General features: G+C 56.2%; 155 protein-coding genes and 1 riboswitch (1 of these 156 cut by a window edge). Of the genes, 46 read left to right on the top strand and 109 right to left on the bottom strand.

Annotation, left to right across the window (positions count from 1 at the left end):
- Positions 1–233 precede the first annotated feature (233 nt).
- The gene (locus ACN080_RS02105; RefSeq protein ID WP_419112921.1) at positions 234–1,784 is read left to right on the top strand and encodes an aminopeptidase P family protein; all 1,551 of its coding nucleotides are present in this window, start codon (positions 234–236) and stop codon (positions 1,782–1,784) included.
- A gap of 113 nt (positions 1,785–1,897) precedes the next feature.
- On the opposite strand, the gene ACN080_RS02100 is transcribed toward ACN080_RS02105, so the two are convergent.
- Positions 1,898–2,980, bottom strand: a complete 1,083-nt coding sequence (locus ACN080_RS02100) for a general stress protein (protein ID WP_419112920.1) — start codon at positions 2,978–2,980, stop codon at positions 1,898–1,900.
- Positions 2,981–3,156: 176 nt separating this feature from the next.
- Here ACN080_RS02100 and ACN080_RS02095 point away from each other — a divergent pair, with 176 nt between their 5' ends.
- Genes ACN080_RS02095 through ACN080_RS02085 form a run of 3 tightly spaced genes read left to right on the top strand, consistent with a single transcriptional unit; the run spans position 3,157 to position 6,298 of the window.
- Positions 3,157–4,464 carry a magnesium transporter MgtE N-terminal domain-containing protein gene (locus tag ACN080_RS02095; protein WP_419099428.1) on the top strand — a complete coding sequence of 436 codons (1,308 nt, stop codon included), beginning with the start codon at positions 3,157–3,159 and terminating at the stop codon, positions 4,462–4,464.
- The gene (locus tag ACN080_RS02090) at positions 4,457–5,149 is read left to right on the top strand and encodes a DUF1003 domain-containing protein (RefSeq protein WP_419112919.1); all 693 of its coding nucleotides are present in this window, start codon (positions 4,457–4,459) and stop codon (positions 5,147–5,149) included. The genes ACN080_RS02095 and ACN080_RS02090 overlap by 8 nt, the downstream gene beginning before the upstream one ends.
- 15 nt (positions 5,150–5,164) lie before the next feature.
- On the top strand, positions 5,165–6,298 hold the full coding sequence (locus ACN080_RS02085) for a P-loop NTPase (RefSeq protein ID WP_419112918.1): 1,134 nt from the start codon (positions 5,165–5,167) through the stop codon (positions 6,296–6,298).
- Positions 6,299–6,410: 112 nt separating this feature from the next.
- Here the strand turns inward: ACN080_RS02085 and ACN080_RS02080 are convergent, their stop codons facing one another.
- A complete protein-coding gene (locus ACN080_RS02080; RefSeq protein WP_419099425.1) occupies positions 6,411–6,776 on the bottom strand; it encodes a Sec-independent protein translocase TatB in 366 nt (121 codons plus the stop codon).
- A gap of 114 nt (positions 6,777–6,890) precedes the next feature.
- Between ACN080_RS02080 and ACN080_RS02075 the strand changes: the two genes are divergently transcribed.
- Positions 6,891–7,532 (top strand): O-methyltransferase, encoded by a 642-nt coding sequence (locus ACN080_RS02075; protein ID WP_419112917.1) that lies wholly within the window; start codon positions 6,891–6,893, stop codon positions 7,530–7,532.
- A gap of 52 nt (positions 7,533–7,584) precedes the next feature.
- Here the strand turns inward: ACN080_RS02075 and ACN080_RS02070 are convergent, their stop codons facing one another.
- The 3 genes from ACN080_RS02070 to ACN080_RS02060 form a co-directional block, all read right to left on the bottom strand.
- Positions 7,585–7,746 (bottom strand): DUF3117 domain-containing protein, encoded by a 162-nt coding sequence (locus ACN080_RS02070; protein WP_419099423.1) that lies wholly within the window; start codon positions 7,744–7,746, stop codon positions 7,585–7,587.
- A 126-nt stretch (positions 7,747–7,872) separates the two neighbouring features.
- Positions 7,873–9,111, bottom strand: coding sequence for a hypothetical protein (locus ACN080_RS02065; protein WP_419112916.1), 1,239 nt, complete (start codon positions 9,109–9,111; stop codon positions 7,873–7,875).
- Between the two features lie 61 nt (positions 9,112–9,172).
- Entirely contained in the window at positions 9,173–9,529 is a 357-nt protein-coding gene (locus ACN080_RS02060; protein WP_419099421.1) for a hypothetical protein, read from the bottom strand.
- Positions 9,530–9,730: 201 nt separating this feature from the next.
- Here ACN080_RS02060 and ACN080_RS02055 point away from each other — a divergent pair, with 201 nt between their 5' ends.
- The 4 genes from ACN080_RS02055 to ACN080_RS02040 are packed head-to-tail and all read left to right on the top strand — an operon-like array spanning position 9,731 to position 12,974.
- Positions 9,731–10,459: an amino acid ABC transporter ATP-binding protein gene (locus ACN080_RS02055; protein ID WP_419099454.1), complete on the top strand. Its 729-nt coding sequence runs from the start codon at positions 9,731–9,733 to the stop codon at positions 10,457–10,459.
- Between the two features lie 11 nt (positions 10,460–10,470).
- Complete coding sequence (locus tag ACN080_RS02050) at positions 10,471–11,319, top strand: glutamate ABC transporter substrate-binding protein (RefSeq protein WP_419112057.1); 849 nt, start codon at positions 10,471–10,473, stop codon at positions 11,317–11,319.
- Positions 11,320–11,373: 54 nt separating this feature from the next.
- Positions 11,374–12,057 (top strand): amino acid ABC transporter permease, encoded by a 684-nt coding sequence (locus ACN080_RS02045; RefSeq protein ID WP_419099419.1) that lies wholly within the window; start codon positions 11,374–11,376, stop codon positions 12,055–12,057.
- Positions 12,054–12,974, top strand: coding sequence for an amino acid ABC transporter permease (locus ACN080_RS02040; protein WP_419104645.1), 921 nt, complete (start codon positions 12,054–12,056; stop codon positions 12,972–12,974). The genes ACN080_RS02045 and ACN080_RS02040 overlap by 4 nt, the downstream gene beginning before the upstream one ends.
- Before the next feature lie 148 nt (positions 12,975–13,122).
- Here the strand turns inward: ACN080_RS02040 and dapE are convergent, their stop codons facing one another.
- Positions 13,123–14,262: a succinyl-diaminopimelate desuccinylase gene (gene dapE, locus ACN080_RS02035; RefSeq protein ID WP_419110706.1), complete on the bottom strand. Its 1,140-nt coding sequence runs from the start codon at positions 14,260–14,262 to the stop codon at positions 13,123–13,125.
- 77 nt (positions 14,263–14,339) lie between these two features.
- Between dapE and dapD the strand changes: the two genes are divergently transcribed.
- The 3 genes from dapD to ACN080_RS02020 all read left to right on the top strand — a co-directional run bounded on the left by dapD (position 14,340) and on the right by ACN080_RS02020 (position 17,744).
- Positions 14,340–15,296 (top strand): 2,3,4,5-tetrahydropyridine-2,6-dicarboxylate N-succinyltransferase, encoded by a 957-nt coding sequence (gene dapD / locus ACN080_RS02030; protein ID WP_419099416.1) that lies wholly within the window; start codon positions 14,340–14,342, stop codon positions 15,294–15,296.
- Positions 15,297–15,445: 149 nt separating this feature from the next.
- Positions 15,446–16,459: a UDP-glucose 4-epimerase GalE gene (gene galE / locus ACN080_RS02025; protein WP_419105484.1), complete on the top strand. Its 1,014-nt coding sequence runs from the start codon at positions 15,446–15,448 to the stop codon at positions 16,457–16,459.
- 190 nt (positions 16,460–16,649) lie between these two features.
- Positions 16,650–17,744 carry an NUDIX hydrolase gene (locus tag ACN080_RS02020; RefSeq protein WP_419105485.1) on the top strand — a complete coding sequence of 365 codons (1,095 nt, stop codon included), beginning with the start codon at positions 16,650–16,652 and terminating at the stop codon, positions 17,742–17,744.
- An 82-nt stretch (positions 17,745–17,826) separates the two neighbouring features.
- Here ACN080_RS02020 and ACN080_RS02015 read toward each other — a convergent pair whose 3' ends face one another.
- The 6 genes from ACN080_RS02015 to ACN080_RS01990 all read right to left on the bottom strand — a co-directional run bounded on the left by ACN080_RS02015 (position 17,827) and on the right by ACN080_RS01990 (position 26,914).
- Positions 17,827–19,107, bottom strand: coding sequence for a citrate synthase (locus ACN080_RS02015; protein ID WP_419105486.1), 1,281 nt, complete (start codon positions 19,105–19,107; stop codon positions 17,827–17,829).
- Positions 19,108–19,340: 233 nt separating this feature from the next.
- On the bottom strand, positions 19,341–20,471 hold the full coding sequence (gene dapC / locus ACN080_RS02010) for a succinyldiaminopimelate transaminase (RefSeq protein ID WP_419112923.1): 1,131 nt from the start codon (positions 20,469–20,471) through the stop codon (positions 19,341–19,343).
- 382 nt (positions 20,472–20,853) lie between these two features.
- Positions 20,854–21,177, bottom strand: coding sequence for a ferredoxin (gene fdxA / locus ACN080_RS02005; protein ID WP_419099411.1), 324 nt, complete (start codon positions 21,175–21,177; stop codon positions 20,854–20,856).
- A 121-nt stretch (positions 21,178–21,298) separates the two neighbouring features.
- Positions 21,299–22,597: a PIG-L family deacetylase gene (locus ACN080_RS02000; RefSeq protein ID WP_419112915.1), complete on the bottom strand. Its 1,299-nt coding sequence runs from the start codon at positions 22,595–22,597 to the stop codon at positions 21,299–21,301.
- A 223-nt stretch (positions 22,598–22,820) separates the two neighbouring features.
- On the bottom strand, positions 22,821–24,734 hold the full coding sequence (gene typA / locus ACN080_RS01995) for a translational GTPase TypA (RefSeq protein ID WP_419099409.1): 1,914 nt from the start codon (positions 24,732–24,734) through the stop codon (positions 22,821–22,823).
- A 272-nt stretch (positions 24,735–25,006) separates the two neighbouring features.
- Positions 25,007–26,914 (bottom strand): BCCT family transporter, encoded by a 1,908-nt coding sequence (locus tag ACN080_RS01990; protein ID WP_419099408.1) that lies wholly within the window; start codon positions 26,912–26,914, stop codon positions 25,007–25,009.
- Positions 26,915–27,288: 374 nt separating this feature from the next.
- Between ACN080_RS01990 and pgi the strand changes: the two genes are divergently transcribed.
- A complete protein-coding gene (gene pgi / locus ACN080_RS01985) occupies positions 27,289–28,971 on the top strand; it encodes a glucose-6-phosphate isomerase (RefSeq protein ID WP_419112914.1) in 1,683 nt (560 codons plus the stop codon).
- Positions 28,972–29,215: 244 nt separating this feature from the next.
- The gene (locus ACN080_RS01980) at positions 29,216–29,680 is read left to right on the top strand and encodes a DUF805 domain-containing protein (protein ID WP_419104879.1); all 465 of its coding nucleotides are present in this window, start codon (positions 29,216–29,218) and stop codon (positions 29,678–29,680) included.
- A 19-nt stretch (positions 29,681–29,699) separates the two neighbouring features.
- Here the strand turns inward: ACN080_RS01980 and ACN080_RS01975 are convergent, their stop codons facing one another.
- Positions 29,700–30,377, bottom strand: a complete 678-nt coding sequence (locus tag ACN080_RS01975; RefSeq protein WP_419112913.1) for a pyroglutamyl-peptidase I — start codon at positions 30,375–30,377, stop codon at positions 29,700–29,702.
- A 36-nt stretch (positions 30,378–30,413) separates the two neighbouring features.
- On the opposite strand from ACN080_RS01975, the gene ACN080_RS01970 reads away from it, so the two are divergent.
- Positions 30,414–30,854 carry a hypothetical protein gene (locus tag ACN080_RS01970; RefSeq protein WP_419112912.1) on the top strand — a complete coding sequence of 147 codons (441 nt, stop codon included), beginning with the start codon at positions 30,414–30,416 and terminating at the stop codon, positions 30,852–30,854.
- An 85-nt stretch (positions 30,855–30,939) separates the two neighbouring features.
- On the opposite strand, the gene ACN080_RS01965 is transcribed toward ACN080_RS01970, so the two are convergent.
- A complete protein-coding gene (locus ACN080_RS01965) occupies positions 30,940–32,952 on the bottom strand; it encodes a prolyl oligopeptidase family serine peptidase (RefSeq protein WP_419112911.1) in 2,013 nt (670 codons plus the stop codon).
- Positions 32,953–33,096: 144 nt separating this feature from the next.
- Here ACN080_RS01965 and ACN080_RS01960 point away from each other — a divergent pair, with 144 nt between their 5' ends.
- Both ACN080_RS01960 and ACN080_RS01955 read left to right on the top strand, forming a co-directional pair.
- Positions 33,097–35,319 (top strand): NADP-dependent isocitrate dehydrogenase, encoded by a 2,223-nt coding sequence (locus ACN080_RS01960; protein ID WP_419112910.1) that lies wholly within the window; start codon positions 33,097–33,099, stop codon positions 35,317–35,319.
- Positions 35,320–35,477: 158 nt separating this feature from the next.
- The gene (locus tag ACN080_RS01955) at positions 35,478–36,413 is read left to right on the top strand and encodes a hypothetical protein (RefSeq protein ID WP_419112909.1); all 936 of its coding nucleotides are present in this window, start codon (positions 35,478–35,480) and stop codon (positions 36,411–36,413) included.
- A 959-nt stretch (positions 36,414–37,372) separates the two neighbouring features.
- Positions 37,373–37,488: riboswitch (SAM riboswitch) on the bottom strand.
- Positions 37,489–37,636: 148 nt separating this feature from the next.
- On the opposite strand, the gene ACN080_RS01950 is transcribed toward ACN080_RS01955, so the two are convergent.
- The 5 genes from ACN080_RS01950 to ACN080_RS01930 form a co-directional block, all read right to left on the bottom strand.
- Complete coding sequence (locus tag ACN080_RS01950) at positions 37,637–38,383, bottom strand: hypothetical protein (RefSeq protein ID WP_419112908.1); 747 nt, start codon at positions 38,381–38,383, stop codon at positions 37,637–37,639.
- A 156-nt stretch (positions 38,384–38,539) separates the two neighbouring features.
- Entirely contained in the window at positions 38,540–39,160 is a 621-nt protein-coding gene (locus ACN080_RS01945) for a thymidine kinase (protein WP_419099398.1), read from the bottom strand.
- 164 nt (positions 39,161–39,324) lie between these two features.
- Positions 39,325–40,806 carry an amino acid permease gene (locus ACN080_RS01940; RefSeq protein WP_419111519.1) on the bottom strand — a complete coding sequence of 494 codons (1,482 nt, stop codon included), beginning with the start codon at positions 40,804–40,806 and terminating at the stop codon, positions 39,325–39,327.
- A gap of 135 nt (positions 40,807–40,941) precedes the next feature.
- On the bottom strand, positions 40,942–41,397 hold the full coding sequence (locus ACN080_RS01935) for an OsmC family protein (RefSeq protein ID WP_419099396.1): 456 nt from the start codon (positions 41,395–41,397) through the stop codon (positions 40,942–40,944).
- A gap of 85 nt (positions 41,398–41,482) precedes the next feature.
- Positions 41,483–41,920: an Lrp/AsnC family transcriptional regulator gene (locus ACN080_RS01930; RefSeq protein WP_419104889.1), complete on the bottom strand. Its 438-nt coding sequence runs from the start codon at positions 41,918–41,920 to the stop codon at positions 41,483–41,485.
- 79 nt (positions 41,921–41,999) lie between these two features.
- On the opposite strand from ACN080_RS01930, the gene ACN080_RS01925 reads away from it, so the two are divergent.
- Together ACN080_RS01925 and ACN080_RS01920 are read left to right on the top strand one after the other, a co-directional pair.
- The gene (locus tag ACN080_RS01925) at positions 42,000–42,761 is read left to right on the top strand and encodes an AzlC family ABC transporter permease (RefSeq protein WP_419111520.1); all 762 of its coding nucleotides are present in this window, start codon (positions 42,000–42,002) and stop codon (positions 42,759–42,761) included.
- Entirely contained in the window at positions 42,754–43,080 is a 327-nt protein-coding gene (locus ACN080_RS01920) for a branched-chain amino acid transporter permease (protein WP_419099393.1), read from the top strand. Before ACN080_RS01925 ends, ACN080_RS01920 begins: the two co-directional genes overlap by 8 nt.
- 85 nt (positions 43,081–43,165) lie before the next feature.
- On the opposite strand, the gene tpx is transcribed toward ACN080_RS01920, so the two are convergent.
- Positions 43,166–43,660: a thiol peroxidase gene (gene tpx, locus ACN080_RS01915; RefSeq protein WP_419099392.1), complete on the bottom strand. Its 495-nt coding sequence runs from the start codon at positions 43,658–43,660 to the stop codon at positions 43,166–43,168.
- Positions 43,661–43,836: 176 nt separating this feature from the next.
- Between tpx and ACN080_RS01910 the strand changes: the two genes are divergently transcribed.
- Positions 43,837–44,487 (top strand): TetR/AcrR family transcriptional regulator, encoded by a 651-nt coding sequence (locus tag ACN080_RS01910; protein WP_419111522.1) that lies wholly within the window; start codon positions 43,837–43,839, stop codon positions 44,485–44,487.
- Positions 44,480–45,148, top strand: coding sequence for a TetR/AcrR family transcriptional regulator (locus ACN080_RS01905; RefSeq protein WP_419111523.1), 669 nt, complete (start codon positions 44,480–44,482; stop codon positions 45,146–45,148). The genes ACN080_RS01910 and ACN080_RS01905 overlap by 8 nt, the downstream gene beginning before the upstream one ends.
- 174 nt (positions 45,149–45,322) lie before the next feature.
- On the opposite strand, the gene ACN080_RS01900 is transcribed toward ACN080_RS01905, so the two are convergent.
- From ACN080_RS01900 to ychF, 5 genes are all read right to left on the bottom strand, one after another.
- Positions 45,323–45,694: a hypothetical protein gene (locus ACN080_RS01900; protein WP_419112907.1), complete on the bottom strand. Its 372-nt coding sequence runs from the start codon at positions 45,692–45,694 to the stop codon at positions 45,323–45,325.
- A 168-nt stretch (positions 45,695–45,862) separates the two neighbouring features.
- Positions 45,863–46,600: a hypothetical protein gene (locus ACN080_RS01895; RefSeq protein ID WP_419112906.1), complete on the bottom strand. Its 738-nt coding sequence runs from the start codon at positions 46,598–46,600 to the stop codon at positions 45,863–45,865.
- Between the two features lie 111 nt (positions 46,601–46,711).
- Positions 46,712–47,122 carry a DoxX family membrane protein gene (locus tag ACN080_RS01890; RefSeq protein WP_419112905.1) on the bottom strand — a complete coding sequence of 137 codons (411 nt, stop codon included), beginning with the start codon at positions 47,120–47,122 and terminating at the stop codon, positions 46,712–46,714.
- 295 nt (positions 47,123–47,417) lie between these two features.
- Entirely contained in the window at positions 47,418–48,542 is a 1,125-nt protein-coding gene (locus tag ACN080_RS01885; protein WP_419112904.1) for a hypothetical protein, read from the bottom strand.
- Between the two features lie 37 nt (positions 48,543–48,579).
- Positions 48,580–49,665: a redox-regulated ATPase YchF gene (gene ychF / locus ACN080_RS01880; protein WP_419111529.1), complete on the bottom strand. Its 1,086-nt coding sequence runs from the start codon at positions 49,663–49,665 to the stop codon at positions 48,580–48,582.
- A 265-nt stretch (positions 49,666–49,930) separates the two neighbouring features.
- Between ychF and ACN080_RS01875 the strand changes: the two genes are divergently transcribed.
- From ACN080_RS01875 to ACN080_RS01860, 4 genes are read left to right on the top strand one after another with little or no spacing between them, the layout of a single operon-like run.
- A complete protein-coding gene (locus tag ACN080_RS01875) occupies positions 49,931–50,836 on the top strand; it encodes an ABC transporter ATP-binding protein (protein ID WP_419112903.1) in 906 nt (301 codons plus the stop codon).
- A gap of 23 nt (positions 50,837–50,859) precedes the next feature.
- On the top strand, positions 50,860–51,624 hold the full coding sequence (locus ACN080_RS01870; RefSeq protein WP_419112902.1) for an ABC transporter permease: 765 nt from the start codon (positions 50,860–50,862) through the stop codon (positions 51,622–51,624).
- A 17-nt stretch (positions 51,625–51,641) separates the two neighbouring features.
- A complete protein-coding gene (locus ACN080_RS01865) occupies positions 51,642–52,754 on the top strand; it encodes a sensor histidine kinase (RefSeq protein ID WP_419112901.1) in 1,113 nt (370 codons plus the stop codon).
- Entirely contained in the window at positions 52,751–53,356 is a 606-nt protein-coding gene (locus tag ACN080_RS01860) for a response regulator transcription factor (protein ID WP_419111532.1), read from the top strand. The genes ACN080_RS01865 and ACN080_RS01860 overlap by 4 nt, the downstream gene beginning before the upstream one ends.
- A 10-nt stretch (positions 53,357–53,366) precedes the next feature.
- Here ACN080_RS01860 and ACN080_RS01855 read toward each other — a convergent pair whose 3' ends face one another.
- Positions 53,367–53,690, bottom strand: a complete 324-nt coding sequence (locus tag ACN080_RS01855) for a DMT family transporter (protein WP_419099376.1) — start codon at positions 53,688–53,690, stop codon at positions 53,367–53,369.
- A 92-nt stretch (positions 53,691–53,782) separates the two neighbouring features.
- Here ACN080_RS01855 and ACN080_RS01850 point away from each other — a divergent pair, with 92 nt between their 5' ends.
- Positions 53,783–55,048 carry a DNA recombination protein RmuC gene (locus tag ACN080_RS01850; RefSeq protein ID WP_419112900.1) on the top strand — a complete coding sequence of 422 codons (1,266 nt, stop codon included), beginning with the start codon at positions 53,783–53,785 and terminating at the stop codon, positions 55,046–55,048.
- Between the two features lie 3 nt (positions 55,049–55,051).
- On the opposite strand, the gene ACN080_RS01845 is transcribed toward ACN080_RS01850, so the two are convergent.
- Together ACN080_RS01845 and ACN080_RS01840 are read right to left on the bottom strand one after the other, a co-directional pair.
- Entirely contained in the window at positions 55,052–56,143 is a 1,092-nt protein-coding gene (locus ACN080_RS01845; RefSeq protein WP_419099374.1) for a 4-hydroxy-3-methylbut-2-enyl diphosphate reductase, read from the bottom strand.
- A 20-nt stretch (positions 56,144–56,163) separates the two neighbouring features.
- The gene (locus tag ACN080_RS01840; protein ID WP_419112899.1) at positions 56,164–57,384 is read right to left on the bottom strand and encodes a hypothetical protein; all 1,221 of its coding nucleotides are present in this window, start codon (positions 57,382–57,384) and stop codon (positions 56,164–56,166) included.
- 135 nt (positions 57,385–57,519) lie between these two features.
- Here ACN080_RS01840 and xseA point away from each other — a divergent pair, with 135 nt between their 5' ends.
- Positions 57,520–58,821 (top strand): exodeoxyribonuclease VII large subunit, encoded by a 1,302-nt coding sequence (gene xseA / locus ACN080_RS01835; protein ID WP_419112898.1) that lies wholly within the window; start codon positions 57,520–57,522, stop codon positions 58,819–58,821.
- Positions 58,822–58,882: 61 nt separating this feature from the next.
- Positions 58,883–59,119: an exodeoxyribonuclease VII small subunit gene (locus tag ACN080_RS01830; RefSeq protein ID WP_419099371.1), complete on the top strand. Its 237-nt coding sequence runs from the start codon at positions 58,883–58,885 to the stop codon at positions 59,117–59,119.
- A gap of 100 nt (positions 59,120–59,219) precedes the next feature.
- Here ACN080_RS01830 and ACN080_RS01825 read toward each other — a convergent pair whose 3' ends face one another.
- Genes ACN080_RS01825 through ACN080_RS01815 form a run of 3 tightly spaced genes read right to left on the bottom strand, consistent with a single transcriptional unit; the run spans position 59,220 to position 62,045 of the window.
- The gene (locus ACN080_RS01825) at positions 59,220–60,437 is read right to left on the bottom strand and encodes a pyridoxal phosphate-dependent aminotransferase (protein WP_419110736.1); all 1,218 of its coding nucleotides are present in this window, start codon (positions 60,435–60,437) and stop codon (positions 59,220–59,222) included.
- Positions 60,438–60,447: 10 nt separating this feature from the next.
- Positions 60,448–61,563, bottom strand: a complete 1,116-nt coding sequence (locus tag ACN080_RS01820) for a glycine betaine ABC transporter substrate-binding protein (RefSeq protein WP_419112897.1) — start codon at positions 61,561–61,563, stop codon at positions 60,448–60,450.
- A gap of 2 nt (positions 61,564–61,565) precedes the next feature.
- A complete protein-coding gene (locus ACN080_RS01815) occupies positions 61,566–62,045 on the bottom strand; it encodes an NUDIX hydrolase (protein WP_419112896.1) in 480 nt (159 codons plus the stop codon).
- 149 nt (positions 62,046–62,194) lie between these two features.
- On the opposite strand from ACN080_RS01815, the gene ACN080_RS01810 reads away from it, so the two are divergent.
- Complete coding sequence (locus ACN080_RS01810) at positions 62,195–63,244, top strand: mechanosensitive ion channel family protein (protein WP_419112895.1); 1,050 nt, start codon at positions 62,195–62,197, stop codon at positions 63,242–63,244.
- Positions 63,245–63,290: 46 nt separating this feature from the next.
- On the opposite strand, the gene ACN080_RS01805 is transcribed toward ACN080_RS01810, so the two are convergent.
- From ACN080_RS01805 to galU, 5 genes are all read right to left on the bottom strand, one after another.
- Positions 63,291–64,217, bottom strand: a complete 927-nt coding sequence (locus ACN080_RS01805; RefSeq protein WP_419112894.1) for a LysR substrate-binding domain-containing protein — start codon at positions 64,215–64,217, stop codon at positions 63,291–63,293.
- Between the two features lies 1 nt (position 64,218).
- Entirely contained in the window at positions 64,219–64,632 is a 414-nt protein-coding gene (locus ACN080_RS01800; RefSeq protein ID WP_419112893.1) for a hypothetical protein, read from the bottom strand.
- A gap of 410 nt (positions 64,633–65,042) precedes the next feature.
- Positions 65,043–66,689, bottom strand: a complete 1,647-nt coding sequence (locus ACN080_RS01795) for a CHAD domain-containing protein (protein WP_419112892.1) — start codon at positions 66,687–66,689, stop codon at positions 65,043–65,045.
- 126 nt (positions 66,690–66,815) lie between these two features.
- Positions 66,816–67,703 carry a hypothetical protein gene (locus tag ACN080_RS01790; protein WP_419112891.1) on the bottom strand — a complete coding sequence of 296 codons (888 nt, stop codon included), beginning with the start codon at positions 67,701–67,703 and terminating at the stop codon, positions 66,816–66,818.
- 185 nt (positions 67,704–67,888) lie between these two features.
- Positions 67,889–68,797 carry a UTP--glucose-1-phosphate uridylyltransferase GalU gene (galU, locus tag ACN080_RS01785; protein ID WP_419111042.1) on the bottom strand — a complete coding sequence of 303 codons (909 nt, stop codon included), beginning with the start codon at positions 68,795–68,797 and terminating at the stop codon, positions 67,889–67,891.
- Between the two features lie 93 nt (positions 68,798–68,890).
- On the opposite strand from galU, the gene ACN080_RS01780 reads away from it, so the two are divergent.
- Both ACN080_RS01780 and ACN080_RS01775 read left to right on the top strand, forming a co-directional pair.
- A complete protein-coding gene (locus tag ACN080_RS01780) occupies positions 68,891–69,505 on the top strand; it encodes a 5-formyltetrahydrofolate cyclo-ligase (protein WP_419110742.1) in 615 nt (204 codons plus the stop codon).
- A gap of 40 nt (positions 69,506–69,545) precedes the next feature.
- Complete coding sequence (locus ACN080_RS01775) at positions 69,546–69,728, top strand: FmdB family zinc ribbon protein (protein ID WP_419099361.1); 183 nt, start codon at positions 69,546–69,548, stop codon at positions 69,726–69,728.
- 289 nt (positions 69,729–70,017) lie between these two features.
- Here the strand turns inward: ACN080_RS01775 and ACN080_RS01770 are convergent, their stop codons facing one another.
- The 4 genes from ACN080_RS01770 to ACN080_RS01755 form a co-directional block, all read right to left on the bottom strand.
- On the bottom strand, positions 70,018–73,950 hold the full coding sequence (locus ACN080_RS01770) for a DNA helicase (protein WP_419112890.1): 3,933 nt from the start codon (positions 73,948–73,950) through the stop codon (positions 70,018–70,020).
- A gap of 195 nt (positions 73,951–74,145) precedes the next feature.
- Positions 74,146–74,604 carry a cell shape determination protein CcmA gene (locus ACN080_RS01765; protein ID WP_419112889.1) on the bottom strand — a complete coding sequence of 153 codons (459 nt, stop codon included), beginning with the start codon at positions 74,602–74,604 and terminating at the stop codon, positions 74,146–74,148.
- Positions 74,601–75,368, bottom strand: a complete 768-nt coding sequence (locus tag ACN080_RS01760; RefSeq protein ID WP_419099358.1) for a MurR/RpiR family transcriptional regulator — start codon at positions 75,366–75,368, stop codon at positions 74,601–74,603. Before ACN080_RS01760 ends, ACN080_RS01765 begins: the two co-directional genes overlap by 4 nt.
- Positions 75,369–75,460: 92 nt before the next feature.
- A complete protein-coding gene (locus ACN080_RS01755) occupies positions 75,461–77,038 on the bottom strand; it encodes an alpha-glucoside-specific PTS transporter subunit IIBC (RefSeq protein WP_419104941.1) in 1,578 nt (525 codons plus the stop codon).
- A 344-nt stretch (positions 77,039–77,382) separates the two neighbouring features.
- Here ACN080_RS01755 and ACN080_RS01750 point away from each other — a divergent pair, with 344 nt between their 5' ends.
- From ACN080_RS01750 to ACN080_RS01740, 3 genes are read left to right on the top strand one after another with little or no spacing between them, the layout of a single operon-like run.
- Positions 77,383–78,213 carry an endonuclease/exonuclease/phosphatase family protein gene (locus ACN080_RS01750; RefSeq protein WP_419112888.1) on the top strand — a complete coding sequence of 277 codons (831 nt, stop codon included), beginning with the start codon at positions 77,383–77,385 and terminating at the stop codon, positions 78,211–78,213.
- 35 nt (positions 78,214–78,248) lie between these two features.
- Entirely contained in the window at positions 78,249–79,973 is a 1,725-nt protein-coding gene (locus ACN080_RS01745) for a glycoside hydrolase family 13 protein (RefSeq protein WP_419112887.1), read from the top strand.
- A 60-nt stretch (positions 79,974–80,033) separates the two neighbouring features.
- Positions 80,034–81,749, top strand: a complete 1,716-nt coding sequence (locus ACN080_RS01740) for a glycoside hydrolase family 13 protein (protein ID WP_419104920.1) — start codon at positions 80,034–80,036, stop codon at positions 81,747–81,749.
- Positions 81,750–81,967: 218 nt separating this feature from the next.
- On the opposite strand, the gene ACN080_RS01735 is transcribed toward ACN080_RS01740, so the two are convergent.
- The 9 genes from ACN080_RS01735 to groES form a co-directional block, all read right to left on the bottom strand.
- Positions 81,968–83,263: a GH25 family lysozyme gene (locus tag ACN080_RS01735; protein ID WP_419112886.1), complete on the bottom strand. Its 1,296-nt coding sequence runs from the start codon at positions 83,261–83,263 to the stop codon at positions 81,968–81,970.
- A 733-nt stretch (positions 83,264–83,996) separates the two neighbouring features.
- The gene (gene guaA, locus ACN080_RS01730) at positions 83,997–85,589 is read right to left on the bottom strand and encodes a glutamine-hydrolyzing GMP synthase (protein WP_419112885.1); all 1,593 of its coding nucleotides are present in this window, start codon (positions 85,587–85,589) and stop codon (positions 83,997–83,999) included.
- Positions 85,590–85,756: 167 nt separating this feature from the next.
- Positions 85,757–86,308, bottom strand: coding sequence for a DUF3817 domain-containing protein (locus ACN080_RS01725; protein WP_419112884.1), 552 nt, complete (start codon positions 86,306–86,308; stop codon positions 85,757–85,759).
- 91 nt (positions 86,309–86,399) lie between these two features.
- The gene (locus tag ACN080_RS01720) at positions 86,400–87,347 is read right to left on the bottom strand and encodes an SURF1 family cytochrome oxidase biogenesis protein (protein ID WP_419099351.1); all 948 of its coding nucleotides are present in this window, start codon (positions 87,345–87,347) and stop codon (positions 86,400–86,402) included.
- 83 nt (positions 87,348–87,430) lie between these two features.
- Complete coding sequence (locus ACN080_RS01715; RefSeq protein WP_419099350.1) at positions 87,431–88,558, bottom strand: GuaB3 family IMP dehydrogenase-related protein; 1,128 nt, start codon at positions 88,556–88,558, stop codon at positions 87,431–87,433.
- Positions 88,559–88,646: 88 nt separating this feature from the next.
- Entirely contained in the window at positions 88,647–90,164 is a 1,518-nt protein-coding gene (gene guaB, locus ACN080_RS01710) for an IMP dehydrogenase (RefSeq protein WP_419112883.1), read from the bottom strand.
- A 199-nt stretch (positions 90,165–90,363) separates the two neighbouring features.
- Positions 90,364–92,505 (bottom strand): acyltransferase family protein, encoded by a 2,142-nt coding sequence (locus tag ACN080_RS01705; RefSeq protein WP_419112882.1) that lies wholly within the window; start codon positions 92,503–92,505, stop codon positions 90,364–90,366.
- Positions 92,506–92,718: 213 nt separating this feature from the next.
- Positions 92,719–94,314, bottom strand: coding sequence for a chaperonin GroEL (gene groL / locus ACN080_RS01700; protein ID WP_419099347.1), 1,596 nt, complete (start codon positions 94,312–94,314; stop codon positions 92,719–92,721).
- 54 nt (positions 94,315–94,368) lie between these two features.
- Positions 94,369–94,659 carry a co-chaperone GroES gene (groES, locus tag ACN080_RS01695; protein WP_419099346.1) on the bottom strand — a complete coding sequence of 97 codons (291 nt, stop codon included), beginning with the start codon at positions 94,657–94,659 and terminating at the stop codon, positions 94,369–94,371.
- Between the two features lie 456 nt (positions 94,660–95,115).
- On the opposite strand from groES, the gene ACN080_RS01690 reads away from it, so the two are divergent.
- Both ACN080_RS01690 and ACN080_RS01685 read left to right on the top strand, forming a co-directional pair.
- Entirely contained in the window at positions 95,116–96,435 is a 1,320-nt protein-coding gene (locus tag ACN080_RS01690; protein WP_419112881.1) for a THUMP-like domain-containing protein, read from the top strand.
- Positions 96,436–96,646: 211 nt separating this feature from the next.
- The gene (locus ACN080_RS01685; RefSeq protein ID WP_419112880.1) at positions 96,647–97,786 is read left to right on the top strand and encodes a glutamate--cysteine ligase; all 1,140 of its coding nucleotides are present in this window, start codon (positions 96,647–96,649) and stop codon (positions 97,784–97,786) included.
- A gap of 11 nt (positions 97,787–97,797) precedes the next feature.
- Here the strand turns inward: ACN080_RS01685 and tsaD are convergent, their stop codons facing one another.
- From tsaD to alr, 5 genes are read right to left on the bottom strand one after another with little or no spacing between them, the layout of a single operon-like run.
- A complete protein-coding gene (gene tsaD, locus ACN080_RS01680) occupies positions 97,798–98,898 on the bottom strand; it encodes a tRNA (adenosine(37)-N6)-threonylcarbamoyltransferase complex transferase subunit TsaD (protein WP_419104929.1) in 1,101 nt (366 codons plus the stop codon).
- Between the two features lie 59 nt (positions 98,899–98,957).
- Positions 98,958–99,494, bottom strand: a complete 537-nt coding sequence (gene rimI / locus ACN080_RS01675; protein WP_419112879.1) for a ribosomal protein S18-alanine N-acetyltransferase — start codon at positions 99,492–99,494, stop codon at positions 98,958–98,960.
- Complete coding sequence (gene tsaB / locus ACN080_RS01670) at positions 99,491–100,171, bottom strand: tRNA (adenosine(37)-N6)-threonylcarbamoyltransferase complex dimerization subunit type 1 TsaB (RefSeq protein ID WP_419112878.1); 681 nt, start codon at positions 100,169–100,171, stop codon at positions 99,491–99,493. Before tsaB ends, rimI begins: the two co-directional genes overlap by 4 nt.
- 4 nt (positions 100,172–100,175) lie before the next feature.
- Positions 100,176–100,772 (bottom strand): tRNA (adenosine(37)-N6)-threonylcarbamoyltransferase complex ATPase subunit type 1 TsaE, encoded by a 597-nt coding sequence (tsaE, locus tag ACN080_RS01665; RefSeq protein ID WP_419112877.1) that lies wholly within the window; start codon positions 100,770–100,772, stop codon positions 100,176–100,178.
- 26 nt (positions 100,773–100,798) lie between these two features.
- Positions 100,799–102,049 carry an alanine racemase gene (gene alr / locus ACN080_RS01660; RefSeq protein ID WP_419112876.1) on the bottom strand — a complete coding sequence of 417 codons (1,251 nt, stop codon included), beginning with the start codon at positions 102,047–102,049 and terminating at the stop codon, positions 100,799–100,801.
- Positions 102,050–102,186: 137 nt separating this feature from the next.
- Between alr and ACN080_RS01655 the strand changes: the two genes are divergently transcribed.
- The 3 genes from ACN080_RS01655 (at position 102,187) to ACN080_RS01645 (ending at position 105,903) form a co-directional block, all read left to right on the top strand.
- Positions 102,187–103,404, top strand: coding sequence for a glycosyltransferase (locus ACN080_RS01655; protein WP_419112875.1), 1,218 nt, complete (start codon positions 102,187–102,189; stop codon positions 103,402–103,404).
- Positions 103,405–103,413: 9 nt separating this feature from the next.
- Positions 103,414–104,190 (top strand): phosphatase, encoded by a 777-nt coding sequence (locus ACN080_RS01650; protein ID WP_419112874.1) that lies wholly within the window; start codon positions 103,414–103,416, stop codon positions 104,188–104,190.
- A gap of 240 nt (positions 104,191–104,430) precedes the next feature.
- The gene (locus ACN080_RS01645; protein ID WP_419099335.1) at positions 104,431–105,903 is read left to right on the top strand and encodes a sugar transferase; all 1,473 of its coding nucleotides are present in this window, start codon (positions 104,431–104,433) and stop codon (positions 105,901–105,903) included.
- Positions 105,904–105,973: 70 nt separating this feature from the next.
- Here the strand turns inward: ACN080_RS01645 and ACN080_RS01640 are convergent, their stop codons facing one another.
- From ACN080_RS01640 to glmS, 3 genes are all read right to left on the bottom strand, one after another.
- Complete coding sequence (locus ACN080_RS01640) at positions 105,974–106,903, bottom strand: ADP-dependent NAD(P)H-hydrate dehydratase (protein ID WP_419112873.1); 930 nt, start codon at positions 106,901–106,903, stop codon at positions 105,974–105,976.
- A gap of 14 nt (positions 106,904–106,917) precedes the next feature.
- Positions 106,918–107,346, bottom strand: a complete 429-nt coding sequence (locus tag ACN080_RS01635; protein ID WP_419112872.1) for a holo-ACP synthase — start codon at positions 107,344–107,346, stop codon at positions 106,918–106,920.
- A 126-nt stretch (positions 107,347–107,472) separates the two neighbouring features.
- Entirely contained in the window at positions 107,473–109,356 is a 1,884-nt protein-coding gene (glmS, locus tag ACN080_RS01630) for a glutamine--fructose-6-phosphate transaminase (isomerizing) (protein WP_419112871.1), read from the bottom strand.
- 140 nt (positions 109,357–109,496) lie between these two features.
- Between glmS and coaA the strand changes: the two genes are divergently transcribed.
- The 3 genes from coaA to mscL all read left to right on the top strand — a co-directional run bounded on the left by coaA (position 109,497) and on the right by mscL (position 111,813).
- Complete coding sequence (gene coaA / locus ACN080_RS01625) at positions 109,497–110,453, top strand: type I pantothenate kinase (RefSeq protein ID WP_419104936.1); 957 nt, start codon at positions 109,497–109,499, stop codon at positions 110,451–110,453.
- 1 nt (position 110,454) lies between these two features.
- Positions 110,455–111,294 carry a M15 family metallopeptidase gene (locus ACN080_RS01620; protein WP_419112870.1) on the top strand — a complete coding sequence of 280 codons (840 nt, stop codon included), beginning with the start codon at positions 110,455–110,457 and terminating at the stop codon, positions 111,292–111,294.
- A 141-nt stretch (positions 111,295–111,435) separates the two neighbouring features.
- The gene (gene mscL, locus ACN080_RS01615; protein ID WP_419110762.1) at positions 111,436–111,813 is read left to right on the top strand and encodes a large conductance mechanosensitive channel protein MscL; all 378 of its coding nucleotides are present in this window, start codon (positions 111,436–111,438) and stop codon (positions 111,811–111,813) included.
- Positions 111,814–112,107: 294 nt separating this feature from the next.
- On the opposite strand, the gene glmM is transcribed toward mscL, so the two are convergent.
- The 27 genes from glmM to ACN080_RS01480 all read right to left on the bottom strand — a co-directional run bounded on the left by glmM (position 112,108) and on the right by ACN080_RS01480 (position 135,876).
- Positions 112,108–113,463, bottom strand: coding sequence for a phosphoglucosamine mutase (gene glmM / locus ACN080_RS01610; protein WP_419099328.1), 1,356 nt, complete (start codon positions 113,461–113,463; stop codon positions 112,108–112,110).
- Between the two features lie 25 nt (positions 113,464–113,488).
- Positions 113,489–114,592 (bottom strand): polyphosphate kinase 2, encoded by a 1,104-nt coding sequence (gene ppk2, locus ACN080_RS01605; RefSeq protein WP_419099327.1) that lies wholly within the window; start codon positions 114,590–114,592, stop codon positions 113,489–113,491.
- A 198-nt stretch (positions 114,593–114,790) separates the two neighbouring features.
- Entirely contained in the window at positions 114,791–115,279 is a 489-nt protein-coding gene (gene rpsI / locus ACN080_RS01600) for a 30S ribosomal protein S9 (protein WP_419110764.1), read from the bottom strand.
- A gap of 35 nt (positions 115,280–115,314) precedes the next feature.
- Positions 115,315–115,758: a 50S ribosomal protein L13 gene (gene rplM / locus ACN080_RS01595; RefSeq protein WP_419099326.1), complete on the bottom strand. Its 444-nt coding sequence runs from the start codon at positions 115,756–115,758 to the stop codon at positions 115,315–115,317.
- 290 nt (positions 115,759–116,048) lie between these two features.
- Positions 116,049–117,008, bottom strand: coding sequence for a tRNA pseudouridine(38-40) synthase TruA (truA, locus tag ACN080_RS01590; RefSeq protein WP_419099325.1), 960 nt, complete (start codon positions 117,006–117,008; stop codon positions 116,049–116,051).
- Positions 117,009–117,122: 114 nt separating this feature from the next.
- Positions 117,123–117,815 (bottom strand): 50S ribosomal protein L17, encoded by a 693-nt coding sequence (rplQ, locus tag ACN080_RS01585; RefSeq protein WP_419099324.1) that lies wholly within the window; start codon positions 117,813–117,815, stop codon positions 117,123–117,125.
- 96 nt (positions 117,816–117,911) lie between these two features.
- Positions 117,912–118,907, bottom strand: a complete 996-nt coding sequence (locus tag ACN080_RS01580; RefSeq protein ID WP_419099323.1) for a DNA-directed RNA polymerase subunit alpha — start codon at positions 118,905–118,907, stop codon at positions 117,912–117,914.
- 146 nt (positions 118,908–119,053) lie between these two features.
- A complete protein-coding gene (gene rpsK, locus ACN080_RS01575; RefSeq protein ID WP_083090739.1) occupies positions 119,054–119,458 on the bottom strand; it encodes a 30S ribosomal protein S11 in 405 nt (134 codons plus the stop codon).
- Positions 119,459–119,529: 71 nt separating this feature from the next.
- On the bottom strand, positions 119,530–119,898 hold the full coding sequence (gene rpsM / locus ACN080_RS01570) for a 30S ribosomal protein S13 (protein WP_237202258.1): 369 nt from the start codon (positions 119,896–119,898) through the stop codon (positions 119,530–119,532).
- Positions 119,899–120,054: 156 nt separating this feature from the next.
- Entirely contained in the window at positions 120,055–120,168 is a 114-nt protein-coding gene (gene rpmJ, locus ACN080_RS01565; RefSeq protein WP_004005257.1) for a 50S ribosomal protein L36, read from the bottom strand.
- Between the two features lie 140 nt (positions 120,169–120,308).
- Entirely contained in the window at positions 120,309–120,530 is a 222-nt protein-coding gene (gene infA / locus ACN080_RS01560; RefSeq protein ID WP_083090737.1) for a translation initiation factor IF-1, read from the bottom strand.
- Between the two features lie 409 nt (positions 120,531–120,939).
- A complete protein-coding gene (gene rlmN, locus ACN080_RS01555; protein ID WP_419112869.1) occupies positions 120,940–122,121 on the bottom strand; it encodes a 23S rRNA (adenine(2503)-C(2))-methyltransferase RlmN in 1,182 nt (393 codons plus the stop codon).
- 126 nt (positions 122,122–122,247) lie between these two features.
- Entirely contained in the window at positions 122,248–123,084 is an 837-nt protein-coding gene (gene map, locus ACN080_RS01550) for a type I methionyl aminopeptidase (RefSeq protein ID WP_419112868.1), read from the bottom strand.
- Between the two features lie 111 nt (positions 123,085–123,195).
- The gene (locus tag ACN080_RS01545; RefSeq protein WP_419099320.1) at positions 123,196–123,759 is read right to left on the bottom strand and encodes an adenylate kinase; all 564 of its coding nucleotides are present in this window, start codon (positions 123,757–123,759) and stop codon (positions 123,196–123,198) included.
- A complete protein-coding gene (secY, locus tag ACN080_RS01540; protein WP_419112867.1) occupies positions 123,756–125,066 on the bottom strand; it encodes a preprotein translocase subunit SecY in 1,311 nt (436 codons plus the stop codon). Before secY ends, ACN080_RS01545 begins: the two co-directional genes overlap by 4 nt.
- Positions 125,067–125,356: 290 nt before the next feature.
- Positions 125,357–125,815 (bottom strand): 50S ribosomal protein L15, encoded by a 459-nt coding sequence (gene rplO, locus ACN080_RS01535; protein ID WP_419099318.1) that lies wholly within the window; start codon positions 125,813–125,815, stop codon positions 125,357–125,359.
- A gap of 2 nt (positions 125,816–125,817) precedes the next feature.
- A complete protein-coding gene (rpmD, locus tag ACN080_RS01530; RefSeq protein ID WP_419099317.1) occupies positions 125,818–126,027 on the bottom strand; it encodes a 50S ribosomal protein L30 in 210 nt (69 codons plus the stop codon).
- Entirely contained in the window at positions 126,027–126,710 is a 684-nt protein-coding gene (rpsE, locus tag ACN080_RS01525) for a 30S ribosomal protein S5 (RefSeq protein ID WP_419099316.1), read from the bottom strand. Before rpsE ends, rpmD begins: the two co-directional genes overlap by 1 nt.
- Positions 126,710–127,069 carry a 50S ribosomal protein L18 gene (rplR, locus tag ACN080_RS01520; protein ID WP_419099315.1) on the bottom strand — a complete coding sequence of 120 codons (360 nt, stop codon included), beginning with the start codon at positions 127,067–127,069 and terminating at the stop codon, positions 126,710–126,712. The genes rpsE and rplR overlap by 1 nt, the downstream gene beginning before the upstream one ends.
- A gap of 2 nt (positions 127,070–127,071) precedes the next feature.
- Positions 127,072–127,608 (bottom strand): 50S ribosomal protein L6, encoded by a 537-nt coding sequence (gene rplF, locus ACN080_RS01515; RefSeq protein ID WP_419099314.1) that lies wholly within the window; start codon positions 127,606–127,608, stop codon positions 127,072–127,074.
- Between the two features lie 25 nt (positions 127,609–127,633).
- Positions 127,634–128,032 carry a 30S ribosomal protein S8 gene (rpsH, locus tag ACN080_RS01510; protein WP_419099313.1) on the bottom strand — a complete coding sequence of 133 codons (399 nt, stop codon included), beginning with the start codon at positions 128,030–128,032 and terminating at the stop codon, positions 127,634–127,636.
- A 68-nt stretch (positions 128,033–128,100) separates the two neighbouring features.
- Complete coding sequence (rplE, locus tag ACN080_RS01505; protein ID WP_135013744.1) at positions 128,101–128,661, bottom strand: 50S ribosomal protein L5; 561 nt, start codon at positions 128,659–128,661, stop codon at positions 128,101–128,103.
- Entirely contained in the window at positions 128,661–128,996 is a 336-nt protein-coding gene (gene rplX, locus ACN080_RS01500) for a 50S ribosomal protein L24 (protein ID WP_419099312.1), read from the bottom strand. Before rplX ends, rplE begins: the two co-directional genes overlap by 1 nt.
- Positions 128,997–128,999: 3 nt before the next feature.
- Positions 129,000–129,371: a 50S ribosomal protein L14 gene (gene rplN, locus ACN080_RS01495; RefSeq protein ID WP_135013742.1), complete on the bottom strand. Its 372-nt coding sequence runs from the start codon at positions 129,369–129,371 to the stop codon at positions 129,000–129,002.
- 348 nt (positions 129,372–129,719) lie between these two features.
- Positions 129,720–133,703, bottom strand: a complete 3,984-nt coding sequence (locus ACN080_RS01490; RefSeq protein WP_419112922.1) for an amino acid adenylation domain-containing protein — start codon at positions 133,701–133,703, stop codon at positions 129,720–129,722.
- A 25-nt stretch (positions 133,704–133,728) separates the two neighbouring features.
- Positions 133,729–133,962 (bottom strand): phosphopantetheine-binding protein, encoded by a 234-nt coding sequence (locus ACN080_RS01485; RefSeq protein ID WP_419104868.1) that lies wholly within the window; start codon positions 133,960–133,962, stop codon positions 133,729–133,731.
- 165 nt (positions 133,963–134,127) lie between these two features.
- On the bottom strand, positions 134,128–135,876 hold the full coding sequence (locus tag ACN080_RS01480) for a (2,3-dihydroxybenzoyl)adenylate synthase (protein WP_419112866.1): 1,749 nt from the start codon (positions 135,874–135,876) through the stop codon (positions 134,128–134,130).
- Positions 135,877–136,093: 217 nt separating this feature from the next.
- Between ACN080_RS01480 and ACN080_RS01475 the strand changes: the two genes are divergently transcribed.
- From ACN080_RS01475 to ACN080_RS01460, 4 genes are read left to right on the top strand one after another with little or no spacing between them, the layout of a single operon-like run.
- A complete protein-coding gene (locus ACN080_RS01475) occupies positions 136,094–136,717 on the top strand; it encodes an isochorismatase family protein (protein ID WP_419112865.1) in 624 nt (207 codons plus the stop codon).
- A 46-nt stretch (positions 136,718–136,763) separates the two neighbouring features.
- Positions 136,764–137,558 carry an SDR family oxidoreductase gene (locus ACN080_RS01470; RefSeq protein ID WP_419099308.1) on the top strand — a complete coding sequence of 265 codons (795 nt, stop codon included), beginning with the start codon at positions 136,764–136,766 and terminating at the stop codon, positions 137,556–137,558.
- Positions 137,555–138,694 (top strand): isochorismate synthase, encoded by a 1,140-nt coding sequence (locus ACN080_RS01465; RefSeq protein ID WP_419112864.1) that lies wholly within the window; start codon positions 137,555–137,557, stop codon positions 138,692–138,694. Before ACN080_RS01470 ends, ACN080_RS01465 begins: the two co-directional genes overlap by 4 nt.
- Before the next feature lie 57 nt (positions 138,695–138,751).
- Entirely contained in the window at positions 138,752–139,435 is a 684-nt protein-coding gene (locus ACN080_RS01460; protein ID WP_419112863.1) for a 4'-phosphopantetheinyl transferase family protein, read from the top strand.
- A 72-nt stretch (positions 139,436–139,507) separates the two neighbouring features.
- Here the strand turns inward: ACN080_RS01460 and ACN080_RS01455 are convergent, their stop codons facing one another.
- From ACN080_RS01455 to ACN080_RS01335, 25 genes are all read right to left on the bottom strand, one after another.
- Entirely contained in the window at positions 139,508–141,826 is a 2,319-nt protein-coding gene (locus tag ACN080_RS01455; RefSeq protein ID WP_419112862.1) for an S-layer homology domain-containing protein, read from the bottom strand.
- Between the two features lie 187 nt (positions 141,827–142,013).
- Entirely contained in the window at positions 142,014–143,249 is a 1,236-nt protein-coding gene (locus ACN080_RS01450) for an alpha/beta hydrolase-fold protein (RefSeq protein ID WP_419112861.1), read from the bottom strand.
- A 3-nt stretch (positions 143,250–143,252) separates the two neighbouring features.
- A complete protein-coding gene (locus tag ACN080_RS01445) occupies positions 143,253–144,056 on the bottom strand; it encodes an ABC transporter ATP-binding protein (protein ID WP_419112860.1) in 804 nt (267 codons plus the stop codon).
- The gene (locus ACN080_RS01440) at positions 144,056–145,132 is read right to left on the bottom strand and encodes a FecCD family ABC transporter permease (protein ID WP_419104863.1); all 1,077 of its coding nucleotides are present in this window, start codon (positions 145,130–145,132) and stop codon (positions 144,056–144,058) included. Before ACN080_RS01440 ends, ACN080_RS01445 begins: the two co-directional genes overlap by 1 nt.
- Positions 145,129–146,166 carry a FecCD family ABC transporter permease gene (locus ACN080_RS01435; RefSeq protein ID WP_419112859.1) on the bottom strand — a complete coding sequence of 346 codons (1,038 nt, stop codon included), beginning with the start codon at positions 146,164–146,166 and terminating at the stop codon, positions 145,129–145,131. Before ACN080_RS01435 ends, ACN080_RS01440 begins: the two co-directional genes overlap by 4 nt.
- 9 nt (positions 146,167–146,175) lie before the next feature.
- Positions 146,176–147,120 carry an LPXTG cell wall anchor domain-containing protein gene (locus tag ACN080_RS01430; RefSeq protein ID WP_419111567.1) on the bottom strand — a complete coding sequence of 315 codons (945 nt, stop codon included), beginning with the start codon at positions 147,118–147,120 and terminating at the stop codon, positions 146,176–146,178.
- Between the two features lie 40 nt (positions 147,121–147,160).
- A complete protein-coding gene (locus ACN080_RS01425; protein ID WP_419112858.1) occupies positions 147,161–149,365 on the bottom strand; it encodes a hypothetical protein in 2,205 nt (734 codons plus the stop codon).
- A gap of 47 nt (positions 149,366–149,412) precedes the next feature.
- Positions 149,413–150,279 carry an ABC transporter substrate-binding protein gene (locus ACN080_RS01420; RefSeq protein WP_419112857.1) on the bottom strand — a complete coding sequence of 289 codons (867 nt, stop codon included), beginning with the start codon at positions 150,277–150,279 and terminating at the stop codon, positions 149,413–149,415.
- 315 nt (positions 150,280–150,594) lie between these two features.
- Entirely contained in the window at positions 150,595–150,867 is a 273-nt protein-coding gene (gene rpsQ, locus ACN080_RS01415) for a 30S ribosomal protein S17 (RefSeq protein WP_419099297.1), read from the bottom strand.
- Between the two features lie 5 nt (positions 150,868–150,872).
- The gene (rpmC, locus tag ACN080_RS01410; protein WP_419099296.1) at positions 150,873–151,106 is read right to left on the bottom strand and encodes a 50S ribosomal protein L29; all 234 of its coding nucleotides are present in this window, start codon (positions 151,104–151,106) and stop codon (positions 150,873–150,875) included.
- 2 nt (positions 151,107–151,108) lie between these two features.
- Positions 151,109–151,525: a 50S ribosomal protein L16 gene (gene rplP, locus ACN080_RS01405; RefSeq protein ID WP_135012890.1), complete on the bottom strand. Its 417-nt coding sequence runs from the start codon at positions 151,523–151,525 to the stop codon at positions 151,109–151,111.
- A complete protein-coding gene (gene rpsC, locus ACN080_RS01400; RefSeq protein WP_419099295.1) occupies positions 151,526–152,323 on the bottom strand; it encodes a 30S ribosomal protein S3 in 798 nt (265 codons plus the stop codon). It lies immediately after the preceding gene.
- Positions 152,324–152,689 (bottom strand): 50S ribosomal protein L22, encoded by a 366-nt coding sequence (rplV, locus tag ACN080_RS01395; RefSeq protein WP_419099294.1) that lies wholly within the window; start codon positions 152,687–152,689, stop codon positions 152,324–152,326.
- A gap of 61 nt (positions 152,690–152,750) precedes the next feature.
- Complete coding sequence (rpsS, locus tag ACN080_RS01390; protein WP_083090719.1) at positions 152,751–153,032, bottom strand: 30S ribosomal protein S19; 282 nt, start codon at positions 153,030–153,032, stop codon at positions 152,751–152,753.
- 12 nt (positions 153,033–153,044) lie between these two features.
- On the bottom strand, positions 153,045–153,881 hold the full coding sequence (gene rplB / locus ACN080_RS01385) for a 50S ribosomal protein L2 (RefSeq protein ID WP_419099293.1): 837 nt from the start codon (positions 153,879–153,881) through the stop codon (positions 153,045–153,047).
- A gap of 39 nt (positions 153,882–153,920) precedes the next feature.
- Positions 153,921–154,232 (bottom strand): 50S ribosomal protein L23, encoded by a 312-nt coding sequence (gene rplW / locus ACN080_RS01380; protein ID WP_419099292.1) that lies wholly within the window; start codon positions 154,230–154,232, stop codon positions 153,921–153,923.
- Complete coding sequence (rplD, locus tag ACN080_RS01375; protein ID WP_419099291.1) at positions 154,232–154,855, bottom strand: 50S ribosomal protein L4; 624 nt, start codon at positions 154,853–154,855, stop codon at positions 154,232–154,234. Before rplD ends, rplW begins: the two co-directional genes overlap by 1 nt.
- 6 nt (positions 154,856–154,861) lie before the next feature.
- A complete protein-coding gene (gene rplC, locus ACN080_RS01370) occupies positions 154,862–155,518 on the bottom strand; it encodes a 50S ribosomal protein L3 (protein ID WP_419099290.1) in 657 nt (218 codons plus the stop codon).
- 14 nt (positions 155,519–155,532) lie between these two features.
- Positions 155,533–155,841 (bottom strand): 30S ribosomal protein S10, encoded by a 309-nt coding sequence (gene rpsJ / locus ACN080_RS01365; protein WP_068169589.1) that lies wholly within the window; start codon positions 155,839–155,841, stop codon positions 155,533–155,535.
- A 554-nt stretch (positions 155,842–156,395) separates the two neighbouring features.
- On the bottom strand, positions 156,396–157,586 hold the full coding sequence (gene tuf, locus ACN080_RS01360) for an elongation factor Tu (RefSeq protein ID WP_419099289.1): 1,191 nt from the start codon (positions 157,584–157,586) through the stop codon (positions 156,396–156,398).
- A 192-nt stretch (positions 157,587–157,778) separates the two neighbouring features.
- On the bottom strand, positions 157,779–159,893 hold the full coding sequence (gene fusA, locus ACN080_RS01355) for an elongation factor G (RefSeq protein ID WP_419099288.1): 2,115 nt from the start codon (positions 159,891–159,893) through the stop codon (positions 157,779–157,781).
- Positions 159,894–159,968: 75 nt separating this feature from the next.
- Positions 159,969–160,439, bottom strand: coding sequence for a 30S ribosomal protein S7 (gene rpsG / locus ACN080_RS01350; protein WP_185174277.1), 471 nt, complete (start codon positions 160,437–160,439; stop codon positions 159,969–159,971).
- Positions 160,439–160,813 carry a 30S ribosomal protein S12 gene (gene rpsL, locus ACN080_RS01345; protein ID WP_419099287.1) on the bottom strand — a complete coding sequence of 125 codons (375 nt, stop codon included), beginning with the start codon at positions 160,811–160,813 and terminating at the stop codon, positions 160,439–160,441. Before rpsL ends, rpsG begins: the two co-directional genes overlap by 1 nt.
- A gap of 434 nt (positions 160,814–161,247) precedes the next feature.
- The gene (locus ACN080_RS01340) at positions 161,248–163,338 is read right to left on the bottom strand and encodes a neutral/alkaline non-lysosomal ceramidase N-terminal domain-containing protein (protein WP_419104856.1); all 2,091 of its coding nucleotides are present in this window, start codon (positions 163,336–163,338) and stop codon (positions 161,248–161,250) included.
- A gap of 375 nt (positions 163,339–163,713) precedes the next feature.
- Positions 163,714–164,889 carry the final stretch of a DNA-directed RNA polymerase subunit beta' gene (locus ACN080_RS01335; protein ID WP_419099285.1) on the bottom strand. 2,715 nt of this gene lie beyond the right edge of the window, so only the last 1,176 of its 3,891 coding nucleotides appear in the window; the start codon falls outside the window, past its right edge — the gene reads right to left on this strand; it ends in the stop codon at positions 163,714–163,716.

The following is a 164,889-nucleotide window of genomic DNA, read 5'->3' as shown; positions in this document are numbered from 1 at the left end:
CAAAGCCGGTCAGACCGAGCGCGGCTACTTCAGCAACCAGCTCGGCTACGGGCTGGGTGCCATCGGAAGTGCAGGAATGGGTGTGCAGGTCATACATACCCCTAGATTACAGGGCCAACAGCTTGGTCAGGGTATGAGCTTGGCTAAGTCTGGAGGGAGCAGCGGGTTGCTACCTCTGTGTGCGGCCCCGCCCTGCTAGACGGTACTTGACCGCCCTCACTACACTGGTGTGTATGACAACACAGGATAAGACCCCCACCCCCGGTGATGACCAGCCCATCGAAGAGCGCGTCACCAACCGGTCAGCCGCTCCCCGTTCAAGAGCTTTTACCGAATTTATGGCCGCTCACTGGGCGCCGACCAACGGCGACCTGCCTGCTCGCGCCCGCGCTGCTGATTTTGCCGCTACCCGCCGCGCCGCTCTGTCCAAGCTCTTCCCCGGCGAGCGCCTGGTAATCCCCGCTGGCCCTCTTAAGGTCCGTTCAAACGACACCGACTACCGCTTCCGTCCGCACTCCGCTTTTGCCCACCAGACCGGCCTGGGTGTGGACCATGAGCCCGATGCTGTGCTGGTCTACGAGCCAGTTGAGGAAGGCAGCGGCGATCAGGGGTCGAATCACGAGGTTACCCTGTATTTTCGCCCCTTAGCTGGTCGGGACACCGACATGTTTTACCGCGACCCCCGCTACGGTGAGTTCTGGATTGGCCCCCGCCCTACCCTGGAGTCTCTGGGTGCCGAGTACGGTATCCGCACCGCTGATCTGTCCGAGCTTGAAGTCGCTGTTACCAAGAACGCCGGGCCGCAGGCTCTGGGCGGTATCAGGATCCGCCTAGTACGCGATGTTGACCTGAATGTTGATGCCCTGGTCGATACCTCGCGTTACAACACCGCCGTTGATTTAGAAGAGTCCGACAAGCTCGATGCGGCGCTGACTGAGGCTCTCTCCCAGGCACGCCTGGTCAAGGATGAGCTTGAGGTAGAGAACCTGCGCCGTTCGGTCGATTTGACCATCGATGGTTTTGCTGAGGTTATCCGTTCGCTGCCTGCCGCTCTTGCCCACCGACGCGGTGAACGGGTGGTTGAGACCGCCTTTTTCTCCCAGGCCAGGATTGAGGGCAATGACCTGGGCTATGACACTATCGCGGCCTGCGGTAACAATGCCACCATTTTGCACTGGATTTCTAACAACGGGCCGGTGGAAGAGGGCAAGCTTATGCTGGTCGATGCCGGGGTGGAAGACGATACCCTCTATACCGCCGACATCACCCGTACTTTCCCGGTCAACGGCAAGTTCAGTGAGGTACAGGCTAGGGCCTACAGGATTGTTCTTGAAGCCGCCGATGCGGCCTTTAAGGCGGCTGTTCCGGGCCGTAAGTTCCATGAAGTTCACGATGCCGCCATGCAGGTTCTGGCAACCCGCCTGCACGAATGGGGCCTGCTTCCGGTTGCTGCTGAGGTTTCTCTGTCTGATGAGGGTGGGCACCACCGCCGCTGGATGCCCCACGGTACCAGCCACCACCTCGGCCTTGACGTGCATGACTGTGCTCAGGCCAAGATGGAGCTCTACATGGATGGTGTGATTGAGCCGGGCATGGTCTTCACCATTGAGCCGGGCCTTTACTTCAAGGAAGAGGATCTGCTGATTCCCGAGGAACTACGCGGGATCGGTATCCGTATTGAGGATGATGTGCTCATTACCGAAGACGGTAACGAAAACCTCTCTGCCGCCCTGCCCCGCACCGTTGAGGGCATTGAGGCCTGGATGGCTGAGATTTCCCGCTAGGCACCCTCCGGGCTGCTTCTAAGAGTCCGCCGGGCAAAAGCCCCTGCTAGATCCTCAAGATGGAGCTAGCAGGGGCTTTATTCTTTGCCTTCCGGTAGCAGACTCGGGGCTACTTAGTCTTGTGACGCCTTGCTGTCCTGCTCCGGTTCCCGGCGGATGGCGGCTTCGAACTCTTCGGGAGTTTCAACCCGCAGTCCGTAGCGCTGTTCACTCTGCTCGGCACGAATCTGCTCGATACGCTCGTTAACAGAGGTGTCCGCGGTGGGTGTCTTGCGGATAGCTGCCTCGAATTCTTCGGGGGTTTCAACCCGCAGGCCGTACTTGCTGGCGGCTTTGGTGCCGTCCGACTTGGTCTGGGCCGGGGGTGTGAAGACCGGCTGAGCGGGTTGCTCGGGGGTAGCGGAGCCCTGCTGTGCCTGATCTGCAGGGTTGAAACCGGGCAAGAAAGGCTGGGGTTCTGTCTGGTGGGGTGGAAGAGGCTGGTGAGGATCAAACCATTGGGGGCCGGGCTGGTGCTGAGGCGCAGATGGTGCAGGGCTGGCGCTCTGCTGGGGGCTGGGGCCTTGCACAGGCTGGGAGGGCGGTAAGTTCTGTCCGGGTTGGTTCTGGTTCTGTCCGGGTTGGTTCTGGTTCTGTCCGGGTTGGTTCTGGTTCTGTCCGGGGGCCTCGGTGCGCGGTGCCTGGGGCTGGCCAGCAGACTGGGAGGCGGGCTGAACGGACACGCGAAGCAGGTTCCGGGCAGCCTGGGCTGTGGCCGGGATAGCCATCAGGTCAAGGCGGGCCGGTAGCATCTGAGTGCGGGTACGGATCCCGCGCCCCTTGGCTCGAGCCGCCACGACAACGGAGTAAATCATGCAAAAGGCAATAGCCAGAGGCACGATGCTGAGCAGGTTCGCCAGGATCGCGGTGTTGGTAACAAAAGCGTTGAAGAAGCCCACCAGCGCGCCCAGGCCCACACCCTGAACGGCGCCGCCTAGAGCGGCACGGGGATAGGTAGCCTGCCCTGTAATGTAATCAACCTGACGGACCTCATGCCCCACCACGTAGAGAGAGTGAACGGGGAACTTCTGGCTGGCCAGGAATTCGAGAGCGCGGTTGAGTTCCTTGCGGTTGTTGAAAGTGGCGACCAGTTCACCGGGAGGTAGGGAAGCGCCATCGGACAAAGCCAGTGCAGGAGGTACGTTGAGTTGATCCATAACCCCTATTTTTGACTAGTTTGTCGAGAGTTAGCTGGGAGCGCGCCCTGTTATCGCCACAGGTGAACTAGCTAGCCGGCCCAGGAACCTTGTGCAGTGTAAGTTTGCGCCTATTTTCCGGGTATATCCGCAGATAAGCATGGCAGCGCCCCTGCAAGGCGAGTACCCTGGAAAGAGTGAGTAGCGTACCAAACAAAATTTTTATTGCCCGCCTACTAGGTCTCGATGTCTTTGACCCCCACGGTGACCGGCTTGGCCGTTTGCGCGATGTTGTCGTGCTCAAAAGCGGCTTCACCCAGTTTTCAGCGGTTGCTTCACTTGCCAAGCTCAAGGAACCCGTTGTGGTGGGTATCGTCATTGAGATTCTGGGTAAGAAACGCATTTTTGTGCCTATGACCCGCGTAACCAGCATTGACTCCACTCAGATTATTCTGACGGGCCTGGTTAACCTGCGCCGTTTTGAACAGCGCGGCTCAGAGGCCCTGGTTGTGGGCGAAATTTTTGACCGTAAGGTTCAGTTGCGTGACGGCTCCGGCATGGCTCAGATTGAAGACGTTGCCATGGAACAGCGCCGCAATGGAGACTGGTTCATTTCCGAGCTCTTTATCTCACGCGGCAACAGCGGTCTGATGCGCCGCCGTAAAGAAACCCTGATTATTGACTGGCACGAGGCTATCCTCTCCACCGATGTTGAGCCCCAGGCGGCCACAGCCTTTGTGGCCAGCCACGAAGATTCTAACCCCGCTGACCTGGCAGACGCTATCCACGAAATGCCCGACAAACGCATGGTGGAGGTCGCCCAGGAACTCCAGGATGAGCGCCTGGCGGATGTCCTCCAGGAGCTCCCCGAAGAGGATCAGGTTCAGATTCTCTCGAACCTGGAAGTTGAGCGCGCCGTCAATGTGCTCGAAGAGATGGAGCCCGATGACGCGGCTGACCTACTAGGAGAGCTCTCAGACACCCAGCGCGAAGAGCTCCTGACACTTATGGACCCCGATGATTCCGATGACGTGCGCCGCCTACTCGAATACGACGAAGGTACCGCCGGCTCACTCATGAACCCGGTCCCCATCATTCTCTCCCCCGAAGCGACCGTGGCCGAGGCTCTGGCTCATATCCGGCAGGAGGAGATCTCACCTGCTATGGCCGCTGCTGTAATGGTCGCTCGCCCACCCCTTGAAACCCCCACCGGTCGCTACCTGGGGATTGTGCACATGCAACGTCTACTGCGCCACTCTCCCAGCGAACAGGTGGGTAACATTATAGATACCTCTATTGAACCGGTTACCGATGCTGCCAGTATCGAAGAGGTAACCCGTATTCTTGCCACCTACGACCTCACCATCGTCCCAGTCATCAACGACCATGACCGGCTGGTGGGCGCTGTCACCGTCGATGACGTTCTCGATGAGATCTTGCCCGATGATTGGCGCACCTATGATGATGGCACCCCGATTAGAAAGGTAGGTCGCCGATTTGAGTGATGCCCGCGAACGCGATGAAAGAGCCCAAGCACTAGGAACCCCTCAGAACAAGAAACGCCGTCCGCTCTTTCAGTTCAACCCTGACCCCGATGCCTTTGGGCAGATGACAGAGAAAATTGCACGCTTTATGGGGACTCCGCAGTTTCTGCTGTGGATGACTGTATTCTGTGCCATCTGGTTAGGCTGGAACACCCTAGCTCCCGAAGAGATGCAGTTTGACCCACGTTCGCTTAACTTCACTCTCTTGACCCTTATGCTGTCCTTGCAGGCCTCCTACGCCGCTCCCCTGCTTCTGCTGGCACAGAACCGGCAGGATGACCGTGACCGCGTGGTAGCCCGCCAGGACCGCCAGCGTGATCAGCGCAACCTTGAAGAGACCGAGTACCTGACCCGCGAAATCGCTTCTTTGCGTATTACTCTGCGTGAGGTAGCCACCCGTGACTTTGTCCGCGGCGAAATACGCGACATCATGGAGGAGTTGCAGGAGGTTCAGCGCCGGCAGGAGGAACTCTTTACTCGGGCAGAGCATCTTGCCTCTCTCAGCAGCACCAGGGCAGATGACCCTCATAGCTCCAGCTTCACAACCTCCCCAGCCGGAAGCAGTGTGCTTGCGGTAGAAAGTGAAGATGACCCTAAGGTCCGAAAAAAGAAGATGGTAAAGGATATCGACCGTACCTTTGAGTAGGCGGTCTTCTCTCTCATGCAAAAAACTCCTGAAAATGAGCGGCTCGAAGCTGTCCTTGCCACCGTTATTGACCCCGAGTTACGGCTACCCATCACAGAGCTGGGTATGGTGGAGCGGGCGGAACTGGTAGGTTCGACCGCAAGCATCTCTATCCTGCTCACTATAGAGGGGTGCCCGCTGCGCGGCACCATTGAAAAGGACGTGCGAACCGCCGTCAGCGCCCTCGACAAGGTCCAAGATATTGACCTGACCGTTGGCTATATGACCCCAGAACAGCGGGCTGAACTGCGGCAGAAACTGGGGCATACCCGGCAGAACCCCTTCACTCAGCCAGGTTCCCTCACCCGGGTCTACGCAATTGCCAGTGGTAAGGGCGGGGTGGGTAAGTCCTCGGTTACGGCCAACCTGGCCGCTGCCTGCGCGTCTGCCGGTATGACTGTAGGCATCATTGATGCCGATGTGCACGGCTTCTCTATACCCGGTTTGCTGGGGATTACCGAAGGCCCTACCCGTATGGACGATATGATTCTGCCACCCGTAGTGGAGGCCCCCAAGGGCAAGGGTGCCATCAAGGTCATCTCCATTGGTATGTTTGTGAAGCCTGACCAGCCGGTTGCCTGGCGTGGCCCCATGCTCCACCGCGCTCTTGAACAGTTTTTGACAGACGTGCATTTTGGGCAGATTGATGTGCTCTTGCTCGATTTGCCTCCCGGCACGGGCGACATTGCTATTTCCATGGCCCAGCTCCTGCCCCAGGCAGAGATTCTACTCGTTTCTACTCCCCAGCTAGCCGCCGTGGACGTTGCCCAGCGGGCGGGAACTTTGAGCATCCAAACCGAGCAGAAGCTGGTGGGTGTGCTTGAAAACATGGCGGCCATGCAGCTTCCGGACGGTACTACCCTGCCCCTCTTCGGTGAGGGTGGCGGTGCTCAGCTGACCCAGTCGCTCAGCCAGGCGCTGGGCTATGAAGTTCCCCTGCTGGGTTCTGTTCCTCTTGAGCTAGCCCTGCGCCAGGGTGGCGACACTGGCACCCCCCTTGTCTGGGGCGCTCCCGAGACCTCAGCGGCACAGGTATTGACCCAGGTAGCTCACCATATTACCCACCGCCCACGCGGCCTAGCTGGGCAGTCTCTTCCCGTGAACCTCTAAAAGTTGCCCCATCTGTCCTTACGCCCTTTAAAGGAATAGAGGGAACTGGCCCTATTGGCCGGTTCCCTCTACTTGTTTGCCCGCTCCCAGCTGCTCGCTAAGGGGCCTCTTTTTAGGTGGCTTCGGTATCAAAAGGTGCCCATGCCCCCCGTGGTAAGCGAGAGGTCACAGAAAGCGCGGGAGCAGCCTGAGCTTTTTCCTCTAGTTGCTGGCGGCGTTCTTCCTCATCTTCTGCGAAAGCCTCACGCACAATCACGCGAGGGTCATACTGGCGGGGGTCGTACTGACGCCAGTTGATGTCATCTAGGCCAGGGCCCAGGGTCTCTTTGAGGTCGTCTTTAGCCTCGAAGGCCATACGGCGCACGTACTTAATGAAATCTTTGAGCTGCTGGGCATATTCGGGCATGCGTTCTGGCCCGATGACAAAAAACACCAGGACTGCAAGAAAAATAAATTCAAGACCACTAATTCCAAACACACCTAGAGATTACCAGCTTAGGCTGGTCGAACGCCCATAAAACAGCTTCTATTGAATAAGATGTTCCCAGGATCATTATTGTTTTTGCAGGTCGAAGGCGGGTAGTTGTTTTTTATGAAGTCACATGATCTGGCCCGGAATTGGGTCTATGCCGAAGAGTTCCCGCGTGAGGTGCCGGTCCTTGAGCTTGCCCGCGAGCAGGCCGAGCGGCTTGATGCTGCCCCCGTCGCGCCCTCTGTGGCGGCCCTCTTGACCGTCCTGGCCGCTACGGGTAAAGCCCAGCACACCGTAGAAATTGGGTGCGGGGCTGGAGTTTCTACCGCAGCGCTCCTGAGCGGGTTACCCGCTGGGACTTCGCTGACCACTATCGATATTGATGCAACCCGCTCCCAGGCCGTCCGATCGTTACTTTCCGCGACTGGGCTGGAGCAGAGCCACCGTGTGCGGGTTATTACCGGTGATGCCCTCCAAGTACTCCCCAGGCTCTCCCCCGGCTCCTACGACCTGGCTCTGGTCGATGCCGGTCCCGAACTGGCAGATCAGCTGGTGCTCAACGCTCTAGCCCTCTTAGCGTCCGGTGGCCTGCTGATCTTGCACGACCCTTTGGCCGGGGGTGCTGTAGCTAGCCCCACTGACCGCGACGGGGTGACCGTTACCCTACGATCTGTCCTTCACGATATAGCGGCCTGCACCGAGGACGTCTTTGTCTCTTTACTGTATGTGGGCTCAGGCCTCTACTTGATCTACAAGAAATAGGGTAAAAGAAACCTCGGCTGATGGGGCCGAGGTATTCAAATTTTCAGGAAGTCTAGAAATTCTCTACGCACACCCGGAGAGCCTCTACCTCTTCTTCAGTGATATCAAGGACCAGGCGCCCGCCGCCTTCAACGGGGATGCGCATTACGATGCTACGGCCCTCACGTACGATTTCGAGCGGACCGTCTCCGGTGCGTGGTTTTTGAGCTGCCATGGGAGTCTTCTCCTTGGGGAAGGTTAGTCTATGAGTGGATGGCACCGGTGCAACCGGGCTCACTTTCTTTTAATAGTAGTGCTTACCGGAGCATTTAAGGTGGTTTTGCGAAGCAAACTTACAGGTTTAGGGTGGGTAGTCCCCTCCACCGGGTAGTTGCTTCCAGTGCCAGAGCCAGCCCACCCACCCAAATTGCAGGGTCGCCCCCGCACACATGAGCAACCAGCGGTAGGCCCGAGAGGCTGAAAGCGCCACCACAGGGAGCAGGAGCGGGAAAAGCGGTAGAAGCAGGCGGAAGGTCGAGGACTGCGGATTAAAGAAGGCCAGCATGTAGACCGCATAGCAGGCACACCAGAGCACAAGCGCTGGGTGGAGCACCTTTCGGATACTAGGAGCAATCAGGCACAGGGTAAAACCCGCTATCAGCACCAAGAGAATAAGCGGCCCCAGAATACTGCCAAGGTAGAGCTGGCTTTGGGTCAGCCAGGGCAAGAACGGTAGCACGTCCTCACCCCCGGCCCGCCAGGCGGCCTCGGTTGCGGTGTAGGCATCTATGCGCCCGGTGACAGCCCAGGCGTAGGCAGGGTGGATAAAGGCAAAGGCACAGACTGCAAGGGCACACACAAGTTGTGTGGCTGTCTCTCGGAGTGTAGGCCACACCCTCTGACCGCTTCTGAGGCGGTGCAGGAAGGCCATAAGCCACCATAGGCCCACAGCTGCCCCCAAGGGTAGGCCGATGGGGCGGGCCAGGGCAGCGCAGAGCGCTGGAATCAGCATCAGGCGGTAGCGGCCTTCCACCAGGAGGTAGAGAGCCCAGGCTAAGAAGAGCAGACCCATAGCTTCGGCATAGCCTGTTTGCAGGATCGGTGCAACCGCGCTGAAATTTACCGCTGCGCTTGCCCACAGCGCGGTGCTGTGTTGGGTATCCAGGTCACTATGCTCAGCGGCACTCTGCCCGTTGCCCAGGGAGACCATGCACAGTCGGTAGATAAACCAGGATGCGCCCAGACCGCAGATTAATGACAGGGTCGGAGCCACTAGAGCGTAGTCCAAGCCCGTCAGCCAGGTAAGAGTACCTGCGGTGAGGGGGTATAGCGGGTAGAAGGCCCACTCATTTTGAGCTACATGCCCGGTAGCATCAAGGGGTAGCTGTGAGGGGTAGCCGGTCGCGGCAATAGAGGAATACCAGTCAGCATCCCATATATTGACATACTCTAGGTAGGTCATGGCTGAGTTCTTCCAGGGGCTCACCGTCTGGTGTAAACCAACACGACTGAAAACAAACCAGCCCCACACCCGGCTAACAGCATAGAGCAAAGCCACCTGAGCCATAGCAGGTAACCGCACGAACCGGCTAACTGCCACAAACCATAGCTGGCTTATGCCAAGGCTGACCCTAGCCCCTATATCACGGTGAAGGGAACCATTAGTCATCGGCATCAACCGGGGCGCTCTCACCGTTCAGCTGAGCGAGCCGATCACGAAGCCGCCTGTTCTCCTCAATAGTTTTGGCCAGCACACCGTCCACCTCTTCACGGTTATAACCCAGGATGGAGGTCGCAAAACCTACACGCTCCAATTCAGCACTATCGGGTCGGTCCGAGAGAATGATCGGCGGCTCAGAGGCGGGAACAATATCAATTCCGTCTTGGCTGATGTGGTTAAGGGTTTTGCGGGCCGGAATCAGGCGGTCGCTACCCATCGCCGCACACCCGGCTAAGACAGCCATGATCACCACAAACGTTATTGCCACCAACAGATAATTCAAGATTTCCCCCGTCATTAGGCTGCCCCATACACCCCGCTCATGGGCAACTAGCGGTACAGGGGCGACACAAAGTAGCCCAAAGTGTAACAAGCTGTTTACCTGCCAACGGGTAAGGTAAGGCACATACACCTATTTTGGTTGTGCTTTAGCACCTCAATGCTACCGGCACGCACACATATCCACCACAAGGGAGGAACCTCTGTGACTACTGATGCACTGGTTCAGCTCACCGGCGTTAATAAGTATTACGGTGAGAACCACGTCCTCAAGGACATTAATCTTTCTGTTGGAGCGGGTGAGGTGGTCATTCTTCTGGGCCCCTCAGGTTCGGGTAAATCAACCCTCTGCCGCACCATCAACCGCCTCGAAACCATTTCAAGCGGTACCATCACCATCGACGGCAAGAAACTACCTGAAGAAGGCAAAGAACTGGCTAACCTGCGGGCCGAGGTCGGCATGGTCTTCCAGTCCTTTAACCTCTTCGCCCACAAGACCATTCTTGAAAACGTCACCTTGGGCCCCCGCAAGGTTCGCGGCATGAGCAAGGCAGAAGCCGAAGAACTTGCCATGAGCCTGCTCAAAAAGGTAGGCGTCGATAACCAGGCCTCCAAGATGCCGGCCCAGCTCTCCGGCGGCCAGCAGCAGCGCGTCGCCATTGCCCGTGCATTGGCCATGCAACCCAAGGTCATGCTCTTTGACGAGCCCACCAGCGCACTCGACCCCGAAATGGTCAACGAAGTTCTTGACACCATGGTCTCCCTGGCCCGAGAAGGTATGACCATGATCGTGGTAACCCACGAAATGGGCTTTGCCCGCAAGGCCGCCGACCGAATCGTTTTCCTGGCCGACGGTGAAATCCTCGAAGAGGCAAGGCCTGACCAGTTCTTCACCAATCCCCAGACCGATCGTGCCAAGGACTTCCTGGGTAAGATCCTGGGCCACTAAGGAGAGCACCCATGAAGCTATCCACCCTCAAAGCCAAAGCAGTAGCCTGCGCGGCAGTCCTAGCTAGCGCAACCCTGGCTTTCTCCGGTTGCGGCTCAAGTAGTGCCAAGGACACCATCCGTATCGGCATTAAGTACGACCAGCCCGGCCTGGGCTACCAGGACGGCCGCGACTACACCGGCTTCGATACCGACGTAGCCCGCTACGTGGCCAAGGAGCTCGGCTACTCAGAGGACCAGATTGAGTGGGTTGAAGCCCCCTCGGCCAACCGCGAGAACATGCTCTCTAACAACCAGGTAGACATGATTTTTGCGACCTACTCCATCACCGAAAAGCGCATCAAGACCGTTGATTTCGCTGGACCCTACTTCGTAGCAGGCCAGGACCTGCTCGTGCAGGCCGATAGCACCGATATCACCGGGCCTGAGTCGCTCTCGGGCAAGAATCTTTGCTCTGTCACCGGGTCAACCTCGGCCAAGAAGATTCAGGACAAGTACTCCTCGGACGTTCAGCTGGTGCAGCAGAACTCCTACTCGGACTGCGTGGTAGCGCTCAACGCGGGTATGGTCGATGCGGTCACCACCGACGACATCATTCTGGCAGGTCTGGCCTCCACCAAGGCTAACCAGGGCGAACTCAAGCTGGTCGGCAACACTTTCTCCACCGAAAAGTACGGCGTTGGTCTACCCAAGGGCTCAGATAAGTGCTCCGCAATCAATGCAGCCATCAACAAGATGGTCGAAACCGGCGCCTGGGAAGAAGCCCTCGAGAAGAATGTCGGCGCATCAGGCTACGCTTACGATACCGAGCTGAACCCTCCGGTTCTGGGCGACTCCTGCGCCACCGTTGAACCTAAGTAACCCACCGCTTATTCCATCTTTTACACACTAAACTTTCTTTATTTGGAGGCTTTCATGTCGTTCTCTGAACAGCTCTCCACGCTCTTTGCCACCTACGATGTCATCGGAGCTTTCTGGACCAACCTACAGCTGACCTTCTGGGCAGCGATCGGTTCGTTTGTCCTTGGATCGCTCCTGGCACTTATGCGTATCTCCCCAGTGCCTTCTTTGCGCTGGGCCGGTACCGCCTATGTGCACCTGGTCCGCAATACCCCGCTGACCATTCTGATGACCCTGGCAATCTTGGGCGTGTGGACTCAGTTCCAGCTCTCACTGGCAACATCGTTTGAGCTGAACTTCTTTATCTACGCCGTCATTGTGCTGGCAATCTACCATGCGGCTTTCGTCTGCGAGGCTATCCGCTCCGGCGTCAACACCGTACCAGTGGGGCAGGCAGAAGCAGCCCGCGCTATTGGCCTGGGCTTCTTGCCCACAGCCCGCTACATCATCTTCCCCCAGGCTCTTCGCGGGTCGATTACCCCTCTAGGTAACACCCTGATTGCTCTGGCTAAGAACACCACCGTGGCCACCGTGGCTTCGGTGGCTGAAGCCTCCGGCATGATGAAATCCATGATCGAGTTCAACTCTGACCTCATCTTCATGATCTTCTTTGTCTTTGCTATGGGCTTTGTGATTATTGTTGTCCCCATCGGCCTTCTCACCACCTGGGCCTCTCGTAGATTGGCGGTGAAGCGATGAGCAGTAAGCGTATGACCTCAACCTCGGTGCTCTTTGACGTACCCGGCCCCAAGGCCCGAGCCCGCACCAAGATTTTCAACCTTGTAGCCCTGCTCCTGCTGGCCGCAGGCTTGGCCTACGTCCTGGTTGTCATGAACCGCCAGGGCCAGTTGGAAGCCGACAAGTGGACTTCGCTCTTCTCAGGCAACCTCTGGGCCAACTACATTCTGCCCGCGCTCGGCAAAACCCTAGCCGCAGCCCTGCTCTCAGTGATCACTTCGGTGCTGTTCGGTCTTTTCTTCGGTCTGGCCCGCCTATCACCCAATAAACTGATTCGTGGCTTTGGCACCGTAGTGGTCGAGTTCTTCCGCGCGGTCCCGGTCCTGATGATGATGATTTTCTTCTGGCTCTTCCTGGGCAAGCTCAACATCCTAGCGCCTTCCCAGCTCCCCTTCGTTGCTGTTGTTCTGGGGCTTACCCTCTACAACGGCTCGGTGATTGCGGAGCTCCTGCGCTCGGGTGTGCACCAGCTCCCCAAGGGCCAGGGCGAAGCGGGGCTAGCTATCGGTATGACCCCCTGGAAGGTGCTAACCCTGATTCTAGTGCCCCAGGCACTGACCGCTATGATGCCCTCGCTGCTCTCGCAGTTCGTGGTCATTCTGAAAGATACCGCTCTGGGTTACATCATTTCCTACCCCGAGCTTCTAGCGGCTGCCCGCCGCTTCGGCTCTGGTGAGGGCAATATCCTGCAAATGCTCCTGCTGGCCGCCCTCATCTTCGTGGTCATCAACTTCGCCCTGACTCTGCTAGCTGAGTGGCTCTCAGGGTTCCTGAGTTCCCATTCGGATGTAGATATTAAGCATGCGGACGGTGTCCCGGGTGAGGTCGATGATCCTCGCCCCAAGACCGAGATGATGTTCAAGATCCCCAAGGCCTAGTCTTCTGCTAGCCCTAGGGCATTGAAGAGGCGGGGGCCTACCGAGTTACTCCTCGGTAGGCCCCGCCTCTTTCTGTGAGATCTGCTCTGGTGCAGGTATCACACTGTCGGGTGCTTAGTAGGGTATCTGCCCACCCATGAGGTGCGGGCTAGGCGCTCAGCCACTTCTGCAAGGCCAGGTAGCAGGCTCTTACCTCTGATGCTTTGACGTGCTCGTTATCGGTGTGGGCCAGTAGGGCGTCACCGGGGCCGAAGTTGACTGCTGGGATTCCGATGTCGCTAAAGCGGGCTACATCGGTCCAGCCATACTTGGGCTTGGGCTCCTGCCCAACGGACTCAATGAGTGAGCGTGACATGGGGGCGTCCAAGCCCGGGCGGGCCGCCGATGACAGATCAACAAAGTCTAGTTGGTAGCCCTCAAAGACCTGGTGCAGGTGGGCAACAGCTTCCTCTAGGGTTTTGTTGGGGGCAAAGCGGTAGTTGATATGGACACCGGCTTGGTCTGGGATAACGTTGCCTGCCACGCCACCTGAGATCTGAACGGCATTCAGGCCCTCTCGGTAGGCTAGGCCTTCAACTTCGTAGGTGGCAGGTTGGTAGGCGGCAAGACGGCCCAGCACATCAGCCATCTTATGGATAGCGTTCACGCCCTTCCAGGAGCGGCCTGAGTGGGCGGCTAACCCTGCGGTGCGGATCCAGAAGCGAATGGTGCCGTTACAGCCGCCTTCGATGGTTCCGTCGGTGGGTTCCAGCAGCACCGCAAAAGCGGCATCGGTGAGAAGTTGACGGTGGTTCCGCATGAGCCGGGCCAGGCCAGATAGTTCAGAGGCGACTTCTTCGTGGTCGTAGAAGACATAGGTGATGTCGTAGCGGGGGTTCTCTAGGCTGGCGGCTAGCGCTAGCTGGACAGCTACCCCGCCTTTCATATCCACCGCCCCGCGACCGTAGAGTAGGCGCTCGCCGTCTTCCTTGACCCAGGTGGCGGGGACGGTACCGGCTGAACCCTCGGTGGCTGGCAGGGGCACGGTGTCCAGGTGCCCGGCTAGGACGATTCGTTCGGCCCGCCCCAGGTTGGTGCGGGCTATGATGGCATCACCATCGCGGGTGATTTCTAGTCCCTCACAGGTGTTCAGGGCGGCTTCGACTGTATCTGCCAGTCGCGTTTCGCTGCCCGATACCGAGAAAATGTTGAGTAGGTCGGCGGTGAGATCTTCAACTGGCTGGGTGAGGTCAAGGGTTGCGGGGCCAAAGTGGGCAAAAGATTCGGCGGTGTCAGTGTGGGTGCTCATGCCCTCTACATTACAAGCAGTCCCAGCATCTAAGCACAAATTACGTGGGGCACCTGCCCTTTTCGTACACTAGAGGTATGACTGAAAATAACACCCGCGTAGCATCAGGCCTGGGCCTGGCTACAGTTGTAGCCTCCGGCGAAAATGAAGGCACTGTCCTCGATGTCTGGTACCCCGCTCCCAGCTTGACCGAAACCCCTGACCAGAGCTTTGCTGCTGAGCTAGAAGCCCTGGTTGAGGCCGATGAGGACCGTAACGTCGTCCGTGAACTGGTCAACGTCACAATCAACCTGGACGAGGCTCCTGCCAACGCAGCCGACGCCTACCTACGCCTGCACTTGCTCTCGCACACTCTAGTAGCGCCCAACACCATCAATCTTGAAGGGCTGTTTGGCAAGCTCGCTAACGTTGCTTGGACTAATTTTGGTCCCGTCCTGGCCAGCGAATTCACTGTGGCTTCTTTGAAGCTCCGCCGCCGTGGCGCCCTGGTTGTTACTCACCTTGATAAGTTCCCCCGCATGATTGACTATGTTGTTCCTGCCGGTGTTCGCATTGGTGACGCTGACCGAGTCCGTCTGGGCGCTCACCTGGCTCCCGGTACCACCGTCATGCACGAGGGCTTTGTGAACTTCAATGCCGGTACCCTGGGTGAGTCTATGGTTGAAGGCCGCATCTCGCAGGGCGTTGTCATTGGCAACGGCACCGACATCGGTGGTGGCGCGTCAACCATGGGCACTCTGTCCGGTGGCGGTACCCAGCGTGTTGCTATCGGCGAGCGCTCCTTGCTCGGCGCTGAGGCCGGTATCGGTATCGCCCTGGGCGATGACTGTGTGGTTGAGGCTGGCCTGTATATAACTGCAGGTTCCCGCGTAACCGTACTCAATCCCGGTGATGAGCCACGGGTTGTTAAGGCCTTGGAACTCTCCGGTGCCAATAGCCTGCTCTTCCGCCGTAACTCGGTGTCCGGTGCTATTGAGGTTCTGCCCCGCGCTGGCAAGACCGTTGAGCTGAACTCTGAGCTGCACGCCAACTAATTAAAGGCAAGTGACCTGATCTGTTGCCCTCCCTGGAGCTACCTGCCCTGGGGAGGGCAGTTTTCTGTCTAACCAGGAGAAATAGGGGGCTGGAAGCTGGATAGCAGGTATGCTGGAAATTGAACTCAATCCATCTTTTAGGGGAAAATGTGAAAATTCTAGTTACCGGCGGTGCAGGCTACATCGGTTCGCACACCGTCCTTGAGCTTCTGGAAGCCGGCCACGAGGTCACCGTCATGGACAACCTCTCCAACTCGTCCATGGAATCGCTGGCTCGCGTTGAAGAGCTGACCGGCAAAACCGTTGAGTTCCGCAAGGTTGACCTGCTTGACCTGCCCGAGATGAAGCAGCTTTTCAACCTGGTTAAGCCCGATGCTGTCATCCACTTTGCAGGTCTCAAGGCTGTTGGCGAATCCGCCGAGAAGCCCCTCTGGTACTACCAGACCAACGTTGCAGGTACCCTCAACCTGCTCTACGCTATGGAGGAGGCCGGGTGTCACTCCATCGTCTTCTCTTCCTCCGCCACCGTGTACGGTGAGCCTGAGTCCATGCCGCTGACCGAGAAAATCAATATGGATGCCCAGTCCTGCTACGGCCGGACCAAGGAGCACATCGAGGACATGCTGGTTGACCTGGCGGCTTCTGACCCTAAATGGAACATCGCCTTGCTCCGCTACTTTAACCCCGTTGGTGCCCATGAGTCAGGCCGTATCGGTGAGGACCCCGCTGGTATTCCCAATAATCTTGTACCGTTTATTGCTCAGGTTGCTGTGGGTCGCCGCGAGTACCTGAATGTCTTTGGTAATGACTACCCCACCGTCGATGGCACTGGCGTACGCGACTACATTCACGTGGTCGATCTGGCCGATGGTCATCTGAAGGCGCTGGACTACATCACAAGTCACGGTGGCCTGCACACCTGGAACCTGGGTACTGGAAACGGCTACTCGGTACTTGAGGTTCTGCACGCTTTTGAGAAGGCCGCTGGGAAGGAACTGCCCTACAAGATTGTGGACCGTCGCCCTGGCGATGTCGCGGTATCTTATGCTGACCCGTCCGCCGCCCTGGCTGACCTGGGCTGGAGCGCTACCCGCGACATTGAGACCATGGTGCGCGATCACTGGAACTGGCAGAAGAACAACCCGAATGGATACGAAGCGTAGCGAGTATCTTTCGTGAAGAAATTGCCAACGATTTGGCAATTTTAGAAAGCGCGCATCGCGCGGGACAGAAACGTAGCCAGTATTCCGTGAGCTGGTGAGATCCTAGCTCATGGTGCGTAAACCTTAGAAGGCCCCTTTCTACTGTGCAGAGAGGGGCTTCTTCCTTAGGTTCCTGAGAGAAAAAGAGACGATGGCAGCCGATGACTTTGAACTGATTGACCATACCCAGCGCCTTAAGTTCCGCTATCGGGTAGGTGCCCTTCTGGTCCGTGACGGTAAGTTGCTCATGACTTCATCACCCGGTGCGGGTTACTACTGGACGCTCGGTGGCGGTGTGGGTATCGGGGAGCTGGCGCAAGATAGCGTCCGTAGAGAGGTTGCCGAGGAAACCGGGCTAAAGGTTACTGGTGCTGAGTTACTTGGTGCGGTGGAAAATATCTTTGAGGGCGTTGACCCCTCGGTTGCCGGTTACCTGGTTCATGAGGTTTCCCTTTACTTCCGGGTGGAGGTTGCCGAAGATATTGATACGTCCCAGCGCATCGAAATTGGTTCGCTCACCGGCGAGGGCGAGCAGGAGTATCTGGACTGGGTTCCTCTTGATTCTCTGGTTAACTTTGATGGCAAGTATCTTTTCCCCTCAGCTCTGGCCGAGGTGTTTGGCCCTAAGCTCATGACAGGAGATACAACTTTTGAGCACGCTATCCAGGTGGAGGCTCCTGAACAGCTCCGGGCTCTGGGTAAGGGCCACGATGCCGGGTGTATTGATAGGGCTGGTAAGCTGTGGTCGGGGTTCCGGGCGGTTGCACTCGTCGTTTGCCGGGGGCACCTGCTACTGGCGACCCATGATAGGAGCGACTATTATTACACGGTCGGTGGCGGTATTCGTGTGGGCGAGCCTAGTGCCCAGGCGGTAGTGCGTGAGGTAGCCGAAGAGGCAGGCTTACAGGCACAGGAGGTGAGGCTCTGCGCGCTGCTTGAAAACTTTGATCTACCAGGCCATCAGAAGAGACCGGGCTACTGCTCACATGAGCTGGCCCTCTACTACCGGGTCGATGTGGCGGAGAACCTCGATATTACTCAGCCTATCGACGTGGGAGAGAAAACCCTCTCGGGTAACCATGAATATCTTGAGTGGGTTCCCCTCGACTCTTTAGGCAAGTACAAAGGCAAGAAAATCTTCCCCGAGATCCTGGCACAGGATCTCCCCCGCCATCTTGCTGGTTGGCCTCAAGAGGTTATCCACCTGGTAGCGGGCCAGCGCCCCCTAACCGCCCTGGAGCAATAACGGTAACTGGCATAAAGAAGGCCGCCCCGCTCCCCTAGCTTAGGGGCGCGGGGCGGCTTGCTACCAGCTACACACCGGTAGCTTAACGCTGCGGGTAATGGCGCTCGTTTTCACCGGTGTAGACCTGGCGGGGGCGACCAATCTTACGGTCGGGGTCCTGCACACCTTCGGTCCACTGAGCAATCCAGCCAGGTAGGCGGCCCAGGGCAAAGAGGACGGTGAACATGTGCTCGGGGAAGCCCATAGCCTTGTAAATCAGGCCGGTGTAGAAGTCTACGTTGGGGTAGAGCTTACGTTCGATGAAGTAGTCATCGTTCAGAGCCTTCTCTTCCAGTCGCATAGCGATTTCAAAGAGCTCAGAGTTACCGCCGATGCTTTCAAGGATCTCGTCTGCGGTCTTCTTAACGATTCGGGCACGCGGGTCGTAGTTCTTGTAGACGCGGTGGCCAAAGCCCATCAGGCGGACGCCGTCTTCCTTGTTCTTGACTTTCTCCATGAAGTCTTCGGGGCTGATGCCCTCCTTCTGGATCTGGGTCAGCATCTTGAGCACAGCCTCGTTAGCACCGCCATGAAGCGGTCCGTAGAGGGCGTTGATACCGGCAGAGACGGAGGCGAACATGTTTGCGTTGGCTGAGCCGACCAGGCGTACGGTAGAGGTAGAGCAGTTCTGCTCGTGGTCAGCGTGCAAGAGCAGCAGCAGGTCAAGTGCCTTGGCATGCAGGGGGTTAATCTCGTAGTCTTCGGTGGGGAAGCCGAAACACATACGCAAGAAGTTCTCGGTGTAGTTAAGGTCGTTCTTGGGGTAGATCAGAGGCTCGCCCTTGGACTTCTTGTAAGCGTAGGCTGCCAGAGTCGGTACCTTGGAGAGCAGACGGAAGGTTGAAATCTCTACCTGGCGGGGGTCGAAGGGATCCAGTGAGTCCCCGTAGAAAGTGGACATAGCCGAGACGCTAGAAGCCAGCACAGCCATGGGGTGAGCGTCGCGGGGGAAGCCATTGAAGAAGAACTTAAAATCCTCATGCACCATGGTGTGACGGCGTACCATCAGGTCAAATTCTTCGAGCCTCTCAGGGGTGGGTAGCTCACCAAAAATCAGGAGGTAGGCCACCTCAAGGAAGCTGGAATTTTCTGCCAGTTCTTCTATGGGGTAACCGCGGTAGCGCAAAATGCCGGCATCACCATCGATGTAGGTGATAGCTGACTTGGCGCTGGCGGTGTTCATGAAGCCGGGATCGTAGGCTACCTGGCCTGTCTCTTTGAGCAAGCCTGCAACTTCAAAGGCACCATTGCCTTCGGTTGCTTCTACTGCGGGCAGGGGCAGGTCTTTGCCCTCATAGCTCAGCAGTGCTTTGTTCTCAGTCATTAGTTTTCCTCCTGATTATCCGAGGCCCTGGACCGTGGTGGGACAGCCAGCACCTCAAATCTGTGCCTTCCAGCTCGGAGCGCGGCCCCAGTAATCCGAGACCGCGCCCTGAGCATCAGCACCTAGTGTTATGGTCTACATTACATCAGAATGATGGGCGGGTCACATTGGCCCCTGCTAGGTGAGATAGATTACACTACTGGCGCTGACTACTCATGGGGAACTGGCTAGAGCTATTCAGCCAGACGGCCTGCGGCACGAGTGATGTCATCGTCTGAGCCGGTCAGTGCCACACGAACATAGCCTTGACCTGCCTCTCCATAGAAAATCCCAGGACCAACCAAGATGCCGCGTTCAGCAAAGCGCTGGACCGTGGCCCAGGTATCTTGACCGGCAGTAGCCCACAGGTAGAGCCCTGCCTGGGAGTTTTCAACACGCAGGCCGAACTTTTCGAGGGCGGGAAGTAGAATTTCGCGGCGGGCACGGTAGCGGTTCTTCTGAGCCTCAACATGGGAGTCATCGGCTAGGGCGGCGGTCATGGCGACTTGGACGGGGGCGGGCACAATCATGCCGGCGTGCTTGCGGGAGTTGACCAGGTTAGCCATAATGTCGGGGTCACCGGCGATGAAGGCTCCCCGGTAGCCGGCAAAGTTGGACTGTTTAGACAGGGAGTAAGCGGCCAGCACCAGTTCCTGGCTTTGGCCGCAGACGCGCGGGTCAAGGATTGAGGGTACGGGCTCACCACCCTGGGCGGTGTCCCAGTGGCCCCAGCCTAGCTCGGCGTAACACTCGTCAGAGGCTACAAGGGCGCCCAGGGCACGGGCGTCGTCCACGATTTTTTTCAGTTGGGCGGTATCGCGGACGATCCCTGTGGGGTTAGCCGGTGAGTTGACCCAAATCAGGCGAACCTTGGCGCGGGTGGCCTCGTCCAGCTCCTCAAGTGAATCTGCCGCTACGGGGGTGGCTCCTGCCAGTTGGGCTCCGATGTCGTAGGTGGGGTAGGCGACGGTAGGGCGCACAACGATGTCGCCCTCCCCCAGCCCCAGCAAAAAGGGTAGCCAGGCCACGAGTTCTTTGGAGCCGATGGTGGGCATGACCTGGTCGGTGGTGAGGCCGGGGACGCCCCGGCGGCGGTCGAACCAGTCAACGATTGCCTGGCGCAGGCTGAGGGTTCCGTGGGTTGTGGGGTAACCGTGGGCATCAGTGGCCTGAGCAAGGGCTAGACGGATGACATCCGGGGTGGGATCGACAGGGGTTCCGATGGAGAGGTTGATAAGCCCGTCGGGGTGCTGCTCTGCGGTGGCACGGTAGGGTGCCATGGTGTCCCAGGGGTAGTCGGGTAGGTCTAGTCCGAAGGTGCGCATGGTCTTCTTTCTTGCGTTGCGGTTGGTTCTGGTCTCTTCACCCCATTCTAGGGGCTTGTGGGCGGGCCCCAGGGCTCGGGTGGCCTCGTCCTTGGGTTGGGGCAGGTGTGACAAAGCTCCGCAGACCCTGGCGGGTGGCCGGTCTGCGGAGCTTTATCAGCTTAAGGTATGTGTTTTCCAGGGTTTATGGCTTACACGGCAGGATCATGGCTTACCCGATGGCGCGGGGCTGGCGTGAATTGCCCTTGTGAGCGGAGCGCACCGGGCAAGAGGGTCAGCCGAGCAGGCGTTAGCTTGCGGTGCTGAGAGCCTGCGGTGCTGAAAGCCTACGGTGCTGAAAACCTTAGCTTAGCGCAGAAGTACACGAATCGAGCGCGAAGCCTTAGCCCTGGTTCTGAGGCGGCAGCGCCGCGATGAAGGGTACATCCTTGTCGATTTTGCCCAGGCGGGCAGCTCCACCGGGTGAGCCGAGATCGTCGAAGAAGTCGGCATTGGCAGCGGTGTAGTCTTCCCATTCTTCGGGAACGTCGTCTTCATAGTAGATGGCTTCTACGGGGCAGACGGGTTCGCAGGCGCCGCAGTCTACGCATTCGTCGGGGTGGATGTAGAGGGAGCGTTCGCCTTCGTAGATGCAGTCAACGGGGCATTCTTCGACGCAGGCGCGGTCTTTTACGTCGACGCAGGGCTGGGCAATAATGTAGGTCATTGTTACCTTTCAGGTGGGGGCGTTCCGTTGCGCGGTTGGGTGTTTTTAGCTGTGCTCTAGTGTATCGGTTTCACTGAGTGGGGGCAGATTTTTGTGACCGATGATATAGCTTAGGGTTTGTTTATTTATTCTTCTGGCGGTAGCGGCTTGCGCTGATGATGCTAAGAGCTGTGACCGCTAGGATCCCGAAGGCCCAGAGGGTACCAACGATTCCGGGTGGGTTGATGGGGTTAATGTAGACCAACAGAGAGTTGCCTTTGGCGAAGGCGAAGGTGCCGGTGAGGAGGAAGGCTACTGCCCCTACGAGTGTGGCGGCCCAGTTTTTTTCGGTGTGGATTGCGGCCCAGGTGGCGGCGAAGTAGACGGTGAGCAGTGCCAGGGCTAGGCCCCAGGGGAGCCAGAGACCTTTGGAGATGTACCAGATCTGGGTGTGGTACATGGTTCCGGCAAAGCCTGAGATAAGGCCGAGTGCGCTTGCGGTGATAATTGAGTTGATGGGGCCGGGGGCTTCTGTGATTTCCTCGGTGGCGCTGGCTGTGGGGGGTGGGGTGATGTTTTGGCCTTGTAGTTTGCGGTAGGTTTCTACTGCGTTGATAGGTTGGGGCACTTTGTTGGAGTATTCGAAGGTGGTCGGGCCGGTGATGGTGATTTGGGTGGCGTGGGCGCGCATGGCTTCGCGTTTGCCTTCAATTTTGCCACGGATGACGGCTTGTTGGCGGGTGTCGGTTTCTTGTGGTTGGCCTTCGATACCCCAGACGGCAATGGGTTCGGCGGTGGTGCCTGCGATCAGATCGAGGGCCGCCATAACAACTTCGTGGGTGCGCTTGTGGTCGGGGTGTCCGTAGCCGCCATCTGCATCGTAGGTGACGATGACGTCGGGGCGTATTGCGCGTATGGTTGCGGCGACAGCTTCGGCCTGCGGTTTGAGGGGTAGGTGGGTGAGGCAGTCGTCTGCAGCGAGTGGGTTGGCTGCGGCGCGGCCGTCGCTACCCCATGCCATGCCGGAGTCACGGTAGTGAGTTCTCTCCCCCGGTAGTGCGCTGGGGCCTTGCCCCAAGAAGAGGTGGTCACGAACGCCGAGTTCGGTGAGGGCGGCTTTGAGTTCTCTTGTGCGGAGCTGGCCTAGTTGGCGCCCACGGTCGGTATTTGCGGGGTGTTCTGCTTCGAGGTGTTTGAGTGCGGGATCAATGACTTCGCCCATTTCGCCCCGGGTCATGGTGAGCAGGTCTACGGTGGCTCCTGCTGCGGTGAGCGCGGCGATGGTGGCTCCTGTTGCTGAGGATTCATCGTCGGGGTGGGCGTGTACGAAGAGCAGGGTGGTGTTTTGGGGGGCGCGCCCGTCGGGAATGAGCGTGAAGACGGCGTTTTCTGTGATGAGTTCACCGGCTACGGGGTAATAGGGCTGAGCGTCATTGTTCATGGTGCGATTTTTCTCGTGGGGGTGCCATTGATGATGTACCCCCTTATTCTATCTGGCTTCACTGGGGTGTGGCTGGGGTTTACCTGCCGGGCAGCAGTGCGGGGTTGCGGTGCTGCTGCTAGGGTTTGCCTGCTCAGAGCAATAGGGGCTTGTTTGGCCCGCTACGAGCCGTGGGCCGTACTCGCAAGGAGTACGGCCCACGGTCAATACCGGCTACTAAGGTTTAGGCGCGGTTACGGCGGCGTGCTTCGCGCACGCGCTCGTTGGCATCAAGAATAACCTTGCGGATGCGGATGGCTTCGGGGGTAACCTCAACGCATTCGTCCTCGCGGGCCCATTCAAGTGACTCTTCGAGGGTCAGCTTCTTGGGGGGAGTCATGTTTTCAAAGTTATCTGCCGATGCTGAGCGCATGTTGGTCAGTTTCTTTTCGCGGGTGATGTTGACTTCCATATCGTCGGCGCGTGAGTTCTCGCCAATGATCATGCCCTCGTAGACCTCAGAGGTGGGTTCAACGAAGATGGTGCCGCGTTCCTGGAGGGCAATGATGGCGTAGGGGGTAACGACACCGGCACGGTCGGAAATCATGGAACCGTTGGAGCGGTAGTCGATGTCCCCGGTCCAGGGCTCGTAGCCGGTGGAGTAGGAGCTGGAGATACCTGCACCGCGGGTTTCGGTCAGGAACTTGGTGCGGAATCCAATGAGGCCGCGGGCAGGTACGGAGAATTCCATGCGAACCCAGCCGGTGCCGTTGTTAGCCATCTGTTCCATGCGACCTTTACGCCCAGCCATAAGCTGAGTGATAGCGCCCAGGTACTCTTCGGGAACGTCAATGATCATGTGTTCCATTGGCTCGTGGATCTTGCCGTCGATGGTCTTGGTAACGACCTGGGGCTTACCCACGGTCAGTTCGAAGCCTTCGCGGCGCATCTGCTCAACCAGGATAGCCAGTGCCAGTTCGCCACGCCCCTGTACTTCCCAGGCGTCGGGGCGCTCGGTGGGCAGAACCTTGAGGGAAACGTTGCCGATCAGTTCCTTATCAAGGCGGTCCTTGACCTGGCGGGCGGTGACCTTAGCACCCTTGACCTTACCAGCCAGGGGTGAGGTGTTGATACCGATGGTTACCGAGATCGCGGGGTCATCGACCTTGATCAGGGGCAGGGGCTTGGGGTTCTCGGGGTCGGTGAGGGTTTCACCGATGGTGATGTCCTCAATACCCGCAACAGCCACGATTTCACCGGGGCCAGCCTGGTCGGTGGGTACGCGGTCGAGTGCCTTGGTTGCAAGGAGTTCGGAGATACGGACGTTCTTGGTCTGGCCGTCCTGGCGTACCCAGGCTACGGTCTGGCCTTTCTTGAGGGTGCCGTTGAAGATACGGAGCAGAGCAAGGCGACCCAGGAAGGGCGATGAGTCCAGGTTAGTGACGTGCGCCTGCAGAACCTCATCGGGGTTGTAGGTGGGGGCAGGGACGTGCTCAAGGATGGTTGCGAACAGCGGCTCAAGGTCGTCGTTATCGGGCAGAGCGCCATCTGCGGGCTGGTTGAGTGATGCTGCACCGGCCTTACCGGAGGCGTAAACGATGGGAACAGTCAGCAGGGCGTCGATGTCAAGGTCGGGGACCTCGTCGGCAAGGTCGCCTGCCAGACCCAGGAGCAGGTCCATAGATTCGCTGACCACTTCGTCGATGCGGGCGTCGGGGCGGTCAACCTTGTTAACTACGAGGATTACCGGCAGCTTAGCGGCAAGTGCCTTGCGCAGAACGAAGCGGGTCTGGGGCAGGGGCCCTTCAGAAGCGTCAACCAGCAGGACAACGCCGTCTACCATGGACAGACCGCGCTCAACCTCACCACCGAAGTCGGCGTGGCCGGGGGTGTCGATAACGTTGATGGTGACTTCTTCACCGTTTGCGGAGGGGCCGGCATAGAAGACGGTGGTGTTCTTGGCCAGGATGGTGATGCCCTTTTCCTTTTCGAGGTCCCCGGAGTCCATGACTCGGTCTTCGACATCGGTGTGGGCGCTAAAGGCGTTGGTCTGTTTGAGCATCGCGTCAACGATGGTGGTCTTTCCGTGGTCAACGTGGGCCACGATTGCCACGTTGCGAAGGTCGCTCCGTGATGCGGTCTTCTGAGTTTCAGACATGCGGTAAGTATCTCGCTTAATGGTTGGGATTACATAAAACGCCGGAAGCGCCCCGGACCCCAAACAGGGACTAGGGGCACAGGGCTTTACCTTTTAGTATAGCGACCCCTTGCCAGGGTCCGGCTATCTTCTGGGACACACCGGTTCAGCGCGCCCCGGCGCTGGAGAGCTAGAGCAGATGGGGCAACCGCAATTTTAAATGAGAAACCCCACCACTGCTGAACAGCGGTGGGGTTTTATACTAGCCTCAAGCGGCTAGATATTTGACCTGACTAATCCTGTTTCCAGGGTGTCTTGGTGTTCTTGCCTACAGCAGGCATGGAACCGGTAATCGTTTGAATCTGCTCGATTGCAGCTGTATTAGCTTCAATCTGAAGGGAGACCTCGTCAACTGCCTTTTCGACTGCTTCTTCTACCCTAGCCTCCACAGCCTTATCGAGAACATCATCCAGGTGCTGATCTACAGCGGCTGAGAGTTTGTCCTCTACACCTTCAGCTACAAGCTCATTGACACGATCGCCGATGCTTTCGTGGATTGAGTCTTCAATCTCCTCACGAGCGTTGCGCCTCTGAGCACGGACAAAGAGGCGGTGCTCAACGCTCAAAGCCTTGTAGAGCGAAAGGCACATCATAAGGATGACCAGGGAGAAGGGAAGGGCGGTCAGAATTGCAACGGTCTGAATGGCCGAGAGCGAATCGGTCCCACCAATAATTACCAGGGAAATTGCGGTGACAGCCGCAACCAGCACCCAGAAAACCCTAATCCAGGTCTTGGGTTCCGGTGAACCATTGGTTGAGAGCATGCCCAGAACCAGCGCACCGGAGTCAGCTGAGGTAACGAAGAATACGGTGATGAGAAGTACCGCCCCAGCGGTGAGCACTGCTCCCCCGGGTAGGTTGTGGAACATCTGGAAGAGGGCGTTTTGCGCCGAGACGCTGCCGTCCTCCCCAACCAGGTTGCCAGCCCCAAAGAGCTGCTGATGAAGTGCGGTACCACCCAGAACTGAGAACCAGAAGAAGGAGGTCAGGGCAGGTACCAGCAGAACACCGACCACAAATTCACGAACCGAACGTCCCTTGGATACGCGGGCAATGAACATGCCAACGAAGGGCGACCAGGAGATCCACCAACCCCAGTAGAAGGTAGTCCAGGCTGCCTGGAACTGTTCGCCATCAACACCGTAGAGAGCTAGGGTCTCAAAGGTCATTGCCACAATGTTTTGCAGGTAGTCACCGATGGAGCCTACGAAGTTCCTAAAGAGGAAGAGGCTGGGGCCAACCACCAGAACAAAGAGACAGACGATAGCAGCCAGAATGAGGTTGCCGTTGGAGAGCCACTTCATGCCCTTTTCAAGGCCTGTGACCACGGAGAAGAGGGTGATAGCCATGAGGGCTACAATGATGCCAATGAGCCAGCCGTTACCCTCGGCAGGGATATCCATGTATCCCAGGCCTGCGGCGATCTGCATAACACCCAGGCCTAGGGAGGTTGCAACACCAAAGAGGGTGCCTACCAGGGCGATAACATCGATGACATCGCCGGTTAGGCCTTTGACCCTATCGCCCAGAAGCGGTTTGAGGGAATAGCGGATTGAAAGCGGCAACTTGAGACGGTGGGTAGCGTAGGCGATAGCTAGACCGACAATGACGTAGATGGCCCAGGGGTGAAGGCCCCAGTGCAGGAAGGACTGGCTCATAGCCGCTTGGGCTACCCGCTCCTGGGTGCCCCCGCCAACGCCGGGGCGAGGATCCACAAAGTGCATGAGGGGCTCAGTTGCCCCGTAGAAGACCAGGCCGATGCCCATACCGGCGGCGAAGAGGAAGGCAAACCAGGTCATGAATGAGTAGGTGGGCTCGTCGTCGTCATCGCCTAGCTTAACGTCGCCCATGCGGGAAAATCCCAGATAGAGGGCGAAAATAACGAAGAAAGCAACAATCGCTACATAGTACCAACCAAAGTAGTTAATAACGTCTGCCTGTAGCGCATCGAAAATTCCCTTAGCTTTGCTGGGAAAGAGAAGGGTTGCTCCAATAAAGAGCACCATAATAAGGGCTGCTGGAATAAAAACCTTGGGGGCTAGGGATCCTTCACGCATATTAGCCCGGGTTGCTTTGTCGATATCGCCCTTGCGCAGGTCGGGGCCTGACCCCGGTGGCGCCGTACTTTCGGTAACTGACATAGTAATTTCTTTCTGTATCTCGTTTCGACCTCTTGAGTAATGCATCGAGTTCCTTCATCCCGCGGCGTACCTTATTAGGCCTGTCACAAGTCATATTTTTAGAGCGCGCCGGAGGCAGGAACCTGACCAATAGTAACATCACTTATTATCAGCAGGCTAGCTTTCCTCCTGTACTAATACACCGCCTAGCCAGAAGGCTAAGGCCCCCTATTTTCCGCCCTTCAAGGGGCAACAGCGCAGCTTCTGAGGGAAACACCTGCCAGAAAAAATCGAAAAAATACCATAAAAAGCCACACCACAGGGCCACCCAAAAACTACAAATCCCACATAAAATGAAGACAAGGTATCATTCCCAACAGGAAGGCAAAACTTTTATGTCTCGCCCCATCATTGATCCCACGTCCACCTCCGCCTGGAGTAAACTTGCTGCTCACAAGGACTCAACCCAGGCTGATTTGCGAACCTGGTTCCAGGTAGACCCCGCCCGTGCAGAGAAGCTCAGCTACACCGCGGGCGATCTTTATGTTGATCTTTCAAAGAACCTGATCACCGAGGAAACCCTGACCCTCCTAACCGAGCTTGCTCAGCAGGTTGGTCTTGAAGAACGCCGCGATGCCATGTTCGCCGGTGAGCACATCAACGTCACCGAAGACCGCGCAGTTCTTCACACCGCCCTGCGCCGCCCCAGGGGCGCTAACCCCTCACTGGTTGTTGACGGGCAGGACATTGACACCGATGTCCACGAGGTTCTCGCCAAGGTCTACGACTTTGCTGACCGCGTGCGCTCCGGCGAATGGGTAGGTATTACCGGTAAGGCTATTGAGACCGTTGTTAACATCGGTATCGGCGGCTCAGACCTAGGCCCCGTCATGGTCTACGAGGCGCTGAAGCCCTACGCTCAGCCTGGTCTTGAAGCCCGCTTTATCTCCAATATCGACCCCACCGATGCCGCGGAGACTGTTAAAGACCTCGACCCGGAGACCACCCTCTTCATCGTTGCCTCTAAGACTTTTGGCACCCTTGAGACTCTCACCAACGCACGTGTCTGCCGCCAATGGTTGTTGAACTCGCTGCGCCAGGCAGGTGCTTTAGAAGGTAAGGAAGAGAAGGAGGCTGTTGCCGCTCACTTCGTCGCTGTTTCAACCGCCCTGGATAAGGTCGCAGCCTTCGGCATTGACCCCGAAAATGCTTTCGGTTTCTGGAACTGGGTCGGTGGCCGCTACTCCGTGGACTCAGCTATCGGTACGGCCCTTGCTATTGTTCTGGGTCCGGATACTTTCGAGCAGTTCCTGGCAGGCTTCCACGCTATGGACGAGCACTTCCGTACCGCTCCCCTAGCCAAGAACGTTCCTGCCCTCATGGGTCTACTAAACATCTGGAACGTTAACTTCTTGGGTGCTGAGACCCACGCGGTTCTGCCCTACGACCAGTACTTGCACCGTTTCCCGGCCTACCTGCAGCAGCTCACCATGGAATCCAACGGCAAGTCTGTGCGTGCTGATGGGTCCCCCGTTACCACCGCTACCGGTGAGGTTTTCTGGGGCGAGCCTGGCACCAACGGCCAGCACGCCTTCTACCAGCTGATTCATCAGGGAACCCGCCTGATCCCGGCTGACTTCATTGCTTTTGCTAACCCGGTTCACCCCACCCGCGACGGTGAGCAGGACGTCCATGAGCTCTTCCTGGCAAACTTCTTTGCTCAGACCAAGGCTCTGGCTTTTGGCAAGACCGCCGATGAGGTCCGGGCTGAGGGCACCGCAGAAGAAATTGTCTCTGCACGTGTGTTCTCGGGGAACCGCCCCACCACCTCCATTATGGCCTCACAGCTGACCCCCTCCGTCTTGGGCCAGCTGATTGCACTCTATGAACACATCACCTTTGTTCAGGGTATTGTCTGGGGCATCGACTCCTTCGACCAATGGGGTGTGGAGCTGGGCAAGCAACTTGCCCTTGAACTAGCTCCGGCGGTAGGCGGTAACCGCGCGGTTCTGGCCCAGCAGGACTCCTCAACCCGCTCGCTCATTGACTTCTACCTGAACAAGCGAGCTCAGGCCTAAGCTAAGGGGGAGGCAAGGAAGCAAAGCAGGCGGTAAGGGGCACACATTCCTCTTCTTAGCTGAAGAAGGAAGTAGCCCTTACCGGCTGGCTTCTCGAGGATCAGAAAAACTACCGGTGACAGCCCGGCATTCTGCACTGGTGCCGGTAGTTTCCTCTACTACCCAAGCGCTTAGGTCAAGACCGGTTTTTCGGCAGGAGAAGACCAGAGCTAAAAATGTTCTCAGCGATTTCACGGGAGTATCAATGAATACACAGCCTGCCCCGGTGGCCCAGCCTGGCACCAGCATGTCCGATGCCATCAGCCGCTGGAAAAAACACCTCTTCGTCTTTAGGGGAAGCGCCAGCCGCTCTGAGTTCTGGAAGGTTATCCTCTGGTGGCTACTTGCCTGGGCCCTGGTGAGTTTTTCTACCCTGATCTTCTGGGTTTATACCATCACCCAGGCCAGCTACCCAGCGAACTACCGCCCCGATAGTATCTGGCAGGTGCATGAATTTCGTGTTTGGCTTGGACTGGTGGCTATCTTTGCTAGTTTCTGGATCCTTTTCACGGTGCTCAACGCCGGGCTTGGCTCTCGCCGCCTGCGTGATGTAGGTATGCCCGGTTGGCTCTTCTGGGCTTGTTTCATTCCTCCCGGGCTAGCTGTCGTCCTTATTTTCTGTGCCCTACCTCCCCATCAATCTTCAGCTAGCTCTTCTCCTGCGGCATGAGCCAGACAGCCCCCACTCTTTAGGCCCCAGGCTGAGTAAGCGTCTCTAGGGTGAGCACAATGCACCCTTCCAGGATCTGTGCCATCAGGTCCAGGGCCAGGGTCGGGGCAGTCTTGCCCTCTAGCCCTCCGGCTTCGGCGCAGGGGGAGCTTAATTGGCCCTTGGCCTTGAGCAGGTCTGAATCGCTCAGCGGGATGTGGATAAAACCGGCGGGTATGAACCCGCCGGTTTGGTGCATTAACTCGTAGAAGACATGGTTGCAAACAAAGGTTCCAGCGGAATAGGACAGCTCCAGCGGCAGGCCATCGGCAGTCAGCCGCTCGAAAATAGCCCGTGTGGGCAGGGTAGAAAAATAGGCGGTGGGGCCATCCAGCTGAATTGGCGTGTCAGTGCGCTGGTCCCCGGCGTTATCGGGTATCCGAGCAGAGTCCATGTTAATAGCTACCCTCTCTAGACTGACCTTATCCCGCCCCACGGCAACCCCCAGGGCAATAGCTATCTGGGGTTGGACCTCATCGAGAATTTCAGCCAGCGCCCGCGAGGAGGCCGCAAACTCAACGGGTAGCTCTCGCACCTGGACACTCAGCCCCGGCGCACTGCCTGCCAGGAGTTGGGCTACACGCTGGGCAACCTGCCCGGTGGGGTTCGAAGGGGTACCGCTAAAGGGGCCAAAGTAGGTGAGCAGAAGTGTGGGCATGGGTGCTTTCCACTTTCCTTAGGTATTCTTAGGGGTATGTCTGAGAACCAGCCTACCCGCCATAGACCTGTAGAAGCGCCCTCACTCGATACCCCAGAGGCTCTTGCTGTGGGTGGCTTTCATGATGATGAGGGCTACGAGGACGAATACCGCGCTCCCGCGAGCGCTGAGCAGGTAGGGCCTTTGCGTGCTGTTCGTCTTCTCTACAGACACTACTTGAACAGTCGGGGCGAGGCATCGGCCAGTGAGTTCTGGTGGGCTCTTAGCTACCTGCTGATGGGGACAGTCTTAATTGTGGGGCTCGCATCTTGGCTCAACACTCTGATTGAGTCGGACCAGGCCTCGTCCATTGCTCGAACACTCTTTATGTTTTTGGTGGTACTTATCCCGCTCTGGGTAGCGGCCAATATCGGGCCTGCTATTACGCTGACGGCGCGCAGGCGCAAGGCTGTACAAAATGAGCGAGAGAAGCTCTAAGGCAGCAAGTCTAACCAGATGCCCGCCCGGTTCTTACCGTGGCGGGCATCTGTGTTCGGGGTGGTCGGGGCTGGTGTGATTTCCCCTAACCTAGAATCTCGGGCATCTGGAACTCTTGACCACCCAAATGTTGGTTGAGCCAGGCCACAAAGACGCGGTACCAGAGGCGCGAGTTGCCGGGTTTAAGGATCCAGTGCCCTTCGTCGGGGAAGTAGAGGAACTTGTGCTCCAGCTCAGGCGAGTAGTGTTGCAGATCAGCCCAGAGGTGGTGGGCCTGGCCGATGGGCACCCGGTAGTCCTTATCGCCGTGGATGACCAGCATGGGGGCGGCGATATGGGCGGCCCGGTGGTAGGGGGAAATGGTATCTCCTTCGCCGCCTTGGCTCAGTTTCCACTCATTCCAGGCACCGTTATCGGTCAGAAAGTACATGGCCTTATAGTCCCAGATTGAGGCGTGGGTGATGTAGCACTTAAAACGTTTTTCAGCCCGACCTGCTACCCAGTTCGTCATAAATCCGCCGTAGGACCCGCCGGAGAAGGCTAGGTTGTCGCCCTGGATATCGGGGCGGGCGCTGACCTCTTCTACAACCTGCATAATATCCCTGTAGGGGGTCCCTCCCAGGTCGTCCCCACCCCGATCTAGCATGTCTTGGCCGTAGCCGGTGGAGATAGCGGGGTCGGGCATAAGCACAGCGTAGCCTGCTTGGGTAAAGACCCAGGGGTTCCAGCGGTAGCTCCAGGAGTTCCAGGACCCCCAGGGCCCACCGTGGGCGAAGACCAGCAGGGGCAGGGGCTCAGTGCCGCAGTTCTCTGGTAAGGCCAGGAAGCTGGTGAGTTCGGTACCGTCTGCGGCGGTTGAGGTCAGCCGTTCTAGCTTACCGGGCGCCTTCAGCTCTTCAACCGGGCTGGCTATGCGGGTTACGCGACCATTGGTGGTATCAATACGCACGGGGTAGGCCGAATGCTGGTGGCTGTCTTTGAGGGCGACCAGGGCACCATCGTTGTAGGCAAGCGACGAGAAATGCGACCGCCCATCGTCTACCAGGGTTTCGGTCGTCCCCTTCAGGCTCCCCCTATAAATAGCGCTTGCACCCAGGTTATCGCTGCTAAAGACGTAGTTTTCTTCATCCAGCCAGACCAGGTCATCTGCCCAGCGGTCTATGTCGCGGGAAAGCTCGGTCATTGCGCCGGTTGCCAGATTGTAGTGATTGGCATTGAGCTTAATGGACTGACCGGGCAACCAGCGGCGAACCTGGGTCACGGCAAGGCCGGTGCCTTCAGGAGTGAAGCTACCAGCTATATAGTCATGAGTAGCTGTTGCGGCAGCAATTTCCCGTGGGGCTGTCTGCCCGTCCAGGTCTATCAGCCAAACACTATAGCGCTGGTAGATACCGCCTTCTTTTGTTTCTACAGTAAGGGCTGCTTGGGAACCGCCGGGGCAGACAGTAAAACCTGAGAGCAGGGCCCCCTCCCCCAGCTCATGGATGAGGCGGGGCTCTTCCTGTCCGTCTTGCAGGTAGAGGCTGAGCTTGCCGGTGCCCAAATCGTGGTCCCAGAAGCGGGTGGGGAACTCACTGTAGAGTACCCCGCTGGTTGCGCTCTTTTCTCGTTCATCAAGTGTCTTGGCTTGTTCTTCGAGTGAGCCACGGTGGGCCTTGGCCGTGAAGATGTAGCGAGGGCCCTTCTCCCGCTGGCGGACTTCCAGTTCATTAATGCCGCCGGGAAAACTGAGGACCAGTTCGGGTTCACCCCGTTCTGGCAGGCGGTAGACCCCTTTGAGGCTCTTGGACTCGGCTTGGTCTAGGTCCTTGTCCAGGGTCAGGTAAGGTCTGCCTTCTTCATCGAGTGCGAGCAGGGCCGCCCCGGAGTCCGGCGCGGTCAGCGGGTAGGGCTTTTCCTCCTGGTGAGCGGGTAGAGCCCAGAGCCGGGGCCGGTACTTAGCTCCCTCTTTATTCAGTGTCTGCACGGTGAGGACGGGTTCACCCGATCGCGAGGCGGCAAGGCCCACCATACGGGGGGCTTCAATCAGCTGGGATAGGTAGGTTTCGTGGGCGGGCAGAGGGGTGGTCTCTGCGGCCGGAGAGTCTTGTTGCTGCATACTCTCCAATCTACCTAAGGATGACTTTTCCAGGAGATACCTGGCACGTTTTATGACCCAGCCGTGTAAAATTCTATGAGCTGGGGCACAGGGTTGTATTCTTAGGAATGACACTGCCCACAAGCAACAAGGGAGACGCCCTACATGGCAAAGATTATTTACACCCACACCGATGAGGCTCCGCTACTAGCGACCTACTCCTTCCTGCCTATTCTGGAAGCCTACGCATCAACCGCCGGTGTTGAGGTGGAAACCCGAGACATCTCGCTGGCTGGCCGTATTCTGGCTCAGTTCAGCGATATTCTCCCAGCCGACCAGCAGGTGCCCGATGCCCTCACCGAGCTGGGCCAGCTGGCTAAGACCCCCGAAGCCAACATCATCAAGCTTCCTAACATTTCTGCCTCTCAGCCCCAGCTACTGGCCGCTATTGCCGAGCTACAGGGCAAGGGCTACGCGATTCCCGACTACCCCGAAGAGCTCGTCACCGAAGCCGACCAGGACGTTCGTGCCCGCTACGACCGGGTCAAGGGCTCAGCGGTTAACCCCGTTCTGCGTGAAGGTAACTCAGACCGCCGCGCTCCCCTGTCGGTCAAGAACTACGCCCGCAAGAACCCCCATTCCATGGGTGCCTGGAGCGCTGACTCCAAGACCAATGTGGCAACTATGGGCCAGAACGATTTCTTTAGCAACGAGAAGTCTGTGGTCATGAAGGCCGATGATAACCTCAAGATTCAGCATGTAGCGGCTGATGGCACCGTCACCGTGCTCAAGGAGTCCACCCCTGTACTGGCCGGTGAGATTATTGACGCCACCTACATGGACGTTGCCGCCCTGGACCGCTTCTTAGCTGAGCAGATTGCCCGCGCTAAGGCTGAGGGTGTGCTCTTCTCTGTGCATTTGAAGGCCACCATGATGAAGGTTTCTGACCCCATTCTCTTTGGCCGCGTGGTCCGTGCTTACTTCTCTGAGCTCTTTGACAAGTACGGTGAGCAGCTTGATGCCGCTGGCCTGAACGGTAACAACGGCCTGGCCGCTATCCTTAGCGGTATTGAGACCCTGCCCGCCGAGATTCAGGACGATGTTCGCGCCCTGGTTGAGAAGGGCCTGGCTGAGGGCCCCGAACTGGCCTACGTGAACTCCGATAAGGGCATCACTAACCTGCATGTGCCCTCCGACGTTATTGTGGATGCTTCCATGCCCGCCATGATCCGCACCTCCGGGCAGATGTGGGGTAAGGCTGGCCAGCAGGCTGATACCTTGGCCGTTCTGCCGGACTCTTCCTACGCTGGTGTCTACCAGACCGTGATTGATGACTGCCGCGCCAAGGGTGCCTTTGACCCCACCACCATGGGTACTGTGCCGAACGTTGGTCTGATGGCTCAGAAGGCTGAGGAGTACGGCTCCCACGATAAGACCTTCCAGCTTGCCGCTGACGGCGCTGTTCAGGTTCTTAACTCCGCTGGTGAGGTGCTGATGGAGCACCAGGTTTCTGCCGGTGACATCTGGCGAGCCTGCCAGACCAAGGACGTGCCGGTGCAGGATTGGGTCAAGCTGGCTGTCACCCGTGCCCGCGATTCTAAGACCCCCGCTGTTTTCTGGCTGGATAAGAACCGCGCCCACGACGCCAACCTGATTGCCAAGGTTCAGAAGTACCTGCCCGAGCACGACACCGAGGGCCTGGATATCCGTATTCTGGCGCCGGCGGAAGCCACCCAGTTCTCCATTGACCGGATCCGCCAGGGCCAGGACACTATCTCTGTGACCGGTAACGTTTTGCGTGACTACCTGACTGACCTCTTCCCCATTCTGGAGCTGGGCACCAGCGCCAAGATGCTCTCCATTGTTCCGCTCATTAATGGTGGTGGCCTCTTTGAGACCGGCGCGGGCGGTTCAGCACCTAAGCACGTTCAGCAGCTGGTGGAAGAGAACCACCTGCGCTGGGATTCGCTGGGTGAGTTCTTGGCTCTGGCGGCTTCGTTTGAGCACCTGGCCAAGACCAGCGGTAACGCTTCGGCTCAGGTGCTGGCTGACACCTTGGATAAGGCGACCGGTACTTTCTTGAATGAGAACAAGTCGCCGTCGCGTAAGGTGGGCGAGATTGATAACCGTGGCTCGCACTTCTACCTGGCTAAGTTCTGGGCTCAGGAGCTTGCGGCTCAGACCGAGGATGAGGCCCTGGCGGCTCAGTTCGCGCCGGTAGCGGAGGCTCTGGCGGCTAACGAGGAGCAGATTGTGGCTGAGCTGCTGGCGGTGCAGGGCTCCCCCGCCGACCTGGGCGGCTACTACAAGCCTGAGGACGCCAAAGCCTCAGCAGTCATGCGCCCCAGCGCAACGCTGAACGAAGCGGTGGATATGTTGAAGAGCTAGGCCAAATGTATTGTCGAAGCCCCGCAGGTCAGTTAACTCCTGCGGGGCTGGTAGATGAGGCTACGCCTTTGAACGCTCTACACTTAGAGCTCCAAAATAGACTCCCCTACATCACCAAACTCTGTAAATATATAAAATCAACGTATTATGATAAATCTATGAAAAATATTAAATATAATAAGAATAATGCTTACTATAAGGGATTATGGAAGGTTGAAAGCCTTCTAGATTCAAGGAGTAGCATCTCTCAAAGACCAGAGGTACAAAAAAGTTTTGAAATATCTGCAGAAGCAGCTGCTCACCCCATTCCGCGGACAGGTGTCAAGGCAAGCGGAAAACATTCAGCTAGCTACACTGAAATTTCAAAGTACTTCACCGACGCGAGAGAGGCCGAACTCAAAAGTTATCTTGACGAAATAGCTCCATCAATCATCACAGAGTCTAAAGACATCCGGGAAGCGCAAAACATAGAGACAGATAGATGGTACGGATACAAAGGAACTGTCTATTATTCACTCTCTGTCCACGAGAGATTTGAATATCGAGAGGCCGAGTGTAAACCTAAAATTATTTGCTGGATTATTGAAATAGATAATGAAAAAAAGGTTCTAGACGGAACAAAAAATTCTGTTGACTGGATAATACTTGGAGGTAGTGCAAGCAAACAGACATTTGACTACTCACAGAGAGATTTCAACGACAAGAGGAGTGGATCACAAAGTGAGCCATTTTTTGAACAAGTCTTTGCTGACGTCCATAATGGGGATATACCAGAAAAAAGAAGTAGAGATTCGCGTTGGCTTACTCCTTATTGGAAGACAATTGCAGCACAGGGTTTTGTAACCCATGACCCCAGAAAAAACACCTCAGAAATTATTTTTAAACTAACCCAAAAATGGAAACTCGATATAGACGATATCGAACAAAGAATCGAATCACATTTTTCATCTAACTCCATCATAGAAAACGTATACTATGGCTCCCCCCTATTTGCACAGACTAGCACAGAAGTACCAAATAAAGCGAAAAGAAAAAAATTTAGCCTTAGATCAATTGCAGAATCTATCAAATCCTACTTCGGCCTTCGATTTTAATGATTATATCTACGATTTAATGGCAACTGGATACGGATATTCACGTGGAATCGAAATAACTCAAGAAATTCAGAACGGAATCTTCTCCCCTTCTGATATTATTGAAAATCATTTCCCCGGAGACTTTCTTGGAAAAATAGTTTGCCAACAGTACGATTTTCTAAAAAGCTATAAGAAATCTGCAGAGACTGCTAAACTATATTTCGATAGTCTAAATTTTGTTCTTAGCAAAAATGGGTTACAGACAGTTGAACCAACTGTTTTCATAAAGAATATTAAATTTGCAACAAATCACACATTTTCATGCGAGCAGAATAAAATACTAGCGGATAAACTCTCATCAATACTTCTATAATTCGATTATCCAACTATTTATTCCGCACTGATAAGGAGTATTGGCTGATAGAGAGCTGTGCTAGAATACTAACCTATTGAATAAGCCTCGCAGTACCTAGTTAGTTTCTAACTTGGCTTTCCCTACTACTCGGTGAAGAGTCACTATAGGAACAATAATCAAGTGGTTGCTCCGCCAGGTGAACCAAATAGAAGGACTTTCCCTCGCGCACACCCAGTAAATTACTTGAAGGACTCCAAAGCAGGGGCAAGGCAGAATCCCCCTGAACTGACTCATCAGTTTTTCTGAGGAAAACGCTCAGGCGCTCAGTATCGTGATTCCAAAAAAACCTGTTTTGCCCACCGATAGATAAGCGCACCCTAGTCCCCCGCAGCTCCGTCATAGACACCCTCCGCCAGGTCATATTCGAAGCGTCAAGTCCCAGTGAGGGCGTAACCCCGTGGCCAGGTGCGTGGATAGTACAGCGCGAAATAGGGATAGACGGCGATTCTTGCTCTTGTGCCTGAACCGGGTCAGAAAAGTCCTCTGGCTTGTTCCTACACAGTGCAGAACGGATAGCTGATGTCCACGAAAAAATACGACCCACTGTGGGCCTCCTTAAAACAAACGCCACTTTCGCTACGCCTTGTGGGTAGCGACCGATTTTCCTTTGAGAGCACCGTCTGCGTCAGGCGGTTGCCAGCCAACAAGTCAAAGGGCTTACCGTTGGGCTTCTGAATCGTGACACCAACTTAACAAAATAAATGGAAGTTCACAAGCTTTATACACTTCACTAACTGACAAAGACCGCTCAGGAAGCGCTAAGGCCCCACACCCAAGAGGGTGCGGGGCCTTAGCGCGAGCTGTCAGCTCATAAGCCTCTAAGAAACTAGGAGGCCTTGGACAGGGATCCAGCCATCTGCTCGGCTAGCTTGGCCGCGCTGTCAGCATTGCTACTTGAAACAGTAAGAACGCTGAAGCCGGTACCGGTACCAGAAGGCACAACCACAAACACGCCGTGTACGGACACACCGGTAACGTCAAGAGTGTAGCTCAGCTGAGTGCCCTCACCCAGAGGGGTGGAGATCTTCTTGTACTCGCCCGGAGTAGCGTTGATACCCTTAGCCAGTGATTCCATCTCGGCCTGATCAGGCAGGGAAGTAACCAAGACGGGCTCAGCGTTGACGTTCACATTCTCAGCGAAACCATCTTCGTTAGGGGTCACAGAGGTAGCCATCAGATCAAGCTGAGCCATCTGAGACTTAAGCTCCTCGGGGGTGAAGTTAGTTCCCTGGGCGGCCTGATCCAGGTACTCCTGAATAGCATCAGTGTTGGCAATGGCCTCACTGTCCATCTCCATCCAGCCCTCAGGAACAGCAAAGCTGATCTTATTGTTAGGTGCTGTTACCTTCTTGAAGCCGTCAGGAATAACTGCCTCTACCTTAGCCTCATCAGCGGCAGCTGAGCTGGTCTCCTCCGCTGCCTGGGACTGCTCAGCTGAGGCGCTAGCTGAGCTAGAAGTCTCCGCTGCTACGCTCTCTTTTTTATCGGATGAGCCACAACCAGCCAGAAGGGCTAGGGACATCAGCGCGACGGTGGGTACAGCCAGCAGGCGGGTTTTGGGTGATACAGCCATAGATTTTTCTCTTTCTCAAAAAAGGACTGGGCACTACGATTATAGGCTGGTTTGGGCACACCTCGGCGCTTCGGCATGACATAAACCACTAAAAAGGGGATAAAAAAGCCCTAGCCAAGATTCTGGACACTACGGATAGCCATGGGATCCTGCCAGCTATTGGTAAAGCTTGCCACCGGATTCCTGCAAATAGCAGGAAGGGCAGAGAGACTCATAGCCCACATGAACCCCGTCAATAGCCACCTGGTCACCGGCAAACACAAAACGACCGTCTACAGTGCGCCCATTAAAGAGAGCCTTGCGGCCGCAGCGGCAAATAGTTTTAAGTTCTTCAAGGCTGTGCGCGATTTCCAGCAGACGGGCTGAACCGGGAAAGGCCCGCGTCTGGAAGTCCGTGCGAATGCCGTAGCACATGACGGGAACATTCTCCTCCACCGCGATCCGCATCAGGTCATCAACCTGGGCAGTGGTCAGGAACTGGGCTTCGTCCACTAGCAGGCAGGAGACAGGCAGGTGCCCGTGAAGCTGTTCCTGCCGGGCGTGAGGTTCAGCCGCCGCATGGAAGAGCTCACGCACAGAGTCCTGATCACCCACGAGGAAATCCGCGGCGCGAGTAACCCCCAGGCGGGAAACAATGGCAGTGTCCCCCTTAGTGTCGAGCTGTGGCTTAGCAAGCAGAACCCTTTGACCGCGCTCCTCATAGTTATGGGCCGCCTGTAAGAGCGCAGTGGACTTACCAGAGTTCATCGCCCCAAAACGGAAATACAGCTTAGCCACGGTGGCCCTCCCAGCTCCTATATGTACAAACCACCTTATTCTAGCCTTTCAAGGCCGCATCTGATGAGTCAGCGCATCCAATAGATAAACACCCCGCTACCGCCCTCTCCAACCTGACGGAGGGGGCAGTAGCGGGGTCTGCAAACAGCCAGCGGCGTGGGCGCCTATTGGGCTTGGCCCACCTCAATACCAGAAACATCCACCTGTTCCAGAGGGATCCTCTTAGAACCGGTAACCAGCTTATGAACCAGCCAGACACCAATGATAATAGGCAGGCCGATGTAGGCGGAGACCACTTGGAGCCACAGACCTTCAAAGATTGCGTTGTAGTTCTGACCAGCAATCACCATAAGGCACATAAGCAAAGCTACGATGGGGCCCAGGGGGAAGAGAGGGGCCTTATAGGGCAGGTCATTGACGTCGTTACCCTGAGCAACATAAGCCCGGCGGAAACGGTAGTGACAAATAGCCACACCCACCCAGGTGATAAAGCCTGACAAACCTGAAATATTAATAAGCCAGGTGTAGGCAGAGCCCTCACCAATAACCGCTGAGGCGAAGCCAAACAGGCCAATAGCGGCAGTCATCAGCAGCGCAGGCATAGGGATGCCTCGGGCGTTGACCCGGGTGAAGATACGGGGTGCGCGGCCTTCAAGGGCAAGAGCGTAGAGCATACGGGATGAGACGTAGAGACCTGAGTTACCGGCTGACAGGATAGCAGTCAGAATAACCGCGTTCATGACCGAAGCGGCAAAAGCAATACCCAGGTTCTCAAAAACCATAGTGAAGGGTGAATAGGCGATATCGGTTTCACCGGTGCGCAACAAGTTGGGGTTGGTGTAGGGAATGAGGGTACCGATTACGGCAATCGCTCCAATGTAGAAGAGCATAATCCGCCAGAATACGCTCTTAAGCGCCCGGGGCACATCGCGGCGAGGGTTCTGGGATTCGCCTGCGGCAACACCGATCATCTCGGTGCCCTGGAAGGAGAAACCCGCAACCATGAAGATCGCCATAATCGAGACGAAGCCGCCCTTGAAAGGGGCCTCGCCGTTCGTCCAGTTAGCAAAGCCGTTGTTGTGGTTGCCCAGAATGCCAAAAATCATTGCAATGCCGGCAATAAGGAAGACGATAACGGTAATGACCTTAATGGTGGCCAGCCAGAACTCAGATTCACCGTAGGAGCGGGCCGAAAGCACATTGATACCCAGGATGAGAGCGAGGAAGACACCTGCCCATACCCAGCCGGGGACACCCGGCAACCAGTAGGACATGATGACGCCCGCAGCGACCAGCTCCGCGGCTACGGTAATTGCCCAGTTAAACCAGTAGTTCCAGCCCATAGCAAAGCCAAAGGAGCTTGAAACATAGCGGGAGGCAAAAGTTTGGAAGGAGCCCGCTACCGGCAGGTGCGCTGCCATTTCGCCCAGGGACTGCATCAGGAGCAGCACCATAAAGCCAATCAGGATATAAGCCACTAGGGCACCACCCGGACCGGCTTCTGCAATAGTGGAACCTGATGCCACAAACAGACCGGTACCGATAGCACCGCCGATTGCGATCATAGAGAGGTGCCGGCTAGCTAGCCCTCTTTTAAGCTCTTCTTTAACCTGCCCGGTAGGTGCAGGGTGTGCTTCAGGAGACATAGTGTGCTGCTACTTTCGCTGGTAATGAGTCCCCAACAGTTTTGCTTAGGGGGTTTAAGACAAACTTTAGACTACCAACCGCGCAGGCCACATACCACCGGGTATCACGTGATATAGCTTTACCCGGCAAATGTCCTAGGCATTTTCGTTGATGAAGGTGATTTTTGAGCCGTGCTCGACCGTGCGAGATACGGTGCAGTCCTTCTCAGCAGATAGCCGGATGAGTCGGTCCACCATTGACTGAGCTTTTTCCCCAGCTTCCGTTGCGGCGAAGCGGACCTTAAAGCTAACTTCAATATCGTCCATACGGACGGCACCGTTTTCATCAACCTGGCGGATGCCGGAAGAGGTGACACTAAATTCCTCTGCTTCTGCGCGGCGGCCGGTGACAACGTCCACGTCGATAGCTGAGCAACCGGCAATAGCGGCTAACAGAAGCTCAACAGGGGTCAGTAGCCCCTCCCCCTGACCGAATTCAAGGCTGTCGCCCTTGGCGTTGGTTGCGCGGTAGTGGCGGGAGGCAGTCCGCTCTACCGTGACGGCCCGGTAGTTGGGGTCTTGGGTGCGTTGGTTAGCGGTATTCTCACTCATGGTTTCTCCTGGGTAATTGTCCTAAGCGTGGTTGCAGTTTCAACTGGGCAGAGGCAGAGTTTATTCCCTGCGGCCCAAGGGTAGGTTAAGGGGCTTTGAGAAGCTTCATTGTGATACGGGAGTCCACCCTGATAACAGAGTCGTGCCGGGCGGCGACCTCTGAAAACCAGCGTTCGTAGGCAGCTGAGTCTTTGACTCTAACCTTAATGTAGTAATCAGGTAGCCCGTACATACGGCGGAACTCAACCACGTTCTCGCTGGCCATAATGGTGTTCTCAAAATCCTCAATGCTCGCAACATCGTTGCGAGATAGGTCAGCAAAAACCAGGACTTCAAACCCCTCGTCCATGGCCTCATAGTTGATGCGAGCGCTGTAGCCTTCGATAATTCCTTGTTCTTCGAGCCTGCGTACCCTGCGGAGGCAGGGGGCCGCAGTGAGGCCTACGCGCGCCGCAAGTTCCTGGTTAGTCAGCCGACCATTGCGGGTGAGCTCATTGATTATTGCCCTATCTAAAGAATCCATATACATATATTGCCAGCACATAGCACTCTCAGCAATTATTCGCAAACACCTTGCTCTCGTTTTTCTTTAAACTGGCCGTATGCACATCACGAAAGAAACCTCAACCACACCCGATATTGTCGGTGAGCATGTCGCTACCCTACCCGGTGAAAGCGGCTTTAAAGAAGGCATGCGAGTAGCGGGTATTTTGTGCATAGGGTTTATGGTCATGGGTATGGGCTTAGGCGTACTGGTCGCTTCGGTTGGCTTACCCTGGTGGGTTGCGCCTGCACTCTCAGCGATCGTCTTCGCCGGCTCGGTGGAATTTCTGTTGGTTGGGCTCATTGCCTCGGTAGCGCCCCTCTCACTGATCGCCTCAACTACCCTACTCATGAATGCCCGCCACCTGGTCTACGGTATCTCTTACCCGCTACAGAATGTTCAGGGGAACCTAGCTAAAGCGGTCGCCGTGTATCTGCTCTGCGATGAAGCCTACGCAGTCAATACCGCACCGGGCTCCCAGGGCTTTCGCGGGAGTCGCATTTTAACCGTATCTGTGGGTCTCTGGGTGAGCTGGTGGGGCGGGTCAACTCTAGGCGCTCTTGTAGGCGCCACTTTCCTATCGCATCTCAAAGGCGTGGACTTTGTGATGACCGGTATGTTTATTCTGCTCTCTATCAACGCCTATAAAGCAGTCAGGGATAAAACAACGGCGGCGCTGGCAGCCCTCTCCTCGATAACTGCCATAGTGTTCTTCCCCCATTCCATCTTGCTTCTCTCTCTCCTGGGCCTTGTCGCCTTGCTGACGATCCGCCATTATGCCCAGCCTAAAACAGCCCTACAGGAGCTGCCCCGTGCCTAGCACCAGTTACATCCTCTCCGCTATTTTTCTCTCCGCAGGCATCACCTTTGCCCTGCGGCTGCTTCCTTTTGGCATCAAAAATGCGCTCAAAGACTCAGCCCTCGTCACTGATTTGGCCCGCTGGGTACCCTTAGGGGCTATTATCTGCCTGGGTTTTTATGTGATTGCAGACATTGACTATTCTTCCTGGCAAACAGCTACCCCCTACTTGGCCGGAACCCTTGTGACCGCCGCCCTACATCTTTGGCGCGGAAACCTCGCCCTTAGCCTCCTGGCGGGAACAGCAACCTGCGTTATTCTGGCTAACTGGGTTTTCTAAGCTAGGTAATAGCCATCATAGATAAGGCCCCCGTTCCTGCCAGCACTGGCAGGAACGGGGGCCACATGATAAAAGCGGTCAAGGCTTAAAGAGCAGCAAGTGCGGCTTGATAATCGGGTTCGCTGCTAATTTCATCGACCAGCTGGGTATAGATGACCTGGCCTTCGGTGTCCAGAATAAGCACGGATCGGGCCAAGAGACCGGCCAGCGGGCCATCAGCGAGGGTTAGGCCAAAGTCTTTGCCAAATGATGAACGGAAGGCAGAAGCAGTCACGACGTTTTCGATGCCTTCTGCACCACAGAAGCGACCCAGGGCAAAAGGAAGATCCTGGGAAACACACAGAACCACGGTGTTCTCCAAAGCAGCTGCCTGCTGGTTGAAGGTGCGCACCGAGCTGGCGCAAACGCCGGTATCGATGGAGGGGAAGATATTGAGGATTACCTTTTTACCGGCAAAATCGGCGGATGAAATCTCACTCAAATCGGTCTTGACCAGGGTAAAGCTGGGAGCCTGTGAGTCAAGGGTGGGCAGTTCGCCGACGGTCTGAACGGCGCTGCCTTCTAAATGTGTAGTAGCCATAGAATCCATTGTGTCCTGCTTAACCAGGCTATGCAAGAGGTTGCGCTGTGGGCGTGCAGTTATGCTCTAGCCCACTTGGAGCTTTAGGGCAGTCGTCCTTGGGGCGTGTCGACACTTTCGTGACATCTTGTAGCCAAAAAGGTGTCGGGTTTAGAAGATGTTCTAAAGTGGATTCTGTGCCAAAACTAATAGACCATGAGGAACGAAAACAGGAGATCGCTCACGCAGTCTGGCAGGTGCTGACGCGTGAGGGAGTACGAGGTGTCTCGGTACGGACCGTTGCCGCCCAAGCCGGGATCTCTACCGGCTCTTTGCGCCATGTCTTCCCCTCTTTTGAGGAGATGATGCTTTTTTCCCTGGACTTTGCAGGAAAAAAGTTTATCCGTTCCCTCACCAACCGGCAGTTTGAAGGCCAGCTACTTGACAATTTGGAAGAACTTTACACCTACCTTTCGCCGGTTTCAGAAGACGGACAACGATTCACGACAGTCATAGCAGGCATGCTGGCAGACATGCGAATTTTCCCTGATATTGCAAAAATACTCCAAGAACATGAGGCGGACTTTATATATGCCTATGGGTTCTTGTTGAGCCAGCTTCGAGCTCATGGCTTCCTCAAGCCGGGGCTAGATATTGACCTGGAGGTGGAGAAGCTCGTTGCCTTGCTCTGGGGCATTAACGCGCTTTACGCTCTCACAGATGGTGAGATCAGCACGCAGGAACTTACCGAACCTATTATTGTGCAGTTCGAGACACTCCTGAACATCTTTATCTCCCCTGTCTGCCAGGATGCCTCTGCTGACCCTCAGGAGTTTGTCCGTGCCTAAACTCATCGACCACGAAGCCCGGAACCGGGTAATTGCCCAGGCTCTATGGAAACTGCTCAATGAGCGCGGTGTTAGTGCCGTTACCGTCAGGAATGTTGCAGCCGAGGCCGGGATCTCCATGGGATCGCTGCGTCACTCTTTTAATAACAGGGTGGAGCTTCTCACCTTCGCCTTTGACCTTATTGGGCAGGAAACAGAAGCCAGTATGAAAGCTGTTTCTGTCGAAGGCCAGGATGTTCTCAACACGGTTAAAATTCTGGAGCATTTTCTCCCCATCACCCCGCGTTCGCAGGCAATCTCCCGTATTACTCTCAGCATGGTTTCCGAACTACGCCCAGTCCCCGGTATCAAGGATATTTCGATCAAAAGCCTTGAACGGATTCGCTCATATTTTTATAACATGCTGGTCTACCTTGATAGTACTGGTCAGATTAAAACTGGCACTCATCTGAAGGTTCAGGCTAATAAGCTGACTACCCTTAGCTATGGGCTCTCAACTAAGGCTGTGATTGGTGGGCGGGGGTCAGAGCCCGTCAACATCAGCAGGATTTTCCGTTCCTGCATGAACGAGATACTGGTTACCCCGGTTGCCTATGCCACCCAAGAGGACATCGATGAATTTATTCGGCTTTCTGAAGGCGTTGGCGCCTTCCGCTCATAGTCTTGGCCGGTACACCGGTTAGAGCAATTTTTGAGCTGTTCCCACATATCTATGGTGGCCCTATCCCTCTTGAGGCTCTTACGGTTTGCAGAGAACACCAGTGGAAGAGGCAGTAAAAAGCCCGCCTACCGTATAGAGCTCTAAACGGTCGACGGGCTGGAGTTGCTTAGGTGCCTAGGCAGTAGCTAGCGGGCCTTCGTCCTCGGGGGCGGTGACTGGATCTGAGATAACATCTGCAGGTGCTTGCTCGACTGCTTCATCGACGGCTTTCTCTGCCTTGGTTTCGATGCGGGTCTCTTTGATTTCTTCTACTTTTTCTTTGGTTTTTTCTACAGCCGTTGAAGCTACTTCTTTGGTTTTCTCGGCAACCAGAGGAGCTTTATGGCGAATAGTTTCCCCTGCGGCCTTCACATTCTCTTGAACAGTAGGATCATGCAGAGCTTTGTTAGCCTGACTCTTGATCTTTTCATAGCTCTCGCGACCGGCGCGGGCGCCCAAAACATAACCCACACCGAGTCCAGTGAGCAGGGCTAAACGAATTCGCATCCTTGATTACCTTCTCTTTCATATTTGTAGTCCGGTACTAACACAGTAGAACTTTGAATGGGCATCTGACAAGAAGCAAAACGCTGCAGAGATCCAGAACTTAACTTAACAGGCTTGAGAAAGTTGAGTGACAAGAGAGAAGAACTGTCTGTAAAGCGGTTAGCAGAGCTAAAAAGTACTGTAGCCCTCTCGACTCATCACAACTCCCCTGCCGGTCTTAGTGTTCCAGCAGGTCATGGCCTCTTGTGCCGACTCACAGGCCAGGTGCTGGGAGTAAACACTGGTCCCATAAGGCACCACCTGGGCAGAACCACCAGAAGGGTTAGACTGGTTCATCATGAAGAAGAGGGCATCACCCCGTGCCCCTAGCTCCACCTGCTGGACCGAATCATCCAGCGAGAAAATCCACCGGGTAAGCAGTGCTGAGGGTTCTGTGTACTTCCTTTCCTCCGCGTAGGAGACCACCCCGCAGACGGCTGTGGTAGTGCCTCTAACATCGCACCCGATATTGCCTGAGGGGCTCACGATAATACCAACATTCCAGTTCTCGCTGACCGGGTAGAAGGAGGTGACAGGAACCGCGCCCTGCGGGATGTAGCCTTTTCTTTCAGTCAGCGGTGGGGCGGTAGTTTGATGGGCGGCCCCCGGCTGCTGGTTGGTGGGGTTTGCTGTCGCAGGGGTGGATGAGCTTGCAGGAGCTGTTGGGCTAGCGGAGGTACTAGCGGTAGCTGGTGAGACAGTGACGGTGGGTGAGCTAGACGGTCTAGGGCTTTCGGTTGAGCTTGGTGAGGGGCTCACGGGAGAGCTGGCTGATGGGTTACTGTCAGTTCCCGGCTCAGGGCCACCGCAAGCGCTTAGCACTAGTAGGCCACTACACAGTAGGAGAGAAAATTTTGTGGCGGACATTTATCCTCCTGCAGGTCCCTTGAGTGTTGTCTCTTTTTCTTTTCCTGTTTAAGCCAGTATAGGGCTCGCAGATCGTTTGGCCCGTCTACTGGCCTGGACCTCAGCAAGGGATTAGGGCTCTAGTTTTTTACCTCTGGGCAGGATCCCTCCGGCCCAGAGAGCGGCAAGGACGAGCAGGGGCTGGAAGAGCAGACGGACAAAGCGCTTGGCGTCAGTATCTAGCCCGAAGGCATCAATCCCTTGAAGGTACTGGTTGATGTTGCCGGGGAAGATGAGGACGTAGAAGAGAGCTAGCGCTAGGGCTACTGCCCTACGGGAGCTTTGCGGGGCAAAGAGTAAGCCCAGACCGAAGCCTAGCTCCACCAGCCCGGAGGCCACCACAACCAAGTCTGGATCAAGTGGTAGCCAGACGGGCACCTGGGCCAGGAAGGACTGGCGGGCGTAGCTCAGGTGAGCGGTACCAGCCAAAAGCATGAAAGAGCCCATAAGCAGGCGTAACAGATGCTGAGAAAAAGAAAGCATAGACACCATTATCGTTCACGGCTCACATTAAAGCCTCATCAGAAGAAAGGTAGGCTGTAAAGTCAGCTTGCGCAACCTTTCAAGCCTTTCCCACAAGCTTCCAGCTAAGTACCTTGAACGCGCTGGTCACCCGAGACGTACTCGATCGCGAGACTGCGGCCAAGTGCTTCAAGCTAGCTTCTTACAGTGCTCACCTTGGCGGTTATTACGCGTCTAATGTGCCCCTCCCTCGCGTTTTCCGTCCCTCCTCATAATACGGTGGGCCTTGCCTGCATGATGATTTGCAAAGCTTAATTTATGCCATCCCCAGCTCCTTGGCTCTCCAGCTCCCAACAGTATCAGCGGCACCTTCAAGATCAGGTCCATAACGGTTCCATATTCGTGGTTGCTTACGCTGTATCGAAGAGAAACCGTACCGGACATCTTCAGCATCAATTCCCCATTGTCGATCTCCTACTGGAATCGATTCTATAGCGTATAAAAGCTTCTCTACCATCCGCTTCGCCAAGTGATCATCAGTATCAGCGAACCAACCGACCGCCCGTATCAGCCAAGCAACTGTAGCGGATACAGGTTCTGTAGAACCATCTGTTGACCACTTGTCAAACGACCGCAAATTGTCCCGATGAAGCAAGAAAGCTAACGAAGTAGGAACCTGCTCTCTGAATACAGATACCTGCAAGCTGTTAGGTTGTCCCCGCCCCATCCCACGCCCCAATTCTGCGTCCTTTAAACCAAGAAGCACTCCTGTAAGAACATTGAGCCGTAAGCCACCTGAGGTCCGGTAGTCTATTTCCTCAACTTTGTAGAGAAGGCTCGCAGCAGATTCTGGTAGCACCTCCACCAGATCCCGGAAGAACTGGTGGCCAGGCTTCTGCAACTGCGCAGTAGGGCCAGTCACTAAATCTACGATGATTGAGAGATCAGTTTTTAATCCAGTGTTCGTTACTACACGCCTCAGGAAATCGAGAAGGCCCGTATAGCTAGGATATATACCTGCAACAGAGTAACGACGTTCTAAGCCAGCCGTGTAATCATCCAAAGCCTTTTGATCCAGCGAATCAGCTGCCTCGATGCTATTTGCCCCGCCCGGAAGCGCGATAGACGGATTCGCGCGAAAAGCGGAGCGGAGCAAGTCGCGATCTTCTCCCTCGAACTCCTCTACTTCACGCCAAAGAAGTTGGAGGTGTCTGTCGGATGAAGCGTCATCAAGGGTTGTCAAAAGAGTGTCGCGTCGTTGCCTTGCAAGAATCTGCTCCTGCCTTGCAAGAATCTGCTCCTGGCTTGCAAGCAGGGCTGAATCCTGCTCTGACTGTTTTACCCCACGACGCCAAACCAACCATGGAATCGCAGCTGTAACCACAAGAGTTAAGAGAGCAACAATGAAGCTAGGGTCAGACCAGTCCAAACGAGTGCTCAACTCGCCCCACCAAGAAAACACTTTTTGTCTCCAGCAGCTAGACGTTGAAGCGGAACTCCACCACGTCGCCGTCCTGCATGATGTAGTCCTTACCTTCCATACGGACCTTGCCCTTGGCCTTAGCCTCAGCCATGGAGCCTGCGGCGTCCAGGTCCTCAAAGGAGACAATCTCAGCTTTAATGAAGCCCCGCTCAAAATCAGTGTGAATCACGCCGGCAGCCTGGGGTGCGGTGTCGCCCTGGGAGATAGTCCAGGCGCGGGTCTCCTTAGGGCCAGCGGTCAGGTAGGTCTGCAAGCCCAGGGTAGAGAAGCCAACACGGGCTAGCTGGTCCAGGCCAGATTCGTCCTGACCGTTCAGTTCTAGCATCTCGCGAGCTTCTTCCTCAGAGAGCTCCACCATGTCAGCCTCAAGCTTGGCGTCCAGGAAGACAGCCTCGGCAGGTGCCACCAGCTCACGCAGTTCCTGCTGCTTTTCCTCAGAAGCCAGCACGCCCTCGTCCGAGTTAAAGACGTAGATGAAGGGCTTAGAGGTCAGCAGGTTCAGCTCCTTGAGCAAAGCCATGTCGATCTTGGCTTCCTTGTACTTGGAAATCAGGGTGTCGCCCTGTTCCAGTATGGCCTGAGCCTTCTTGTACTCCTCAAGCTGGGCGGGGTCGCCCTTCTTGATTTTGACGGCCTTTTCCAGGCGCGGGATAGCGTTCTCCAGGGTCTGCAGATCCGCCAGCACCAGTTCGGTGTTGATGGTTTCCATGTCAGAGGCAGGGTCTACCTTGCCATCCACATGGATAACATCGGGGTCGTCAAAAGCACGAACGACCTGGGCGATGGCGTGCGCCTCACGGATGTTAGCCAGGAACTGGTTACCCAAGCCTTCGCCCTCGGACGCACCACGTACAATACCGGCAATATCTACGAAAGACACTGTTGCAGGCAGGATACGTTCAGAACCGTAGATCTCTGCCAGGCGGGCAAGACGCTCATCCGGCAGGTTCACTACGCCAATGTTCGGTTCAATGGTGGCGAAAGGGTAGTTTGCCGCCAGGATGTTGTTTTTAGTCAGTGCGTTAAAGAGGGTCGATTTGCCGACGTTAGGCAGACCGACAATACCAATAGTAAGAGCCACGGAGATATAAGCCTTTTGTTGTGAAGAATCTTTTGCTCCCTAGTCTACTAGGTGAGCACAAGCGGTAGGGTGCCGGCGGTGCGTGAGAAGCCACAAACTTAGTTAGAGGGCGGTAATCAGCTACCTGCGCCAGGGGGCTAGCCCCCGAGCGTCCTATCCCCTGCCCCGTGTCCCTGCCCTGTACCCCTGTACCGTGACAAATATCAGGGGTAAGTCGTGACGTTTAGCATCGGGCGCTAGGGCGGGCCAGCGGCAAGCTAGAAGTATGAAAACCGCAGTTGCAGCCTCTCACCTCACCCAGACCTTTACCAGCCACACCGGTACCGTTGAGGCAGTCAAAGACGTTAGCTTCACCGTGGCTCCCGGTGAAGTTGTTGCCCTCCTTGGTGAAAACGGGGCCGGTAAATCGACCCTGCTCGATATGCTCCTAGGGTTGGCCTCCCCCACGGCGGGGTCCGTTAAAATCTGTGGAACCGCACCGGCGCAGGCAGTCAGAGCATCCCGGGTAGCTGCCGTCCTCCAGAGCGGTGGCCTGCTCAAAGACCTCACCGTCAAAGACCAGGTAGCCATGGTCGCCGCAACCTACCCCACTGCACCCAAGGTCTGGGCAGCTCTCGAAGCCGCAGGTATAGCCGATATCGCCAACCGCAAGATCGCCAAGTGCTCAGGCGGCCAGCAACAAAAAGTCAGGTTCGCTATCGCCCTTTTGGGTGACCCAGCGATCCTTATGCTTGATGAACCCACTACCGGCATGGACGTCAAAGCCCGCGCGGCCTTCTGGGAGTCCATGCACGCCCAGGCCACCCTGGGCAAAACCATTCTTTTTGCCACACACTACCTGGAAGAAGCCCAGGACTTTGCCGACCGTATCATCATGCTGTCCCACGGTTCAGTGGTTGCCGATGCCACCACCGAACAGATAAGGGCACAGGCAGGTGTGCGCACCGTACGTTTCCGCCTGGACGGTGGTAGCGAGCTAGCACTGACTGCCCAGCAACAAGAAGAATGGGGTGTCCAGCTCAGTCCAGCCCAGAAGGGCAGGTACACCCTGAGCTGTGTCGAGGTCGAGCGCTTCCTGGCTTTCGTGCTTGCTGAGTACCCCCTAACCCAGCTAGAGGTGACCCAGCCAACACTGGCTGAGGCTTTTAGTATCCTCGCCCGCACCAACTAACCACACACGCTAAGGATTCAGCTATGCAACTTCTCCGCTTTATGGGCTACGACCTTAAGCACTCCCTCATGAACTTTTCGTCTTTCTTCTACCTGCTTCTGATGCCGGTGGGCTTCTACTTACTCTTTGGGGCCATGCAGGACTACAGCCATATGGCCTTCAGGGACGGTGATGCTGCCGCCTACGTCATGCTGGGTATGGCGGTCTACGGTGCCGTCGTGGGCGCGGTATCATCTGCCGGCAATGCGGTGATTGAAATTGAGTCAGGCTGGGGCCGCCAGCTGGCCCTGACGCCAATAACCTCTCGCCAGCTCCTTGCCACTAAGACTGTCAACGCACTGGTGACAACAGCTCTGCCGGTGCTCTGCGTCAATCTAACCGCCCTGCTGACTCAAGCCAGCATACCTCTAGGCCAGCAGGTAGCCTGTGCCTTAGTCACCCTAGCCGTCTCCGCTATCTTCGTTGCCTACGGGAGCCTCATTGCCAGACTCTTCAAAAACGCCCGTGCCGTCCCTGTAGCTTCCGGTCTGCTGGTCTTCTTCTCCTTCTTTGGCACCACCTTCAGCCCGCTCTCCACGGACCTCTTGGCGGTTGCACGTTTCACCCCGCTCTACGGGGTTACCCAGCTCTCCCGTTACTTCTTCACCCGGGGTGATACCGTCACCACCGACCCCATCACCTGGTTTGTCACCGAGCCAGTCAGCTACGCCCTACTAAACCTGGCCTTCTGGGGAGCAGTCTTCATGGTGGGAAACTGGTTACTCCGCAAGCGCGTACATTCCCGCTAGAGTGAGACAATAGAACCGTGAACTTCTCCGCACTCAAGAACTTTGACAGAGTAGCAGCGGGTTTCTCAGGGATTTGGCTGGTCTTCCTGCTCTACCCGCTGAGCTACCTCCTGAACAACAGCTCTTTTACGTTCACTCAGAAGGTAGTCGGACTTATCTGCTTCCTCCTGTTCTCCCTGATCTACCTGCTCTCTTTTGGGGCCTACGATTTGCTGACCGAGCCTCGCCCCGTTTTCAAGACCCTCTACTGGAACCTGCTGCTCCTTCTTCCCGCTATTGGGCTATCTTCGGTGCTAGGAGGATGGGGCTTCTACCTTTCCTCTTTCTGCGTGGCTCTCTGGGCTTTTCATGCGCCGCAAAGGGTTGGGATCATCGTCGGGGCTGTGATAGCCCTGGTGATGTCGGCCTGCTTAGTTTTCTTTTACCGGGATATCTTGTTCCGGGGTGGCTACGGATTCATTACCGGTTCCTTTTTTGTGCTGGTCATGGCAACGCTAAGTTACTGGGCGGATCTGCGCAGGGAGCGGGAGGAAGAACTGGCTCGGGCTCAACAGGCTGAGCACATAGCCCGGGACGTCCACGATATTTTGGGGCATTCGCTGACCGTTATCAACCTTAAAGCTGAACTTGCCACGGCACTTGCCACGGCCCAGCCGGAGAAAGCCCGTGATCAGATGCAAGAGGTAGCGGTTCTATCGCGCACCGCTCTAGCGGAAGTACGGGCTACCGTGACCCGAATGAAGAGCCCCGATCTCGCTGGGCAGCTTGAAGCCGCTCGTAGGGCTCTGGAAACCGCCCAGATTAGGGCTCATCTGCCAGAACCGGCTAGGGTAGCGATAGCCGGGAATAATGCCACTCTTTTTAGCTGGGTGCTGCGCGAAGCCATCACCAATGTCCTACGCCATTCATCGGCCCGTAACTGCTGGGTAAATCTAGATGCCGAACGAATCGAAATCATTGACGACGGCACCAAGGGCCCCTTTAAACCCGGTAACGGGCTGCTGGGCTTACAGGCTAGAGTGCAGGAAGCAGGCGGAGATCTGCTCATAGCCCACGGTAGCTCCACCCGTCTACTGGCTACGATGAACGGGGATACCTCACCCCTGACCGGCCCAGGAGGGAGTGCATGATTAAGATTCTGATTGCTGATGATCAGCAACTAGTCCGTGAAGCCTTGGGGGCGCTGCTGTCCTTGCAGCCTGACCTGGAACTAGTTGGCACCTGCGGGCGGGGAGACGAGGTCTTCCCCCTTGTTGAACAGAGCTCACCCGATGTCGTCCTCCTAGACATTGAGATGCCAGCAATGAACGGTATTGAGGTAGCTGCCCAGCTCAAAGAGCGTAAAGTAGCTTGCCGCTCTTTAATCGTGACAACCTTTGGCAGGCCGGGTTACCTGAGCCGAGCACTGGAGGCGGGGGCCTGTGGCTTCGTGGTCAAAGACACGCCGGCAGCCCAGCTGGCGGAGACTATCCGCAAGGTCCATGCCGGCCTGCGAGTGGTTGACCCGGCTCTGGCTGCCGAAAGTTTCTCGGTAGGGAGTTCGCCTTTGACCGACCGCGAACGTCAGGTCCTTGTAGGTGCGGAGAGAGGGGCCTCTGTATCAGCTATTGCCCAGAACTTGCATCTCTCCCAGGGGACGGTGCGTAATCATCTATCGAGCGCCATCACCAAGTTAGAAGCCTCCAACAGGTTTGATGCCGCCCGTCTAGCCCGCGAGCGTGGCTGGCTTTAGAGGACTTACCTTAGTGAGAGGCCCCGGTCAGGTTAAGCACCAAAACTCCGGCGATGATGAGGGCGATTCCCACTACTTTGGTGACTGTGACGGGTTCCCCTAAGAAGATTGCGCCGATTCCTACGATGGCCGCTGTTCCCAGGCCCGACCATAGGGCGTAGGCCACCCCCACGGGGATATCACGCACGGCGATAGAGAGCATATAAAAAGCTAGGCCGTAGCTGGTGAGGCACCCCAGAGTAAAACCCCAGCGGGTGAAGCCTTCGGTGTATTTAAGCAGGCTGGTTGCTAGCAGTTCAGCGATAATTGCTATGGTCAAAAAGAGGTAGGGCATAGTCACCTATTGTGCCCATCAAAGCTCTAAAAGGCCAGAGACCCAGCCCACCCCAGCGCGGGCATCTGCTGGGCCGGGTTAGAGTAGAGATTATGGCTACACCAACGGTTCTTCTTGCGATCATTCTTGCCCTGGTTTTGGGCACCCTGGCCGGTTTCTTCTGGGGGCGGGCGGGCAACGGTTCTACCGATGCGCTCCGCGAAAAAAATGCTCAGCTCACTGCAGATCTTGCTGCCGCCCAGCGGGCTGAGACTCTGCTAAGTGAGCGGGTCAGGGAGCTTCAGGCCCGGGCGGAGGCCGATGAAGACGTCCTACTGGCGCTAGCCCCGGTCAAGACCCAGCTGGCAACCATGGAAAAGTCAGTGCGCACCATGGAGACCCAGCGCGCCCAGCAGTACGGGGGCCTGGCTCAGGCTCTGAATGAGACGAATAAGACCAGCCACCAGCTCCGCGAGGTCACGGGCCTGCTTTCTTCCGCTTTGCGCTCCACCAGTGCCCGGGGTAGCTGGGGTGAGGCCCAGCTACGCCGTGTGGTAGAGGCCGCCGGCATGCTCCGGCATGTGACCTTTAGCGAGCAGAACACCACAGTAGCTACCGATAGCAGGGGTCAGGAGCGACAGATTCGACCGGATATGGTGGTTCATCTACCCGGCGGTAAAACGGTGGTACTCGATGCTAAGGCACCCTTGAGTTCCTACCTTGATGCCCAGGAGGCTGAGGGGCCGGTGCAGGCTGAGCTATTGGGCCGTCACGCTAAGGCTGTTCGCGCTCACCTTGATGCCCTGGCCTCTAAGCAATATTGGGCCGGTTTTGGGGCTTCACCGGAATTGGTGCTCTGCTTTATCCCGGTAGAGTCAGCCCTTTCGGCGGCACTGACCGCAGACGCTAAGCTCTTGGACTACGCCGCGGCCAAGAACGTAGCACTGGTATCGCCTGTATCGCTGTTGGCCGCGCTTAAGGCTATTTCCTTCTCCTGGCGGCAGGATGCTCTGACCGATAACGCCCGGGAGCTCTTTAATCTTTCACAGCAGCTCTATGAGCGACTCGGTACCGCGGGGTCCCATCTTGCGGGTATGGGTAAGTCCTTGGCGCGCACTGTTGATTCGTATAACGCGCTGGTGGGTTCCTTAGAGACCCGTGTGTTTGTGACCGCCCGCAAGATGACGGCTCTCTCCGGGGTGCAGGACGCTACCGGTCACCTGAGCCCCACCCCTTCGGAAGCTAGCCTTAAACCGCTGACGGCACCGGAGTTCATGACCTCCCTCCCCCAGTACCATGCGGAGAGTACCCAGAGAAAAGAGAACATCGGCCCTGAGCCTTACGACTCGTGGACCGATGAACCTCTTTTTGATGAATAAGGCTTAGCGGGTGGGCTTTGAACCTCGTCCGCCCAGCCGCATAGCGGGAGCACCGGTGTCGTTCTTCAGAGCAGCACGCAGTTCTTTGGGGAGGGAAAAGAGGATGTCTTCCTTAGCGGTTTCGTGTTCCTCAACATCGGTGTAGCCGTAGTCAGCGAGCAGGTGCAGGACCTCTTGCACCAGCACCTCGGGAACCGATGCACCGGAGGTCAGCCCCACTGTGGTTACGCCCTCAAACCAGGCTTCATCGACCTGGTGAGCAAAATCAACGCGCTCGGCACGCTGAGCACCGTATTCCTCAGCGACCTCCTTGAGGCGCACCGAGTTTGATGAGTTAGAAGAACCCACAACAATCACGAGGTCGCTCTTGGGAGCAATTTCCTTGATAGCACCCTGGCGGTTTGAGGTTGCGTAGCAGATATCGTCTGAGGGCGGGTCCTGGAGGGTGGGGAAACGCTCGCGCAGGCGGGCAACGGTCTCAAGGGTTTCGTCCACCGACAGGGTTGTCTGAGAAATCCACACGACCTTTTCGGGGTCGCGCACAGTTACCCGGTCAACTTCGTCGGGCGAGTTAACAATCTGGATGTGTTCGGGGGCTTCGCCTGCTGTGCCCTCGACCTCTTCGTGGCCGGTGTGGCCGATCAGCAGAATGTCATAGTCCTGCTTAGCAAAGCGGACCGCTTCCCGGTGCACCTTGGATACCAGTGGGCAGGTCGCATCAATAGTGTTAAGCTGGCGCTCAGCGGCAGAATCGACAACGGCAGGGGAAACACCGTGGGCTGAGAATACGGTGACGGCGCCCTCGGGAACTTCCTCTACCTCGTCCACAAAGATTGCGCCCTGAGCTTCTAGAGTCTCAACGACGTGTCGATTGTGCACAATCTGTTTGCGCACGTACACCGGAGCACCGTAGTGCTCTAGAGCACGTTCAACGGCGATAACCGCGCGGTCAACGCCAGCGCAGTAGCCGCGCGGGGCGGCCAGAAGTACTTTTTTGGGGCCGGTTGGTGCGGCGGCCTCAATTTCTTGGCGGGTCCGGCGCACACGTGGCACGGTGGGCAGGCCCAGTTCAATGGTCTTTTCGGCAGTGGACATAGTCTCTATCCTACGTTGTTCTAGCGAAAGCGTGCAGTGGCGGGTCTCGCAGTTACGCGGAGCACCGCTATGAGAATTGCCAGCAGGGTCAGGACGACCGCCGCAATCAGCACCTCAAAGGCCAGTCCATTCAGGTAGCTGGCAAAGGATTCAGCAATTAACTGTGAGAGTTTCTGGAAAAAGAGCACACCGGAGCTACTTGCGCCCTGCCCAAGGCCCGAGAGCCATGAGGCTCCGCCACCGATCAGGGCGGTTGCCCAGAGAAGTCCTGCACCTATGAAAGCCACGCAAGCCAGGTGAGCACATTTAGAACCGGGCCACAGCAGAAAGCCCAGTAGGGCGGAGCCAGCGCAACCGGCTAGAAGAATCGGCCAGAGGCCCGCGAACCCTATCAGGGTGTTAATACTTGTGTTAACCGGCCAGATACTCTCGCCGGTATCGAGCATAAGGGTTCGCCCGGGAAGGGCGCTGGTATCAAGTGAGATACCAGTTGTGGCTCGCAGGGAATCACTAGCTTTATCGTAGATAGCTGAAAAGTCGAGCATGGCGGGCCTGGTCTCCCCCGAAAAGTTATAGCGGTGGGAGTCACTCATAGCTTTCGCCCACAACTCCGGGTAGTCTTCCGAGGCAACGACGGTGCCTGTGGCCTGGTTAACCAGGGTATAGGTCTGGTCGTATAACCAGTTCTGGGCGCCCCCGTACCAGGTCTCACTGTTCCCGTCCCCCAGGTAGGTGCTGATGGTAGGTGAAGCCATGATGTCATCAGTGACCGCTGAGGCCAGGCTGTTCTGGAAGTCCTGGTCTGTCGCCAGTCCCTGGGCCATAGCCGTGAAGTTATCGGTATCGACGATGGCGCTCTGGGCCCAGTAGGCCGTAGCACCGGCTAGCCCACACAAGAGGGTGAACAGGGCTAGCAGACTACAGAAGAAGCGGCGAAAGATCCGATAAGGAGGTTTGGCCGGGTAGGGGTAGGCAGGTAGGGGCGCAGGATTTACAGGAACCGGGTAGGAAGAAGCAGGAACCGTCTGTGCCTGGGGCACACGCCCCTGCCCCTGCCCCTGCCCCTGGGGAAGCGTGTGCTGGTAAGCAGCTGCTGTGCCGTAGGCTACGGCTCTAACAGCGGAAGCAGATTGCCCCTGAGTTTCTTGGTAGATGACACGTTGATTCTCGGCCTGGACCTGAGGGTTAGTCCAGTTGCCGTCACCGTGCTCATTAAAATCATGCCTACTTTGTGTGCCCATAGTCCTTGAATAGTAGCTTGTTTATCTAGCTTTTGGGGTGTTTTAACCTGTAGAAGGCCCTTTGATGCTATAAAAAGTACGACCGCCCCTCGTTAAGAGGCTAAAAGTGTCAGCCCCCGGTGGTAGTAGTGGTATATGAATACTTTTGGCGAACCTACGCTCGCTGAACTCCAGCAGCAACAAGAGGAAGGGCGGGAGCCCCGGCAACATGCCCAACGGGCCGGCCAGACCACACCCGATAACCCTTGGCCGCTTCATCTGCTCTCCCATAAGATGCACGAGTATATAGCCCGGTGTGTGCCAACCTGGGTCGAAGGCCAGGTAATTGAGCTCAACCACCGGGGCCGAGTCTCTTACCTGACCCTGCGCGATATTGACCAGGAAGTCTCAGTGTCGGTGACGGTCTGGGGTTCAGAGATGGCAAAAATCCAGGGGCAGGTAGAACGAGGTTCACGCATCGCCCTGCAACTTAAGCCAGATTTCTGGGTTAAAACCGGTCGGCTCTCCATGCAAGGTTCCAACATTAAGCCGGTGGGTGTGGGCTCCATGCTCGAACGTATTGAGCAGCTCCGTGCCAAGCTCCAGGCCCAGGGCCTGTTCGATGCCGGCCGCAAAAAACCGCTCCCGCTACTGCCCCACACCATCGGCTTGATTACCGGGCGCGATTCAGATGCCCTCAAAGATGTGATTCGTAATGCCAGCCTCCGCTGGCCTGCTGTTAACTTTGCGGTGCGGGAGGTAGCTGTTCAAGGTGTTCATGCGGTAGCCCAGGTAACAGCGGCCCTGGCTGAGCTTGATGCGGATCCCTCCATTGACCTGATTGTAATTGCACGCGGTGGTGGCTCCTTCGAGGATCTACTGCCCTTCTCAGAAGAAGCCATGGTTCGCGCCGTTGCGGCGGCCCGCACCCCTGTGGTCTCTGCTATCGGGCATGAGGCCGATTCACCTCTCCTTGATCATGTGGCCGATGTGCGCGCTTCAACACCCACCGACGCTGGTAAGCGTATCGTGCCCGATGTCGCCGATGAGCGTGAGTTCTTCCGGGCAGCCCGCTACCAGCTGATGCGCTCTCTTGAGCTGCTGATTCAGCGTGAGCGCATGGGGCTAACCCAGGTCCGTTCCCGCCCGGCCCTTGCCGCCCCAGCTTCAACCATGCTGGCGCGGGCTGAGGATATTGAGCGTCTCCGAGCCCGAGCATTAACAGCGGCCACCCATCGGCTGGTACGCGACCGTGAACAGGTGAGCCAGCTCAGGGCACGGGTCACGGCGCTCTCCCCCCAGCAGACGCTTGAACGGGGCTATTCCCTGGTACAAACAGCGTCGGGAGCCCTAGTCCGCGACAGTAGCACCCTTGAAGAGGGGCAGGCTCTTAAAGTGCGTGTGGCACAGGGTAGCCTGAAGGCCACCGTGACCTCAGTTTCAGATAGTGCTCTCTAGCCCCATCTCTCCCCCGCCCTGTAGAACGACTTAGACCCAAACACTAATAGAAGGAATTATCGTGAGCGACAATATCGAATTTGCAACCGAGCTTAATGCCCGCCCCGTGGATGAGCTTTCCTACGAACAAGCCCGCGAAGAGCTCATGCAGGTCGTAACCCGCATGGAGTCCGGGGCTTCCACCCTCGAAGAATCCATTGCCCTCTGGGAGCGCGGCGAGGCCTTGGCAGCTCGTTGTGAGGCCTGGCTTGACGGTGCCCAGGCGCGCTTAGATGCCGCCAAGCAGGCCACTAGCTAGGCCTGGCCTCGCAAATCTGCAAGAACGCAGGCGCAGAGAAAATGGCATCACTTTCTCTGCGCCTGCGCGCCTCTATATGCCTATATGTCGGCCTTTACAACTAATTCTGTTTGTAGTCGCTCAGGAAGTTGCCCAGGCGTTCCAGCGCATCAGCCAGGGTGTGAACATCCGGGAGGAAGACCAGTCGGAAGTGGTCGGGTTGCCCCCAGTTAAAGGCCGTTCCGTGGCTGAGCAGAATCTTCTGCTCCCTGAGCAAATCAAGCATGAACTGCTCATCGCTGGTGATGTTGAACTTATCAATATCGAGCTTGGGGAAGAGGTAGAGCGCACCTTCAGCCTGCTTGACGCTCACGCCCTCCATCTGACTGAGCATCTGGTACGACAGGTCACGTTGCTCTTTAAGACGGCCACCGGGCAGAATCAAATCCTTGATGGACTGGTAGCCGCCCAGCGCTGTTTGTACGGCGTGCTGGGCAGGTACGTTAGCGCACAGACGCATGTTAGCCAGCAGGTTAATGCCCTCAATGAAGGGGGCGGCCGCGAGCTTGGGGCCGGAAATAGCGACCCAGCCGGCACGGTAACCGCAGACCCGGTAGGCCTTGGAAAGACCGGAGAAAGTCAGGGTCAGCACGTCATCATCGGCGATAGAAGCTACGTGCGTCATGGTGGCACCGTCGTAGAGAATCTTCTCGTAGATTTCATCAGCGAAAATGACCAACTCATGTTCCCGAGCAATATCTACAATCTGCCTCAGAAGCTGAGGTGAGTAGACGGCGCCGGTCGGATTATTGGGGTTGATTACCACAATGCCGCGTGTCTTAGAAGTAATTTTGGACTTGATATCTTCTATATCCGGGAACCAGTTGTCTTCCTCCTTACAGAGGTAGTGCACCGGCTTGCCGCCAGCCAGCTGGGTAGCGGCAGTCCACAGAGGGTAGTCGGGACTGGGGACCAGAATCTCTTCCCCATCATCTAGCAAGGCCTGCAGTGTCATGGGGATAAGCTCAGAGACACCATTACCCAGGTAAACGTCGTCGGTGGTGATGTTCATGATGCCCTCGTTCTGGTAGTACTGCACAATGGCGGTACGGGCCGAGTAGAGGCCACGGGAATCCGAGTAGCCCTGGGTGTAGGGCAGGTGCTCGATGATATCCATCATGATGGTTTCAGGCGCTTCAAAACCGAAGGGCGCGGGGTTGCCGATATTTAGCTTAAGAATACGGTGACCGCGGGCCTCCATACGGTGGGCCTCTTCTAAGATAGGCCCACGAATGTCGTAGAGGACGTTTTGAAGTTTTTTTGTTTGCTTGAATGCCATGAGACTTAGATTACCCCCTGAGGGTGCTCAACCAGAAATGTGCGGCATCAGTTTCTGAGACGGCATTATCACCGCTGGTTAAGCTGTTGAGACGAATAAGTGAGTCGGTGTTGAGCTGAGCAGATACACCGTCGATGATGTCCCGGGCTTCTTGTGGTATTTCCCCCGCACGCACCAGCGGCACGATATTCTGGGCCAGCTGTGTCCTTTCCGGATCATCGAGCAGTGTCAGATTATTGGCCGATATATCGGCACTAGCCGAAAACATGTAGGCCAGGTCCGTCTGCCCCCTAATGAGCTGCTTGGCCTGTTCGGTCCGTTCATCGGTGGTACGGACTTGGTCGGGCATACAGCCATAATATTCTCGCAGTGAGTTTTCGCCGCTTGGGTTTGCGGTGTAGGTAGCGGGGGCTACTAGGCTAAGCTGGGCGCATTTTTCGCCAAGGTCACTCATGCTACCTAAACCGTATTTTTGGGCGGTAGCGGCGGTTACCACGTAGCCGTAACGGTTTGTGGCGGCTGAGGGGTTGAGCAATTCAAGGGTGTCGGGGAGCGCAAGGTCAACGTAGCTGACGATATCGTTACTGCTCAGACCCCGAACGTTAAGGTTTGTGGGGCTGGGGCTAGCTGTGGCTGAGGCTAGCCAAGCGGAGCTTGTTGCCGGTTGGCTAGACTGCTCAGTGGCCTGCACTCTTGACTGAGCCTGGGTGCGCTGATCATTGATGATGCTGGGGCTTGTCGAACCGTTGTCGGTCAGGTAGAGCAAGAGATCACCTGAGAGGTCAGGGGTGATATGAACAGCGTCCCCGTCGGGGGATATTGAGGTAGGTTGGGCAGTTGCTGAACTGTTCATATCGATGTGCATCTGCTCGAAAATAGCAGAACGATCCCTCCCGGTTTCCACAACCTCCGCGCTGTAACCAGCCTCTTGCAAAGCCACCTGATAGATGTAGGCTGCGTGCCTGGTTTCAGGTGTAAGTCCGGTTCCGATGCGGATGGTAGCGCTTGAAACTACTGACGGGGAACTGTGGGTTGTTCCTGCCCCAGAGGCTCCACATGAGGTAAAAGCTAAGGCTGCCACCGCCCCCAGCCCCATCACTTGCCAGCGCAAAGCTTTAATCGGCATAGTCACTTAGCGCCTTTCTTCTGGTAGACCCGGCTCAGAGCAAGGGCATCGGGGTAGCCCATCATACGGGCGGCTTCATCAACCAGGGAGTAATAGACATGGTTTTCCAATTCGGCTAAAGGAACCCACAGGGCAAGGTCAGTTGAGCCTCCAGTTTCTGAGCGCAGTTCCCCGCCTGTCCTATGAGCCCGGTAGATAGTACGAAGTGCACAAAAAGGTAGGTCACTTCCCTGGTTAGGGCCAAAGTAGCCGGCATGCACGCCCAGCAGACCATCAAGTTCCACGGTGTAACCTGTTTCTTCTAGCACCTCACGCCGGGCAGCATCTGCTGGCTGTTCGCCCGGTTCCATGCCTCCCCCAGGTAGGGTCAGGCCGGGTTTGAAGCCCGGAATGTGAGGAACCCACCGTGCTAGCAGAATCTGCTCGTCTTCAATAACTACTGCATAGGCGGCCGGGCGGGTTTCCATTTTCGGCTGAGGCATGCAAGGGTTTCCTTTACTATCGATTCTCTTCCACCAGTTTAGCGACCTGGGCCGGTGTCATTTGCCAGCCCCACCACCATATTCAGCTACCGCTCATCTATCTGGTTTGTCTTCAGCTTTACAGAAGAAAAGGTATTAGGCTCTTGGGTATGAGTTTTTCAGGGAATGTACTAGCAGAGAATTCTTCAATTGAGCAGGGAACCGCTGCAGCAGAAAGTATCATGGCGCGGATGACCAGCATAGATTTCTGGATGGGTGCACCGCTTCGCATCCTTCTGATTCTTACCATCGGGGGTATTTTGCACATACTCTTACGGGTGGTTATCAGGCATGTCGCTGATTCCATTGCACGCGGGACTCGAAGCCGAATCGTAGCCAGCGAAGATAAGAAAGGCTTGCTCGCTAAACGCTGGTCCTCAGATACGTCCCTGGCCTCCGCCCGGCAGGCCCAGCGCGCTCACACCGTAGGCTCCGTTCTCCGGTCAGTTTCAGCCATCATGATCTGGACCGTCACCATCGTCATGGTTATCGCTGAGCTCGGTTTCAATATTGCACCGGTAATCGCATCTGCCGGTGTTGTGGGTGTGGCGCTGTCCTTCGGCGCGCAGTCCCTAGTCAAGGACTTCCTTTCGGGCATCTTTATTGTGGCTGAAGATCAGCTAGGTATCGGTGACTGGGTTAATCTAGGCGATACAGAAGGGGAAGTTGAAGATGTAGGCCTACGTACGACCCAGGTACGAGACGTCCAGGGCACCCTGTGGCATGTGCGCAACGGTGAAATCCTAAGAGTGGGCAACTCATCCCAGGGCTGGGCACGAATCGTTATTGACCTGCCTATCCCCTACGAGGCAGATATCGACGAAATGGCTGATTTCCTGGTCAAATCCACCCAGGAGGCTATTGAACTACCCGGAATTAAGGGCAATGTGTCAGGCCAACCCCAGTATCTAGGTGTCCAGTCGGTGACCGGCGAATCCGTGATTCTACGTTTGACGGTGACTACTGCCCCGTCCGAGCAGTTTGCTGTGGGCCGTAAACTCCGCGCCGAACTCAAAAAAGCTATGGATAAGCAAGGAATTCGTATCCCGCTTGCTCAGCAGTCGGTAATTCACAGCCAAGTGCACGGTAATGGTTCTGTCGCTAGCGCTAGCACCACACCCCAAAAATTTACCGACGCTTCCGCCTTCGACAAGAAGTAAAGTCAGCGTCTAGCATAGGTGCACCCTACGGAGGACACCGGAGGGGTTAGCGCTTTTTGCCTCGGCTACCGCGCCCGCTCCCCTTGGGGGCGGGCTTAGCACCCTTTTGAGCCTGGAACTGCCGCATGTTACCGCTCTTTTGCGCATTGCGTCTCTTACGGTCCTCGGTTTCACGCCGTTTATTGGCGGCCTGACGTTTACGCTTGGCTTCCTCTTTTTCACGGCCTTGCTTCTCTAAGGCGGTTTCGCGGGTGTCACTGCCCCTCTGAGAGGCGGCTGTTCTGCCCCTGGTAATACCCACAAAATCCTGAATCACAGCTTCCCGCTCTTCTTGGCGTGCCTGGCGCTTCCAGACCAGCAAGACCTGGTACTCTTCTAGTCCTTCAACAGGGCGGTAGGTGACGTCCTTGCGGTGGTAGAAGCGGGCAAGAGACATAGGCACCACCAGCAAGCCCAGACCAGCGGCGACCAGCTCTACGGCATCGGCCCGGTGCCTCATGGAAGGTAGCGGGCGGGATTCCTGCACGATACGAGTCTGCTCGGTGTGTTCCCAGCCCGGTATCTCCCTAGGATCTTGAAGTAGGAACTCCTCAGCCAGATCAGCCACCGGGACCGCCTCTAGGAGGGTGAACAGATGGTCTTTGGGCAGAACGACAACGGGCACTTCGCGGTAGAGCTCAATAGCGTGGTAGAGGTTCTTATCGCGCGCTGCAGGTTCATCCTCGGCTCGCACAAGCACCATATCGGCAAAGGCATCGAGGGCGGCAAGCCCTTTGCTCTCCCCAAGTGCCACATCGGTTAGCGGGGCCAGCGCCCAATAGCGATCGCGCCAACGGTTGAACCACTTACCCGGCATCACACCGGGCACAAAGCCCACGCACAGGCCTGGCACTTTACCAACCTGCTCATAGCGATCCGTGTGTCCATCTACTAACAAATCTGTATGGGCGAGGATAGCTTGGCTGAGTATCACGCTATTTACCTTTCGGCAGTTGGGGCTTTGAACGCCGTGCACCGTGCCACCGGATGAGCAGCACAAGGATCAGGAATATAAGCACCAGTGAGAGGGCAACAGCCGGGTTTTCTAGCCAGAGCCAAATCACCGACATACCGACCGTTGCGTAAATTGTTCCCCAGAAGAAAGTGCCGACGAGCATGGCTGGTACCCATCGGGTAAGTGGCATGCGGGTAAAGCCAGTCGTGAGGATAACTGCGGTCTGAAAGCCAACCGTCACAAAACAGGCGGGAACTGCCAAGACACCCCAGCGGTTCACAAAAAACTGGGCTCTGCGGTAGAGGGGGTGGTCCATCAGGTAGCGAATTTTGTGGAAGCGACTGCTACCGGTCGAGGCCAGCCAGCCCAGGGAAAAGACGATGCTTGTTCGCACTATGCCTACCAGCCACATGAATCCTATTGCGGCACTCCAGTGCAAGCCTTCTAGCCATTCCCTCATTCCCCCAGTCTAACGGCATGGCCTGGCAACAGCTTTCCAGAAGGTGAGAGTAAGGTCACAATTTCTTGGCAAATAGGTACCTGACATGGCCTAATAGTTTAAAATTTAGGCTATCCTATCTTCAAGAATAGGTAAATCTAAAAAAATTACAGGGACCCCCTAGCCATAGGCCACAGAATTAGGTTATATTTTTATTACCAAATAGCTCAGGGCCTTGTGGGAAGGCCTGCTAGGAGGTCAACAAGATAACTTTTCTTCCTGTGTGTGATGCAAGGCGGAGGTGCAACCAGCACCTCCGCCTTTCTCTTTGACCGCGCCAGGTTCTCCGCCTCAGAGGGCCTCTTCTAAAGGTCAATAGACCTAATCTTCTGCAGGACTGGGGGAACAGATGAATGGATACTTTCCCGCAGCTTCTGGGCTACATGCTCACTACGCCCAGCAAGGCAACCCACAGTAAAGGGGCTTAGCCCCGCAGTGGAGGACTCATTCAAGCCCTTAAGCCAGTCAAGAAAAGTCAACTCATCGGTGAGCTTGCCCAGCTCAGCTTGAAGTAAGCGAGCGCTCTTGAGCAAGGTCTCCTGGCCTTCGCTCAAAGAGATGCCTGCATCGGCGCAGGCAGTCAGGCAGTAGCGGGTAGCTTTAGCCAGCTTACGCAGGTCATGAACACCATCATCGTAAGCGGTGGTGACCGCGAAGTCCCCTGCAGAGTCAGGCCAGGCTTTCACCGCTTTAAGTCCCTGCTTAACCATCTTCTTTTGTAAGCGCCGAGCGACCTTAGCACTGTACTTTTCACACTGTGCAGGTAAATCTACAAACCTATCCAAATCTTTTTGCAGATCACGCAGAGACTGCTGGAGGTTCAACCTCTGGGACGAATCAAGGTAGGTCATAGCAGACACCAGGCCTTCCTGTGTCTGTTCCTGCTCCAGATGAGCAAGTTCAGCCAGGTCCTTATCACCTAGCAGCTGCGTCCGTGCAAGGCCTAACTGAGCCAAAGGCAGGATAAGCTCGCCGTTCCGATGCTGTTCAAGCTCAGATGCATAGGTTTTAAGACCACCTAAAATCGTTTGAAGCTGCGCCTTAGCCTGCTCATCTTTGGCATAGGGAACCGCCATGAAAGCAAGCACGCTCCGTAGCTGACGGGCAATGACCCTCCCCTGGTGACTGGAATCAGGTAGTCCTGCCCGGACCAGCAAATCAGCCTGCCCCAGTTCAATGCTGTACCGGTTCACAATCTCTGCCAGCATGTCGGCCGATGTAGCCGGATCCCGCCAAACGGCATCCGCAGAGGCAACCGGGGATAGCTCAACCCCTTGTTCGGGCAAGCCTTCCGACTGTTTGAGGTGAGCCTCTCGGCGGCGCTCAAATTCAGCGTCTTTTCCGAGCGCTCGCGCAATTTTGGCCGGAGAGGATGAAGGGCTTGCCCCTGCCGCTAGAAGTAACTCCTCGACCGTGGAGAATACCTTGTGAGCAAGGTTGGGATCCGATTGCGCCGGCTCTAAAAGTTCTATTTCCCACTCCTGCCAGGCACGCTCAACTCCGGTGGCGTAGTCAAGGGCCTGAACACGGTCATCACAGATTTCCGCCAGTGCCTGGCCATCTGAACTACGGATAACAGTCCTGCTCCTGTGGGTAGCTAAACCAACTCGCGGTTCAAGTGCACTGCCAGCGGTCAGCACCCGCACAAAACGTCGAATATCTTCGGGCATATCTTCGGGGTTCTCAGCCAGGCTGAAAGCTACCTCATGGCGGTCACCAGAAACATCAAATTTGATGTGCCAGCCCTCGTCATACCCGCCTAGCCTCCGGCGGAGGGCAAGGCTGTGGGCAGCGAGCTGACCTTGCGGCGTATCAAAGTAAGTTGCATCGAGCTCTTCTACAACAGGGGTATCAGCTATCCAGCTCTCAAACTGCCAGGCGATAACCGGAGCCTGCCCGCCTAGGTCTGCAAGCTCGTATTTACGTTCAACTTCTAGGTGGTGAGCAACCATAAGGAATCCTTCACTGTGGTGATCAGCGGTAGCGGCTAAACCGCCCCATGCAAAAACGCCTGCCCTAGGTTCAGGGCAGGCGCTTGATTCAGTTCTTTCGATGAGCTCTACGGCTCACAGATTTGTCTAGGCCCGCCGACGCCTGAGGACATCGTCAAGATTGAGCGAAGCGGCCTCCGCAAGAGTCTTAGTCTGGCTCAGTTGCTCAGGCTCTGACTCATTCACGGTAGGTAGTTCCCTATGCGCTGTGGGTGCATCAAGATAGGTCGGGCGGGGAACCTCTGTAATCTGCCAGCTAGTATCGGGCAGAGCCTCGTCCATTCTCAGGCGAGGGGTAAGCTCGGTGTCCCTTTGAGCCGCAGGAGCCAGAGAGGGCCTCAGGGCGGTCGCAGGGGTCTGGGTCCGTGCTTTGCGTAGTGCTTTAGCTGCGTGACTAACCGGCATCTGCTGACGAGCGCGGGCAGGGCGCTCAGGTGCAGGCCGCAGTTCAATGGATGAAGTTTCGGGCTGGGAAAGCGGGTTCACTCTACTTTCAGCGCCCTGTCTTCCCGAAGGACGATGGGCCTTGCGAGCTTTCTCAACGGTCAGGGCGGTACGGGCACGACGGCGGTCCCTGTCTCGAACTGCAAGTACACGCAAGAAGGTAAGAGAACCGGTAGCAAGAAGCAGACAGACCAGGGGGAAGGCGAAAGATGCGCTTGCCCACAGGCTCATAAGACCTGTGACCAGTGCAAGGAAAAGGGCCAGGCAGGCTAGCGAGAAGATTGCCAGACGGCCCCAACGCGGTACGAAACCGGTCCAAGGGGATCCTTCTGATCTAGCGGTAAGGGTCTGCACAGATTCGAGTGAACGCTCTGGGCTAGCGGGCTCAGGGGCCTCTTCCATGACGTCAGCAGCGTATTTCTCGGCGCCAATCGTCGCAGTTCCCTGCGGTTTTGTGCGGCGGCTGACCAGATAGAGCCCCGCAAGTACACAAACAAGCAAGACAATGCCTGAGGTGCTTAGCAGCTCCATAGACAGCCCCCATCTCAATAGCAGAAAAGTATAAACGTAACTCACCTATTCTATCGCAGAGCGCACCCGCTGACACTGCTTTGCGGGGGCGGGTTCAGGTAAGAAAACAGGGTATCTACTTGACATCCAAGTAGATACCCTGCATGGCGCAGATCGTGCATCAAAATTAGCGCTGTAAATTGTCTTTAGAGCTCTGCAGCGAATTCTTTAATCCAGCTCCGTAGCTCGGGGCCAAGATCATCACGTTCGGAGGCCAGAATGACATTGGCTTTGAGGTAGGAGAGCTTGTCACCGGTGTCAAAGCGGCGGCCCTTGAAGACAAGGCCATAGACACCTTCGCCCTGGCCTGAGCCCTGTGCAAGAGTCTGTAGAGCGTCAGTGAGCTGAATTTCGTCACCACGGCCAGGGGCGGTATTTTCCAGCACCTCAAATACCTTGGGGGAAAGGACGTAACGACCAATCACAGCAAGGTTGGAGGGTGCCTCTTCAGCTGCGGGTTTCTCGACCAGGCCGGTTACCTTGACGAAGCCATCTTCACCTTCAACAGCTTCAACAGCGGCGCAACCGTAAGCAGAAATCTGTTCCTCGGGTACCTCCATCAGAGCGACGACGGAGCCACCGGTCTTCTGCTGAACGGCAACCATCTCTGAGAGCAGGTCTTCTTTCTCATCGATGAGATCGTCGCCCAGAAGGACAGCGAATGGTTCATTGCCCACATGCACCTTACCGCGCAGAACTGCGTGGCCAAGCCCCTTGGGGTCGCCCTGGCGGACATAGTGAATCTCACCCAGGTCGTTGGAATCTAGGACACTCTGAAGCAAGGCATCTTTACCCTGCTCTTCAAGCTGCTGTTCCAGAACAGGAACGCGGTCAAAATGATCTTCAAGGGCGCGCTTATTGCGGCCGGTAATCATCAAAACATCGTTCAGGCCAGCACGAATCGACTCTTCGACCACGTATTGAATTGCGGGGCGGTCAACAACAGGCAACATTTCCTTGGGGGTTGCCTTTGTTGCAGGAAGGAAGCGAGTGCCGAGACCTGCAGCGGGGATAACCGCCTTGGTCACGGGAAGTGATTTATTTTCTGTCATAATCATCAGAATACCTAAAAACACTGCATAACCTGCTTATATGCTAGATAAATTGTGCACCATTAATTGCGTCATTAGGCTCGAAAGATTATCAACATGTCTCCAGCTACCAGCCAGTACAAGACATTTGCACGCGCTTATCTGAGGCACCGGCGACGGGAAACTGGCCAGCTAAACCTTGTGAGCCAAGCCTTTACCGGTCACCTACGCAGTCTCTGGGAATCTTCGCCCGAAGGCTCGACCATAGCAGCTTTTCTGCCCCTACCCACTGAGCCACCTATCCTCGATGGCCTAGCCTACGCTCACCGCGCCGGGCACCGTGTTTTCGTCCCCGTTGTTCTCCCTCATGGTCAGCTGGCCTGGGTTCTTTGGAGCCCGGTGGCACCCTTAGTGACCAATGCCTTAGGGATATCCGAGCCGCTAGGTCAGAGGCTGGGGGCAGAGGCTTTTCTTGAGGCTGATATCCGGCTAGTGCCGGCCCTAGCCTACGATATGCACGGCAACCGGCTAGGCCAGGGAGGCGGCTACTATGACCGGCTTCTCAAGCTACTGCCGGCCCAGGCAATGGATGCTTCAACACTCGGTCTTGTCTTCTCCCGCGAGATACTCGATGGGCTCCCCCACGCTGAGTGGGACGCAACCCTCAACTACGCGCTGACGGAGCAGGGACTACGGCAACTGGGTACTGGCAGCAAGAACAGAGTACAATAGCACCCGGTTATAACACTTACCTCACCGAAATGGAGCGACTGTGCCGGTTTACGTCTACCAGTGCAAGAATTGCGACCACCTATTTGAACAGCACCAGTCTTTTAGCGATCAAGCTCTCACCACCTGCCCGTCCTGCGGGCAGGACACCCTCCGCAAGAAATTTGGCCAGGTCGGTGTGGTCTTTAAAGGCTCAGGCTTCTACGCCAACGATAAAAGCAAGTAAAAAGGCCATAAACGGATGAAGGCTCCCCCACTATAGGGGTGAGGGAGCCTTCTTGTGTTTGTGCCTATTCGTAGTGCGGTGGGCGTTGCTCTTTGAGCCAGGTTGCTAGAGCGTCATTTTCAGGTGCTAGCTGACGTACAGGAGGCTCTAGACCTGCAAGGCGGGGTTCTTTCCCCCCGATGGGGGAGCCCCCCCTTGCGCGACGGTTGCCCCGTCTAGGCCGAGGAACCGGACTGAACCGAGTATTATCCTTGCTCTCTTCCGGAGCGCTCTCTGAGGCAGTCATGCGCTAGCTGTCTTTCCCCAGGCCCAGGTAGCTGTTGATTCGGCGGACAACAGCTTCGGGGTCAGAGAAGGCCTCAATGGTCCAGCAGGTCATATGATTCCAGCCGGTACGGGCTAAAAGCTCAGGAATCAGGCGGGACCGTTCACGCACGCTCAAAGCCGCATAGGCGTCAGAACCATCGGAGATAAGAGCCAAAGGCACCCGAGCAGGAATGACATGTTCCTGACCGTTCATCAGCTTACGTGTACGTGGGCTAGCCATCGCACCGGCAAGCAGTGAATCCTGATCACTGGTCATCACCAGCGACAGCAGCGGAACCGGCGACTGGTGCAAGGTCGTGGACTGAGGGTTCAAACGGCGCAAGAGATCATTGAGCAGCCAGTCCCCCATATCAATTGCTTCGAGGTGATCGTTAGTGAGGAACTCATTGACCGGCAACTGATCGGTAATCGGTCCAGCCATCTGCCGCTGAGCCTTGGCTTCCTGCTCTTTGCGGTAGGCAAGAAGTAGGCGGTAGACATCGAAGGCACCGTACTCGAGGCGTTGGGGGTCTAGGTCTTCCGGGCTTAGACAGGTGACAAAACGGGTGAGGTGACGAGCCCGGGTCATAGCTAGCACAAAGCTCTCACGACCGTACCGCTCAGATAGATGCCCAAAGTGGTGGGCCGCTCCCTGGGCAAGTTTTCCAGCCCCCAAAGCGAAGATAATGACGTCGCGTTCCATATCAACCGCGCGAGACACATCGACCACACGGAAGGACTCATCACCAGCAGCGAAGAAGGGGGTGAACTGCGGGTAGCGTACCAGCATCTGACGCACAGCCTCAGCGATACGCTGGGCATGGCGAGCTGTAGCGGTCACAACCGCCAGGGTCTGCCTGGGGGTACGGTAAGCGTGCTCAATCACCATCTCGGCGACTTTTTGCACCTCCGGGCTGGGCGAATCAAGGCTGGCGTTCTCAGAAACCTTGCCGGTGACGTTGACATACTCCACGGTTAGGGCCGGAGTGTCATCGGTGATCTCTTCGCCCCAGGGGTAGCTTGATAGCTCACCCCGATAGAAGTGCTCGTTGAGATAAGCAAAGAGTGCCGAATCCACAGCACGGTTTACGGTAGAGAGGCTACGCCCCGGTAGTATCCGTGACAGCGCCTCAAAGGTGCTGACAATCTTCTGGTCATGGACAGGGGGTGCGTTCCGTGCAACAGCAGAGACCATAAAGGGTGCAGGGAAACCGCTGTGCGGGTCACCCAAGGCAATAACCTGTTCAGCGCGAATGAGAGCAGGCAGGTTTGCCGCGAGCGGAGTGGACTCAGCATCGAGGAGGATTACCGCATCAAAACGCATGCTGGTTGGTACCTTGCCCGATAGCGAGAAGGGGCTTGCAATCCACAAGGGTAGCAGCGTGGTTGCCATCTTAGGTGAGTGTGTCAGCACCTGTCCCAGGTTAAACTCGTGTGCCTTGAGCTGGCTCCGCAGGTAAGCCGTCTGTTGTTCTTCTTCCTGGATCCGACGTCGCCAGGTATCAGCTACAGCGGCGTGCAGGCGCGCGGGCCCCGATGAGATATGGGAGTAGTCAGCCCTGCGGAACCGGGTCTCGAGGGCACGTAGGGCATCACCGTTGAGAATCTCAAGCTCTTGCGAAGCCAGCATCATTTCCAAAGCGGTCTGCCACCAGGCCAACTCAAGTTCAGCTGGGACAGCCCCAGCATCAAGCTGGCGCTCATAAAAGTCGGCAAGCAGTTCCGAGAGCCCCATCTCGGACAGCTGGCGGTAGAGGCTTTCGCGTTCTGGCAAGGTCTGGAGCAACCACTGATCCTCCACCAGAGAATTTAGGCGATTCTCAAGTGCACTCAAACGGGTCTGAGCGAAACGGGTACCAGCCGGTGAGTCCTCCAGCACGATAGCTAGACCGGTAAACTCATCGAGCAGGCGCATGTAATCAGCACGCAACTCAGCCAGGTTCCGGGGAATTAGAGGAAGGCGCTGGTCCTTAACCCAGGTAATCCATTCCTCCCGCTGGCCCTGAACAATGAACAGGCTCTCGTGAAGGTCTAGAACAGACTCACCGGGGACAATATGTTCCTTAGCGGTCTTACGCAGGCGGGTACGCTGAATGCTTGACATCTCGATGCCGTGCTCGCGCCGCCAGGTGCTGCTGGCGGTTGCCGCAATTAAATCGGTGACCGGGCGGTCAAAAATATCTGCCCTGAAGTAGGTCAGCGTCTCCGAAATTCTCTCCAGTAAATCAAGTTGCAGGCCCCAGTCGTCCATGGTGGTGGCCTGTTCCATACCGGTCTCATCAGCCATCAGTCGCATCTTGGCCGAAACATTTGCCAGCGAGGCACTCAGACTCTTAACCAGGTTGTGAGCCGCAGCGGTATCTTCGGCGCTGGCCAGCTTAGCCTTGTACCAGGCCGAGACACGGGTCGAGGGGCGAAAACCTCCCAGTTCCGCGTACCTCTGCAGGCGCTGAACGGTAGCGCTACGGGATACCAGAGCGTCCATAGTCTTGCGGGGTAGGCGCACACGGGTGGCGGGGGGCTCTTCCTGCGCGGTGAGAGCCGCTAGGGTCTGTAGGGCATCGTAAACTGAGCAGCCCCAGCGCGACTCGGTAAAGCGCAATGACTCAGTGTGGCCGCGTAATTTATTGCGGGTTTCGACAAGCTCCCGGTGAATCTCGCTGACGTTTGGGGCGGGTGCTTTCTCATCGCGAATAATCGCCTGAATAAACTCCTGGCGGTACTCTTCTGGACTCCGCTCAACCAATAGTGTGAAGGCCAAATCAGTCATGTGAACCCGGTTGAGTACCCGGCTAAAATCTGCCAGGGTTGAGCGCTTCTCACCGACCACCAGAACAGACTTACCCTGGTGGATAAGGGCCGCCGCTATATTGACTGCGGTACCCAGCTGATCGGTGCCCGGTGCCGCTGTTACGGTCATGGAGTGGCCCTGGTGCGCTAAGTCAACGATTTCCTGAGCTCTGGCATCGGCGTCAAGCACCAGCATGTCGGTGTCGGGGTCACGGGTATCCAGTGAGGGCCGGTTGTTATAAATCGGTGCCACAAAAGGCTTCTCAAGCGGGTTGAGCTTGAGCTGGGCTATATCACGCACCAGATCGGTGTGGGCATCAGCCGGCAGTTCACCCGTGCTTTCTTTCAGGTCAGCAAATGTTGAGATGAAATAGTTGGACTGAATGGTCATGCCGGGGATATTCCCGGTAGTTGCCCTCATTCTCTCAATCACGGGCTCTGGGTCCAGCTTGCTCATGGAGTTTGCTAGCTGAGCAACGTCCATGGTGCCCAGGTTAATCCCGTACTCTTTTTTGATTTGACGTACCATAGCGGGGTTCAGCTGGGCGGGGCCGGTTATCTGAACCTCAAAGTCATCGCTGGTGGGGTGCGGGGTCAGGCTGAGCGGTGCCATCAGAATAGGGGCAATAAAACGTTTCTCCCCTATCATGCGGCCCTCACGAATGTCGTGGGAGAGCCAGGAGGCTGTACCCGCTACGAAGTAGCCGGCGTCTAGCCCGTGGCTGGTGGCCAGCTCAAAGATTTTAGTGCGTAAGGCCCGGGCGGCAACCATGCCGCTTTCTAGTCTTGCTTTATCGCGCAGAATGGTCGATAGGCGGGTCTTGCGCCCCATGAACATCTGAGCAACACCCGACGAATTTGCCTCAGTCAAATCAATGTGCACATAGTCAACCTGATTGAAGTCAAGCATGGCATCGGGGCCGGTGTAGATTTCCATCTGCTCAGCCCAGGCCTCAAGGCCAGCCTGGATCTGGGCGGTGGTCTGGTCGTCAGTGACCGCAGGGGAGGAATCTGGGGCGTGCTCAGCTACGGTGCCAACGCCAGTATCCCCCCGGGTTGATTGGGGGGTAGGGGGCTGGGCATAGTCATGTCCCAAGGCTGGTTTGGGGGCAACCTGCTCGTTCACTGAAATACTCTGGCTTTCTGCACGTTTTTATGTCTCTACTATCATAGTTGCTCCTTCAAGCTACTACTGCAGTAAAGACTGGTTGCGGCTTATCTTTCCGCTGTACTCGAGAAAGTGTGAACATGGCCTAATAAGACTTCACGCGGCAAGCTTTTCCTGATGAGAGCAGAATCCCCGGGATGGTTAGGAACCTATCTAGCCTGCAATATAGAGGTTAAAATTTGCGACCAAAACGAGCAAAGAGAGAAAGCCAGTAAGTGCCATGCCGCCCAGGAGCACCCACTTCATGCGGGGGGCGAAGGGCTCGCCAGTGGCGTCCCAGAGGGAACGAGTATAAAAATAGCTCAACAAAAATCCGGGAATATTACCGACCAGTAATTGTTGCGCCACGGCAAAAATGCCAAAAATACGCTCTGTGCTTTCGTTCTCGACCTCAGCGCCCCTAAGTAGACCGGCCATAATAATTGAAATACAGCTGGTGATAAAGGCTAGAGCAATAGCAGGTTGGTTGAGCATTTCTCTGATACTCACCTGCGCACTTTGGGACACTGCATACTGGTAGGAAAAGTAGATAAAGGGGCTAACGATCCAGTACCAGAACATAAAGGTTCGCAGTTTTTGGGTGTTACGCAGGGCGTAGAAGATGGAATTCATGAATCTTTTTCTTTAAGGTCAAGGTACTGGATGTACTGGCGAACGATATAGTCCAAGAGCACGCTCAAGGTCACAAAAGAGTGGAAGGGCTCCGTATGGATGCTGGTCACGGTCGGGGTGCTCTCATAGTGAAGGGCGTGCTCAGCCACTGCCGAAATAGAGTTAACACCCAGAGCCGTGATAGCGATCATGGGCACCTTCCTCGAGGCCAATGCCCGAACTGTGGGTAGGGCACTCTCGGTTTCACCGGACAGGGAAGCAATGATCACCAGGTCTTCTGGTTTCATCACCCCAATGCTGCCCCTGAACTCACTCGAAGCAGGGATAACGTGTGTAAATTTTCCGCAGGTTAGCAACGATTTGGAGAACTCCTGAATCGCGGTCCGCTGGGCGAACCCGGTGCCGTAGCAGTAAATAGTTCGTGCGGTGTCAATCTTCTGCACAATAGGCGTGAAGTCAGTAGCCATCAACCCCTCATAGGTTGTGAGGATGTCGTTGCGCCCGCTTTCCAGAAAATCAATAGGAGGAGTCGTGGGCCCAGCTAGGGAGTTCTTGACAAAGAACTTTAGCTCGGCAAAACCCGAGAAGCCCAGTTTCTTGGTCAACCTGATGATGCTGGAGGTTGAAGTGAAAGTCCTGTGCGCCAGGGCGCTAATAGTGGAATCGGCGACAAACTCTTCGTTGTTCAACATGAAAGCGAGTATCTCGCGTTCGGTGTCGCTCAAACGGCTTTGGTGCGCGTTGACAAGTTCTTGTAAATCCACCAAGGGCTCCTGAGTCTTTCACGGTCACTGCGGTGATTACAGTATAGGTGTTTTCTCAGAAGCCCTCGATGGGAAAAATAAATGGCTAGGCCTTATTTACCTTTATTGACCAGTTCCTCGAACTTGTCACGGACCTGGGGCACGTCCATACCCACAATGACTTGCAGGGCCTTACCCTTATTGACCAGGCCAAGCGCACCTGCTGACTTAAAGTCAGCTTCGGTTCCCACCAGCTCGGGGTTATCAACGGAGATTCGCAGGCGGGTCGCGCAGTTATTGACTTGGGCGATATTTTCAGGGCCGCCCAAGAGAGCCAGGAAGTCGCTTGCTCGCTGGGTGTAGGGGTCGGTTGCTTCTGCGGTAGCAAGACCCGCAGCGGCGTCCTCAGCCCCCAGGGCACCCTTCTTTTTGGCTTCCTTGTATTCAGCCTTGGTGTAGAGCTTGGTTTGGCCGCCATCGGCTTCACGCCCGGGGGTCTTGAAATCAAATTTGAGGATGAGGAAGCGGAAGACCACAAAGTAGATAAGAGTGAAGCAGAGGCCGATAGCAATCTGGGTCAGCACCATACCTGAGTGGTTGGGCCACATGGGGATCCAGTTTTGGAAGAGGAAGTCAATCAGACCGCCGCCCATGTTGCCCACAACGCCGAAGCCATACATGGTAGCGGACATTGTTGCCGCGAGAACCGCGTGGACGGCGAAGAGCGGAGGTGCAAGGAAGAGGAAGGTAAATTCCAGGGGCTCGGTAATACCAATCAGCATTGCGGTCAAGCAAACCGGTATTAGCAGTGCCAGGGTTTCCTTGCGCTTCTCGGGGCGAGCGGTCGTGAAGAAAGCCGCTGCAATACCCAGAGGGCCGAAGACCTTGGAGTTACCGTGCAGGGCAAAACCGCCACCGGGGAAGAGTTCCTTGACGGGAGTGGTGCTGTTAGCAAAGGTATCCAGGTTAGCAACCCAGTACTTGGTGATGCCATCGGGAACAACAGCCGGGCCGAAGACGAAAGGTGTATAGATGAAGTGATGCAGGCCGGTGGGAATCAGGATGCGCTCTAGGAAGGTGTAGAGCCAAACACCGAACACACCAGAGTTCATGAAGAAGCCCTGGAGAGACCCGATACCGGTCTGAATGGTAGGCCAGACCATGACAAAGGCAAGAGCTACAGGCATCATGAGGAAGAAGCCCAGACCGTAGACGTACTGGGTACCCTGGAAGATACCCAGGAAATCGGGAAGTTTAGTGCCGAAGTAGCGGTTATGCAGCCAGACCACGATGGCGGAGATGATAATAGCACCGAAGATACCGGTGTCCAGAGTCTTGATACCGGCAATCATCTTCAGACCGGTACCGGCAGCACCTTCTGAAAGATCTACGCTGTAGTCAACGCCAAAGTTCTCGCCCCAGATGCTCAGGATTGAAGCAACGAAGTAGTTGAAGGTCAGGTAAACCATACCCGCTTCAAGAACCGCGCGGGCCTGAGCGGTCTTCGCCAAGGCAATAGGAAGACCCAGAACAAAGAGGAGTTCCATCTGGTTAAAGACGGTCCAGGCTCCTGACTCCCAGACTGACCAGAAGTTATACCAGCCGGTACCCTCAGCGGCAATACCGCCTAGAAGCTGCTCGTTCTTGCAGATGATAGCGATACCAACGGCAAGACCGGCGAATGCAAAGATGAGGACGGGGGCTAACATGGCCGAGCCGAACCTCTGAATCTTCTCCATCATCGGATAAGAACCTTTCGTGTGTAGGTCGCACCTGTCCCTTTGCCTCTGGGGCAAGCGGGATCTGTCAAGTGCTGACCGTGTAAGTACTAGGCCTATCTAATCACCCTCTGTTCTATTAGTCCCCCGCTTGTACTCACTTTGGAATTAATGCCACGAACTGGCACGTTTTACGGGAGCCGGTAAAAATACCGGCCCCGGGGCCCCTACTACCGGGGGCGCTATGGCGGGGGTTTTACCTAGGATAAATGGAGCAGAGAAAATGTCAGGGCACGAAAGAATGAGCCGAGGCCGCTATGAAGCTCCTAACCCTCAATACCCACAGTTGGCTTGAGATTCACCAGGTTTCCAAAATCTATGAGCTGGCGCAGTTTATCGTCCAACAAAAAATTGATGCCGTGGCCTTGCAGGAGGTTAACCAGTTTATCCACTCCCCCATCCTTGAGCATCCGCTGGGGTATGCGGGCGGAGCTGACCGCCCCGTGCGTCAGGACAATTTTGCGCTACTGCTCAACCAATTCCTGGCAAAGCTAGATCGCCCCTACCACTGGGCCTGGGCGGTCTCCCATCTCGGTTTTGAGCGCTATGACGAGGGGGTCGCGCTGCTCACTCGCGAGCCGATGCAAAGGCTTGAATGTATCGATGTGTCCCCTACTTACACGGATCAGGACGTTGCGCGCAGGGTCGTCATTGCTGCCAAGCTGGGCGCTGAGCACGGTGGCCTGTGGGTTACAAGCGCCCACATGAGCTGGTGGGAAGTAGAGGGGGCCTCGCTCTTTGCACAGGAATTTGAGATTCTCAATAGGTCTCTCAGAGAGCTTGCTGGCTCTGAGACAGTATTACTTGCCGGTGACTTCAATAATGCGGCAGAGGTAACCGATGAGGGGTACACGCTCATGCGGTCTTTGGGCTGGCACGATACCTATCTGACCGCAAGCCAGATTCAAGGGGAGCATACTGTGCATAAGGCTATCCACGGCTGGACTAACTTCACCCAAGCCCTCCGGATTGACCTGGTCTTAGCCAACCAGCCTCTTGACGTGGCCCAGCACAGCGTGGTGTTTCCCGATACATCAGATCAGGCTATCTCGGACCACTCCGGGCTTTTGCTCACTCTCAACCTCTAAATCGTTTCTCTCCTACAGTCTGAGGAAGGTACCCCATGACCGCCCCATCTCACCGCGAAACAGCCTGGTGGCAGGAACCCGTTGTCTACCAGATTTACCCACGCAGTTTCAAAGACTCCAACGGCGACGGCATCGGTGACCTACCCGGTATCACCGAGAAGATTCCCTACCTGGCCAGGCTGGGGGTAGACCTTATCTGGCTCTCCCCCATCTACAAGTCACCCAACCATGATAACGGCTACGACATTTCCGATTACCGGGCCATTATGCCTGAGTTTGGCACCATAGACGACTTCGATACCCTACTGGCCGCCGCTCACCAAGCGGGTATCAAAATCATGATGGACTTGGTTGTCAACCACACCTCCGATGAACACGAGTGGTTCATCCAGGCCAAGAGCAGTAAGGATAACCCCTACCGCGACTACTACATCTGGAAAGACCCCGCCGGGTATACCGAACGGGGAGAGCCAATCCCGCCCACCAACTGGATTGCCGCTTTTTCACCGTCCACCTGGGAATGGGAACCGACTACAGAACAGTTCTACCTACACATGTTCTCAGTCAAACAACCAGACCTGAACTGGGAGAACCCCACCGTCCGCCAGGAGGTCTATGACCTTATGCGTTTCTGGCTGGATAAGGGCGTAGACGGCTTCCGCATGGACGTCATTAACCTCATTTCCAAGGACCCTGCCTACCCCGATGACCCGGCTGTGGCCGCTGGGTCTAAGACCGATTCGCTGGGTATGGTGGCCAACGGTCCCCGCGTCCACGAGTTCCTTCAAGAGATGAACCGTGAAGTTCTTAGCAAGTACCCCGTGATTACCGTGGGCGAAACTCCACACGTCGATACCGCAGATGGCTTGCTCTACACCGGCTTTGACCGGGGCGAACTCCAAACCCTCTTCCAGTTTGAGCACATGGGCCTGGACGGCAACCCTAACCCGGCCCTGGGTAAGTGGAACGACACCCGCTTCAAGCTCGTAGACCTCAAAGACACCCTCAGCCGCTGGCAAAACGACCTGTCCGGTAAAGCATGGAACGCCCTCTACTGGAACAACCACGACCAGCCCCGCGCGGTCTCCCGCTTTGGCAACGACTCGCCCGAATACCGGGTACTCTCAGCCAAGATGCTCGGCACCGTACTCCACTGTTTACAGGGCACCCCCTACATCTACCAGGGTGAAGAACTCGGCATGACCAACGTCTACTTTGAAAATATCGAGGACTACAAGGACATCGAGATTCACGATGCCTACCGCAAGCTGGTTGGCTCCGGGCTGGTCAGCCACAAAGATATGCTCCGCTACATTTCTCAGTCCGGGCGCGATAATGCCCGCACCCCTATCCAGTGGAAGGCAGAAGCCCACGCAGGGTTTACAGGCGGAAAACCCTGGCTCAAACTCAACCCCCGCTACACCGAAATCAACGCGGAAGAGGCACTCGCTGACCCCGGTTCGGTCTTCTACCACTACCAGCATCTCATTGCCCTCCGCCACCAGCACCCGATCATGGTCAACGGGACCTATGAGCTCCTAGACCCCAAGGATGAGCAGGTCTACGCCTACTACCGGCACGGTACCGGCGCATCGGAGCAAGAGACTCTATTGGTCATTGCCAACTTCACCGATAACACCCTGGAGCGCACCTATCAAGAACCCGCAGGAGAACATACTCTGCTGACATCTAACTACCCCGATGACGCCCAAAACACCCTGCGACCCTACGAGGCCAAAGTCTATCTCTACCAAGCCTGACGGTAAGCTGGCCTTAACCCCTATCCCATAAGATCTAAGCACGCACAACAAGGAGCACCCATGGCAGATAATTCAGGTAAAAAATGGTGGAAAGAAGCGGTCGTCTACCAGATTTGGCCCCGTAGCTTCCAGGATTCCACCGGCAACGGTGTCGGCGATATCCCGGGTATCACAGCCCGCCTGCCCTATCTAGCAGAGCTAGGTATCAACGTCATCTGGCTTTCCCCGGTCTTTGCATCACCCAACGACGACATGGGCTATGACATCAGCGATTACCGAGCCATTATGCCCGAGTTCGGCACCATGGAAGATTTCGACACCATGCTGGAGACCGCCCATTCACTGGGCATCAAAATTCTCATGGATCTGGTCGTCAATCATTCCTCCGACGAGCATGAGTGGTTCAAGCAGGCCCGCTCAAGCCGGGATAACCCCTACCGCAACTACTACATCTGGCGCGACTCCTCCGGTGTGGATGCTGAAGGTAAGCCCCTACCCCCCAACAACTGGGGTAGCGAATTTGGCGGGCCCGCCTGGAAGTACGACGAACATACAGACCAGTGGTACCTGCACATGTTCTCGGTTAAGCAGCCCGACCTGAACTGGGAGAACCCCGCCGTGCGCCAGGAAATCTTCGACCTGGTGAACTTCTGGCTCGATAAGGGTGTTGACGGTTTCCGCTTGGACGCTATCAACATTATCTCCAAGCCCGAGGGCTTACCCGATGACCCGTCGGTTGTGCCCGACAAGCACAGCTCATCTATCCCCTTTGTTATCAAAAACGGCACCCGCGTTCACGAATGGATGCACGAGCTGAACATGGCAACCTTTGACCACTACGACTGCATGACCGTGGGTGAGATGAGCTGCACCAGCCCCCAGGATGCAGTTCAGTTCTCGGGCTTCACCTCCGATGAGCTCCACATGATTTTCCACTTTGAGCACGTCGGCCTGGATAACGCCCCCGGTGAGGGCAAATGGTCATATCAGCCCCTTGAACTGACCGCCCTCAAACAGGTTCTCAACACCTGGCAGCTTGAGCTGGCAGGCAAGGCCTGGGGTTCACTCTACTGGAACAACCACGACCAGCCCCGCATCGTCTCCCGTTTTGGGAACGACAGCCCCGAATACCGGGAGCGATCCGGCAAGATGCTGGCAACAGTACTCCACGGCATGCAGGGTACTCCCTATATCTACCAGGGCGAAGAAATGGGCATGACCAACGTGAAGTTCGAGTCGATTGAGGATTACAAGGACCTCGACTCCATCAACTTCTACGACGATCTTGTCACCCAGCGCCAGCAGATCAGCGCCGATGAGGCTATGGCTCTCATCCATCTCAAGGGTCGAGATAATGCCCGCACCCCCATGCAGTGGTCAGCTGGGCACAAGGCCGGATTCAGTACCGCTGAACCCTGGATTGGGCTGAACCCCAACTATGTGGACATCAACGCTGAAGAAGCAATGAGCCGCCCCGACTCACTCTGGCACCATTACCGTCAGCTCCTAGCCCTGCGCCGAGGTGAGCTTAAAGACCTGCTGGTCTACGGCACTTTTGTTCCTCTTGCCCCTGAGGACACCGAGGTTTACGCCTACGAACGTCACGGTGAAGGGGAGAAACTGCTCGTGGTTGCTAACTTTACCGACCGTGAGCTGACTCGCGAATTTGAGCTGGCAGCACTACCGGGGGTAGAGCTAGTACTGAGCAACTATGCAGATGATGCCGGGAGCGCCCTGCGCCCCTACGAGGCAAAGATCTATCGAGTAGTTGCTTAGTTTCCAGGAGCGCACCATCATTTATATTTGCTAGATATTTTGGGTGCACAAGCCCCTGACTGCTGATTTGAGCCCCTGTTTCAGCTTCGGCTCAAGCACCTCAAGCTTTGTGATTCTACCAGCACCTCAAAGGTCGCCGCAGAGTCAGAGCCCCGCCCCTATCACGGGGGCGGGGCTCTTTGTAGCTGTGATCCACTCGGAAATGGATAGATCACATACTAGGGACGGTAAGTGTAGCGGTACATGAAAGCCGCCATAGCTGCCCTAGTCGTTGGTGCCTGCGGGCGGAACGTACCATCGGCCCAGCCCTGAGTAATACCCTGATCAGCGAACCACCTAATCTCACGAGCAAAAGCATGCTGGGCAGAGACATCGGAGAAGACCGAACCAGCACTGGTAGCAGGCTCACCAGCTAAGCGGTAGAAGAAAGCCGCCATAGCCTCACGCGAGATACTCTCACCAGGCCGGTAAGTTCCATCGGGCCAGCCCTGGCTAATGCCGCGGTCAGCCAACCAGTTAATTTCTTTATAGAAGGGGTGAGTCACAGGAACATCACGGAAACGAGAAGCCTGCGGCGGCGTATAAGCAGGCGAACCAGCCATACGGTAGATAAAGGCTGCCATGGCCTCACGCGAGATACTCGCCTCAGGTCGGAAAGTACCATCAGACCAGCCCCGCGTAAGGCCTGCAGAAGCCAACCAATTAATTTCACCAGCGAAAACGTGGCTAGCCGAGACGTCCCGGAAGGCAGCAGGGCTCTGATAGGGCGAAACACCACCCACCGGCTTGTAATTAAAGAATGTTGCGAAAGCCCTCAAATCGCGCACTGACCCGTTGAAATAGTTAGAGTCCCCAGCAAAGGGGCCGGTCGATGAGTACTGCCAGATATCGTAGGTCCACCAACCCGAGGGCATAGCCCCCGGGAGGCTACTGTAACTGGCCAGGTGCAAGGGCAGGTAGTTAAAACGGGGAGTATCCCCCGTACAGGTGAGCCACCAGTCAGTGGTTGAATAAACAGCAGGGTAACGGCCGGTCAAGGCTTTGTAGGTCTGAACAAAATCATCGATCCAAGCAACCATCTGTGCCTGAGTCATATTGAAACAGATGTTACCGAATTGGCTATAAGGGTTGTACTCAATATCCAACAGGCCGGGCAGAGTCCTACCATCGGGGCTCCATCCACCACCATTTGCCACAAAGAAACGGGCCTGTTCAGCACCGCTCGACTGAGTCGGCAGGGCAAAATGGTAGCCGCCTCGCGGCATACCAACTGATTGGGCACCCCCATATTGGGAGGAGAAAGTAGGAGACGTATAGTAGTTGCCCTCCGACACCTTGACATAAGCAAAACGGGCACCCTTGGCATACTCCATTTGCCAGTCAATATAAGGTTGCCAGCCCGATACGTCCAGGCCGTACACCCCTAGCGCATCAGCCTGAGGGGTCTGGGCCTGAACGTCATCACCTGTGTCCCTTCCCAGTTGCTCAGCACGCCAGCTCTGGGCTTTCTTCAAGCCCTGGCCCATCTGGGCGCCAGGGCTCTTACTCCCAGGCTCAGGTGGCGCTGAATCACTTTGGTAAGCGCTAGCAGGCAAAGACGCCGCATCAGGCTCCGGAGCCTCCAAGGCATGAGCCGCTGGCAAGCAGTTGCCAAGAGCCAGCACAATACTCGCAAGAGCTATCTTAAGAAAACTACTGTTCACGGGCCGTGGGGGTGGCCCGCTCAAGGTTAAAGGGTACATGTGTGTGTCGTTTTCCAGTTAGAGGGAAATATGCAGGAAGAAGGGCTGCCTACCCGAGGGGGGTGGTAAACAGCTCCCTTAATAAACTAACTGCTCTCCCCCAATTTGTAACCCCCTGCGCATAAAAGAATGGGTAGGAACCTTCCAGGCACCTACCCATTCACTAGATGAGACGAAAACTCTCACAATTCAAGAAGCCAGGTTGAAACTGCTTGCCAGAATCACACAGACACCGGCTCAACACTGTGCTAAGACCTCGGAATACATCAATCATTATTTCCCACCCTTGGGCGAAAAATTGAAGTAGAGGAACCCGCCACGCTCGTGCTGTTTCCCGCCTCACCGCTTCGCTATGCTCGGCGAATAACAAAAATTTTATTTTCCCCAGGTGGGGAAAAATCCAAGTAAAGGAACTCGCTACGCTCGTGCGGCTCTCCCGAGGCCCGCTACGCAATGGCCTCGGAATAAATCAATTTTTATTTCCACCCTTGGGCGAAAAATTGATTTATTCCCACTCAATTGTTCCCGGAGGCTTTGAAGTCACATCCAGAACCACTCGATTGACCTCAGCCACCTCATTAGTAATCCGGTTAGAAATCTTGGCCAACAGGTCATAGGGCAAACGTGACCAATCTGCGGTCATAGCGTCCTCAGATGACACCGGGCGCAACACAATCGGATGGCCATAAGTACGGCCATCACCCTGCACACCCACAGAACGCACATCAGCCAACAGAACCACAGGGCACTGCCAAATCTGCTCATCCATACCCGCAACGGTCAGCTCTTGACGCACGATCGCATCGGCCGCACGCAGAATATCCAGGTTATGCTTGTTCACCTCACCAATCACACGGATACCCAAACCGGGGCCGGGGAAAGGCTGACGCGCAACAATCTTCTCGGGAACACCCAGCTCGCGGCCAATAGCACGAACCTCATCCTTGAACAGCGTACGCAGAGGCTCAACCAGCTCAAACTGCAAATCATCGGGGAGGCCACCCACATTGTGATGCGACTTGATATTCGCCGCGCCCTCGCCGCCACCGGACTCCACCACATCGGGGTAAAGGGTGCCCTGCACCAAGAACTTGATGTCCCCGCCCTCAGCGCCAGCCTCTTCAATCAGCTTGCGCTGAGCAGCCTCAAAGGACCGGATAAACTCGCGGCCAATAGCCTTACGCTTAGCCTCAGGCTCAGTGATACCTGCCAAGGCACCAAGGAACCGCTCAGACTCATCAATAGTTACAACCTTGATACCCATGGTGGAGGCGTAATCCTGCTCCACCTGCTCACGCTCACCCTCACGGAGCAGACCGTGGTCGATAAAGAAACAGGTCAACTGATCACCCACAGCCTTGTGCACCAGAGCGGCCGCAACAGAGGAATCAACGCCGCCAGACAGAGCACAGATAACCTGATCATCGCCTACCTGCTCCCGGATCTTGGCAACCTGCTCATCAATGATGTTGCCGGTTGACCAGGACTTCTCCAGACCCGCAACCTCAAACAGGAAGTTCTCAAGAGCAAGCTGTCCGTAGTCCGAGTGCTTAACCTCGGGGTGCCACTGCACGCCACCGAGCTTACGCTTCTCGTCCACAAACGCGGCAACAGTCGCGCCCGGGGTCTTAGCCAGAACCTCAAAACCTTCGGGGGCTTCAGCCACAGAGTCGCCGTGGCTCATCCACACGTTCTGGGTGGCAGGGGTACCGGTCAAGAAAGAAGAGTTCTGCGCGCACAGGACAGCGTCGGTTGCGCCATATTCACGCAAACCGGTCTGGGCGACCTTGCCACCCAGCGTCTGGGCCATGACCTGGAAACCATAGCAGATACCAAATACAGGTACGCCAGCTTCAAAGAGGGCAATGTCACCCTTGGGTGCACCTTCCTCATAAACAGATGAGGGGCCACCAGAAAGAATGATGGCTGCAGGGTTCTTAGCAAGCATCTTCTCGGTTGGCATGGTGTGAGGCACCAGCTCCGAATAGACACCAGCTTCTCGCACGCGGCGGGCGATCAGCTGCGCATACTGGGCGCCATAATCAACGACCAATACCGGGCGCTGATCCAGCTCCTCGTTGGGGGTGTGAGTAGTCACAGATGTTTACCTTTTCGGTTGTGGGTTTGGACCAGATAGACGGTACACGCTCAGCGGCAACCGAAAGACCCGGTCCCAGGGAATTCCATAGGTCTTATTCTAAAGCAGATTGGGGTCTGGCTGGCAGGCATCCCCCCAACCTGTCAACAGTTGCAGTAGCTACCGGGCTAATACCGTTTAGTTGCCTGCGGGTTGGAATCGAGCAGAGCGAGGGTTTCCGCATGAATCTTGTGCTCAACAATGAAGGAAAGGAAGGGGACCACGCCACCTAAGGCCATCACAATCATCTGCGGCAATGCCCAGCGCATCAGCAGCCAAAGACGGAAACAAGAAATCAGATAAATGACGTAAAACCAGCCGTGAACGATCAGAACCCAGGTGGAAATATTTACACCGCCGTGCAGGTTACCGGTTTCCCTATTCAGCCAGCCCAGGGCAAGGCTCTGCCCGGTCTGCGCATCCCTTCCGCCCGCAATAAGGTCATAACCAACGATGTAACGCGTAATCATCTCAGCAACCAGCAGCAACAAGAAGATACCCGATATCCAGGCGCACCACTTATAGAAGGTGAGAGCACCACGAATCTGGGCCTCCGTTCCGCCAAACTTCTTGCGAACGGTAAAACCACCGCGTGTATTTGCCTCAGCTTTGCTCTCTGCTAGGGTTACTTTCTTGCCATCGGTCCGATTGACCGGGCGGGGGGTAGGTTCTTCAGTCACCTTGTTCCCTCTTTCGTGGGTTAATTCGTTCTTCTGCGCCAGTTACCGGATTAGGGTTAAGCTGGCAGAGGCCTTATTTGTCTGAGAAATCTTAGTGTGACTCGGTATTATTAGTTGACTGGACCTCATCGAAATAATAGTAGGTCTTATCCGCCGGGTCATAGTAGTAGGGGCGGCCGGTTTCTTCGTCTACCCAGTACTCCCCCTCATACTCGAAGTAGAGAGCCGGATCATTTTTCTTTTCAACGGCGTCCTTAAGCATGCGATACCACAGATACAGCGCAAACCCAGCAAAAACCAGCCATTCTAGGGCGTAGAAGATGTTGAGCCAGTCAACATTCTCATCGGTGACCTGAGGCGCCCGCACCGGCAGGAAGTTATCGGTCTGCCCGATGATGGTGGCGTTTATAGCTATGGTTCCGTCATCAGCCAGCGGTGTCCCCTCTGTGCTCTCAGAATCAAGGGTCAGGATTCCGTCATAGAGCGGGGCGTTCCACACATTCGTGAGGTAGGCAGGGCTGGCTGACCCCAGTAAACGGTCCTTGTTCTCAAGCTGGGAGTGTCTCTGGTTACTATTGACCGGTGGGTCATTAGCCACGATACGACCGGCTACCGTCACCGGCCCTTGAGGTTCCGGAGGCACAAGGGGCTCCTTAGACCAGCCGCGCACCACAGCGATACCCCGGGGGCTAGATCCCATACTGGTTTCCACGTTCTGGCTATCTTCCGGGGTGAATAGAGCAATTACCCAGTAGCCTTGGACACCATCTTTAAGCCTGTTTTCTACCAGGTAGGAGGAGCCTGGAGTATAGGTACCTCGCGCTTCAACTACAGTATCTACAGTGCTAGCGAGCTGAGCACTGTGTGGTTGGAGAACTTCGGTGTAGGGGCCTACCCTATCCTTGGCCGGGTCAGCGGTAAGCTGCCCCATGGTCGATGAGTTAAGCTGCCACTTACTGAGCATGACAAAGCCGCTGGACAGAGCCAGCACCAGGAGCAAGCCCAGCAACCAGCGTGGGGTTAGGGCAGTTTTCAGCAACTCAGAGACCTCTTACAAACATGGGTGACAGCGTGCAGGCCCCGCTCCCCTGCATGTGAGCAGCAAGAGCGAGGCCGTCGACGCTACTTGACGTAGGGGGTGAAATTCACATCGATACGCTGGAAAGATTTCAGGTCGGTGTACCCGCAGGTAGCCAGCGCCCGTTTGAGGGCACCTACCAGGTTAGAACTACCGTCGGTGTGAGCCGAGGGGCCGTAGAGAACCTCCTTGAGGGTTCCCACGGTACCCTGGTAGGTGCGTACACCGCGCGGGAAATCTTTGGAATGGGCTTCGTTACCCCAGTACCAGCCGGCACCAGGGGCCTCAAGGGCACGAGCCAGAGGCGCACCAATCATGACAGCATCGGCCCCCATAGCCAGAGCCTTGACCATATCACCGGAGCGGCCTAGCGAACCGTCAGCGATCACATGGACGTAGCGGCCACCCGATTCGTCCAGGTAGTCCGAGCGGGCGGCTGCTACATCGGAGATAGCAGTTGCCATAGCGGCCTGGATACCCAGGCCCCGGCGGGTAGTGAGGGCCGCACCGCCCCCAAAGCCAACCAGGACACCAGCGGCACCGGTGCGCATCAGGTGCATGGCGGGGGTATAACCGGTTACACCGCCCACCATCACAGGGACATCGAGCTCGTAAATAAACTTTTTGAGGTCCAGAGGCTCACGGCTAGTCGAAACGTGCTGGGCAGAAACAGCTGCACCGCGAATCACAAAGATATCAACACCAGCTTTCACCACAGTCTCATAGAACTCCTGGGTGTTCTGCGGGGTCAGCGAACCTGCCACAATGACACCGGACTCACGAATCTCAGCAAGGCGAGCCGTTATCAGCTCAGCCTTAATGGGTTCCGAATATATCTGCTGCATGCGGCGGGTCGCGGCTGGGGCATCCTCTGCATCCAGTGCAGTGATTTCATCGAGTAGGGGCTGGGGATCCTCATAACGAGTCCATAACCCTTCCAGGTTAAGAACACCCAGGCCACCGAGCTTACCCAGAGCGATAGCGGTAGCCGGTGACATCACCGAGTCCATAGGAGCACCGATGATGGGGGTCTCGAACGCGAAGGCATCAATCTGCCAGGTGACGTTCACATCGTTGGTATCCCGGGTCCTGCGGGTAGGAACCAGGGCAATTTCATCGAGCGAGTAGGTGCGGCGAGCACGCTTGGACATACCAATTTGGATGTCGTTCATAGCTTTTCCTTTCACCGGTCTAGCCGGTTGGTGGCTTTCTGCTCAGGCCCGCCCAATTCTGGGGGCAGGCGGTGCTAACAATCTGCGCTTAGCGGCGGTAGTTGGGGGCTTCTACCGTCATCATGATGTCGTGCGGGTGTGATTCCTTCAGGCCTGCCGAAGTGATCCGCACAAACTGGCCCTTGTGCTTGAGTTCGTCGATAGTGTGGGCACCCACATAGAACATGGTCTGGCGCAGGCCGCCTTCGAGCTGGTGCAGTACAGAGGACAGGGGGCCACGGTAGGGCACCTGACCTTCGATTCCCTCGGGAATCAGCTTCTCCTCTAAGGACACATCGGCCTGGAAGTAGCGGTCCTTAGAGAAAGACTTCTTACCCCCGCGGGACTGCATTGCCCCCAGTGATCCCATGCCACGGTAGGCCTTGAACTGCTTGCCGTTGACAAAAATTAGGTCGCCGGGTGATTCTGCGGTACCGGCCAGCAGGGAGCCAAGCATCACGGAGTCAGCACCTGCGACCAGGGCCTTACCAATTTCACCGGAGTGCTGCATACCGCCGTCCGCGATCAGCGGAACACCGGCAGGGATAGCGGCCTTAGCCGATTCATTGATAGCGGTAATCTGGGGCACACCAACGCCGGCGATAATGCGGGTGGTGCAGATAGAACCGGGGCCAACGCCCACCTTCACGGCATCGGCACCGGCATCGATAATGGCCTGGGCACCGGCCCGTGTAGCGGCCTGGCCACCCACAACATCAACGTGGGCGGCTGCGCTGTCTTTCTTGAGGCGGGCAATCATGTCGAGTACGCCCTGGGAGTGACCGTTGGCGGTATCCACGAACAGGGCGTCAACACCGGCTTCGATCAGGGTCATGGCGCGCTCGTAGCCATCACCGAAGAATCCGATAGCGGCACCGACGCGCAGGCGACCGTCCTCGTCCTTAGTGGCTCGGGGGTACTGCTCGCTCTTGGTGAAGTCCTTGACCGTAATCAGACCGGTGAGCTTACCTGCTTCATCAATCAGGGGCAGTTTCTCGATTTTGTTACTTGCCAGCAGGTCGAAGGCTTCGTCCTTGCTCATGCCCTCATGACCCGTAATCAGGGGCATCTTGGTCATGATGTCACGGACCTTGGTGGTCTCAAAGGTGGACTCGGGTAGGTAACGGATGTCGCGGTTGGTGATAATACCGACCAGAACACCGGAATCATCCACCACGGGAAGACCCGAGACCTTGTAGTGCCCGCAGAGCGCATCAAGTTCAGCAATAGTGGCATCGGGACCGACGGTAACGGGGTTGGTAATCATGCCCGATTCGCTCCGCTTGACGCGGTCCACGTGGTCGGCCTGATCCTGGATTGAAAGGTTACGGTGGATAACGCCCATGCCACCCATGCGAGCCATAGCAATTGCCAGGTTAGCTTCGGTGACGGTGTCCATGGCCGCAGAAATAATGGGTGAACCGATAGAGATACGGCGGGTTAGGCGCGTTGTGGTATCTGCTTCGGAGGGAATGACATCGGTGTTGCCAGGTAGCAGGAGAACGTCGTCGTAGGTAAGTCCGGTAAAGCCGAAGGGGTCTTCGCTCAGAGCAGTAGGAGTGGTCATGGAGGGGTTGCTACCTTTCGAAGGGGGTCATCTAGCGCGGGCGACACTATCTTTAATCTTAGTCTGCTTGGCTGGCTTGTGCGAGCGGACGCCCCGGCCCCTTGCAACAGCTCTGCACCGGCAGGTAGGAAGCCTCAAAGCCCATAACTACCAGACTAGCCCACACATTCCCGCTCTAGGTATATCCGGTCAGCTCATCTTAGAAAGCTGAATCATCTGCGGCAGTCTGTGCGCTTTGATCAGCACGATGCACAGCCTCCAAGAGGCGAGGGTCAAAGTAGGGGCCCAGAGTTTCTATATAGGTAGCGGTGAGGTGGTCATAGTCAAAGTAGGTATAGATGTTACCGATACTGGCAGGACATTCGTTGTTGGGGCAGACCAAGTCTGAAAGGTTGAGAGCCGCAAACCCTGGGTAACGCCCTTCCAACGCGGTTAAAGGGCTCTCGAATACGTCCTGGCCTGGATCCATGGTGCACTCATCGAATGTGCCAAAGGAGTCAAGGCAGTCCTTGTGCATGGTTTCCATACGGGGCGTGTCACGAACCCCGATAACTCTGATATCCGAATGGGTTAGCTCCTCTATACGCTGTTCAGCATTGGCAAGGACGGTATCGGGCAGTTCTGCCTCCGATTTGGTGCCCTGGAGTATGACGATATCCGGGTGTAGTTGCTGTATGTAGTTGGAGCTTTCTTCGGCCCATTCTTGGCATTCAAAGCCGTTGGAGTAGGCCTCGTTATCTTCTTCCCCTAGGAAGCAACCGGGGCGGGTCAGGGCAATCAAGTTCCAGCCCTCTTCCGCTGCCAGGGGGCGCAGGGCCGTAATCCACATCTGGGTGTGGGAGTTGCCCCAGGCAACCACCGTCCCGGTGGGATTGGGTGTCTGCACCACGAAGTTGCAGTCCCGCTCCAGGTATTCGGGTAGGTCCAGTTCGGGTGCGGCCTCGGTGCAGGAGGGGCCTAAATCAGCCCAGTCGGCATCCAGTACGGCTCGAATAGGGATTACGGTGGCGTCCTCGTCCCCTGTGTACTCGTAAGTGGAGTCCAGCATAGCGGCCCCGACGTTATTCGTTGCCCGGTGTTCTTCAGCGGCTACCGCCTGCCGGTAGATGGATGAGGTCCATGCGTAGGAGGGAGCCAGAGCCAGGCCCGCAAAGAGGGTAGCTGTGACAAACCCGGCGACGATGGAACGGTTGGGCCATGCCCAGTCCCGAAGCGGCTGCTCGACGGCTTTAGTCAAGGCCCAAGCTAGTAAACCAGAAATGAGGAGGAGAACCAGTCCCGCGACGAAGCCAGCCTTGGCCTCTTTGGTCTGGGAGAGGTAGAAAATGAGGATTGGCCAGTGCACCAGGTACAGTGCGTAGGAGAAACCGCCCAAAGCCAAGAGGGGGCGCCAGGTAAGTAGCTTTTCGGGGCCCCAGAGCGTGCCGGTATCCCCCGCCATGATCACCAGAGCCGCGCAGAGGGTAGGCCAGAGCGCAACATAGCCGGGGAATGTACCGTTCACATCGAGCACAAACCCACAACTCACCAAGCCCGCAAGACCTGCCCACCCCATTAGAGCGCGCAGGTGCCGGGGCAGTTTGAGCGCAGGTAGCCAGAGCGCGACCAGGGATCCCAGTGCAAACTCCCACAGCCGGGCCTGGGTATTAAAGTAGGCGGTGGTCTGGTGGGCGGCAGTCTCGTCAATGGAATAGGACAGCGACAGGGCAAAAATCAAGCCGAAAGCAAGGGTCAACAGCCAGCGCGCCCAGCGTCGGCGCTTACCCAGGGGCAGGGCAAGGAGCAGGAAAATCAGCGGCCAGAGCACATACATTTGCCCTTGGACTGAGAGCGACCAGAAATGCCGGAAGGGTGAAGCCTGCGATGAATCCGCCGCATAGTAGTCCACGGCGTTCTCGATTGACCAGTAGTTGTGCTGGTAGAGGACCACAGATTTAGCTTCATCAATAATGGGTAGCCAACGCTCAGCCGGAATAAAAAAATAGGTGCCCAGAAGGGTCAGCAGAACCGTAATAGAAGCAAGTGGAAGCAGGCGTTTAAAGACATGAACCCAGTAGGCCAGCAGAGTTTTAGCGCCCCACCAGCTCCCCGGCTCAAGGATTTTACCCTCTTCCAGCTTTCGGGTGAACGAGCCAGTTAGCAAAAATGCAGAGATGAGCAGGAAGACATCCACGCCACCTGATACCCGCCCAAACCACAGGTGGTAGGCGGCCACCAGGAGCAGAGCCAGTGCCCGCAGCCCCTGAATTTCGGGGCGCCAGGCTCGTTCTGCCTGGAGGGTGACGGTTCGTATGGTTCCGGTAGAGGGCGCCCGGTGCTGGCGGAGTTGAGAATCAGTCATAGCTTCTAGCGCCGCGTAGTGCTGTGGGCTTCCTCCTTTCAGCCTACTGCTGCTCTGGCCTGCGACCTGCTAGCCAGGTCCAATCTTTCTAGCTCTTGCATCCTACCGCCACTTTCAGGTGTTTTGTTAATACAAATAGTTCTGCCCGCTACGGTGTTGGTCACCATAGCGGGCAGAACTTGAGGCGGCTGGTATACCTAACGGACAGCTATTTTATTGAGCCTGTTCGTTCTCGTCTTCAGCGGGCTTCTCAACGACCAGGGTCTCGGTGGTCAGAACCAGCGCAGCAATGGAGGCTGCATTTTCTAGTGCTGAACGGGTTACCTTGACGGGGTCAATGACACCGCGAGCGATGAGATCCTCATACTCGCCGGTTGCGGCGTTAAAGCCGTGACCGATGGGCAACTCAGCGACGCGAGAGACAACGACGTAGCCATCCTGGCCTGCGTTCTCAGCAATCCAGCGTAGAGGCTGAACCAGGGCACGGCGCACAATGTCGATACCGACCTGAGCCTCCTGAGAGTCGAGCTTGACGCCATCCAGGGCAGCAAGCGCGTGAACCAAGGCGGTACCGCCACCGGCTACGATGCCCTCTTCAAGAGCCGCGCGAGTGGATGACACAGCGTCCTCGATGCGGTGCTTGCGCTCCTTGGCTTCGACCTCAGTTGCCGCACCTACCTTAATAACGCCAACACCGCCGGCCAGCTTGGCCAGGCGCTCCTTGAGCTTTTCGCGGTCCCATTCGGAGTCCACGCGCTCAATTTCACTGCGAATCTGGGCGACGCGGTCAGCAACAGCCTCGGAGGTGCCGCCGCCGTCAACGATGGTGGTGTTGTTCTTGGTAACTGTTACGCGTCGCGCTGAACCGAGCTGTTCCAGGGTGACAGCGTCCAGGGAGATACCCAGTTCACCGGTGATGACAGTAGCACCGGTCAGAACGGCAAGGTCCTGGAAGATTGCCTTGCGGCGATCGCCAAAGCCAGGAGCTTTGAGGGCCACAACATCCAGGTTGCCGCGGAGCTTATTGACCACCAGGGTGGAGAGGGCTTCACCGTCCACGTCCTCGGCAATGATAGTCAGCGGCTTCTTGGCCTGAACAATCTTTTCCAGGACGGGCATAATCTCGGCAACGGTTGAGATCTTGCCCTGGTAGAGCAGAATAGCGGTGTTTTCCAAGACAGCTTCGGCACGCTCGGGGTCGGTCACGAAGGAGGGTGACAGGTAGCCCTTATCGAACTGCATGCCTTCGGTGACCTCAAGCTCAATCTCGGTGGTTGAGCCGTCTTCAATGGTGATAACGCCATCCTGGCCGACCTTAGAGAAAGCCTCGGACAGCAGTTGACCAATTTGAGGTGACTGGGCAGAGATAGCGGCAACGTGAGCCACTTCTTCGCCCTTAACTTCGCGGGCATTCGCCAGAAGGCGCTCAGCAACCAGCTTGGCTGCCTGCTCAATTCCCCGCTTAATCTCACCGGGGGCGGCACCAGCGGCAACGTTCCGCAAGCCTTCGGCAACCAGTGCCTGAGCCAGAACGGTTGCGGTGGTGGTGCCGTCACCAGCAACGTCGTTGGTGCGGGTTGCTACCTCTTTAGCCAGCTGAGCGCCGAGGTTCTCGTAGGGGTCCTCCAGCTCGATTTCGCGGGCAATGGAGACACCGTCGTTGGTGATGATGGGCGCGCCCCACTGCTTATCAAGAACCACGTTACGGCCGCGGGGGCCCAGGGTTACCTTGACAGCGTTGGCCAGTTTATCAACACCGGCCTGTAGGTGCTTACGCGCCTCATCGTTGAATTCAAGCTGTTTTGCCATGAATCCTTACTTCTTTCTTTGGGTACTAACGGGTGTGGTAGGTTCCGCTAGAACTTAGGAGACAACAGCCAGAACGTCGCGGGCTGAGAGGATCAGGTATTCAGCGCCACCGAACTTAACTTCGGTACCGCCGTACTTGGAGAAGATGACAAGGTCGCCTTCTGCTACATCTACGGGGATGCGGTTGCCCTTGTCGTCGATGCGGCCGGGGCCTACAGCGATAACCTTGGCTTCCTGGGGCTTTTCCTTGGCGGTGTCGGGAATAACCAGGCCGGATGCGGTGGTCTGCTCTGCTTCGACGATCTGGACGACAATGCGGTCTTCGAGGGGCTTGATGTTTGCCACGAGGTACTCCTTATGAGAAGGCTTAAAAATAGAAATTATGGGGTGACCGGTGCTGCAGCGCCCGGTGCTGGTATCGTCGCGGTCTTACCTACCGGGCATCTTTAGCACTGTAAGCGGTCAAGTGCTAACTAAAACTTTAGGCCGGTAATGGCTCAGGGGGCAAGATACGGCGCAGGTTTCGCACACAGCGCACCTTTTTGTGTGTTATAGACTACTTTCTGGTGATGTGGAGGTACCCGTGCTCAAACTGATTTTCTGGCCCGTTCTAGTTCCTACCGTCCTCTTTTCAATGGGGCTAGGTGCTATCGTTCCCATTCAGATTCTGGCAACGATCAGGCTCGGGGGCTTCTCCCGCCTTAGCAAGCTCGTTAGTAGCGGTTGCAGGTGTCTTTGCTCTACTCTGTACCGTGCCAGTTGGCGGGGCCATACTCCCCACCGGCACTAGAATGGTAGGCAATGACTAGCCTGACCCCTGCCCCAGCCCACCCATTCACGCACGAACAGCTTGCCGCTATCGACGAGTTCACCCCCTACTTCACCGACCGCGCTCTGGCAGCAGCCAGCACCCTGCGCTCACGCGGCTTCAGCCCAGAAGACAGTTCAGCCATACTCACCCAGGCAAAGCTCCGCACCCAGGGAGCAGATAAGTTCGGGGATAAGGCCCACAGTATGCTCCTGACCGAAGCAGGCTACGAGCAGGCCACCCGGGCCGCCGTCGCTAAAGGTCACGCCCAACGTTTCAAGGACGCAGGGATCACTTCTGTAGCCGACTTAGGGTGCGGCATCGGCGCTGATTCCCTAGCCTTTGCTGCCGCAGGCCTTGCCATCACCGCCGTAGAACTAGACCCCGCAACCGCCGCTTTCACAGCCCACAATCTTGCCCACTACCCCAACTCGCAGGTGCTCGTCGGCAATGTCGAAAACATTGACGTTCAGACCCTCACCACCGCAAACGGTCAAGCGATTCAAGCGCTCTGGCTCGACCCGGCCCGCCGCGAAGTTGAGGGTGGCGCAACCACCTCCCGACTCTTTGACCCCGAAGCCTTCTCCCCTCCCCTCTCCTTGATCGAAAAACTGGCGGCAACCGGCATCCCCATGGGTGTCAAAATGGGCCCGGGCCTACCCCACGAACACATTCCCGCCAACTGCGAAGCCGAATGGGTATCCCACGGTGGCTCCGTTGTAGAAGTAGTGCTCTGGTTCAACGCCCTGGCCCGCAAGAGGGTGCGTAGAGCAGCCAGCCTACTCTCCAAAAACCCACAAGAACCAGAACTTCTGGAAGACATCACCTCTGCTCTCGACTCCCCCGAAAGCACCGGCACCCACCAATACGAACCCACCATCGGTGAACTAGCCACCTACCTGGCTGAACCCGATGGAGCCGTAGTACGGTCCCACCTTGTCTCCGACCTAGCGCACAAACTGGGCGCCCACCTCATCGACGAGCGAATCGCCTACCTGACCACAGACACTCTAGAACCCACCGCGCTCGCCCAGTACTTTGAAGTCCGGCAGATACTTCCCCTGCATGAGAAAGCCCTCAAACGCTGGGTCAAGGAAAACGGCATCACCGCCCTTACCGTCAAAAAACGTGGGGTAGATATCGTTCCAGAACAGCTTCGAGCCAAGCTCCTCGCCGGTGCTAAAAAGAAAAAGGGGCAAGCTCGCAAGGAGGCAACCCTCATTCTCACCCGGCTGGGTCAGGGGCTGGATTCTCAGCGGCTTGCAATCTGGGCTGAACCTATACAGGTGCCGCTGACCAAGGGCGGGAGATGACTCAAGGAGCCTTCTCCTCTGCCCGGTGCTATTGTCATCAACACCCTTAAAGGCCAGCCCCCAAGCCAGTTGATAAGATCAGCATCGGGCAAATACAAAGTAAGAAACACCCCCGACCCGCCCCCCGTCACACGGTGACACCCAATTCATGGAGAGGGCCCACTGGCCTAAGATAGAATCAGCGACAGCACCCGTCCCCAGGAGCACCACCATGCAGTTTGCATCCTCAGCCCAGTCCACCCTTGGCGTGGAATGGGAACTTGCCCTGGTTGACCCCGTTAGCCGTGAACTAGCGGGTAGGGCTGATGAGGTTCTGGCACTGATTCAAGAGCAAAACCCCGACCTACTAGTGCCGGGGCCGGGCGCGCACATTACCGGTGAATTCCTCAATAACACGGTTGAAGTTGTGACCGGCATCTGCCGCACCCCCGCAGAAGCTGCCGACCAGCTGGCCCAAGCAACAGCAAAACTCAAGGAAATTACCGACCGGCTCGGACTAGCCTTTTTCTCCGCAGGAACCCACCCTTTCTCTCAGGCTTTAGAACAGGTGGTAGTGGGCAAAGAACGCTACCTGCGGGTGCTTGACCGCTCCCAATACTGGGGCCGCCGCCAAATCATCTACGGGGTACACGTCCACACCGGTGTAGATTCCCGAGCCAAAGCTCTCCCCGTCCTCAACGGGCTTACCAACTTTTACCCCCACCTCCTAGCGCTCTCAGCCAGCTCCCCCTTTTGGGAGGGTGAAGACACCGGTTTCGCCTCCCAGCGATCCCAAATTTTCCAGCAGCTCCCTACCTCAGGCCTACCTTTTACCTTTGAGAGCTGGGAAAACTACGAAGACTACCTAGAAGATCTCGTTGCCACCGGCGTGATTGATGACCCCAGCGAGAACAGGTGGGATGTCCGCCCGGTACCCAAGTACGGCACCGTTGAGATGCGGGCCTACGACGGGCTGGCCTCTATTGCCGATATCACCGCGCTCACCGCTTTTACCCAGTGCCTGGTCGAGTGGTTCTCCCGTCAGATTGAAGCAGGTAGGCGCATTGAGCCGCTCAAGCCCTGGCACCACCAGGAAAACAAGTGGCGGGCAGCCCGATACGGCACCGATGCCGTAGTTATTGTGGATAACGCCAATGCAGAACGCCCCATCACCGAGGACGTCCTGGGCCTGCTCAACAAGCTAGAGGGCATAGCCGCTGATCTGGGTTGTCAGGCTGAGCTGGTCGATATTGAGCGTATCTGCCGTGAGGGAGCTGGCTATCAGCGTCAGCGCCGAGTAGCGCACGAGAACCGGGGCGACCTGCGCGCGGTGGTCGATGACCTGGTAGCTCAGGCTACCGAAGGACTCTAGGCCCCTGCCCCCTAGAGGGAAATAGTGGTAACAGGTAGCGAAGAATCAGCGGTGAAATCAAGACCGGAGGGCGCACGCCCTTCCGATACCAGCCGGGCACCCAGAGCCGCGACCATGGCCCCGTTATCCGTGCACAGGCTCAGCTGAGGGATCACCAGCTTAACCCCGTTCTCTGCACAGCGCTGGGCAGTCAGCGAGCGCAGGCGTGAGTTCGCCGCTACACCGCCACCCAGAAGCAGGGTATCAATCCCACGTTCGGTACAAGCTAGCATGGCCTTGCCAGTGATCACATCAACCACCGCTTCCTGGAAGCTGGCGGCAATATCGGCCACGGGCACTTCTTGACCGCGAGCTTCAAAGCCTTCCACCACGCGGGCCACAGCGGTTTTGAGGCCGGAGAAGGAGAAGTCGTAGCGGTGGGGTCCGGGTTCTTGGGCTGTTCCCATAAATTTGCGGGTGGATAGGCCGCGGGGGAAGGCAAAGGCGGTGCCATCGCCACCGGCGGCGGCTCGGTCAATGGCAGGCCCGCCGGGGTAGGGCAGCCCCATCAGCCGGGCTACCTTGTCGTAGGCTTCACCGGCGGCATCATCGAGGGTCGCCCCCAGCAGTTCTACATCGCCGGTGATATCCCGGACCGCCAGAATCTCGGTATGACCACCGGAAACGAGCAGTGCACCTAACCCGCTGGGGGGTAGACCGTCCAGAAAGTCGGCGGTGTGACCTTCAATGCCGCAGTCATCGAGCAGGCCAACTCCCACGTGGGCTACCAGGTGGTTAATACCGTAGAGGGGCTTGCCTGTAGCGGTGGCCAGAGCTTTAGCCGCTGAGACACCCACCATCAGGGCACCGGCAAGGCCAGGGCCTGCCGTCACGGCGATAGCGTCAATCTCGTCCAGGGTCACCCCGGCTTCATCCAGGGCTGCGCGCAGTGCCGGAATCATGGCGTCTAGGTGGGCGCGGGAGGCAATCTCAGGGATCACACCACCAAAGCGGACGTGCTCGTTCATGGACGAAGACACGGTGTTGGTCAGCAGGGTCTGGCCGCGCACGATACCGATGCCGGTTTCGTCGCAGGATGATTCAATGCCAAGGACAAGGGGCTGGTCTGTCATGGTTAGTCTTCTTTGCTGAGGTTTCTAAGGGCCGGGATGAGGCCTGGCCGGGTGCGGGGCTAGGCGGAGGCCGGATTATCTGCGGGGTCTGCTTCGATCGCAGGCGGGAGCTCTTTGCTCATAATTAGAGCATGGACCCCGTCGCGGTAGTAGCGGCGGCGCGTGTGAATGTGCTGGTAGCCGTTGCGTCGGTAGAGGTCCTGGGCGCGGGGGTTATCGGCTCGTACTTCGAGCATGATTTTTTCGGCTCCTCGGGCGCTGGCTTCCCTGGCCAGGTAGTCCAGCATGGCCCGCCCGTATCCGAGCCCTTGGTAGGCTGGTAGCACGGCGATGGTCTGCACATCGGCGGTGTCGGCTACGCTCATGCACCCGGCGTAGCCAATGACCTGGGCAGGGCCGGTATCATTGGCCGGAGCTTCAAGCAGGATGTAGGCCCGGCTGGGGTGGGTGATTTCAGCCAGAAACATGTCCAGGGGCCAGGCATCGGCGGGGAAAAGCGCAAGCTCTAGGGTGTGAACGGCAGGGACGTCGTGCAGGGTCATGGGCCGGGCGGTAACTCCGCCCGCTAGACCGGTGGGCAGGGCAGCTAGACTCATGAGCCCAGTGCCTTCTTGCGAGCAAGAGGAACCTTGGCATCGGATTCACGCAGGTAGAGCGCAGAGGTGTCCTGGCTCAGGTTCTCCACTCCTAAGCGGCAGGCGGCAGCAAGTAAGCTAGGGGCATCGGGCTGGAGGCTTTCAAAGCCCTCCTGGCTCTCAAGGTCCTGAGGGTAGAGGCCAGCACCAAAACCGTAGGAAGGTAAGTGGGGAGCCTGCGAAGCAGAGCCCACGGTGGGACCATCCAGCAGGGTATAGCCGGTGCCGGTCAGCTCGTAGACGGCGGTGTAGACCTCACGGCGGCGGGCATCGCTAGCAACCAAGAACTTCTGGTGCCCCCGGGCGCGGGCGGTATCCGCAGCAGCTTCTGCCAGAGCCTGCAAGCTCATCAGGCCATAGAGGGGCTTATCCCAGGCAAAAGCCAGCGTGCGGGCCGTAACGATACCGGCGCGCAAACCAGTGAAGGGGCCGGGGCCGGTACCTGTGATCAGGGCATCCAGGTCTCTTCCCCGGTAGCCGGCTTCAGCCAGAACCTGCTCCACGAAGGGCGACATGACCTCAGCGTGTGAGCGGGTATCGGTGGTAGCCCGGTGAGCCAGGACGGTCAGGGTACCGCCCTGATAGGAGCCCAGGGCTACAGAGGCGGTTGCAGATGAATCAAGAGCGAGTAAAAGCACTCCCCTAGTCTAGCCCCACTGAGGTGAGGGTGTCTGTGAGCTGCTTCCAGGTGGCCTCCCAGCGGGGCCCGGTCCCCAGCAGACGAAGGCGGCGCGGTTCGGGGTGCCCGTCCTCATCCTCGCGCTCCGTTTCTTGGCCGGGGGCGTAGAGCTGGTAGGGGTCGGTCTCTGCCAGGTCTGCCCCGGTGACCCGTGAAAACTCTAGGTCCAGCAGGTTCTCGCTCAGGTGCTCTGCCTTATCTCTGCCCCACTCAATAACGGTCACGGAGGTATCTAGGGAGTATTCCAGGTCCAGGTCATCGAGTTCTTCGGCTGAGGCCAGTCGGTAGGCATCCACATGCACCAGGTCGGGCCCGCCGGGGCGGGGTCCATTGGGCAGGTTGGGGTGGACGCGTGAGAGCACAAAGGTGGGTGAGATGACGCCTTGGCGTACTCCTAGGCCCTCACCGAGCGAGCGGGTAAAGGTGGTTTTACCTGCGCCTAGCTCGCCGGTCAGAATGAGCACATCGCCGGCGTGGAGGTAGGGGGCTAGAGCTAGAGCCAGCGCACGGGTATGTTCGGGACCGGTGATTTCAAGGTCAAGCAGGAGGGGCTTACTCATGGTTACTTTCGTAGGCTTGCGGGGTCTTATTTCTGGGGCGCGGTCCGCCATGAACCGCCAATGCTCACCCGCTGGATACGAGGGGAGATGCGGGTGACAATTTCGTAGTTGATGGTTCCGGCAGCCTGGGCCCACTCAGTGACAGCAGGATTCTGCCCGGTACCAAAAAGGACGGCGGGAGCGCCCAGGTAGCCTGCGGCGGGGTCTGCGAGGCCGGGAGCGCCCAAATCTACTACCATCTGGTCCATGGCAATTCGTCCGACTTCCCGGTAGGTGCGGGCGGCCTGACCGGCAGGGTAGATACGTACCGGACCGCCGGTGGCGACCCGAGGCACACCGTCTGCGTAACCCACCGGTATGAGGGCCAGGGTGGTGGGTTGATCGGTGATGTAGTTCAGCCCGTAGGAGACGCCCTGACCGGCGGGCACTTCTTTGACCGCGTTAATGAAGGTTTGTAAGTGCATGACCGGTTTGAGGCCCAGATCTTCGGGGCTGTGACCGTCCAGAGGCGAGAGGCCGTAAAGGCCCAGCCCAACGCGTACAGCATCTCGAAGCAGGCTGCCGGGGTTTTCCTTCTCAGGGGCGGTAAGCGTTGCTGGGGTATTAGCCAGGTGACGGAGCCGGGGTTCAAGCCCCGCGGCCTGCACAATCGCAAGGGCCCGGTCAAAGGCTTCCGACTGGTCGGCGGTTTCAGGGCGCTGAGGCTCGTCGGCAACCGCTAGGTGCGAAAAGAGTCCGTAGACGCTAATAAGCCCGGCTTTTTCAAGCTCCCTGGCATAGCCTGCCAGCGCAGGTAGCTCCTGCAGGGTGACGCCGTTACGCCCCAGCCCCGTATCCACTTTAAGGTGAACAGGCACGGGCTGTTCTTGGCCTCTGGCGCGGTGGGCCAGGGCAATTTTTTCCAGCTCCCAGCGGCTAGAGACTCCGAGCTGGATTCCGTCGGCCAGAGCCTGTTCAAAGTTCGTTCGGGGGGTGTGGAGCCAGGCAATGAGCGGCGCATCAATTCCCGCCTGCCTCAGGGCGTGGGCTTCTTTAAGGTGAACCACCCCCAGGTAGTCGGCACCGGCGGCCAAGGCTGAGCGGGAAACATCCACTGCACCGTGCCCGTAGGCATCAGCCTTAATCACGGCAATGAGGTCGCGGTCCCCGATGATTTCTTTGATACGGCGCACGTTGTGTTCCACCGCATCCAGGTCAATGATGGCTAGGCGTTCAGCATCACCGGGCGCGTCGGTGGGTACATAGCCGTACTGGCGGTAGGCGCTTTCAAGGGTCATGCTTTGCTCCTGCTCTGAGCCAAGGTGTGAGGGTTTATATTCCTACCATAGACCACGCGGGCCGCCAGCGTCCGGTGGGTGGCAGATCTGAGGGCTGGGCCATCGGTGCGGGTGAGTGCTCAGGTACAGTAGGTAGGGTGGCACAGCAACCCTCAGATTCTCTGCATCTGCATGTCTTTTCCATGCATACCTCCCCCCTAGCCCAGCCTGGCAGGGGGGATGCCGGTGGTATGAATGTTTATATTGACCGTTCTCTGCGAGCGCTCTTAGCTCTGGACCCCGCGCTCACGGTGGAGGTCTTTACACTTCGTACCGATGGTGGCCCCTCTGGCACAGATACTCTAGGTGAGCGGGCGCAGGTTCACAGTCTGGTTCTTCCCCGTGCGGTTGGTCTTGCCAAGGCTGATCTTCCGGCTTTTATCCCCGATTTTGCTCGTGCAGTAGGTGAAAAAGCTACCCGTGAGCCCAGTGTTCTTCACGGCCACTATTGGCTTTCTGGGCTGGCCGCGCGTGAGGCTTACCCTCATATACCCCTGGTTCAGACCATGCACACCACCGCCGCGGCTAAAAATGCCCGGCTGGGTGAGGGCGAGTCTCCCGAACCTGCCGAGCGGTGGGAGGGCGAGAAGCAACTAGTAGAAGAAGCCGCGACGCTGGTGGTCAATACCAAGTTTGAGGCTGACCAGATGCGCCGCTACTATGGTGCAACCGATGACAGGCTCTGCGTGATTAACCCCGGTGTCGATACTTCTATTTTCTACCCGTCTACTCGGGTATCAGCCTTGAACACCGGGAGCGACACCACCGCTCATCTGGTCTTTGCTGGCCGCCCCCAGCCCCTCAAAGGCCCTCATCTCTTGGTGGAAGCTCTTGCCCTTCTCCCTGAGGATTTGCAGGTCAGTCTCGATATTATGGGCAGGTCGGGAGGCACCTACGAGCAGGACTTACTGGAGCGAGCGCACCAGCTGGGTCTGGGCCAGGCTGTCACGCTTGGCTCTTCGGTGTCAGCGGTTGAGCTGGCTGATGTCTTCCGCAGGGCCGATATCGTTGCCTGCCCTTCGTCCTCTGAGACCTTTGGTCTGGTGGCCCTTGAAGCTCAGGCTTGCGGAACTGCGGTAATCGCCAGCAAAGTAGACGGACTAGTAGAGGCTGTCGCCGATGGTCTTACAGGTATCCTGGTTACCGAGCGAACCCCTCACGCCTGGGCGCAGGCGATAGAATCATTGGTGCGGAACCCCGATTTCCGCCTGGGCTTAGGGGCAGCGGGCGCAGCGCGGGCGGGCCGCATGACCTGGGAGCAGACAGCCCGCGCCCTTGACCGCATCTACCGTCAGCTTTCACTAGCACAACCCTAAGGATTCACCGTGGCATTTAACATGAGTCGCTCAGAGTTTTCCGCCTACCTGAACCAGGCTCGCATTACCGGGCAGGTCGCAACTCCGCGCGAAAACAACCTGTCCCATTTCCAGGGTTTTGTGGATGGCAACGAGCACCTGGACTTCGGAGTCAGCTGGACGCGCGATTGGACCTACCAGGACGTCTTTGCGCTGATGGCCCGCCGGGTAGGCACCAGCCCAGACCCCGCCCATACTGAGGGCCAGGACACCATCAGCGCAGAGCTCTGCATTGACGCGCTCACCGTCTATGCCCGTATCTTTGGGCAGGCCGTTAAAGAGAAGCAGTCTATTCTTTTTGCGACAGGTCACCCCGCTGGCCTTTTCCCCATCTATGTTGCTATGGCTCAGGCGGCACGCGCTCACGGTGCAACAGTCCTGGGTATTGATGAAGGCGATTCTTTCCTTGACGGGGATATCCGCCAAATCTTTGATGTGGTTATGTTCCAGCAGTACGGCAATCTACAGCACACCCATTTTCCCGGCCCCATGCAGTTGGCTTTGACCCAGTTGGAAAAGCTGGGGACCCTCCCCCAGCTCGTTGTAGCCGATCACGGTATGGCTGGCTATGCGGCATCGGCAGGTCTACCCACTATTGGTATCGCCGACTGCAACGATCCTGGCCTGTTTGTCTCTGCCGAGCAAGGGCAGATCCTGGTAGCTGTACCTATGGATGACAATGTCCTTCCGCATCTTTATGAACCGGTCATTGACTTCATCTTGAGCACTGCCGGTCTGGACCGATAAATTGCCTGCCATGTGCTGAAACTCCCTAAAAATTTCTTCCGGGCTGTCTTAGACTATAAAAAGGAAAATCCGAGAACCTGTGGGGGAGATCATCTGCTTCTCACCGAGAAGCTGTGAGGGTTCTGCCTCTTTGAGCGATCCCCTTATTAGTTCATCCTGATAGTATTAAGAATCCAGTCGCACAGGCTTGTACCACCGCTCGCACCGGGTACAGCCAACACTTTAGGGGATATCGCAATAGTGAATGATCAGCGCATCGAGGCACGGTGGGAAGAAACCAGAAACCGCCGTACCTGGCATCCAAAAATTCGAATCGCCCTTTATCTAGCAGATATTGTGGCTATTTCAATCACCTTTGCCATAGCACATGTCGCAAGTTTTGGTTTTGCTAATTCCGGGGTTATGGGGCGTAAGGAACTGCCCTGGGGCTATATTGCAACCGGCGTAGTGTTTGGGATTATCTGGTTTCTTGCCCTGTCTGTGGCCAATAGCCGCAACATCCGTTACCTGGGCCAGGGCAACGACGAATATCGCTTAGTGACAAAGGCTACCAGCTATTTCTTTGCACTCATTGCGATTTTTTCTTACCTGACCAAAATAGATTTTGCCCGCACCTACGTTATCTTGGCCTATCCTATTGGCCTCTTACTTCTTCTCTGTGCCCGGTGGAGCGTCCGCCGCTGGCTGGTTCATTGGCGCAACCGGGGTAGGGCTTTGTCCCGAGTCATGATTATTGGGGATGTCGCCTCTGGCAATCACCTCCTCAAGACCTTAGAAGGCGCAAGAACCTCAGGCTTAAGTCCTGTTGCGGCCTACCTTCCACGCCTGAGCCCAGGGACCCGTTTAGATGACGAGAACCTACCTGTTCTTGGCTATTCACCCGACCCTGCAGAGGTCTTACAGGTGGTGCGTGACAATAATATCCATGCCGTAGCAGTATCAACCGGGCACGGCCTGAACCCTACCGAGCTTAGGCGACTGGGCTGGGCTCTAGCGGCTGCTCATGTCGCGCTCATTATGGCTCCGGCCCTGACCGATATAGCAGGCCCCCGTATCCATACCCAGCCGCTGAACGGGGTTCCGCTCATCCACGTCCACACTCCCAGGATCGACGGGGCAAAGGCAATTGTTAAAAGGAGTATTGACGTTTTCGCTTCGGCTTTCGGCTTGATTGTCTTAGCCCCTCTGCTTGTCTCCATTGCCCTGCTCGTGAAGTCCGACGGCGGACCGATTTTCTTCCTGCAGGAGCGCGTGGGCATCAAGGGAACCAGCTTTCACATGATTAAGTTCCGTTCTATGGTTCCCAATGCTGAAGAGCTCAAAGATCAACTCATCGATAAGAACGAGGGAAACGGTGTGCTCTTTAAGATGGCCGATGACCCCCGCATCACCAAGATCGGTAAGTTCATTCGCAAGTACTCTATCGATGAGCTCCCCCAGCTCTGGAACGTGCTCATCGGCGATATGTCGCTGGTCGGTCCTCGCCCACCGCTACCCGCTGAGGTTGAGCAGTATGAGGAGGACGCCTACCGTCGGCTACTGGTTAAGCCAGGTATCACGGGTCTGTGGCAGGTTTCTGGCCGTTCTAACCTCTCCTGGGAAGAGTCCATTCGGCTTGATCTCTACTACGTTGAGAACTGGTCTGTTATTGGTGACTTCGTGATTCTATTCCGCACCGTCCGAGCTGTTTTTGCCAAGGAGGGCGCATACTAGAAGCCCTGTTCTCTGGTCTGAACCAAGGCGCCCCGTGCATTTCTGCTACGGGGCGCATCTTTTTTCTGTTTTATGCGGGATGTGAGGCTAGGGTTTGGGCCACTGCACCGGGTATGTGTTCAGCCACCAGGGTAGGCGGTAGCGGGCCTGGCATACCGGCTGGGTGTACATGTTCGGCGGCTTTTCCGTGGATCAGGACAGCGGCGGCGGCCAGCAGTGCGTAGTCTTTTGATTTCCGGGTCTCAGCGGGTGTCTCTGCCTGGTAGCGGGCTAGGATCGCGCCCAGAATGCCGGCGAGGGTGTCTCCGCTACCGGCAGTTGCCAGCCAGGGGCTGTTGCCCGTGACGGTGTAGGTCTGCCCCGATGGTTCACTGATGGTTGTTGAACCGCCTTTGAGCAGTACTGTGACGCCGAGAGCGCCAGCAAGAATTCTGGCGTAGCGGGCTGGTTCGTTCTCAATCTCATGGCGGCTAGGTACTTCAGTAAGCTCCGGGAGCAGCTGGGGTTTAAGGGTAGCTAGCCAGGTCAAGGCATCGGCGGCTTCACCTGCATGCGGGGTGATGATGTGGTGGGCGGCCAGTTCTAGACCGTCAACTGCAACCAGTTGGCTTGCGAGTGCTACCGCACCGGCATCAATAACCCCGGGTTCTCTGGCCTGCAGGATCTGCCGTAGCTGGTTTTCGCGGTCTTGACCGCTGATACCGCTGCCCAGCGCCCAGGCATCGACCCGGGTCTTCTCCGGGGTGCTGGTTACTGTGCAAACGGCTTCTGGAACGGACAGGTGCATCAGGAGGTTGAGGGAGGAAGTTCCCAGGAATCTGACCATACCTGCACCGGTATTAACTGCGGCACGGGCCGACATGAGCGCCGCACCGGGGTAGCTATCGCTTCCGGTGAGTAGCCCCAGCACACCTCTGGTGTACTTGTGTGAGGTGCCTGTAGGGGCGGTAAGCACCTGTGCGCATTGCTCAAGAGTCAGCGGCTGAGGTTCATGAGTCATAGCTTACTTTCTTACTACTGTGATGTGCTGGGTGGTAGGATTCCGCGGGCCGAGGGGTCGTGTTCAGCTAGATAGGCCATTTCTTCTGAGCTGAGCCGTTCTGCCATGACAGTAGCGGTCGCTACGGGTTCATCGTGGCTGATGGTCAGGTGCAGACGGTTAATTCCCAGCTCATGTGCTCTTTGGGCCACGGTTCCTTGGATGGTGAGATAGGGCGCACCGTTGGTGTCGTTCTCAACCCAGCAGTGGTGCCAGACCAGTCCGGCAGGCGCTCCGAGAGCTTTGGCTGTAGCTTCTTTTGCCGCAAAGCGGGCAGCTAGGGAACGGACTGGTTTGCCGCGTTCTGAAGGCACAAAGAGGCGCTCTTTCAGGCCCGGTGTTCGCTTGAGGAGCTCAGCAAAACGGTCAATGTTCACTACATCGACGCCGGTTCCCATAATCATGCCTGTACCTTCCAGGTAGGTGTTTATAATCCTTGCCCCATTCTAGTCGTGGTTTGAGTGGGGAAATAGAAGCCCCCGTATCCTTGCGAGGATACGGGGGGCGTATAAACAACCTAGCGAGAGCCTTTACTCAACGGTCACCGACTTGGCCAGGTTACGAGGCTGGTCAACGTCGTAGCCCTTTGCGTGGGCTACCGAGCATGCAAAGATCTGCAGCGGAACGGTAGAGAGCAGGGGCTGAAGCAGGCTGGGTGCGGAGGGGATGCGGATGATGTGATCAGCGTGCTCCTCAACAGCGGTGTCGCCCTCTTCTGCGATAACGATGGTCACCGCGCCGCGAGCGCGCACTTCCTGGATGTTAGAAACAACCTTGGAGTGCAGTGAATCGCGGCCGCTAGGTGAGGGAACAATCACGAAGATCGGCTGGCCTTCTTCAACCAGGGCGATGGGGCCGTGCTTGAGCTCACCAGCGGCGAAGCCTTCGGCGTGTAGGTAGGCGATTTCCTTGAGCTTGAGTGCACCTTCGAGTGCTACGGGGAAGCCCACGTGGCGGCCCAGGAAGAGAACCGACTTGGCGTCCTTCATGGACTTGCCAAGGTCCTTGACCTGGTCTTCTGCGTCGATGACAGCCTGAATCTTTTCGGGCATCTTCTGCAGTTCTTCAAGGATTGAGCGGATTTCGTCCTTGAACATGTTGCCACGTAGCTGAGCCAGGTAGAGGCCCAGCAGGTAGGCTGCAGCGATCTGTGACAGGAAGGCTTTGGTAGATGCAACAGCGATTTCGGGGCCTGCGTGGGTGTACAGAGCGGCGTCTGATTCGCGGGGCAGGGTCGAGCCATTGGTGTTGCAGATGGAGACAACCTTAGCGCCCTGTTCCTGGGCGTGGCGGACGGCCATGAGAGTGTCCATGGTTTCGCCGGACTGTGACAGAGCCACAACCAGGGTCTTCTCGTCAACAATCGGGTCACGGTAGCGGAACTCGTGAGCGAGTTCTACCTCGGTGGGGATACGACACCAGTGCTCGATGGCGTAACGGGCGACCTGGCCTGCGTAAGCGGCGGTTCCACATGCGACCACGATAATTTTGTTGATGCTTCGCAGGGTTACATCGTCAATCTTGAGTTCATCGAGGGTGAGGTTGCCCTTTTCGTCCAGACGGCCAAGCAGGGTGTCGCGGACAGCTGCAGGCTGCTCGTGGATTTCCTTCTCCATGAAGGAAGAGAAGCCGCCCTTTTCAACAGCGGCGGTGTCCCATTCAATGGCAAATTCTTTACCCTCAGCGGGGAAGCCCTCAAAGTCGATGATGGAGTATTCGCCACCGGTGATGGTAACGATCTGGTCCTGCCCCATTTCGACTGCACGCTTGGTGTAGTCGATGAAACCTGAAACGTCTGAGCCCAGGAAGTTTTCGTTATCACCCAGGCCAATAACCAGGGGTGAGTTGCGGCGGGTTGCCACAACGCGATCCGGAAAATCAACGTGGATAGCCAGAATGGTGAAGGCACCTTCCAGGCGGTTGGATGCCCGGCGCACGGCCTTTGTCAGGTCTTTGTTTTCCAGTTTGTTGTAAATGCTGGCGATGAGGTTAGCGGCGATTTCGGTGTCAGTCTGCGACTTGAATTCCACGCCTTCTGCCAGCAGCTCAGCGCGAAGCTCAGCGAAGTTTTCGATAATACCGTTGTGAACGACTGCTAGCCGCCCATTGTCAACAACATGGGGATGCGCGTTGGTGTCGGTGGGGCCGCCGTGGGTTGCCCAACGGGTATGGCCGATACCGATCGTGGTTGAGGGAAGGGGGCTTGCCGCTACCTCAGCCTCCAGGTTAACCAGTTTGCCTGACTTTTTACGGAATTCAATTCCGTCTTCGCCGATGAGTGCTACACCGGCCGAGTCATAGCCACGGTATTCCTGGCGACGCAAGCCTTCAAGAACTACGTCGTACGCGCTATGGTCAAATTTCTTACCGTCTGCGGCAGTGCCCAGACTTACATATCCTACGATTCCACACATACTCTCATACTACATTGCCTATCACGCGCCTCTGATGATTTACTGACTGATCAGTACGACACAGTTTGACCTTATAAACGCCGAGGTTACCGCACTGTCATATTCAGTCAGGTAGAGGCTGTGGCCGTAGACTATAGAGAATGAGCAACCCACCTCTCTACCTCAGGCACTCTCCCTTTATTGAGCTGGACCGGGAAACCTGGTCTCGGTTAGCGAGCGAAATTGAGGTTCCCCTGAGTGAAGACGAGTTAGAACAGCTTCAGGGGCTTGGGGAAACAATTGACCTGGACGAGGTCAGCCAGGTTTATCTCCCTATCTCCAGGTTGCTCAACCTCTACGTCAATGCAGCAGCCAGCACTAACCATATGACCAATGATTTTCTGGGTATTCGGGGTCAAAAGGTTCCTTTTATTATTGGTGTGGCTGGCTCTGTAGCTGTTGGTAAGTCAACTACCGCCCGTGTACTGCAGGAGCTCCTCCGCAGGTGGCCCTCAACCCCCAACGTCCAGCTTGTGACCACCGATGGTTTCCTCTACCCCAACGCTGAGTTAGAGCGGCGCGGGCTGATGGGCAGAAAGGGATTTCCCGAATCCTATGACCGGCGGGCTCTCCTGCGCTTCGTCTCGGACGTCAAATCAGGCTCCCCCTCAGTGACAGCGCCTAAATATTCGCACCTGTACTACGACATTATTCCCGGGGAGCATATTGAGGTTACCAGCCCCGATGTACTCATCGTTGAGGGCCTGAATGTGCTAGCTCCTGCCAAGCTGGGGGCCCATGAAAGCTCGGCTCTGAGCCTGGCTGATTTCTTTGACTTCTCCATCTATGTGGATGCCCGGACCAGCGATATCGAGTCCTGGTACGTACAAAGGTTCCTTAAACTCCAGCGTTCTGCCTTTACCAACCCGGAATCCTACTTCAAGCGGTACGCCAACCTTTCTGAGGAGGCCGCGCGTGAGCTTGCTTTAAGTATTTGGCGTTCTATCAATGAGCCCAATCTTCGAGAGAATGTCCGACCAACGCGGGGCCGGGCACAACTTATTCTCAAAAAATCACATGACCATAAAATTCGTCGCGTACTCCTGAGAAAGAACTGACGTGCAAGAGCTAAGACACACCCCGCTTGCTATCGCGGGAATCATCACCATGGCCTTAACAGCTTGCTCTTCTACAGGAGAGGACACTGTAAAGTTTTCGCCTACTCAAGGAGAGGAGGTCTCTGCCCAAGCCACTTCTGTAGCGTCAGCAACATCTGCTGAAGCATCAGCCGGTACTTCAGTCAGCCCGGCTTCAGAGCAGGCCAGCACCAGCCCGGCTAAAGCTACCCCCCAGGGGTCAGAGCCAGCTCAGCCTGGGCCCACCTACTTTGCGGACACTTCAAGAGCTTCTTCACTGAATGTGGTGGTCAACAAGCAGAACCCTCTCAACCCCTTAACTTACGCCCCAGCCGATCTGCAACCCATCGGTGGTGTCTATCTGCGGGCCCAAGCCAGCCAGGCGGCCCAAAAAATGTTCGCTGATGCGGCAGCAGCCGGTGCACCGATGACTGCACTCAGTGGCTACCGCTCTTATGAGACCCAGCAGGCAACCTACGCAGGCTGGGTCGCCCAGTACGGCCGGGAAGGGGCCGATGTTGCCTCCGCCCGCCCAGGTTACTCGGAACACCAAACCGGTCTTGCCCTTGATATTGGTAGTGGCAGTGACTGCGATCTTCAGCCCTGCTTCAGGGACACCGCCACGGCTCTCTGGGCAGCTGAGCACGCCCACGAGTACGGCTTTATTGTTCGCTACCCCTGGATGGAACACGAAACCACCGGCTACTGGTACGAGTCTTGGCACCTGCGCTACATCGGAAAAGAGCAAGCCAAATCCTACAAAGAATCAGGGGCGAAAACTCTCGAAGAGTTCTACGGACTACCGGCAGCACCCTCCTACTAGCTTTCAGCCACCACTCGGGTTTTCCACACCTACCTCTCACGGTAGGTTTTAGCCCTAGTGTGAGTAAGTGCACTAGGACTATATCCGAAATGGTGGCTTTTTGTGTGTTCACTTGCCCTTTAAGGCGCTAGTGTTGGACTTATGCTTAGTGGATTTAAAGATTTCATCACCCGCGGTAACGTCATCGACCTGGCAGTTGGTCTGATTATTGGCACCGCCTTCACCGCCGTTATCACTGCCCTGGTTGAGTCGGTTCTTATGCCGGCTATCGCCGCTCTTGTCGGCACTCAGAGCTTTGACCAGTTCCTGGCTTTCGGGGACATCAAGGTCGGCGTTTTCCTGACCGCAGTTGTTAACTTCCTGCTCGTCGCAGCAGCTGTTTACTTCTGCATCGTAACACCCATCAACAAGCTCAACGAACGTCGCGCTGCCAAGCTCGGCCTCGAAGAAGAAGCTGAAGAAGAGGATCCCCAGGTTGCTCTTCTCAAGGAGATCCGTGACGCCCTGAGCGCCAAGTAATCTCATATAAAACTCCTATAAATCACCAGGGCCCCGGTAGCACAAGCTACCGGGGCCCTACTTTTTCTCTCCCACCTTCATCAGCTATCGGTCCCAGTCGATAGAAAGGCTTAAGTCCCTCCGCAAAGAGAGACAAAGCTAGCTCTGGCACAAGGCCAATGATTCCCTACCCCCCTTGCGCCTAACAGGAGCTAGCTCCCCCCCCCTGCAGAGAAGCCACAGAATTCCTGCAAAGAGAAGGCGGGCCTCCCCTAGTGGGGAGACCCGCTGTAAGTCTTTAGACCCGAACGCGCTCTACAGAGCTAACTCACGAGAGACCACATCGGCAAGAGCCTGAGCAGTGGCATCGGCGACTTCCTGAGTCTGGGCCTCAACCATGACGCGCACCAGAGGCTCTGTGCCCGAGGCCCGAAGCAGTACACGGCCACTATCACCAAGTTCAGCTTCTGCCTGTGCAATAGCTTCCTGGAGGGGCTGGCAGGTAGCAACGCCGGAACGGTCAACACCCTTGACGTTGATGAGTTTCTGGGGGGTTGCTTGCATACGGTTAGCCAACTCGGAGAGAGGCAGACCTGTTCGGGCAACCTCAGCGGCAAGATGCAAACCGGTGAGAACACCATCGCCGGTCGTGGCATGATCGCTCATAATCACGTGACCTGACTGTTCACCCCCCAGGTTGTAGCCGTGCTTGTTCATGGCTTCAAGAACATAGCGATCCCCCACCTTGGTACGCACAAGCTTGATGTCATGATCCCTGAGGAAATGCTCCAAGCCCAAAGAACTCATGACGGTTGCGACCAGGGTATCGTCTTTGAGCCTTCCTGCTTCTTTCATGGAAAGAGCAAGAATGGCCATAATCTGATCACCATCTACCAGGTTGCCCTGCTCGTCTACCGCCATACAGCGGTCAGCATCACCGTCATGGGCAATGCCCAGGTCAGCGCTGTGCTTAACAACGGCTTCTTGCAGGAGCTCGGGGTGAGTAGAACCCACACCGTCATTGATGTTGTTGCCATCGGGCTCGGCGCCAATAAGGAAGACTTTGGCGCCCAGGGCGTGGAAAGCGTCTGGGGAAACACCTGAGGAAGCGCCATTGGCGCAGTCCAAAACCACTTTGAGGCCGTTGAGACGGCGGTGTTCTGGCATGGTCGACATCAGGTGTGTCACGTAGCGGTCTTCGCCGTCTGTTAACAGACGAACTCGCCCAACATCACCGTGAGTGGGGTAACGGAAGTCTTTGGAACGGTAGAGAGCCTCAATGGCGTTCTCAATCTCATCATCCAGTTTCTTACCGCCCCGGGCCAAAAACTTAATGCCGTTGTCTTCTGCGGCGTTGTGCGACGCGGAAATCATGACACCAAAGTCTGCGCCGGTGCTTGCTACCAGGTAGGCAGCTGCAGGCGTGGGTACCATACCCGCGTCAAGGACATCAACGCCAGAAGCCGCGAAACCAGCGGTCATAGCTGCACCAATAAACTCACCGGAAATACGGGAGTCATGAGCGATGACAGCCTTGGGGCGAGTACCTTCTTCAACCGTATTGAACCCTAGGACGATGGACGCGGCCTGCGCTAGCTCCATAGCAAGCGCAGGAGTGATGAGATCGTTAGCGAGGCCGCGAACACCGTCGGTTCCGAATAATCTAGTCATTACAGACTATTCTACGCTCTCAGAGCTACTTTTCTTCACGCAGGACGGGGAAACCCTCTGGATTTTCGATGCTATCGTCGTCATCCTCCAGAACGTCCGAGCCCTTACCAACAATCAAGGAGTCTGTGGCCCCTACCAGGGCGTGGTCCTTATTGGGGTACTCAAACTGGCTGAGCACATGGCGCATAGCTTCTAGGCGAGCACGCTTTTTGTCGTTTGATTTGACCACGGTCCAGGGAGCATCACCGGTGTCAGTGTAGAAGAACATGGCTTCCTTGGCTGCGGTGTAGTCGTCCCACTTATCCAGCGATGCTAGGTCGGTAGGTGAAAGCTTCCACTGGCGCACAGGGTCGGTACGTCGTGAATTGAAACGGGCCAGCTGCTCTGCACGGGTGACAGAGAACCAGAACTTGATGAGCCTAACTCCGGAGTTCACCAGCATACGTTCTAGCTCAGGAACCTCACGCATGAACTCGTAGTACTGCTGGGAGGTGCAGTAGCCCATGACGCGCTCAACACCGGCACGGTTGTACCAAGAACGGTCCATGAGCACGATCTCGCCGCCTGAAGGAAGGTGCTGGATATAACGCTGAAAGTACCACTGGGTCTGCTCAATATCGGTGGGCTTCTCCAGGGCCACAACACGAGCGCCTCGGGGATTAAGATGCTCCATAAAGCGTTTGATGGCGCCACCCTTGCCTGCGGCATCGCGGCCCTCGAAGATAATGAGTACCTTCTGGCCGGTTTCTTTAATCCATAGCTGCAGTTTGAGAAGCTCAATCTGCAAGGCACGCTTCTCTTTTTCGTACTCTTTACGTCCTAGTTTCTTATCGTAGGGGTAGCCTACCTTCCAGGCATCAGAGAGGCTCTCCTCTCCCCCCTTGAGTTTCTTGGTCAATGATGCAATCTCATCGAGCTCTGCACTGTAGTCTTCAACGACAGAGACCCGACGAGTTGTTTTAGCCAGGGCGGCCTTGACAGCTTGTTTCTTAGTGTCCTCAGGTCTGCCGGCGTGGGCCTCTTTGCCCTCAGTAACCGGGGGTGTAGTCTGTGTGTCCTCTTCCGCTGCGGCTTTTTTGCCTGGTGTGGGGTTCTGACCGGTTGCACGCGCGTCATTAGCAGATGCCATGGGCATCCTTTCTCTCGGTGTAGTTTCCACCACTATCTTAGAACGCCTCTGGGAGTAAACCCACTGTTACAGAACTTTTGACCCTAACCGGGAGCAAAGCTCTCTTATTAGGCTGACCAGGAAATACAAAAGTGCCCCCTCCCAAAAAGGGAGAGGGCACTTCTCAAACAGCTGAGGCTGAAAGGATTCCAGTAAAGCTTAACGCTTGGAGAACTGTGAAGCCTTACGTGCCTTCTTAAGACCAGCCTTCTTACGCTCGATAACACGAGCGTCGCGGGTCAGGAAGCCTGCCTTCTTGAGGGCGGGGCGGTTGTTCTCGGTATCAATCTCGTTCAGTGCACGAGCAACGCCAAGACGCAGTGCGCCGGCCTGGCCGGAGGGTCCGCCACCTGAGATACGGGCGAAGACGTCGTAAGCGCCTTCAAGCTCAAGAAGCTTGAAAGGATCGTTTACTTCCTGCTGGTGCAGTTTGTTGGGGAAGTAGTTGTCAAGCTCGCGACCGTTAACGGTCCACTTGCCGGTACCGGGTACCAGGCGAACGCGAGCAACAGCTTCCTTACGGCGACCAACAGCCTGACCGCCAACGGTCAGTGCGGGGCGGGCAGCCTTCTCAGCTACAGGAGCTGAGGATTCGGAAGTGTAGCTAGTGAGCTCTTCTTCGGTGGTGTACTCTTCGTTCTGAGCCACGATGTCTCCTTTAATAGTTCTTTCGTAGGCCCGAATTACTGGGCAACCTGGTTGAATTCGTAGGTCTTGGGCTGCTGAGCTGCGTGGGGGTGCTCAGAACCAGCGTAAACCTTGAGGTTCTTGAGCTGCTGTGCAGCCAGCTTGTTCTTGGGGAGCATGCCCTTGACGGCCTTCTCTACGGCGCGAACAGGGTTGGTTTCCAGCAGTTCAGCGTAGTTGACGGACTTGAGACCACCGGGGTAGCCCGAGTGGCGGTAGGCACGCTTCTGCTCAAGCTTTGCACCGGTCAGTGCAACCTTTTCTGCGTTGATGATGATGACAGAGTCACCCATGTCAACGTGAGGTGCGAAGGTGGGCTTGTGCTTGCCGCGCAGCAGGATTGCGGTCTGGCTTGCGAGACGGCCGAGAACAACGTCAGAGGCATCAATGATGTGCCACTGGCGGTTGTTATCGCCTGACTTCGGAGTGTAAGTGCGCAAAATTTCGCCTTTTCTCGTTTCGGGTAGCGCTAGTTGGGTATCGCGCTAGATTACTGTGAGTGCGTGGGGCAGGGTTCGGGTGAGGGCCAAACACAACTGCCTACCAAGCTCCTAAGACCACTTATTCCCCGTTATTGTCCTGCAACTAGACCGAAGAACAGGGTACGAAATTAGGGCGGTATACGCACAACGTATGAAACTATACCCAATCTTCTAGCTTTAAGCCAGAGCTAAGCTCCCTTAAATAGGCTTGTTTGACTGACCTCACCTTTAAATCACACGAATGTTATTTAAAGAGTTCTTAGATTCCTTGCCCTATTGGCCTGCCTGGCGTATCCGGAGGCTTCTGGGTAGCTAATCCGTGCCAGAGCTAAGCCTCGTGGGGCGGCCAGACGAACCTGAGAATCACGTACCGGCGTGCTGATGCGGCTCTGCAACCAGGCCATATCGCGGGCACCCTCCCCTACCATGACCAAAGAAGCTATCAGGGTTCTGACCATATTGTGACAAAAAGCATCTGCCCTGATAGTTGCCTCGATGAGGCCGTCTTCTCTGCGTTCAAAGCTCAGTTCCCGAAGCTCGCGAATTGTTGTGGAACCGGCCCTGGGCTTGCAGAAAGAAAGGAAGTCCTTAAGGCCCAGCAGTTCTTCTGCTGCCCTGTTCATTAGCTGCAGGTCAAGCCCAGCATTAACCTGCCAGGCAAGGTGCCTGTTGAGCGGATTACTACCCCGTTCCTCCTGGTGATCTTCAATCAGGTAACGGTAGGACCGCTCTAGGGCAGAAAAGCGGGCATCGAAGTCGGCAGGCACCTCACGGCACTCTGTCACAGTGATTGCTTTCTGGAGATAGCCCTGCAAGCGGGTGGGTAGCCCGAGCTCAGCCTCTGCATCGGCCAGCGCCCGGCTCAAGGCCCCCCGCAGTTTACGGCCTAGTGCCTTACCGGGGTCAAGATTTAGATTCTTACCCGGCATTCTTTCCCAGGCAGAACGCGAGACGTCGAAGTGCACTACCTGGTGCAGGGCGTGGACACCGGCGTCGGTTCTACCAGCCACAGTAGTGTATATGGGCACCCGAAAAATGAGGGCAAGCGCTTCTTCCAGGACACCCTGTACAGTAATCAACCCGGGCTGTTTAGCCCAACCTGCAAAGGGGCCACCGTCATAGGAAAAATCTATCCGCACGCGCACCGTGGAGTCAGCGGTCTCTTCCTCATCCGCAGATAGCACAGCGCCCAGAGGGTGTTCAGTCATGTCTCTCCTTCCCAGCGTCCTGCATGTATTTCTTCCACTGTAGCGGCAAACAGAACCATAGCTTAAAACAGCGGTGGCCTCCCCCTGAGGGAAGGCCACCGCAGACACCGAAAATTATTCGGAGATGGTCTGTGCTGCAGCACCACCAGCAGGTGCGTAACCTGCTGCTTCAGCTGATTCCTTGGTGTCGAACCAAATCTCAGCCTGGGTGTTTGCATACCAGCGTGAGCCGGGTACGTGGTACTTCATGGAGTCAGCGTTGCCCTTGATCTCGAAGCCCTCGGGAGCTTCACCGGATTCCAGAGGAGCGTGTGCGCCTGCGGGCAGGTCAGAAGCCTGAGCTTCTTCTGCTACGGGAGCGGCAGCTGCTGCGGGAGCAGGGGTCTCTTCCTGAGCTGCTGCACTATCTGCAACCTTGGTTGCTTCAGAAACAGCTGCTGCGGTTGCTACGGGCTCCATGACCAGTTCGATAACGGCCATAGGAGCGTTATCGCCCTTGCGGTTACCGATCTTGGTGATGCGGGTGTAGCCACCGGGGCGTTCTGCCATTGCGGGTGCAATGACGGTGAACAGTTCGTGGACAACTGACTTGTTACCGATGGAGCGCAGGACGCGACGGCGAGCGGCGAGATCACCCTTCTTAGCGAAGGTAATCAGGCGCTCAGCGACCGGACGCATGCGCTTGGCCTTGGTAACGGTGGTGGTGATGCGCTTGTGCTCGAAGAGCTGCTGAGACAGGTTGTTCAGCATGATGCGCTCGTGGGTCGGTGATCCGCCGAGGCGGGGACCCTTAGTGGGAGTAGGCATATTAATTTCTCCTGGTAAGCCGTTCCTCAAGCCGTCAGGCTAGTGGAACCAAAGATGTTTGACTGGTGTAACGCGGGTGCGTTGACTGCCGGTGTCTTAGTAGTCGCTGCCGTAGCTGTCGTCGTCCTGCAGGCGGGCTGAGAGATCCATACCGGCGGGTGAGTCCTTGAGGGACAGGCCGAGCTCGGTGAGCTTTGCCTTGACTTCGTCGATGGACTTGGCACCGAAGTTACGGATGTCCATGAGGTCAGCTTCGCTGCGGGTCACGAGCTCACCCACGGTGTGGATGCCCTCGCGCTTGAGGCAGTTGTAGGAGCGGACGGTCATGTCCAGGTCTTCGATGGGCAGAGCCAGGTCTGCGGCCATTGACTCGTCAGCGGGTGACGGGCCAACTTCGATACCTTCAGCGGCAGTGTTGAGTTCACGGGCAAGGCCGAAGAGCTCAACGAGGGTGTTACCTGCTGATGCGACTGCGTCGCGGGGAGCAATTGCTTCCTTGGTTTCGACGTCCAGGGTAAGGGAGTCGAAGTCGGTGCGCTGCTCAACACGGGTTGCGCTAACGCGGAAGGTGACCTTCAGGACGGGTGAGTAGATGGAGTCAACCGGGATACGGCCGATCTCTGCATCACCTGACTTGTTCTGGGCTGCCGAGACGTAGCCACGGCCGCGTTCGATGGTCAGTTCTGCGTTGAAGTTTGCGCGGTTGTTGAGGGTTGCGATGTGCAGATCCGGGTTGTGGATCTCGACGCCTGCGGGCACCTCAATGTCGGCTGCGGTGAGCTCACCTTCGCCCTGCTTGCGCAGGTAAGCGATAACGGGTTCGTCGTTCTCAGATGAGATGGAGAGCTTCTTGATGTTCAAGATGATCTCGGTGACGTCCTCGGTCACACCTTCTACGGTGCTGAATTCGTGCAGCACACCGTCGATGCGGATGCTGGTTACAGCGGCACCGGGGATTGATGAGAGAAGGGTGCGACGGAGGGAGTTACCCAGGGTGTAGCCGAAGCCGGGTTCGAGGGGCTCGATGGTGAAGCGTGAACGGTTTTCCGATACATGTTCTTCACGTAGGATGGGGCGCTGTGCAATGAGCACTATGTTTCCTTTCGGTGAGCATCCGCTATATGAGCTCACAGGTTGGGAAAAACGAGTGAGGAAGCAGACGAAGCAGTCTGTTCATTGATCGGCTACCGTGAGGTGGCCAATCGCCCGATGTTCGGGACGCGTCTAGACAGCGAGGTTTAGACGTGGCGGCGCTTCGGGGGACGGCAACCGTTGTGGGCAACGGGGGTGACGTCCTGGATGGAGCCAACCTCGAGGCCGGTAGCCTGGAGTGAGCGGATAGCGGTTTCGCGACCGGGGCCGGGGCCCTTAACGAAAACGTCTACCTTGCGGACACCGTGCTCCTGAGCGCGCTTTGCAGCGGTCTCAGCGGCCATCTGAGCTGCGTAGGGGGTTGACTTACGTGAACCCTTGAAGCCCATTTCACCTGCGGATGACCAGGAGATAACCGCACCTGAAGGATCGGTGATCGATACGATGGTGTTGTTAAAGGTTGACTTGATGTGTGCCTGACCGGCAACAATGTTCTTGGAAACCTTGCGGCGGCCGGTTCGTTTGGCCGCTGCGCGAGTCTTGGGAGGCATTTTTGATTCTCCTACAAAGTTTTGGTGGAAGTGTTGGCCTTACGCGATGTGTAAGACTGAGACAACACTGTTTACTTCTTCTTACCGGCGACGGTACGCTTGGGGCCCTTGCGGGTACGAGCGTTGGTCTTGGTGCGCTGGCCGTGTACGGGAAGGCCACGGCGGTGACGCAGACCCTGGTAGCTACCGATTTCTACCTTGCGGCGGATATCAGCAGCAACCTCGCGGCGAAGGTCACCTTCAACCTTGTAGTTGCCTTCGATGAAGTCACGAAGTGCTACGAGCTGTGAGTCGTCAAGGTCCTTGACGCGGGTGTTGGGGTCAACACCGGTTGCAGCTAGCGCTTCTTTTGCACGGGTCTTGCCCACGCCGTAGATGTAAGTAAGAGCAATTTCCACGCGCTTTTCGCGGGGAATATCGACTCCAGCGAGACGTGCCATGGGGCGTTCTCCTTGTTTTCGCAGAGGTCTGTGACATCACTGCCCGGTTGTTCCGGTCCCCGGCCTCTGTGCCCGAGGGTATCCTGATCGCTCAGGAGCGGTGCCATTTTCTGTCTGCCACCGGTGAGGGTGGACTTTTCTCAGCTGTCCTGGGTGTTAGCCCTGGCGCTGCTTGTGGCGCGGGTTTTCGCAGATCACCATGACCACACCGTGACGGCGGATCACTTTGCACTTGTCGCAGATCGGCTTAACGCTCGGCTTGACCTTCATCGCATTCCTTTGCGTTGATGTTTCAGCTAATGCTTTGGACGGGCGGGGTAAGAGGTTCTGTGTCCGGTTGCCCGGTGGTAGAACTGTTTACCCCTTTTACACGGCGTAAACGCCGCATAGTGCGACGTTTGCCTTTGTGTTTACTTGTAGCGGTAGACGATACGACCGCGTGAGAGGTCGTAGGGGCTCAGCTCCACTACTACTCGGTCCTCAGGCAGGATTCGAATGTAGTGCTGACGCATCTTGCCTGAGATGTGTGCCAGTACTTTGTGTCCGTTGTCCAGCTCAACGCGGAATGATGCGTTGGGCAGTGCTTCGACCACGGTACCTTCGATCTCGATGACGCCGTCTTTCTTGGCCATATCCTCCGCTTTACGTTCGTGCCCATTTTTGTGTGGGCAGTTGGTAGTATTTTTTCTGCGTTCGGGGCTTGTTCTCAAGGGGTGAGCTTGGCTCCGCATGCGCGCAAACGCTTGGCACAGACAACCAACAATCTAATATACGGCAAATGCCCCAGAAAGTTAACGGTTTCCTCAAAACATAATGAGGTTCACATTAACTCGCTGGGGCTTTGTTGCTGTTGCGGTTCTTGCTTGAAGCGGACACAAGATGATGGAGGAGCAGTCCCCCGTATGCCTTCAATTTATTAGCTTGGGCATACTCCTATGCTGGCTGGGATTTATTCTGCTGGTGGTCTGCCCCGTCTGCTGGCTTGGGCTGGCGTTTGGGGGCAGACGGGGCGCACAAGCAAAAAGAGGAACTTATATACTCTTAGTCCTCTTTGGCGGCTAGCTGGCCGCATGCTCCGTCGATATCGCTACCGCGTGTGTCGCGCACGGTGGTGGGAATGCCATGGGCGCGGAGGCGCTCAACAAAGTTCTGTTCAACGCCCTTGCGTGATGCTGTCCATTTGGAGCCGGGGGTGGGGTTGAGGGGGATGGGGTTGACGTGGACCCAGCCCCGGCCGCGCTGGGCCAGTTTCTTACCGAGGAGGTCCGCGCGCCAGCCCTGGTCGTTGATGTCGCGAATGAGTGCGTACTCGATGGAGATACGGCGGCCGGTGGTCCGGTAGTAGTCGTAGGCCGCGTCGAGGGTTTCGTCGACTTTCCAGCGCTGGTTGATGGGGATCAGTTCGTCACGAAGTTCATCATCTGGGGCGTGCAGAGACAGCGCCAGAGTGATGGGGAGTTTTTCGAGTTCAAATTTGCGGATACCGGGGACTAGTCCAACGGTAGACATGGTGATGCCCCGTGCTGAGATTCCTAGGCCTTCGGGGGCCGGATCGATGAGGCGGTGGACGGCCCCCATGGTTGCCTTATAGTTGGCGAGGGCTTCACCCATGCCCATGAAGACGATGTTGGAGACGCGCAGGGGGCGGGTGTTTTCGGATCCGCCTTCGGCCTCTTCAAGGCCCTTCATTTCTTTCAGGTAACGGGCACCGGCTACAACCTGCTCCACGATTTCGGCGGTGGAAAGGTTGCGGGTGAGACCCTGCTGGCCGGTGGCGCAGAAGGGGCAGTTCATACCGCAGCCTGCCTGCGATGAGATACACATGGTAACGCGGTTTTCGTAGCGCATGATCACAGACTCGACCAGTGCTCCGTCAAAGAGGCGGTGAACTACTTTGAGGGTATCACCGCCATCTGCTTCGAGAGTACGCACGGTGGTCAGAAGCTGGGGCATGGCTTCTGCGACCATTGTATTGCGTTCGGCGGCGGGTAGGTCGGTCATCTGCTCGGGGTCAGTAACCAGGCGTTCAAAGTAGTGCTTGGAGAGTTGGGCGGCGCGGAAGGGCTTGTAGCCCAGTTCTTCCAGAAAGGCGCGGCGGCCTGCCATGTCGAAGTCAGCGATGTGGCGCGGGGGCTTGCCGCGGCGAGGGGCCTTGAGGATGATTTGCCCCGGCTCTGGTCTGGCGCTAGAGATTTCCAGGGGGACGCTAATCGTTTCAGTCATAAAGTCTATGCTTTCGGTGAGGGGTGTGGGCTAGCGGCCTTTCCCCGGTGAAATGGTTCGTTTCTGATGCTCGGAGCGGCGGGTAATCCAAAGGTTCTGAGGGTGCCGCGCCTTCGCGATGAATTCTTAGGCAGGAATGGGCTTTACCGTCAGACCGAGCTTGGAGAGTTCGGAGGCTCCGCCGTCTTCGGCGGTAAGGACCCAAATACCGTCTGAGTGGATCGCCACGGAGTGCTCCCATTGGCAGGCATCTCCCCCATCAAGAGTTTTGATGGTCCAGTCATCTTCGAGGGTGACGGTTTCAATGCCGCCGGTGACCAGCATGGGCTCAATCGCTAGGGCCATTCCTTTTTTGAGGCGGGGGCCCAGGTCACGAGCGGCGTAATTGAGTACGTCTGGGGCCATGTGCATGGAAGTGCCAATTCCGTGGCCTACAAAGTCTTCAATGATCCCGTACTTGTCGCCGGTTTCTTGGCGGACAAAGTTTTCAATGGCGAAACCAATTTCACCGACTTTTTTGGCTCTTGCGGCAGCGGCAATGCCCTGCCAGAGAGCCGCGCGGGTGATCTCGGAGAGCTCGCGGCGGGCATCGGATACGGTTTTCCCGACCAGGACGGTTCGGGCGGAGTCGCCGTGCCAGGTGGTTCCGCGGTCGTCCTGAACGGTTGCGCCGCCGTCAATGGAGATAATGTCACCTTCAGCTAAGACCCGGTCACCGGGGATCCCGTGGACCACTTGGTCGTTGACGGAGGTACAGATAGTTGCCGGGTAGTCGTAGTAGCCCAGGAAGTTAGACCCGGCCCCGTGTTCGGCGAGTACCTTCCGGAAGACCCGGTCAAGCTCTGCGGTGGTCACACCGGGTAGGGCTGCGGCAACGGCAGCATCTAAGGCGCGGGAGGTGATAACACCGGCTCGGGCCATCTCAGCTAGTTGACGGTCGGTTTTGTACTCTATGCGGCGCATGTGTCTCTTTCAGGGCTGTATGGGGCTTGTGGTAAATGCCAAGGCTACACCAGTGTGCGTTAAAGTGCTGTGCCCCCGCAATGACCGGGGGCACAGGTGGGTCGGTAGGCTCTACTTAAGAGCATCCATGATGCGGGCGGTAACCTCATCGATCTCGCCCAAACCGTTGACTTCTGAAACCAGCTGACGCTCGGTGTAGATTTCAAGCAGCGGAGCGGTTTCTTCTTGGTAGACCTTCAGGCGGTGGCGGATGACCTCTTCGTTATCATCTGAGCGACCTTCTTTAGCGGCCCGGCCCAGCAGACGCTGAACCAGTTCGTCGTTATCTGCAACCAGGAGCAGAACACGGTCAATTTTCTGGCCCATGTCAGCAAGAATTGAGTCGAGTTCAGCAACCTGAGCGGTATTTCGGGGGTAGCCGTCCAGCAGGAAGCCCTGGGCGGTATCGTCTTCAGCCAGACGAGCGCGTACCATACGGTTGGTTACCGAGTCTGGAACCAGGTTGCCTGAGTCAATGTAGCTCTTTGCTTCTTGGCCCAGGTCGGTAGCTTCCTTAATATTCTTGCGGAAGATGTCGCCGGTAGAGATAGCGGGAATGTTCAGTTTTTCAGCTATTTTGACGGCCTGAGTGCCTTTGCCGGCACCGGGAGGGCCGATGATGAGCAAGCGGTTCATCGGAGCAGTCCTTCGTAGTTGCGTTGTTGGAGCTGGGCGTCGATCTGCTTGATAGTATCAAGACCAACGCCGATAACGATCAGCAGTGAGGCACCGCCGAGCGGGAAATTTTGGTTGGCACCAAAGAGCACAAATGCAATCAGTGGAATCAGGGCCAAGAGTGCTACATAGATAGCGCCCGGTAGAGTGATGCGGTTCAGGACGTAGCTCAGGTACTCCTGGGTTGGTCGCCCTGCACGGATACCGGGAATGAAGCCGCCGTACTTCTTCATATTGTCTGCTACTTCCTCGGTGTCAAAGGTGATTGAGACATAGAAATAGGCGAAGCCAAGGATCATCAGGAAGTAGAGAACCATGTAAAGCGGTTTGTCCCCCATGGTTAGGTTGGCCTTGACCCAGTTGACCCATTCCGGTGGTGCAGAGCCATCGGAAGGAGTATTGAACTGAGCGAGCAAACCGGGAACCATCAGCATGGATGATGCAAAGATGATGGGGATAACACCGGCCATATTGACTTTAAGAGGAATATAGGTGGTTGTTCCCCCGATAGTGCGGCGACCAATCATACGCTTAGCATACTGAACCGGGATACGACGCTGGGACTGTTCTACAAAGACCACAGCAACGATCAGGACCAGGCCAACTGCAATGACAGCTGAGAAGATGCCCCAACCTTGCGCCTGTAAAATAGCTCCAAATGCACCGGGGAATGCAGCAGCAATAGATGTAAAGATCAGCAGGGACATACCGTTGCCCACGCCCTTCTCGGTGATCTGTTCGCCCAGCCACATGACGACGCCGGTACCGGCTGTCAGGGTGGTGATAATCAGAAGAATGTTGAGAAAACCGTCCTCGGGAATTACCGGCAGGGTGCACCCTTGCAGCAGCATGCCCGAACGAGCCAGTGAAACGATGGTTGTGGCGTTCAGCAGAGCCAGCAAGATAGTCAGATAGCGAGTGTACTGGGTGAGTTTAGTCTGCCCCTGCGCGCCTTCCTCATGGAGTTGCTGGAACCGGGGAATCACCACGCGCAGCAGCTGCACAATAATACTGGCGGTAATGTATGGCATAACACCCAGGGCAAAAATCGAGAGCTGAAGCAGCGCGCCACCGCTAAAGAGGTTAATCATGTCGTAGATACCACCGCTTGCGGTGATGGTATTGAGGCACTGCTGGACGTTTCCGTAGGAAACACCGGGGGCGGGGATAAAGACGCCCAACCGGTAAATCACGATAATTCCCAGGGTGAACAGCAGCTTGTTACGCAGGTCAGGCGTCTTAAAGGCCCGTCCGAAAGCGGTCAGCACATGTCCTCCTGTGAGACAAAAGTTTTGGTAGCCCTTCTTTCCTGGCCGAAGCCAGAAGACGGAGCTTTTACACAATCTTCTACAGTTTAGCGCTTAATCTTAATTATTTCGCGGTCACGCTGTGTGGCCAGCCCTATACCCAGGCTTTTCAGTGTTGATACTCTGGCTTCGCTCCCCCCACCCCAGCTTTCCAGCAGATGAGACCGGCCCCTGTAGATGGCATCAAAAGAAGGGCTCCCCTCACGGTGACGTGAGAGGAGCCCTACCGGTTAACCCGGTGAGTCCAAAGACTACTTGACGGTTACAGAACCGCCAGCAGCTTCGATCTTAGCCTTAGCTGATTCGGAAACCTTATCAACGGTTACCTTGTAGGCTACTGAAACTTCGCCGGTACCCAGAACCTTAACCAGCTCGTTCTTCCGAACGGCGCCAGCTGCTACCAGTGCGTCAACGGTGATGTCGCCGCCCTGAGGGAACAGTTCCGCAATACGGTCCAGGTTAACAACCTGGTACTCGGTACGGAAGGGGTTCTTGAAGCCGCGGAGCTTGGGAAGGCGCATGTGCAGCGGAAGCTGACCACCTTCAAAGCCCGCACGGACCTGGTAACGAGCCTTGGTACCCTTGGTACCGCGACCTGCGGTCTTACCCTTTGAGCCTTCACCGCGGCCTACGCGGGTCTTTGCCTTATGGGCACCCGGAGCCGGGCGCAGATCGTGAATCTTGATAGCGTCGTTATTTTCTACTGCCATCTTTACTTGACCTCCTCAACCTGAACCAGGTGAGCTACGGTGTTGACCATGCCGCAGGTGACGGGGTCAGCAGTGCGAACAACCTTGTTACCGGGGCGCTTGAGGCCCAGGGAACGAAGGGTGTCGCGCATGTTCTGCTTTTCGCCAACGTAGGACTTGATCTGGGTGATTTCCAGCTTTGCATCGCTGGGCTGAATACGCTTGCCGGACATTAGGCACCTGCCTTTTCAGACTGAGCGACACGCAAGAAGCCGGGGATAACCTCGTCCTGGGGAAGACCACGGCGTGCTGCAACTGCAACGGGCTCTTCGAGCTGACGCAGTGCATCAATGGTCGCGTGGACAATGTTGATCTGGTTCGAGGAACCGAGTGACTTGGACAGCACATCGTGGATGCCTGCTGCCTCAAGTACGGCACGAACGGGACCACCAGCGATAATACCGGTACCAGCGGTAGCGGGGCGGAGCATAACTACGCCTGCTGCTGCTTCACCCTGAACGCGGTGAGGAATGGTGCGACCTTCAATACGGGGTACGCGGAAGAAGTTCTTCTTAGCTTCTTCAACACCCTTAGAGATGGCCGCGGGAACTTCCTTAGCCTTACCGTAGCCGACGCCAACCATACCGTTACCGTCACCAACAACGACAAGTGCGGTGAAGCTGAAGCGACGACCACCCTTGACGACCTTGGAGACGCGGTTGATGGTGACAACGCGCTCGATGAACTTGTCCTTCTCTTCTTCGCGGCCGCGGTTGCCACGGCGATCACCACGGTTACCGCGGCGGTCGCCACGCTCGTTACGGCGGGCTTCGCGCTTCTCGGAAGTTTCAGCGGTAGCTTCTGCGCTTGCTTCAGTCACCTGAGTTTCCTTTTCATTTACAGTCTGCTCGCTCATTAGAGTGCCAGACCTCCTTCGCGTGCGCCTTCTGCAACTGCTGCGACACGGCCGTGGTACTTGTTACCACCGCGGTCGAAGACAACTGCCTCGATGCCTGCCGCCTTGGCACGCTCGGCGACGAGTTCGCCCACGCGCTTTGCCTTAGCGGTCTTGTCTAGCTCTGCGGCGCGCAGCTCAGCTTCCATGGTGGATGCTGATGCAAGGGTTACGCCCTTGGTGTCGTCAATGACCTGAACGAACATGTGACGAGCTGAGCGGGTAACAGACAGACGAGGACGTGCTGCGGTACCTGAAACGTACTTGCGAACGCGTGCGTGACGGCGTGCGCGCTGTGCTGACTTAGTCTTTACAGCCATTGTTACTTACCAGCCTTTCCGACCTTGCGACGGATCTGCTCGCCTTCGTAGCGAACACCCTTACCCTTGTAGGGATCGGGCTTACGCAGACCGCGAATGTTAGCTGCAACCTGGCCAACCTGCTGCTTGCTGATACCGGAAACGGTCAGCTTGTTAGCGCCCTCAACAGCGAATGAGATACCTTCAGGTGCCTTAACGGTGATGGGGTGTGAGTAGCCAAGTGCGAACTCGAGGTCGGAACCCTTTGCGGTTACACGGTAACCGGTACCAACGATTTCGAGCTTCTTGGTGTAGCCTTCGGTGACACCGATGATCATGTTCTGAATCAGGGTGCGGGTCAGGCCGTGCAGAGAGCGTGAATCGCGCTCATCGTTCGGGCGGGTGACGGTGAGTACACCGTCTTCGAGAGTGACCTCGATGGGGGCTGCGACTTCGTGAGTCAGCTCGCCCTTTGAACCCTTAACGGCAACAAGGTTGCCGTCGATTTTTACCTCAACGCCGGCAGGAACCGAGATGGGGAGACGTCCAATACGTGACATTCTTCTTCCTTTCTCTTCTTACCGACTACCAGATGTAAGCGACGACTTCGCCGCCAACACCCTTCTTCGCAGCCTGCTTGTCAGTAAGCAGACCTGAAGAGGTTGACAGGATTGCGATACCGAGGCCACCGTGTACCTGAGGAAGGTTGGTGGACTTTGCGTATACACGCAGACCCGGCTTGGAAATACGGCGAACGCCAACAATGGAACGCTCGCGTGAGGGGCCGAATTTCAGTTCGAGGGTCAGAGTCTTACCGACTCGTGCTTCCTCTTCCTTGAAGTCAGCGATGTAGCCTTCAGCTTTGAGGATCTCGGCGATGCGAGCCTTCAGCTTAGAGTAAGGCATTGAAACGGAGTCGTGATGTGCTGAGTTTGCGTTGCGCAAACGGGTCAGCATATCTGCGACAGGATCTGTCATAGTCATGGTGGGCTAGGCCCTTCCTCGTTATGGTTTCCTCACCTGAGTACAGGTGCGGACCTATAACGTAGTCGTTACTGAGTCTTGAACGGGAAACCGAGTGCTTTGAGAAGCGCACGGCCTTCATCGTCGGTCTTTGCGGTGGTAACCACGGTGATGTCCATGCCGCGTACACGGTCAATGGAATCCTGGTCGATTTCGTGGAACATTGACTGTTCGGTCAAACCGAAGGTGTAGTTACCGTTACCGTCGAACTGGCGATCCGAGAGGCCGCGGAAGTCGCGGATACGGGGAAGAGCCAGGGTGACCAGGCGGTCGAGGAATTCCCACATGCGGTCGCCACGGAGAGTGACGTGCGCACCGATGGGCTGGCCTTCGCGCAACTTGAACTGTGCGATGGACTTCTTCGCGCGGGTAACGAGAGGCTTCTGACCGGTGATTGCGGTGAGGTCGCGGATAGCACCATCCATGAGCTTCGCGTCCTTGGCAGCTTCACCAACACCCATGTTAACGACGACCTTAACGATCTTCGGTGCCTGCATGACGTTCTCGTACTTGAACTCTTCTTGCAGGGCGGGGGTGACTACTTCGTTGAACTTCGTCTTGAAACGAGGGGTAATCTTTGCTTCGGTCATTAGATGTCCTTACCCGAGCTCTTGGCAACGCGAACGCGAACAGTGCGCTCCTTGCCATTGCGCTCTACGGTCTCGAGGCGGTAACCAACGCGGGTCGGCTTCTTGGTCTCGGGATCAACGATTGCAACGTTAGAAACGTGAATCGGAGCCTCAACCTTTTCGATGCCACCAGCTTCGCCGGTCATGGGGTTAGCCTTGTTGTGCTTGGTGATGATTTTTACGCCTTCAACCAGCACGCGCTCGGTCTTAGGGAATACCTTAAGAACCTTGCCCTGCTTACCCTTATCTGCACCTGAAATAACCTGTACCAGGTCACCAGACTTGATTTTAGCCATGAGTTAGAGCACCTCCGGAGCAAGTGAAATGATCTTCATGAACTTCTTGTCGCGCAGTTCGCGGCCAACAGGTCCGAAGATACGGGTGCCACGGGGGTCACCATCGGTGTTCTTGAGAATTACTGCTGAATTCTCGTCGAACTTGATGTAGGAGCCGTCGGGACGACGAACTTCCTTCTTGGTGCGGACGACAACTGCCTTAACAACGTCGCCCTTCTTTACGGTACCGCCGGGGATTGCGTCCTTGACGGTTGCGACGATGATGTCGCCAATGCCTGCGTAACGACGCTTTGAGCCGCCGAGAACACGGATGGTCAGGATTTCCTTCGCACCGGTGTTGTCAGCAACCTTGAGTCGTGACTCCTGCTGAATCATATTTCTCCTGTCGTCTCGCCGGTTCCGACACGCGGTATAGGTTGCGAGCCAGCCTTGCGGAACATTTCTACGGGATGTTGACGCGCCGGTCTCTCATACCTGAAACAGGGTAGAGAGTTGGCGGACACGCCTAGGAATCAGTCATGCCCCGAGCATCTGGACCCGCGTGGTGAGCGGGCGAACCCCGCTGTGTGAGCGGCATTATGCTGTGGCACGAAAGAAACCGTGGTTATGTAGCTGTAGGTAGCCACATAGGTTATCAACTTTACCACAGTTAATCAGCACTGAACAGCCCGCACTTAGGGCAGTGCGAGTGATTTAGGCTGTAGTCAGCCTGCACTCCTTTACTCAAGCCTGGTCGAAAATTTTTTGCAAGACTCCACCGAAGCTTTGGGGCTTGACCAAGTCAACATGTTCTTGGGCAACCTGAACCCACCCATAGTTAGCACAGTAGCTAGCCCAGCTTTCCGGCTCTAGCCCCTTCTCCTGGGAGCGCAGAGCTGATAAGAGAGTAGTAGAAGTAACGATAGGAGAAGGATCCCCCAAACGAACGAGTTCCATGGCCCTGTGGACCTGGTCGATACAGACGTTCAGTTCAGCATCCCCCAAGGATCCCAGCGCTGTATTGGTTCCCTCAAGTAGTTCAACTACCCTGCTTCTGGTGAGACCTGTTTCTGCAGTTTCTAGACCGCCCATTCGGACTAAAGCCTGCCATTTTTGATCTTCTGTTGGTGGCTTCTGCCTACGCCACAGTTCCTGCGGGTAGGCATCGAGGAGGATAAGCCGCCCAGGTGCCAGAGCTGCCTGCTCTAGCTGGTAGACCATCTCCTGGGCTACCATCCCTCCCAGTGACCAGCCCAGTAGGGTGAGCCCTTCTAGTTCTATACCGGCCTCATGAAGCACCCCAATATAGTCTCTAGCTAGTTGTTCAATACTGCCGGCACCAGGGGCCTGCGGGTCTCTGTAGGCCGCTGCTTGCAGGGCCCAGATTGGCTTCCGGGCAGGTAGATAGGGCAGGTAGGTGTGATAGCACCAGCCCAGCCCGCCAGCCGGGGGGACAAAAACAATATGGTTTTTCTGCTCTCTGTCCTGGCTCTGACGTAGGCTCAAAAGCGGTACGAAGTCATCAGCTTCGTTGCTCTCCAAGGCTTGGGCAAGTAGGCGGGGGGTGGGGTTTGTAAAGATTTGCGAGAATGAGCCTTTCTTCCCTGTCTGCCGCTCAAGGCTTGCCAAGAGGTTTAAGGCTGCTAGTGAATTACCGCCCTGCGCAAAAAAATCAGTATCGGGGCCAGCCTGGAAGCCCAGTAGGGTGCTATAAATAGCGCAGATTTCTTCCTCCAGAAGGCTCTTGACCTGATGACTAATCGTCGGTGACGGCTGATCGTGCTCGGCCTGCTCAAGGTAATAGTTTCGCAGGGATTTACGATCTATCTTGCCGTTAGGGGTCAAAGGCAATTCTTGGCCAAAGATCCACTGGTTGGGAATCATATAATCGGGGAGCTCTTGGCCGGTGTAGGTCGCGTAATCAGCAGGGTTGGTATCCGTGCACCCCTGCCTCAGTTCCACAAAAGCCACCAGGGTATCAAGGCGTTCGGGGAGGTAGAGAACAGCAACATTAGAGACATTCGGTTGTCCTGCCAGCACCGTCTCAATCTCGCCTAGATCCACCCGTTGGCCCCTGATCTTGACCTGGTTATCTGCCCTGCCCCGGTAGTAAACATTGCCCTGGCTATCCCAGTAGGCAAGGTCTCCGGTGCGGTAGGAAGGCTCTCCGGCGCAGTCCAGGTAGAAAGAGGCCTGACTTAGCTCCGGTCTTTGCAGATAGCCGCTTGCCACCTGCACACCGTGCAGGTGCAATTCCCCCACTACCCCGGGGGGGCACTCTTGCCCGGCCAGGTCGCGGATAGAGAGGCCGGTATTCCACACCGGTCTGCCAATAGGCACCTGGCTGTATGAACTCCCGGGCAAAGCAGAAAAAGCTGTCACATCAATAGCTGCTTCGGTCGGGCCGTAAAAGTTATGGACCGGAGCCTGATAACGCCTATGAACCTGCAGGACACTTGAAGCGGGGAGCTGCTCACCAGAGCAAATAAAAGCTCTAGGGCCTTGCTTGCCGGCTTGAGGGCTATCCAGGAGTGCCAGAGAATCCAGATAGGCTGCTAGCATGCTGGGAACAAAATGCACAAGGTCGGCACCGCCTTGCTCCAAGATATCGGCTAGGTACTGGGGGTCTCTATGCCCGCCAGGGGCAGCAACCACTACGGTGGCCCCCTGAGTCAGAGGCCAATAGAGTTCCCAGATATGCACGTCAAAAGAGATTGGGGTCTTATGCAGTACCCGCTCACCTTTCTCCAGCCTGAGCAGGTCTTGTTGCCAGGCAAGCCGGTTGGCTAGAGCTCCCGCGCTGGTGATGACTCCCTTGGGGCGGCCGGTAGAGCCAGAGGTAAAGAGGGCGTAAATATTTTCATGAGCTTGAAGGCTACTGCCCGCCCCTGCCTCTATCAGTTCTTCCGGGCCTAAAGCTACTGCTCGTTCGGTGAGCTCTTGCCAGCTCACCAGCTCAGGTACCATTTGCCCTTCCAAAGGGGCCACACCAGGTCCCTGGCAGATAAGACTGGCTTGGGCGTCCTGGCACATGGAGCTAATCCTACCAGCGGGTAGGGCCGGGTCCAGGGGGAGGTAAACTGCCCCCAGATGCAAGAGAGCATAAAGCAAGATGAACTGCTCCAGGCCACGCTCAACCCGCAAGCCAACGGTATCCTGCCTGCTGACACCGTAGCTTTGGAGAGCCCCTGCGTAGCGAAGGCTCAGGTCCGCTAGCTGCTGGTAGGTCAAAGTACGGTGACCAAATTCGGTCTCAGAGGAGCCGTAGGAATCATAGGGGGCCGCCTCAATGACCGCAAAATCTTCTGGCTGTCGCCGGCTAAATTCAAGAAAACGGGCAGCCAAGGGCTGGTAGTTCACGTCATGGGCGGTCCTGTTAAACTCTTCCAGGGCAGTTCTTTCACTGGCCGTTGCCTGCTTTAATTGATCGAGCTCACCTCCACGCCCACACAGCTGAGCGTACTGTTCAAGCCAGCTAAGGATACGCTCACCATGCAAGTGACTTTCTTCTAGGCTGTAGAGAGCTGGGTTACAGTCTACTTCCAGGCTTAAGTCCGCCCCGGGTCTTGGCATTCCCCTTAGGCAGACAGTTATATTCTCAACCGGCCCTGCAAGCAGATTATGGATCCGGCCTGTGGTGCCACCACCAAAATCGAGCGCTGATTCAAAAGGAACAATATTAATCTGAGCCCCGGTCAGACGACCCCTACTAGCAGTTATTCTTTCCAGGTCCTCATAGCGTGCCAGGGGGTGCCCCTGGGCAAAGGCCATTTCCTGAGCAACTTTCTGGGCATGCTCCTTAACATCACCGCTCGCTGGGACCGCAAGAGGCAGGAGGTTGACAGCACTACAAAGGGTAAGCGCGCTAGCCTTGGAACCGGCAAGAGTACGGTTCATCAGAGGCACCGCAAGGCGGCTCACCTCGCTCCGAGCTGCCCTGGCTAGATAAGAGCCTAAAGCAGCGGTCAGTAGCTGAGACCAACCCACCCCGAAATCCTTACTGGCTTTAAGGAGGCTAGCCTGGAGCTGCTGGCTGACAGTGTGGCGTGAGCGGTAAGGCCTGAAGCTTGCCGGTGCCGTGGCCTGGGCAACTGAGGTATCGGCGCTGAGATCCTCTTCTGCCAGTTTCTTGATCCAGGCCTGCCTATCTTGGAGTGCCCGATCAGCTTGTTCTTGGCTCTGAATAGCCAATTCCGCTAGCGATGAGCGCTTACCGACTGTGCTCTGCCCATGCAGACCTTCCCGGTACAGTTGGGCCCAGCGGCCCAAAAGTGTGTGCACAGCATAGCCGTCAGCTATCAGGTGATGGGCTGCGTGGTAGAGCCAGGTTCTCTGACCCATCTCGATGAGTACAGCATCTACCCCCTTACCGTTAAACACGTCTAGGGGTTGCTGAGCTCGCTGATAACACCACTGGCTGACTGCCTCAAACTGATTCTGCTGTTCTGGTAAGCGGCAGCGCTCTATAAGCTCTCTCTGCTCTTGGTCCTCAGGTGTTGTCCGCGGTCTCCACTGAGGAGTGCCCTGTTTACTTTTTAAACCCTGGGGGGCTTGTTTTATCTCTTCCTGGCAAAACTCTGCCCCTATAGCCTCATGTTCAGAATAAGCATCATGCAGGGCTGCTTCCAAAACCTGGTAGTCCAAGCTACCACTGATTTCAATGAGCTCAGCGGTGTTGTATCTGGGATTCTGCGGTTCTGCCGCCGTGGCGCAGTAGATGCCGACCATTGAGGCAGGTAGGTCATGCCACCGCTCAGCTCTCACCCTGCGTCGCCTCCATGAGGTAAGCCAAGGTTGGCTGAGCTATAAAGTCGGTAAATTCAAGCTGGTACCCCTTTTGGGCCAGGTCATCGAGCAGGAAAAAGACCCCCATAGAGTCCAAACCGGCCTCCAAGAGGTCTGCCTGCGGCTGTTCTTTGATACTTGCCTGATTTAGCTTGTCTCCCATCTGCTTGTGGAGCAGTTCCAGGAGTTCTTCTTGGGTCATGAGGGTAACCTTTCTATGATTAGCTGTTAATATTTCAAGGGCGCAGGAAGGCCGGGAACTCTATTGGCGCTCAGAGGAGGTGGGCACGAGGACCCTTACCTGGGCAGAGCACCTCTTGGCCAACTAGCAAATTTCCCTCTTCCTGTTTTGCTCCGGTAACTGTTTTTACTGGGGGCTACTGATGATTTTTCCGATGCGCTCTCTAAGTTCCTTGCGGGAAATCTTTCCCACCTTGGTCAAGGGGAATTGGCTCAGAAGCTCAACCCTCTCAGGCAACTTATAGGTAGCAAAACCCGCTTGACGGTAGGCACGACGAACATAATCTAGGGGGCTGGGCCCGAAAGCCTTGAGGTCGCCTGCCAAGAGCACTAAACAGATACGCTCACCAACATCTGGATCAGGTAGCCCAACTGCTACTGCATCCTGGACTGCAGGGAGCTGCAAGGCAAAATCTTCGATCTCATCAACCGAGATTTTTTCGCCGGCGCGATTTATCTGATCTTTAGCTCTGCCCACTACCTCTAGATGGCCGCTCGGGTGGGCTACTACCAGGTCACCAGTCCTGTAGAAGCCCTGATCGGTAAAACTCTCCCTATTGGCTTTTTCCTCCCGGTAGTAGGCACCAATCGTGTAGGGACCTCTAGTTAGAAGGTGCCCGGCTTGACCTGCTGGAAGGATCTTGTCCTGGTCATCAAGGATCAGAATCTCGTCATCGGGGCTGATTGGTCTTCCCTGGGTGGTCAATACTATCTCCAGGGGATCATCCAAACGCGTGTAATTGACTAGACCTTCAGCCATGCCAAAGACTTGTTGCAGTTTGACACCCAGAACCTCAACCAGATGGCGGGCAGCGCTGGGGCTAAATTTTGCCCCACCGACCTGAACCAACTCTAGGCTTGGAAAGGACAGCCCACCTCTTTCAGCCAGTAAAGCCCAAGCCCTGGCAAGTGCCGGGACCAGAGAGGCCATGGTTGCACCGTGCCGCTGAATCAGGCCAAATGCGGTTTGAGGGCTGGGATCACCGGCCATAATAAGGGTTCCGCCCGAGTATAAAACCCCCAGTATGCCTGGCGAACTCATAGTGAAATTGTGGGCAGCTGGTAGAACAACCAGCATTTTGGTCTGGGGACTTAGCTGGCAAATATGGGCTGACTCTCGCACGGAGTAGAGGTAGTCCATATGGGTTCGGGGAATCATCTTGGACCTGCCGGTAGTGCCCCCCGAAAGCTGAAAGAGCGCTACCGATTCCCAGGGTTTCGCGCACTTATCCGCTGTCTCCTCTGCATCTGGACACCCAGGCAACCCCGCCTGGGGCTCAAGTCCTTGCCCCGGCTCGGTAATGTCCAAGGCCAGAGGGGGCCTTAGATCTGCTTCTAGCATGCGCTGCGAGTATGCCCGGTAAAGGGACCAATAGTCGCAGTTTTCGGCGCCCTGGGCGAAGATATGGATGGCAGGATCCACCTGTCGCGCAAAATGCTCTAGCTCGCGTTCCCTGTGCTTAGGAAGGCAGAAAACAGGGACAAGACCCAGCTGAAAAGAACCCACCATGTAGGAGAGAAACTCCAGACAGTTCGGAAGTTGCAGCAGAACCCTATCGCCCTTTCTAGCCCCCAGAGACTGCAGACGCTGAGCGGCTAGCTCCGCTTGTGCGGCCAACTGCTTGTAGGTCCATTTTTGTTCCTGGGAGCCGGAGCCCTCACCCTGACTCTGATGAGTTAGACCAATGGCCGCGGGCTGATCAGCGTACTTACTCAGGCTCTCTTGCAGGAACTGAGCTATGGTTTGAGGCTGATAGTAGCCTTTGAGGTAATAGTCCTTGAGACGCTCCTCGGGGACAAAACCCTGGAATTCTAGGGGGCTCCTAGTAACCGGCTTGAGCTCATCAAAGGGGCTAGCAAGGTCTCTATGGCTCATACACTCTCATCCCAAACAGTTCATTGGTTTATCCTAGCTAGATCTGACTAGCTCAGGAACTGATAGCCGCAGATTACGCTACAGCTCAGCCTTCCCTAACCTTAGCAAGAATACCAGGGCAACCTTGTTTGCAAGCAAGGCATATATCAGCTAATTTTAAGGTGGTCTTCATAAAAATATCATGTTTGCCTTATCAGAGAATTAGGATAGCCTAAATATGCTTCCCAGGATCGCCAGCTATACGCTCGATACTGATGCCTTTCCAACCAACAGCACAGAATGGCTCCCCGACCCCAGCCGAGCAGCCTTGCTGGTTCACGATATGCAGAACCACTTCGTGGATGCTTTCGATCCCCACCCTGAAAGCCAAATTAAGCGGGCAATTGGCAACATTGACCTACTCAGCCAGTTTGCCCGGCAAGAAGATATGCCCCTGATATACACCGCTCAGCCCCCCGCTCAGCAACCCCAAGATAGGCAGTTACTCAATGATTTTTGGGGTTCAGGCATGCAATCTGCCCAGGGAGCACAGATCATCCAGCAGTTAGCCCCAAGACCAGAGGATACGGTGCTGACCAAGTGGCGCTACTGTGCCTTCTACCGAACCGACCTTGATCATCGGCTGCGCAACTACGGCAAAGATCAACTCTGGATTACCGGGATATACTCACATATCGGGTGCCTCACAACAGCGCTTACAGCCTTCATGAAGGGCTACAAGGTCTTCTTTATCGGCGATGCCCAAGCTGATTTCTCCCGGGAAGAGCACCAGATGGCCCTCTCCTACGTAGCTCAGCGGTGTGGGCAAACCATCCAGAGCGCAAGAATTCTCAAGAGCTGACCACAGCCCCCACCCGACCCTACCTAAGGACTTCGTAAGAACCGCTATGACTGCCCAATCATCTCGTCCGCCCTGCATCATCGTGACTGGTTCTAGTGGAGGAATAGGATCTGCCACCCTAGATATACTCGCCCAAAGCCCCGAGTTTAAGGACTGCACACTCATAGGGCTTAGCCTGGAGGCAGGAGATAAAAAACTATCTGAGGGCGCTGGAGTTATCACAATTCAGGCAGATGTATCCCAGGCTGAAAGCATTGATAAAATATTTTCTCAGATCAACGAAAGCTACACCATCCTGGGATTGGTCAATGCCGCAGGGTTGCTTCACCATGGGCCGGCCTTAGAATGTAGTGCACAAGACCTTGAAAAAGTTCTAGCTGTCAATGCTCTAGGAGTCTTCAACACCTCTAATGCGGCAGCCCGCCACATGGTAGCTGACAATCAGGATCCCAGTCTCTATCGACAGCGCTCAATCGTAACGCTTGCCTCCAATGCAGCTACCGGCCCACGATCCCTCTTTAGCGCCTATGGGGCCAGCAAGGCTTTTGCCTCCCATTACACCCGTTCTCTGGGCCTAGAAATCGGCCAGTACGGCATCCGGGCGAATGTCATATGCCCTGGAACAACACTCACACCCATGCTAGAGCCCATATGGCAGGGACAGGATTTGAGTCAAGAAACAATTGCTGGTTCACCAGAGCATTATAGAAATGGCATTCCTCTCAAAAAAATTGCTCGGCCCGAGGAAATCGCTTCAGTAGTACACTTTTTACTCTCATCAGCTTCCTCCCACATCACACTTGCCGAGTTGACCGCCGATGGAGGTGCTACACAACGATGAATGCTAAAAATAAGCTCCCGCTCTTCGACTTTGTAAGCCAAGGTAAACATCTCAGCGTCCCATCAGGTACCTGCCTTAGCCTACCCCTGGCTCAATGTTCATTAGATGATCTTTTCTCTACCTACGGTGATCAGGACGCAATCATTTGCGGCATCATTCCCTTTGATCCGAAAAGCCCCTCCACCCTCATTCACAGCACAGATTATTCCTTTACTCCCCACCAGAAAACTGTATCTGTTCCTGAGCCAGACCTGGATTTCATAATTGCCACTGAGGATGACAACCAGATTAATAGGGCAAGTGCTCTGAGCTTCCGGCAGGCTGTAGAGGAAGCACTGACCGAGATTAGCTCAGGAGATTATCAAAAGATTGTTCTTTCCTGGAAAAAAACCCTCGACCTAGCTACTGCCCCAGAGAATATAGCGGCATTCGATCACCTTGTCTTTGACCGTTTGAACCGGAACAATCCTCACGCCGACGTCTTCCGTGTCCCCCTATCAGGCCATGAAACATGGATTGGTGCTTCCCCAGAAGTCCTGGTCGATTTACACTCGGGAAGTTTCACTACCCATCCCTTGGCTGGATCAATTGCAGCCCATCAGGCCAAAGATCTGCAAGAGGCTCAAAAGATTTTGCTCCACTCCCCCAAGGACCTCTTTGAACATTCCCTGGTAGTGGAGCACATCCTCAAGCAACTTGAGCTTTATGATGGAATAGAGATTTCTAGGCCCAGTGGCCCTGAGGTCATGTCTACGGATTCAATGTGGCACCTTGGTACTCCTATTAGGGCTCAGGTCCCTCCAGGTATTAGCTCGCTAGATCTAGCAGCTTCACTTCACCCAACCCCAGCAGTTTGTGGTGCTCCCCAAGCTCTCGCTCAGCACCGCATTAGCCAGCTGGAGTCTTACCCAAGAGGCTACTACAGTGGGATTGTGGGCTGGGCAGATAGTCAGGGTAACGGGCGCTGGTCGCTGGTGCTTCGTTGCCTGCAAAGAGTCTCGTCTAAGGTTAATGTTTTTGCTGGAGCCGGTATTGTCTCCGGCTCTGATCCTGCCAAAGAACTAGCCGAGACCCAGGCAAAAATGCAAACGGTTCTTGCGGCCCTCAAGGCCAGTGTGCCCGCGGCCAAGAGCTAGGCGCTGGTTTGTCCGCCACAAGGTCTGTTTTTAGCCCACCAGACTAGGTGCCATCTCTTGCGACCTTTTCCTCTTAAGCCCTACCGGAGCTATCACTTCACCAGGGCCCAGGTCAGTATCTACCGGCTTGATTTTTGGTGCGCCGCCAACCACCCCAGCCTGGAAAGCTTTTGGACTTCATTGGCACAGGCCGAACAGGAAAAAGCCAGCAGACTGGACCTTTTAGACCCCCAGGGCTGTCGTGGCAAGCACTGGGCGCTCACCCGGATACTCCTGCGGCTTAGCCTTTGTCAGCCTTTGGGCCTAAGCCCCGGTCAGGTAGAGATTAGCTATGGCCCCTGGGGCAAGCCCCTGTGCCCCGGAGCTAGCTTTTCACTCTCTCACAGCAACCAGTGGCTTGCCATTGCCCTAGCTCGGCAGGCCCACACCCCTGTCGGAGTAGATCTGGAATGTCTGGCCACTAGCAGAGCAGGTGACTGGCTCCTACCCTATTTACACCCCGCAGAAAAGGAAGAGCTGGGGGACCTTTCCGAGGCCGAACTCACCGAAAGATTAACCTGGCTGTGGACCAGGAAGGAAGCCTACCTCAAAGCCCGGGGGCAGGGCCTGGCCCGTTCTCTGAGCCTAGACTACCTAGGCTGGGAATATCCTGACCAGCAACCGCCCGGACTGGACATGATAAGCATAGATTCGGGGCAGGGCCCTCTTTGCTCCCTGGCTACCCTTGATAGCTGCCTCTAAAACTTCTGGCCCCTCCACCGGGATGTGGAGGGGCCAGAAGTGTAAGGAGTCCTGCCTTAGAGCAAGTGTCTACTACTTAGCAGATGCTTCCACATCTAGCTTGTCCTGGTAGCGGTAGACGAAAGCTGCCATAGCATCGCGCTTGATGGGGGTCAGCGGGCGGAAGGTCTCATCGGGCCAGCCGGTGGTAATACCCTGGTCCTTGAGCCAGGAAATCTCCTTGTAGAATGCAGTGCTTGACTGGACATCCTTGAAGGCACCATCACCTGAGGGGGTGTAGTCGGGTGAACCAGCAGCCCGGTAGAAGAAAGCGGCCATAGCATCACGGTTGATGCTTTCACTAGGACGGAAGGTCCCATCGGGCCAGCCGGTGGTTATTCCGGCCTGCTGCAACCAGGCGATCTCCTTGTAGAAGGGGTGGTCGGTGGAAACATCGCTAAAGGGTGATACCTCGGGTGCGTGGTAGCGGGGTGAGCCAGCCAGGCGGTACATGTAGGCTGCCATAGCTCCACGTTCGATGTTTTCAAAAGGCCTATAGGTATTATCAGGCCAGCCCTTGGCAACACCGTGCTCAGCAACCCACATAATCTCCTGCTGGAACATGAGGGAATCCGGCACGTCCTTGAAGCTCACAGTGACGAAGTCTTGATCTGTGGTCTTAGTCAGCTCAGGGTAGCCCTGGAAATCCACCTGGGCAGGGTCGATCTTCTTGGGGCTGACAGGGGTAGTAGCCTGCGGTGCTGCAACAGTAAACTTGAAGCCAACGGAACGCCGCTTGTCATTCTTGGCCATTGACCCGGTCAGGAAGCGCACGTTGTGCTCAGTGCCAGCTGCCCATTCCTGAGGCTCAACACTTGAATTGTCCTGAGTGGGGAAGGGCATGGTGAGAGTCCAATTACCCTGCTCATCTGCGGCAACTGCACCGTAGACGGTCTTGTTCTTGATGGGGTCACCGGTTACGGGGTTCTTGACCGGCTCATTGACGCTGACACCACCGTCATCCAGCTTTGCAACAATGACAGACCCCTTGCCGTCTTCGGTGGTCCAACCGGTTCCACTAAATTCTAGAGCCTGGCCTTCCTGTACAGCCTTAACACCGGTTACGGTGACACCGTCGGTGGTCTCAGTTGACTTTTCTGCCTCGGGCAGTGTGGCATCCTTGGCGTCAACAGTCAGGCGAGTAAAGGAGTTGACCTCAATGTCGACTTGCTTACCCTTGGAAAGAGTGGTTGTGCCGGGGGCATTCTGGCCGGTAGCGAAGTCAAGAGCAAAAGGAACGCTCAGGCCGGTCTTGTAGGGGTTCTTATCAACGGCGAAGACAGAACCGTCGGCAGCCATAGCTAGGTCGTTAGTCTTGGAGTCACCGGTGTTAACTTCGGCAACCAGCTGACCGGCGGCCGCGTCAATAACACCCACTGATCCCTGACCGAAGTCAGCTACGTAGACCAGGTCACGGTCCTCGTCGTTGACAATACCCAGTGAACGAGTGCCGAAGGGGATGCTCTTCTTGTATTCGTGAGTGTTTAGATCGTAAACAGTCACGCCAGAGTTAGCGCCGTCCTTGCCCTGGGAGGAGATGAAGATTTCATTCAGAGAGTGATCGATAGCAACCGCTGAAGGCAGGGTGTCTGCTGCAGGGTCATCTGCGTGAACAGTAAATTCAGATTCCAGGCTGAAAGTGTCCAGGTCTACAATCTGAACAGTACCGCTAGAGCGCTCAGGAACGTAGAGCTTACCGGTCGTCTCATCGATGGTGGGGTTCATGGTCAGAACGCGGACATCACTTTCTGGCTTGATGGCCAGGTTCTTGACCTCGTGTGAGGTCAAATCAATCGACCAAACATTGTAGCGACCGGTGACATAGGCCTTATTGCGCTTGTTATCAATAATGATTGACCGGGGGTGCTCAACGTCAGTGTCGGTCGCAAAGTAGTCGTAGCTGGTCCAGACCAGCTCCATGCTGTCCTGGTCGTAGACAGAAATCGAGTCGTTACGAGTATTGGTTACCCAAACCTTGTTGTTGGCATCGTCTACCGCTACGCCGTAAACGCCCATGTAGCTGTAGCCTGAGCTCTTACCGCTACCAAAGCGGACGGTCGGAAGCTCTGCGACTGCTTCAATTTTCATGGTTTCAGGATTGACTCGCGCCAAAGATGAAACGGTCATATTACGGCCGAATGAGCCGGTGACCCACATCTTGTTGTTCTTGGCGGAGTAGGATGCCTGGTACTGACCGGGGATACCGGCGGTTTGCTGGGCCTGTACGCTGATATCACGGGCGGGGGCATCGGCTGCCTGTGCGGGCACCATAAAGGAAGAGCCCAAAAGGCTCAGGGCGCACACTCCAACCAGAGCTGAGCTTAGGGTGCGCTTGGGGTGGGGGCTGTTCATAAGATTTTCTCCTTAGGAGACTAAGGCCGGAGGCCTCATGTACTGTGCATTGACAGGGCATCGAGTTTGGCATTCTTCACCCGTCGAGCCCCAATTAAGGATTACCTAATTTCTAACTTATTTCAACCTGATTTAAAAATCAGGGTAACCTTTTAATCCTGATTGAATTAGGAAAGAAAATACTGTACTATTTCAACCCTTCATGGAGCAGGCGGCGCAAAGCCGGGATCAGCGAACCTCGCCAGCAGGCATAATCATGCCCTCCGTTATAGGTCTGATAGTCCACCATGACACCCAGTTCACGGGCACGAGTGACAAAACGTTCGTGGGCTGGTAATAGCACCCACTCTTGCTCCCCCACCTCCAGGAATAAGCGATGTCTAGGAGAAAGGGCTTGGTCTTGACTGGCATCCTCCAGCTGGCTAAAGGCTATCTCCTGCCAGAGCGAGGCCGACTGGGCGCATGCCGCAGTGAAAACATCAGGGCGTTTAAGTACCGCCAAAAGCGCAGAAAGGCCACCTAGGGACTGGCCCACCACGACAACCTCTTGCTCCCCCAGTTTCTGTGCTGTGCCTTCAAGTGCCTCAACAAGTAACTCATCAGCCAGGAAGTCAGCAAATGGGAAATCACCGGCCTGCTCTTGCCAACGTTGCTCCCGCCCCCCTGAGTGGACAAAAATGAACAGGCAGGAGGGCAGGTACTTATCCTGGTGGGCTGCCATCAGCATTCCCTTAAGCCCCATAGACAACCATTGTTCCCCATCCAGAAGGCAGACAATAGGCGATCCAGGCTCAAGTTGGCCCAACCTACATATAAAATATTGACGGCCTCCACTGGTCCTCAACCAGGCAGACTCATGCGGCTGGGAGTCAGAGAGGTAGGGTTGTAAGGGCGCCTGCTCTAGTTGTACAACCGAGAGTTCCCGGCCACGACTATTTAGACAGCGTAGGGGGTTGTGGGGATCAGTAACCCCTTCATCCAGAGCCTGCCGGAGCTGCCACTGATTGAAAGCAGCTTCCCAAGGAGCTGCACGATCAAGCTCCTGAACGATAAAACAATAGGAGGCCCGCCAATCCTTCTTCATACGAAAGCTAATGGCAAAGTATGATGACTGGCCCACCGGTTCCATCAGAGAATCAGCTAGATTCCGTTCATCGGTCAAGCGATTGATAAAGATCAGCACTCGCTGAGCAGAAGGGTGCTTGTACAGGAAGGTAACTATCTGTTCATCAGCTGCTGTGGCTTCGGCAGGAGGTGTCTCTACCAGAGGTGTTCCTTGAGCCGTCAGCGCTTCAAGCTCATGATTCAGGCTTGCAGTATCTGCTGGCCCTAACCGGTCCAGGAGGGCACCTAGCAAGGGCGAGCTGACCCGCGGTGCTGGCAGAGGACGGGGTATCTTGGGCGGAGTGGGGTGACTCTTCATGGGCTAGGCCCCCTGAGAGAAGGTAGGAATAACCAGGGGCGTACCGGAGCAGGGGTCTTCAATGACCAGGGAATCTAGACCGTACACTTCTTTGATAAGGCTCTCAGTCACAATCTGGCGAGGGTCCCCTTGGGCAAGAATTTTACCGGAACGCATCAAGACTACGTGTGTAGCGTACCGAAAAGCTAGATTAAGGTCGTGAAGAACCACCACCACAGTACTCCCCTGCCGGTACAGTTCCCGAGTCAGATTAAGCACTTCTATTTGATGGGTGATATCAAGATAGGTAGTTGGCTCATCGAGGAGAACCAGGGGGGTCTGCTGCGCCAGGGTCATAGCAATCCAGACCCGCTGGCGTTGCCCCCCAGAAAGCTCTTCGATACTGCGCTCAGCCAAATCTAAAACCTGAGCTGAGGCCATAGCTTGAGTACATATTTCTTGGTCTTGAGCGGACCAGGTTTTCAGAAAACCCTGGTGGGGGTAACGGCCCCTAGCCACAATATCCGCAACAGTCGCACCTGCAGGAATATCCGGTGTTTGCGGCAACATAGCTAGAACCCGGGCAATATCTTTCGATTTGAGCGATTGCATCAGTTCCTGGTCTAAGAGAACCCGCCCTCCTTGAGGTATCAATACTCTTGACAGTGCTTTGAGAAGGGTAGATTTTCCGCAGGCATTAGGGCCAAGAATGACCGTAAGCTCTCCTTCGAGAACATCCAAGTCCACACCTTCAAGAACAGCCTGAGCCCCGTAGCCAAGGCAGAGGTCCCGAGCCTGAAGTCTCGATTCGGGCTGAGCTAGCACCATCAGCGCTTTCCTTCCATAGCAATCAGGTAGACCAAATATATACCGCCTAAGGCACCGGTAACGACCCCCACCTGTAGAGGGGCCCTGAAGGCGTATTGACCGATAAGATCCGATAGGAGTACCAGGCAAGCCCCAGTAGCTGCTGCACTTGCCAGCCCGGCACCCTGGACTCTAGTAATTTTTCGGGCCAGATGCGGTGCAGCCAAGGCCACAAAAGCCAAAGGACCGGTCACTGCCGTAGCAAGGGAGACAAGCAAAACTCCTACGAAAAGTGCTGTAACCCTGACCTTTGTCAGAGGAACACCCAGCCCTACCGCAATCTGCCCGCCAAAGGTAAGAGAGCCCAGGGGCCTGCTCAGGCTCCAGCTCAGGGGAAGCAAAATGACCAGTCCCAGAGCCAAGAAACTGATTTTTCCCCAATTCATGGTGTTGAGGCTCCCCGCCATCCATGAGGCAGCAGTTTGAGCCTGAGTGAGGGAGGCCCCTACCACCAAGAGAGCATTCAAGGCCGAAAGAGTGGCCCCTAAACCCAGCCCAATCAAGACCAGACGGGTACCGCGAAGCCCTGTTTGACGTGTCAAAAACCAAACGATGAGAGAGCTGACCAAGCCACCGCTAATAGCGCCACAGGCTATCCCTAAGGGGCCAGCATCAAAAATAATGATGTTGATCAGTGCGCCTGTAGCCGCACCATAGGTAAAACCAATGATATCTGGGGAGCCCAGCGAGTTACCGGAAATAATCTGAAAGATAGCGCCGGAAACTCCCAGGGCTAGGCCTACTAAGAGAGCAGCAACAATTCGGGGAGCTCTTACTTCTCTCACAAAATAGCTAGCTAAGGCATCATCAGAACCACCTTTGAGGGCCTGAAGAACCTGAGCGGGAGACAGGTCATAATCTCCCTGAGTCAAAGCCCAAAGGCCAAGGGCGAGAATCAGTAGGTAGAGGCAGAGGTTGTAGAAAGCCAGCCGCAGGGGCAGCTGAAAGTTCATCAGGCCAGATACGGCCAGGACCGGCCTGCCCGCCAGATCCCGCGCTCTGCTGATATGTAGACCGCGTTGCTGGGTCAGACTCATAGGACCACCTCTTTACGGCGGCTCATCATGATCACAAAAAAGGGGGCCCCGACCAGGGTAGCTATGATGCCCACATGGGTCTCCTGGGGCGCGAAGATCAGGCGAGCCAGAACATCTGCACTCAGAAGCCAGCAGGGACCCAAAATCATGGAGCCTAAGTTAACCCACCGAAGATCATTACCTACGAAATATCTCACCATATAGGGAACGGCTAGACCGACAAAAGCTATAGGACCAATAGCAGCCGTCACCAAACCTGCCAGCAGTGTCACAACAACCAGAGTCAGGAAATAAGTTTTCTTCAGGTTGACCCCCAAAGATATAGCGCTCTCCTCACCCATAGCCAGTGCATTGATAGCCGGGGTAACCCAGAAAGCAAGGAGAAAACCCAGGCCCAGCAAAGGACTGAGCGCTAAGAATATATCGCTCCCCCGCCCCTGAAGAGAACCGGCAACCCAGAATCTAAACTCGTCATAGGCTTCTTGGTTAGATAGGATCAGGGCCTGATTAAGAGCACTCAGAGCAGCCGATAAAGCCACCCCTGCCAGCGCCAGTCTGATAATGGAGGACCGAGCCCCCCGCCCCAGCAGATAAACAGCTAAGGTAGCCAGGCAGGCCCCCACCAGAGCGGCTCCCATATACCTATATATACCGGCAGCTCCCCATAAAACCACAGAAAGGACAACGGCAACCGAAGCTCCCGCGTTGATGCCCAGTAGGCCCGGTTCTGCCAAGGGGTTACGAGTCAAAGACTGCATCAAGGACCCGGCTAGAGCCAAAGCAGCTCCGCAGACCAGGGCTAGGCCCGTGCGGGGGATGCGCTGTTCCCAAATAATCTTCTGAGCTTGATCTGGGCCCTGCCCCCCAAGCACCTGGAGGACAGTACTGCTATCTAGCTGGTGCGAGCCCCAAAAAAGTGATAAAGCGATACTGATCCCAAGCAGGGTCAAGAACAACAGGAACCACCACACAGAGCGCTTACCGATGACCGGCCGCTGTACATCTCCCATGATAGCTTTTGCGTAATTGGCCATTGATGATGCTTAGGCCTGGCGACGACGCCATAGGACAAAGCCAGCAACCAAGGCCGCTAGGCTCAAGCCAATGATGCCGATCCAGGGAAGAGAACCTTCTTGCTGCTTCTGGCTAGCTGGCTGGTCCTGGGCTACCGAACTGGCCGAAGCAGAGGGATCAGGCGAAGCAGAAGCGGAGCTTGAAGCCGAAGCGGAGGCAGAACCCGAAGCCGATGCTGAAGGCTGGCCTTGCTCCTGCTCTTTCATGAGGGCATCATACTCCTCTTTGCTAATTTGGTTGCCCTCAGCATCCTGATAGATAACATCCTCTTGGCCGCTGCCATTGCCATCTGTCTGCCCGCTGTCGGTTCGCCCCTGGGAGGTTCCAGAGGTCCCGCTATTAGAGCCCGCATTCTGCTGGCCTTGATTCTGGCCCCCGGAGTTCTGGCCTTGACCTGCCTGCCCCTTATCACCGGGAGCTGCCTGCCCACCCGAGGAGCCACCCTGGGAGTCCTGCTCCCCGCTCTCAATGGTGAAGGCCGGGGACTGGTTTGAATATCCCCTCGTTCCGTTTTGTTGTCCATCGGAGTTATAGATAATCTCTGTAGCCAGGAACCGTAGGGTATGTTGGCCGGGTGCTAATTCCCGCGACAGCACAAAGGAGCCCGAGGCCTTGCCCTGGGAATCCGTTTTTAGTTGGTGAACCACGCAGGCCCCCTGAGGGGAGTCAGAGGGGCAGGCGTCCCCGTTATCAATTTTGACGTTGACTTGCTCGTTGGCAGGGAAACCCGAGACAGTGAAGCTGATAGTGTCACCAGCACGCAGGCTACCAGGAGTAACCGTTGAAGAAGTACCTGGGGTATTGGCGCTAGCCCCACCCGGTGGGATGGCCAGGGCCTGAGGGGCACTGAAAACAAGAGTTGAGCCAAGAACCGTAGCTGCTAGCAGCTTTCTCATGGAGGTTTGTAGAGGCATGTTTTTTGTCTTTCTATCCGAAAATTTTAGGCAAGGAGGTCTACTGTTTCTTGCGCGGTAGCAAGACCACAACAAGCACAAGGAGCGCGCCAGCGAGCAAGAGCAGATTATTGAAAAGAGACATATCGGCACCCGGTTCGACCGTCTCTTGGCTAATGAGCGGGTCCTGAGCCGGCTCAACTCTCGCGGATTGGGGGGCCTGTAGGACCCGATCCGAAGCTGAGGGCGCGGGTTTTTTAGAGTCTTGAGGTGCCTGCTTGACCTGGGCTGGGGCAGGAGCCACGCGAACAATCCTGCTCAGTTGAGAACTACTGTTGTTAGCGCCTGTCAGCCCACCAGCGGCTGGATTTTGGACCCTGCCCAAGACACCAGCCTGACTCGTGACACCAAGTTGGGTTCCCACACTAGCCCTGCTCAGTCCAGTAGCCTGCACAGCATTGCCACCGGCTAGCACCTTGCTCCAGGTAGCTGACTTACCAGTATCCTGGGACTCTTGCGCTACTTTAAGGCTGGCCCACCCCATCAATTTGCCAAAGCTCTCTTGATCACCGCTCTGGACGACAAACTTGTAATCCCCTGCTGCCAAACTCTCAGGCATGGAGTAGTGGATGCTTCTGTCTTGATCTAGCTGTTGCCATGTACTGCCCCAGCGTGCTCGAATCGAACCACCCAGGTAGGGATTGACCCTTACCCACTGGCCGGGCTCTGCTTGGGGAACTGTCACAGAAATCTTGAGGTCATCTCGCTTAACCATGACCTCATTGCGGGGGCTAGAGGTAATCTCCTCTTCACTAAGCACATCAGGCATTCTGGTGGGAGCATACTTACCGACGATAAAGTCCAGGGTGCCAGTTCCACCGTAGGAAACCCTCATGTCACCAGCTTGAAGCGAACCTGCCAAGAGCCGTAAGCTGTGAGCTCCCTCAGAGAGTCCCGGTTCTGAGTCACTGCCATCAGCGGCAGGAAGCTGAATCCAGGTATCAATTTCTCCGGTTTTGGGGTCAGGTTCGATAATCGCCCAGATAGTCTTATTGCTATGAATCGCCGTATCTCGGTGCGAGATAGCGGCATCATCAATCTTAACCGCTATACGGGGTGCTCCCTTACCTTGGGGGTTACACCAGCCCTGCCCCAGCAGGTGCAAGCTACCGCCTGCCTGAACCGTCTTTTGGGCCAGCCGGGCCGAAGGTGAGGCCTGCTCGGTCTGGCAAGTGACCTGGTCATCCTTCTTCCCCTCCTGAGAGGCAAGCCCATTAACCGGCACCGGCTCAGAACGAGCTGAACGCCGGGTATCTCCGGGGGCAAAGCGACCAGAAAGGGTCTGGACTGCCAGATACTGCCCAGCTTGGGCCTGGCGCAAGGGTTCTGGCACCTCTAGCTCTAGATCAAAGGAACCATCTGAACTGATGAGATAGATGCCCTCTTGAGGATTAGCCACCGACGCATCATCTGTTAGCAGTGCCCAAATAGTCCGGTCCTCCCCCAGCTCAGCTTGCCCCAGGGTTCTCAGATAGGCGTTTTGGGCACTGTTATCTGCCCTCTCGTAGAAAGTATCCTGACCGGAGGCCAGTTTGAGGGCTACGACGGACCCGCCCTGACCTTGGCCTTTAACCCAGCCCTGGCCCCGCACCCGGATTTTTTCACCAGATTGGTAGGGCTTAATGAACAGCGAGGCCTGACCGGCGCTTAGCTTGGTCCATTGGCTGGTATCAGGGGCAGGGGCCGGCGAATCAGGCTCGCCTTCAATGGTTACCGGTAGTACCAGGGCTCGCATAGCATCCCCGGCCTTGCCTGAACCTGTCAGAAAATGGAAAATATGCTCAGAGCCTGGCTCCCACTCTTGATCAAAACCGTTAGCCAGGCTGGGGTAGTCGAGAGTGAGCTTGAAGCTACCATCGTCCTCCGCCGTAAAAGTTTTGAGGATATCACTGCCGCCCCGGGTCAAACCCCTCTTGTCTGCCTTGAGGGTAATGGTAGAACCACCCCCTTCTGGGTGTAGCCAGCCGCTACCGGTCACCTCTATAGTCTGCCCAAATTTTATGGAATCTGGCCCTTTGACTGTAGCCCCCTCGGGGCTAGTGACCTCTACCTGCGGGCTGGCCTCCAGCGCATGAGCACCTAAGCCTAGTCCAGAGGGATCTATACTGGGTTGCACCAGGGCAGGACAGAGGACCAAACCCGATGAAAGAGTAAGCGCGGCTAGGTAGCGACGCCCTCGAATAGCTTTGGGAGAGTTTTGACTCATCACGAATTCTTACCTAACGCTCGTTATTTTCTAGGGACCTTGAGAATCTACCGGGCAGAATCTGTCAGTAATACCTCACGGATATTCTCAGCAATTCCCTTCATGAGCAAGGGACCACCTGTTGATGTCCATAGCGAGCCGTCAACCAAAATAATATGGTCCTGACGATAGGCTTTGAGATCGGTAAAGCCTGATGTCTCTTGAGCAGCCTCTAAAGCTACTTGCGCGCCCTGACGATCAGCCCCGGTCTCGGAGTGGGGGTTATCTTGGCTGGCACCACCCAAGGTGCCAAAAAACATATAGTCAGCATCAATGAGAGATAGGTTCTCCAGGGATACAGGTTCAGAATGCCCCCTACCCAAACGATCCTGACCAGCAGGTCTGGCCAATTTAAGGTCTGAAAGCACCTGACCGGCCGGTAGTTCCTTAAGAATCAGAGAGGGCCCGCCCCCCTGCCAGCGAACTACAGAAAAGGTTTTATCCGAGTATTGAGGGGCAAGTTCTTGGGCTAAAGAACGTGTCAGCTGGGCATATTCATCTTTAACCTGCTGGCCCCGATCTTGCAGATTCAGTGCCTGGGCCACAAAGTCCAGATTGGTCTGCCACGGACCACCGGCATACCCACAAAAAACCAAGGGAGCTATGGCCTTTAAAATATCCAGAACATCGGGCCGGTTATTGATACTGGTGCCATCAGCCAAGATCAAATCTGGCTTAAGAGCCCCAATGGCCTCATAGTTGAGCTCCGAGACAGAACCCAGGATTTTAATATCTGCTGCTTTATCTTGAAGATAGTGGGGTACTGTTGCCTGCCCCCTGCCTGAAACTGTACCCGCCGGCATAACCCCTAAGGCCAAGGCCGCATCTAGGGTCGGTTCAGAGAGAGTCACTACTTTCTGAGGGCGCTCAGGCAACCTGACCTCATTACCTTCAACATCTACTACGATCCGGCTGGCACCAGACTGAGCGGCCGATGAGGTCTCCGCCTGTGAGCAGGCGGTAAGCCCGCTTGCTGCCGCTAAACCTGTTGTCAGAAAAAAAGTACGTCTATTAAGGGGTAACAAAGTGAAGCCTCAGAAAGTGGTTGGGATAATAAGCTAAGCCTTACCTTACTTTATTGAGTCATGGGCTTCAAGCAGAAGCAGGGCGCAAAAAGGTGCCCTCCCCCAAATAATAATGGGAAAGGGCACCTTGAAAAGTCAGCACCAGGTCTGACTCATCTCTAGGGCTTACTTAGCCTTTTCGATGATCTCCACGACGCGCCAGCGCTTGGTAGCGGATAGCGGACGGGTCTCAGCCAAGAGAACCAGGTCACCAATACCAGCAGTGTTCTGCTCATCGTGTGCCTTGATCTTGGAACTACGGCGCATAACCTTGCCGTACAGTGCGTGCTTCACGCGGTCCTCGACCTCAACGACTACAGTCTTGTCCATCTTGTCGGACACAACGTAGCCGCGGCGAGTCTTGCGGTAGCCGCGCTCTTCAGTCTTTACTTCACTCATGTGATTTAACCTTCGGTTGCGGGACGAATACCGAGCTCGCGTTCGCGAAGCACAGTGTAAATACGTGCAATGTCGCGCTTGACCGAGCGGATACGACCGGGATTTTCAAGCTGACCAGTGGCTGCCTGGAAACGGAGGTTGAATAGCTCCTCCTTCGACGCACGCAGCTTCTCTACCAGATTCTCGTTGGAGAGCTCTGCGAGGTTGTCGATGCTCAGATCCTTTGATCCAACTGCCATTTCTATTCACCACCTTCGCGACGCACAACGCGTGCCTTCATCGGGAGCTTGTGGATTGCGAGGCGCATAGCTTCGCGAGCCACTTCTTCGGATACACCGGAGAGTTCGAACATAACTCGACCGGGCTTTACGTTTGCGACCCACCATTCGGGTGAACCCTTACCGGAACCCATACGGGTTTCAGCAGGCTTCTTGGTTAGCGGACGGTCGGGATAAATATTGATCCAAACCTTACCGCCACGCTTGATGTGACGGGTCATTGCAATACGTGCAGCTTCAATCTGACGGTTGGTGACGTATGCGGGAGTCAGAGCCTGAATGCCCCACTCACCGAACGCTACCTCGGTGCCACCCTTAGCCATACCTGAACGCTTGGGGTGATGCTGCTTGCGGTACTTAACTCGACGGGGAATTAGCATTTATGCCTCACCGTTTTCTGCAGTCTTTGCTTCAGCGGGTGCTGAAGCGTTGTCGGAACGACGTTCACGGCGGGGCCCACGGCCACCTGCACGACGACGGTCGCCACCACGGTTGTTGCCGCGACGGTTACCAGAAGCCTGCTGTGCAGCAAGCTCCTTGTCGGTGAGGTCACCCTTGTAGATCCATACCTTGACGCCAATACGGCCGAAGGTGGTCTTTGCTTCGAAGAAACCGTAGTCGATGTTCGCACGCAGGGTGTGCAGGGGCACACGGCCTTCGCGGTAGAACTCTGAACGTGACATTTCAGCGCCACCCAGACGGCCGGAGCACTGGATACGGATACCCTTAGCACCTGCACGCTGTGCGGACTGGATTGCCTTCTTCATTGCGCGGCGGAATGCTACGCGTGAAGCAAGCTGCTCTGCGATGCCCTGGGCAACCAGCTGAGCTGACAGATCGGGGTTAGCAACCTCGAGGATGTTCAGCTGAATCTGCTTGCCGGTGAGCTTCTCGAGCTCGCCACGGATACGGTCTGCTTCGGCGCCGCGGCGGCCGATAACGATACCGGGGCGTGCGGTGTGGATGTCCACACGAACACGGTCACGGGTACGCTCGATCTCAACCTTTGCGATGCCTGCGCGTTCCATACCCTTTGACAGGAGTTCACGAATCTTTACATCTTCGCGAACGTAGTCTGCGTAGCGTTCGCCTTCCTTGTTGGAGTCAGCGAACCACTTTGAAACGTGGTTGGTGGTGATACCAAGTCGGAAACCGTTGGGGTTAATTTTCTGACCCATTTAGCGGCCCTCCTCCTTCTCCGGGGTAGCAACTACCACGGTGATGTGGCTGGTGCGCTTGTTGATGCGGAACGCACGGCCCTGGGCACGAGGCTGGAATCGCTTCATGGTGGGACCTTCGTTCGCGTATGCTTCGCTGATGAACAGCTCCTCTTCCTTGAAGGGCAGACCCTGCTGGGTTGCCTTCTGGCGAGCGTTTGCAACAGCTGATGCAACGATCTTGTATACCGGTTCTGAAGCGCCCTGAGGAGCGAACTTCAGAATCGCCAGAGCCTCTTCCGCCTGCTTGCCACGGATAAGGTTGATGACGCGGCGTGCCTTCATAGGCGTAACGCGTACGTACGACGCAGTTGCCTTGGCTTCCATTGCCTATCTCTCTTTCGTCTATTGCCGAAAGGGAAACGTATCTAAAAACGGTTACCCGTTCTTAGCGACGCTTGCCCTTGCGGTCGTCCTTAACGTGGCCACGGAAAGTACGGGTCGGTGCAAACTCGCCGAGCTTGTGTCCGACCATGGACTCAGTGATGAACACGGGTACGTGCTTGCGTCCGTCGTGCACTGCGATGGTATGACCGAGCATGTCGGGAATAATCATCGAGCGGCGGGACCAAGTCTTGATAACGTTCTTGGTGCCCTTCTCGTTCTGAGCTGCAACCTTTACAAAAAGGTGCTGATCAACGAAAGGGCCCTTCTTCAAACTACGAGGCATGTTTCAGGCTCCTTAGCGCTTCTTGCCAGTACGACGGCGACGAACAATGAGCTTGTCGCTTTCCTTGTTGGGGCGGCGGGTGCGGCCCTCGGGCTTACCGTTGGGGTTAACCGGGTGACGGCCACCTGAGGTCTTACCCTCACCACCACCGTGGGGGTGGTCAACGGGGTTCATGACGACACCGCGAACGGTCGGGCGGATGCCCTTCCAGCGGTTACGGCCTGCTTTACCCCAGTTGATGTTTGACTGCTCAGCGTTACCAACCGAACCAACGGTTGCGCGGCAACGGACATCAACGTTGCGGATTTCGCCGGAGGGCAGACGCAGCTGAGCGTACTTACCTTCCTTTGCAACCAGCTGGATAGATGCGCCAGCTGAGCGGCCCATCTTGGCACCGCCACCGGGGCGGAGCTCAACAGCGTGGATCACGGTACCCACAGGGATGTTACGCAGGGGCAGGTTGTTGCCGGGCTTAATATCGGCCGCGGGACCTGACTCAACGATGTCGCCCTGAGCAAGCTTGTTGGGGGCGATGATGTAACGCTTGGTGCCATCAACGTAGTGGAGCAGTGCGATGCGAGCGGTACGGTTGGGATCGTACTCGATGTGTGCAACGCGTGCGTCAACACCGTCCTTGTCGTGACGACGGAAGTCGATCAGACGGTACTGGCGCTTGTGTCCACCACCCTTGTGACGGGTGGTGATGCGACCGGTGTTGTTACGGCCGCCCTTCTTGGGGAGCGGACGGACCAGGGACTTTTCCGGGGTTGAGCGGGTGATTTCTGCGAAATCTGATACGCTCGAGCCACGGCGACCCGGGGTCGTCGGCTTGTGTTTACGAATACCCATTTAGATATTTCTTTCCTTCGCTAAAGTGGTCTCCGGAGCCTATGCTGCCGGACCGCCGAAGAGGTCGATTGCGCCTTCTTTGAGGGTTACAATCGCACGCTTGGTGTTCTTACGAGCACCCCAACCGTGGCGGGTGCGCTTGCGCTTGCCTGCACGGTTGGCGGTGTTGATGGAAGCAACCTTGACATCGAAGATGGTCTCGATGGCCTGCTTGATTTCCAGCTTGTTGGAGCGGGGGTCTACGAGGAAGGTGTACTTACCTTCGTCGAGCTGCCCATAGCTCTTTTCCGACACGACGGGAGCGATAATCACGTCGCGGGGATCCTTGAAAGTTGAGGTGGTAACAGACATTACTTAGCAGCCTCTTTCTTGGCCTTGGAAGCAACTGCGACAAATACGTCGTAGGCATCCTTGGTGAAGATAACGTCATCTGAGATCAGAACATCGTAGGTGTTCAGCTGATCTGCGTAGATAACGTGTACGTTCTCCAGGTTGCGTGCTGACAGTGCTACCAGGTCGTCCTTGCGGTCGATGACAACCAGTGCGTTCTTGCGGCTGGTGATCTCTGCGATTGCTGCCTTAGCTGCCTTAGTGGAAGGCTTGGGGCCTTCAACCAGGGTTTCGACAACGTGAACGCGATCGTGACGAGCGCGATCGGAGAGAGCGCCGCGCAGGGCAGCTGCAATCATCTTCTTGGGGGTCCGCTGAGCGTAGCTACGAGGGGTCGGGCCATGTACAACGCCACCACCGGTCATGTGGGGGGCGCGAATGGAGCCCTGACGTGCACGGCCGGTACCCTTCTGCTTGAAGGGCTTACGGCCTGCGCCGGAAACTTCGCCGCGGTTCTTGGTCTTGTGAGTACCCTGACGAGCTGCTGCGAGCTGGGCAACTACCACCTGGTGAAGCAGGGGTACAGATGCCTGAGCGTCGAAGATATCAGCGGGCAGGTCTACCTTTACGGTCTTGACAGCCATGGTGTATTAGGCTCCCTTCACAGCGGTGCGAACCAGAACAACGCCGCCCTTAGGACCGGGGATTGCGCCCTTGATCAAAAGAACATTGTTTTCTGCATCTACACCCTGAATAGTGAGGTTCATGGTGGTGTGGCGTGCAGCGCCCATACGGCCTGCCATGCGCATACCCTTGAACACGCGTGCGGGGTATGATGCGCCACCGATTGAGCCGGGCTTACGGTGGTTCTTGTGGGCACCGTGTGATGCACCTACACCTGCGAAGCCGTGACGCTTCATAACACCGGCGAAGCCCTTACCCTTGGTCTTGCCTACTACGTCAACCTTCTGGCCAGCTTCGAAGAGCTCAACGGTCAGTTCCTGACCGAGTGAGTATTCTGCAGCGTCTGAGGTGCGGAGTTCAACGAGGTGACGGCGAGGAGTTACGCCCGCCTTCTCGAAGTGACCGGCGAGGGGCTTGGTTACCTTGCGAGCTTCGATAGCACCGAAACCGATCTGGATAGCTTCGTAGCCATCGGTTTCAGCCTTGCGCAGCTGGGTAACAACGTTTGAATCGGCCTTGACGACAGTAACGGGCACGAATTTGCCGTTTTCGTCCCAGACCTGGGTCATGCCAAGCTTGGTGCCCAGCAGGCCCTTAACCTGGCGCTCGAACTTGTTAGTCATTTAGATGCGATCCTCTACAGCTTGATTTCGATGTTTACGTCTGCCGGAAGGTCAAGACGCATGAGGGCATCAACAGCCTTGGGGGTCGGATCAACGACGTCGATCAGACGCTTGTGCGTGCGCATTTCAAAGTGCTCGCGGCTGTCCTTGTACTTGTGAGGCGAACGGATAACGCAGTACACGTTCTTTTCGGTGGGTAGGGGCACGGGGCCAACTACCGTAGCGCCTGCACGCGTAACTGTCTCAACGATTTTCCGAGCTGAAGAATCAATGACCTCGTGGTCGTATGACTTCAGACGGATGCGGATTTTCTGTCCCGCCATCTGTCGGACTCTCTTTCTTGTCTACTTCCCTGTAACGGAGCGGTTGCTCCTTTTTATGGCGCTTAAGGTAAAGAGATGAATCTTCATTTCTTTCGCGCCGCCTCTAACAGGCTGAATCCGGCATCTGCCGGGTTCCTCACCCTGCCGAGGCACCGACCCCCGAACTCGGGCGTGTCGCCCATGCAATGCATAAAAAGCGCGCACTATTCCCTCGAACTGATCGATTGGGTCATATTTGGGTTTGCCTTCACCATCTATCAGAACTGCTATCTGGCTACTTTCAGCGGGCAAACGCTTGAACAACGTACTCAATCATGCCAGAGTTATCTATTCTTAGCAAGATTTTCTTTCTTGAAGTGTTCAGACCCACATATGTTAACAGGTACCCTGCTAGAGCCACCCCTCAAAGAGCCTCCCTGAGATCAGAGGTTTCCAAGATGCAAGGACTCAAAAGGCTACACAATGTAAAAGGGCTGGCCCCGCAGATTACTCTGCGGGGCCAGCCCTTGCGCTTCTACCCTAGGGGTAGTTGCAGATCTTAGGGTAAGTCAGACTTACTTGATGATCTTGGTTACGCGACCTGAACCGACGGTGCGGCCGCCTTCGCGGATTGCGAAGCCCAGGCCCTCTTCCATAGCGATTTCCTGGATGAGCTCAACGGTCATCTCAGTGTTGTCGCCGGGCATAACCATTTCGGTGCCCTCGGGAAGGGTGATAACACCGGTAACGTCGGTGGTGCGGAAGTAGAACTGAGGACGGTAGTTCGAGTAGAAGGGGTTGTGGCGGCCGCCTTCATCCTTGGAAAGGATGTAAACGTTAGCCTCGAACTGGGTGTGGGGGGTGATTGAGCCGGGAGCAACAACAACCTGACCACGCTCTACGTCATCGCGCTTGAGACCGCGAAGCAGCAGACCACAGTTCTCGCCTGCCCAAGCTTCGTCGAGCTGCTTGTGGAACATCTCGATACCGGTAACGGTGGTCTTCTGGATGGGGCGGATACCAACGATCTCAACTTCGGAGTTGATCTTGAGGGTACCGCGCTCTGCACGGCCGGTAACAACGGTACCGCGACCGGTGATGGTGAAGACGTCCTCGATGGGCATGAGGAAGGGCTTGTCCTTCTCACGTACGGGGTCGGGAATGTAGTTGTCAACCTCGTCCATGAGCTCTTCAACCTTAGCAACCCACTCGGGGTCACCTTCCAGAGCCTTCAGAGCGGAAACGCGAACAACAGGAGCGTTGTCGCCATCGAATTCCTGTGAGGACAGAAGTTCGCGAACTTCCATCTCAACCAGGTCGAGAAGTTCTTCATCTTCAACCATGTCTGACTTGTTGAGAGCAACAAGCAGGGTGGGAACGCCAACCTGGCGAGCCAGCAGAACGTGCTCGCGGGTCTGTGCCATGGGGCCGTCGGTGGCAGCAACAACCAGGATTGCGCCGTCCATCTGAGCAGCACCGGTGATCATGTTCTTGACGTAGTCAGCGTGGCCGGGAGCGTCAACGTGTGCGTAGTGGCGCTTCTCGGTCTGGTACTCGATGTGAGCAATGTTAATGGTAATACCGCGCTGGCGCTCTTCGGGAGCGGAGTCGATCATACCGAAGTCGCGCTTCTCGTTCAGGTCAGGGTACTTGTCTGCAAGAACCTTAGAGATAGCAGCGGTCAGAGTAGTCTTACCGTGGTCAACGTGACCAATAGTACCGACGTTTACGTGAGGCTTGGAGCGCTCGAACTTAGCTTTTGCCAAGAGTTTTTCCTCCTATAGAGAAGATTTGAGAACCTGCACTCGGGTTTGATACCGGCGCACTCCGCCATAGAAGGCGGTCTAGCTACCACAATAGCGGATAAGGCCGGTCAGGCGAAACCCAGAGAGGTTCATTTATTAGGTTTTTTGAAAAGCGGTAGGGCTCACATTAAGCGAGCCGTACCAGGGCGAGAATTATTCGCCGCGGCTCTTCTGAATGATTTCATCAGCGACGTTCTTGGGAACCTCTGAGTAGCTGTCGAACTCCATGGAGAAGACGGCACGACCCTGGGTCTTTGAACGGAGGTCACCGATGTAACCGAACATTTCTGACAGCGGAACAAGAGCGTGAACGATCTTGACGCCTGCTGCATCTTCCATCGACTGGATCTGACCGCGGCGTGAGTTCAGGTCGCCGATCACGTCGCCCATGTACTCTTCCGGGGTACGAACTTCAACAGCCATCAGGGGTTCAAGCAGAACCGGGTTAGCGCGACGTGCGCCTTCCTTGAAGACCATTGAGCCAGCAATCTTGAAGGCCATTTCTGATGAGTCAACGTCGTGGTAAGCGCCGTCAATCAGAGTAGCCTTGACACCGACTACGGGGTAGCCAGCCAAGATACCCAGCTGCATTGCGTCCTGGATACCGGCATCAACAGAGGGGATGTATTCGCGGGGAACGCGACCACCGGTAACGACGTTATCAAACTCGTAGAGCTCTTCTGCGTCCAGGGGAACGGGTTCGAAGGAAACCTGAACCTTAGCGAACTGACCAGAACCACCGGTCTGCTTCTTGTGGGTGTAGTCAACCTTCTCGACAGCCTTGGTGATGGTTTCGCGGTAGGCAACCTGGGGCTTACCCACATTTGCTTCAACCTTGAATTCACGCTTCATACGGTCAACGATGATGTCCAGGTGGAGCTCGCCCATACCGCCAATTTCGGTCTGGCCGGTTTCTTCGTTGAGTGAAACAGTGAAGGTGGGGTCTTCTGCAGAAAGCTTCTGAATCGCAGTTGACATCTTCTCCTGGTCACCCTTGGTCTTGGGCTCAATGGCCACGAAGATCACGGGTGCGGGGAAGGTCATGGATTCCAGAACCACGGGGTTAGCAATATCGCAGAGGGTGTCACCGGTGGTGGTGTCCTTCAGGCCGATAGCTGCGTAGATGTGGCCTGCCTGGATCTCTTCAACAGGGTTCTCCTTGTTGGAGTGCATCTGGAAGAGCTTACCAATACGTTCCTTCTTACCCTTGGTGGCGTTCAGAACCTGCTGGCCCTGTGCAGCCTTACCGGAGTAAACGCGGATGTAGGTCAGCTGACCGTAGAAGGGGTGTGCTGCGACCTTGAAGGCCAGAGCCGCGAAAGGCTCATCTGCTGAGGGCTTGCGGGTTACTTCTGCCTCTTCGTCGGTGGGCAGGTGACCAACCATAGCAGGAACATCCAGCGGTGAGGGCAGATAATCCAGAACAGCGTCAAGCATGGGCTGCACGCCGCGGTTCTTGAATGCTGAACCACACAGAACCGGGTAAGCCTCATTGTTGACGGTCAGCTGACGGATACCGGCCTTGATTTCCTCAAGGGTCAGTTCCTCGCCTTCCAGATACTTGTTCATGAGTTCTTCGGAGGACTCAGCTACAGCTTCAACCAGCTGTGAACGGTACTCTTCGGCCTTCTCAACCAAGTCCGCAGGAATCTCGCGGGTTTCGTAGGAAGCGCCCATGGTAACGTCGCCCTTGGCATCGCCGGGCCATACGTAGGCCTGCATCGTGAGCAGGTCAACGACGCCAATGAAGTCGTTTTCAGCGCCGATGGGGAGCTGTAGGACCAGGGGGGTTGCGCCCAGACGCTTGACGATGGTGTCTACGGTGAAGTAGAAGTCAGCGCCCAGCTTGTCCATCTTGTTGACGAAGCAGATGCGGGGAACTTCGTACTTGTCAGCCTGACGCCAAACGGTTTCAGACTGAGGCTCAACGCCTTCCTTACCGTCGAACACGGCTACAGCGCCGTCGAGGACGCGCAGTGAACGCTCAACCTCAACAGTGAAGTCAACGTGGCCGGGGGTATCGATGATGTTGATCTGGTTGTTCTTCCAGAAGCAGGTGGTAGCCGCGGAGGTAATGGTAATACCGCGTTCCTGTTCCTGAGCCATCCAGTCCATGGTTGACGCACCGTCGTGGGTTTCACCAATCTTGTGGTTAATACCGGTGTAGAAGAGGATGCGTTCGGTTGTGGTGGTCTTACCGGCGTCAATGTGCGCCATAATACCAATGTTGCGGACCTTTTTTAGGTCTGTAAGCACGTCTAGTGCCACTTTGTTCTCCCTTGTGAGAAACTCCGATAGCCTACCGCTATGTACTTTTGTACATAGCGGCAGGCTACGAAAAAATTACCAGCGGTAGTGTGCGAAGGCCTTGTTGGACTCTGCCATCTTGTGAGTGTCTTCGCGACGCTTCACAGCTGCACCGAGACCGTTGGAAGCATCCAGGATCTCGTTCATGAGACGCTCGGTCATGGTCTTCTCGCGACGAAGCTTTGAGAAGCCAACGAGCCAGCGAAGAGCCAATGCGGTTGCACGGCCTGCGCGAACCTCGACGGGGACCTGGTAGGTCGCACCGCCAACGCGGCGTGAGCGGACCTCAAGTGAAGGCTTGACGTTGTCCATAGCCTTCTTGAGGGTTGCTACGGGATCTGCGCCGGTCTTCTGAGCAACGCCTTCGAGTGCACCATAAACGATGCGCTCAGCGGTTGACTTCTTGCCGTCCAGCAGAACCTTGTTGATGAGCTGGGTGACCAGCGGTGAACCGTAAACAGGATCGTTTACGAGGGGACGCTTAGGAGCGGGACCCTTACGAGGCATTACTTCTTCTCCTTCTTTGCGCCGTAGCGTGAACGAGCCTGACCGCGGCCCTTAACGCCCTGGGTATCCAGTGCGCCACGTACAATCTTGTAACGAACACCGGGGAGGTCCTTCACACGACCACCGCGCACCAGCACGATGGAGTGTTCCTGAAGGTTGTGGCCCTCACCGGGGATGTATGCGGTAACCTCGATGCCGCCGTTGAGCTTAACACGTGCGACCTTACGCAGTGCTGAGTTCGGCTTCTTCGGGGTAGTGGTGTATACACGGGTGCATACGCCACGCTTCATGGGGTTGCCCTTAAGTGCGGGCGCCTTGGTCTTGACGACCTTGGGTGCACGGCCCTTACGGACCAACTGCTGAATTGTAGGCACTTGTTCTCCGTTTGGTTTCGGCTGGGCTGTTAGGCTCAACCGGCTTTACTTGCCTTCTGCAACTTGGAAATAAGTGCAAAAGAAATTCTTACGCTTAGCAGAATGTACCCAGACATAACAAAAAATGGCATTTAGGCCTCAAGATCACTTTTCGACCGAAGTCGAGAGTGAACAAGGCCAAAGGACGGTGTCCATTCTGCCATTGGTTGTCATGTACTGAGCTAGGAGCTTACGCCACTGCTAAGTACTCCAGGTATGACTATAGCCTGTTTTGCGCGCTTTAATCTACCCCAAAGCCTGCTCAACCTCAGCTTTAAACCCGCGATCGTGGTGATATGAGGCACTTAAGACAGGTTCCACCCTCCTTTACCTACAAAAATGGTGCCCGCCCCTCTCCTAAAAGAAGGACGGGCACCGCAAGAAGTCACAAGGTGCTAGCTGACCTTAAACTCCCGGCTGGTTCCAGTAAAGGGAGTAATCTTTCCGTTGGCTTGCTTTGAATCACCGTAGTAGACAAGGCGATAAGTACCGGGCAGAGCCTCCTCAGGTACCTGCCATTCAATGCTGACGCGCGATTGGGCAGCCCAGTGCCGCCGCCAATGGAACTTGGTGTTGGGGTCGTTATCGGCTGCAACCCTCACCCAACTGTCCCCTTGCTTTCGCTGAACCTCAAGATAGGTAGCGTTGAGCTTGTGATTATTATTGGGGTGCGCGCCCACAAAGAGAGCGCTTACCTGGCCCCCAGCATGAGTATCACGCGGTTGAGCCAAAACCTTGCCATAGTAGTTACCCCAGCCGGGGCTGTCATACCAGACCTTGCCGACAGTCGACTCCATAGGCTTGCGCATAAGAGGCTTATCACCAATATTCAGTTCTCTACCCTCCTTCAGGGAGCTACCCACAGTCTGCAAGACCTGACGGAAGGCACCCATCTCGTTGATGCCAAAGACAGTTGCTCCGCCTTCATACTGCTGGGTCACATATTCCTGAGGCGTGGTCACATAATGGCTATAAGCATTAGTGTAGCCCTGAACAATGATATGAGATACATCTACCCCAAACAGTTCTGCCATATCCTGCCGGTATTGCGCCCCCACAGCGCTCGTCAGTTCACCGGGCATACCCAAAAGGTAGTAGTCACCAAAACGCATGACCTGAACCGGTAACTTTTGCTGGATCTGCTGATGAACCGCCAAAAGATTTGCCTTAGGGTACTGGCAGGCGGTCAAGTCCGAGGATGCGCTATAGGCAAGCCAGTTAAAGCCGCTCCACACCTTATTTGCATTTACCCCCTCATTGAAACCATCAGCTCCCGGCCCATCTTCCACACTGCCGGCTGCGAAAGGTGCACCCAGGGAAGCATTACAGGTTCGCCCGGCATAACCAGTGCCCGTGAACTGCTGGCTCACATTTACTGAAGAGAAATCCGTATACGTAATTCGGGAGTCCAAGCCCCGGCCAAGGGGCACTCCGGGGTTTGCCAACTGCTGCCGGACGGCATCAGCCTGGCGGCTACCCTGGATCTTCAGGTTTTCAAACTGATCATCGGTGGGGCCCATTCCAGGTTTCAACCAGGTATTGGGTGAGACATCACCAGCGCTACTATTAGCAAAAGCAGCCACAAAATCAGGCTGATCACTTTCCTGATTAAGGTCCACCCCGTGATCGACCGTCTCTAGCAGGTACTCGGCATAGCCCTTATTATCAGAAGAAACCAGAGTATTTTGGTTGGTCAAAGACGTAGCATGCACCGCATACCAGTTGAGAACCGCCCGGGTTACCCCATTGTGCTCGAACCGAAAAGTAGTGCTGGAAGGATCTACACCATCAGTCAACATCCGCAAAAGTTCCGGAGGATCTTGCCGCTGAGCAACAGCCGAACGGTTGACACCGACCCCGGTCAATTCAGACTGGGAGACCGTGACGTTCCCGGGCGCTAGATCAGCTAGAGCCTGGCGAATAGCGCGCATGGAGCCAGTGACCTGAGCATCAAAAGTAGCCTTGTGGAAGCCCAAGGTAGTGATGTTATAGAGGGCATCCTTACTCACTCCCCCAGGAGTGGCATGCGTATGGCTGGCTGTAATCATGATATTGGCCTCTGAAAACTCAGGGCCAAACTCAGCTCGAATCTGATCCACCAAAGCCTCACGCAGACTACCCCAACCACTGAGAGCGTCCAAAACCACTATCAGGTTACGTTGCCCGTCTACCGGATCAATCACAACAAAGGCACGGGCATACTGACGAGTATGCAGACCGCTGCCCTTCTGTGTGGCCGTCCCATAGCCAATAAAGCCCACCTCAGCTACCTCACCGGTAATATCGGAAACCCCGGCTCCCACCAAAAAAGGATTAAGCTCTGTTGGCTGACTAGAACGGATTAGGTCCGAGACGCTGGCAGCGCTGACTGTCGCGGGGGTTACCTGGTTGGCAGCCTCTGCAGGCATCAGAGAGCTACCGGCGACAAGAGCCAACGTAGCACCCAGGGTAGCTATCCCCGACCCTATTCTCTTCTTTGACATCATGGTGACCTCAATATGTGCGATTGCTTTGTACTAAGCAATAGAGTGATATGTACGGTTATAGACTACGCCTCCACAGACACCCTTGAGCCTCAGAAAAACGGCAAGGAAAGCCAGACCCCGATTTTGATGCAGGTCAGCACCCAAACCCGATCGAATGTTACTTTCCGCACGCACCGATAGTCCATCGACCGCTCGCCGCCTCATCAGCCAAGCCTCCTCCCCCTCCTTTTCAGAGCTCCTCTCCCAGAGAGGGCCAACCAGCTAACCTCAAACCGCCATCAGCTCAGAAACTGCCGGACAGGGCAAAGGGCGCTCCCCCACCAATGTGGAGAAGCGCCCTTAACTTTGCGGCCTAGAAGCTGCCTGGCCTAGAGACTAGCGAATCTCGTAGTCATCCAGCGGAATAGCCTGGAACTCGGGGCTGATAGCACCCTCATTGGTCTCAGCGTAGCTGAAATCGTTGTAAGGGGTCGCGGTCTGAGCGAACAGGGCCTCACGCGCCTCGTCGGTAGGTTCAACCTCAATATCGTTATAACGAGCAAGACCGGTACCGGCGGGGATCAGCTTACCAATGATGACATTCTCCTTAAGGCCGACCAGCGGGTCTTCCTTGCCTTCCATCGCAGCCTGGGTCAGGACGCGAGTGGTTTCCTGGAAGGAAGCGGCCGACAGCCACGACTCGGTAGCAAGTGATGCCTTGGTGATACCCATCAGCTCGGGACGGCCCGAAGCGGGGCGCTTACCCTCAGCAACTGCCGCACGGTTAGCGTTCTGGAAAGCCACGTTCTCAACCAGCTCACCGGGCAGCAGGTTGGTCTCACCGGAATCAATCACGGTAATACGGCGGAGCATCTGACGAACGATAACCTCAACGTGCTTGTCGTGGATACCTACGCCCTGTGAACGGTAGACGCCCTGAACCTCATCCACCAGATGCTTCTGAGCCTCACGGGGACCGCGAATACGCAGGATCTCCTTAGGATCAACAGCACCGGCAACCAGCTGGGTACCGACGGTGATATGGTCACCCTCGGCAACTTCCAGGCGGGCACGACGCAGAATGGGGTAAGCGATAGGATCATCGCCGTTATCAGGGGTGATGACAACCTTGAGGGACTTCTCAGTGTCCTCAATGCTGACGCGACCGGTGACCTCGGAGATCGGGGCAACACCCTTGGGGGTGCGAGCCTCGAAGAGCTCCTGAATACGGGGCAGACCCTGGGTAATATCGTCAGCCGATGCGACACCACCGGTGTGGAAGGTACGCATGGTCAGCTGGGTACCGGGCTCACCAATGGACTGAGCCGCGATAATACCGACGGCTTCACCAATGTCGACCAGGTTACCCGAAGCCATGGAGCGACCGTAGCAGAGGGCACAGACACCAACAGCGGACTCACAGGTCAGAACCGAGCGAACACGAACTTCCTGGATACCGGCCTTGAAGAGATCATCAATAACGATATCTGAAACGTCAGCGCCAGCTTCTGCCAGAACGGTGCCGTCCTCAGCCTTGATGTCCACAGCAAGTGAACGACCGTGGATTGAAGA

The organism is Rothia sp. CCM 9416 (genome assembly GCF_048513535.1).
Lineage (GTDB): Bacteria > Actinomycetota > Actinomycetes > Actinomycetales > Micrococcaceae > Rothia.
The sequence above is the reverse complement of the archived record's forward strand: the minus strand, read 5'-3'. Positions and strand labels throughout refer to the sequence as shown.

Coding starts and splice junctions, on each gene's coding strand:
- ACN080_RS02070 (WP_419099423.1), bottom strand. CDS start 7,746: ATGGCAGCTCAAAAACCACGCACCGGAGACGGTCCGCTCGAAATCGTA.
- ACN080_RS01435 (WP_419112859.1), bottom strand. CDS start 146,166: ATGGCCAATTACGCAAAAGCTATCATGGGAGATGTACAGCGGCCGGTC.
- ACN080_RS01715 (WP_419099350.1), bottom strand. CDS start 88,558: ATGAACGACATCCAAATTGGTATGTCCAAGCGTGCTCGCCGCACCTAC.
- ACN080_RS01815 (WP_419112896.1), bottom strand. CDS start 62,045: ATGCCTCAGCCGAAAATGGAAACCCGCCCGGCCGCCTATGCAGTAGTT.
- truA (WP_419099325.1), bottom strand. CDS start 117,008: ATGACTGAACACCCTCTGGGCGCTGTGCTATCTGCGGATGAGGAAGAG.
- ACN080_RS01955 (WP_419112909.1), top strand. CDS start 35,478: ATGAAAAATATTAAATATAATAAGAATAATGCTTACTATAAGGGATTA.
- tsaD (WP_419104929.1), bottom strand. CDS start 98,898: ATGACAGACCAGCCCCTTGTCCTTGGCATTGAATCATCCTGCGACGAA.
- ACN080_RS01475 (WP_419112865.1), top strand. CDS start 136,094: ATGCTTCCCAGGATCGCCAGCTATACGCTCGATACTGATGCCTTTCCA.
- rplQ (WP_419099324.1), bottom strand. CDS start 117,815: ATGCCTACTCCCACTAAGGGTCCCCGCCTCGGCGGATCACCGACCCAC.
- ACN080_RS01545 (WP_419099320.1), bottom strand. CDS start 123,759: ATGAACCGCTTGCTCATCATCGGCCCTCCCGGTGCCGGCAAAGGCACT.
- ACN080_RS01895 (WP_419112906.1), bottom strand. CDS start 46,600: ATGTCCGCCACAAAATTTTCTCTCCTACTGTGTAGTGGCCTACTAGTG.
- ACN080_RS01975 (WP_419112913.1), bottom strand. CDS start 30,377: ATGCCCACACTTCTGCTCACCTACTTTGGCCCCTTTAGCGGTACCCCT.
- typA (WP_419099409.1), bottom strand. CDS start 24,734: ATGTCTGAAACTCAGAAGACCGCATCACGGAGCGACCTTCGCAACGTG.
- tpx (WP_419099392.1), bottom strand. CDS start 43,660: ATGGCTACTACACATTTAGAAGGCAGCGCCGTTCAGACCGTCGGCGAA.
- ACN080_RS01810 (WP_419112895.1), top strand. CDS start 62,195: ATGAGTTTTTCAGGGAATGTACTAGCAGAGAATTCTTCAATTGAGCAG.
- ACN080_RS02060 (WP_419099421.1), bottom strand. CDS start 9,529: ATGACGGGGGAAATCTTGAATTATCTGTTGGTGGCAATAACGTTTGTG.
- ACN080_RS01425 (WP_419112858.1), bottom strand. CDS start 149,365: ATGAGTCAAAACTCTCCCAAAGCTATTCGAGGGCGTCGCTACCTAGCC.
- dapE (WP_419110706.1), bottom strand. CDS start 14,262: ATGAGCACCCACACTGACACCGCCGAATCTTTTGCCCACTTTGGCCCC.
- ACN080_RS02085 (WP_419112918.1), top strand. CDS start 5,165: ATGCAAAAAACTCCTGAAAATGAGCGGCTCGAAGCTGTCCTTGCCACC.
- ACN080_RS01825 (WP_419110736.1), bottom strand. CDS start 60,437: ATGGCATTCAAGCAAACAAAAAAACTTCAAAACGTCCTCTACGACATT.
- ACN080_RS01860 (WP_419111532.1), top strand. CDS start 52,751: ATGATTAAGATTCTGATTGCTGATGATCAGCAACTAGTCCGTGAAGCC.
- ACN080_RS01795 (WP_419112892.1), bottom strand. CDS start 66,689: ATGGTTGCTCACCACCTAGAAGTTGAACGTAAATACGAGCTTGCAGAC.
- ACN080_RS01465 (WP_419112864.1), top strand. CDS start 137,555: ATGAATGCTAAAAATAAGCTCCCGCTCTTCGACTTTGTAAGCCAAGGT.
- ACN080_RS01705 (WP_419112882.1), bottom strand. CDS start 92,505: ATGACTGATTCTCAACTCCGCCAGCACCGGGCGCCCTCTACCGGAACC.
- ACN080_RS02105 (WP_419112921.1), top strand. CDS start 234: ATGACAACACAGGATAAGACCCCCACCCCCGGTGATGACCAGCCCATC.
- ACN080_RS01930 (WP_419104889.1), bottom strand. CDS start 41,920: ATGGATTCTTTAGATAGGGCAATAATCAATGAGCTCACCCGCAATGGT.
- rpmJ (WP_004005257.1), bottom strand. CDS start 120,168: ATGAAGGTCAAGCCGAGCGTTAAGCCGATCTGCGACAAGTGCAAAGTG.
- ACN080_RS01790 (WP_419112891.1), bottom strand. CDS start 67,703: ATGGAGCTGCTAAGCACCTCAGGCATTGTCTTGCTTGTTTGTGTACTT.
- ACN080_RS01685 (WP_419112880.1), top strand. CDS start 96,647: ATGCAGTTTGCATCCTCAGCCCAGTCCACCCTTGGCGTGGAATGGGAA.
- ACN080_RS01840 (WP_419112899.1), bottom strand. CDS start 57,384: ATGGGCACACAAAGTAGGCATGATTTTAATGAGCACGGTGACGGCAAC.
- rpsG (WP_185174277.1), bottom strand. CDS start 160,439: ATGCCTCGTAAGGGTCCCGCTCCTAAGCGTCCCCTCGTAAACGATCCT.
- ACN080_RS01430 (WP_419111567.1), bottom strand. CDS start 147,120: ATGCCTCTACAAACCTCCATGAGAAAGCTGCTAGCAGCTACGGTTCTT.
- rplD (WP_419099291.1), bottom strand. CDS start 154,855: ATGGCTGTCAAGACCGTAAAGGTAGACCTGCCCGCTGATATCTTCGAC.
- ACN080_RS02020 (WP_419105485.1), top strand. CDS start 16,650: ATGGCAGCCGATGACTTTGAACTGATTGACCATACCCAGCGCCTTAAG.
- rplX (WP_419099312.1), bottom strand. CDS start 128,996: ATGGCTAAAATCAAGTCTGGTGACCTGGTACAGGTTATTTCAGGTGCA.
- ACN080_RS01750 (WP_419112888.1), top strand. CDS start 77,383: ATGAAGCTCCTAACCCTCAATACCCACAGTTGGCTTGAGATTCACCAG.
- map (WP_419112868.1), bottom strand. CDS start 123,084: ATGCGCCGCATAGAGTACAAAACCGACCGTCAACTAGCTGAGATGGCC.
- dapC (WP_419112923.1), bottom strand. CDS start 20,471: ATGCGCACCTTCGGACTAGACCTACCCGACTACCCCTGGGACACCATG.
- rimI (WP_419112879.1), bottom strand. CDS start 99,494: ATGAGTCTAGCTGCCCTGCCCACCGGTCTAGCGGGCGGAGTTACCGCC.
- mscL (WP_419110762.1), top strand. CDS start 111,436: ATGCTTAGTGGATTTAAAGATTTCATCACCCGCGGTAACGTCATCGAC.
- dapD (WP_419099416.1), top strand. CDS start 14,340: ATGACTGAAAATAACACCCGCGTAGCATCAGGCCTGGGCCTGGCTACA.
- rpmD (WP_419099317.1), bottom strand. CDS start 126,027: ATGTCCGGCAAGCGTATTCAGCCCAGCGATGCAAAGCTGGAAATCACC.
- rpsE (WP_419099316.1), bottom strand. CDS start 126,710: ATGAGCGAGCAGACTGTAAATGAAAAGGAAACTCAGGTGACTGAAGCA.
- fdxA (WP_419099411.1), bottom strand. CDS start 21,177: ATGACCTACATTATTGCCCAGCCCTGCGTCGACGTAAAAGACCGCGCC.
- coaA (WP_419104936.1), top strand. CDS start 109,497: ATGAGCAACCCACCTCTCTACCTCAGGCACTCTCCCTTTATTGAGCTG.
- ACN080_RS02015 (WP_419105486.1), bottom strand. CDS start 19,107: ATGACTGAGAACAAAGCACTGCTGAGCTATGAGGGCAAAGACCTGCCC.
- ACN080_RS01980 (WP_419104879.1), top strand. CDS start 29,216: ATGAATACACAGCCTGCCCCGGTGGCCCAGCCTGGCACCAGCATGTCC.
- glmS (WP_419112871.1), bottom strand. CDS start 109,356: ATGTGTGGAATCGTAGGATATGTAAGTCTGGGCACTGCCGCAGACGGT.
- ACN080_RS01990 (WP_419099408.1), bottom strand. CDS start 26,914: ATGTCAGTTACCGAAAGTACGGCGCCACCGGGGTCAGGCCCCGACCTG.
- ACN080_RS02050 (WP_419112057.1), top strand. CDS start 10,471: ATGAAGCTATCCACCCTCAAAGCCAAAGCAGTAGCCTGCGCGGCAGTC.
- rlmN (WP_419112869.1), bottom strand. CDS start 122,121: ATGACTGAAACGATTAGCGTCCCCCTGGAAATCTCTAGCGCCAGACCA.
- ACN080_RS01690 (WP_419112881.1), top strand. CDS start 95,116: ATGACTAGCCTGACCCCTGCCCCAGCCCACCCATTCACGCACGAACAG.
- ACN080_RS01845 (WP_419099374.1), bottom strand. CDS start 56,143: ATGTCCACTGCCGAAAAGACCATTGAACTGGGCCTGCCCACCGTGCCA.
- alr (WP_419112876.1), bottom strand. CDS start 102,049: ATGACCCTTGAAAGCGCCTACCGCCAGTACGGCTATGTACCCACCGAC.
- ACN080_RS02100 (WP_419112920.1), bottom strand. CDS start 2,980: ATGGATCAACTCAACGTACCTCCTGCACTGGCTTTGTCCGATGGCGCT.
- ACN080_RS01745 (WP_419112887.1), top strand. CDS start 78,249: ATGACCGCCCCATCTCACCGCGAAACAGCCTGGTGGCAGGAACCCGTT.
- ACN080_RS01485 (WP_419104868.1), bottom strand. CDS start 133,962: ATGACCCAAGAAGAACTCCTGGAACTGCTCCACAAGCAGATGGGAGAC.
- rplO (WP_419099318.1), bottom strand. CDS start 125,815: ATGGCAGTAGAAAATAACGACGCTATCAAGATTCACGATCTGCGCCCG.
- rpsK (WP_083090739.1), bottom strand. CDS start 119,458: ATGCCTCCCAAGACTCGCGCAGCGGCCAAACGAACCGGCCGCCGCAAG.
- pgi (WP_419112914.1), top strand. CDS start 27,289: ATGTCTCGCCCCATCATTGATCCCACGTCCACCTCCGCCTGGAGTAAA.
- ACN080_RS01970 (WP_419112912.1), top strand. CDS start 30,414: ATGTCTGAGAACCAGCCTACCCGCCATAGACCTGTAGAAGCGCCCTCA.
- ACN080_RS01950 (WP_419112908.1), bottom strand. CDS start 38,383: ATGGCTGTATCACCCAAAACCCGCCTGCTGGCTGTACCCACCGTCGCG.
- ACN080_RS01960 (WP_419112910.1), top strand. CDS start 33,097: ATGGCAAAGATTATTTACACCCACACCGATGAGGCTCCGCTACTAGCG.
- rplR (WP_419099315.1), bottom strand. CDS start 127,069: ATGGCTGTAAAGACTAAGTCAGCACAGCGCGCACGCCGTCACGCACGC.
- ACN080_RS01875 (WP_419112903.1), top strand. CDS start 49,931: ATGAAAACCGCAGTTGCAGCCTCTCACCTCACCCAGACCTTTACCAGC.
- xseA (WP_419112898.1), top strand. CDS start 57,520: ATGAATACTTTTGGCGAACCTACGCTCGCTGAACTCCAGCAGCAACAA.
- ACN080_RS01935 (WP_419099396.1), bottom strand. CDS start 41,397: ATGAGTGAGAATACCGCTAACCAACGCACCCAAGACCCCAACTACCGG.
- ACN080_RS01445 (WP_419112860.1), bottom strand. CDS start 144,056: ATGGTGCTAGCTCAGCCCGAATCGAGACTTCAGGCTCGGGACCTCTGC.
- ACN080_RS01635 (WP_419112872.1), bottom strand. CDS start 107,346: ATGATTATGGGAACCGGCGTCGATGTAGTGAACATTGACCGTTTTGCT.
- rpsC (WP_419099295.1), bottom strand. CDS start 152,323: ATGGGTCAGAAAATTAACCCCAACGGTTTCCGACTTGGTATCACCACC.
- rplP (WP_135012890.1), bottom strand. CDS start 151,525: ATGCTAATTCCCCGTCGAGTTAAGTACCGCAAGCAGCATCACCCCAAG.
- ACN080_RS01340 (WP_419104856.1), bottom strand. CDS start 163,338: ATGATGTCAAAGAAGAGAATAGGGTCGGGGATAGCTACCCTGGGTGCT.
- ACN080_RS01740 (WP_419104920.1), top strand. CDS start 80,034: ATGGCAGATAATTCAGGTAAAAAATGGTGGAAAGAAGCGGTCGTCTAC.
- rplB (WP_419099293.1), bottom strand. CDS start 153,881: ATGGGTATTCGTAAACACAAGCCGACGACCCCGGGTCGCCGTGGCTCG.
- ACN080_RS01765 (WP_419112889.1), bottom strand. CDS start 74,604: ATGAATTCCATCTTCTACGCCCTGCGTAACACCCAAAAACTGCGAACC.
- ACN080_RS02000 (WP_419112915.1), bottom strand. CDS start 22,597: ATGAACAATGACGCTCAGCCCTATTACCCCGTAGCCGGTGAACTCATC.
- ACN080_RS01900 (WP_419112907.1), bottom strand. CDS start 45,694: ATGCGAATTCGTTTAGCCCTGCTCACTGGACTCGGTGTGGGTTATGTT.
- rplV (WP_419099294.1), bottom strand. CDS start 152,689: ATGGAAGCCAAGGCAACTGCGTCGTACGTACGCGTTACGCCTATGAAG.
- ACN080_RS01890 (WP_419112905.1), bottom strand. CDS start 47,122: ATGCTTTCTTTTTCTCAGCATCTGTTACGCCTGCTTATGGGCTCTTTC.
- ACN080_RS02040 (WP_419104645.1), top strand. CDS start 12,054: ATGAGCAGTAAGCGTATGACCTCAACCTCGGTGCTCTTTGACGTACCC.
- rplF (WP_419099314.1), bottom strand. CDS start 127,608: ATGTCACGTATTGGACGTCTCCCCATCTCGGTTCCTGCCGGCGTTGAG.
- ACN080_RS01470 (WP_419099308.1), top strand. CDS start 136,764: ATGACTGCCCAATCATCTCGTCCGCCCTGCATCATCGTGACTGGTTCT.
- ACN080_RS01940 (WP_419111519.1), bottom strand. CDS start 40,806: ATGTCTCCTGAAGCACACCCTGCACCTACCGGGCAGGTTAAAGAAGAG.
- ACN080_RS02045 (WP_419099419.1), top strand. CDS start 11,374: ATGTCGTTCTCTGAACAGCTCTCCACGCTCTTTGCCACCTACGATGTC.
- ACN080_RS01855 (WP_419099376.1), bottom strand. CDS start 53,690: ATGCCCTACCTCTTTTTGACCATAGCAATTATCGCTGAACTGCTAGCA.
- ACN080_RS01870 (WP_419112902.1), top strand. CDS start 50,860: ATGCAACTTCTCCGCTTTATGGGCTACGACCTTAAGCACTCCCTCATG.
- ACN080_RS01450 (WP_419112861.1), bottom strand. CDS start 143,249: ATGAAGAGTCACCCCACTCCGCCCAAGATACCCCGTCCTCTGCCAGCA.
- rpsH (WP_419099313.1), bottom strand. CDS start 128,032: ATGACTATGACAGATCCTGTCGCAGATATGCTGACCCGTTTGCGCAAC.
- ACN080_RS01640 (WP_419112873.1), bottom strand. CDS start 106,903: ATGACTCATGAACCTCAGCCGCTGACTCTTGAGCAATGCGCACAGGTG.
- rplN (WP_135013742.1), bottom strand. CDS start 129,371: ATGATTCAGCAGGAGTCACGACTCAAGGTTGCTGACAACACCGGTGCG.
- guaB (WP_419112883.1), bottom strand. CDS start 90,164: ATGACCACTCCTACTGCTCTGAGCGAAGACCCCTTCGGCTTTACCGGA.
- ppk2 (WP_419099327.1), bottom strand. CDS start 114,592: ATGGCATCTGCTAATGACGCGCGTGCAACCGGTCAGAACCCCACACCA.
- ACN080_RS01440 (WP_419104863.1), bottom strand. CDS start 145,132: ATGAGTCTGACCCAGCAACGCGGTCTACATATCAGCAGAGCGCGGGAT.
- glmM (WP_419099328.1), bottom strand. CDS start 113,463: ATGACTAGATTATTCGGAACCGACGGTGTTCGCGGCCTCGCTAACGAT.
- rplW (WP_419099292.1), bottom strand. CDS start 154,232: ATGTCTGTTACCACCTCAACTTTCAAGGATCCCCGCGACGTGATTATC.
- rpmC (WP_419099296.1), bottom strand. CDS start 151,106: ATGGCAGTTGGATCAAAGGATCTGAGCATCGACAACCTCGCAGAGCTC.
- groL (WP_419099347.1), bottom strand. CDS start 94,314: ATGGCAAAACAGCTTGAATTCAACGATGAGGCGCGTAAGCACCTACAG.
- ACN080_RS01965 (WP_419112911.1), bottom strand. CDS start 32,952: ATGCAGCAACAAGACTCTCCGGCCGCAGAGACCACCCCTCTGCCCGCC.
- rpsJ (WP_068169589.1), bottom strand. CDS start 155,841: ATGGCGGGACAGAAAATCCGCATCCGTCTGAAGTCATACGACCACGAG.
- tsaE (WP_419112877.1), bottom strand. CDS start 100,772: ATGAGTAAGCCCCTCCTGCTTGACCTTGAAATCACCGGTCCCGAACAT.
- ACN080_RS01490 (WP_419112922.1), bottom strand. CDS start 133,703: ATGGTCGGCATCTACTGCGCCACGGCGGCAGAACCGCAGAATCCCAGA.
- ACN080_RS01925 (WP_419111520.1), top strand. CDS start 42,000: ATGCACATCACGAAAGAAACCTCAACCACACCCGATATTGTCGGTGAG.
- rpsQ (WP_419099297.1), bottom strand. CDS start 150,867: ATGAGTGAAGTAAAGACTGAAGAGCGCGGCTACCGCAAGACTCGCCGC.
- ACN080_RS01780 (WP_419110742.1), top strand. CDS start 68,891: ATGTCTCCAGCTACCAGCCAGTACAAGACATTTGCACGCGCTTATCTG.
- ACN080_RS01455 (WP_419112862.1), bottom strand. CDS start 141,826: ATGAACAGCCCCCACCCCAAGCGCACCCTAAGCTCAGCTCTGGTTGGA.
- ACN080_RS02075 (WP_419112917.1), top strand. CDS start 6,891: ATGAAGTCACATGATCTGGCCCGGAATTGGGTCTATGCCGAAGAGTTC.
- ACN080_RS01480 (WP_419112866.1), bottom strand. CDS start 135,876: ATGAGCCATAGAGACCTTGCTAGCCCCTTTGATGAGCTCAAGCCGGTT.
- rplE (WP_135013744.1), bottom strand. CDS start 128,661: ATGACCGAAGCAAAGATTACCCCTCGTTTCAAGACGAAGTTCAACGAA.
- rpsS (WP_083090719.1), bottom strand. CDS start 153,032: ATGCCTCGTAGTTTGAAGAAGGGCCCTTTCGTTGATCAGCACCTTTTT.
- rpsM (WP_237202258.1), bottom strand. CDS start 119,898: ATGGCACGTCTCGCTGGAGTCGATATTCCCCGCGAAAAGCGCGTGGAA.
- rplC (WP_419099290.1), bottom strand. CDS start 155,518: ATGACTAACAAGTTCGAGCGCCAGGTTAAGGGCCTGCTGGGCACCAAG.
- infA (WP_083090737.1), bottom strand. CDS start 120,530: ATGGCCAAGAAAGACGGCGTCATCGAGATCGAAGGTACCGTGGTCGAA.
- ACN080_RS01820 (WP_419112897.1), bottom strand. CDS start 61,563: ATGCCGATTAAAGCTTTGCGCTGGCAAGTGATGGGGCTGGGGGCGGTG.
- ACN080_RS01850 (WP_419112900.1), top strand. CDS start 53,783: ATGGCTACACCAACGGTTCTTCTTGCGATCATTCTTGCCCTGGTTTTG.